We start from the raw sequence: 224670 nt of genomic DNA, 5'->3' as shown, positions 1-224670 counted from the left end.
CCAGCGGCCAAAACTCCACGAACATAACGGACTGATACAATGGCCAAAGCCGCAAACATCAAGATCAAGCTTCTGTCGACCGCCGACACCGGTTTCTTCTACGTGACCAGCAAGAACAGCCGCACCAAGACGGACAAGCTGTCGTTTCGCAAATACGATCCGGTCGCCAAGAAGCACGTCGAGTTCAAGGAAACCAAAATCAAGTAAATCTGGTTTCCTGCCTTAAAGCCAAAACGCCGCCCCTGTGGGCGGCGTTTTTGTTTTCAAGGCTTCGAAAAGTCCAAAATTTCCAATGCTTGGCGCAGAGTCTTGATGTCATTTTGAGAACGGGGGCCGGTCGGCGTTTGGCAGCGGTACGAGGAGGCCACTATGTGCCAGCGCCGGCCGGCCGACCCCACGGACCCAGGAGATGCGGCGGACCTGAATCATGGGGTATTCTTCGGATCGACCCGGCGATTTACCCTCGCGCCGGTTTCGTCATTGGTCTGCACATTTGCGCAACAGCCTGTGAAAATCAACAATTTCTTAACCAAACCAGCGGAATCGCTTGCGTTAAGGTAAATTCGTAACCCTGTCGCACTGACTGGATAATCAGGCGTCGGCGCCTGCCTCTGAACTGAGGTCTGTTGAGATTCAGGTGAGGCTGAGTCGAAAATGGCTCCCGAAAACCAGAACGGAGCGTGCGTTCGGGTAAGCCACTACCGGAAGTGCAGGACGCTGCCACTTGCAGGCCAGCTGAATATCAACGGACCTTAGGCCGCGTTGGCGACGACGCGGTTGCGGCCGGCGCTCTTGGCTTCGTAGAGCGCGAGGTCGGCGCGCTTCATCAGCCCGGCAACCGTATCCACGCCCTTCAGCACCGACGACACGCCGACGCTGACAGTAACCTCGATTGTCTTGCCGTCATGACCGACGGCAAACGGCATTTGGGCGATTTCGGCGCGAATGCGCTCTGCGACCTTTTCGGCGACGGCGCCGTCCGTATCCGGCATCACCACGACGAACTCCTCGCCGCCGAAGCGGCAGGCGAGATCGATGCCGCGCACATTCTTGCGCAGCCGCCGCGCGAATTCGCGCAGCACCTCGTCGCCGCCGTCATGGCCATGTGTGTCGTTGATGGTCTTGAAGCGGTCGAGATCGGTGATCATCATCGACAGCGGCCGTCGCCGGGCCACGGCACGGTCGAACAGCGTCTGCAGATGGCTGTCGAGGTAACGGCGGTTGTGCAATCCCGTCAGGGCGTCGGTCACCGCCATCTCGATGGTCTGGGTGACGCTGGCGCGAAGCTGGTCGTTGTAGCGCTTTCGGCGCACTTGCGTGCGCAGCCGAGCGGTCAGTTCCTGCTGGTCGATCGGCCGCATCAGATAGTCGTTGATGCCGAGTTCGAGGCCGCGGATGATGCGCCCCTCCTCACCCTCCTGCGCCAGAAGGATGATCGGCACGAAACGGGTGCGATCGAGCGAACGCAGTTGCGAACAGAGCCTGAGCGGATCGAAATCGACAAAGGCCGTCGAGATCATCACGCATTCATAGGGCGTCTCGGCGGCCTGGAAGAAGCCGGCATGCGGATCGGTGGCAATGTCGAGGTCGGCGCTGCCGCGCAGCATCTTCTGGACGCGCTCGAAGGAGGATTTGCGCTCGTCGATCAGCAGAACCTTCGGCGTCGTATCTGCGGATGCGAAGTTGCGGCTCAACAGCTCCTCGATGCCGATATTGCGCGTGGTCGAGGCGCGCAGGCGCAGCTCGTCCGTCAACGTCTTCAGCCTGACCAGGCTTTTGACGCGCGTCATCAATTGCAGATCATTGACCGGCTTGGTCAGAAAATCGTCGGCACCGGCCTCGAGGCCGCGCACCCGGTCCGAAACCTGGTCGAGCGCGGTGATCATGACGACCGGGATGTGCGATGTCGCCGGATCGCTCTTCAGCCGCCGGCAGACCTCGAACCCGTCCATATCAGGCATCATCACGTCGAGCAGCACGACGTCGACCTTGCCGTTTTCGCAGGTCTCGATCGCGTCCAGCCCGTTGGTGGCGGTCAGCACCTCGAAGTATTCGGCAAGCAGCCGGACCTCGAGCAGCCTTACATTGGCAGGGATGTCGTCGACGACGAGGATCCGTGCGGTCATCTTATAAAGCTCCGGCTCGGCTGGAAGGGCGCATCAGGCGTCGCCCAGGTAGGATTTGATGGTTTCGATGAAACGCGGCACCGAGATCGGCTTGGAAATATAGGCTTCGCAGCCACCCTGGCGGATACGCTCCTCATCGCCCTTCATCGCGAATGCGGTGACGGCAATGACCGGTATGACATGGAGGTCGTCGTCCTCCTTCAGCCATTTGGTCACTTCCAGCCCCGACACTTCGGGCAGCTGGATGTCCATCAAAATGAGGTCCGGCTTGTGCAGTCGCGCCAGATCCAGCGCTTCCAGGCCGTTGCGTGTGCGTACCGTCTCGTAACCGCTCGCTTCGATGAGGTCGCGAAAGAGCTTCATGTTGAGCTCATTGTCCTCGACGATCATGACCTTCTTAGGCATCAAATTCCCGTCCCGGCCTGCCTTCCGCTCGAAGGTTGCCGTCATGCGCCCTCGCCGGTACGCACCAAACCCTGCTCGACTCTACGGCAATATAATTGACGAAACGGAAACCGGCTGCCGGAAAAGCTTCGGATTTCACCTCGAACACCGCATTGCAGAGCTAGATGGCTTGCCGCAGGCGACGCTTGCGATTACTGCCAAAAAGAGACTCATTCCACCGCGCAAGAAGGTAGTGATGGCAAACGCAGCGTCAATGCGCGAGGAAGCGGAAACCATTGCCGTGAAGGCGTTGGGCTTCGTCGCCGCCGATCCGGAACTTCTGCCCCGTTTCCTGGCGGTCACCGGCATCGAGGCGCATTCCATCCGCCAGGCCGCCGGCGAGCCGGGGTTCCTGGCCGGCGTGCTGCAGTTCATCCTCGCCCACGAGCCGACGCTCATGCGGTTCGCGGAGGAAACCGGCACGCCGCCGGCTTCCGTCGGCAAGGCGCTGCGGGCGCTGCCGCTTGGCGACGACGACCATGAGCATTCGATATGAGCGACGATCGGATCGCGAAAACGCCTACGGCGTCGTTTCTTCGCTGTCGTCGCCTTCATCATTCGCGACCGGATCGGCCGGCTTCACCATGACACCATTGACCGTGACCGAACCGTCCGGCTTGCCGTTGACGACCCATTCGATGCGGCCGTCCGGCAGCGTCTTGCCGAATCCCTTGATCGCAAGCGCCACCGGCACATATTGCGCGGCTTCCGGCTCCGACTTCGCCGCCGCCTGCAGGCTTTCCACAATTCTGTCGTAGCCTGCGACATCGATCGTCACATTTGCCTCCGGCTTCATGCCGGGGAACGTCATCTCGCCCTCCATCGCGATTTCCATGTCGCCGTTCTTCACCGTGCTGTGGCCGATGACAAATTTCGGCGTCTTGGCCATGAAATCAGCTTTGATCTGATCGCCAAAGTCCGCCGGCAGCGGCGGATTCTTGTTTAGATCAAAGGCTTCGATCGCCTTTTTCGCCATGCTGTCGAGATCGATGTTGGCGCCGCCGAAATTCAGATTGATGTCGGTGGGCAGCAGCGCCGTACCCCAGGCGGGCACAAGATTCGGAGGGATCGTCAATCCTGCGGCCTTGATCGTATAGTTGATTGCTCCGTTCTGGGCGATGCCGTCGGACCCGAAGCTGGTGCCCAGCTCCGCCGCACTGAAATGCCCGACCGGGCTTTCGAGACTGATATCCTTGAGCCCGTAGCTTCCGTCGATCCGCTCCCACAGCGGCAGCGCGGCGAGCAAAAGCGATTTGAACTGCGCCTGGTTGGCCTTCAGCTTGGCTTCGTCTTCATTGGCGACGGCAAATGCCAGCAGATCGAGAAACGGCTTTGTCCTCAAGCCTTTGCCGGTCGCATTCACCGACAGCTCTGGCGATTTGATCATAAGCGGGAATTTCAGCCCGCTTTTGGGGTCGTCAAAATCAAGCGCTTCGGCGAAATCGGCGACCGTCTGCGTCGCGGTGAAATCCACGCCGCCATTAGCAGCTTTGGTTGCGTTCATGGTGGCAGTACCGGCGCCGGTGCTCACCTCCGCGCGCTGCATGGTGTCCCGGGATTTCATCGTCATTCCGGCCATCGAGTGTGTGGCGCTGGTGAAAGCTGCCAGTTCGGGATCGTAGACGCCGGAAAACTTGCCGTCTGTAATCGAGAACTGCATGCTCTGCGGGCCCTCTGGCCCCTTGAACTCGAAGGACCCGCTTTGCGACACATCCGCCGAGACGCTCCATGTCCCGTTGCTGCTCGGCTTGACGAGCAATGCGTAGGGGCTGAAGTCGAACTTGAAGGAATGCTGCGCCGCGAGCAGGTCCACGACAGGCTTGACGTCGACAGCGAGTTTGTAAGCGTCGCCTTCCACCGAAACCTTCAGGAGACTGCTCGCCTTACTGCCGATATAGCGGGACAGATTTTCGGAGAGCTGCTTCGCACCCTCGCTGTCAACGGTCTGGCCGAAGGCGGGCGCGCTAAGCGCGAGGACAAAGACGGCCGGCAAAACACGGTTCACGCAGAATCTCCGTTGCTATTCTTATGATAAAAACGCCAACCGCAACCGTAAGCGGAAACGGACGAGGTGCAATCCCTCCTTGGCGCTGGAAGCCGATTTGTAGTGATCCTTCGCCCCCGCTGTCCCTCCGGCATCAACAGTGGAGCTTCACGTCGCCTTCTTCGGCGTGACGACGCAGGCGGCGCGGGCATTGAGCAGGCCCCAGCCGAAGACGGCGTCCTTTCCAGGCGCGCCGAGATCTTCCGCCGACCTGCCTAGCGCGTCATGGATTTCGGCTGCGGTGGCGTTGCTGTTTGCCGATTTCATCAACGCCGCTGCAGCGGCGACAAACGGCGCCGCGAAGGAGGTGCCGGTCTTCGGCCGTGCGCCGCTGACCGACGCGGCCGTCCACACTTCGACGCCGGGGGCGGCCAGGTCGATATGCTCGCCGCGGCCGGCACGCCTGTAGGGGCGTTTCATGCGGTCCACCGCCGTCACCGCGATCACGTCCGCGTATGCCGCCGGATAGGCAGGTCCGGCCTTGGGACCTCCATTGCCGGCGGCGGCGACGATCACCATGCCGCGTTCGGAAAGTTTTCGGACAAACTGCTCGAGAAGAGCATTCGCAGGACCCGACAGGCTCATATTCGTCACCTGCACGCCGCGCTTGGAAAGAAGATCGAGTGCGCTAAGAAGATCATAGACGTCGGAGCGGTCATCCTGGCGATCGCCCCGGTGGAACGCATCGACCGCGATGAGCCTGGCGTGCGGCAGGAGGCCCGGTGTGCGGCTGTCGGCGCCGCCGACGAGCAGGGCCGCGACGGCGGTGCCGTGCTGGCGGCCCGACTCGGGAATGCCGTCGTCCGACAGGCGAAGGACTTCGATCCGGCCTTTCGCGAAGGTGGCATGCGCGGGATTGATCGCTGTGTCGATGAGGCCGATCGTGACATTGCCACCGCAGCCGGTAGGAAGGCCGGTATCGGCCGGCCAGCCGATCAGGCCCGCGGCGGCGCAGTGGGGTCCGGCACATTCGGCATCTTGTCCGGGCCGGTAGTAATGCACGAAATCTGCCGTCGACTGCGGAGCGGCATTGATGACCAGATCGCGCGCTGCCTCCAGCGGCATATTGGGTGGTATGCGCAGCCGGACCAGCTCCGACCCCAGAAGCTGAATGTCGGCGCGGTCCAGTACGGTGAAGCCCGTTGCCTGAAGCCGACCGATCTCAGCCGAACTCAGCCCGGCCGCCACGATTTGGTCCGGCGCCCGAGACGGCAAAGGGACGGCGGGCCGTTGCGCGCGCCTGCCGCCGCGTCTTGGCGGGCGCGGAAGAAACCGATCGGTCAGCGTGCGAAACAGATTCGGTCCAGTCGACCGGCCGGGCGCCGTTCCCGACCCACCAGACGACGAGCCGGATTGACCGCCGTCATCACCACCATCGTCATCGGCGAACGCCGATTTTGGTCCGAACCCGCCGAGCGCCAGCTGGCCGCTCGGCGCCTGAAGATCGACCACTAACGCGACGGCTACCCAGAAAGGCAGCAGGGCTCTTGGTCTCAGCCATGAGGTGGCGCCCATAATCTCCCTCAGATTTCCGGCCGTTGCCGATTTTCAACATCGCGAGGCTAGCGGACCTATCCGGCAATAAGCTAGCTTTGCGAGGAAACGGGCGCGGGGCCGCTTTATTCCAAAAAAACTTGGAGCAACATGCCGGAAAAAACCGACCGCGTCCAAGACCAGCTTATCGCTTTTCTCCCGAATCTGCGCCGGTTCGCGATTGCGCTCTGCCGGTCCCGCGATATGGCGGACGATCTCGTTCAGCGAGCCTGCGAACGGGCGCTCGCCAACGAGCAGCGTTTCGAGCAAGGGACGCGCTTCGACGCGTGGATGTTCAAGATTCTCCGAAATCTGTGGATCGATGACATCCGCAGGCGCAAGGTCGCCGGCCCGCAGGACGATATCGACGAGCGCCACGACATCGCCGGCATTTCCGGTGAGCGCGAGATGGAGGCGCGGCTGGCGCTGAACAGCGTGGCGCAAGCCATCGGCGAACTCGCCGACGATCAGCGCGACGTGCTGCTTCTGGTCTGTGTCGAAGAGCTTTCCTACAAGGAAGCCGCGGAAGTCCTCGCCGTGCCGATCGGTACGGTGATGAGCAGGCTGGCCCGGGCGAGGAAGAATCTGGCGGAGGCGACGGGAATATCCATGGCTCCCACCCGTTCTGCGGTCACAAAAGGGGCTAGCAAATGAATGAAGAGACTTTTTCGGACGAGATCCTGATGCGGTTCGCCGATGGTGAGCTTGATCCGGACACGGTCGCCAGGATCGAGCAGGCGATGGAAATCGACGACCGTCTGGTTACCAGGATTGCCATGTTCATCGAAACCAGGGCGCAGGCGCAGGCCGCGCTGAAGCCGCTGCTCGACGAGCCGGTTCCCGAAAAACTTGTCGCGGCCGTCGAGCAAATGATCGAGGCCAAGCGCGCCGGCGAGAAGACGGAAGCATCGGTATTGCCCTTCGGTGGCGGGCGCATAGTGGGACCGCCATCGAGGTCTCAATGGAGGCTGCCGATTGCCGCCTCTCTCGCGGCGGCCGTTGTCGGCGGGCTCGCCGGGTATTGGGCAGCAGGCACCAACGAACGCACGCAGGGCGGGCTGTGGGTCGCCGGCGTCATCAGGCCGGCCCTGGCCCAAGCCCTTGCAACGGTCGAATCCGGCAAGGAAATCAGGCTCGCCGGGATCAGCGATCGGTTCCGGGCAATCGCAACGTTCCGTAACGATGCGCAGGATTTGTGCCGCGAATTCGAGGTCGACTCGCAAGACCGCTCGACGGTGGTATCGGTTGCCTGCCGTTCCGGCGACGAATGGCGCGTCAGCTTCGCGGTCGTGGCACCCGGCGACGCCGGAGGCTATGCCCCGGCCTCGTCGACCGAAGCCATCGACGCCTATCTTTCGGCGATTGAAGCAGGCGCTCCGATGTCAGCCGAGGAGGAAGTCCAAGCGCTGGACGAGGTCCGTCGGAAGGACCGGAAGTGAAGCTGCGACGGCCCGGCTTTTTCTGAATGGAATAAAGCCGGCAATCGCCCGTTACTCCGCCGGACCGCAACTGCCGGTCCAGTCTGAAACAAGGAGTAACTACCATGACAAGACACTGGAAACTCAAGTCGACACTGGTCGCAGGAATGGCAGCGCTCGCGAGCACCGCGGCACAGGCGAAGGAGTATCCCGCGGCGCCATCGCAAACCGAGCGTCCGCCGGCCGCAATGACCAGCCGAAGCGACGGTTCCTTCATCGTCGCGGGCAACAGTTCGTCAAATTCGAGCTCCAATTCGTCGAGCAATTCGAGTTCGAACTCGTCGTCCAACAGTTCATCGAATTCCAGCTCCAATTCGTCGAGCAACTCGAATTCGAACTCATCGTCGAACAGCTCCTCCAATTCGAACTCGAACAGTTCGGATCGCGGGTGGTCGCGCTACTGGCGGCGTTAACGTCGGCCGGAGATCAAGCGGCGGCACGCTTCGACTTGTGTCCGCCGCTTTAACAATTCACGGAGAAACGGGGGCCAGTTGGCCCCGTTTCGCATTGTGGACAAGTCGGCCGCTTGGCAATCCACAAAGAAACGGGGCCTAGCGGCCCCGTTTCGCATTCTTCTCCGGAAAAAAGTCTAGCGGGCCGCGCGGGCCCATTTGCGATACCAGCCTTCGCTCGCAATCGTGTTGCGGTAGACGGTTTCGCGCTCCGTCGCCTCGGCTCCGGTCTCCGCCCGGATTTCCGCCTTGAGTGCCGCACCTTCGCGGCGAACCGGTATGACCTGGACGAGCGGCGTGCCCTTTTCGATGACGTAGAGGCCGTCGGGCGCGGTCGCGAAAAACGGAAAATGAATGTCGGCCGCATAGGTATCGGTATCGACGATGCCGGCGACGCATTCGAAAGGCTGAGCCGGCCTGTTGAGCGGCGGCAGGAACAAACAACTCCAGCCCGGCGGGGTCCGGATCGACCAGTAATTGTGAAACTTGCATGGGGGTGCCGGTTCCTTCGGGTTGCCGGCGACCTGATGGGCGCCATGATTGCTCACCATCACCCTGTCGAACTCCCAGCCGGCATCGACGGCTCGGCCGCCGTCCTTGATCTCAAGGCGGACGGTCGCCGCGAGCGGCAGGATCCAGCCGGTTGTCATCGCGTCGAGAAACGGCATGCAGCGCTTGACGGTCAGACCATTGTTGGTGGCCGACGCTTGCTGCGAATCGACTGCCGGCAATTTGCGAAACCAGTCCGGCAGAACCGTCTTGGCTGCCACTGGCGGCGCGATGACGCCATAATCTTCCGGCCGACAGACAAACCGGATCGAGCGAGTGGTCTGGGAAAAATGGAACATCGATAGCCTCCATGGAACAATCCGAGGAGGAACGGACCGCAGGCGGATTTATTCCTGCTGGACGTCAACTGTCTGACTATGCAGGCCGGCCGCGATAGTTTGGCCGCCGCCGCCCAGCGACCGCCGCGGCAGCGGCGAGCACAGCGCCACTGGCTCAAAGCACCAGTCGCATCAGCGGCCGGCCGGCCTTGCGCTCGACCAGCCTCTCGAAGCCGGCTTTCTCGAAGACCCGCGACGAGCCGACGAACAGCCCGATCGAACGCGAATCTTTCGACAGGTCGATCGGACACGCCTCGACCAGCCGCGCGCCATTCTGGCGAGCAAACTCGATCCCGCCTTCGACCAGCCGGTGCGTCACGCCCCTGCCGCGCGCCTTGACGCGGATGAAGAAGCATGAGATCGCCCAGACGCCCGGATCCGTGGCGTCGGCGGGATCGACCGGCGCCGACCCCCTGCCCTTATTGTTCCATTCGGGCACGTCGGCGCGCGGGCCGATCTGCATCCATCCGACCGCCTTGCCATCCTCGAACGCCAGCAGACCAGGTGGCGGCCCAGCCTCGATCCGCGCCTTGATGTGGTCCTTGTTGCGCTCCCGGTTGCTGGCGCGGCGCGCTGCCGGCGACAGCCGGAAATGTGTGCACCAACAGCCGTAGCAGGCGCCTTGCTTACCGAACAGATCTTCGAAATCCGCCCAAAGCTCGGGCACCAGCGGCGCTATGGTCGTATTCACGAGCTCTCTCCCGGCCCCACCGCCTTGTCGTGGCGTCCGTCCTGACGTACCATTGCTTTTGTTCTCTTTATGTTCGCAGCGATGGCGGCTCCTGTCAACAATCCCGATCACGGTTTTTGCCGCGACTGCCTGACCTTTCAGCGCAGCGAGGCACGGCGCTGCGAACGCTGCGGCAGTCCACGGCTTGCCCGTCATCCGGAGCTCTACCGGCTGCATCTCGCCCATATCGATTGCGACGCGTTTTATGCGGCGGTCGAAAAGCGCGACAACCCGGCGCTGAAGGACCGGCCGTTGATCATCGGCGGCGGCAAGCGCGGCGTCGTCTCAACCGCTTGCTACATCGCCCGCATCCATGGGGTGCGCTCGGCGATGCCGATGTTCAAGGCGCTCGAAGCCTGTCCGGAAGCGGTCGTCATCCCGCCGGACATGGAAAAATATGTACGCGTCGGCCGCGAGGTGCGCGCCATGATGCAGGCGCTGACGCCGCTGGTCGAGCCGATCTCCATCGACGAAGCGTTTCTGGACCTTGCCGGCACCGAGCGCCTGCATGGCTTGCCGCCGGCGGTGGTGCTGGCGCGCTTCGCGCTCGGCGTGGAGAAAGAGATCGGCATAACCGTTTCATCAGGCCTTTCCTACTGCAAGTTCCTGGCCAAGGTGGCGTCGGACTTTCGCAAGCCGCGCGGCTTTTCGGTAATCGGCGAGGCCGAGGCGACCGGATTCCTGGCCGAGCAGCCGGTGACGCTGATCTGGGGCGTGGGAAAAGCCTTCGCCGCCACGCTTGAACGGGACGGCATCCGGATGATCGGCCAATTGCAGCGCTTGGAGCGCAACGACTTGATGCGCCGCTACGGCGTGATGGGCGACCGGCTCTACCATCTTTCACGCGGCGAGGACGAGCGCCGCGTCCATCCCGACCAGGACGCGAAAAGCGTCTCGGCGGAGACCACCTTCGACACCGACATTGCGTCCCTGGATGAATTGGTTTCGGTGCTTCGAGCGCTGTCGGAAAAAGTCTCGGGGCGGCTGAAGAAATCCGGCATCGCCGGGCGCACCGTCGTGCTGAAGCTGAAGACCCAGGATTTCAAGACCCGCACGCGCAACCGCCAGCTCGGCGACCCGACACGGCTGGCCGACCGCATTTTTTCGACTGGGCTCGAGCTGCTGCGCAAGGAAGCGGATGGCACAAGATATCGGCTGCTCGGCATCGGCGTCAGCGACCTCTCGAATGACGAAAAGGCCGATCCACCCGATCTCGTCGATGTCCAGTCGCGCAAACGCGCAATGGCCGAAGGCGCCATCGACACGCTGCGCGACAAGTTCGGCCGCAAGGCGGTGGAGACCGGCTATACCTTCGGCAAGGGCCGCAACGCCCACCCGCCCGAGCCGATCGAAGACTGATGCATGATCCCGAACCGAAGGTCCGCGTAAGCGAGAACTGGAATCCGGTTCGGAAAAGATCATGCTCAAAAAGAGCTGGCCTTCAGATGCGCCGCAAATCGATCCGGCTGGTCATCACCCGCTCGCCGGTTTTCGGGTCGACGTCGACAACGGTCAGCCGCATGCCGTCCTCGCCGCTCTTCTCGACGGTCATTTGCGCCGTGCGATCGCCGTTGACCTCCTTGGCCCAACGGATGCCGAGATTGATGGCGTTGCCCGAACGCCTGCCGCTGAGCTGCGCCGGCCCGGTGCGGGATCCGACATAGGTGCCGGTGTACTTCGTCCCGCGGGACTTCAGATCGGCACTGATGGCGCGCGTCACCACGACGAGACCGCGGCAAGTGCCGTCCAGCGACAATGAGCTCGATGTCGCGTCGGAATTGAAGCGGCATGAGACGTTCATCGTCGGCGCATCGGTGGTTACCTTGACGGTCCCCTTCCCGGCAAAATTCCCCTCGAACGAGCGAAGAAAATCGGCCTCGTCGGCATGGGCCGCGCCGACGGCGGCCGCCAGGCAGGCGGCAAGTGCAAATCGTGCGAATGATTTCATGGGATCTCTCCTCGTTGATATCGTAACGACGATATTTCCAGCGAATTGGCTGTTGGACCAACGCCCGCCGTGACGGCAGGTTCCGCCCTCAGCATGACCGTTTTGCAACGTGCCGCTCTGGCCCAGCCGAATGCTTCGACTAGCGGTTGCGATGAAAGTCCCGGCTTGCAACATAGCGTGCATGGCACCTTCACCGTCGATCCCCAAGGCCGCGTTCTGGATGGCGCTGTCGATCGCGTCGTTTCTGACGATGTCGGTCGCCGGCCGCGCCACGACAGCCGAGCTCAACGTCTTCCAGGTGCTGGAGCTGCGCTCGGTGATTGGCCTTTTCATCCTCCTGCCGCTGGTGATGATATCAGGCGGTTTTGCGGCAATGCGCACCAAACGCCCCTCGGCCCATATCGCCCGCAATGTCGTCCATTTTGTCGGCCAGGCAGCATGGCTCTACGCCTTGACGCTGATCCCGCTGGCCGTGCTGATCTCCATCGAATTCACGACGCCGATCTGGACGGCTATTCTGGCGGTTGGCTTTCTTGGTGAAAGACTAAGCCGGCCCAGACTTGCGGCCATCGTGCTCGGGCTGATCGGCGTGGTGATCATCGTCCGTCCGGGCGTCGGCTCCGTCGATCCGGGACATGTTGTCGTGCTGGGTGCTGCGGTCTGCTTCGGTATATCTGTGGTCCTGGTCAAATCGCTGACGCGGACGGACAGCGTCGTGTCCATCATCTTCTGGATGCTGGTCATCCAGTCGATGCTCGGCCTCGTCCCGGCGCTCTACGAATGGCGCAACCCGCCGCTCGAACTGTGGCCGTGGCTCCTGCTGATCGCCTTCACCGGCATGTCGTCGCATTTCTGCATGGCCCGGGCGCTCGCCTATGCCGACGCGACCGTCATCTCGCCGATGGACTTTTTGCGCGTGCCGCTGTCGGCGCTGATCGGCTGGCTGCTGTATCAGGAGCAGATCGACGCTTTCACCGCCGGCGGCGCCTTGCTGATCCTGATGGGCAATCTGCTCAATCTGCAGAAAAAAGCGACCAAACCAGCGGAAGTGGCAGCGTCGTAGCATTTTGCAGCCAAACGTCTTCGTTTGGCGTCCGACAAAATGCGTTAAAGCAAAGAGCTAGAGCGCGGTTTTGGTTCCACCAAAACCGCGCTCTAGTCTCGCATTTCAGTTGCCTTCGTCGGGTAGTTTCAGACCCCGGAAAGCAATCAGACCGGTTCCGCCTCGATGACGCTGATGCGAGGTCCGGCTTCAACAATATTCGCGACCTGGAAATCCGACGCCGCAAGCAGCAACCTGAATTCTTCGGCCGTGCGCTCCTGCCCGCCCGGCATGATCAGCATGTTCAAATCGCCGAATTTTGCGCTGGCGCCTTCGTTGGGTGGCGCCAGAATGCTCTCAAGCACCAGCAGTTTGCCTTCTGGGCGCATCGCCCGGCGGCAGGTTTTCAGGATCCGGATGTTTGTGTCGTCGTCCCAGTCATGCAGGATCCATTTAAGCACAATGGCATCGGCGCCCTCCGGCACCGAGACGAAGAAATCGCCGGCGACGATGTCGCATCGATCGGCCACGCCCGCGGCGTCAAAGACCGGGCCGGCCTTCGCCACGACCTGCGGCTGATCGAAAAGAATGCCGCGCTGGCCGGGACTGCGGCGGAGGATTTCGGCAAGCAGCGCGCCCTGCCCGCCCGCGACATCCATGACGACAGAGAACGGCCGGAAGTCATAGGCCGCGATCACCGCGGCGGCGACGCCACGCGACATGGCCGTCATCGCCCGGTCGAAGATGACGGACTCTTCCGGATGCTCCGCCCGGTATTCCCAAACGCCCTTGCCATAAGCGTGGCGAAAGGCGTTTTCGCCGGTGCCGACACTGTGCAGCAGATCGCTCCATGCCCGACGGAAATACGGCCGTCCGGCTAGAATTGCCCACGGCGCGACCGAATGCTGAGCGTCGGATCGCAACGCGCCGCCAACCGGGGTCAGCGAGAAGGATCGGTCTTCCGCTTCATGGAACACGCCGACCGACGCAAGCGCGCGCAACAGCCGGTAGAGCGCCTGCGGATGGGTGTTGGTCAGCGCGGCCAGTTCGCCGCTGGTGCGTTTTCCGTCCTTGAGATGATCTGCGATGCCCAGCGTGGCGGCGACGCATATCGCCTGAGATACCTGGAACCCATTGACCATTTTCTGGAGTTCGGCAGCGGCATCCCGCTCGTCCATGACCCACTCCCCCCGGCCGCCGAAAGACCCAGGCCGCCGAGCTCACAATACCAGCGGCATCGTCACCGGGCAATGCGACCGGGCTGGCAGAATACGGTCGTTAGCTCACACCAGTTCCACTTCCACCACGCCCGGCACCGCGCGCATGGCCGACGCGATCTGCGGCGAGACGCGGTAACGGCTGGGCAGTTCGATCTCGACCTCGCCCTGCGCCTCTTCCTTGATGACGATAATGCTCACCTGACTGTCGCCGCGTTGGGTAAGCTGCGATTGAATCGCCGACGCCGGTCGGTCATCTCTGACAAAGATGCGCAAGGCTTTTTGGATGCGACTTGCCTCGTCCTCCAGAGACTGCACGGTCTGGATGCGCAGATTGACGCCTTCTGGCCTGTCCTCGGCCGAAACGGTGATCACCACCGAACGGCCGGGCTCAAGCAGGTCGCGATACTGCGCCAACCCTTCGGAAAACAGCACCGCCTCATACTGGCCCGACGTGTCGGAGAACTGCACGACGCCCATCTTGTTGCCGGTGCGCGTCTTGCGCTCCTGCTTGGCGGTGACGGTGCCGGCAAGCCGCCCGGCGGCGGCACCGCGCTTGACGGCGGCCGAGAATTCGGCCCAGTTCTGCACCCGCATCTTCTGCAGCGCCGCCTTGTATTCGTCCAGCGGATGGGCAGAGAGATAGAAGCCGACCACCTGGAATTCACGGTGCAGGCGGTCGGCGGCGAGCCACGGGTCGGTCGCCGGCAGGTTGAGCGCCTGCGACTGCGCGCCGAGCGAGGCGCCGAAAATGTCGTGCTGGCCCGACATTGCATTCTGCTGCGCCAGCGACGCCAGCCCCATCATCCGCTCGACGCCCGCCATCATCGCGGCGCGGTCGTGGCCGAAGCAGTCGAGCGCGCCGGCCATGATCAGGCTTTCGAAGACGCGCTTGCCGACGATCTTCGGATCGACCCTTTCGCAGAAATCGGCGAGGCTCTTGAACGGTTTTTCGCCGCGCATGGCGACGATGTGCTCGACCGCCGCGTCGCCGACGCCCTTGAGCGCGGCCAGCGAATAGAAGATTCGGTTCTCGCCGACCTCAAAGGCGCGGAAGCTGGTCATTACCGACGGCGCCACGACATCGATGCCGAGGCGCAGCGCATCCTGGCGGAAATCGGCGAGCTTGTCGGTGTTGCCCATGTCGAGCGTCATCGACGCGGCCAGGAACTCGACCGGGTAGTGCGCCTTCAGATAGGCCGTCTGGTAGGAGACGACCGCATAGGCTGCGGCATGCGACTTGTTGAAACCGTAGTCGGCGAACTTTGCCAGCAGGTCGAAAATGAAGTCGGCTTGCGGCTTGCCGACGCCGCGCTCGACCGCGCCCGAAACGAAGCGTTCGCGCTGCTTGTCCATCTCGGCGCGGATCTTCTTGCCCATGGCGCGGCGCAGCAAATCGGCTTCGCCCAGCGAATAGCCGGCAAGCTCCTGCGCGATCTGCATCACCTGTTCCTGGTAGACGATGACGCCTTGCGTCTCCTTCACCAGGTGGTCGATTTTCGGATGGATCGACGCCATCTCCTCCTCGCCATGCTTTCTGGCGTTGTAGGTCGGGATGTTCTCCATCGGTCCCGGTCGGTAAAGCGCGACCAGCGCGATGATGTCCTCGATGCAGTCGGGCCGCATACCGATCAGCGCCTTGCGCATGCCGGCACTTTCCACCTGGAACACGCCGACCACTTCGCCGCGCGACAACATGGCGTAGGTGTCGGGGTCGTCGAGCGGAATGTGGGCGAGATCGATCTCGATGCCGCGGCGGCGGATCAGCTTGACCGCGGTCTCCAGCACCGTCAGCGTCTTCAGGCCGAGGAAGTCGAACTTCACCAGCCCGGCCTGCTCGACATACTTCATGTTGAACTGGGTGACCGGCATGTCGGAGCGCGGGTCGCGGTACATCGGCACCAGCTCCCACAGCGGCCGGTCGCCGATGACGATGCCGGCGGCGTGCGTCGAGGCGTGACGGTAGAGCCCTTCCAGCTTCTGCGCCATCTCGAGCAGCGTCTGGACGATCGGCTCCCGCTCGGCCTCTTCGGCAAAGCGCGGCTCGTTGGCGATGGCGTCGGCGAGCTTGACCGGATTGGCCGGGTTCGACGGCACCATCTTAGAGAGCTTGTCGACCTGGCCATAGGGCATCTGCAGCACGCGGCCGACATCGCGCAGCACTGCACGGGCCTGCAGCGTGCCGAAGGTGATGATCTGGCCGACCTGGTCGCGCCCGTATTTCTGCTGGACGTAGCGGATGACCTCCTCGCGCCGGTCCTGGCAGAAATCGATGTCGAAGTCGGGCATCGACACGCGGTCTGGATTGAGGAAGCGCTCGAACAGCAGCGAGAAGCGCAGCGGATCGATGTCGGTGATGGTCGTCGAATACGCGACCAGCGAGCCGGCGCCCGAACCGCGGCCCGGCCCGACCGGAATGCCTTGCGCCTTCGCCCATTTGATGAAGTCGGCGACGATCAGGAAATAGCCGGGATATTTCATCTTCTCGATGACGCCGAGCTCGAAATCCAGCCTTTCGCGATATTGTTCGACCGTGTAGCCAGGGGCCAGGCCGTGCGCAGCGAGCCGCGCCTCCAGCCCTTCATGCGCTTGTCTGGCAAGCTCCTGCGCCTCCGCCTTCACCGCCGCATCGGCGTCGGCGACGTCACCGCCGGCAAAGCGCGGCAGGATCGGGTTGCGGGTCTTGGGATAATAGGAGCAGCGCAACGCGATCTCGACGGTGTTGTCGATCGCTTCCGGCAGATCGGCGAACAGCCTCGCCATGTCAGCCTGGCTTCTTAGAAAATTGTCGGGCGAAAGGCGGCGGCGATTGTCGACCGCGACGACCGAACCTTCGGCGATGGCGATCAGCGCGTCATGCGCCTCATAGTCGTCGCGCGAGGAGAAAAACGCCTCGTTGGTGGCGACCAGCGGCAAGTCATTGGTATATGCGAGGTCGACTGACGATTTCTCGATTGCCCGGTCATAACCGGAAACCCGTTCCAGCTCGACATAGAGCCGGTCGCCGAACATCGCCTTGAGCGCCAAAAGCCGCGTCTCGGCGAGATCGCGGCGATCCTCTTTCAAGGCATAGCCGATCGGGCCGCGCGGCCCGCCGCTGAGGCAGATCAGGCCGTCGCAATGGCCGTGCAGCATCTCGCTCGTCAGATGCACGGCCTCGCCGGGCGGCGTTTCCAAATAGACCCGACTGACCAGCCTGACCAGATTGCTGTAGCCGGGCTCGGTCGCCGCGATCAAAACCACCGGCCGCATCTCCGGGCCTTGCCGCCTGCGGTCGCGCTGGCTGTCGCTGGCTTCACCGGAAAAGGCGAGAGCGGTCTGGCAGCCGATGATCGGCTGGATGCCCTCCTTCACCGCCTTCTGCGCGAATTCGAGCGCGCCGAACAGATTGTTGGTGTCGGTGACGGCAATGGCCGGGGCGTCATCCCTCACCGCATGGCCGACGACCGTGCCGAGCTGCAATGCGCCTTCGAGCAGCGAATAGGCCGAATGCACGCGCAGGTGAATGAACGGCCGCGCCGGCACTTCCGGCCGCGATGCCTTCACAAAGGCCTCGCGTCGCAAGGGATCGCGTGGAAGTGTCTCATTCGCCATGGTTTTTAGCGCCGCTTGAAAGGACTCAGTCGATGAAGACGTATTGTCCGGCACCGGACGATGCGAGTCCAGCGAGAGCGGGCGCTCGACCGGGCAATTGTGGCGCCGTCCCTCATCCGCCGGCCGACACCTTCTCCCCGTATAGTGAAGGGGCGAAGGGGCTGGTCGCAACCTTGGCACCCATTCTGCAAACGCTGGTGATTGGCGAAATCCTTTGAAAGGCAGCTTTCTCCCCGTCCCTATACGGGGAGAAATGCCCGGCAGGGCAATGAGGGGCAGCGCAAACCTAAGGCGATTGCCTTGTAGCTGCCAGTGGCTCAACTTGACAAGTGACGGCAGTTATGTTGCGCCAATGATCCGCCGCCGAGGCCGTATTTTTGTTTTCAGCCTCACGCGAATTCCATGATCACCGCGTCGACGGCGAGACTGTCGCCCGGTTTTGCCCTGAGTTTCGAAACGGTGAGATCGCGCTCGGCGCGCAGCACGTTTTCCATCTTCATCGCCTCGACCACCGCCAGCGTCTCGCCGGTCTTGACCTCCTGCCCTTCGGCAACGGCGATCGACACGACGAGGCCGGGCATCGGGCAGAGCAGCATCTTCGACGTGTCCGGCGCCACTTTTTCCGGCATCAGCCTTTCGAGCTCAGCGATGCGCGGCAGCATGGCGCGTGCGGTCACCGACATGCCTTTCCAGGCGATGCGAAGCCCATTCGGTGCCGGCCTGATCTGCGCCGCGATCCTTCGGTCGCCGACCGTGCCGCGCCAGATGAGATCGCCCGGACGCCAGTCGGACGTGACCGTCAGCGCCTTGCCGCCATCGATCGACAGACCGAGCTCCATCGGAATGGAGATCATGCCTTCGGTAACCGCGGCCGAAAGGTAATCCTTGCCGATCTTGACCACCCAGTCGCCTTTCAGGACACCCGAATGCGGCGCCAGCCGCCCGCCCAGCCGGTCGAGCCGATCGCGGCGCAGCAGTTCGACCGCGGTGGCGATCGCTGCCAGCACCGCCTTCTCCTCGCTATCAGGCACGATCGGCGCAAAGCCATCAGGATATTCCTCTGATATGAAGGCGGTCGATATCCGCCCTTCCCGCCAGCGCGGATGCTGCATCAGCGCCGCCAGGAACGGCATGTTATGCTCGATGCCGTCGACGACGAAGCTGTCGAGCGCCACGGACATGGCGTCGATGGCAGCGATCCGAGTAGGCGCCCAGGTGCACAGCTTGGCGACCATCGGATCATAGAACATCGAGATTTCCGAACCTTCGGTGACGCCGGTATCGTTGCGGACGACGATTTCGCCGAACCGTCCCTCTTCCGGTGGCCGGTATCTCGTCAGCCGGCCGATCGACGGCAGGAAATTGCGATACGGGTCCTCGGCGTAGAGCCGGCTTTCCACCGCCCAGCCGTTCAGCTTGACGTCGCTTTGCTTGATAGCGAGCTTTTCGCCGGCCGCTACGCGGATCATCTGCTCGACCAGATCGATGCCGGTGACGAGCTCGGTCACCGGGTGCTCGACCTGCAATCGCGTATTCATTTCAAGGAAATAGAAGTTCTTTTGGCTGTCGACGATGAACTCCACCGTGCCGGCGCTCTCATAATCGACCGCCTTCGCCAGCGCCACCGACTGCTCGCCCATGGCTTTCCGGGTCTTGGCGTCGAGGAAGGGCGAAGGCGCCTCTTCGACGATCTTCTGGTTGCGGCGCTGGATCGAGCATTCGCGCTCGCCAAGATAAAGCGCGTTGCCATGCGCGTCGGCCAGCACCTGGATCTCGATATGGCGCGGATCGACCACGAATTTCTCGATGAAGACGCGGTCGTCGCCGAACGAGCTTTTGGCCTCCGACCGCGCCCGGTCGAACCCGTCGCGCACCTCGGCCTTGCTCCAGGCGATGCGCATGCCCTTGCCGCCGCCGCCGGCCGAGGCTTTGATCATCACGGGATAGCCGATCTCGCCGGCTATTTTCTCGGCATGACCAGCATTCTCGATGACTCCGAGCCAGCCCGGCACCGTGCTGACTTTGGCTGCATTGGCGAATTTCTTCGACTCGATCTTGTCGCCCATCGCCCTGATCGCTCTGGGTTTCGGGCCGATGAAGACGATGCCTTCTTTCTCCAGCGCCTCGCAGAAGGATGCGCGTTCGGACAAAAACCCGTAGCCGGGATGCACGGCTTCAGCACCTGTCGCCTTGCAGGCAGCGATGATCCTCTCCGGCACCAGATAGCTCTCAGCGGCCGGCGAAGGCCCGATATGCACAGCCTCGTCGGCCATCTCGACATGCACGGCGTCGCGATCGGCATCCGAATAGACCGCCACGGTGGCAATGCCCATCTTGCGCGCCGTCTTGATGACGCGGCAGGCGATCTCGCCACGATTGGCGACCAGGATTTTTGTGAACATGCGGGTTGCGTTCCCTCGGCTGCCTTTCTTTTATGGGCTTCGCCCGGCCGGTCAAGGCAAGTTGGCGCATATCCCCGGGCGCAAGTCGTCCGGCGCCAAAACCCGGCAACGAACTGTCAATTCGTCCCATAGTCCAGAACCTGCAGATACGCTAATGCTCGGCCCCGATTGCAGACTTGCCCCTGAGAGGAGAGCCCCGATGAAAACCCGTGCCGCTGTCGCTTCCGCCGCCGGAAAGCCGCTGGAAATCCTGGAGGTCGACCTCGACGGACCGCGCGACGGCGAGGTGCTGGTCGAAATCAAGGCGACCGGCATCTGCCACACCGACGAATTCACGCTGTCGGGCGCCGATCCCGAAGGCATCTTTCCGGCGATCCTCGGCCATGAGGGTGCAGGAATCGTCGTCGATATCGGCAAGGGCGTCACCTCGGTCAAGAAGGGCGACCACGTCATCCCGCTCTACACGCCGGAATGCCGGCAATGCCCGTCCTGCCTGTCCAGAAAGACCAATCTGTGCACCGCGATCCGCGCCACGCAGGGGCAAGGCCTGATGCCGGACGGCTCGTCGCGCTTCTCGATCGGCAAGGACAAGATCTTCCACTATATGGGCTGCTCGACCTTCTCCAACTTCACCGTGCTGCCCGAGATTGCGGTGGCCAAGGTCAATCCCGACGCCCCCTTCGACAAGATCTGCTACATCGGCTGCGGCGTCACCACCGGCATCGGCGCGGTGATCAACACGGCCAAGGTCGAGATCGGCGCCACGGCCGCCGTCTTCGGTCTCGGCGGCATCGGCCTCAACGTCATACAGGGGCTGCGCCTCGCCGGCGCCGACATGATCATCGGCGTCGACCTGAACAACGACAAGAAGGAATGGGGCGAGAAATTCGGCATGACGCATTTCGTCAATCCGAAGGAGATCGACGGCGACATCGTGCCCTATCTCGTCAACATGACCAAGCGCGGCGCCGACCAGATCGGCGGCGCCGACTATACGTTCGACTGCACGGGCAGCACCAAGGTGATGCGGCAGGCGCTTGAGGCATCGCATCGCGGCTGGGGCAAGTCGGTCGTCATCGGCGTTGCCGGCGCCGGCCAGGAGATCTCGACGCGGCCGTTCCAGCTCGTCACCGGACGCACCTGGATGGGCACCGCCTTTGGCGGCGCGCGCGGCCGCACCGACGTGCCGAAGATCGTCGACTGGTACATGGACGGCAAGATCGAGATCGACCCGATGATCACCCACACCCTGAAGCTGGAGGACATCAACAAGGGTTTTGACCTGATGCACGAGGGCAAGAGCATCCGGAGCGTGGTGGTTTATTGAGAAATCGCGACTTGGACCGCGAAGAAGCATGGCAATCGCTTTAGGTTTGCGCTGCCCCTCATTGCCCTGCCGGGCATTTCTCCCCGTATAGTGACGGGGAGAAAGACGCCTTCGCAAAGGGATTTCGCCAATCTCCAGCGTGGCAGAAAGCGTGCCGAGGTTGCGGCCAGCCCCTTCGCCCCGTCACTATACGGGGAGAAGGTGCCGGCAGGCGGATGAGGGGCAGCACCGACCTTTGACCGCTCAAATATCATCGACAGAGCTTGGCGAAATCGCCCGGCTTCATACGCCTTGGAACGAACCATGCCCGCACCCGCCATTTACGTCGACGCCGATGCCTGCCCGGTAAAGGCCGAGGTCGAGAAAGTCGCCGAACGCCATGGCGTCGTCGTCACCTTCGTCTCCAATGGCGGCCTGCGCCCGTCGCGCGATCCGATGATCCGCAACGTCGTCGTGTCCAAGGGCGCCGACGCGGCGGACGACTGGATCGTCGACAATGCCAAACCCAACGACATCGTCGTGACATCAGACATCCCGCTTGCCGCCCGCACGGTGGCGCTCGGCGCCCATGTGCTGGGGCCGACCGGGCGCCCGTTCACGCCGGAAACGATCGGCATGGCGGTGGCGATGCGCGACCTCAAGCAGCATCTGCGCGAGACCGGCGAAAGCAAGGGCTACAACGCCAGTTTCGCGCCACAGGACCGCTCGCGGTTTCTCGGCGAGCTCGACCGCATCTTGCGGCGGGCGCTGAAATCCGCCGCACCGGATTAGAACGCGATCTTGAGGCCCAGCTTGCCGCTGACGGTTGAACTGTCCTCGGACCATTTGCCGCGAATTTCAGTGCTGACGGTTGTCGATGAAGACATCTTCAGATTGAAGCCGGAGGACAGCGCCACCGAGAAGTCCGCATCCTCGAAATTGCTCTTCAGACCAGAAACGCTTGCCGTGTTCGAATAGCCGAAACGCTGCTGCAGATCCGCGCGCGCATAGGGGCTGATGACCATGCCGTTTCCGAGCTGATAATCCGCGTAAACCCCAGGGTCGAACTTGATCGCGCCAAACGATAAACGGCTCTTTCCAAATTCAGCGCCGGAGTCATCCGTGTATGCGTCGCCGGTAAAGGTAACACCCAACAGCCCGCCGCGAAGATCGAAACGCACGCGATCGGTCAAGTTGAAGATGCGGCCGATCGACCCTGTTATCGCATAGCCTTGCGTGTCGTAGCTGCCGTCATTTTCCTCGACGTCCGTGTTGCCCAGGAACGCCGAAGCGGCCACAAGAGCATAGCTGGTGCCGTGACGATAAAGCCCATAGCCGCCGAACATGCCGCTTCTGTTGGTCGCGTCTCCGACTCCGAAATCGTCGGCATTGACGTCAGCCGAGGCATAACCGCCGAACAGCCCCAGGTTCAAACCATGCTTGCTGTCGAACCCGAAATGCTTTGCCGCATTGAAGTCGACACTGACGGCAGCAGAAAATTCATCGACGTCGAAACTCGATCCGTCAAAGACGCGCAAATCGTTCGAAACGATGAAGCCGTCATGCTCCGTGTGGGCTAATTGGCCGGAAGCGAAGACGCCGAACGGTGAAGACTGGGCCGGCAAAGCTGCGTTTGCGGGGTCGACACCCGCCTGGATGATGTCGTCAGACAATTTGAGAAGAGCATCCAGAGACGTGTCGACGATCGCGCTATTGACGGTCACGCCGACATAGCAGCCCGGCAGCAGGGTGCCCTCACTACCGTCCTCGATACAGGCGTTTGCCTTCGAAGGCAGGAAAACCAATGCAGCACCAATCGAAATTGAACTCGTGCACAGGCGCAAACGCCAACTCTTGCCTTTCATTGTCCCCTTCCCCCGCAACTTGTGTCGTCTGGCTTAAATATCAGGACATGCAATGCACGGTTGAACTATGAAAAACATTCCTGACTGCAGTAGATGCAAGTGCAACACTACGGCAGCGCTGGTAGGAGCGTAACAAATTATTTCTAGCGTGGATATGATTTCGTGGGGACCACTGGCTTTCGGGCGGACCGTGGTTGCGGCGGCGATCGTCCGGCTGGACCCCACGGCATCTCTAGGGAAACTGAGCTCGGCCAGATCGAAGGCGGGTCGCGCCTTACGCTTTCTTTGATATGGGTTCTGGTGTAAAAATTGCGGCGGTCTTCGGAGAAACGATTTCCGGCGCATGAGCGCAACGGTGTCAGTCGGGCGGACACTTCGGCGACCTGAAGATTTCACGCGCCGAAACGAGCCCTTGCCATGAGCTACCGTCCCCTCCTGCGCATTGCTGCGGTCCTGCTGATTTCACTTTTCGGATCCCTCGGCGCTCAAGCCGCGGTCGGGGAAGGCCAGTCGCCACAGCCAAGCAAGCGGCTCGCGATCGTCATCGGCAACTCCGACTACCGGAGCGCCCATCTCCCGCATCTGGCCAACGCTGCAAACGACGCAGCCAGATTGTCTGAAAGCCTGAAGAGGCTGAAATTCGATGTGCTAACGGCAACCAACCTGTCGTCCGACGGGTTCACCAAGCTTTTTGAACAAGCCGAGGGCAAGTTGGCAGGCGCCAGTGCTGTCCTCATCTTCTACGCTGGCCACGGCGTGCAACTCGGGGGAGAGAACTATCTTCTGCCGGTCGATACGCCCAGCGCCGAGAACCTGCAGGAGTTGATCGCGGGCGCGGTCAAGCTCAACGATGTGATTTCGAGATTTGCCAGCCGTGAAAGGCAGACCTTCGTGTTTCTTGATGCCTGTCGTAACAACCCGATGGGCAAAGGCCCCAGCGCCATGGACGGCCTCGCGCAGATCGAAGTCGGTGAAAACACGTTCATTGCCTTTGCAACACAGCCTGGCAACGTTGCTGTCGACGGCTCGGGCGACAACAGCCCCTTCACCACGGCATTGTTGAAGAACGTCGAGATTCCCGGGCTCAGCATTTCGGATATGATGATCCGGGTGCGCAACGAGACCGAGGCAATCACCATCGGGCGTCAGGTTCCGTGGGATCAGTCGAACCTTCGCGAGCAGTTTTACTTCACCGAGCAGCAAGTGCTCGACCCGGCCCAGCTCAGCGCCAGCCTGTCGCGCATCCTGGCCGATCCTGCCGCCAAGGAGAGGTTGAAGGTCGAGCTCGCTTCCAACGACCTGCAGACGGCCGTGCTGATCGTTGGCCAGACATTGCGTTCGGTCGAGGTTTCGCCCTTACCCGACGCTGCGGCCAAGCCCGCCGGCACGCAGGTCGCCAGCCTCGAGGGGGCCAGGCAGAGCATCGTCTCCGGACTTGAAGCGCTGATCGTCGGTACTTCGGCGACTGAAACGGATTCCCAAAAAGCGACCGATCTCGCGCGCAGTATCCAGACCGAATTGCGACGTTTGGGCTGCTATCGGATGACAGTGGACGGAAGTTGGGGCAAGGGCTCCGTGCGCGCGCTCGCCAACTACTACAAAAACACCGCGAGAACCGCATCCGCGACCGAGCCTACGGTTGAACTCCTGAGTGACCTGTTCCTGCACTCCGGGCGGGTTTGCAAGGATCCGGTGGTCGTGCGGAAGATCAAGCCGGCGAAGGTGGCATCAGAGGCGGCTCCGGCGCGCAAGGGGGCGGGCAACCGAAAAGCCGCAAGGTCGCAGCAGCAATCCTCGCGCCCGGTTGCACCTCCGCCGGACATCAGCGGCGGCATTGGGATCGGCGGGGTTTTCTAACGCACGCCGCAAATCGGAATCGATTTTTTGCTTCGCCACCTTCGGTTCGGAAAGGATCATGCGCAGATTTCAAAAGTGTTACAGTGTCCTTTCGCGTCCGAAAGGACGCTCGGCACCGTAGAAGACGGACCGCCATCAGAGGCCGGGCCATGACGACCGAGTTGCCCCTGAAGAAACCACTGCACCGCCACATGCAGTTCGCGGTGTCGGCCTGCATCGGTGTAGTGGCACTGGCGATCGCGCTGGTCTTGCGCACTCCGCTGGCCCTTTCGATCGGCGCCAATGCGTTTTTCGCCGCCTACACCGTCATCGTCGTCGCCCAGATGCCGCTGCTCACCGGCCGCTATCTGAGCAAGAACGCGCGGGCCACCGACCAGCCGGTGCTGGTCATCTTTGCGGTGACGCTGATTGTCGTCACCGTCGCCATCATCTCGCTGTTCCAATTGATCAATCGGGAGGGCAGCGCGCACCCCGTCGAACTCACCTTCGCGCTGCTGTCGATCCCGCTCGGCTGGTTCACCATCCACGCCATGACAGCGCTGCACTACGCGCATGTTTACTGGGTCAACGATGAAGAGACCAACCCCGGCAGCAAAGCGAAACAGAAAAAGCCGGTCGGCGGTCTCGTATTTGCCGGTAAGGAACGGCCGGACGGCTGGGACTTCCTCTACTTCTCGACCACCGTCGGGATGACCTCGCAGACCTCCGATACCGCGGTCTCGACCACGCAAATGCGTCACATCGTGCTTTTGCATTCGATCCTGTCGTTCTTTTTCAATACAGTGATCGTCGCCGCCGCGGTCAACCTCGCCGTCAGTCTCGGGAGCCGGTAGTATCGGGCAGCTCGTAATAATTCCGTGATCGGATGAAACATCGCTTTGGCTGGCAACGTATTGGGAGGAGAACGATCGGAAAGGCCGGGAGGACGCGAAAGAATGGAATCGGTTGCCAGGAGCCACTCCACCGTCGGGCCAGATACTGCCCTCCCGAAGGATGCGACGCTGATCTACCGGCAGTCGCGCTGGACGCGGCTGACGCACTGGCTCTGGGCCATCTCGCTGTTCTTCATGCTGCTTTCCGGCCTGCAGATCTTCAACGCCCGCCCACAGCTCTATATCGGCAAGGAGTCGGGATTTGCGTACAACAACACCGTCTTCGCCATTGGCGCCGAGAACACCGCAAACGGCCCGCGCGGCTACACCGAAATCTTCGGCAAACGCTTCGACACAACCGGTGTGCTCGGCTGGTCGGGGCCGGCGGGTCGGGAGACGTCCCGCGCCTTCCCGTCCTGGGCGACGATCCCCTCTTATTATGACCTCGGCACCGCCCGCGTTGTCCATTTCTTCTTCGCCTGGATACTGACCACGACACTGGTCGTGTGGCTGGTCGCCAGCCTGGTCAACGGCCATCTGCGCCGCGATCTGGCCCCGCGCATCGACGATCTCAGGCGTTTGCCGCGAGACATCGTCGATCACGCCAGGCTCAAGTTCCGTCACACGCGCGAATACAACACGCTGCAGAAGATGGCCTATGGCGGCGTAATGTTCGTGCTGCTGCCGCTGATGATCATCACCGGCCTTGCCATGTCGCCTAGCATGAACGCGGCGCTGCCGTTCCTCAACGATCTGCTCGGCGGACGGCAGACAGCGCGGACCATTCATTTCATTGTAATGCTGCTGCTCGTCGCCTTCTTCATCATCCATATGCTGATGATCTTCGCCGCCGGCCCGATCAACGAGCTGCGTTCCATCATCACCGGCTGGTACCGAACCGACCCGCCGGCGCATCACGGCAAGGCGCCGGAAAGGAGTGCGTGAGATGGCGAAGTTTGTGATCAGCCGCAGAAAATTCCTGACCTCGGCCAGCCTCGGCGTCTCCGGTATCATGCTGTCGGGTTGCGATGCCTTCGACAGCCAGCTTCGCGTCGGCGACGGCCTGCGCAGTTTCCTCGAAGCCGCCAACGGCCTGACCTGGCGAGCGCAACGCCTGCTCGCCGGCGATTCGCTGGCGCCGGAATTCACCGAAGCCGACATTCGCCAGCCGCAGCGGCCGAACGGCGTCACCGCGCCGGACGACGATGTCTACAAGGGCCTGCTCGCCAACAATTTCGCCGACTGGCGGCTCGAGGTTTCCGGCCTCGTCGAAAAGCCGCTGTCGCTGACCCGCGAGCAATTGATGAACATGCCAAGCCGCACCCAGATCACCCGCCACGACTGCGTCGAAGGCTGGAGTTGCATCGCCAAATGGACCGGCACGCCGCTGTCGCTGGTGCTGGATCAGGCCGTGGTCAAGCCGCAGGCGCGCTACGTGATGTTCCATTGCCTCGACACGATCGACCGCAGCCTGTCCGGCGACATCAAATATTACGGTTCGATCGACCTGATCGATGCCCGTCACCCGCAGACGATCCTTGCCTATGGCTTGAACGGCAAGCCGCTGCCGGTCGAGAACGGCGCGCCGCTGCGTGTCCGCGTCGAGCGACAGATCGGCTACAAAATGCCGAAATATCTCCGCAAGATCGAGCTGGTCGACGGTTTCGCCGCTATCGGCGGCGGCAAGGGCGGCTACTGGGAGGACAATGGCTACGACTGGTACGGCGGCATCTGAGGCCATAGCTCCGCCATTTCCGATCAGTGTTTTAGCGCTTTTGCTCAAGCGACCTTGTCGATCAGGGGCTTGAGCACCGGATGGATTTCCGGCGAGGCATGCTTGATCAGTGTCAGCAGCGCGCGCTCGTTCTCATGCAGCGGCCGGTCGCTGCCGATGCGCTCGGCCAGCCACTTCGCCTCGCTGGCGTCGATGGTTTCGGCGCGGCGGGCCAGCGCCTCGGCTGCCTTGTTCTTCGATTCCCATTCGGATTCGATATCGCCCGGCGCGCTATAGGCTTCCATGATGCCGGCGAGACCGCCCGATACCATGCGGCCGAAGAAGCCGCCGATCTCCGGATCGGCCTGATCCAGGAAAGAATCCCGGCGCAGCGCCACGTCGCGTACCGGCGCTTCGTAGCCGGCCGAGCACATGACGAAATTGGCGATCGCCTTGACGAAGAGATCGTTCCAGGATGGGTCATTGTGGACCGCCGCGGTCCGCTCGTTGATCTTGAATAGCATCTCGGCCTCGGCGCGGGTGATCGCAATGTTGCCGTCGCCGCCATGGGCGTAGAGAATGCGGCGCAGAAGCTCGACTTCGGCTTTGGCGATCAGGCCGGGAACCAGCTTGCCGCCGTGCATCAGCGGCCCCTTGCCGTCGATGACGGCATGGGCGACCTGCTCCAGTGCATAGGCGCAAAGCCCGTTCGGCGAGGATTTCGCCTTTTCCAGCACATGCACCAGCAATTCGAGTTCGGTCCAGCTGTCGACCATGCCGTCGCGCGAAATCGCTCGGACCAGCCAGTCGGCATTGTCCTGCGAGATATAGCCCGCCGGCTTTTCCTGATGAACGATGAACTCGGTGACGGCTTCGATGAAAAAGTCCGGCCATTCCGCGCATTTGTGCTTGGCCGTTGCGTCGAGCGCAAACAGCGCCTCGGCCTCGCCGCGCGTCACCACACCATCGCCGAACACTTCGCGACGCAGCATGACGACATCCTCGGCCGTGATGCGGTCCTTCGAGGTCATGATCAATCCGCCCATTTTCGTTCCCCGTCCAAACGTCGTTTGGACCCGATATATCGGCAGTGTCTTGAGAAACCGGCAAACCGCGTGGTTAGCGAGAATTTTCGGTAAGGTGTCGCTGGCAGGTGACAAGGTGTCGCCCACAGGCTATGGATGAAGAGTCGAGGGCTCAAATTGAGTCCTACCTGTTTGCGGGAGAGAGCAGCGAGAGCTGCCGCCGAAGGGGAAATCGCCCGAAATCTCTCAGGCAAAAGAACCGTAGACGGGAAAGACACTCTGGAAAGTCGGGGCTTGCCCCCGCGCCGAAGGTGTAAGCGCTGCCGACAGAGTTACGGGGCGCGAGTCTCTCAGGCTTCAGACAGAGGGGCACGGACTGGTCGCCATTCGCGGCCGATTGCGTGCGACTCTGGAGATGACATGACGGGCGACGACACCAAACACCTTCCCCTCGAAGACCTGCACGTGGCCGCCGGCGCGCGCTTTGGCGCGTTCGCCGGCTGGTCGATGCCGCTGACCTATCCGGCCGGCGTGATGAAGGAGCACCTTCATACCCGCGAACATGCAGGGCTGTTCGACATCTCGCACATGAAGCTGTTCGAGATCAGTGGCTCGGGCACCGTCGCACTTCTGAACCGAGCCTGCCCGTTAGACGCCGGCGCGCTTGAGATTTCCCAGTCCAAATACACGTTCTTTCTCAATGAAGCCGCCGGCATCCTCGACGATCTGATCGTCACTCGGCTCGGCCAGGCACGCTTCATGGTCGTCGCCAATGCCGGCAATGCCGAAGCCGACGAAAAGCACTTGCGCGCCCTTGCCATGGATTTTGACGCAAAGGTGGACGCACTCGACCGCGTCTTCCTGGCGATCCAGGGGCCTGAAGCCTGGGCCGCCTTGTCCCGCGGCGGCATCGAAACCGGATCGCTGCTGTTCATGCACGGCTTTGAGCCCCGCGAGAACTGGTTCATGAGCCGGTCGGGCTATACCGGTGAAGACGGTTTCGAGATCGGCCTGCCGGAAGCGGACGCGCGAAATCTCGTCGCCAAACTGCTCGAGGACGAGCGCGTGATGTGGGTTGGGCTGGCCGCCCGCGACAGCCTGCGGCTCGAAGCAGGGCTGTGCCTGCACGGACTGGACATCACGCCTGAGATCGACCCGGCCAGCGCCGGGCTGATGTGGGCGATCCCAAAGGAGGTTCGCGCCTCTGGCGCTTTCATCGGCGCCGACGCATTGCGTGCAATCCTGGAGCGCGGCCCGGCGCAGAAACGCGTCGGCCTGAAGCCGGAAGGCCGCCAGCCGGTGCGCACCGGCGCTGCCCTTTTCGACGCCGACGGCGATCCCGCCGGCCACGTCACCTCCGGCGGCTTCGGACCCTCGGCCACCCATCCGGTCGCCATGGGCTACGTCCCGACAGCGCTGGCCAAACCTGGCACAAAACTCTTCGCCGACGTTCGCGGGACGAAAATCCCGGTCGATATCAACCCCCTGCCCTTCACGCCGCATCGCTACCGCAAAGGATAAATTTCATGGCAAAGACCTATTTCACCGAAGATCACGAATGGCTCCGCGTCGAAGGCGGTGTCGCCACCGTCGGCATCACCGACTACGCACAGGAGCAGCTCGGCGATCTCGTCTTCGTCGAATTGCCGGAGCTTGGGAAAAAGCTGGTCAAGGGCGATACGGCGGTGGTGGTCGAATCCGTCAAGGCGGCATCGGACGTCTATGCACCGGTCGACGGCGAGGTCACCGAGGCCAACACCTCGCTCTCGTCGGACCCGTCTTTGGTCAATTCGGCGGCAACCAGCGACGGCTGGCTGTGGAAGATGAAGCTGGCCGATGAAAGCCAACTCGAAGGTCTCCTGGATGAGGCCGCCTACAAAGCCCATATTGGTTGATAGAAGGACCAGGAAAGATGACTGCAGCACCCTACTCCTTCTCGGCCCGCCATATCGGCCCCGGCCTCAATGACGTCAGAGCCATGCTGGCGACGATTGGTGTTCCCTCGGTCGAGACGCTGATCAGCCAGGCTGTGCCGAAATCGATCCGGCTCGACCGGCCGCTGGCCTTGCCGGCCCCAGCGAGCGAAGCGGAGGCGCTTGCCGAGCTTTCAGCGACAATGGCGAAAAATACAGTTCTGAAGAGCTTCATCGGCGCCGGCTACCACGGCGTCCATGTGCCGCCGGTCATCCAGCGCAACCTGTTCGAGAATCCGGCCTGGTATACGGCTTACACGCCCTACCAGGCCGAGATCAGCCAGGGCCGGCTCGAAATGCTGTTCAATTTCCAGACGCTGGTCACTGAGCTGACCGGGCTGCCGGTGGCGTCTGCCTCGCTGCTCGATGAAGCGACGGCGGTGGCCGAGGCGGTCGGCATTGCGTTACGCCATCATCGCGACAAGCGGACCAAAGTGGCGCTGGCCGGCACGCCGCATCCGCAGACGCTCGACGTCGTGCGCACCCGCGCCGAACCGCTCGGCATCGAGGTCGACGGCGAAACCATCGACGACAATACCGCCGCTCTGCTGGTCTCCTGGCCCGACACGTTTGGGGTCTATGGCGACCACAAGGCGGCAATCGAGAAGGCCCGTGCCATCGGCGCGCTGGTCGTCTTCATTGCCGATCCGCTCGGGCTGACGCTGACCGACGCCCCGGCAAGGCTTGGCGCCGACATCGCCGTCGGCCCGATGCAGCGGTTCGGCGTGCCAATGGGCTTTGGCGGGCCGCACGCCGCCTATTGCGCCGTCTCCGACAGGCTGACGCGGCTGATGCCCGGCCGCCTTGTCGGTCAGTCGACCGACAGCAAGGGCCGCCCCGGCTATCGCCTTGCGCTCCAGACGCGCGAACAGCATATCCGCCGCGACAAGGCGACATCCAACATCTGCACCGCGCAGGCGCTGCTCGCCAACATGGCGACGGCCTACGCGATCTGGCACGGCCCCGCCGGGCTGCAGGCGATTGCCGGCCGAACCCATGAATTGGCTAACCGGCTGGCTGCCGGTCTCAAGGCAGCAGGCGTTTCGGTGCTTGGCGCAAGCCGCTTCGACACGGTGACGGTGGAAGTGAAAGGCAGAGCCGGCGCAATCGCCGCCGCTGCTGAAGAGACCGGCCGATTGCTGCGCGTCATCGACGCCGACCATATCGGCATCACCTTCGATGAGACCTCGACCGTTGCCGATCTGGACGAGATCGCGCCGCTGTTCGGCGCCAAAGCAGGCGCCGCTGCCGGCAGCACCATGCCCGGACAGCCGCGCGGCAAGGAGTTTCTCACGCAGCCTGTCTTCCACGACAACCGTTCGGAAACCGACATGATGCGGTTCCTGCGCCGGCTGGCCGACAAGGACCTGGCGCTCGACCGCGCCATGATCCCGCTCGGCTCCTGCACGATGAAGCTCAACGCCGCCGCCGAGATGATGCCGGTAAGCTGGCCTGATATCGCCAACCTGCACCCCTTCGCCCCGGCAAGCCATTCGGCCGGCTACCGCGCGATGATCGACGAGCTGGAAGGCTGGCTGGCGGAGATCACCGGTTTCGACGCGGTGACCCTGCAGCCCAATGCCGGCAGCCAGGGCGAGTATGCCGGGCTGCTCGCCATTCGCGCCTATCACCGCTCACGCGGCGAAGGGCATCGCACAGTCTGCCTGATTCCGTCATCCGCGCATGGCACCAATCCGGCGAGTGCGGCGATGGCCGGCATGAACGTCGTCGTCGTGCGCTGCACCGAAGACGGCAACATCGACGTCGATGACCTGAAAGCCAAGGCGGACGAGCATGCGCAAGACCTCGCAGCGCTGATGTTCACCTATCCCTCGACGCACGGCGTTTTCGAGGAAGGCGCGCGCGACATCTGCGCCCTCATCCACAGCCATGGCGGCCAGGTCTATTTCGACGGCGCCAACCTCAACGCGCTGGTCGGTCTCGCCCGCCCCGGCGACATCGGCGCCGATGTCTGCCACATGAACCTGCACAAGACGTTCTGCATCCCGCATGGCGGCGGCGGTCCCGGCGTCGGCCCGATCGGCGTCAAGGCGCATCTGAAGCCGTATCTGCCTGGCCACGTCACCGAAGGCTCGGGTCATGCCGTGTCGGCTGCACCATTCGGCAGCGCTTCGATCCTGCCGATCACCTGGATGTATATCCGCATGATGGGCGCTTCGGGCCTGAAGCAGGCGACCGAGACGGCGATCATTTCCGCTAACTACGTGGCGACGCGGCTCGAAGCGCATTTCCCGGTGCTCTACAAGGGCAGGCACGGGCGCGTCGCCCATGAATGCATCCTCGACACCCGCGTGCTCAAGGACAGTGCCGGCATCAGCGTCGACGACATCGCCAAGCGGCTGATCGATTATGGTTTCCATGCGCCGACCATGTCGTTTCCGGTGGCCGGCACCTTGATGGTCGAGCCGACCGAGTCCGAGCCCAAGAGCGAGGTGGATCGCTTCTGCGAAGCGATGATCGCGATATCGGCCGAGGCAGCCAAGGTGGCGAAAGGCGAATGGCCCTTGGCCGACAATCCGCTGGTCAATGCGCCGCATACAGCGGCCGAGGCGCTGGCCGGCCAGTGGACCCACCCCTATTCGCGCCTGGAGGCGGCCTACCCGGCCGGCGATGCCGACACATCAGCCAAATACTGGCCGCCGGTGTCGCGCATCGACAATGTCGCCGGCGATCGCAACCTCGTCTGCTCCTGCCCGCCGCTGTCGGAATATCTGGGGGCGGCGGAGTAGACCATGATCCCGAAAGGTGGAATCCGGTTTTCGGACAAGATCATGGTCTAACAAGAAGATAGAAGCCTCAGTCAGGCAGAACGCAAGGCCGGCGCGTCGGCCTTGCTCGTCTTCTGGGCGACGACGCGATTTCGCCCGGCGCGCTTTGCCGCATAGAGTGCGGCGTCGGCTTCGGCCAGCACATGGTCGAGACTGGTCCCATCCGTCCCGCCAAAGCCGATGCCGCCACTGACTGTGCTGCGCAACGGACCAAGCTGGGTGGCCACGACTTCCGTGCCGAAGGCGACGCTGATCTTGCTCGCAATGTCGTAAGCCTTCTCTTCAGTCATCCGCGACATGACGAGGACGAATTCTTCGCCGCCCAGCCGGAAGGCGTCGACTCCGGTCCTGGCATATTTCCTGATGACAGCGGCGAAGCGGCGCAGAACCTGATCACCGACCGGATGACCGAATACGTCGTTCGTTTTTTTGAAATGATCGAGGTCGAACATGGCGACGGACATGAACGGGCCGAAAACCCGCTCACCGTAGAATGCCGTCAACGCCCGCCGGTTCATCAGCCCGGTCAATGGGTCGGTCATGGTCTCGGCCTTCAATTCGATCTGCGCCTGCAAATGGTGCAGGGAGAGCGTCAGTGCCCCGAGCCCAGTCATGCAGGCGACCGCCACGACGGAATTCAACCGTTCGGCCCAGTTGTCGGGTGCAACGCCGAGCACCCACTGGCCCTCGACCAGCAGGACCGCGCCGCAAAGCACGAAGGACAGCGCACAGACGCCGCTCAGGAACGATACGACCAGCAATATCCGGCGATCGTGACCACCTTTGATCCAGAACATCACCCCGATTAGCGAGAGCAGCGCCGTTACCGTCGCGTAGGTGACGATGAAGCCGACGCCATCAAGGCCCAGCGACGTCACGCCTGCGCAAACCGCCATCGCAGCCACGGTCGGCAAGATGGCGCGCCTGTAGTCGCGCACGCCGAGATACTGCATGGCCGACAGGCAGAGGGTCAGGAAGCCCAGGCTGAGAAGCGCAAGCACAATCTGGCAAAGCCAGAGGCTGGGATGCCTGGCATAATGCCAGAACAAGACCACATGCGCGACGAGTACGAGAATGCCGCAGGCCACCGTCAGCACAAAGCGTGCCTGTGGCGCGGTGAACCAGATCGCAAACATGGTGATGCTGAGGCACGTGCCCGACAGCGCCGCCGCCAGCAGGAGCGAACTGTAATCCAACATGCGTAGGCGACTGCCTCTTGACGGTTCCGCTGCATTCTAGGCCAGCGGCAGCGGGCGGATACCGTTTTTCGGCCAACCTTCGGACGTAACCTTCGGACAAGGTTTACAAAGCGTCGATGCCCTCGACCCATTTCCGCCGCTTGGTTGTCGGATGGTTTTGCAGTAAGAGGCTCTATCCTCGAACGTAACAGGAACCTCCGTCGCCTGCCCGCAAAAAGCGTGGCAGTATCGGGTGGTGATTCGCAGCATCGGAATCCAGGACCAGCATGGACGACAGTAACGATCTTTTCGGCAGTTTGGACAAACAGCCGCAACCGGTTCGCGCAACCGCGCGCCCTGCCGACCCGCTGGTGCAGGCGGCGAAGCGCCCGGCATCCCGCGACGGCAGCGAGAGCTACAGTGCCGCCGACATCGAGGTTCTGGAAGGGCTGGAGCCGGTGCGGCGACGACCCGGCATGTATATCGGCGGCACCGACGACAAGGCGATGCACCATTTGTTCGCCGAGGTCATCGACAATGCGATGGACGAGGCGGTCGCCGGCCACGCAACCTTCATCGATGTTGAGCTTTTGGCCGACGGATATCTGGCGGTCACCGATAATGGCCGCGGCATTCCGGTCGATCCGCATCCGAAATTCAAGAAGCCGGCGCTCGAAGTCATCATGACGACGCTGCATTCCGGCGGCAAGTTCGACAGCAAGGTCTACGAGACCTCGGGCGGCCTGCACGGGGTCGGCGTCTCCGTCGTCAACGCGCTGTCGGACCATCTCGAGGTCGAGGTCGCGCGCGGCCGCCAGCTCTATCGCCAGCGTTTTTCGCGCGGCGTTCCGGTGACCGGCCTGGAGCAACTTGGCGAAGTGCACAACCGGCGCGGCACCAAGATCCGCTTCCATCCCGACGAGCAGATTTTCGGCAAGGGCGCGGCATTCGAGCCGGCGCGGCTCTATCGCATGACGCGCTCGAAGGCCTATCTGTTCGGCGGCGTCGAGATCCGCTGGACCTGCGATCCGTCGCTGATCAAGGAGAAGGACACGACGCCGGCCAAGGCCGAGTTCCATTTTCCCGGTGGCCTCAAGGACTATCTGAAAGCCTCGCTCGGCGACGAATTCCAGGTCACCCGCGAAATTTTTGCCGGCAAAAGCGACAGGCAAGGCGGCCACGGTTCACTCGAATGGGCGGTGACCTGGTTCGGCGGCGACGGGTTCCTCAATTCCTACTGCAACACCATCCCGACCGGCGAAGGCGGCACGCACGAGGCCGGCTTCCGCAACGTTTTGACCCGCGGCCTGCGCGCCTATGCCGAGCTGGTCGGCAACAAGCGCGCTTCGATCGTCACGTCGGAAGACGTCATGATCTCGGCGGCAGGCATGCTGTCGGTGTTCATCCGCGAGCCGGAATTCGTCGGCCAGACCAAGGACAGGCTGGCGACGATCGAGGCGATCAGGATCGTCGAGACTGCCATCCGCGACCCCTTCGATCACTGGCTGGCCGACAACCCGCAGGAAGCCTCGAAGCTGCTCGAATGGGTGATCGCGCGTGCCGACGAGCGGGTGCGCCGCCGCCAGGAGAAGGAAGTTTCGCGCAAGAGCGCGGTGCGCAAGCTGCGCCTGCCCGGCAAGCTCGCCGACTGCACGCAGAATGCCGCGGCCGGCGCAGAACTCTTTATCGTCGAGGGCGATTCGGCCGGCGGCTCGGCGAAACAGGCGCGCGACCGCGCCAGCCAGGCAGTGCTGCCGCTGCGCGGCAAAATCCTCAACGTCGCCAGCGCCGGCAACGATAAACTTGCCGGCAACCAGCAGATTTCCGACCTGATCCAGGCGCTTGGCTGCGGCACACGCTCGAAGTACCGCGATCAGGATCTGCGCTACGACCGGGTCATCATCATGACCGACGCCGACGTCGACGGCGCCCATATCGCTTCGTTGCTGATCACTTTCTTCTATCAGGAGATGCCGAGCCTGGTCCGCGGCGGCCATCTCTACCTGGCGGTGCCGCCGCTCTACTCGATCCGGCAAGGCGGCAAGGTCGCCTATGCCCGCGACGATGCGCACAAGGACGAACTTCTGCGCACCGAGTTCACCGGGCGCGGCAAGGTTGAAATCGGCCGCTTCAAGGGGTTGGGCGAAATGATGGCCGCCCAGCTCAAGGAAACCACCATGGACCCGAGAAAACGCACGCTGCTCAGGGTCGATGTGATCGACGCCGAGGCGGCGACCAAGGATGCGGTCGACGCGCTGATGGGCACCAAGCCGGAAGCCCGCTTCCGCTTCATCCAGGAACGTGCGGAGTTTGCCGAGACGGAAGTGCTGGACATCTGAGCGTCTTCTGCTCGGCGAACCGCAAACGGGCGGCCGTCACTGTTGCTAGGCAGTATGTGGCTGGCATCACCGAGCGAAGCGAGGCGGCCGACATGTCGCAGATCGCAGCCTCTCTGTGGATTATCGCCGCGATCGAGGATTTCCCGGATTTTTCGCGAAGGTCTAAGCCGCAGCGATCGCCAGCGCATGGCCGCGCGCGTTTTCGCGCAGCGCATCGAGATGGATCGATTTGACCAATCCGGCGAGATCGCCTTCGGCGGACTGCCCGCCCAACTCCTTCAGCATTAGCCAACTGACTTCCTGGACGCCGGCGAGGCGCTTGCCATTGGCGACCTCGCGCCAGATCTTTAGCGCACGCAGGATGATCGCGTGCGTGGCCGCGGCAAGGCCGGCGCTGCGGAACAGCGCCTGCAGCGCCACGTCGTGCCCGCCGGCCAGCAGCGCTCTCACCCGTTGTTCGGATTGCTGGCTGAGCGCGACCAGCGCCGAGCCGAAGAAGTCGACCTTGCCATGCGCGATGGTGCGAATGATGAAGCTTGCGGTCAGGTCGCCGCGCAGGCGCAGATGCTCGATGAGCGCCGCATGTTCTTCCTGGCGCGTGCCTTCGATCAGCGTCATGGAAGCTTTGACGCAGGCGTCGCGCATGACGCGCTCGGTTCTGGCACGGCCCATCAGCGCCACCACCAGCGGCGAGCCTTTAAGCGTTTCACCAAGTTTTATCAGCAGCATATGCCGGCAGTCGGCAGGCAGGCGCGCATCGGAAATCAGCGCTTCGCGCACCGAAGGCAGATGGCCATGGCGTTCGGCGATACGGCGGAAGCTGAGCGAAGCGATGTCGGCGCCGCTGTTGGCGAGAAGCGTGGCGCAGGCTTCCGGCTCGCCGATTTCGGCGATCGCCGCTGCGACCGCCATGGAGACACGCGCACGATCGGCGATCAGTTTCTGCGTCGCCTTTTGGCCACCGGCAACGCGGTCGATCAGATCGGCATCGGTGAGCATCGGCGAACGTGCCAGCACCAGGCTTGCAACTTCCGGTTGATCTGACGCCAGCGCGCTGATGATCTGCAGCGGCGCGTGATGGCTCATCGACAGCGCTTCTGCAATCGCCAGCCGCACTTTCGACGAGGCATCGTCGAGCAGCAGCGTCAGCGCGGCCTCCGCCGCGCAGCGATCCTCGAAAGGCAGATCGGCATTGATGTAGGCGCGAGCTAGAGCGCCTGCCGCAGCGGCGCGCTCCGAAACCCTCGCCGTGTAGATCCATTTCAGGAAATGCGAAACAACCATGCCGTCCGCTGCGCCCCTAACCCGAGTCCGTTCCCGCCCCAGTGAAGACCGTAAGCAGAAATGGTTTACGAACGGTTCACCATGTTTGTTAACTGGCTTGCGAGCGCGGTATGCAGCGCCTATCAACCTTTCCTTAGAGCGACATGGTCCCTTTCGGAAAGTACGCTCTAACACTTTGAATCTTCGCATCGTGTTTTCCGAAAAATCGATTCCGATTTTCGGGCCGATGCGGCAGCGGAGGACATCGATCATGGCCGGGCTTTATCTGGAAGAGTTCGTCGTCGGCCATGTCTTCCGGCACACGCTGCGGAAAACCGTCACCGAAAGCGACAACATGCTGTTTTCGGTAATGACGCTGAACCCGCAGCCGCTGCACATCGATTTCGACTTCGCCGCCAAAAGTGAATGGGGCAAGCCGCTGGTCAATTCGCTGTTCACGCTGGGCCTGATGATCGGCATTTCGGTGAACGACATCACCGTCGGCACCACCATCGCCAATCTCGGCATGAAGGAGACGGTGTTTCCGCATCCGGTCTTCCACGGCGACACGATCCGCGTCGAGACGACGGTGGTGTCGGTGCGCGACTCCAGGTCGAAGCCGGACCGCGGCATCGTTGAATTCGAGCACCGCGCCTACAATCAGAACGACGTGCTCGTTGCCAAATGCACGAGGCAGGCGATGATGATGAAGAAGGCGGCCTGACCGATGCGCTCGCTGCTGTTCGTTCCCGGCGATTCCGAAAAGAAGCTGGAAAAGGCGTTTGGCGCGGGCGCCGACGTGGTCATCGTCGATCTCGAGGATTCGGTCGCGCCACAAAACAAGGCTTTGGCTCGCGACATCGCCGCACGCTCCATCACCGAACACAGGCATCAAACCAGATCCGCAATCTATGTCCGCATCAACGATCTCTCGACCGGCCTGACCGATGACGATCTGGCGGCACTCGTGCCAGTGAAACCCCACGGCATCATGCTGCCGAAGTCGAACAGCGGACAGGATGTCCAGCATCTCTCGGCCAAGCTCAGGGTGCACGAGGCCGAAAGCGGGCTGCCGGATGGTGCGATAAAAATCCTGCCGATCATCACCGAAACAGCTGCCGGCGTGCTGGCGGCTGCGACCTACGCCAACGCAAGTGCGCGGCTTGTCGGCGTGACCTGGGGTGCGGAAGATCTATCGGCAGCAATCGGTGCGCGCACGGCCCGCGACGAGAATGGCCGCTACACCGATGTGTTCCGCTTCGCCCGCACCATGACCATCCTCGCCGCGGCTGCTGCGGAAGTCGCGGCGATCGACACGGTTTTTCCGCACTTTCGCGACATGGCCGGCTTCGAGGCGGAATGCGCCGAGGCAGAGCGCGACGGCTTCACCGGCAAGATGGCGATCCATCCGGCGCAAGTGCCGGTCATCAACGCCGCCTTCACGCCGTCGGCTGAGGCGGTGAAACACTCCCTGGTGATCGTTGAGGCATTCGAGGCGGCTGGAAATCCCGGCGTCGTCGGCATCGATGGCAAGATGTACGACCGGCCGCATCTCAAGCTGGCAGAGCGGCTTCTGACGCGAGCCAGAGCGGCAGGGATTCCGGCCTAATATTTTGCCAGCCTAATCTTTTCTCCAGCGAGGCCGGCTCATTGAAAATATCTCGCTGACGCTGGCATAGTCCATATAGCCGAGACGGCCGACATTGCCCACCTTGACGATATCGAACATGCCGTCTTTCAGAAATGCATCGTCGATATGCACGCCGACGACTTCGCCGGCAACGACGACAGCACCGGTCAGCGTCCCGTCCAGCGCCTTTGGCCGCAAGATCTCCGTCACCCGGCATTCAAGCGCCGCGGGCGCCGCCGCCACGCGGGGTGCCGCAACCAGCCGCGACGGCGCCATGGTGAGATCGGCATAGTCGAATTCGGTGACGCCGCGCGGCGCATCGACCGCCGTGCGGACCATTTTTTCAGCAAGATCGCGGCTGACGAGATTGGCGACGAACTCGCCTGTTTCTTCGGCGAAGGTGGCGCTGTCCTTCTCGCCTTCGGACGAAAACCAGACGATGAAGGGCCGCGTCGAAAACGCATTGAAGAAGGAATAGGGGGCGAGGTTGACCTCGCCGGCCTTGTTCACCGTCGAGATCCAGCCGATCGGCCTTGGCGCCACGATCGCCTTGGACGGGTCATGCGGCAGCCCGTGACCTTTAGACGGCTCGTAGAACATTCAGCCCACCCACGGCCCCGCATAGTCGGCATAGAGCTTTGCCGGATCAGGCCGCGGCCGCTCGGGCGCCGGCCCCTGATAGGAACCGATATGGACGAATCCGACGACCCGCTCATGCGGCGCCAGCCCCAGGATCGCCCTGCCCTCCGGCACATCGGAATACCAGTTGCTGATCATGTTGGTGCCATAGCCCAGCGCATTGGCTGATATCATCAGGTTCATCGCCGCCATTCCGCCGGACAGGAACATCTCCCATTGTGGGATTTTTGGGTTTTCCTTCGGGCTCGACACCACGCCGATCACCAGCGGCGCGCGCGAAAAGCGCGCCAGTTCCTGGTTGTGGCGGCCTTCTGGCAGCGGCCCTTCGCGCTGTGCGGCTAGGGCTGCCAGCTTCTTGCCGATCTCGACGCGTGCCTCGCCGCGATAGAGGATGAAGCGCCAGGGCTCGAGCCGGCCGTGGTCCGGCACCCGCGAGGCGGCGGCAATCATCGTCGCGATGTCAGCGTCGCTAGGTGCTGGTTCCTTCAACTCCGGGATCGGCGCGGAATTTCGGGTCAGCAGAAAATCGATGATCGGCGACGCCATGAGCGCAAGTCTCCTTGGAATTTAAGCTGAAGCGCACCATCGGGGCATCGGGCGGCTCGGGCATTGGCGCGGCGCGCCGACAAAGAGCCTCTAGCAGAAGCTGATCGGACTCTTAAGCCTTGAAATTGCCACCGCCTTGGGCTTCAACGCAAGGCATGTTTGAGGGGACATTGCGACTTTTCCTGATCTGGCTCGCTGCCGCGCTGTTGATGGTGCCGGTGTCGCTTGCCGTCGCTCAGGATGCGGACGGCCTCGGAGATCTGAAACTTCCCGGAATTTCGAGCTATGCGCCTCCGAAAAGCGATGCACCGCTGGCATCGGGGAGCAGCGGGGCGATCACGCTGTCGGCGCAATTGACCGACAAAGGCGCCGACATCACACGCGGCATCGTCTGGCGCGTCTTCAAGCCTGACCCCACCGGCGACGGCAAGCTGCCGATGGTCGCTTCCGCCCATGGCGGCAGCGCGGTGTTCCAGCTCGAGCCCGGCAGCTATCTGGTCCATGCCTCCTACGGCCGGGCCGGCGCCACCAAGCGCATCACCGTCGGCAAGGATGCCAAGCGCGAAAGCCTCGTGCTCGATGCCGGCGGACTCAAGCTCGACGCCGTGCTATCGGGCGGGGTGCGAATACCGCCGAAGAAACTGCGCTTTTCGATCTATGAAGGCCAAGCCGCGGCCAATCACGATCGCGCCCTGATCATACCCGATGTCGAGCCGAACAGCGTCGTGCGGCTGAACGCAGGCGTCTACCACGTCGTCTCGACCTATGGCTCGGTGAATGCGGTCATCCGCTCCGACATCCGCGTCGAGGCCGGCAAGCTGACCGAAGCGGCCGTCGAGCATCGTGCGGCGGAGATGACTATGAAGCTCGTACGCGAGTCGGGTGGAGAGGCGATCGCCGACACCTCCTGGTCGTTGCTCAACGAATCCGGCGATCCCATCAAGGAAACCGTCGGCGCCTTTGCTTCGATGGTGCTTGCCGAGGGCGACTACACGATCATCGCCAAGAACCGCGACCGGATCTACCAGAAGGATTTTACCGTCGTGGCCGGGCAGAACAAAGAAGTCGAGGTTTTGGCCACGGAGGCATCAGCGATGGATCCCGAGGAAGGTGCGGACTAACCGTCCGGATACTGCCGTGTAGATTCGGGTCCAGCAGCCCATGATTTGTCGATCAGGCTGCCTTGCGTATGCGTCGCGGCAGGAATTGGCCGCGGCCGCGCGCCTCGGCCGGCGCCAGATCGAAAACGCCACGATGGAGGCGGTCGAGCAAAGCCTTGCGGTCGCGCAGCGGCTCCAGTTCGTCCCATCCCAGCACGTCGCCGATACGCACATCGATCGATTTGCCCGACAGCCGCGCGAATTCGTGGATGAGCAGGGAAATGCGCAGCGTCAGCGAAGCCCTACCGACTAACTTCGCCACGCGCCCGTCACGCTCGGCCATGTTCATCGGTCCGCTGACCAGGTGGAACAGCCGGCCGTTCTGGCCGGTAAGGTGCATTGGGACAACCGATGCCTTGGCATCCTGGACGAGACGGGCCGGAAACATCTTCCACGGCAGATCACGCGCCCGGCCAAAACCTTTTGGCGCGGTGGCGACGCCGCCCGCGGGGAAGATGACGATGATGACGCCCTCTTTCAGCAGCCGCACCGCCTCATGGCGCACCGCCATGTTGTTCTTCAGCGCGTCCTTGGTCTCGGAAAAGTCGATCGGCAGCGAATAGGGCTCCATCTCGCGGATCTTGAGCAGATCCTTGTGGATCATGACACGGAACGGGCGCTGAAGCTGCTCGGCCAGCGAGAGCACCGCAATGCCGTCGCCGATGCCAAACGGATGGTTGGCGACGATCACCAGCGGCGTGTCAGGCGATTTTTCCGGCGGCCATTGGCCGGTGGTCCGCACCTCGACATTGATCAGCTCCAGCATGCGGCTGAACACGCGCTCGCCGGTCGGCACCACATGGCGCCGCCAAAAGTCATAGAGGGCCGCGAAGCGGTCGCGACCGGACAGGCCTTCGATGGAGTGGATGAACCAGCGCGTCAATGCCGGCTGATGCGGGCTGGCATAGGAAAGCTCGGGAAACGGTCTTTCGCGCATCTTCAGCTTGAGCATGAGGGCTCGTTACAAGGCTGGCGTGACAAGCATGTGAAATGGGTGGATCGCTCCACCGCCATTTCGTCGACAATCCGGCTGAACTCAGGCCGCTCGTCTGCGCTTGCGGTCGGGCGTCACCGCTTCTTCGGCAAGCATTGCCACCGCCTGGCCAAGGCCGAGCGATTCCTGGTCGCGCGAGCCGAGCCGGCGGATGTTGACCGTCTCTTCCTCCGCCTCACGCTTGCCGCAGACGAGGATGACCGGAACCTTGGCCAGCGAGTGCTCGCGGACCTTGTAGTTGATCTTCTCGTTGCGAAGATCGGCTTCCGCCAACAGTCCGGCTGCCTTCAGTTGCGCGACGACCTTTTGCGCATAATCGTCGGCATCGGAGGTGATCGTTGCAACCACCACTTGCAGCGGTGCGAACCACAGCGGGAAATGGCCGGAATAATTCTCGATCAGGATGCCGAGGAAGCGCTCCATCGAGCCGCAGATGGCGCGATGCACCATCACCGGCTGCTTTTTTTCCGAATCCGAGCCGATGTAGAAGGCGCCGAACCGTTCCGGCAGGTTGAAATCAACCTGCGTGGTCCCGCATTGCCAGTCGCGGCCGATGGCGTCCTTCAGCACATATTCGAACTTCGGTCCGTAGAACGTGCCCTCGCCCGGATTGACGCCCGTCTTGATCCGGTTGCCCGACCGCGCCGCGATCTTGTCGAGCACGTCCTGCAGCACGTCCTCGGCATGATCCCACATCGCGTCGGTGCCGACCCGTTTTTCGGGGCGGGTCGCCAGCTTGACGGTGATTTCGTCGAAGCCGAAGTCGGCATAGGTCGACAGGATCAGGTCGTTGATCTTGATGCACTCGTCGGCGAGCTGTTCCTCGGTGCAGAAGATGTGGGCATCGTCCTGGGTAAAGCCGCGCACGCGCATCAAGCCATGCAGCGCGCCGGACGGCTCATAGCGATGCACATTGCCGAATTCCGCAAGTTTTACCGGCAGATCGCGGTAGGACTTCAGCCCGTGCTTGAATATCTGGACGTGGCCGGGGCAGTTCATCGGTTTCAGCGCAAACACCCGGTCGTCGTCGGTGTCGTCGCCGGCAACCGTCACCTTGAACATATTGTCCCGGTACCAGCCCCAGTGGCCTGACGTCTCCCACAGGCTCTTGTCGAGCACTTGCGGCGCGTTGACTTCCTGATAACCCTGCTCGTCGAGGCGGCGGCGCATGTAGTTGACCAGGTTCTGGAACAGTCTCCAGCCCTTGGCATGCCAAAAGACGACGCCCGGCCCCTCCTCCTGGAAATGGAACAGGTCCATCTCGCGGCCGAGCTTCCTGTGGTCGCGCTTTTCGGCTTCCTCCAGCATGGTCTGATAGGCATCGAGCTGCGCCTGGTCTGCCCAGGCCGTGCCGTAGATGCGGGTCAGCATCGGGTTGTTCGAATCGCCGCGCCAATAGGCGCCGGCCACCTTCATCAGCTTGAAGGCGCTGCCGATCTGTCCGGTCGAGACCATGTGCGGGCCGCGGCAGAGGTCGAACCAATCGCCCTGCGCGTAGATCTTGAGGTCCTGATCTTCGGGAATGGCGTCGATCAGTTCCAGCTTGTAGCGCTCGCCCTTCTCGGCAAAGATTTTTTTCGCCTTCTCGCGCGACCACACCTCTTTGGTGAACGGCTTGTTGCGCGCGATGATCTCGCGCATCTTCTTCTCGATCACCGGGAAATCGTCGGGCGTGAACGGCTCGTTGCGGGCAAAATCATAGTAGAACCCGTTCTCGATCACCGGGCCGATGGTCACCTGCGTACCCGGCCACAATTCCTGCACGGCTTCGGCCAGCACGTGTGCTGCGTCGTGGCGGATGAGCTCCAGCGCGCGCGGGTCTTCGCGGGTGATGATCTCGATCTTGCCGGACTTGCCGAGCGGATCGGAGAGATCGCGCACCACGCCATCGATCGAGTAGGCGACCGCCTTCTTGGCCAGCGACTTCGAGATCGATTCTGTCAGGCCGGCGCCGGTCATCGCCGCATCGTAGTCGCGGACGGAGCCATCGGGAAATGTCAGGGAAACGGAATTCAGCATAAAATTCTCCTATCCAGTCCCGCAAACGAGCGCGGGTGGTGAAATGCACGTCGCCCAAGAGTGTGCAGCGGTTTTGGGGCTACGACATGCACAAGGTAAACGCCGGATGTGCGTCCGGCGGCAGTCTTTTATGGGCAGATTCCCGTGCCGTAAAGGCGAATGGCCGATCACTTGCTCTTGTTGATGAGATTCGGCAGCTCTTTCAGGAATATCGCCCGCGTCTGAGGACCCTTGGGCGTGTCGGAACGTTTCGTATCGATTACCAGGCGGGCAAAGACGATGTTGCGAGTATCCTTGTTCGCCCAGCCGACAAACCAGCCAAGCGAGCGCCAGCCAAGCGAGCGCTTGTCGGCGCTGTCGCCAAGCCGTGTGGTCCCGGTCTTGCCCTGCACCGTCCAGCCACCTGCTTGGAAGGTCGGCAAGATCGCCTCGGTCATCGAATAGGCCTTGTCCGAAACCGGCAGCTTGCGGGCGAGCAAGCGGCGCAGGAAATCGACCTGTTCAACCGGCGAGATCTTGAGGGAAGAATTCACCCAGGACCGGGTGAGGCCATCATTCTTGCCAGCATTGCCGGAAACATCGGTGTTGCCGTAGTCGAATTTCGAGACATAGCCGGCGAACCGCTCGTTGCCGAGGCGGCGGGTGATTTCCCGCGAAAACCACAGCACTGAGTCCTTTTCCCAGATCGTTGGGTCGACGGTCTTCTGGTCCCGCTTTACCGCCTTGAACTCGGGCACCCACGCCGGTGTGTGCTCGTCGCTCAGGATTCCCGCGTCATAGCCGATCAGGGCCAAGGGGACCTTGAAGGTCGAGGCGGGACTGAAGCGCTGATCGCAGACCCCGTCCCGATACAGTGTTTCACCGCTTGTAGCATCCAGGATCAGCGTGCATTCGACCTCCTTCAGCGGCGCCGATTGAGCGCGCATCGGAAAACCCAACAGCCACGCCAGAAGGTAGAGAACCAAGGCGAAAACGAATGGACGGTGGTCTATCTGACGCATTTGGCAATCGCTCCTGAGGCAGGTCAGGAGCGGCTTAGCGAGGTGTCTTGTCTCGATTTTGTCCTAAATGCGCAAGATGCGGTTAACCCTAGCAAATCGTAAAGACCTGCCCGATTGCAGAGCTCCTACCGGCATCAGCTTTCCGGCTCGCCGCGCTTTTTCCCGATTCGCCAGTACCGCCATGGCGTGAACCAGACACAGCGATCGGCCAGCACCTCCGGCACGCGGTCGATGCCATGCGTTCCGCCCGGCCCGCAGCGCAGCACGCGGAAAAGCCCCATCCAGCCGCCGGCCCACAGTCCATGTCGGGCGATCGCTTCGTGCGCGTATTCGGAGCAGGTCGGCAGGTGCCGGCAGGAATTGCCGACAAAGCCTGACAGCGTCAGCTGATAAAAACGCACGAGCGACGTGCCGAGGATTCGGCCGGGCGTCTTGCGCCATGGGCCGGGCCAGTTGCGCGTGTATCGCGGCCGCTGATGATGGTGCGTGTGATCCGTCGCCATTTGACGGCTACGCCGCTTGTTCGGCGCGCTTCTTCTCGATCTGACTGATCGCGTCGACCACCGCATCGAAGGTCAGCATGGTCGAGGCATGGCGCGCCTTATAGTCGCGCACCGGTTCGAGATATCTGAGGTCGGCGAAGCGGCCTTCGGGTGGCGCGCCGTTTTCCTTCAGCATCTTCAGCATCGTCTCGCGAACGCTGCGCAATTCATCCGCGCTGGCGCCGACGACATGCTGCGCCATGATCGAGGAAGACGCCTGGCCAAGCGCGCAGGCTTTGACGTCATGGGCGAAATCGGTGACGACGCCGTCATCCATCTTCAGATCGACGGTCACGGTCGAGCCACACAGCTTGGAATGCGCGCGCGCGGTTGCATCGGGATGGTCGAGCCGGCCGATCCGCGCGATATTCCCGGCAAATCCCAGAATTTTCGCATTGTAGACGTCGTCGATCATATTTTTCCAATCCGTCGCCGCCAAGCGAACAGCGATTGCCGCTGACGGTCTTCCTTTCGCTCGGCACGATCATATATAATGCTGGTACTCGGGTATGGACAAGGCAACCAATAACCTCGTCCTTACTCAAATCACTTCACGCCGCTTACGGGCTGGAAACAGGGCACGTTTCTAACACCCGAAAGGTCGTGGTCCGTTCAACTCGTTCCTCCTGAGAGGGGAACTACGGGAGACGCCTTTATGGATGCCGTCATCAAGAAATTCATGCCCCCTTCCGCCTATATGGAAAAGCCGGTCACCGATCGGCCGACCGAGGCCGAAGCCGAGGCCGCGGTACGCACGTTGTTGCGCTGGACCGGCGACAATCCGGACCGGGAGGGCCTGGTCGATACGCCAAAGCGTGTGGTGAAGGCCTATCGCGAAATGTTCGGCGGCTACGACAAGTGCCCGGCCGAGGAACTCGGCCGCACCTTCGAGGAAGTCGCCGGCTATGACGACCTTGTCCTCGTCAAGGATATAACATTCCATTCGCACTGCGAGCACCACATGGTGCCAATCATCGGCAAGGCGCATGTCGGCTATCTGCCGGACGGCAAGGTTGTCGGCCTGTCCAAGATCGCGCGCGTCGTCGATATCTTCGCCCAGCGCCTGCAGACCCAGGAAGCCATGACCGCACAGATCGCCGGCGTCATCCAGGATGTACTCAATCCGCGCGGCGTCGCCGTCATGCTCGAAGCCGAGCATATGTGCATGGCCATGCGCGGCATTCGCAAGGAAGGCTCGACGACGCTGACCTCGACCTTCACCGGCGTCTTCAAGGACACGCCCGAGGAACAGGTCCGTTTCGTCACCATGGTGCGCGGCGGCAGGGGCTGAAGACCATCGCCGGTCGCTAGCCATGCCCCCGAGAAGCGGGAACCGGTTCTCGGATAAGATCATGGCCAAACAACAAGACAGGGCCTCGCCCATTCCGATCCTATCGGAATGGGCGAGGCTCTGAACAAGGACCGGCGATGTCGGCAGTGGAATTTCCGAAAGCTCCATCAGACAAGAAGGCACTGGAAGAAAGCACGGTCTTTTCGCCGCGCTTCGATGCCGGCGGCCTCGTCACCGTCGTCGTCACCGATGCCGAAGACGGCATGCTGCTGATGGTCGCGCATATGAACGCCGAAGCGCTGGCGCTGACGCTGGAAACCGGCATCGCCCACTACTGGTCGCGCTCGCGCAATGCACTGTGGAAGAAGGGCGAAACGTCCGGGAATGTCCAGAACGTTGTCGAGATGCTCACGGATTGTGACCAGGACGCCATATGGTTGCGCGTCAAAGTGATGGGCCACGACGCAACCTGCCACACCGGCCGGCGTTCCTGCTTTTATCGGACGGTGGGGCTGATCGACGGCAAGGGGACGCTTGCCAGCGACGGCAGTAAGCCGCTGTTCGATGCGGAAGAAACGTATCGAAAGCCCCACGAACCATCCAAATGAACCATTCGCCGAACTGCAGCCTCGTATATTCATGATTTCGATACGGCCAGCCTGTATGTTGGCCGTGGGACAAGGGAGATTGTGATGCTCGAATGGGCGTCATCACGCAACAGACCGGACGTTCGAGAGGCCAATGGCCTGTCATCGTCCGCCGGTGCATCCGAAACGAACCCCGCCAAGAAGACAGGCATTTCGCTGGCATTGGGCGGCGGCTGCGCCCGCGGCTGGGCCCATATCGGGGTGCTGCGCGCGCTCGACGAAGCCGGCATCGAAGTGTCGATGATCGCCGGCACCTCGATCGGCGCGCTGGTCGGCGGCTGCTATCTGGCCGGCAAGCTGGATGAGCTGGAAGAATTCGCCAGAAGCCTGACCAAGCGGCGCATTTTTGGTCTTCTCGATCTCAATCTGCGCGGCAGCGGACTGTTCGGCGGCATGAAGCTCGATGCACGGCTGCGCGAGCACATGGCCGGCATCCGTTTCGAGGATCTGCCCAAGCCTTTCGTCTGCGTCACCTCGGAGATCCGCACCGGCCATGAAATCTGGCTGTCGGGCGGGTCGCTGATTACCGCCATGCGCGCCTCCTATGCGCTGCCCGGCGTTTTCGAACCGGTCAGTTGCAACGGGCGCGTGCTGGTCGACGGTGCGCTGGTCAATCCGGTTCCGGTCTCGGTCTGCCGCGCCTACGAGCAGCCGCTCGTGGTCGCGGTGAACCTTCACTACGATCTGTTCGGCCGCGCCGCCGTCATCAAGCACAGCGCCGGCGAACTGGTCGTCGAAAAGGATGCGCCAAGGCCCGGCCAGATCGACGCAGGGCACCAGTACCAGACACGGCTCGGCATCACCGGCGTCATGGTCGAAGCCTTCAACATCATCCAGGACCGCATTTCGCGTGCGCGACTTGCCGGCGACCCGCCTGACATGTCGCTGCAGCCTAAGCTCAGCCATATCGGCCTGACCGAGTTCCACCGCGCCGACGAGGCGATCCGCATCGGCTATCAGGTGACGATGGCCCAGATCGACGAGCTGGCCCGCCTGCAGACGGTTCTGGCTTAAACGCGATCCGCCGCGGCGGGAAGCGATTCTCAGGCGCGTGCGGCATCGACGATGCGGAACTGCACCGTGCGGTTGCCGTTCCAGTGATTGCCCGACAGCGAACCGGCGACGTGCACCGGCTTGCCCCTGTTCTTGAACAGGAATTCGCCGAGCGCCGTATCGACGGCGCGAAAGGCGATCGCCTGGATGCGGCCGCCGCTTTCCGACTGCAACTCGGCGCGGATGTGATTGGTGCCGACCGGCCTTGCATCGGCGAGGCGATGGCGCGGCAGCGCGAAGATCGGTGCGACATGCCCGGCGCCGAACGGGCCGGCTTTCTCCAATGCATCGAGCAAGCCGAGCGTCGCGCCCTCGGCGGCCAGCGCACCGTCGATCGCCAGGCTTTCCTCGCCCTGCAGCCGGAACACGTCGGCCGCCGCTCGTTCCTCGAAGAAGGCCCTGAGCGCACCAAGTTTCGCCCGCTCCACTGTGATGCCGGCCGCCATGCCATGGCCGCCGCCCTTGACGATCAGCCCGGCAATGGCCGCCTCGCGCACCAGCCGGCCAAGGTCGAAGCCCGACACCGAACGGCCCGACCCCGTGCCGACACCGTTGGCGTTGAAGGCGATGGCGAAAGCGGGCCGGCGCGCATGGTCCTTGAGCCGCGAGGCCAGCAGGCCGACGATGCCCGGATGCCAGTTGGAGCTGGCGGTGACGACGATGGCCGGCCCATTGCCGCCAGCAAGCTCCGCATCGGCCTCCACGCGTGCCGCGGCCAGCATTTCCAGTTCCATCTGCTGCCGCTCCTGATTGAGCCGGTCCAGCGTCTCGGCGATGGTGCGGGCCTCGACGGGATCGTCGGTGGCGAGCAGGCGGCTGCCGAGCGCTGCGTCGCCGATGCGCCCGCCGGCATTGATGCGCGGGCCGATCAGATAGGCCAGGTGGAAGGTGCTGACCGGCTCGCCGATGCGCGAGACCCGCGCCAACGCCGCCAGCCCTTCGTTCCTCTGCTGGCGCGCCATCTGCAGCCCCTTGACCACGAAGGCGCGGTTGACGCCGGTCAGCGGCACCACGTCGCAAACGGTCGCCAGGGCAACGAGGTCGAGCATGCCAAGCAGGTCCGGCGGTGCGGCATCCGGCAACCGGCCGCGCAGGATCTTCGCCGTCTGCACCAGAGCCAGGAAGACGACGCCGGCGGCACAAAGATGGCCCTGCCCCGAAAGGTCGTCCTCACGATTGGGATTGACCACCGCTTCCGCTGCCGGCAACGGACCGCCGAGCTGGTGATGGTCGAGCACCACGACATCGGCACCGGCAGCCTTCGCCGCGTCGATGGAGACGGCGCTGTTGGTGCCGCAATCGACGGTGACGATCAGCGTCGCGCCGCGCGAGACGAGTTCGCGCATCGCTTCCGGATTGGGGCCGTACCCTTCGAAGATACGGTCCGGTATGTAGATCTCCGCAGGCACGGAGAAATGAGTGAGGAACCGCTTGAGCAGCGCCGACGAGGCCGCGCCATCGACATCGTAGTCGCCGAAGATCGCCACCTTTTCCCTGGCAACGACTGCCCCGGCGATGCGGACGGCGGCCTTGTCCATGTCGGTCAGCGACGCCGGGTCCGGCAAAAGATCGCGGATGGTCGGATCAAGGAACCGCTCGGTCTGCTCGGCGGTCACGCCGCGCCCGGCAAGGACGCGCGCAACGATGTCCGGCACGCCATAGCCTTGCGCGATGGCGAGTGCGGTCATGTCCTGCCGCTCGGTCAGCCGGTGTTCCCAGGAAACACCTGATGCCGACTGCCTGACGTCGAGGAAGATACGGTTTTCGCCCGTCATGCGACGCGCCGTCTGCGGATTGTCATTTCTCACAATATGCGACGGCTAGCCGAGTCGGGAATCAAAACTTTTCCAGATCCTGGTGCCTTGCCTTGATCTCGCGCACGGTGCGCGACGACGAGCGCAGCACGATCGTATGCGTGGTGATGGAATTGCGACCGAACTTGACGCCGGCCAGCATGTTGCCGTCGGTCACGCCGGTTGCCGCGAACAGCACGTCGCCGCGCGCCATGTCTTGCGCGCGGTAGACCCGCTTCGGATCCAAGATGCCCATCTTCGCCGCGCGCGCCAGCTTTTGCGGCGTGTCGAGGATCAGCCTTCCCTGCATCTGGCCACCGGTGCAGCGCAACGCTGCCGCAGCCAGCACTCCCTCCGGCGCGCCGCCGGTGCCGAGATAGATGTCGATGCCGGTTTCGTCCGGATCGGTGGTGTGGATGACGCCAGCGACGTCACCATCGCCGATCAGCCGAATCGCAGCGCCCGTGGCGCGCACCGCCTCGATCAGCGCGCCATGGCGCGGCCGGTCGAGGATGCAGGCGGTGATCTCCGACACCGGCACGCCCTTGGCCCTGGCCAGGTTGGCGATGTTTTCGGCCGGCGAGGCATCGATGTCGATGACGGCGTCCACGTAGCCCGGGCCAATGGCGATCTTGTCCATATAGACGTCGGGCGCAAACAGGAGACTGCCCTTTTCCGCAATGGCGATGACGGCCAGCGCATTGGGCAGGTTCTTGGCGCAGATCGTCGTGCCTTCGAGCGGGTCGAGCGCGATATCGACCGCCGGGCCTTTGCCGGTACCGACCGCTTCGCCGATATAGAGCATCGGCGCCTCGTCGCGCTCGCCCTCGCCGATCACCACCGTGCCGTTGATGGCGAGGCGGTTGAGCTCCTCGCGCATCGCGTCGACCGCAACCTGGTCGGCGGCCTTTTCGTCGCCGCGTCCGCGCAACCTTGCCGCCGCAACCGCGGCGCGTTCGGTGACACGCACCAGTTCCATGGTGAGTATCCGGTCAAGGCCGGCGACGATGTTCTGGGCAACGTTCATCGTGGACAATCCTCGTTGGCACATTGCCTCCCGCCAGAGGCGCGCCGGTTGTGTCAAAGCTCCATGACAACAGCAAGACCTGGACGGGCCTTTTTTGAAAACGCAACGATATCAATCGATTGAAGGAGAAGGAGAAATCCCTATTCCGCGCGCTCGATGCGGATAACCTGCGGCTTGTCGGTCAGATGATCGTCCTTGGTGATGCCGTCGACAGCCTTGCGGACCGCCGCTTCCGTCGTCTCGTGGGTGACGAGGATCACCGTCTTTTGCAAGGCGGTATCCGGCCCGGCGGCGTGCTGCACGATCGATTCCAGCGAAATGTCGTTGTCGGCCATGCGCTTGGCGATGGCGGCAAAGACGCCGATGCGGTCGTGCACGGTCAGCCGGATGAAATAGCCGCCGGCATGGCTGCGCATCTGCGCCTTCTTGTACGGCCGCAATTCCTTCGCCGGCAGGCCGAAGACCGGACCGTGCTGGAAACCGGGCCGGCTCTTGGCGATGTCGGCAATGTCGCCGACCACCGCCGATGCGGTGGCGTTGCCGCCGGCACCCGGACCGGAGAGCAAAAGCTCGCCAAGGATATCGGTTTCGATGGCCACCGCATTGGTGACGCCGTGCACCTGCGCGATGACCGAAGCCGTCGGCACCATGGTCGGGTGCACGCGCTGTTCGATACCGCTTTCCGTGCGTTGGGCGACGCCGAGCAGTTTTATCCGGTAGCCTAGATCGCTGGCCGCGCGGATGTCGGCCTGGCTGATGTTGGAAATCCCTTCCATGTAGATGTCGTTGGCGGCGATCCTCGTGCCGAACGCAAGGCTGGTCAGGATCGACAGCTTGTGCGCGGTGTCATGGCCCTCGATGTCGAAGGTCGGGTCGGCCTCGGCATAGCCCAGCCGCTGCGCGTCCTTCAGGCAGGCGTCGAACGACAGGCCCTCTGCCTCCATGCGGGTCAGGATATAGTTGCAGGTGCCGTTGAGGATGCCGAAGACACGGGTCACCGAATTGCCGGCCATCGCCTCGCGCATCGTCTTGATGACCGGAATGCCGCCCGCTACCGCCGCCTCGTAATTGAGCAGTACGCCCTTCCTCTCGGCGATCTCGGCCAGCGCTACGCCATGCTTGGCGAGCAGCGCCTTGTTGGCGGTGACGACGTGGCGGCCGGCTTCAAGCGCCGCTTTGACGGATGATCGCGACGGCCCCTCGTCGCCGCCGATCAGCTCGACGAAGACGTCGATCTCGGCGATCTGCGCCATTCCTACCGGATCGTCGAACCACTTGGCCGCACCGAGGTCGATGCCGCGGTCGCGTTTGCGGTCGCGGGCCGAAACGGCTGACACGACGACCTCGCGGCCGCATTGCCGCGTCAGTTCCGCCGCCTTGTCGCGCAGCACGCGCGCCACCGACGCGCCGACGGTGCCGAGACCGGCGATTCCAACACGCAACGCTTCAGCCATGTCCGGCGACGCCCCTCAAGGATTTGGTCGATGTGATCTGTGGCCACTCGATGTGATCTGTGGCCACTCAACGATGCGCGGCGAGCGGCACCACATTGTTGGGCTGTTTGGCGCTGGACGTTAGGAAGCGCTTGATGTTGCGCGCCGCCTGCCGGATCCGGTGCTCGTTCTCGACCAGCGCGATGCGCACATGATCGTCGCCATGCTCGCCGAAGCCGACGCCCGGCGCCACCGCCACATCGGCGTGCTCGATCAGAAGCTTGGAGAATTCGAGCGACCCGAGGTGCTTGAACGGCTCCGGAATTGGCGCCCAGGCGAACATCGATGCCGCCGGCGCCGGAACGATCCAGCCGGCGCGGCTGAATGCGTCGACCATGACGTCGCGGCGCTTGTGGTAGATGTCGCGCACTTCGGCGATATCGGCGCCGTCGCCGTTGAGCGCGTGCGCGGCCGCCACCTGGATCGGCGTGAAGGCGCCGTAGTCTAGATAGGATTTCACCCTGGTCAGCGCCGAGATCAGCCGCTCGTTACCGACGGCAAATCCCATGCGCCAGCCGGGCATGGAAAAGGTCTTCGACATCGAGGTGAACTCGACCGCCACCTCGATCGCGCCCGGCACCTGCAGCACCGAAGGCGGCGGATTGCCGTCAAAATAAATTTCCGAATAGGCAAGATCCGACAGGATGATGACGTCGTTCTTCTTGGCGAAGGCAACCACGTCCTTGTAGAAATCGAGCGAGGCGACCTGCGCCGTCGGGTTCGACGGATAATTGAGGATCAACGCCAGCGGCTTCGGGATCGAATGGCGAATGCCGCGCTCCAGCGCCGGAATGAAGCCGTCGTCCGGCTCCACCTGCAACGAGCGGATGACGCCGCCCGACATGATGAAGCCGAAAGCGTGGATCGGATAGGTCGGGTTGGGGCACAGGATCACATCGCCGGGCGCGGTGATCGCCTGCGCCATATTGGCAAAGCCTTCCTTCGAGCCCAGCGTCGCCACCACTTGCGTGTCCGGGTCGAGTTTCACGCCGAAACGGCGGGCATAGTAATTGGCCTGGGCGCGGCGCAGGCCCGGAATGCCGCGCGACGACGAATAGCGGTGCGTGCGCGGGTCGCGCACGACCTCGCACAATTTGTCGACGATGGCCTTGGGCGTCGGCAGATCCGGATTGCCCATGCCAAGGTCGATGATGTCGGCGCCGCGCGAGCGGGCACTGGCCTTCAGCCGGTTGACCTGCTCGAAGACATAGGGCGGAAGCCGGCGGACCTTGTGAAATTCTTCCATATCAGTTCCAGTGGTGGGTCAATTCCAGACGGTCAAAGTGGTTTTTGGCAAAGGTGCTTGTCGGTCGCGCGATATAACCCTATTTGCAGGTAGGGTCGAGGGCGGGATCGCATTTGGTTTCGATCTGCTTCAGCGCGTCGGTGCCGTGCTTCCTTGCCAGTGTGTTCAGCGCCGCCTGGTTCGTGGCTTTGACTGCGCCGCCTTTTGAGCCCTGCGCCTGCTCGTCGGCTTTCAACTGGGCGAGCTTGGCGTTCTTTTCCGCCTCGGTGAACTGCTCTGCCGCTGCCTGCGGCGGGATATTCAGGTTCGGATAGGTGCCGGTGTTCTTTGGCCCGTCGCTAGCCGCGACAGGCGTGGTACCCTCGACGTTGGTGCTCGAACAGCCTGATATCGCCAGCAGGACGATCGCCGCCCCCATGCGGCAAAAACGACCAGTGCCAGAAAAACCAGTGGTAGAAAAAACAGCGTCGCCAATATTAATCGTCATATTGTTTCCTTGGCAGCCGAGGTAGAGCACGTTGGACCCTGTCGGACATCCCATGGTAATATGTCAAGAAAACGCTTCGGGAGGAACCCGCCAACCATGTCCAAAACACCCGATTCGGGAAAAACGGAAGATGAGCGGCCTTCCACCGTCGAGCAATATCTGGTGAAGGACCCGGAACGCTTCGCCTTGAACATGGCGCGCATGATCGAGCAGGCCGGCAAGGCGGCCTCCGCATGGGCCGAGCCGCGGGAAAAAGGCGAGGTGCGCGATCATGTCGCCGAGCCGGTCGTCGACATGGTGAAAACCTTCTCCAAGCTGAGCGAGTACTGGCTTTCCGATCCGCAGCGCGCGCTGGAGGCGCAGACGCGGCTGTTCTCCGGCTACATGACCGTCTGGGCCAACTCGATCCAGCGCCTCAGTGCCGGCGGCGAAGATGCCGACGACGCGGTCAAGCCCGAGCTCGGCGACAAGCGTTTCCAGGACCCGGAATGGGGCCGCAACGCTTTCTTCGATTTCCTCAAGCAGGCCTATCTCGTCACCTCGCGCTGGGCGGGCGAACTGGTCGAGCACGCCGATGGCCTGGACGAGCACACCCGCCACAAGGCCAGCTTCTACGTCAAGCAGGTATCCAACGCCATCTCGCCATCGAATTTCATTCTGACCAATCCGGAACTGTTTCGCGAGACCATCGCCTCGAATGGTGAAAACCTGGTGCGCGGCATGAAGATGCTGGCCGAGGACATCGCCGCCGGCAAGGGTGACCTGAAACTGAGGCAGGCAGATTACTCGTCCTTCGAGATCGGCAAGAACCTGGCCACGACACCCGGCAAGGTGGTGGGCCGCAGCGATGTCGCCGAGATCCTGCAATACGATCCTGCGACCGAGACCGTACTCAAGCGGCCGCTGCTGATCTGCCCGCCATGGATCAACAAATTTTACATTCTCGATCTCAACCCGCAAAAATCCTTCATCCGCTGGGCGGTCGAGCAGGGTCACACCGTCTTCGTCATCTCCTGGATCAACCCGGACGAGCGCCACGGCACCAAGAGCTGGGAGGCTTATATCAGAGAGGGCCTGCAATACGGCCTGGACACGATCGAAAAGGCCACCGGTGAAAAGGACGTCAACGCCGTCGGCTATTGCGTCGGCGGCACGCTTCTGGCGGCGGCCCTGGCACTGATGGCGCAGGAAGGCGACCACCGCATCAAATCGGCCACCTTCTTCACCACGCAGGTCGATTTCACCTATGCCGGCGACCTGAAAGTGTTCGTCGACGAGGAGCAGGTCGCGGCCGTCGAAAAGGCAATGAACGAGAAAGGCTATCTCGACGGCACCAAGATGGCGACCGCCTTCAACATGCTTCGCTCGGGCGACCTGATCTGGCCCTATGTCGTCAACAACTACATGCGCGGCAAGGATCCCCTGCCCTTCGACCTGCTCTACTGGAACGCCGATTCGACCCGCATGGCCGCGGCCAATCATTCCTTCTACCTGCGCAATTGCTATCTCGAGAACAGACTTTCGCAAGGCATGATGGAACTGGCGGGCCGCGTGGTATCGCTGAAGGATATCACCATCCCGGTCTACAACCTCGCCTCGAAGGAAGACCATATCGCGCCGGCGCTTTCGGTTTTCCTCGGCTCCAAATATTTCGGCGGCGAGGTTGACTACGTCATGGCCGGCTCCGGCCACATCGCCGGCGTCGTCAATCCGCCGGCGGCGCAAAAATATCACTACTGGACCGGCGGCAAGCCGGCGGGCGACTTCGACCAGTGGATCGCCGAGGCCACAAACCATCCCGGCTCCTGGTGGCCGCACTGGCAACGCTGGATCGAGGCCAAGGACGACACCCGCGTGCCGGCGCGCAAACCCGGCAAGCACATGAAAACCCTGGGCGAGGCGCCAGGCAGCTATGTCAAGGTGCGTGTGTAACCTTCTGTAATGTGTGGTGAGTTGACGCGCCGCCAAAAGAGGACGAAATGGTGTCGTCAACCCTTAAGCAGCCTCGATTCCTCTCTAGCCGTCGAATTACTCTGGGGCTTGCGGATTTGACACAGGTCTCGTTTCCGTTCGGGGACAAGGATTTATTTCGGCGAGTCGTTCCGACGCCGCGCCAATGATTTACCGGCCGGACATCGAGGGGGAATTTGGTTTTGAAATCAGCAGGATCGCGCCTCGCGAAGGGAGAAAGCCGCGCCATTGCGGCCGCGCTTTTCTCCGTGCTCCTGGCGTCCTGCACCTCGGCCGGTGACCCGTCCCTGTCAGTCGGCATGCCCGGTTATAACGCCTCTGCTACGGATATCAGCACGGCCTCTGGTACCCAACAGGTCGCCGTCGATTCGTCGTCGCAGATCACGACTTCACAGATGACGATGACCGCCGAGGGCGACGCAAGCCTTCCCGAGCAGGTCGCTTATGTGCCAATGGCCAAGCCGGGAACCCAGGGGGGAGCCCCCCAGGGAGGCGCCAAGTCCGATGCCGGCTTCCCCGTCACGGCTCCTGCGCGCGCAGACGCGACTGCGGGCCAGACGCCGCAGCCACAGGAACAACAGTCGGCGCAGACGGTTAAACAGGCCGACGCTGCTCCGCAGAAGACCGAAACCGCCGATGCAGGCACGGCCGCGCCGAAGTCCAAGGCCGAGGCCGCCGCGCCGGCGATGAACAACCCGGTCTATGTGACCGCCGGAGAGCCGCAGCCGCAAGCCTATGCGCCGAAGAAGAAGGGGTTCCTCGCCTCTTTGTTCAGCGCCACGCCCGCCTCGGCGGCCCCTGCCCCGCAAGCCAACAACAGGTCGGGCGAGAAACCGGCGTCCGCCCAGCCCAAGGCGGCGGCGGCAAAGCCGACCATCACCTTGGCCTCGGCCAAATCGGCTGAAAAGCCGGTGCAACTGGCTTCGATCGGCGACACCAGCCATTTCACCGACGACGCGCTGCCTGGCGTACGCAAGACCGCACTCTTCGAGATCAAGCGCAAATCCGGCCTCGACGACGACAGCGACGTCGATCTGAACGAGGATGAAGGCGGCGCCTATCAGGTGGCATCCGCTGCCGGGCTTGCCCGGCTGGCGCCCAACGGTCTTTTGAAGCAGACCGAGAATGTCGACGTTGCCTGCCTGAAGCCGTCGCTGGTCCGCGTGCTGAAGACGATCGAGGGCCACTACGGCAAGAAGATGATCGTCACCTCCGGCTATCGTGATCCGGCCCGCAACCGCCGCGCCAACGGCGCCAAGAATTCGCTGCACATGTATTGCGCCGCTGCCGACATCCAGGTTCCAGGCGTCTCGAAAGCGCAACTGGCAAGCTATATCCGCAGCATGCCCGGGCGCGGCGGCGTCGGCACCTACTGCCATACCGAATCCGTTCACATCGACGTCGGTCCCGAGCGCGACTGGAACTGGCGCTGCCGCCGGCGGCGGTAGCGGCTGGTTCTTCCCTCGATTATGCAACGTCCGCAATGCGCCGTCTCACGACGGCATGCGGTCCCGCGTCGAACCGGACTAGAGCGCCGAAAATGCGCGGTTTTGCGGCCACTGAAAAAAGTTGTCGCAGGCAGCGGCAGATGGGTTGCCGGTTTGGTGCAACGCAACTATAAGCGCTCACATCTGAGCGCGCCCATCGTCTAGCGGTCAGGACACCGCCCTTTCACGGCGGTAACAGGGGTTCGATTCCCCTTGGGCGTACCAGAAAAATCAATCACTTAGCGGAAAACTCCCCCTCCCTGTCCAACGTTTGGCCAATTTCCTACTTGAGCTGGTCGAATCGTCTGGAGAAAGTAGCGCATGGCCGGTAGCTCTCTTCCACCAGCAAACCCGGCAGCGCTCGGACTTCATATGACGTCCAAACAGTTGGCCGGCCTCCTGGTGTGGCTCGATGAACAACAGGAAATAGTGGAGAGGGCATGGATATTCGGGTCGCAGTTTTCAGGGCAGCGGCGTGAAAAAGACACGTCCAACGGGCCCGATGTTGACCTTGCAGTTGAACTGCAGATCTCCCCAGACGGCAAACGTAATCTTTGGCTGCACGAATTGCGTCACCGCTTGCGCGAGTTCCTGGACAAGAACGGTGCTGCCCTAGATCTCAGTTCAAACGAGGGGGAAGCCAATTTTGTCCATCTAGAGTTCTGCATTGAGGATGGAAGGTCACTGACTATGTGGCCGAGGGCGCGACATTGATTTACCCCTCGACGGGATGAAAAAGCCCGCCACCGTGGGGCAGCGGACCCGTCGCGAGATAGATCGATAGCAGCGTTCGTGTCGGCGGCGCGGGTCAATGCGGTCAGCAGTGGGATTTTCATCGGTGCGTCTCTACGAAGGCCTTGCACTTGGGTGACAACTGCCCGCTCATGCCTACAAGATCGCATTTGCCGATCGGTGTGTTTGGGCAAAGCAGTTTGTAGTCACGGTTGCATGCCTTGCCTTGGAAGGATTTGAAAGTTTTAACCTGCACCGGGCTGGTTCCGCTCTCCGGGCTGGTTACTAGGCCGGTTCCCGTGTCCATCGCTCCGTCACGGCCGCCCTTGCGGCCGCCGCCACCGCCACCGCCACCGCCTTTCGCAGACGCGATACCGATAATGGCGGCGCATACGACAGTTGCACTCAGCAAGGAAAGCAATGCCCGACGTGATGTAGACATTTGTTCAACCCCTCTCTTTTGAACGATGATTTTCCAGCTAAGCATAAAGCATCAGCAATTGCTAATTTGCGCCGTTCGAGTTGTCAGTTGTGAAAAGCCCGCCACCGTGAGGCAGCGGGCATTCCGATCAGACTTCGCGGAATAATGATGGACCTGAGACGTTGTCGATAGAGAACACCCTACCAAAGGAGATTATCGATATGCGCCTCTTCATCCTGTTTTCGGTATTACTTTTGACTGCCTGCATGACAGCACCACGCGGCGAGGCTCCACCCGCACCGGCAACCGCGTCTACATCGAGCGGGGGCAGTAGTGGCAGTGCCGGCGGTACTGGCGGTACTGGCGGTGGCGGCTACTAAAGACGCGATCGACACTCAGTTTTGGAAATCGCAGAGAACGTTAATCGCGCCGAACTGACCGCCCCAGCAAAAAAGCCCGCCACCGTGAGGCAGCGGGCCAAGTCGGCGGCCGGGCATTTCTCAGTTTGCCTTCTCGCGGATCGCCTGGAAAATGTAGGAACGGAACTTGGCGCCCAACTCTGGCGAGAGGCGGAATGAGCGCCCGCCGCTGGCGTCTTCGGTCTTGAACACCAGGATCATGTCCCCGTTCGCCGGGTCGAAGTTCGGGATGATGTATTCCAAGCGCTCGGCTTTCTCCAGGTAGTGGGCAACGCAGTCCTTCTTCAGCATGACGCATCCCATCCGAGCGCTTCATAGTAGGCTTGCCTAGCCTTTTGGGACATCGACTCCGCGGTGCAGGCAACGAAGACAAGCCGATCGGCCTCGCCTTGGGTCAGCACATGATTGGGGCCGGACGGTTTTCGGTTAGTCCCATACTGTCCATCATGCCTACGAGGACATCGAGCATGTTGATAGTGTCGCAGAGCAGCGGCTCCAGACCGAAGAAGGCTGCCTTTTCCTTGTCGGCGCTCATGACGCACCGCCTAGGATGTGGCGGCGGTTGATTCTCGGGCATGCCTTCGGCGGCTGCCCGAACAGTGATGTTCGGCATTTGGTTTCTCCCGTGGTTTAGTTTGCTTACCCTCTCACAATCTCATACAATGTCGTCAATCGTCAACTACATTGTATGAGGATCGCACACCATGGTCAGGACGGCTCCGATTTCGTTCCGCATCGAACAGGGGTTGAAAAATGCTCTGGAGGAAGCGGCGAAGGATGACATGCGGTCTGTGTCATCGATGGTCGAGAAGATCCTGACCACGTATCTGCGGGAAAAGGGCTACCTGCCGAAAGGCGCAGCAGAATAGCTATGCTCGTCACCGTCAGCCGGGAGGAGTGTAGAGCGGCTCTCTGCATCGATGAACCAAGCACTGGCCATCGCGCGTCGGCACAAACCCTACCGCTGGGATTAACGACCAGTCGCACGCATTGCTGTACTGGCGGACGTAGAGGGCATAGGTGTTCGGGCCGGTGGTCAGCACCGCCGAGCCATGGCTCTGGATTAGCGCCTGCGTCTGTTGGCAGGTCATGGCGCGGGTGTCCGGCCTGGCCTGGGCGAGGGTTGTGAAGGCAAGCGTGACCGCTGCCGAGGTCAACGCAATCCGGCGAATGGACATGACGAGACTCCCATGATGAGCCATTTGGTTGACAAACTCGCATGTCGCAGGGCAGCTGTGCAATGGCGGCCTCCAAATCGGAATTCCCGACTGGGAGCAAACCGCCCGCCCCGTGCGAACTGACGGCGTGTCGCTTGAGCCCGCAACGGCGGATGCTCTCAACTCCATCGCGGCTGAAATGAAAATTGGCCGGTCTGACCTCATTCAGATCGTGCTGCGCGAATGGCTGGAAGCCAACGCCTATCTGCCTGTGCGCACGATCGATGAGGAAAGCGAGACGGGCGGCAGCGCGTAGGCTGTAGAAGACCCGCCGCTACATTTGCGAAGCGACGGGCCCAATGAGTGCCGTGCATTGGGGTACCCGGCATTGCTGACCGTGCAATTGCGGTGCCAAACGTCCTGACCCATTGCGAGGCACTTATGGCTTGTACACTGCGGAATTGCCGCCGACGTACTACATTTGCATGTTTCAGTTACATTAGAACTAACTCATATATATCCAGCCATGCGAGCTCCCCTTAGGCTCGCTGGTCAGGCCCGGCGGTCTCCCCCCAACCGCAAGCCGCTGGGCCGCTCGAGCGCGCGCAACGGATGGCGGGACTTCACTTCCACCCATCGCTTACCTCATGCGGGCATCAAATCGATGACCCGCATGATCGCGACCGCACTGCTCGTGTTCTGGGTGCCTTCTGTCGTGGCGCCTTTAGCGCAGGCCCAAACATCGCCCTTCTTGACTGTGAACTGTTCTTTGTTGTGAACGACCGAAAGTTCTCCCTCAGTCATGTGGCAGAGCATGTCGTTCTTCATCATGTTGTCCGGCGTCTTCGCCCCGGGTTGGATAACAACATCGCGTAGCATGACCGTTTTATAAGCTGGTATGACCGAAGCCCGCTCGCCAAGCGCTACAACTCTGACACCGGGGCCGATTTCCTTGCCCTCATCGGGGCCGTAAGTCTGTGCGGCGGCTGGTGTCGCCCAAGCGATCAGTGGCGTTGTGGCCATTGTAAGACCGAGTGCAAGTGTGGATCTACGATTGACGGCTTCCATTGCTTCCTCCCTGTTCAAAGTTGGTCGGAAAGGTAGGCCAACAAGTCAGGATGAGCCGCTGCGGCCCAAAGTCAACTGATCTTCCGTTGGGTTTGACCCTAGGGCCGGATGGATAACTGCCTGACGACACGAGGAAGTTGCACCCTAGCAAATGGACGGGGGTCAATAGAAATTGACGCGACCTCCAGAAGGCAAAGTATATGCCTTCACAAAGCTGGCGCCGAAAATCTTGCCTGTTCATACTCTTAGCGTGCGATGGCAGAAGACGACTGATGTTCTATAGCGTTGAGGCCGCCCTTCGAATCGGCGTCCCAAAAATCCTGCAGTGAGGCGTGCCGAAGGTCCTCCTCACCCCTGAGATGCTTCACGCGGGCTTTGATCCCCGGTTTAACCCACTGAGTGGCTGGCCGCTTTGGCATGTCCTTTGGCGGTGGCCCGGCATGTTCCTGGACGCGCTTCCACAGCCGCTCACGCATCTCGCGATTGACGCTCACGAACGCACTGCCGACATATTTCCGGGTGCCTGGGTCAGCCATCAGAGCAAACGCCGGCTTGCCCCTCTCGCGTTCAACTCCGAGAAGCTCGAACTCGCTTTCGGTGAAGGATTTTGTCTTCAGCCAATTGGTGGTCGGGCCGCTGCGATATTTGCTGTCTCGACGCTTCGATACCATCCCCTCTAGGCCGGCCGCGTCGATCAGATGATAGATCGCGTTGGCTTCACCTGGCATTGTCTCACTGAACTGGATGCGGCTGTCGGACCCTATAAGGCCGGCCAGGATTTCCCGCCGATCCTCAAGCGCCATGTCGCGCAAGTCGTGGCCATTGAGATGCAGCAGATCGAACGCGACGAAATAGAGGTCGTGCTGGCGCCTAGTGATAGCCTTGCGCAGCGCGGCAAAATCCGAAAGGCCAGCCTCATTTAAGACGACGCCTTCGCCGTCGATGATGGCATTCTCGACGTCCAGCGTTCGCGCCGCCGCCGCTAGGTCGCGGTATTTGGAGGACCAGTCGAGTCCGCGGCGGGTGAAAATCCGAGCGCCGTCGAATTTGGCTTCATGCATCCAGTCATCGCCTTGGGGCGGCTTGGCGACCAAGGTAGGCATCATCGGAGGAATGAACTCAAGCCGGCCGGGTCCGGCACGCACTGGTTTACGCACGGAATCGAGATTAGGCCCGTCCCTTCTGGCGGCTAGGGGAACGGAACGTGACCATTTTACTAAATTAGTAATGATGCATGAAACGGCTTATTATTCGTCCCAGCCGGCGGACACGCCCACACCCCGCCGGTTAGGCCCGGCGGTCGGTTGCCTACTCGCAGCGGCTGTCGGGCCGACCATCTCAGCGAGGATGCAGTGGAAGCGTCAGTGACGATCCAAAACGCCTGGGCCGGCCTTAAGCTGGTTCGCATGGCTATTGAACAGACCTGCCCCGCTGTGCGTACTGCCGAGCGAAGAAGCTGTCCTGCTGCTCTATGGTCCCGAGCCGATCCATGAGGGCGAAGCGCTTGCGAAGGCCATAATTGAGACGGTTGAAAGGCTGAGCCGGTAACCGCAAGCAGAGAGGCCCCGTGCTAAGCGTCTTTCAAACGATAGGCGCGAGAATCGCGTCAGGGTCGAGGCCAAGAGCCGTGACTAGCAGGATGGCGTCCGGGTCGTCGCAGTAGACCTCGGGTCGATCGGGAGCAAACCAGCGGGCGAAATAGACCGGGTTTTGCGTCAAGGCGGCGTAGGCGGAAGCCATCTTGCCAGCTTCGATGATGCGAGCCTGCACAAGCGATTTCAGAACTGTCTGACGAGGTGGCGGCGTTGGCTCTGGGCCGGTGAACTTCTCACCATCGAATGAAAAGCCGGCGAAAACATCGGCGGGAACCTTTGTCCATCCCGGCTCTGGGCCGCCTTCGAAATAGGGCAGATCGTACGAAATCGAATCCACAACGCCATCAATGATGCGGGCGTATTTCATGTCGTCCTCCAGAATTTCACCCGGGCGTAGACTTCTGTTCCCTGCGAAAGAGCCAGGCCAAGGCCGTTCGCGGGTGCGGTCGAGGCGTAGTACTGGATCGCAAAGGCCTTGCTGGCGACGACCGCCGCGCCGCCTGTCGATGTCGCGCCTGAGCTTGGCCCGTTGTTTCCGTTACCCAGCATACCCATCCCGGCGGTCGTGCCATCGGTGATGTTTTGCAGGCGTGAGCCGAAACTAGAGATGTTATAGGATCTAATCTCCCATTCGACCCAGCCATCGACAGTCGCTGTGAACTGGTCGGAGGAGATTGATACCAGGCCTGACGGGTCGCGAACTTCGGTGTTGAGTGCATGCGTTGTCCATGTGGTAGCGACCGGCGTTCCGCCCCCTGACCCGGACGACTTCTGATCCTCCATAACTGCATCAGGAACGCCGCCGACACGAGCCGAGCCGACATAAAAGCCGCCTGAAGCGGTTGCCTTGTCGCTGTCATCGATCGTGACGCCCGACGTCTGGGTTGCGCCCTTTGTGCCGTCAAAGCGCGGGACAGTGTTGTCAACGGTCGTCGCCGGCCCCTTGGCAAAAACAGCTTGGGCTGCGCCATCGCCAACGATTATTCGATTATCGTCAGTATCCCACTGGATATCGCCTTCGGCAGTCGGGGTAGGAGCCGTGCCCTGCTTCAGGGTCAGCGTGGCGGCTGCGATCGTACCGCCATTGATCGTCGGGCTGGTCAGCGTCTTGTTGATGAGCGTCTTGTTGATGAGCGTCTGCGGGTCGGTCAGCGTGACGAAGCTGGAATGGTCCGTCGCATCGAAGGTTACAGCAGAATCGTCAGTGCCGATCACCGGCTCATCGGTCGTAAATATAAACATCCGGTCGGCATTGACCGTCCCGAACTGGGTGCGAACCGTCGTGCCCTTCTGCAAGGTGCGGGCGGTGCGGGCGTCGGCGGCGCGGAACCATTCGCCTTCGGACGCGGAATAAATGCCGTTCTGGGTGCCGTCGTCCTGGTCCTTGACCAGGATGCGGTCGCCAACCTCAGTCACGACGCCATCGATCGTCAGCAAGCCGCCGGCTTCGACCCCGATCGGGCCGGTCGTGGCAAGGCGGACAGGCTCTCTCTCACCTGTCAGGAGTCGAACGGCGGCAGTTGCGGGTCGGGCCATGAAATGGGCTCCTATCTGGATTTGGCTTGTGCGGCGTCAGGCAGGCCCAAGGCGTCGCCTGTGGCGGCTTCCACCTTGTCGAAGAGCGTGCGTAGCCAGAAAAGATTCTGGATGGGCAGCAGCTTTCGGACGGTGTGCAGATCACTCTGCTTGAAGTCGCCGGCCGCGACAGCGCCCGTTGCCTGGAAGATGTCGGACGCGGCGTCGAGTGTCGGGCCGAGCAGAGCGCCAGGAGCGTTCCGGGTCGCGTACCTGGATATCGGCTTGCCGGTGATCATCGACAGGCCCAGGGTGCCCCGCGTGGCCTTCTCAAGGCCCCCATTGGCGTCCATCAGCCAGCCGGTGAGGCCTGACCAGTCCAGGGCCTCGACAGCCCAAACCTTTGGATCTTCGGAAGTCTCGCGACCGGCGATCTTTCCCTTGCCCAATAGGTCACGGCGCCCAAGATCAGCGGATCGGCCGACATCCATGTGGTGTCGACGGAGAGCAGTTTGGTGAATCCGGTTTTGCTGGGCTTGCGTTTCATGGTGCCTCCATCGGCTGGAGAAGCTTCCGGGGGCAGTGTTCGTTCGAATGATGCTTTTCGGTTGCCTTTGAGCGCAAGTTTTTGGTCAGCCAGCACAGCGCCTCCTCTTAAGCTCGCTGGTGGTCAAGGCCCGGCGGCCGGCTGATGGTCACCCCAATAGGGCTGCCGGGCCGCTAGAACTTGCTCAACGGATGGCGCGGACTTCATGACCCGGATTAGAACCAACAACCACACCAGCGGCATCCTCTTTGGCGAGGTGCTATATCATGCCGATCCCGAGCACCCGCCGCCATCCTATGTGTCGCAATATGGGGTGCAGGAAGATGAAACGGCTAATCAAATACGACCCTAAGCGCCACATGCGCTACGATCCGAACCTGCTGCCCCGCACGGGGCACAGGTACAAGCCAGCCAAACCGGCCCACGATGCCGTATGGTGGCCCAATGTCATTTCGGTAATTGCTATTGCCGGTTTCTTCTTCCTCACGTTCATCTGGAGCTGACGATGCTACCTTTTGTGCAGGCAGATGGTCTCTCAGGCAGGCCGCTGCTCAGCCATTTGTGCAAGAAGTTCGTACCGCGGGTGCTCATTCCGTCACAAGCCGGCGGAGCGCATTAAGTTCCTTCGTCCCAGAAATCCTGCAGCGAGGCATGGCGAAGGTCTTCCTCGCCGCGCAGGTGCTTCACGCGGGCTTTGATTCCCGGCTTGACCCACTGAGTTGCCGGCCGCTTCTTCATGTCCTTGGGCGCCGGACTATTCGGTCGGCATTGGTTGGACGCAAGCGCCATGCTCCTGATCAAGAGCCGTCGTCTACACGCTCGGCTATAGCGAACGCCTGTAGGTTTTTCGCCTTTCCGTCGTCCTGGTCGGCGTTGGCGATAATCGAAAAGAACGCCGCGCGGGCGATGTCTTTCTTTGACGCGTTCGGATGTTCTTTCCTTGCCGCCTTCAGCAGTTGTTTCGGCGTCATATCCGGCGTCACGATCCGCATCAGAGTATCGCTGATCGCCTGCAATTCGGCTGCATCCATTGCGACAACGCTCCTTCTTTGGCTCCCCACTGCCAAGTCTAGCAGAGCGCCTTTATGAGCTGAAACTAAATTCACGCTACATGGAAGCCTCGCCGGCGCGTTCCGGCTGGCCGGCTGTCTCATACGGGCGAAAGCAGCCCTTCGCCAGAAGGGCGTTAACCAGCCAGGCCGGGCAGTGCCGCTCCGCAATGGGGCGGAGAGACAGAGAGAAGAAGCCGCGCCGAGAGTTTCAGTCTTCCTTCAAATCTTCGGCTTCGTCTTTGAGCTTGGTCCAGTCGGCACCATGTTTACGCAACAAAGCGCGCGCCTGTTTCGGCGAGACGTCGGTAATTTCAGTCAGGTGCTCTACCTCCAGCTCTTGCCCCTGCACCACGCGGCTCGCCTCCTTCTTTTCCTTCTTTTCTTTCTTTTCTTTGGTAGCCATCTCTGTGTCCTTCTCCTGCATCATCGGATGAACGAGGACTGAGAAGTGTGGTTCCGGCTCGCGCATTGTCGTTCGCCGGCTTGAGGTCCGGCCGCAGTTGGTCGAGGCGGGCGGTTGTTTGTGACAGTTTTATGACCCATCATGCGGTGGGGTCCCTCCGATTACCGTGAAGCGACGCTGCGCGAGGCCATCATGCAGGAAACGGAACTGAAGCTCGAGCTTTCGCGGTCGGGTGCAGGGTCGCTCCTGAAGAAAAATCCGTTCGGATCCTCGCCCACCATTCTTCAGCAGAGATCCATCTATTTCGACACCCCCGGATGGGATCTGTCCAAGCGCGGCCTGTCGCTTCGCATTCGGCAATCGGGAAATGAACGGATACAAACCGTCAAAGCCGGCGATGGCGCCGCGGCCGGATCGTTCACACGCGAGGAATGGGAGCGACCGGTCGCCGGCGATGCACCGATACTTGACGATCCGCAGATCCGAGACCTGCTTGCAGGGGCTGGCTCAAAGCTCGCGCCCTTGTTCGAGGTTCATGTCAAACGGCATTCCTGGAATGTGATTGATGACGACGCAACGGTCGAGGTCGCTTTGGATATCGGCAAGGTCGTTGCAGCCGATCGCGAGTCGCCGCTCTGTGAGATCGAGTTGGAAAAGAAGGCGGGCCCACCGAGAGCGCTGTTCGCGCTCGCCCGGAAAGTCGACCTGATCACGCCGGCGCATCTCGGGGTGATGAGCAAAGCGGAACGGGGCTATCGTCTGCTTGGCCCGGCGCCCGGTGCTGCGAAAGCGGCTCCGACCCCGCTCACGTCCGACATGAGCGCAGCAACGGCTTTCGCGTGCATCGCCGCGGCTTGTCTCAGACAGTTTCGTCTCAATGAGGCGGCGCTGGGCTGGTCCGGCGATGCCGAGGCCCTGCACCAAGCTCGGGTGTCGCTGCGACGGTTGCGCTCCCTATTCTCGATCTGCAAGTCGCTGTTCGATGACAGCCGTTTCGACCACCTGCGAGAAGAATTCAAATGGCTTACCTCGGAACTTGGCGATGCGCGCAATATCGACGTGATGATCGACCGTGCTTCGAGCGAGGCTCTTTCAAGCTGCCTTCGTGAAGCACGCGACGAGGCTTATGCGGCGGTCGAAGCATCGCTCTCCTCAACGCGCGCCCGCTCCTTGATGATCGATGCCACCGAGTGGATCTCCATCGAGGGCTGGCGAACCCAATCGGACGAAACGTTGCACGTGCAGTCGTCAACGGATTTCGCCTCGATGGTATTTGATAAATTTCGGAAAAAGGTGGCGAAGGACGGCGACAACCTCATCGATGCCGATGACGAGAGCCGTCATAAAGTGCGCATCGCCGCAAAGAAACTGCGCTATGCGGCGGAGTTCTTCGAGCCGCTTTACAACAACAAGACGGAAGCCAAACGCCATCGACGGTTCATCAAGGCCCTGAAGGACCTGCAGGATCAGCTCGGAAGCCTCAACGATATCGCCACCGCCCCCGATATGCTGGCAGCACTGGAGCTTTCGGAGGTGGCTGGGGCGAAGGATCTCTACAGCGCCGAAGACAAATCCAAGCTTCTTGAGGACGCCGCGAAAGCGCACGACGCCTTTGTCAACACGAGGCGCTTCTGGCGTTGAGGCAGCATGCAGAACCATAGGGACCGACGAAGCTCTAGCACCGCTTGCCAGCAGGCGACGAGGAGGCGGATCGTGCGGAGTGGAGAGAAGTTGTGACGGTTGTTTTTGGGCTTGACCCAGTGCTCGAGCCCGAGCGCGCGCGGCACACTCACGACACGCATCTCGCCCGAGCGCGTTGGATGACCGAGCATGGCTACCGACAACTTGTTCGAGCCGGTCACCATTGATTCCCAGCTAATGACAAAGGCGAGTCATTTGAAACTGGAACCTTTGTTATCATCGCGTGTTCGACGGTCATGATCAGGTTCAGGGATGCCCGGTGCCAAGGTTTTACGCCGAGCAGATGGTCGGTGGTGCAGTCATGTCGCGAACCCTGATTGTCGTTGGTCTCATCATAGTTGCGGTGGGCTTATTGTGGCCCTGGTTGTCACGGATGGGCCTTGGCAGACTGCCTGGTGACATCGTGATCGAGCGTGAGAACTTCACGTTCTATGCTCCGATCGCCACCGGGATCCTGATCAGCATCGTGCTCTCGATTATTCTGTGGCTGGTCAACCGGTAGCGGGACACTCGGGACCACAGCCGGCCCCTTTCTGGACTCTTCCTCGCGATGGTCGCATTCTCCCTTTGGGGGAAGGGCGTGGACAAATCTCGCTACGACAATCGGTCTGGCCAGTGGCGAAAGCGCGCCGGCAGAAGAACGCCGTCACGGCGGATGCTGCGACCGCTCTTGGGGCTGATCTTCCTCGGCGTCGGCACGCTTGCCTCCATAGCCACCCAATTCGTGATCCAGAGCACAGCAGGCCTCCAGAGCACGGTAACGAACTGGATTGAGCCGCCGCCTAGTGCAATGGAAGGCCGGGCCTCTGTAATCGACGGCGACACCGCACCGTGGGATGATCCCAGCCCCAGCTTCTCCTGTGGCTGCCTTGTGTGTCCTCGCCCTGCTCTGTCAGATTTGTCCATGTGATGTTGTTCGTGTTGCGCTTGCACGCTCCACCGATCAGGAGGCCATCGGCAACGGTATCGATATTGAGGGTCTTGCCGGTTCCGTTTTGCTCAATGTCCGGTAGCTGTGCCGAATCCGATCGCGTTGTCAGATCAAACCCGACCACGCGCAACATCACCAGGGACAGAGCGGGCCGGGCAGAAGTCGCCGCAACGTCGCCGCTGGACGCTGCCGGTTGCGCTCGAGCGATGCAGATGCCGGTGGCGGAGCCAGCGCCGTTCCCGGTATGATCGACCTGTTATGCCCGGGGCCGCAGCCTTCTCGCCCTTCAGCGGACGGATGAGGCGGCCCAGGCTTTCACGCTGGTGCTTGAGAATGGATCGCTCGCGCCCGCGGAAACTGCCCTGCGCGCCAAGGCCCGGCGACAATTGCAGCAGTTGAGGACAGCCAAGCCGCTCTACATTCTAAAGAAACCTGAGCGCGAGACGACGCCCGTCATCCAGCCGTCGGTGCCGCTGGGGCTGACAAATCTGCTCAAGGTTGCGCGGCCGGCAACCGCGAGCCGCTCCATCTCTTCTGTCGCTTGACGAGGGGCTTGCCTTAGGATCAGCACGCGTTTGGCCCGCCCAGAGCGGGCCAAACGCAACGGCAATCAAGTCGGGAGAGGTCCCTGCCGCTGCAAGCCGCTCAAACAACTCGGCGCCGCCTCGTCATGGGGCCGGTTGGGGCCAGCGCTGCAACGCAGCACGGCCAACGTCCGTAAGCGCATAGACGCCGCGCTCGGCCCTGGCGAACCAGCCATAGACGTTGTGAAGCAGGATCTTGGCAGCGCGTGGTGAAATGGTTTTCAAGTCGCGCGGGCGCTTCGGGCCGTCGATCATCGCAACGGCGCAGGCCAGCGCATCCTGGCGGTAAGCGGTCATTATCGGCGTACGCGAGCCACCGCCGACTACAGGGTCGCCGCGCCGGCGCCGATGCTCGTCCACCAGACGCGATCTTCGCCTCGGATCTCGCCTTGGCGGCAGGGCGGCAGGGCTGAGCAGCAATTCAACGTTGCCGGCGGAGCCAACCCCCAGAAGCCCGAAACCAAGCCGCCTGCAGAGTGCGCGGAACCGGCGATCATGCTCACGGCCTTTGCCGTGGGCCGACATCCGCGCCGCGAGCCAGACCTCATCGCATGACGCGGCACGATCGACACCTTGAAGTATGAGCTCGAGGTTGAACTGCAATTTCAATTCGCAGATGACGACCACGGGCGGCTCGCCGTCGCGCAACCCCACGACGTCGCAACCACCAACTTCGCCTTTTACGGTGAATTCCAGGCCCTCAAGAAACCGCTTCACCGGCATGTAAAGAGACGTTTCCTGCATGCGCGAGGCATAGCCGATTCGTGACTGGCTGGCACAGCATCACCGAAGGACATGCCGCTCTGGGGCAGATTTGCCGCTCGTCGAACGCATGGAAGTGTGGGATGCCAGCTCGGCCGCTAAGCCCTCAGCCCCCTCGCCTCGCCCGAACGCTTGCCCGGAACCATCATATCCCTGGCCAGCAGGCGGCTCACCCGGCAGAACGCCATGAACGCCCGGCAAGCCTCCTCGGTCTCGACCAGGTCGACCGTGGCGCCGAAGCAGGCATTGAATGCGGCCTGATAGACCGGGCCTTGCCGGCGAACCGGCCAGCCTTGCAGGAAATCCAGCGCCTGTTCGACGCTGTAGATTTCCTCGACCGGCAGGCCAGGCGCGGTCGTGATGCGCACCGGCACCTCGAATTGCAATCTGTCCATTCCTGTCTCTCCCGAACGCGTTCCCGCAGCAACACTGTTCGTCGCAAAGTTGCTTTGACCGGCTTTTCGCTCAGGCCCCACTTCTTGCTCAGAAATATGTCGTCAGTGCGGACAAACACCCCGGCACGCGCCGGACAGGCACAAGATGAAGCCGCGAGGTATGAATATCGCCGGCTTAAGCCCATCGCCGGCAGTTCGTCCTTGAACCTGGCGCCGTCCGGTGCCAAATCTGGGGGACTTTTCGCGCGGGCTCGTCAGAAGCCCTTTCTTCCGGCAAGACGGACACAATGGTCACCTATCTCGACGCCGCCATGGCACCACTCAGAAACACCGGCCAGATCCGCCTCTATGGCGAAGAAGGCTTTGCCGGCATGCGCAAGGCCTGCGACCTCACCGCGCGCTGCCTCGACGAACTGGTGTCGATCGTCGCGCCGGGCGTCACCACCGAAACCATCGACCGCTTCGTCTTTGAGTTCGGCATGGATCACGGCGCATTGCCGGCGACGCTCAACTATCGCGGCTACACGAAGTCGTCCTGCACCTCGATCAACCACGTCGTCTGCCATGGCATTCCCGACAACAAGCCGTTGAAGGACGGCGACATCGTCAACATCGACGTCACCTACATCCTCGATGGCTGGCACGGCGATTCCTCGCGCATGTATCCGGTTGGCACGATCAAGCGCGCCGCAGAGCGCCTGCTCGAGGTCACGCATGAATGCCTGATGCGCGGCATCGCGGCGATCAAGCCCGGCGCCCGCACCGGCGCCATCGGCGCCGCCATCCAGACCTATGCCGAAAGCGAGCGCTGCTCGGTGGTGCGCGATTTCTGCGGCCACGGCGTCGGCCAGCTCTTTCACGATGCGCCGAACATCCTGCACTATGGCAGCGCCAGCGAGGGCGTCGAGATGCGGCCGGGCATGATCTTCACCGTCGAGCCGATGATCAATCTCGGCCGGCCGCACGTAAAAGTGCTGTCGGACGGCTGGACGGCGGTGACACGCGACCGCTCGCTGTCGGCGCAGTACGAGCACACGATCGGCGTCACCGAAACCGGATGCGAGATTTTCACGCTGTCGCCAAAAAGCCTCGACCGTCCCGGCCTGCCGGCCTAGTGTTTGTGCGAGGGCCGGATCTTTCCGGTCAAGAAAATGCGGGCGGCTTATGGGGACAACCAGCGACGACGACGAGCGGGATTTCTTCCCCGAGAGACCGATAAAATCGCTCGCGAGAGCCACGTCGGTCGAAAAGCCGCACTATCTCGGCCATCGCGACCGCCTGCGCCAACGGTTCGCGGCCGCGGGCTCCGACGCCCTCCCCGATTACGAATTGCTGGAGCTCTTGCTCTTTCGCCTGATCCCCCGCGCCGACACCAAGCCCGTCGCCAAGGCATTGCTGGCGCGCTTCGGCACGCTGGCCGAGGTGCTTGGCGCGCCGGTCGCGCGGCTCGAGGAGGTCAGGGGTATCGGCCCGGCGGTGGCGCTCGATCTGAAGATCGTTGCCGCGGCCGCCCAACGCGCGGCACGTAGCGAGATCAAAGGCCGCGAGGTCTTGTCGTCCTGGACGCAGGTTCTCGGATACTGCCGGTCGGTCATGGCCTTCGAGGAGCGCGAGCAGTTCCGTATCCTGTTTCTCGACAAGAAGAACGCACTGATCGCCGACGAGGTGCAGCAGGTCGGCACCGTCGACCACACGCCGGTCTATCCGCGCGAAGTGGTCAAGCGCGCGCTCGAACTCTCCGCCACAGCGATCATTCTGGCGCATAATCATCCGTCAGGCGATCCGACGCCGTCACGCGCCGACATCGAGATGACCAAGCTGGTCATCGAGACGGCCAAACCGCTCGGCATCGCCGTCCACGATCACATCATCATCGGCAAGAAGGGTCATGCCAGCATGAAGGGCCTGCTGCTGATCTGACGCCCTGCTTGAACATGCGTCGGCTTCTCGCCGAAAGCGTCCCGTCTTGTGTCATGACACGCCAGGCAGCGAAGGACGTGTCGCGGGAGCACGGCTGCCAACCGCGATGGCGAGCGCGACGACGATCAGTATAGTCGCGACCGCGAACGTGATCCGCATACCGGCGGCAACGGCCCCGGGGCGCGCCGTTGCGATGTCGATCGCCTCTGAGGCGAATGCGAACACGGCACCCATGACGGATGCGCCGGTGATGAGTCCCAGATTGCGCGACAAATTGAGCAAGCCGGAAATGACGCCCCGCTGGTCCGGGCGGATATCCGACATGACGGCGGTGTTGTTGGCGGTTTGGAACAGCGCATAGCCCGATGTGATGACTGCGATCGGGGCGATGTAGCCAGGGATGCCCGATATTGCCGGCATCACGGATAAAATGAAGCAACCGGCGGCTATCGCGATGAGCCCAATGATGGTCATGCGCCCAGCGCCAAAACGGTCGGCTATGCGACCAGCCGGCACAGCGGTCAGCGCGGCGACAAGCGGACCGACCGACATGACGATGCCAACAAGAGCCGCGTCGAGCCCGAGCGCACGAGACAGATAGAACGGCCCGACCACCAGCGTCGCCATCATCACCGTCGCAACGAGCGCGCTCATGGCGAGGCTCGCACTCAGCATCGCATTGCGGAACGCGCCCAATCGGATCAAAGGCGACGCCACTCTCGCCTCCACAAGCACAAAGAAGCCGGCTCCGAAGACGGCAGCCACCAACAGAGCCATGTTGAGCGGACCAAAACTGCCACGCCCGATCGTCATCGCGAGCGCATACGCGCCAAGCGTCAAGGCAAGCAGCAGCGTGCCGACAACGTCGAAGCCGGCCCGATCCGTCTTCGGCCCCCGGCGATCAGCCGGCAGATAGCGATAGGCGAGAACAAATGCCAGCAACCCCAGTGGCACGTTGACGAGGAAGATCGCCCGCCAACCGGCTCCGGCAATCAGAAGGCCGCCGAGCGAGGGACCGAGTGCGGTGCCGATCGCCGACATCGTTCCGAGCAGCCCCATGGCGCTGCCGGTCCTTGCCTTCGGAACCGTCTCAGCGACAAAGGCCATGGTCAGCGCCATCATGATAGCCGCCCCCAAGCCCTGCGCCGTCCGGGCTGCGATCAGCAGCCAGAGCGTCGGCGCGAAACCACATAGGACTGAGGCCGTCGTGAACAGGAAGAGCCCGGCCAGCAGCAGCAGCCGGCGGCCGGTGATGTCACCGAGCCGTCCGACGCTGACGATCAGCGTGGTGATGGCGAGGAGATAAGCCAGCACGATCCACTGGACGTCCTGGAACGAGGCGTTGAACGCCTGCGCCAACGTCGGCAAGGCAACATTGGCGATGCTGATCCCGAGTGAGGACAGCAACATCGACAACGAAAGGCTGGCGAGTGCCCACCGAACCGAAGGTGCCCGTTCTGGGTTTCCAGCGACTGCCCGTCCTGCATCGATTGGCTTCAACATGAACTCCGTTTTCTGGCGACTCCTGAAACGGAGCTGTCAGAGACGTAGTCCTTTGCCTAATATGGCGGAAGATGCATCATTTGCACTTAATCATTGCGTTTGACGCTATGTCAGATCGTGCTGACCGTGCTACGCTCAGCACATGTCGCATCCCGATCTCAATCTGCTTGTCACCCTTGATGTGCTGCTGACGGAAGGCAGCGTTGCGCGCGCCGCCAAGAGGCTGCGGCTGAGCCCGTCGGCAATGAGTCGGGCGCTGGCGCGATTGCGTGAGACGACCGGCGATCCGCTGCTGGTCAGGGCTGGACGCGGCCTCGTGCCCACCCCCCGAGCCATCGAGCTCCGCGAGCGCGTCGGTCAGCTTGTAGAGGACGCCGAATCCGTTCTGCGTCCTGTTGAGACGCTCGACCTGAAACGGCTCGTGCGAACCTTCACGCTCAGAAACCAGGATGGCTTTGTCGAGAATTTCGGACCGGATCTCATTGCGCGGGTCGGCCAACAAGCACCGGGCGTGCGGCTGCGTTTTGTGTTGAAGCCAGACAAGGACAGCACGCCCCTGCGCGACGGCAGCGTAGACCTGGAAACCGGCGTCGTCGGCAACGCCACGGGACCGGAGGTGCGCGCGCAAGCGCTGTTTCGTGATCGTTTCGTCGGCGTCGTGCGGATGGGGCATCCATTATGCGAGCTGACGATCACCCCTGCCCGTTACGCAGCCTGCCGGCACATCCTCATCTCCCGTCGCGGGCTCGACAGGGGGCCGATCGACGACGCCTTTGAGCCGTTAGGGTTGAAACGAGAAATCGTCACGGTCGTCGGCGGCTTTTCGGAAGCTCTGGCCCTGGCGCGTGCCTCGGACCTGATCGCCAGCGTTCCCGAACGCTATACGGGGAACCTGCGCGACGGGATGTTCTGTTTCCCTCTGCCGGTTCCCTTGCCGGAAATCACGGTTTCACTTTTGTGGCACCCGCGGCTCGATGCCGATCCGGCGCATCGCTGGCTGCGCGGTTGCGTTCGAGACGTTTGCGCCGGAATCACTCACTGGATTTCTTAGTGGTTGAGGCGAGCGTTGCTGGTCCGATCACGGCAACTCGGTGTTGCAGGTGCTGGCGATCTGGCCGACCGCCTCGCTGAGCCCGGCGAGGTCGAAATCGGCTTCGCCTCGCCCCGACAGCAGCCCGAACCGCCAGGACAGCTGGAGCCGGTCTGCAGAAACCAATCGCCTGATCCCGTCGACACCATCCCGAACGAGCCTCCTCCCGCGCTTGCTGACCGACTAGCTTTCGTTGACCTTGCTGGCCTTGTCGACGGTCACCGACACGGTGATGGTCCGGCTGGCGGAGACGGCATCGTTCAACTGCAGCCATTCGCTCCAGCGCGAGGAGGAACGCCGTGGCGACCGCGCCTCCAATGCCGACGAATAGCTTCAACGATCCCTCCAACGACCTGCACTTTGCAACTCGGCGCAGATAATGATCAAAACCTGGTATCGCCAGCCGCCAACCGCTGCTTGGGCACGAATCTATCGCCTACCGCATCGGCTCGAAAATCGGAATCGATTCGCGGACAGCACGATGCGCAGATAGTGAGCGTGCAGAGTGTATTTTGTCCGTCTAAGTGGCCGCACGTCGCTCTAAGGTCAAAACCGCACATGGGGCGGCCTTTCACAATTCGGCGGAAACCCGTGTTGTTCGGCGCTTTTGGCGGGCTTTTTCTTCGCCGCAGCCTTCTTCTTCTTAGGTTTTTCCACATCACCGCCACTGCGGTTTCGGCTGGCCGGAAGACCGCACTAGAATTTCGATCAGAAATCGAGCTATGATGCATTTGGCATTTCCTGGGACGGCTTCGCGCCCTTGGAATGCCGGGAGGAAACGGGATATGGCCATAGCGCTTGTACTCGTTTTGGTAGTTGTGGGCTCAGTGTTGTTCCACTTCCTGAGCCCATGGTGGTGGACGCCGATTGCCTCTAACTGGGATTATATCGACAACACCATCATCATCACCTTCTGGATTACCGGCGTCGTCTTCGCCGCCGTCGTCCTATTCATGGCCTATTGCGTCTTTCGCTTCCGTCATCGGGAAGGCAATCAGGCGGCATACGAACCCGAGAACAAGCGGCTCGAATGGTGGCTGACGATCGTCACCGCAATCGGGGTCACGGCCATGCTGGTTCCCGGCCTGTTCGTCTGGAACCAGTTCGTCAGCGTCCCAAGCGACGCAACAGTGGTCGAAGTCGTCGGCCAGCAATGGCAGTGGAGTTTCCGGCTGCCCGGCAAGGACGGCAAGCTCGGCACATCCGACACCCGCAACGTCAGCCCTGAAAATCCCCTGGGCGTGAACGCCAGTGATGCCAACGGCCAGGACGATGTCGTCGTCGAAGCCGCCGATCTGCATCTCCCGGTCGGCAAGCCGGTCAAGATGCTGCTCCGCTCGATCGACGTGCTGCATGATTTCTACGTCCCTGAATTCCGCGCCAAGATGGACATGATCCCGGGCTCGGTCACCTATTTCTGGTTCACCCCGACCAAGACCGGAACTTTTCAGGTCCTGTGTGCCGAACTTTGTGGCCAGGGGCACCCGTTGATGAATGGCGTGGTCATGGTCGATACGGCGGAAGACTATCTGGCGTGGCTCGGCGAACAGCAGACTTTCGCGCAATTGTCGGCCCCCCAGCAGGTGGGCTCGGCAGAGTAGACGCCGGGAAGACGGCGACGTGGGTTGAAATTGCGGCAGGGCTCGAAACTGTCGAGCCTGGTCGAAAAGGGCACGGAGGTGTTCCTATATGGTCGATGTCACACCTGCAGATGCGGTACCGCCGGCCGAGGTCGCGGAGATGGAACTCTATCATCCGCACAGCTGGTGGACGAAGTACGTCTTTTCGCAGGACGCCAAGGTCATCGCCATCCAGTATTCGGCGACGGCCACGGCAATCGGCATGGTGGCGCTGGTGCTGTCCTGGATGATGCGGCTGCAACTCGGCTTCCCCGGGACGTTCGACTTCATCACCCCGGAAGCCTACTACCAGTTCATCACCATGCACGGCATGATCATGGTGATCTACCTGCTTACGGCACTGTTCCTGGGCGGCTTCGGCAACTACCTGATCCCGCTGATGGTCGGCGCGCGCGACATGGTCTTTCCCTATGTCAACATGCTGAGCTACTGGATCTACCTGCTCGCCGTGCTGGTTTTGGTCTCGAGCTTCTTTGCGCCCGGCGGACCGACCGGCGCCGGCTGGACGCTCTACCCGCCGCAGGCGATCATGACCGGCACCCCGGGCGGCCAGGACTGGGGCATCATCCTGATGCTCGTCTCGCTGATCCTGTTCATTATCGGCTTCACCATGGGCGGCTTGAATTATGTCGTGACGGTGCTGCAGGCCCGCACACGCGGCATGACGCTGATGCGCCTGCCGCTGACTGTCTGGGGTATCTTCACCGCGACAGTCATGGCGCTGCTCGCCTTCCCGGCGCTGTTTGTCGCCTGCGTGATGATGCTGTTCGACCGTGCGCTCGGCACCAGCTTCTTCATGCCGGCCATCGTCGAGATGGGCGAACAACTGCAGCACGGCGGCGGCAGCCCGATCCTGTTCCAGCATCTGTTCTGGTTCTTCGGCCACCCCGAGGTCTACATCGTGGCGCTCCCGGCCTTCGGCATCGTGTCCGATCTGATCAGCACCCATGCGCGCAAGAACATCTTCGGCTACCGGATGATGGTCTGGGCCATCGTCGGCATCGGCGCGCTGAGCTTTGTGGTCTGGGCGCACCACATGTATGTCAGCGGCATGCATCCCTATTTCGGCTTCTTCTTCGCCACCACGACATTGATCATTGCCGTCCCGACCGCGATCAAGGTCTACAACTGGGTGCTGACACTGTGGCGCGGCGACATCCACCTCACCATACCGATGCTTTTTGCCCTGGCCTTCATCGTCACCTTCGTCAATGGCGGGCTGACCGGACTGTTTCTCGGCAACGTCGTCGTCGACGTTCCGCTATCGGACACGATGTTCGTCGTTGCCCATTTCCACATGGTCATGGGCGTTGCCCCGATCCTGGTGATCTTCGGGGCGATCTATCACTGGTACCCGAAGGTCACTGGCCGGATGCTGAACGAGGCGATGGGCCAGTTCCATTTCTGGGTCACCTTCCTCGGCGCCTACCTGATTTTCTTTCCCATGCACTACATCGGCCTGATGGGCGTACCGCGCCGCTACAACGAACTGACCGCCACGACGGTGATGACCGAGTCGGCCCACGATCTGAACGCGTTCATCAGCATCATGGCGTTCCTCGTCGGCTTCGCCCAGGTCGTGTTCCTGTTCAATCTGATCTGGAGCATCCGCCATGGCCGCGAGGCCGGCGGCAATCCGTGGCGCGCCACGACACTCGAATGGCAGACGTCCGAAACACCGCCCGCCCATGGCAATTTCGGCAAGGAACTGCCGATCGTCTATCGCTGGGCCTATGACTACAGCGTGCCGGGCGCCAAGGAGGACTTTATCCCGCAAAACATGCCGGGCTCCTTCGGATCCTCCAGGGAGCCGGCATGAGCGTCATTCTGGTCTTCCTCCTCGTCATCGTCGGCTTTGCCGGATGGTGGCTTTCCCATCAGCGGCTGATGGCCAAGCCATGGCTCGAGCAAGGTGTGATCGGGGATATTATCGGCCCGGAAGGATCAGCGCTGCCGACCGCCAAGATCGGCCTCGGCGTCTTCCTCGCCGTCGTCGGCTGCCTGTTTGCGCTTTTCACCAGCGCCTATTTCATGCGCATGGCGCTGTCGGACTGGCAGGCGCTGCCGCTGCCGCGCGTGCTCTGGTTCAACACCAGCGTGCTGGTCCTGAGCAGCATCGCGCTGCAATGCGCCTCGGTCGCTGCACGCCGGGGTCAGGTCGACACGGTCAGGCTCGGCCTGGTCACGGCGGGGCTCACCGCGCTTGCCTTCCTGATCGGACAGCTTGTGGCATGGCGGGAACTGACCACCGACGGCTACTTGCTGACCGCCAATCCGGCCAACAGTTTTTTCTACCTGATAACCGGGATGCATGGGCTGCACATACTGGGAGGGCTGGTCGCCTTGAGCAGAACGACTGCCGGCGCCTGGACCGGAGCACCGCCGGAGCGGCTTCGCCTCAGCGTCGAATTGTGCGCCATGTACTGGCATTTCCTGCTTTTCGTCTGGCTCGCCATCTTCGCGCTTCTGGCCGGCTGGGCCGCTACTTTTATCGAGATTTGCCTACAGTTGCTGACCTAGGAGGGCCGGGCGAATGGCAGACACGACACTGACTCATACTGGCCAAGCACAGCCGCGGCCGGCGGGCTTGCAAGGCGTCGCCGCCGACTGGTCCTCGGATCAGCGCGCGTTCAAGAACGTGTCCTGGGGCAAGGCCATGATGTGGATCTTCCTGCTCAGCGACACCTTCGTCTTCGGCTGCTTCCTGCTCTCCTACATGACCGCGCGCATGTCTACCCGAGTGCCGTGGCCCAATCCGAGCGAGGTCTTTGCCCTTCACATTGGCGGCTCGAATATTCCACTGATCCTGATCGCGATCATGACCTTCGTGCTGATCTCGAGCAGCGGAACGATGGCCATGGCGGTGAATTTCGGCTATCGCCACGACCGCCGCAAGACGGCGATCCTGATGCTTCTGACCGCAGCGCTCGGCGCGACCTTCGTCGGCATGCAGGCCTTCGAATGGACCAAGCTGATCACCGAAGGGGTACGGCCCTGGGGCAATCCGTGGGGTGCGGCGCAGTTCGGGTCATCCTTCTTCATGATCACCGGCTTTCACGGCACCCATGTGACGTTCGGGGTGATCTTCCTGATCATCGTGGCGCGAAAGGTCTGGCGCGGAGATTACGAAACCGGCCGGCCCGGGTTCTTCACCAGTCGCAGGGGCCGCTACGAGCACGTCGAGATCATGGGGCTCTACTGGCATTTCGTCGACCTGGTCTGGGTGTTCATTTTCGCATTCTTCTATCTTTGGTGAGAGGCAGATATGGCTTTGGTGAGAGGCAGATATGGCTGAAGCAACCGCAAATGGCCTGGGGCAACATACGCTGCACGGAGCTCAAGCGCATGATGCGACAGCAATCGGCATCGCCCCCGCGGAGGTTCATCAGGAGCACCCGATCAAGCTCTATCTGGTCGTCTGGGCATGGCTGTTCATCCTCAGCGCCTGCTCCTATATGGTCGATTATCTCGGCCTCCACGGCTATCTCAGATGGTCGCTGATCCTGATCTTCATGATGCTCAAGGCCGGGCTCATCGTCGCGGTCTTCATGCACATGGCCTGGGAACGGTTGGCGCTGACGTATGCGATCATCTTGCCGCCGATACTGGTGCTGGTGTTCGTGGCAATGATGGTCTTCGAATCGGATTACACGCTTCTCACCCGGACGGTGTTTTTTGGGGCCGGCCCCTGACACGCAATCCGGGCACAGGGTCGACGGCGTCTCCCGTCAAGAGCTGGAAGCGCTAGTTGCGGTCCGCTCCTGTCTGCCTTGAAACAATCGACAGCTGGCCCATTTTTGTTAGCACGGGAAACGACGGAAGGAGAATGATTGCCTGCGTTTCCACATGCGTCGCGAACTCCAGCAAGGGAGGCTCAGGATGACGATCGCAAACAGACTGAAGGACTTTATCGACGGGAAAGGAATTTCCTATGACACCGTCGAGCACCACCGCACGTCGACAAGCAGGCAGGCCGCCATAGCGGCGCATGTGCCCGGCAGCATAATGGCCAAATCGGTGGTCGTTCACCACGAACTCGGCTATGCGCTGGCCGTGGTTCCCAGCACGCACAGGATCGAGCTCGGCACGTTGCAGGATGTCATGGACAAACGTATCGGACTCGCCTCCGAAGACGAGGTGGTTTCGCTCTTCGAGGATTGCGACACCGGCGCTATCCCGCCGATCGGCGCGGCCTACGATGTGCCGGTGATTCTCGATGAGAGCCTCGGCAATGCCGCCGACATCTATTTCGAGGGCGGCGACCACAGGACGCTCGTACATGTCAGCGGCAAGGATTTCCGCAACCTGACCAGCGACGCACGCCAGGCCCGCTTTAGCTACCCGGCTTACTGAACACCCTGGCCAACTTGCCGCACCGATGCTCTCGCCGGTGCGGCAGGCAGGATTTTGTCAGTTAGCCGGTCTGGTGGAGGCCGGCGATTCCACAACTTTCCGATAGACGTGCCAGGTGGCGTGACCGAGGATCGGCAGCACCACCGCCAACCCGGCGAACACCGGCAGCGAGCCTATGATCAGGGCGACGGCGACAATCAGGCCCCACACAGCCATCACGATCGGGTTCGCCAGGACCACGCGCACCGAGGTGTGGATGGCTTCGTAGGCGCCGACGTCACGGTCGAGCAACAACGGGAACGCGACGACCGTGGTGCACAACACGACCGCGGCGAAGACGAAGCCGATGGCGTGGCCAAGGATAATCAGCGTCCAGCCGCGTCCGGTGGCGAATATTTCACTGATGAAGCTGGAGAGCGAATCCGGCGGGGCCGGGCCGAACACTTGCTGGTAAAATATCTGCGCGGTCAAAAGCCAGGCGATGAAGATCGCAAGCAGCATGATCCCGACCGCCGCGATGGCCGGCAGCGCCGGAGAATTCCTGACCCCGAAAGCGTGGCTCCAAGAGGCGTCGAGCCCGGCCTCCCGTCGCCGACTGATCTCATAGAGGCCGATCGCCGCGAACGGACCGATCAACGCAAAACCCGACACCAGCGGAAACAACAGCGGCAGCGCATTGTTGCCCGACGTCCAGACGGCGAGCACGACGCCGACAAGCGGATAGATCAGGCAGAGGAAAACGATATGCGACGGTTTGACCATGAAATCGTCGACGCCGCGCTTGAGCGCGTCGAAAAGGTCGGAAACGCCGATCTTTCGAATTCTGGTGTGCTCCAGCGTCTCGCTGGCGCCTGCAATCACGTGAAAACTTGCCATGACCATTCCTCCAGACCAGGTCCGGTAAGGTCGCGATTTTACGGTGCTGTCGTTCAGCGTGACTGGCCACGCAAAACCGCGACCTGCACCATGATCAACATACGCTCTTGCAGGGGATTTGTCGCCGCCCTTTGTCTTGAGAGGACGGCTCCGGTGATCCGGCTAGCTCTAACCGCCTTTCTTCGATATTCTCCAAGCTGGGTTGAAGGGTGAAGGTCATGGATGGAAAGACCGTTCTCATGCTCGGCCTTGGCGTAGTTATTCTGCTGTTGCTGGGATTCTGCGCAGTGCCAATGTGAGGTTTGAGCAGGTTCGGGGCGCACCTCGTTCAGCAATCGCCGATTCTCAACGCGGCAAGCAATCCGAGAACATCAGGATTCAATGCAGCCACGAGGCAGGTCATGCCGTCAATTTCCGGCTGACATGACGGCACGCATTGCAATGGTATCGGCAAGCAGCACGGCAAAGATCGCGAAAAGATAGAGAATCGAATAGGCAAACAGCGCCTTTGCGAATTTCATCTCCTTGTCGATCAGAAGCTTCCAGGCATGCCAGATGAAACCCGCGCCCAATGCGGCCGAAACAATCCCGTACAATCCGCTCGCGAATCCAAAAGCCCAAGGCAGCACGCCGATTGGTGCCAGGATCAGTGAATAGACGAAGATCTGTTTTCTGGTCGAAGCCTGGCCGGCCACGTTCGGCATCATGGGAATGCCGGCAGCAGCATAGTCGCCGATCTTGAACAGCGCGAGCGCCCAGAAATGCGGCGGCGTCCAGAGGAAGATGATCAGAAACAGGATGAGACTTTCAGCCCCGACAGCGCCGGTGGCCGCCGCCCACCCGATGACAGGAGGAAGGGCACCCGCGGCGCCGCCTATGACGATATTCTGCGGCGTCGAGCGTTTCAGCCACATCGTGTAGATGACGACATAGAAGAAGATGGTGAAAGCCAGCAGCGATGCGGCAAGCCACCCAACCAGCACGCCGAGCGTCATGACCGAAAGTACGGAAAGCACCAGGCCGAAGCCGAGAGCTTCGCCTGGCATGACCCGGCCTGACGGGACCGGCCGCTTTGACGTGCGCGACATCAAAGCGTCAATATCGGCATCATACCACATGTTGAGTGCCCCGGCCGCTCCCGCTCCAACCGCAATTGCACCGATTGCAATCACGGCGATGACCGGATTCATTGCCCCAGGCGCCACCATCAGGCCGACGAAAGCGGTAAAAACAGCAAGCGCCATGACGCGTGGTTTCAGAAGCGCGAAGAAATCACTGACCGTCGCTTCCGAGATCTGGATACCGGTATCCTTGAGGCCGCTTTCCCGAGCCGACATTTCAGGCGACCATCGATGGGGGCAGGCAATCTGGCCGGCCCATCAGCCGGCGGAAGAGCCAGGTTACTTCCTGGCGGAAGAACCGGGTTACTTCCTGGCGGAAGAACCGGGTTACTTCCTGGCGGAAGAACCGGGTCATTTGGAGAATTGCTTCAGATAGGCGATGACGTTGGCGAGATCCTCGTCTTTCTTGAGGCCGGGAAAAGCCATCTTCCCACCTTTGATCATGGCCTTGGGATCGCGAAGATAGGTCGTCAGCGTGGCGTCGTCCCATTTGACGCCGGATTTTCCCGCCTCGGTCATGGCTTTGGAATACTTGAACCCCGGATGCGTGCCGGCCGTCCGGCCGATAACGCCGCTCAACGACGGACCGACCTTGTTCTGGTCCTTGTCCACGACGTGACAGACCTTGCATTTGGTGAAGACCTTCTCACCCGCGGCGGCATCCTGTGCCTGCGATTGGTTTGTGATGAACGTCGCAACGGACACGACGGCGAAAAATGCGATTGCACGCATGGCATTCCCTCCCCGATCGCCAAATCTGCCTTGGACGATCTGCGCCTGCCGACACCTTCGCCGGCATGCGCCCCTTGCACGACAGAGCGGAATATCCGCGTCATGGAATTGCGGCATCTACATACCACAGAAACTGGCCGGCAGATAGAAGAGTCGACCAGCAGGATTGCCCCCGAAACGATGAGGCAGCTCGATCGGCGTCGAGCGCAGTCGGAACGCATACCGGCTAAAAGGCGTTAGACCAGCTACGGTTCAACGTCTGCAAGATCAAAGATCAGAGAAGGTCCATGAACGACAGGAGCGTCCTGGAGGTGCGCCACGGCACCCGCACGATCGACGGCGAGACGGTCTTTTACAGAGAGGCAGGTCCTGAAACCGCGCCGGTGCTGTTGCTTCCGCATGGCTATCCCTGCTCATCCTTCCAATATCGCCGGCTGATGCCAGCGCTCGCCGATCACTGGCGGACGGTCGCGCCGGATTTCCCCGGCCTTGGCTACAGTGGAACCCCCGATCCGGCACAGTTCGGTTATGATTTTGACGCCTATGCGACTTTTCTGGAGCGGTTCACCGACGCGCTGGGGCTCGGCAGCTACGCGCTGTGGCTGCACGACTACGGCTCGCAGATCGGCCTGCGCCACGCCATAGCGCACCCATCGCGGATCAAGGCCCTCATCATCCAGAATGGCGACATCTACGCGGATGCTCTTGGCCCAAAATACGAAACGATCCGGCGTTTCTGGCGGGATCCTTCACCAGCGAACCGTGCGCCGCTGGAAGAAGCGGTGAGCGAGGACGGCTTTCGCGCCGAGTTCGTCGGCGAAGTCGATGACGACGTCGCCCAACGTGTCCCGCCCGATATGTGGAAATTGCATTGGCCGCTGATGGATACGCCCGTGCGCCGTGCGCTTTCAGTCGGACTGATGGAGAAGCTCAAGGCTAATCTCGACTGGTTCCCTCGTTACCAGAAATACCTGCGCGAACAGCGGCCGCCGGCAATGATCCTTTGGGGGCCGAAGGACGAATACATGCCCGAGCCGGCAGCGCGCGCCTATCTGCGCGATCTCCCCGAGGCCGAGCTGCATTTGCTGAACGACGCAGGGCACTGGCTGCTGGAAACCCACTTCGAAGTCGCCCTGCCGTTGGTGCGACGGTTTCTGGGCAAGGTCCTGCATTGATCGCCCGCACAACACCGCAGCGGATCCCGCCACGCTGCCCGATCCTCATCACAACCCATCGAGAGGAGCACGTCATGACCGACAACGCCACAATTGCCCGGATCTGGCGGGGAAGGACACGCCGTGATCTGGCGGACGCCTACGAGCCATATCTACGCCGCGAAGGCATTCCGCCGCTTCAGGAGAAGGCACTTGGCGTGCAGTTGTTTCGCGAAGATCGCGAAGAAGAAACAGAGTTCGTGACGATCTCATACTGGGCTGACGTCGAAGCTATGGCGAGCTTCACCGGCGGCGACCCGCACAAGATCCACCACCTGCCGCGTGACGAAGAGTTTCTCGTCGAGCTGCCCAAACGAGTGACGGTGATGCGGATCCTCGTCAATCAAATGCCTCGCGACTAGGCGGCGGCGGCAGTGGCCTTGCGACGTCGACAGCATCGAAAAAGGCCGCCTCGAGGGCGGCCTTTCGCAATTCGCAGAATGCCGTGTTATTCGACGTCCTTGGCGGCTTTCTTCTTCGGCGCGGCCTTCTTCTTGGTTTCTTCCGCATCGTCGGCCTTCTTGGCGTCGGCCTTCTTCGCGGCAGCTTTCTTCGCTGGCTTCGCCTTGGCCGTCTCGCTGTCCTCGTCGTCGGCCATCAGCTCTTCCTTGCTTACCTTGACGTCGGTGACCGAAATCTGGCTGAGCAGATGGTCGACCACCTTCTCCTCGAACAGCGGCGCGCGCAGCGTGTTCAGCGCTTCGGGATTGCTGCGGTAGAATTCGAAGGCTTCCTGCTGCTGGGCGGCCGGATAGCGGCGCACCTGCTCGAACAGGCCACGCTGCAATTCCTCGTCCGACACGGCGACGCCGGCCTTCTCGCCGATTTCGGCGAGAACCAGGCCGAGACGCACGCGGCGCTCGGCAAGCCGCATATATTCGGCGCGCGCCTCTTCTTCCGTCGTCTCCTCGTCGGCGAAGGTGCGGCCGGCGGCTTCCAGATCGCGGTTGACCTGGTTCCAGATGTTGTTGAACTCTGCCTCGACGAGCTTCGACGGCGCCTCGAACGAGTAGGCGGCGTCGAGCTGGTCGAGCAGCTGACGCTTGATCTTCTGGCGCGTCATCGAGCCGAACTGGTTCTCGATCTGGCCGCGCACCACGTCACGCAGGCGCTCCAGCGATTCCAGGCCGAGATTCTTGGCCGTTTCGTCGTTGATTTCCAACGCACCGGGCTTGGACACTTCCTTGACGGTGACGTCGAAGGTGGCTTCCTTGCCGGCCAGATGCGCCGCCTGGTAGTTTTCCGGGAACGTGACCGTGACCTGCGTCTCGTCGCCGGCCTTGCTGCCGATGAGCTGATCCTCGAAGCCGGGAATGAATTCCTTGGAGCCGAGCACCAGCGGCTGGTCCGTGCCGGCGCCGCCGCTGAAGGCTTCGCCGTCGATTTTGCCGACATAGTCAATCGTCACGCGGTCGCCTTCGGCGGCCTTGCCGGTCTTCGGCTCGTAGGTGCGCGCCGATTCGGCGACACGCCGGACCTGCTCGTCGATTTCGGAATCCGGCACGTCGAACACCTGACGTGTCACCTTGATGTCGGAGAAATCCTTGATCTCGATCGGCGGAATGATCTCGTAGTTCAGCCGGAACTCGAAGTCGGCGCCGCCGGCCAGGATCTTCTCGGCCTCCTTCTCGTCCTCGGTCATGATCACTTCGGGCTGCATGGCGGCCTTTTCGCCGCGCCCGGTGATGATCGAACGGGTCGAATCGTTGAGGATCTCATTGACCACTTCGGCCATGAACGACTTGCCATAGACCTTGCGCAGGTGCTGCACCGGCACCTTGCCGGGACGGAAGCCGTTGATGCGAACCTTGTTCCTGGCATCGGAAAGCCGCGCCATCAGCTTGGCTTCCATGTCACCGGCCGGCACGGTGATCTTGATCTCGCGCTTGAGACCGGAGTTGAGCGTTTCGGTGACCTGCATCATAGAACCTTTGTTTCCACCAATGAGGCAGCCAAACGGCTCCTGCCGTTTACAGCCTGCCGGTATGATCTTGCCGGGAATGGCTTTTGGTGCGGGACTTGGCGATTTGTCCGCCCAACGCGGCGCAAATCCTCCAGAAAATACGCTCCAAAATGTGAATAAGTCTTTGTTTTTCCTACTTCTTATCACATTCTGCAGAAGCGGATCGTCGCATCCCGTCACATTCGACACGCCTTTTGTCACAGGCGCGGCTAATTTTCAACCATCTTCGCGTCTACAGCGCCGCGCGTCCTTCTTGGACGCGCAAGGACGCTGTAGCACCTTGATTTTGGCGCATGATCCCAAAAAACGATTTTTCGATTTTCGGGATCATGCGCCGGCGAACGGCCCCTATTTTGACCGCGACATTGACAGAATAATGGCTCAGCCCAGCGATCCTGATGCAGAGAAGCCCGCCACGTTGCGGGTGGCGGGCCGGCCGCGAAGCCAGGAGAGTATTGTCAAAGCCTCCACGGCCGATGCGACGCTCTCGTTTGCGAGTGCTCAGCGACGCGCGATCAGCATGCAAAGCTGCCGCAGGTCAAGGTCATAGGTGCCTTCGCTGCTGAGCACGTCGACACAGCGTTTCTTCATGCGCATCAGTTGGCTGCTGGACATCTGCGCGACCACGCTCGGCATGCCGGGAGTCCCCGGTGTTCCAAGAGTGCCAAGTGTCCCGGCAAGCGTTCCGCCGCCGACGCCGACACCGACACCGCTCGTGCGAGCGACATTGGCACCCAGGCCCGCTGTAATGCCGCCGGTGCCGCCCACGTTTGCGCCTGCACCGGCAGTGGTACCACCAGTCCCACCGACATTGGCACCCAGGCCAGCCGTGACGCCACCATTGCCCACATTGGCGCCGGCACCAGCGCTAACGCCCCTACTGCCGCCAATCGATGCACCGGCGCCTGCATTTACCCCGCTCCTGCCGCCGATCGAGGCGCCGGCACCAGCGGTAAAGCGCTTGCTGCCGCCAACCGATGCACCGACGCCGGCATTCACCCCCCTGCTGTCGCCGATCGAGGCGCCGGCTCCCGCATTGATGCCGCCACTGCCTCCGACCGAGGCGCCGAGACCGGCGTTTACGCCGCCTCGGCCGCCGACCGATGCGCCGGCGCCGACGCTAATGCCGCCTGCACTGGAGGGAAAAGATAGAGATAAAACAAGTGCACCACTGGCCAAAGCTGTGGCGAAACTCTTAACGACCTTTGCCATGACACTCTCCCTTTCCTTTGGTAGTTACCTCACAGCAGCAGTTTCAGCGCCTGCTACTTTAGCGATAACGAACTCAGGGAGTTGTTGAATTGCTAACGCGAAACAATGTTTGCGATCGTAACTTACGGGTAGCAAAATATTCCGATTCAATTTGAAAGAATTTGGGAATACATTCCCGGGCAGGAAGACCTGACCGCGAACGAGTTCGTTCGCGCCACCTCGCCTATTTTGGACGGAAGGTCCGCGCCGTGGCCGCCGACGGCACTATCTGGTGCTCGTCTTGGCAGATAGCTTTGCAAGGAAACCGAATGTCCCGTCACGACTTTGTGCTCCAGCGCTAGACCTATATGACCGCCAGTTTGAGCGCGATGCCGATGCATGGCGCGCGCGGGCCTACGGTCCAGGGGCTGGGACTTGCCCAAGCGACCGGCGTAGACGCCAACGCGAGGCCCAAAGACCTCGAAAATCTAAGTCTTGAACTTGTGACATGGCTTGTGACATAGACATGTCACGGTGACACGAAGCCAGCGGGTATGGCGGAATTGGTAGACGCACCAGATTTAGGTTCTGGCGTGAGAACGTGGGGGTTCGAGTCCCTCTACCCGCACCACTGCTCCCCCTCGAACAGTGGATTAAGGTTCCAGTGTCGGAAGGCGAGTCCCTTCATCCGCACCATTTTGGTGCCTACTCCTCAAAGACCTGGCGCGTAAACCATCCGGTCAAAGTCGCAAGTTCAGGCCCCAGCACGCGATCGTCACCGACCGGCGGCACGATGCTTCTGACATCTGCGACGAACGACTGAAGCGCCGGAGGAGCCACGCGCTCGGTCACATGCAGCGCCTGCGAGGCGATCACAGCCAGCATCGCCATCGCCGCATCGAGGCAGCGGCCGGCGCGTGCCTCCTTCGTCCATGCGAGGAAGACCGTCGTGGCGACATCGTCCTGCCCGGCGCCGGCCGATTCCGTTCCCGGGATGAAGGTTCGCTGGGCCGCGAGTTTCGCCTGCTCCAGATAACCCGTGATCGCCATCGGCACATAGCCGACATTGCCGTGGCCGTCGCTGTCGCTCCAGTCCCGCCCCGTCAAAAGCAGATCGGGCAGAAGCGAGACCTTGCCGTTCAAAAGCTTCGAGGCGTGGCGGTCGCACAAGAGGCAGATATCGGCCCATATCGCCGCCAGATCATCCAGGGCGGGTGTTGCCATGGCATTGTGATAGCCGCCCGTGCTGATGCAGCGCCCGAGCGGATGCCCGTCGTCTGGCGGGATGTAGACCGGGTTGTCCGATACCGAGGCGAGCGACACGGTCGCAGCGCGTTCCGCCGATGCCAGCGCGCGATGCGCGTGCCCCAGGATGCGAGGAACGATGCGATAGCTGACCGGCGCCTGATAATTGCGGCGCCCGGTGCCGGCGCCGGCAAGAAACTCCCCCAATCCGCGCAGCGCCGCTGCTTCGTGTTCATCGCCCCAAAGCGCGTCGAGCGCCGGGTCGTAATGTTCGAGCGGCGCGCGAAACGCTTCGATCGAAAGCGCAAAGATTTTTTCGGCAAGGCGAATGCGGCGGCGAGCCGCCAAGGCAGCGTCGGCCACAAGTGCGGCAGCGCAGGGCGAGCCATTGATCAAAGATCCCCGTTCCTTGACTTCCAGGTCGAAGCGCGTCGAAAGTTCTGCAAAGAGCGGATAGAGGGCGAGGATTTCACCGGCACCGCCCTGGCCGGAGGATGGCACCAGGGGCATGGGTCCGCCATCCAGCATCGCAGCGACGGCGAGCGCCACGCGTGGTGTGGTCGCAGCATTTCCTTCGAGGAAATTCGCCAGGCGGGCGAGCACGATCGCCCTCACCACGCGATCTGGCAAAGGCTCGCCGAACGATGTGGCGGCTGCGAAAGCCTTGATGCGCGCATGGCGATCCCGCTCGCCAAGTTCGAGCCGCCTGCTCGCCAGTTCTCCCATGGCGGTGGTCACGCCATAGATGACCGGTACAGGGTCGGTCTCGACGAGACGCAGGAACGACGCGCGACACTCTGCGATGCGCTGCAGGGCCTTGCCGCTGATTTGCACCGTGTCTTTTTTCCAGGCGACGCGGAAAACCGAGCTGAGATTTATGTCTTCTCGTGTCGTCAGGATAATGGTCATGTTTGATGCTGTCCGAGCCGGCCACGCTTTCCCAATTCTAATCCGGGCCAATTCTAATAAAGCGGTTCCTCGAACAGCGTCTTGTCGCCGTCCATCAGCGCCTTGATCTGCGCGGCGCCATCGGCTGCGATTGCGACGCGGACGCCGAACGGCCGCACCCGCATGTCGTTCTGGATCGCCATCCCCTCGCCTTCCGGCAGATAGAAGCGTTCAATGCCGTAGTTCGGCGCGATCGTCGTGGCTGCGCTGAGATCCCATCCCTCAGCTACATGCCCGACGATATCGGCTTCGTCGGATGCTGCCGGCGCAGACGCTTGCCCGAACCAGGCCGCGGTCGCCTCCCAATAGCCGTCGGCGCCCTGCTTCAGCCTGACGACGATTGGCGTGTCGTCGCTCGTGAGCTTACCGGTCGGAATGTTGGCGATCAGCTTCACCGGTATGCGCGAAATCTCATAGCCAAGGCGAATAAAGTCGCCGCGCAGGAGATCGCGCGGATCGATCGGTTCGACCCTCAGCAGCACTTGCCTGCCGTCGCGCAAGATCGCCGCCCGGCCGGCGATGATCCAGCTCAGGAAGCCGATCTGGACGAGCGCCAGCGCCACCGCCGAAATGATCAGTCTTTTACCGGTCATCATGCCGCCGCTCCTTCCACGCTCGGGACCCTCATGCGCTTTTCCACGCGGAGGATGACAAGGGCAAGCAGGCCGAGAAGCACAGCGGCTGCAAGGAAGAAGCCTGCCGTGTCGAGCATCGACTGCAACATCACCACATAGATGATGGCGAGTTCGAAGGCGAAGCCAGCATAGGCAACCCAGCGCAAGCCCCTGCTCTCGCGGCCTCCCAGCACAATCGCCGCGACAATGCCGGCAAGCGCAACGGCCGAGGCAATGCCGAAGCCGCTGTTGTTGCTCTCACCGGCTAGTTCGAACTGGATCATCGCCAGACCGGTGAGAAATCCGATCAGCGCATGTAAGGGCAGACGGCCGCCAAGCTGCAATATCCGGTCGACGGGCCCAGCAGCGAAGATCGCAGCCGCGAAAAGCAGCGTCGACACGACAATGAGCGGGACAGCGACCTGCAGCGTTTCGTATTCCGTAAACAACAGCACAAGATAGAAGATGACCGACAGGATGATCAGGTGCCGAGCCGCATGGCTGCGGGTCCAGAACGAAATGGCGAACAACACGCTCGCCATGACGACGAAGAGATGCGGAAATTCCGCGCGCCCGAAATAGTCGAACCCCCTCAGGAACAGCCATGCGTCGGCAATGCCGACAGAAGCGACAGTCAGCGGGTTCGAGCGCAGCGCAACCGCCGCCAAGGCCGTGCCAGCGCCCCAGGTGATCAAGGCCGATGTTTCGTCGCCGGATAAATGATACATCTGGCCGATCAGCGCGATCGATCCGCCGAATGCCGCCGCGGCGATGATCCAGAGTGCCTCGCCGATAGCAGCATGGTCGCGTGTCTTCAGCACCGCGCCGCCGACATAGCCGGCGAGGATGATGGCGAAGAGCGCTGCCACCCGCGCAAGCCGCGGGATGGCTTCCCAATTGGCGGCGACGAAGATAAGGACGGCCGCACCAAAAAGCAGCGCCGACATCATCGCCAGGATCGAGCCGAAGCTTAGTGATTTGCGCTCTTTGGCCTCGACGTCGCGCGTCAGCGCGTCGGCCGTCGAGGCGTCGATCAGGCCAGCCTGCAGCCATCGTGCGATATCGGTCCTGACGCGTGACGAATAGCTCGCCATGCCTTTCTCCCCCAGCTTGCTCTTTTTTCAGCCGATCCGGCCAAACCGTTGACGCTACGGCATTTTCCGATTCGGGCCTATCTAGGTCGAAGACGTGATTTGGCGGCGATGGTGCATTGCACAATTTGCATTGCTGCCATGCACCAATAGCGCTTTTAAATCGATATGACCCCACCTATCTTGAGGGCGTACACAAAGACGGAATGATCCGGAAGAAAGACGAAACGAGAAATACCATGAACCTGATCCGCAACTACCGCAACTGGCGCCGCTACCGGGACACCGTTTCCGAGCTGAGCCGCCTGAGCACCCGCGAACTGACCGACCTCGGCATCAGCCGCAGCGACATCCACTACGTCGCCCGCAAGGCGGTCTAATCCTCCTCGGACCGCAAATGGTCCGAACCAGTTTGACTTGAAAAGAGAACGACAATGAACCTGATCCGCAACTATCGTAACTGGCGCGTTTATCGCTCGACAGTTACCGAGCTGGGTCGCCTTTCGAACCGCCAGCTGCATGATCTCGGCATCGTCCGCGACGAGATCAAGAGCATCGCTCGCAAGGCGATCTAGTCAAGGAATTTCGCCAGGGTCGACCTCCTCCCCGACCCTGACGGATACGGTCGGCCTTCACCTCCTCCCGAGGGTTGACCACAAAAACGGCGCCCGCCGCACCTCCTCCCGCGGCGGGCGCTGTTTCCCAAGGGGCGAAACGAATTTCGCCCAGGGTTTCGCCCCCTTTGATCAGGCGAAAGGAATTTCGTCAAAGCCGACCTCCTCCCCGGCGATGACGAATACGGTCGATTTTCACCTCCTCCCGAGGATCGACCAGCAAAACGACACCCGCCGGACCTCCTCCCCCGGCGGGTGTTGTTGTTTTTCAGGGTCGAGGCACTCTGAGGGCGATTTTGGGAGAGCCGTTTTGCGGGACGTCCCTGTCGTCAGTCCAGCGCACCGCTTTCCAGAACGCCCCGTTTCTTCCACTGGCTCAACGGAAAAATGTCCGGTGCGCCGCCCATCGGCGCATACCAGGAATCCACCACCCATTCGGTGCCCCCGCGGTCGCTGATCACCGCCGTCCAATGGGGATAGCGTCCGTCGACAAACAGGCCTCGCGAAGCCTTGTCCTCGACCTTGTGAAACCTGAGCAGTTTTCGCTCGGCAAGATAAACCAGCAGCGCATGCGTATTGGTTGATTCGTCGACACAATCCATCTGGCCCCTGATGCGCGATGCACCGAATTCCGATTGCGGCAGATCGCGAATGCCGGTGGCCCGGAAAATGCGCTGCTCGAAATAGCGGACAGCCTTCGAAATAGCGGAGCGCTCGGCTTGGGGCGAACCCGCACCCGCACGCAGGATAGAGCGGAAACGCGCGCCGTCACCGGGGCCAAGCGCCAGCATCGTGCGATAGTTGCAACTGTAGCCGTGGCATATGGGGATCCGCTTGGAAGCCGTCGCGGCCAGTTCGCCGGCGGCCGCTGATCCGCCCATGGCGATCACGACTGTCAGAAAGGTCGCTCTGGCAAAGATCCCGAGACTCCCGTCCATTCTCCGACAGTAGACGATTGCAGCACTTGGCGGCAACTGCGCCGCTAACCGGGGCAATTGCAATCGCAGCTACAAGCGACTATTTCGGCGCTCATGAGCAAGAATCCCATTCACGTCATTGGCGGCGGTCTCGCCGGCTCCGAAGCCGCTTGGCAGGCGGCCGAGGCCGGCGTTCCCGTTGTCCTGCATGAAATGCGTCCCGTCCGCGGCACCGATGCGCACAAGACGAATGGACTGGCCGAGCTCGTCTGTTCCAATTCCTTCCGCTCCGACGATGCGCAAACCAACGCCGTCGGCCTGCTGCACGCCGAAATGCGGCTGGCCGGTTCGCTGATCATGAGCGCTGGCGACGCCCACCAGGTGCCGGCCGGCGGTGCGCTGGCCGTCGACCGCGACGGGTTTTCCGAAGCGGTGACCAAAAAGCTCGAAGCGCACCCGCTCATCACCATCCAGCGCGAGGAAGTGCCCGGCCTGCCGCCGGCGGACTGGGACCAGGCGATCATCGCCACCGGCCCGCTGACCGCACCTGGGCTCGCCCAATCGATCGCGGAAGCGACCGGCGCCGATGCGCTCGCCTTCTTCGACGCCATCGCGCCGATCGTCCATTTCGACACGATCAACATGGACATCTGCTGGTTCCAGTCACGCTACGACAAGGTCGGGCCTGGCGGCACCGGCAAGGATTACATCAACTGCCCGATGGACAAGGAGCAATATCTCGCCTTCGTAGGGGCGCTTCTGGAGGGCCAAAAGACCGAATTCAAGCAATGGGAAGGCACGCCCTATTTCGACGGCTGCCTGCCGATCGAGATCATGGCCGAGCGCGGCGTCGAGACGCTGCGCCATGGGCCGATGAAGCCGATGGGGCTTACCAATGCGCACAATCCATCGGTGAAGGCCTATGCCGTCGTGCAGCTTCGACAGGACAATGCGCTGGGCACGCTCTACAACATGGTCGGCTTTCAGACCAAGCTGAAGCACGCCGAGCAGGTGCGCGTGTTCCGCACCGTCCCGGGCCTTGAAAACGCCGAGTTTGCCCGCCTCGGCGGCCTGCATCGCAACACCTATATCAATTCGCCGACGCTGCTTGACCAATCGCTGCAGCTGAAGTCGCGGCCCGGCCTGCGCTTCGCCGGTCAGATCACCGGCTGCGAGGGCTATGTCGAAAGTGCCGCCATCGGCCTGCTTGCCGGGCGCTTTGCCGCCGCCGAGCGGTTGGGCCACGCGCCGGCGCTGCCGCCGATGACCACAGCCTTTGGCGCGCTGCTCAACCATATCACCGGCGGTCACATCGTTTCCGCCGACGAGCCGGGAAAGCGCTCCTTCCAGCCGATGAACATCAATTTCGGCCTGTTTCCCCCGGTGGAAGCGCCGAAAGCCGAGGGAAAGCGCCTGCGCGGCAAGGACAAGACCGTCGCCAAGCGGCGTGCGGTGACGTCACGCGCGCTGGCCGACTGCCGCGAATGGCTGGGATTGCCTTCGCGGGCGGAAGCAGCGGAGTAGCAGTTACGGAGTTCGTGTCAGGCTTCAGATGCCCGGCCAGCCTCGCGTTGCGCGGCGCAACAGCAGCCAATGCCGGCGCCAGGGCGAGAGCCGCGCCGCGCCGTTCAGAGGTGACTGACGAGAACTTTCCATCTTGCCGAGATAGGCGCGCGACAAGGCCAGCGGCAAAAATGCCGGTCGCAGCGAAACCGGCAACGCCGATGCACCGCTTTCGAAAGCTGCAAGATGTTCTTGCGCCAGCGCGATCATCGCCGCGACAGCGCGTTGCCCTCCAGGCCCACCATCGCCCGCAACGAACTCTTCCGGCGACGACCCTGCGGCCGCCAGAGTATCGGCCGGGACAAAGCATTGCCCGCGCTTGCGGTGCAGCGGCAGCAGCAGCAACAGGCCGGTCATCGCCTGTGCACAACCTGCCCTGCCCGCAAGTTCGGCGAAACGCGGTGCTGCGACGGGATCGAGCACCATCGCTGCAAGCTGGATGAGCGCCGCTGCGGTCTCGCCGCAATAGCCTTCCAGATCGGTGCGCGACGGCATAGGGTCGTCATAGAGATCGAAAACACGGGCTTCGAGCATATTCTCGAAGGCGGGTATCGGCAGGTGGTGGGCGGAAATCGTAGCCTTTAACGCGTCCGCGACAGGATGGCCAACCCCGTCCCCACTGTCCTCGGTTGCGATGACATCGCGCCACCATTGCAGCCGCACCTCGCCGGGTAGCGCCTCGCGGATACGGTCGCGAATGCCTGATATCTCGGCATTGAAGGCATAGAGCGAAAAAAGTGCGTCACGCTTGTCCTCGGGCGCATAGAGCGCGCAAACATAGCGGTCATGGTCGGCGGCTCGCACCGTTTCCATGACGATTTTGGCGTTTTCGGTCACGTCACTCGACGGCAATCAGTGCGGCGGCCACCGCTCGGTTTTCCGCCAGAAGAACATTGTAGGTCCGCACGGCCGCGCCGGTCGACATCGGATCGGCCGCAATGCCCGCCGCCTTCAGCGCAGCACGCAGCACCGCCGGCAACGGCCGGAGATCCTTGCCAGCGCCGACCAGCAGGATCTCGACCTTGTCAGCCTCGTTGAGCAGCTTGGCGAAATCCGCCGCCGTCAGTGCCAGGGGATCGGCTGGCTCCCAGCCGTAGATGCCCGACGGCAGGCACAGGAGCGAGCCGCGATGAGACATGTCGGCGAAACGAAACCCACCATTGCCGTAGGCCTCGATCGGCGCACGGCCGGGGAAATGCGCTTCACGGATGACAATGCCTTTGGTCATCCCGTTGGCCGCCGGTCAGGTTGCCATGGCTTTGCCGCCGCTCACCGGCTTCTCCTCATCGGCCGTCGCGGTCTCCGGCCGCAGCTTGAACAGGATGAGTAGTGGCGCGGCGATAAAGATCGACGAATAGGTTCCGAAGACGACGCCGAACAGCATCGCCAGCGTGAACGAGCGGATCACCTCGCCGCCGAACAGCACCAACGCCAGCAGCGCGAGCATCGTCGTCACCGAGGTCAGCGTCGTTCTGGACAACGTCTCGTTGATGGCGTTGTTCAACAATTGTGGCAGCGGCATCCTCTTGTATTTTCGTAAGTCTTCGCGAACACGGTCATAGACGACGATCGTGTCATTAAGCGAATAGCCGATGATGGTGAGTATCGCCGCGAGCGACGACTGGTTGAATTCGAGACCGGTGATGACGAAGAAGCCGATCGTCATGACCACATCGTGGACCGTGGCGATGATGGCGCCGACCGCGAACTGCCATTCGAAGCGGAACCAGACATAGACCAGGATTCCGAGCAGCGCTATCAGCATGGCGATGGTGCCTTGCTTGGCGAGCTCGCCGGAAACCGTCGGTCCCACCACCTCGACGCGGCGGAAATCGTAATGGTCCTGCAACTCGCCGCGCACCTTGTCGATGACGGTCTGTTCGGCGTTCTCGCCGCCCTCCTGCGTGCCGACGCGAATCAAGACGTCGTTCGGGTCGCCGAACTGCTGCACCTGCACTTCGCCGATGTTGAGTTCCGAAAGCCTGCCGCGGATATCGGCAATATCGGCGGTGCCATCCTTGGCTTGAACCTCGATCAGCGAACCGCCCTTGAAGTCGATGCCGTAATTGATGTCGACGGTCATGAACAGCACGACCGCCAGGATCGACAGCACGCTGGACAGCGCGAATGTCCAGCGGCGGATGCCCATGAACGGAATTCTCGTACCCGGCGGGACGAAGGTCACCGGCGCGCGCGGCAACTCCTTCGGACGAGCGCGGCGAAGCCAGATCGACACCAGCAGCCGGGTGAAGGTGAAGGCGGTGAAGACGGTGGTCAGAATGCCGATGGCGAAGGTTACGGCAAAGCCCTTCACCGGCCCGGTCCCGAGCCAGAACAGCACCACGGTCGCGATCAACGAGGTGACGTTCGAATCGACGATGGTCGCCAGCGCTTTCGAAAAGCCCGTGTCGATCGCCTGGATGACCGAGCGACCGTTTCGCCGCTCCTCGCGGATGCGCTCGTAGATGAGGACGTTTGAATCGACTGCCATGCCGATGGTCAGCACGATACCGGCGATGCCCGGCAATGTCAGTGTCGCGCCAAGCAACGACAACAACGCGATGATCATCGCCACATGAACCGCCAGCGCGATGTTGGCAATGAAGCCGAGAAAGCCATAGGCCACGAACATGAACACGACGACGAGGATAGAACCGATCACGCCGGCGACCTTGCCGGCGTGAATGGAATCTTCGCCGAGCCCTGGGCCTACTGTGCGCTCTTCGATCACCGTCAGCGTCGCCGGCAGCGCGCCGGCACGCAACAGCACGGCGAGGTCGTTGGCGCTCTCGGCGGTGAAATTGCCCGAGATCTGGCCGCTGCCGCCAAGGATCGGTTCGCGGATCTGCGGCGCCGAAATCACCTGATTGTCGAGGATAATGGCAAACAGCTTGCCGACATTCTGCGAGGTGGCCTGGCCGAAACGCGCCGCTCCCTTGGAATCGAAGGTGAACGAAACCACCGGCTCATTGGTCTGGGAATTGTACGTCGCCTGCGCATCGACGAGATTTTCGCCCGAAACGATGACGCGGTTCTCGATCAGATATGGAACCGGCGGATCGTCCTGCGAATACAGAACCGAGGATCCCGCCGGCGGACGACCGTTGAGCGCGTCCTGCACGGGCATCGACTGGTCGACCATCTGGAAGGTCAGCTTGGCGGTCTGGCCAAGAATTTCCTTCAGCCTTTGCGGATCCTGCAGGCCCGGCACCTGGACCAGAATGCGGTCGTCGCCTTGGCGTTGCACGATCGGCTCGGTGGTGCCGAGTTCGTTGACGCGGCGCTCGACGACCTCGAGCGACTGCGCCAGCGCCGTCGACGTGCGGTATTTGATGCCGGCGTCGGAAACGGTGAATTTGAGCAGGCCGGGCTCGGAATCATCCAGCGACATCTCCTGGACGGAGCCGCCGCTGAACAGGCCGGCGGCCACCGGGTCGGTCAGTGTCTTCAGCGCCGTCTTGGCGGCATCGACCTGACCGGGATCGGTGATGCGGACCTGCACGGTCCGGCCTGATCCGGCAAGGCCGGTGTAACCGATCTTGGCGTCGCGCAGCAGTGTCCTGATTTGGTCGCGCGTCGTCTCCAGCCGATCCTTGGTCAGATCGTTCGGATCCATCCTGAGCAGGATATGCGAGCCGCCCTGCAGATCGAGGCCGAGCGTCATCTGGCGCTTCGGCACCCAGTCGGGAAGCTTGGCCAGCGTGCTGGCTGAGAAAAGATTGGGCGCAGCGAAGATCACTGTGGCGGCCACGGCCAGCCAGATCAGGATCATCTTGAAGCGCGAGAAATAGAGCATATGGCGTCGTCCGTCAGGGCATTCTAGCGGATCGTTCCGCCTGGAATTGGGTTATTTCTTGGCGTTCTGGTTCGCCACCGGCTCGCCTCGGTCAGCATATGGGTGATTGTCGAGCACGAGGCAGTTCACTTTGGTGCTGCCATCGGGCTTTCTTCCACTATTGTCAATCTTGCCGGCAAGAGACCAGCGCGCAATGGCATCACGAGATGTTGGCGCCCTGGACCGGGTGGCCAGCCAGATCAGTGTCGTCTTAAAGTGCGAAAATACAGCAAATGGCGTCGTCCGTCAGGGGCGTATCCGCGGACCGCTCCCCCAGAAATTTCGGCTATTTCTTGGCGTTCTGGTTCGCCACTGGCTCGCCCTTGACGCGCACATCGGCAATCGTCGAGCGCAGCGCCGTTACCTTGGTGCCACCGCCGAGATCGATCTCGAGCTCGTTGTCGTCGATCACCTTGGTCACCTTGCCGACGAAACCGCCGCCGGTGATGACCGTGTCGCCGCGGCGAACCGCCGCCAGCATCTCGCCGCGCTTCTTCAACTGCGTACGCTGCGGCCGGAGGATCAGAAAATACATGATCACGAAAATCAGGACAAACGGCAAAATGCTGATGAACATATCCGGGGAGGTGCCGACGCCTTGGGCATATGCCGGTGTCACGAACATCGAGGTACTCCTGAATTTTGAAAAACAGCCGCCAAACCGTCCTAGGGAAATTTGGCGGCCCCGTGAAATTTGGCCGGAATATAGTCGGTAAAGTTGCCAATGCAACTGCGGCCAGGCATTTCGGCTGCTTTTCGGGCTGGTTGAGCCGTGTTAGAGCATGATCCCGAAAATGGAGCGCGGTTTTCGAAAAAGATCATGCTCTAACAAAAGGTTGGAGCCGGTTCCGAAACCGCCGGAATCAAATAGGTTCCGTTGTCACGCCTTCCTGAATGCAAAAACAAAAAGACAAGAAATGACCGACAGCACCATCGAAGCCCTGAACAAGAAGCTCGACCGCCTGATCGAGGCGGTCGCCCGCCTCGCCCCGCCGCCGGTGCCGGAAACCGATCTCGGCGAGGCCGATTGCTTCGTCTGGCAGGCTGATCCCGGCTATCTGGAGCCGGTGCACAAGGTCAACCGCGTCGACATCAGCCTGATCCGCGGCGTCGACCGCGTCCGCGACATACTGGTCGACAACACCGAGCGCTTCGCCGCCGGTTACGCAGCCAACAACGTGCTGTTGTGGGGAGCGCGCGGCATGGGAAAGTCCTCGCTGGTCAAGGCCGTGCATGCCGCTATCAACGTGTCGGCAAAGCTGGACCTGCCTCTCAAGCTCATCGAGATCCACCGCGAAGACATCGACACGCTGCCGAAGCTTATGAGTTTGCTGAAAGCGGCACCTTACCGTTTCATCCTGTTTTGTGACGACCTCTCCTTCGACCACGACGATACGTCCTACAAGTCGCTGAAGGCGGCGCTCGAAGGCGGCGTCGAGGGCCGCCCGGAAAATGTCATCTTCTATGCCACGTCGAACCGGCGGCATCTGTTGCCGCGCGACATGATCGACAATGAGCGCTCGACCGCCATCAACCCGTCAGAGGCAGTCGAGGAAAAAGTCTCGCTGTCCGACCGCTTCGGCCTCTGGCTCGGCTTCCACAAATGCTCGCAGGACGAGTATCTCGACATGATCGACGGTTATATCAGCCATCACGGCCTTGCCATCGATCCCGTGACGCTGCGCGCCGAGGCGCTGGAATGGGCGACGACGCGCGGCAGCCGTTCGGGCCGCGTCGCCTGGCAGTTCACCCAGGATCTGGCAGGCCGGCTCGGCAAATCTCTCAAAGATTAGGGACAAAGACTGAAAAAGCCCGCCCCCTGCGGGGCGGGCTGAGCCGGCGGGCCGGACTGGAGGTCAGGCGGCGCGCAATCGTTTTCTTGTTCTATTCGAGATAGGTCGAAGGATCGATTTTGTTCTATTCAAGATAGGTCGAAGGATCGACCGGTGCCGAATTCTTGCGGACTTCGAAATGCAGTTTCGGCGAGTCGGTGGTGCCGCTCATGCCGGACTGCGCGATTTCCTGGCCGCGCTTGACCTTCTGGCCGCGCTGGACCTCGATCGAGCGGGCGTGGCCATAGACTGTAACCAACCCGTTCTCGTGGCGCACCAGAACCGTATTGCCGAATTCCTTGAGACCATCGCCGGCATAAATGACGACGCCGTTCTCGGCCGCCTTGACCGGCGTTCCTTCCGGCACGGCGATGTCGACACCATCCTTGCCGCCGCCAAAGCTTGAGATCACGCGGCCGCGCACCGGCCAGCGCATCTTGCCAATACCGGTGGCGTTTGGCGCCACCGCGTCGTCATCCTCGGCCTGCTCGATGACCTTCGCGGCCTTTTGGGGCGGCGTGTAGGCGGCGAGCGTCTCCGACGGCGTAGTCTTTGCCGCAGGCGGGGTGGTGGCAGTCGTTACCGGATCGACCTTTGCCGGCTTGGCGCTGGCAACTGTCGCGGTTCCGTCAGCCGGCACCTTCAGGGTCTGGCCGATCTTGAGCAGACCGTCCTGCAAACCATTCGCCTGCTTCAACGCAACCACGCCGACGCCTATCTTCCTGGCGATGGCCGACAGAGTATCGCCTTGCTGGACCGTGTAGGTGCCACCGGCACCAGCCGCCTTGGGTGCGGCGCCCTTCGGCTGGCTTGCTGCGGCCGATGCATCCACCTGCGCGGCGGACTTGCCCTCCTTGAGCTTCGGCTGCTGCGGCAGCACGGCTACCATCTCCGGCGCCTTGGCCGGCAGATCGTGCTTGGAGTCGTTCGCAGGCTTGGCGTCTGCAAGCTTCGGCGCCGGTTTCTTGCCTGAATAGGCATAGGCGGGGATGACGAGCTTCTGACCGGTCTTCAGCCCGTTGGTCGCGCTTAGCCCATTGACCTTCATAAGGGCGTCGGCGGGCACGCCGTAGCGCCGCGACAGGCCGGAGATGGTCTCGCCATCCCTAACGATGATCTCGGTGGCACGCGGTTCGCCGCCTGCCGTCGCCATGCTCGGAGCATCAGGTTGTGCGTTCTTGAACGGCTTTGCCGCTGTCCCGGTCGCAGTACGGTCAACCTGTGAGGCGGCGGGCACAGAAGCGGTGCGAGCCGGACTGGCGGCGGGGGCCGGCTGCGACTGGCTGACCGGCGGCAGTTGCTGCGTCGCAACCGGTTCAAGGCTTGAGCGGCTGACCGACTGGGTATGGCTGCCGTCGAGCGGCGCGGCCGACACCGGCGCATCGCCCGGATAAGGCTGGGCGGCGTCCTGCTTGTCGATGATGCTGCGCTGGTTGTTGGTCGAGGAGGTAAAGACGTCATCGACGCTGTTGAACCGCGAGACCTGGGAACTGCATCCCGCCGCGGTGCCCGCAACCATAAGGACAGCGAAACCACGCGCCAGGTTGCGTCCGTTTGCCTTCAAAATACTGAATTGCATCGCTTTTACCCGCAGATACCCGGTACAGACTGACCGTGATTAAAGCGCGTTAATGTTACCGGTCGGTTAAACCTTTAGAATCAGACGCAAATTTTCTTAAAATATTTAAGGCTGCACCTGGTCGGGTTGAGGTTCAGGTAGGGCCGAGTCACAGACGGGCGCGAAGCGACCAGACAGGTCGGTTGCGCCATCACCTGAATATCGACAGAACCTAGATGACCGCGGCTACGCTGCGCAGGATCGGCTGCAGGCGGACGAGACCGATGTCCTCGCGTTCGAAGCGGCTGCCGACCTTGGTCAGTTTGGCCAGCACCTGCTCGCCCTCCTCGGGTCCGATCGGAGCGATGACGATGCCGCCGCTCGACAATTGGTCGAGCAGGAAGCGCGGCAGGCTGTCGAAGGCCGCCCATGCGACGATGCGATCGAACGGCGCTTCATTGGCAAGTCCGTTGGAGCCGTCCGCCTGGCGCACGATGACATTGCCGATGCCGAGCGCGTCGAAGCGCTGCTTGGCCTGCTCGGCCAGCGTCTTGTAGCGGTCGACGGTGACGACCCGCGCGGCAAGCCGCGACATCACCGCCGCCGTGTAGCCCGACCCGGTGCCGATCTCGAGCACGCGGTTGCCCGGCTCGATGGCAAGTGCTGCGATCACCGCGGCTTGCAGATCGGCGCCCTCGATCGCTTCGCCGCATTCGATCGGCAGCATGCGGTCAGACCAGGCGATCGGATGGAACTGCGCGGAAAGGAAGCCGCGCCGCGGCGTCGCCTCGAAGGCGGCGATCAGCGCCTTCGGCACCACGCCCTTGCCACGCAGGCGGAGCAGGAAAGCGGCGAAGCCTTCGCGGTCGTCGACCGTCGGACCATGGTTCAGGTTCATGCGAGCGCCTTGGTCAGTTGATCGCGGATTTCATGAGCGGTGAGATCGAGCTGCAGCGGCGTCACCGATACCTGCCGGTTGCGCATGGCGTGGAGGTCGGTGCCTTGCTTGCCCTCGACCGGCTCGCGGCCGAAGCGCAGCCAATAGTAGGGAAGCCCGCGTCCATCGCGGCGCTCGTCGACCCACAGGCTGTGGACGAGCTTGCCTTGCGAGGTGACCACCGTGCTGGCGACCTCTTCTGGCGCGCAATTCGGAAAATTGACGTTGAGCAGCACGCCGTCCGGCAGCGGCATGGCGACAAGCTTCTTGAGCAGCGCCGGCGCCAGCGCCTCGGTGGTCTCATAGGGAACGACGCGATCCTCGCCGAGATAGGAATAGGCCTGGCTGAGCGCGATCGAACGCACGCCGAGCAGCGCGCCTTCCATGGCGCCGGCAACGGTGCCCGAATAGGTGACGTCGTCGGCGATGTTGGCGCCGGAATTGACACCGGACAGGATCAGGTCGGGTGCTGCGGGCAGGATCTTCTTCACGCCCATGATGACGCAGTCGGTCGGCGTGCCGCGCACGGCGAAGTGTTTTTCACCAATCTTGCGCAGGCGCAGCGGCTCCGAGATCGACAGCGAATGCGCGTAGCCGGACTGGTCCTGCTCCGGCGCCACCACCCAGACGTCGTCCGACAGCGTGCGGGCGATGCGTTCGAGCGATGCAAGGCCCTCGGCATGGATGCCGTCATCATTGGTCAGGAGGATGCGCATTATTTTGATTCGATCTTTTCCAGACCGCCCATGTAAGGCCGAAGCGCTTCAGGAATGGTTACGCTGCCATCCTCATTCTGATAGTTTTCGATGACAGCAATGAGAGCGCGGCCAACGGCGGTGCCGGAGCCGTTCAGCGTGTGGACGAAGCGGTTGCCCTTGCCGTCCTTGTCCTTGTAGCGGGCGTCCATGCGCCGCGCCTGGAAATCGCCGCAAACCGAGCATGACGAAATCTCGCGATAGGCGTTCTGGCCCGGCAGCCAGACCTCGATGTCGTAGGTCTTGCGCGCGCCAAAGCCCATGTCGCCGGTGCACAGCGTCATGGTGCGGAACGGCAGGCCGAGCCGCTTCAGCACTTCCTCGGCGCATTCGGTCATCCGTTCGTGCTCGGCGAGCGAGGAGTCCTGGTCGGTGATCGACACCAGTTCGACCTTGTAGAACTGGTGCTGACGAAGCATCCCGCGCGTATCGCGTCCGGCCGAGCCCGCTTCCGAACGGAAGCACGGCGTCAGCGCTGTATAGCGCAACGGCAGCTTTTCATGCGGTATGAGTTCTTCGCGCATGAGATTGGTCAGCGGCACTTCAGCGGTGGGGATGAGGCCAAGCCTACCGTCTCCACGCGGGGCGAAGAAGAGATCCTCCTCGAATTTCGGCAGTTGCCCCGTACCGAAAAGAACCTCGTCTTTGACCATCAGCGGCGGCTGGATCTCCTCATAGCCGTGCTCGGTCGTGTGCAGGTCGAGCATGAACTGGCCGAGCGCCCGCTCCATCCGCGCCAGTCCGCTTTTCAACACCGTGAACCGCGAGCCGGACAGTTTCGCCGCCCGCTCGAAATCCATCATGCCGAGCGCTTCGCCGATCTCGAAATGCTCCTTCATCCAGTTCGGGCGGGTCGGCACCTTGCCGACGATGCGCTTGACGACATTGTCGTGCTCGTCCTTGCCGACCGGCACGTCGTCGAGCGGCACATTGGGCAGCACCGCCAGCGCGTCGTTCAGCGCCTTGTCGAGTTCGCGTTCGCGCGCCTCGCCGTTCTGGATGAAGGCCTTGATCTCGCCCACCTCGGCCTTCAGCCTTTCGGCAAGGGCGGCGTCGCCCGAACGCATGGCGTTGCCGATTTCCTTCGAGGCGGCGTTGCGGCGCTCCTGCCTGGTCTGCAGCTCGGTCAGATGTTCGCGCCGCGCCTCGTCCCTGACGATGAGATCATCGACCGTGGACTGCGCGTCCTCGCTGGACCACGAGCGCTTCGTGAGCGCGTCGACAAGGGCCTTCGGGTTGTCGCGAATCCATTTGATGTCAAGCATGGTCCTGAACGCTCCTGAGCTAGGTCAGAGGGCGTAAACCGCATCCTTGACCGATGCAAGATGTCAAGATCGAGTTCCTTCGCGCCCCCTCTGTCCTGCCGGACATCTCCCCCACGGGTGGGGAGATTGGCTGCCATCACGACTTTCGCCAATCTCCAGAATCCAAGGAGCGAGCCGTCGGCGAAACTGCCGATCTCCCTCCTTGTGGGGGAGATGTCCGGCAGGACAGAGGGGGGCGCGAAGGAGCGAGGCCTTCTAGATGCACTTATGTCGACGACGCGTCCGCTGCCTTTTCGGCCGCCGCTTCCGCAGCTTCCCGCTTCTCGCGCGCCAGACGTTCCCGTTCTTTGCTACGCTCGATCAGCCGGGCCGACCAGATCGAGACCTCGTAGAGTAGGATCGTGGGAACGGCCAGGCCGATCTGGCTTATCGGGTCGGGCGGTGTCAGAACAGCCGCGACGACGAAGGCGATGACGATCGCCCATTTGCGCTTTTCAACCAGCGCCTCGGATGACAGCATGCCCACCCGCGTCATCAGGCTGGTCACCACCGGCAACTGGAACACCAGGCCGAAGGAGAAGATCAGCGTCATGATCAGGCTGAGATATTCCGACACTTTCGGCAGCAACGAAATCTGCACCTGGTCGTCAGTGCCGGCCTGCTGCATGGCGAGGAAGAACCACATCACCATCGGCGTGAAGAAGAAATAGACCAGCGACGCGCCCATCAGGAACAGGATCGGCGAAGCGATCAGGAACGGCAGGAAAGCGTTGCGTTCGTTCTTGTAGAGGCCGGGCGCGATGAATTTATAGATCTGCGTGGCGATCAGCGGGAAGGCGATCACCATGCCGCCGAACATCGCCAGCTTGACCTGGGTGAAGAAGAATTCCTGCGGCGCCGTGTAGATAAGCTCGACCTTGTGCGGGTCGAGCCCTGCCCATTGAGTCGCCCATTTGAACGGGATCACCAACAGGTTGAACAGTTGCTTGGCGAAGAAGAAGCAGAACAGGAAGGCGACGAAGAACCCGCCGATCGACCACATCAGCCGCCGGCGCAACTCGATCAGATGCTCCATCAGCGGAGCCGCCGATTTATCGATCTCGTCCTTTTCCGAAATGCTCACTTGGCGGCTCCCGCCGTCTTTTTGGCGGCTGCAGTCGGCTTCTTCACCGCTGCCGGTGCAGGCTTCGGCTCGGCCTTCTTAGCCGCGGTCTTTGTCGCAGCAGGTTTTGCCGCTGCTGCCGCTGGCTCCGCTGCGGCCTTGGAGGCCGGGATCGCTTTCGCTGGCGCACCCTTCGTCTTCGCCGCCGAGGCCTTTTGCGGTGCAGCCGGCGTCGCCGCCGCGACAGGCGGTGTCACCACCGACTCATCGGTCATCGCCGGAAAGGTCGGCGCCGCCGGCGCCGCTTCCGGGCCATTGACGCCCGGCAACACCGTCGCGCCATTCTTCAGCTCGGTATCCTGCGGGCTCGAAGCAGCCGGCGCGACAGGGTCTGCAGCCGGCTTCGGCTTCATCACCGCGTCGACGCCTGAACGGACGTCGGCTGCCGCCTGCTCGAACGGGTTGAGCTGTTTCCTGATCTCGGCGGCCGGATTAAGGCTTCTGAGTGAATCGACCGACTTCTTGACGTCGTCAAGCTCGGCCTCCTTCAGCGCGTCGTTGAACTGTTTCTGGAAGTCGGCTGCCATGCCGCGCATCTTCGCCGTCGTGCGGCCGAAAGTGCGCAGCATCTTGGGCAAATCCTTAGGCCCGACGACCACGATCATGACGATCGCGATCACCAGCATCTCGGTCCAGCCGATGTCGAACATGGCGATACGTTCCGACTAAAGTTTTGGGCTCAGCTCTTGCTGGCCTTTTCCTTCACTGCCGAAACGGTTTCGTCGGCACGGTGTTCAACAGTGCGCTTGTCCTCGGCAACCTCGTCGTCGGCGATGCCCTTCTTGAAGCTCTTGATACCCTTGGCCATGTCACCCATCAGCTCGGGAATCTTGCCGCGGCCGAACACCAGCAACACAATCACCAGAACGATCAGCCAGTGCCAAATCGAAAATGAACCCATAACAATCTCTCTCGAAAGTTTTCTCTGACGATGATCTATGCGCTTTCGCGTCGGGTTTCAAACACAACCGCGACAGAGTTTATAAATGAGTAGCCGAAGTCACGCACTTTCGGCGCCATAGCCCGCTACCAATCGGCGCAGCCGCGAAATACCAACGGCTTTTGGCACGTCGTTTGGGTCAATCTTCCTCGACGCGCGGCGTCAACAGGCCGAGTTCCTCGAGGTCGATGTCGGTCAGCGGATCCTCGTCGTCGGTCAGCGCATCCGGATCCGCCGGCGGCAGCGGAATGGAAAAATTCGACGGCATGCGGCCCGAAAGCAGCCCGGCGCCCTTCAATTCGTCCATGCCGGGAAGATCGCGGATCTCCTCCAGCGCGAAATGGTCGAGGAAGATGTCGGTGGTGCTGTAGGTGACGGGACGGCCGGGCGTGCGGCGCCGGCCGCGCATCTTCACCCATTCGGTCTCCATCAGCATGTCCAGCGTGCCTTTCGAGGTCTCGACGCCTCTGATATCCTCGATCTCGGCGCGCGTCACCGGCTGGTGGTAGGCGATGATCGCCAGCACTTCGAGCGCCGCACGGGAAAGCTTCCTCTGCTGTACCGTATCGCGGCTCATCAGGAAGGCGAGGTCGCCGGCGGTGCGGAACGCCCAAGCATCGGAGACGCGCACCAGATTGACGCCACGCCGCGCATAAATCTGCTGCAGTTCGGCCATCGCCGCGGCAATGCTGATGCCGTCGGGCAGGCGCGCGGCAAGCTGCTTTTCGCTGACCGGCTCGGCGCTGGCGAAAACGATCGCCTCGGCCATGCGCACGGCTTCCGCCATATGCAGCCGCTCGCCAGGATTCTGGGACAAGTTCTGGGCCTGGCTTTCTGCCGGTGCCCCGGCGAGCACGCCCTCTTCGGTCTCGTCGTCGACCTTGAACGGAATGACCGACGCGTTGGCGCGTTCACTCATGATGCCACCTCGACTGCCCTGATGCCTTGCGCACGGCCGCGCAGATAGAGCGGCGCGAACACCTCGTCCTGTCGCATTTCCATTTTGCCTTCGCGCACCAGTTCCAGCGTCGCCGCGAACGAACTGGCAATCGCGGTACGCCGCTCGTCCGGGTCGGTCAGATATTCGATCAGGAAGCTGTCCAGCGCCTTCCAGTCGGCAAGCGAGCCGATCAGCCTGTTGAGGATATCGCGCGCATCCTTGAGCGACCACACACCGCGCCTGGCGATCGTCACATTAGTGATGGCCTGCTTCTGGCGTTGCGCCGCATACGCGGTCAGCAGATCGTAGAGCGAGGCCGAATAGGCGTTGCGTTTCTCGACGATGACCATTTCCGGCATGCCGCGGGCGAACACGTCGCGTCCAAGCCGGTTGCGGTTGACCAGGCGTGCCGCCGCGTCGCGAATCGCTTCCAGCCGCTTTAACCGGAATTGCAGCACCGCCGCCAGCTCCTCGCCGCTTTCGCCGTCGTCGCCGGGTTGCTTGGGGATCAAAAGCTTCGACTTGAGAAACGCCAGCCACGCCGCCATCACCAGATAGTCGGCGGCAAGCTCCAGCCTGAGCGCCCTCACCTTCTCGACGAAGGCCAGATATTGCTCGGCCAGCGCCAGGATCGAGATGCGCGACAGATCGACCTTCTGGTTGCGGGCAAGATGCAGCAGAAGATCGAGCGGGCCTTCGAAACCGTCGACGTCGACGACCAGCGCGGGATCGCCGGTCAGCCGCGAATCGTCGTTCTCGCCCCACAGACGGTCCATCGGTGCTGCCTTGCCGGCCTTGTTGTCCAATGTTTCCGCCACTTCCTGTCGCTTTCCTTTGCTTCTATCTTCTTGTTTGACCATGATCTGTTCCGAAAAACCGGCTCCCATTTTTTCGGGATCATGGTCTAGGCCACCGCATCGAAATAGGTGGCGAATTCGGCGCGTATCTCGGCTTCATCAGCCCGATCGCGCTTCTTGATATAGGTCAGCGCCCGTTGCGCGCGTTGCAGCGACGTGCCTTCAAGCCCTGTTGTGCGCGACGCAATGCCGGCCATTTCCTCGAAAACGCCGTTGCAGTGAAGGACCAGATCGCAGCCCGCCGCAAGGATCGCGGCCGCCTTTGTCGGGAAATCCCCAGAAAGTGCCTTCATCGAGGTGTCGTCGCTCATCAACAGCCCGTCGAAGCCGATTTCGCCGCGGATGATCTCGTCGATGACCTTGCCGGACGTCGTGGCCGGGTTCTTCGGGTCGATCGCGCTGTAGACGACATGCGCCGTCATCGCCATCGGCAAATGATTGAGCTCCCTGAACGGGGCGAAATCATGCCGCTGCAAGTCGCTCATCGAGGCATCGACGGTCGGCAGTTCGAAATGCGTGTCGGCAAAGGCCCGTCCATGCCCGGGAATATGCTTCATCACCGGCAGCACGCCGCCCGACATCAGGCCTTCCGCCGCGGCGCGACCCAGTTCGATGACGGCACGAGGCTCCTTGCCATAGGCGCGCGCGCCGATGACGTCGCTGGCGCCCTCGATCGGAACGTCGAGCACCGGCAGGCAATCCGCCGTGATGCCGTAGCGCAGCAGGTCGAAGGCATGCAGCCGTGCCATCAGCCAGGCGGCGCGGTTGCCGGCGTAGTGGTCGTTGCGCCACAAGGCCCCGAGCGCACCACCGGCCGGATAATTCGGCGCCAACGGCGGCCGCAGGCGCTGCACCCGGCCGCCTTCCTGGTCGATGAACACCGGGGCGTCCGGGCGCTCAATACAGTCGCGCATCGCCGCGACCAGATCGCGGATCTGCTCGGTCTCGCCGATGTTGCGCGCAAACAGGATGAAGCCCCACGGGCATTCATTGCGATAGAAATTGATTTCGTCGCGTGTGAGCGATTTCCCGGCGCAGCCGAGGATCATGGATTTTGATTCGGTCATGAGCAGGAGTTTAGAGCTTCACGCGGACAAAGGGAATCGCATCGAACCACATGCGGTTGAGCCACAACCCCTTCCACACAAAGAACTCCCTTCCACCAAAAAAACCGGCGCGGTTCGTGACCGCGCCGGTTCTTTCCGCCCAAGGGCGGGATATTCGAAATGGCTAGCGCGACACGAAGCAGTTGCCGCCGGCAGCCTTGTAGTTGGTGCACAGGTTGATCGCATCGTTGCGCGACTTCGCCGGGACGCGGACGCGATAGAACGTTCCCTTGCCGGCGATCTCGGCCTTGACGATGTTGGCGGTGTGGCCGGAAAGCACGCTGCCGTAGCGGCGCTGCAGATCCTGATAGGTCGACTGGGCGCTTTCGACAGTCGGTTGCGAAGCGATCTGCATCGACCACGAGCCACCGCTGGTCGAGGCGGCCGCCGGACTGATGGACGCAACCTGGTCGGGCTTGACCTCGCCGACGACGTCGACCGGCTGGTCGGACGGACGCTGCGGCGCCACCGGAACCGTGGCCGGCGTATTGGCAGGCTGGGCGGTTTGGGCCTCAGCCTCAGGCGCGGCTGCCGGCGCGGTTGTCGGATCGACTGTTTCCGGCTTGGCTGTTTCCGGCTTGGCGATTTCGGTCTGATCGCCGCCCACCGGGTCGCCACCCAACAGATCGCCACTTGCCTGGTCGGCAACAGGCGGTACCGTACCGGTCTGTTCTGCTGCGTCGTCGGCCTGTCCCGCTGGGGCCACATGCTGCGGCGCCGGATCGACAGGTTCGACGGCAGCCATCTGCGGTGCAGGCGCCGGATCGACAGGTTCAACGGCAGCCGTCTGCGGTGCCGCAGGCGCCGGATCCTCGCGCGCAACCAGCGAACCATCTGATTTGACCACCATGGTTCTCACCTTGCGCGGTGCAACGGCGACGACGTCGGGCTCGATGCCCTGGTCGGCCTCTTGCAGAACCTGGGCGATACGATCCTCGGACTTGGGTGCCGGCGCGGCGGCGACGTCGGCATTTCCGGCCGCTTGCGTGCCGCGGATCGCATTGGCGCCTTCAGCGGCGGCGGATTCGGCATTGCGGATTGCATCGGCGGCTTCAGCCGTGTCGATATCGTCGGGCGAAAGATCGACCACACGGCTCTGCGGCGGCTCCTTGGCCGCCACGTTCACCGGCTCTTCGGTGTTGGTGACCAGTTTTTCCTGGACCGGTTCGGCAGGCTTTGGGCCACCCTTGGCCACTGCGTCATAGACCTTATTGTCCTGGTTCGGCACGACGGTGCCGCCCGGATTTTCAGGCCTGACCTTGATCGGTGCGTTGTCCGCCTTGACGATGACCGGCGCATCGGCGCCGCCGGCGCCGCCGAAAGACAGCGCGAAGGCGCCGAGACCGCCGGCGAGCGCCACGGCGCCGACGACTGCGGCGACCAGCAGGCCGCGGCTCCGCGGCCTCGCGGCATCGTGCCCAGCCAAGCCGGGAACCGACATGGCCTCATCCAGTTCGGGGTCGTAGTCGAGTTCGTCCAATCCAAAGTCGTCGGCCTGCGAGGCCGGCCGGCCGTTGGGCAAGTCGCCCCAATCGAAGCCGCTGGCGGCATCGGCATAAGACGCACTGACAGACGCTTGTGCGGGTCTCGCCGCATAGGTCCGCGTTTCAACGCGTTCGGGCTCATAGGCTGACTGGAACCCGGCCGCTGACTGGATTCCGGCCCCTGACTGGAAACCTGCATTGTAGGTTTCGTCGTCATACGACGCACTGCGCGCCGGGGCGGCAGCGACGTCTACGGTGTTCATTTCGGTGAGAAGGCTGGCGAACTCGGTGTCGAGATCGTCATAGGCAGGCGCCGCCGGTTCGTCGTCATTGAAGTCGAGTTCCGGAATATCGAGGTCGTCCGCCAGCGCCACGACGCGCTCGGGCACATCGACCGTCTCGACATCAGGCATCTCGTCATACGACGAAGACTGTTCGCTTTGCGCCGGCGCAGATGCAGCATTGGCGGCATCGTTTTGCGCCGGCTCATCCTGATAGGATGGTACCGCAGCCATCGGCGGCGGCGCTTCCGTGGCCTTCCCCGAGGCCACTTCCGTGGTCCTCGCCGAAGCCGTCGGCTGGGCTGCAAAGGAAGGTTGCGACTGCGCGACCGGCGTTACGCGGCTCCACGAATGGGCCGGCGCCGGCGGGGCGGAGCGTGCGGCCATCCAGTTGAGCGCGTCGTCCTGGGAAGCGGCGGCCGCAACGTTCTCGCCGTCGCCATGGTCCAGACCGATGTCCTTGGCGAAAGCGGTATGCAATGCATCATCGTCGAAATCGACATCGGCCGGCCGGGCGGCATCTTCAGCGCCGAAATCCTGACTCTCGAGCTCATCGAGGAGAACGGAGTCGAGATCGGCCTCGGCCGCCTCAACCGCGCCATCCGATGGCTCCGAAAGGTCTTGCTCGTCGAGGCTCCAGTCCAGTTCGTCGATGGTATCCACTGGTTTGTCGGCGGCTTTTCCAGCCGCAGCCACAGGCTGCTGAACCATGGCGGGTTCATTGGCCGCGGACGCAGCCACGGGGGCAGCCCGTGTGCGCATGGTGCCCAACAGCGCGTTCAACTCGTCTTCGAGGCTTCGCTCGTCAGCGACGGGGGCTGGCGCCGCCGGCTGGACTACGGCGGCCGGCGCCGTCGGTTGGGCTGCAACGCCGGAGGCCTGCGCAACCGGCTCCTCGGCTTCCTCGGCAAGCGCTTCGTCGAGGCTCAAGTCAAAATCGGCGTCGAACGCATCTTCCGGGGTCGCGGCGGAAGGCCCATCCTTGGCCGCGATAGCCTCCGGTTCGTCAATTTCTGGCTCGTCAATTTCGACCGGTTCAGCCGTGCGAACCTCGAAATCCATGTCGACATCGGCCATGGCGTCGTAGTGGCCGACAAAGTCCTCACCGGACGCTTCCGAAACGGCCCGATCAGGCGCAGCAGGAGCTTCAACAGCGGCCTGCTCCATCGGCACGTGTTCGTCGAGTATCAACTCGTCTTCGAGCGAGCTTGCGACGGCATTGTCGAATTCGTCGTCGAAGACGGGTTGGGCGGCCGGCGCGGAGATTTCAGCGGGTTCGGCAGCGACGGCGTGCGCCATCGGCACGTGCTCGTCGAGCATCAGCTCGTCTTCGAGCGAGCTTGCGACTGCGTCGTCGAATTCATCGTCGAAGGCGGGTTCGGCGGCCAGGGCGGACACGGTGGCGGTATTCTGTTCGGCCTCGTCCATCGCATCGTCGTCGAGCAGTAAATCCTGTTCGAGCGACGCGGCAAGCTCGTCGTCCACCGGTAAATCGTCTTCGAATGGCGACACATCTTCGAGCGAACTGGCGAGCCCATCGTTGAAATCGTCATCGAAGGCAGCTTCAGCAGCCGGCGCGGATGCTTCGGCAACGTCAGAGCGAACGTCATCGGCAGCAACGGCATAGGCGGTTTCGTCCGTCGCATCGTCGTCCAGCAGGAAATCCTGTTCGAGCGACGCGGCAAGCTCGTCGTTCCCAAGCTTCTCGTTCACCGGCAAATCGTCTTCGAAAGGCGACACGTCTTCGAGCGAACTGGCAAGCGCATCGTCGAAATCGTCATCGAACGCAGCTTCAACAGCCGGCGCGGTTGCTTCGGCAACACCTGCACGCGCGTCGTCGGCAGCAACCGCATGGACGGCTTCGTCCGCCGCATCGGCGTCGAGCAGGAAATCCTGTTCGAGCGACGCGGCAAGCTCGTCGTCCCCAAGCCCGTCGTCCATTGCGTCAGTGGCAGCCGCTTCGAAAGCCGGCTCGCGAATCTCGGTTGCGCCGTCATTGTCGTCGGCGCCGAATTCGCCCATCAACTCCTTTTCGAGGTCGATGTCGAAATCGCCGTCATCCGCCGGCTGGCTGGCTGGAGCCGCCTTCGGCTGGGCCTGCGGCTTGACCGGCTGGCGCGGGTCGAACCCCATGATCCTGGTCAGTTCCGCGAACGGATCATCGTCGGCGATATCGTTTTGGGCGGCTGCTCTCAGCTGGGTTCTGTCTGCCATTATTGTTCCCGAACTCGCACTCATTCGGACGCCATGGACGTCGCGTAGGGTTGGCCCTTACCAGCGCAATGTGGGCAAAAGGTGACAGGTTTTTTAGTCAAACCTAACGCATTTCGGTGGGCGCATCGGCTCCGATCAGCGTCAGGCCGGACGTCAAAACGTCCGAAACAGCCTGCACCAGCCCTAGTCTGGCATGCGTCAATTGTCGGTCGTTAACCTTAACAAAACGTAAGTCCGGATTCTCGGTACCGCGGTTCCAATGTCCGTGGAAGCTGGAGGCGAGATCGTAGAGGTAGAATGCCAGCCGGTGCGGCTCGAGCGCAAGGGCCGCGGATTCAATCAGCCGCGGATATTCGGCAAGCTTCCTGATCAGGCCGATCTCGCCTTCGTCGGTCAGCGAAGCGGTGGCGGCGGCCAGCCGACTGCGATCAAAATTGGCCTCGCCCAACTGTTCGCTCGCCTGCCGGAACACCGAATGGCAGCGCGCCGAGGCGTACTGCACATAAAACACCGGATTGTCCTTCGACTGCTCTGTCACCTTGGTGAAGTCGAAATCGAGCGGCGCATCGTTTTTGCGGTACAGCATCATGAAGCGGATCGGATCGCGGCCGACCTCCTCCACCACTTCGCGCAGCGTCACGAAATCGCCCGACCGCTTCGACATGCGCACCGGTTCGCCCTCGCGAAAAAGCCTCACCAACTGGCAAAGCAGCACGGTAAGCCTCACCTCGTCGCCGGAGATCGCCCGGGCGAGCGCTTCCAGGCGCTTCACATAGCCGCCATGATCGGCGCCAAGCACATAGATCAGCTCGACGAAACCGCGATCGACCTTGTCCTTCAAATAGGCGACGTCCGCGGCGAAATAGGTGAAGGTACCGTCCGACTTGACCAGCGCCCGGTCCATGTCGTCGCCGACCGCCGTCGAGCGGAACAGCGTCTGCTCGCGATCCTCCCAGTCGTCCGGCTTCTCGCCCTTGGGTGGCGGCAGCTTGCCCTTGTAGATATGGCCTTTGAGCGTCAAGTCGCTGATCGCAGAGCGGATTTTCCGGGCGTTGTCGGCGTGCAGCGTGCGCTCCGAGAAAAAGACGTCGTGATGCACATTGAGCAGCGCCAGATCCTCACGGATCATCGCCATCATCGCATCGATCGTCCTGTCCTTGACGATGGCAAGCGCTTCCTCGTCGGCCATCTGCAGCAAGGAGCGGCCGAATTCGCTGGCCAACCCCCGGCCGACCGGGATGAGATAATCGCCCGGATAAAGCCCGGCAGGAATCTCGCCGATATCATCGCCGAGCGCCTCGCGGTAACGCAGCATGGCAGAGCGGCCGAGCACGTCGATCTGCGAACCAGCGTCGTTGATGACATATTCCTTGGTCACGTCATAACCGGCGAAGGCCATCAGATTGGCGAGCGCATCACCCACCACGGCGCCACGGCAATGGCCGACATGCATCGGCCCGGTCGGGTTGGCCGAGACATATTCGACGTTTGCCTTCTTGCCGCCGCCGACGGCCGAGCGGCCGTAATTGCGGCCTTCGCCGAGCAGCGCAGTCAGGTGCACCTGCCAGAATGCGTCCCTGAGCCTGAGATTGACGAAGCCCGGACCGGCGACGTCTGCGGCGGCGATGTCGATGTCGGCACGGAGCGCCTGCGCCAGCTTTTCAGCCAGTGCGCGTGGGGACTGGCCGGTCGGCTTGGCCAGCACCATCGCGGCATTGGTCGCCAGGTCGCCATGGCTGGGGTCGCGCGGCGGCTCGACGGCGATGCGCGACAGGTCCAGCGAACCGCCATCCTTGTCTTTCAAATCAAGCGCTTCGACAGCTCTGGTGATTCGCGCGTTGAAATCGGCGAAGATGTTCATTGGTGTGGCTCTGGGGTGTGGCTCTGGCGGCTTTGCAGGGATCCGGCTCATTGGCCGGCAAAATCGAGCTCGGCCTAGCTTAATTCCGGCGTATGGTCAAACAAACGGCGGTGTTCTTTCAATGCGTAGGTATCCGTCATGCCCGCCAGGAAATCGGCGACGCTGCGCGCCTTGATGCGATCGTCGGCCCGGTCGAGCCCTTCGCGCCAGCCATCGGGCATGGCGCGCGGATCGGCGAAATAGACCTCGAATAGGTCGTTGACGATCTGCTCGGCCTCGTTGCGCACGCGCATGACCTCGCTGTGCCGGTAGAGATGCTTGTAGAGAAAGGCCTTCAATTCCTTTTCGAACGCGGCCATTTCGGCTGAAAAGGTCACCATCGTCTCGCCTGCCGCCCTTACCGCGTCGGCGCTGTCCGGCTTGATGCGGGCCAGATTGGCGGCGGTGGAAACGATGACATCCTCGACCATCATCGTGATCTGCCGGCGCATCAGTTCGTGCCCTGTCCTCACATCGTCGAGCGCCGGATAGCGCCGGCGCACGCCTTCAAGGATCGAGCCGGGCAGCGAGATCTTTTCCAGCATGTCCAGCTTCAGGATGCCTGACCTCAGGCCGTCGTCGATGTCATGGGTGTTGTAGGCGATGTCATCGGCGATTGCCGCGCACTGCGCCTCGATGCCGGCGAAGCGGTCGAGCTCGAGATCGTGCAGCTCCGAATAGTCTCGGATCGCTTGCGGCACCGGCCCCTTCAGGCCTTTTCCCCTGGCGTCGGTCAGCGGGCCGTTGTGCTTGACCAGCCCCTCCAGCGTTTCCCAGGTGAGGTTCAGCCCGTCGAATTCGGCATAGCGGCTCTCCAGCCGCGTCACCACGCGCAGCGATTGCGCATTATGGTCGAAACCGCCCCAGGCAGCCATCTTGTCGTTCAGCGCATCCTCGCCGGTATGGCCGAAGGGCGTGTGGCCGAAATCGTGCACCAGCGCCACCGCCTCGGCCAGGTCCTCGTCGCCGCGCAGCGCCCGTGCCAGGGCACGCGCAATCTGCGCCACCTCGATCGAATGCGTTAGCCGGGTGCGGTAATGGTCGCCCTCATGCGCGACGAACACCTGCGTCTTGTGCTTCAGCCGGCGGAATGCCGTCGAATGGATGATGCGGTCGCGGTCGCGCTGGAACGGCGTGCGGGTCGGGCTCTCCACCTCGTCGAACAGGCGCCCACGCGACTTTGCCGGATCGCAGGCATAGGCTGCGCGCGGCCGATAGCCGAATCCGATGTCGCCCAACTCATTTGTCATCGCCGCTGCCGCAGTTGACTTGCCCTCTCGCGCTTCATACCTATCATGTGAAACCGAAAGCAAGGTGACGCCCATGGGCGCTGATGCCAAGACTGCCGTGAAAGTCGAGATGACCGACGCCGCCGCCAGGCGGATCGCCAAGATTATATCTGGCGAAGCCGGGAAGAAGGCGCTGCGCGTTTCGGTCGAGGGCGGCGGCTGCTCCGGTTTTTCCTACAAGTTCGACCTTGTCGACACGCGCAACGATGATGACGTCGCCATCGAGAAGGACGGCGCCACCGTGCTGATCGACGACCTCTCGCTGGTCTACATGGGTGGGTCGGTGATCGATTTCGTCGACGACTTGATGGGCCAGTCGTTCCAGATCAGGAACCCGAATGCGGTCGCCTCGTGCGGCTGCGGCACCAGCTTCAGTATTTAGAAAATGCCTGCCATTAGCGCGGTCCGTCAGGTCGCGCTTTCAGCCGGGCGCGATCTCGATGCAACGCTGACGTTCTGGCATGACGTGCTCGGCATGACGGTGCACGCACGCTTTGATCCGCCCGGCATCGCCTTCATCATGGCCGGCGACGTGCGGCTGCTGTTCACCGATGGCCTGCCGGCCGGCACCGTCTATCTCGACATTTCGGGCCTCGACGATTTCCACGCCTCGGCAAAAGCCGCCGGTGTCCCCTTCACCGCGCCGCCGATGCTCGTCCATCGCGATACCGAAGGCCTGTTCGGGCCGGCGGGGGAAAGCGAATGGATGGCCTTCCTAAAGGACCCGGCAGGCAATACGATCGGCCTCGTCGAACGTCATCCGCCGGAACATCACTGAGGCCGTCATGAAAATCGTCACCTGGAACATTAACGGCGTTCGGGCCCGCATCGGCAATTTGACCCATTGGCTGACGGAAAGCGCGCCTGATATCGCCTGCCTGCAGGAGATCAAGACGGTCGACGAGCAGTTTCCGCGCGCCGAGATCGAGGCGCTTGGCTACAACGTCGAAATCTATGGCCAAAAGGGTTTTAATGGCGTCGCCATCCTGTCGAAACTGCGCTTCGACGAGGTTATCAGAGGCCTGCCGGGCGACGATGCCGACGATCAGGCGCGTTTCATCGAGGGCGTGTTCTCGACCGACAAGGGCGCGTTGCGCGTTGCCTCGCTCTACTTGCCGAACGGCAACCCGATCGATGACGAGAAGAAGTTCTCCTACAAGCTGTCCTGGATGGCGCGGCTGGAGCGCTGGGCCGAGGAAAGGCTCTCGCTCGAAGAGGCCCTGGTGTTGGCCGGCGACTACAATGTCATCCCCGAATACATCGATGCGAAATTCCCGGAGAACTGGCTCAGCGATGCGCTGTTCCAGCCGCAGACCAGGCAGGCGTTTCGCCGGCTGAAGAACCTCGGCTTCACCGAAGCCGTGCGCGCGGTCACCGACTCGCCGGACATTTTTACTTTCTGGGACTACCAGGCCGGCGCCTGGCAGAAGAACAACGGCATCCGCATCGATCACTTGCTGCTCTCGCCCGAGGCCGCCAACCGCTTTTCCTCGGTCTCGATCGAAAAGCACGTGCGCGCCTGGGAAAAACCCTCCGACCATGTGCCGGTGGCCGTCGAACTGGCTTTTGCGCCGATCTGATCATTTCGAGGTCCGGACCGCCGGATTCCCGGTTGATGGACCGTCATATCGCCACAATCGGGGGTTCCGCTGCAGTCCGGGTTCGGCCGGGGTTCAGAATGACGATCAGGTTTGCGATTTGCCTATGTGCCGCCGCGCTCGCCCTCGCGGCGACGCCGGCTTTTGCCGATCCTGAATGCTTGGCCAACGGAAAGTCATTCCAGATCGGCCAGGTCGCCTGCCTGACGCTTTCCGGCCGGAGCCACCTCGCCCGCTGCGACATGGTGCTCAACAACACGTCATGGACAAAGATTCGGGACGATTGTCCGGGAACCACGCTGGTGCCGCCGGCCACGCCGATTTCAACGCCGGAGTCCGGCCTCGTTCCGACTAAACCGACCGAGAATTGATCTCGGCTGTCCGACTTCGAGATACCCATTCTTCCTGACTATTGGCTTTGTGACTGGCTTCGCGACTACCGGTCGCCGCCGCCCTTTGTGAGGATGTCGTCGGCCAGCGAAATCGCGGTGCGGCGGTCGGCCTCGCCCGCGGCGGCAAACGCCTCTTCCTGCATGCCGCGTATCCATGGCTGGTCGGAAGGCGAGGCCCGCTCGAGTGCCGCGGTCATCATCGCCAGCCCCCGAACGATCTTGCCGCTCTGGAAAAGCAGGTGGCCGAGCGTCGCCTGCGCGCCGGCATGCCCTTTTTCCGCAGCGAGCTGGAACCACCGCCCGGCCTGCTTCAGGCTAGCCTTGACGCCGCCCTTGCCATTCAGAAAGATCTGGCCCATCTCGAACTGGGCATTCGGGTTGCGGTAATTGGCGGCGGCGCGCATGTAATATTCCTGGGCCGCCACCTCGTTCTCTGTGATGGGGCTGCCGGGGATGCCCTTCCTCAGATAATCGCCGAGCGCCACGAGCGCGTCCGACACATAGCTCTCTTCCGGCGAACCGGGCTCGACGTCCTGGTCGACGATCTCGCTGAAGAACTTGAACGCCGCATAATCGTCGCGCTCCACGCCGTCACCCTCGGCATACATACGCGCAAGCTTCCAGGTGGCGCCGATCTGGCCGTTTTCGGCCGCGTACTTATAAGCCTCCGCGGCCTGCTCCTTGCGGCCGTTCTTATAAGCGGAGAAGCCGAACTGAAACACCGCCCACGGGCTGGACTGCGGCTTCACGCCGGTCTTGTCGTCGAACACCTTGTCGTCGAAGGCCATGGCCTGGCCCGCGGCGCCCAAGGTCGCGCCAAAAGTGGCGATCGCGACCAGTGCCGAAAAGACAGACAACCTCAGCAACTCAGATATCCGCATAACAATGTGTTTCTTTCGCACCACCGGGATGGGTGACCGCGCCGTCGCGGGCAGGCCCTACCGTTTGCGCATACTTCCAGATCGCGCCCGACTGATAGTCGGTCGCGCGCGCCTTCCATGCCTTCGCCCTGGCCGCCAGTTCGGCGTCGGACAGCGCCACCTCGATCGTGCCGCTCACCGCGTCGATCGAGATCAAATCGCCATCCCTGAGCAGCCCGATCGGACCACCCACGGCGGCTTCCGGCCCGACATGGCCGATGCAGAAGCCGCGTGTCGCGCCCGAAAAACGTCCGTCGGTGATGAGAGCCACCTTGCCGCCCATGCCCTGGCCGTAGAGAGCAGCTGTCGTCGATAGCATTTCGCGCATGCCCGGACCGCCGCGCGGTCCCTCGTAGCGGATGACGAGGACCTCGCCTTCGCTGTAGCTGCGATCCGTAACCGCCTGGAAACATTCCTCTTCCGAATCGAAGCAGCGTGCCGGACCAGAGAATTTCAGCTCCGACATGCCCGCGACCTTCACGATCGCGCCTTCGGGGGCAAGGTTTCCCTTCAAGCCCACGACGCCACCCGTTTGGGTGATTGGTCGGTTGGCGGGACGGACCACATCCTGGCTATCATTCCATGCAACGTGCTCCATATTTTCGGCTAAAGTGCGGCCGGTCACCGTCAGGCAGTCGCCATGTAGATAGCCGTGGTCGAGCAACGTCTTCATCAAAAGCGGAATGCCGCCGGCCTCGAACATGTCCTTGGCGACATATTTGCCGCCCGGCTTCAGGTCGGCGATGTAGGGCGTCTTCTCGAAGATCCTGGCGACGTCGAACAGGTCGAACTTTATCCCGGCCTCATGCGCGATCGCCGGCAAATGCAGCGCTGCGTTGGTCGAGCCGCCGGTGGCCGAAACCACGGTCGCCGCATTCTCCAGCGCCTTCAGCGTGACGATGTCGCGCGGGCGGATATTGTTTGCGATCAGCTCCATGATCTTTTCGCCGGCGGCGAAATTGAAGCGGTCGCGCATCTCGTAGGGCGCCGGCGCTCCGCAGGAATAGGGCAGCGCCAGGCCGATGGCCTCGGCGACGGTGGCCATGGTGTTGGCGGTGAACTGGGCGCCGCAGGAGCCGGCCGACGGACAAGCGGCTTGTTCGATTTCGAGGAGTTCGGCGTCACCGATCGTGCCGACCGAGTGCTGGCCGACGGCCTCGAACACATCCTGCACGGTGATCTGGCGGCCCTTGTAGGAACCGGGCAGGATCGAACCGCCATAGATGAAGATCGACGGCACGTTGAGCCGCACCATGGCCATCATCATGCCGGGCAGCGACTTGTCGCAACCGGCAAGGCCAACCAGTGCATCGTAGCAATGGCCGCGCATGGTGAGTTCGACCGAATCGGCGATGACCTCGCGCGACACCAGCGACGATTTCATGCCCTGGTGGCCCATGGCGATGCCGTCCGTGACGGTGATGGTGCAGAATTCGCGTGGCGTGCCGTTAGCCGCGGCGACGCCCTTTTTGACCACCTGCGCCTGGCGCATCAGCGAGATGTTGCACGGTGCCGCCTCGTTCCAGCAGCTCGCGACACCGACCAGCGGCTGCGCGATCTCGGCCGCCGACAATCCCATCGCATAGAGATAGGAGCGGTGCGGCGCGCGCGCCGGACCGACGGTCACATAGCGGCTGGGCAGCTTGGTCTTGGAGATGACTCTGGCGTTCATACTCTTCCCTTGCCGCGAGCGGTGCGACCTGCCCCATTGCCGAGCCTTTTGGCACATGCCCTGAGACGAATTCGAGGTGCGCCGGGTTTATGGCGGGAAGTAGGCAATGTCGGCGAGCGCCCTTGTGGCGCGAGGGTTGTTCAGAAACTGTTGCCAAAACATCACGATCGCGTGAGGCAGAGGGAAGCGGCGTCGTTGCAACGCCGCTTGGTTGCCGGGAAGCCCCCCTCAAGTAAAAAAGTCGGGCATGACCCGGCTTTTTACTATTGAAAACATGCATTTAGAACTTGACTTTAACCGAAGCTGAGCCGGCAAGGAGCAGATCGTCGTCGTACGTGTAGGTGATGGCATTTGCCGTGTCGCCAACACCGGTGAAGGTCGACGACCCACTGGTCAGAACACCGATCGAGCCACCAAGTCTGACCTCGATCTTGTCGTTCGGCGAATAAGAAATGCCGCTGGCCACGGACCAGGTGTCCGACTGATAGCCGGAGGTCGTCGAGGTTCCACGGTCCCAGGTCAGCGAAACCGCGCCAGACAATTGGTCGGTGAACTTGTGAGCTATGCCGCCCGAAACCGTCCAGCCATCGCGATAAAGCAGATCGAAAGAAACGGACGAGGGTGTACCGAAAACCGGGTTAATCACGCCGTTAATTGGAATAATGCCAAGCTTGCTCCACTCCTGCCAGCGAACCGAGCCAAAGGCCAACCAGCCAGGCGCTATCCCGCTCTGCAGCTTGAATTCCACGGCCTGGGGTATCTCGGCCGAGGCGGAGACAGGGAACACTCCGGTAACATTTCCTAGCGGCCCACCTGCAAATCCGGTCGTGTCGACGGTTCCCGACAGTCCGTCATATTTGTAGCTCGAAGAGTACATCAAGCTTGCGCGCAAGGCGATTTCGGGAATTTCATAAGCGGCGCCCACGCGCCAACCCCATGCCTCGTCGGAAAGCTTGAATTTTCCGAGGCCGGTATTGCCGAAGGCCAGCAAGGTCTGGCGCGACAGAAACGCATCGACCTCCTGGTAGGAGACGCCGCCGATGAACCGCAGGGAGCCCTTGCCGACGTTTATCTTGTAGGAGCAGGTAAGGCCGAAATCATTTGTTTTGACGTAGTATTCGACCGCGGTTGGCGAATAGGCGTTGTTCATTCCGAAGTCTGCCTCCGCACCATACGGTTCCGTATAGCTCGCAAGGCAATCCACTGGTTCAAAAATGTTGGCCTTGATACCGATGCGCGGCACCGCATAGTCGCCGTCGACATCCACTGACGAAGACGACATTCCCGAGCCATCCAGGCGCTGCACATTCTTCAGTGTGCGCTGTGGCGAAACATAGGTGACGCCGGCGTCGAACGAATATGGCGCGGCATCAAACAACTGGTCAATGTTGACACCGCCCCGGTCGAAGCCGCCCGCGTTCGCAACGCCCGAAATCAACAGCGAAAAGCACCCCGCCCCCAGCAGCGCTCTCAGACGCAAATTGTTCATGACTCTCCTCCCCGAATACGAATGGAGGAAGCTAGAACCAATTCAGGTTAACGTCGCAACAACGAATTCTCGACGCGTACATGTACGCCTTCGCCGACCGCATTTTAGACAAAGTGGCAGCTTCACCGCAGAGCGGGAAAACGGCTCATTTGGCTGCAAATCGAGAAAAAAACTCGGAAAACTCGCATGGAACGGCGCAAAAACGGCCCGTTTTGCGAGAACCAATCCCATTGTTACATTATGGCAACAATAGGGCTAAAACATTCCGTTTACGTCAAGATTTACGCGGCGGAATGCTTATTTTCGTGGCAGGGCCCCGTCCGAAAAGCAAGTTCGGAGACTCGCGAACCTAGAGCATCGGACCCAAAGCGGCGCCCGGTTTTGGGACAATGCGATGAGATAGGTCAACCGGCTTCACGCACCCGTGTCAGCGCCACCGAAAGCTTTTCTTGCGCCTCGCGATATTCGGCGAGTTTTTCGCGCTCGGCTTCCACGACATCTTCCGGCGCGTTGGCGACGAATTTCTCGTTGGACAGCTTCTTGTGCAGGCGGGCGATCTCTTCGGTCACCTTGACCAGCTCCTTCTGCAGCCGCGCCGCCTCGGCGGTAAGGTCGATCAGGCTGCCGAGCGGCAAGCAGATGGTCGCCTCGTTGAGCACGATCTGGGCGGAGCCTTTGGGCGCCGCATCGACCAGCGAGATGTCGCCGACCCGCGCCAGCCGCTTGATGGCCGACGCCTGGCGCTCAAGCCTTTCGTGGGTTGCGGTATTGGCGCCGATCACCATCAGCGGCGCGATCGCAGCCGGCGGCACGTTCATTTCCGAGCGTACGGAGCGGATGCCGGAGACGAGATCGACCAGCCAGTTGATGTCGGCGGCCGCTGCCTCATCCTCGAAGTCTGGCGACGGCCACGCGGCATGGCAAAGCAGCGACGGCCGTTCCTTGCCCTCGCCTGATGTCTCAGCCCACAGCTCTTCGGTCATGAATGGCATCATCGGATGCAGCAGCTTATAGATCTCGTCGAGCACGAAGGCGACACAAGCCCGGCTTTCGGCCTTGGCAGCCTCGTCCGTGCCTGTGAAAACCGGCTTCAGCAGTTCCAGGTACCAGTCGCAGAACAGGTTCCAGACGAAGCGGTAGGCCGCGCCCGCCGCCTCGTTGAACCGGTATGAGGTGATGCCATCGGTGATTTCGCGCGCGGCGCGCGTCAGTTCGGTCAGGATCCAGCGGTTGACCGCCAGCTTGGCGTCGTTCAGCCAGAACTCGTCGTTCCTCGCGACGTCGTTCATCTCGGCAAAGCGCGTCGCGTTCCACAGCTTGGTGCCGAAGTTGCGGTAGCCGGCGATGCGGGCCGGATCGAGCTTCACGTCGCGCCCTTGCGCGGCCATCACCGTCAGCGTGAAGCGCAGCGCGTCGGCGCCGTATTCGTCGATGAGTTCGAGCGGGTCGATGACGTTGCCTTTCGACTTCGACATCTTCTGCCCGTTCTTGTCGCGCACCAGCGCATGGACATAGACGGTGTGGAACGGCTCCTCGTCCATGAAATGCAGGCCCATCATCATCATGCGGGCGACCCAGAAGAAGATGATGTCGAAACCGGTCACCAGCACGTCGGTCTGGTAGTAGGTTTTCAGCTCCGGCGTCTGGTCCGGCCAGCCAAGCGTCGAGAACGGCCACAGCGCCGACGAGAACCATGTGTCGAGCACATCCTCGTCGCGGGTCAGGATCTCGCCCGGCTTGAAGTTCTCGAGCTTGTCCTCGACCCAGGCCTTCCATGGCCCTTCCAGCGCCAGATAATATTCGACGGCGGCTGCGAGCGCCTCCTCCTCGGTCTTCTCGACGAAGACGCGTCCATCCGGTCCATACCAGGCCGGGATCTGGTGACCCCACCAGAGCTGGCGCGAAATGCACCAGGGCTGGATGTTCTCCATCCAGTCGAAATAGGTCTTTTCCCAGTTTTTCGGCACGAAATTGGTACGGCCCTCGCGCACCGCACGAATAGCCGGCTTGGCGAGCTCCGCCGCGTTCGCATACCATTGTTCGGTCAGGAACGGTTCGATCGGCACGCCGCCGCGATCGCCATGCGGCACAGCATGGCGATGCGGCTCGACCTTTTCGAGGAAACCGCCCGCCTCCATCAGCTCGACGATCTTCTTGCGCGCGACGAAACGATCGAGGCCATTGAGTTCGTCCCAGACGGCCTGGCGCTCGGGCGTCACCTCCAGCCCGGCGAGAAAGTCGTCATTGTCCGTGAGGGTGACCGCCGCCTCTACGGTGAGGATATTGATCGCTGGCAGCTTATGGCGCCTGCCGACCTCGAAGTCGTTGAAGTCGTGCGCCGGCGTGATCTTGACCGCGCCGCTGCCTTTCTCCGGATCGGAATATTGGTCCGCCACCACCGGGATCTTGCGGCCGACGATCGGCAGGACGAGGTTCTTGCCGACCAGATGCCGAAAACGCTCGTCGTCGGGATGCACCGCCACCGCCGTATCGCCCAGCATAGTTTCGGGACGCGTCGTCGCTACGGTGATGAAGGTTTTTGGATTTTCCGGATCGAAGACCTCGCCCTCGACGGGATAGCGGAAATGCCAGAGATTGCCGTTGACCTCCTGCTGTTCGACCTCGAGGTCGGAAATCGCAGTCAAGAGCTTCGGGTCCCAGTTCACAAGGCGCTTGTCCTTGTAGATCAGGCCTTCCTTGTAGAGCGTGACGAACACTTCGAGCACCGCCTTGGAAAGGCCCTCGTCCATGGTGAAACGCTCCCGGCTCCAGTCGGCGGAGGCCCCCAGCCGCTTCAACTGGTTTAGGATCGCGCCGCCGGATTCGGCTTTCCACTCCCAGACTTTCTCGATGAACTCATCGCGCGTCAGGTCGCGGCGGTGGATCTGCTTCTCCATGAGCTGGCGCTCGACCACCATCTGCGTGGCTATGCCGGCATGGTCCATGCCGGGCTGCCACAGCACGTTCTTGCCGCGCATGCGCTCGAAGCGCACCAGAATGTCCTGCAGCGTGTTGTTGAGCGCATGGCCCATATGCAGCGAACCGGTGACGTTCGGCGGCGGGATGACGATGGTGAAGGCTTCCGCGCCCTCCTCGGCGCCTGCGCCGGCACGAAACGCGTCGGCCTCCTCCCAGATTTTGGCGATCTTCGGCTCGACGATTTTGGCGTCGTAGGTTTTTTCGAGCATAGGGAAATGGTCCGAGCTGTCGGGTTTTTGCTGGTCCGGTGTAAATCGGAAGGTTTTGGCCAAGTCAACCGCGAGGCGGCAGGCGAGCGGGCTCGCCTGCCATACAGATAGATCGGACAAGATCACAGGCAATGCCACTGCCGAGGCCGTAGGCATTGCATCGCGCATCAACGAAGACGCCGCCCGCAGCGGCGGGGTTCATCCGTCGACCGTCGGAATTATTACTGCGCGCCGCGCGCCACGCGTTCGATTTCCTCGCGCACCAGCCGCTCGACCAGCGTCGGCAGATTGTTGTCCAGCCAGTCCTGCAGCATCGGCCTCAGCATCTCCTCGGCCATCTCGTCGAAGGTTTTCTTGCTACGGCTGGCGAAGGCATCGGAAAGCTCGCCGAAGGCGGCGGCGACCTGCCGACCCGTATGTTCGGAAAGGATCGCCGGACGAGCCGATGGCGCCTCGCTTGCCGGGCGCGCCAACCCGCTTCGCGACGGGGCCGGCTCGAAAGCAGGTTCGCCCGCGTCCTCGAAAACCTCGGCCTTCGGTTCGGCGTCCGGCGTCCGTCGCCCCTCGGCCCTGTCCGGGGTGTTGTCCGGCTTGGCCGCGGTCATCGCTTCGCCGACTGCGGCGATTTCCCGCCGCCAGTCGGCAACGATGCTGTCGGTCGTCTCCGCAACCCTTGCCATCGCAGGCGCATCTAGCTCTGGCTTGGCGGCCGGGACCGGTTCGGCCGCGACCCTGGCACCAGCAAGCGTCACGGGCGCTTTGACCGGAGCCGGATCGGAATGCACCCGCGGCTCCATGCGTGCGATGACGGGCTCGACGGCCGACGGTTGCGCCTGCACCTCGGTCAGCGTGACCGGCCCCCTGGCGTCCAATCCTGAACGCAATTCGGAGCGAAACGCGCTCACCTCCGGCGGCGCTCCGCCTGCCGCCGGCGGCGCTCCGCCTGCCTCTGGCGGCGCCCCGCCTGCCGCCGCTGGCGCCCCGCCTACCGCCGGTGCCGGCACGGCAACCGACGCCAGATCCTGCAGCAGGTCGTCCGCCTCATCCGGCTGCTTGCGGCCGGTATCGTTGTCCTCGATGATCCTCCGGATGGAAGCCAGTATCTCCTCCATGGAAGGTTCGCGCTGTACGCTGCTTGCCGTCGCCATCGTCACATCCGCCGCCCTTGTGACTCGTTGCAGATTTCCTGTCCGGCCAAAGCCGGATTCGAATCATGGCGACAGGGTAACCGACGGATCGCGTTACGAGAATCCCCAATCTGAGGGCATGTTGGATTTCAACAGATTAGAGCCCGCGCATTCCTTCGAACGCGCGGGCTCTAGTGCCTTGAAACTGGACGGGATTTGAAACTGTTGGCGCGATCAGCGGCCGTCCGGGGTGCGCAGGCCGAACCACTTGTCCTTGACCGCATTGTAATGCTCTTCGGGTCTGTATTTCGTCACCTGAAGGGCGAGACGATCGACCGAAAGACGACCGATAGCCGAGAGGATGGCATAGCTCGCCACCACCAAATCGCGTTCGGAACTGGCCTGGTTGATCTTGGCCGTGATGAGGGTGGCCTGGGCGTTGAGAACGTCGAGCGTGGTGCGCTGGCCGACATTGCGCTCCTCGATGACCCCGCTCAAGGCAAGCTGCGCGGCGGCGATCACCTGCCTGTTGGCCACCACCGTTTGCTGGGCTGCGATATATTGCGTCCACGCCGAGGTTACGGCTTGCCGCACGGTGTCGCGGCTTACATCCACCTCGATCCGGGCCTGGCTGAGCGATTCCTTGTTCTGGCGCACTATCGCCGACGTCCGCCCGCCCGAATAGATCGGTATAGTCAAGGTGGCACCAATGTTGGCCGAATTGGTTGTGCCATCGTCCCCCGTCCCGAGATCGCCGCCCGGACTCGTTCTGCGATAGTCGCTGGAAACGCCGGCGGAAGCCGAAAGCTGCGGCAGCAGCGCGCCTTCGGCCGATTTCACCGAAAACGCCGCCGCGTCGACCAGATGCTGGGTGGAGAGGATGGCCGGGTGCTCGCTGGCTGCAATCGCGATCGCCGCATCGAGGTTCGACGGCAACAGCTTCGACAGCGGCGAAGCGGCCCTGAGCCTGCCTGGCTCGTCGCCGACGATCTGGCGATAGGTCGCAGCGCTTGCCAGCGCCTGCGCGCGGGCGGCGGCCAGTTCCGCCACAGCGGAGGAGCGCTCGGCATCGGCCTGGGCCACGTCGGTGCGGGTGCCTTCGCCGACTTCGAAGCGCGAACGCGCGGCGCGCGCCTGCTCGGTCAGGAACTGCAGGTTCTGCTCCGTCAGCACCGCCACTTGGCGGTCGCGAATCACGTCCATGTAGGCGCTTGCCGCGTTGAACAGAGTGTTCTCTTCGGTGTTGCGCAGGCTCTCGAACGAGGCGCGGACCTGAGATTCGGCTGCAGCGACGTTGTTCCTGGTCTGAAAGCCGTCGAACAGGGTCTGGTCGATCTGGACGCCGAAGTTGCCGGTGGTCAAACGCGTGCTTCGGTTCGCGCCGGGTACATTGCCGCGGGCATTGAAATGGTCGCTGGAGTAGTCGATGTCGGCAGAACCGGTGATGGTCGGGCGCCAGCCGGACTTGGCGATGGCAACGCTCTCATCGGTGACGCGGACGCCGGCACGAGCCGAATTGAGCTCGGAATTGTTCTGGTAGGCTTTTGAAAGTGCACCGAGAATGGTTTCCGCCGAGGCGGCCAGCGGAGAAAGCGCGGTCGCCGAGAAAAGGACGGCGGCAAAAAGGCTCTTGCGTAAAGACGGCACGTTATTCCCTCATTCGTTTTGCATGGGAACCACACCGCGCCGGCTTCTCCCATTTGAGCAGCCGGCGCGGTGTGTTTCAGGTCCCCTGCTGTCAGCCCCCAAAAGAACACCCCGGTTATGCGGATCAGCAACGATTGTTCAAGCGCAAGCGAACATGACAACGCCTTTGCCGCAAGCCAAAATTACTCAGAATTCAAACGCACGAGCACGTTCAAATCCCGGTAGTGGCTTAATTGCCGCATTAAATGCGCCTCTCCCGGTTACACTCCCCCCTGTTTTCAGAAACAATCGGGCCACACCCGAATTCCCCTGCCCATCGACGGCGACGAGCCGGCCGCCTTCCGCAAGCTGGTCGAGCAGCGACTCCGGCACTTTCTCCACACTGCCGCCGATGAAAATGACGTCGTATGGTGCTCCCGCGGCATGGCCTTCCGGCAGCGGTGCCTTGACCACGCTGACATTGTCGCAGCCCAGCGCCGAAAGCGTCGACATGGCGGTCTCGGCCAATGCCGGATCGCTTTCCAGCGCGACGACCGACTTTGCCAGCCGCGACAGGATCGCCGCCGCATAGCCGGTGCCGCAGCCGACATCGAGGGCCGAATCGCCAGGGCCGATCTCGGCCAGTTGCATCAGCTTGGCCAGCGGCGAAGGCTCCATGAGATAGCGTGGACCGTCCGCTGCATTGGCAATGCGGATGTCCTCGTCGATATAGGCCAGATCGCGCTGGCCGGGGGCGACAAAGGCCTCGCGCGGCACGACAAGCATCGCCTCGAGCAGCGGCGCGCTGGTCACGTCGGTGGTGCGGATCTGGCCATCGACCATTTTCACCCGACGTTCGGCAAAATCAGCGCTCATGTTCCAACCAATCCGCCCAAAACCAATCTGCTTGCCGCGCCAAGACCGCGGCTCATTCGACCGGAATTCAAGCCCCCTGGCGCTGGTGCGCGGGAGCTTGGGCATTTGGAGGCCTCGCCCGGAATCGAACCGGGGTGCAAGGATTTGCAGTCCTCTGCGTAACCACTCCGCCACGAGGCCTCATTGCTCCCGGCGTTCCACCCGGTTCCAATAGGTTGCGGCGAAAATGCCGTCAAGCGGCCATGGTGCATTCCGGACGGTTTCCCCTTGGCCATGATGCCACGCATCGAATCGTCGATACGCATCCTGCAATTAAGATATTAGTTAATTGTTAAGTACGGAGCATGGCAAAGGGAAGCCCGGGACCTGGACCTTACGCGGGGTAAGCAGAAGGTCCGCCATTCTGAAGGAGATCTGCGAGGGCCGGAAAAAGCGCTCCGGGCATTGGCCAGATTTAGTCGAGCCGGAAAGGCGCCCCTTCACAGAAGCTTGCCCCGTCAGTTCGGCCGCCGCCGCCGCTCCCACCACACGACAAGCCGGCGCCGGTGGCGGCGCACCAAGGCAAACTCGTACGAGAGCACCAGCAATCCGATCGGAATCATCCAGAATCCCAGGATCGGCAGGAAGCCGAGAATGCCGCCGAAGATCAGCACGACGCCGATCGCAATCCTGAGGCCGCGCGAACGCGGCATAGTGAACTGACGGCCGAAGACCGATATTTTCCGTGCCGGTGGATGGTTGTGGCTCGCTGCGCTCATGTCTGGTTAAAGGTCCATTCGGGCAAAGTAAAAGCACCAGCTGACGAAAGCCGCAACCGCGTTTTCGGTTCCGCGCACCCCGTCAGACGGCTCATATGAGGACGCGCGCACATGATTGCCAGAAATCGTGGCACGAAAAAGCGTCGAAAAATACGAAATGCTTCTTTGCAAAGCCGAAACGGGTTTGCTATAGGCTGCGCCACTCACATGAGAGCCTCTGTTCCCCGGTAGCTCAGTGGTAGAGCAACCGGCTGTTAACCGGTTGGTCGCTGGTTCGAATCCGGCCCGGGGAGCCACTTCAAGCCTCAAAGCCTTATATCCCAACAGTTGCAAGGGTTTGCGCTTCCCCCGAGGTACACCTTCAGGTACACCGAAGGGTACACGGGAATGATGATTTTAGTGCAATATCTCCAGAAGCGCGGCAAGGCCGGATGGCGTTATCGGCGCAAAGTACCCCCTGCCCTCAAGGCGTTTCTCGGTCGCGGTGAGATCGTAATACCGCTCGGGAAGACCGAAGCCGAAGCGATGGCACGATACAAGAAGGTCCATGCCGAGGCAGAGCTGCAACTGAAAACCGCAGCACTGGGGGTCAAAGCGCCTCAGGCTGTCTCGCTCGGGGCTGCAGACACGCCCCTGAACCAATTCCAACGCGCCGACAAGCAAATCAGGCAATGGAAGCTTGACCCTGATTGGCAAAGCGGCGGCGGCGATTCCGACCACGAAGTGGTGGCGAGGGACGTGATAGCCGAGAGTATCGCCCAGAAATATCCAGTTGGAGACGACGGCTACCCCGTTGATGTCTCATCCAATGACGCCGCGCTGCTTCGGGCATTGATGTTAGGCAGCCGGGAAGTGCAGCCCGACCCCACCCTCGAAGACGCCCGGAAGCTCTATCTCGAAGAGAGGGTCGGGGACGACAAGACGAAGCAGATGGAACTCGATCGGATTTTCAAGCTGGTCAGAGAGGCGCTCGGAAGGGATCGGAAACTTAGCAGCTTGAAGCGGCAGGATGCTAAGGAGGTCCGCGCCCACATGATTGACGGCCGGAAGGCCTCATCCGTGGACCGTTACCTCAACGTGGTGCGCGCTGCTATCAATCACGCCATTCGCGAATATGACCTCAAGGTCACAAACTCCTTCATGTACCTGGAGGCGGCTCCCAAGGACAAGGCCGAGCCCGACAAGGACAAACGTCGCCCGTTCACTCTGGACGAAGCCGCAGCGATACGCGCCCGAATCATGTCAACGGCCAAGGAAGACCTTCAGCACATCTGGAGGCTCCTGGATGGCACGGGCAGCCGCCTTGCAGAAGCGTCCGGGCTCAGAGTGTCTGACATACACCTCGATCATGCATCCCCGCATATGACGGTCGAATGGCACGCTGACCGCCGCATTAAGAACAGGGTGTCTCGCAGGAACGTCCCTCTGATCGGTGATGCACTGGAGGCAGCACGCGCGGCGGTTAAGGCGGCTGGCAACGCGACGATGCTCTTTCCTGCCTATGGGAGGCCGCGAGGGCCGGCGTCAGCATCCGCTGCCCTTGGCAAGCATGTTCGGGCTTGTGTCTCTGACCCTAAGGCCACCACACACTCCCTTCGTCACCTGATGAAGGACCGGCTGCGATTGGCTGGCGTCACCAAGTCGGACCAAGACATCGTCCTTGGGCACTCTTCGGGTAGCGTTGGGGAGGACTATGGTGGCGACGAGGTGCGGCTTGAGGTGGCCAGACGGGCGCTTGAGAAAGCACTGTTAGGTGGTGGAAGATAACCGCTCATCCATCTTGGGCGTCACCTTGATCTTGACCGCATGTGTGGCACTTTTCAGGGTACAAACCCTCGTCACCGGAAATAACATCGCCCTTGCATCCACCGGCCTCGCAGCTTTTTCGCACAACAGGGAATGTACCATTACACATAAGGCAATGGATGCTTTTGCCGTCTTTATCTAAGTGTGCGGTCTTGCAAGCATCAAGGTCGAGATCAGCATATCGAGTGTTAGCGGCGTCGATACAGTGGTGACATAGATACCTTCGCTTGCTCTTGGCTTCTCCAAAGAGAGTTTTAAATTCTGCCTTCCCGAGCACGGCTACGGTCGTTGGCAATTCATGCATGACTTCCATATGCGGGGAAGAGTACTTGTAATCATGAAAGTATGACGTCCGAGTTTGCGACGCAAATTCAACCCGATCCTTCAACCATAGGCGATCTTTCCAGAGTTCAGGGTATTGAAATGCCAATATCCCGACTAATTCCTTCGGCTCGAATTTCTTACTCGACCCGCCCAGGTGCGCAATCGTATTTCTCAGAGAGCGTATGAGGTTATACGTCTGTATAAACTTATCCGACAGAGGGGTTTGGCATAACGAATTTACAGCCGAAGGCAGATCAACCGCGTCCAATGTTCTGAACTCTGAAAAATCTATATCTCCGCGATTTTTGCTGAATTTTGGATCGCTTTTTAGAAGCAAGAGGAACGGGCTCACCTTGCATACCTTTGCCTTTAGGGCCAGTTCATTCGATTGTTGAATGATAGCACATATTGATTGCAATTCTGGCTGGCAAGCCTCCAGATACCCCAGCCTCTCTTCGGCCCAACCATCATCTTCTGCCGGATCAAACTCGACCTCGTAGGCAAGTTCAAAGTCGTCCATCATATTGATTAAGCTGCTCCATGCAGAAAAGTAGAGCCGGAGCGCAACGTCGTCTAACGATCCTGAAGTCGGGATATTTACGATCATCGGATATGCCTACGTGGGCCTGCAGTTTTGGACTTGAGGAGGCCGTTTCCCCGAAAACGGCAACTCGGCGCAATGGAGATCGTGTTATCCCAATGCTGCGACCACGATCTGACTGGCCACCTGTGCTTCCACTTCGGCGGAAATCTCCGAATAGAGGTCAACCTCTTTCCCTTCAGCAGTGATGGATATCGCAAGTGCGTACCGAGCCTTGTCGGTTACCCGCTTCTGCCCGAGGTGCGATTTCCACCAGCCGCCTACTGGAAAGATCGCGATATGATCATGGCCAGCAAGATCGACCGCATACCCGCGCCAGAGGTCGCAGTGGAGAGAACCGGCTTGTACGGCCTTAGGCCCCAGGAGCCAACGGCTCGGCTCACTGGGCTGCTTGTCGGTGCCGACAGCCTGCCCCTCAGGTTCATCGTCAACCGCGTCGACCTCCGGCCTGCTAAGGCGGCTCCGGAACTCATCGTCAGTCTCAAGCCGCTTCTTCAACTCGAAGCGCAGCCCGAAAGAGCGGTAAGTCTCCGGCCGTGTTGCGGCGCGCCCCGAGAGGTTTGGCTCTATGAAATAAGAGAGCGTGACTTTCATAACAACGATGACGTTCTCAAGCGCCTGCAGCGCAATACGTGGCCACGGCAACTCATAAAAATGCATCTCGTTGAACACAGCGCTACCGCCCTGCCCAAGTGCGAACGGTTGAATCTCGGCTTGGGCGAGCAAAGTGACGTCGTTCCGCGCCGAGGCAACTGCTCGCTCAAGGCTTGGAACGCCGAACCCGACATCGCGAAGGAGAAGCTGTTTGGCCCCCTTGCTTGTGCCTTTCCAATGCGCGCCCGTACCGATCAGCTTCTTGCGAATTGGGCCGGGCCAATCAGCGGATTGCACCACCAAAGCGCGGTAAGTCTCGGGCCATAATCCGGGCACGACCGCCTTTAACCGCCCTACAAAATTCCCGGCCATGGCAGTCGCTGCACTTGTCGCCCAGAAGGGCACCAAGGGCTCGCCGACTACGTCAGAACCGGTTGCAAGAAGTGACACCGCTGGATGCCAGTCGCAGAAATTTGCGGGATCGATCATCATGTTCCCGGCCTCGAAGAGCACCTCAGGTTTGATCGGAGTGAGTTCTCCCACAAGGTACTGAGAGCCGGTGCTAAAGGGACTCTTGTCGTTCACTGCTGCCAGCGGCGTTAGATTCGCAACCAATTCGCTCTTCGTGGTGAAGCCACCCACTGTCAGCGCGTTCCAACTCTGCGCCGGGTCTTCGATTGTGTGGTGTTGCTCGACTTCATCCCGAGGCCCTCCGATCACATTGCCGCCCGCCACCAACGTGAGCCGCTTCGGATGATCCTTGGCAGCGACATTGTTCTGGCGTTCGCCGGGCATCGAGCCTGCACTGATTTGATCCAACGCACCGCTCCACGATGAGGGCGAGTCAGGAGCGAAGAGGTCAGTTGAGGAGGCGATGCAGAAACTCCGCTGAACATTCGGGCGTTCGATTTCAGCGATGGAAACTGCGGATTGGGTGACAATGCCATAGGCTGATGGGCGGTTCGGCGGGAAGCCGTTCGGCGGCAAGAACTTCACCGATTCGACATAGTGGCTAAGGCTTACAGGCTGATTGTCGTTCATGCGCCAAAGAAGGTCTCCGTGGAGCACCATTCCGGCCATTGGCGTTCCATGGCCTCCATGTGGGTGATGGTCATCCGTGCCCCATTGGGCGTCGATGGTCCACGCTCCAGCAACGCCGGGGGCAATGAGCGGGTGTGCCGCCGCGACGCCCGTGTCGATGACGCAAACCGTGGGTGCATCGTTCGGCGGGAGCTGCATGCGCCCAACAAGCTCTTCGACCCAATCGTGTTGCCCGAAGCCGCCACCATCGAGTTCCAGGAAGGGTTCAATAGACCCCTCGGCTCGACGCACTTCCCAAACGGCGCCGGGGATGCGCGCAAGGAACGTTGTCAACGCCCCAGGCGAGCCGTGAACGAAGACGACCTCGGAGTCAGGGAATTTCAACCTGTTATCGTGCACTTCGAGGTGGGCATGTTGAGCCGCATTAATTACGGCATTAGTGCGAGGCCCCAGCTTCTCTGTCGAAGGCTCCCTTACCCACAGCTCCCACCAGTGCGGCTCCGGCGCGTCGAAATCGACCTCACCGCCAAAGAGTGTCCGGGCCTCGGCAGCCCGTATGACTTCGATGGGTTCAAACTTCGGGACATCGGGACGCTTCTTGTTCCCCAAGTTCTGAGCGCCATAAGCACCTATGCGACCGAGAAGGTAGTCGCGCGCATCATCTGGGACGAAGAGGACAGCTCTTTCAGTCCGGTCATCCTGTCGTGTGGAGTGAAGCACCACAATGTCCTGAGCCGGGTAGTCCAGAGCGGGTGTTTTGGTTGGCCCCTTCCGTTCACTGTCGGGCACCATCGTTTCAAGCTCGACAATCGCGCCTCGCTTCTGTCCTACGATATCTATTCGTGCATCCTGATCGGGAGCAGGTATAGCGCCGAGTGCGGCGGTAAGGTGTTGAATTAGGAATTGGGCGTGGGCGTGGTAGTCATCACGCTGCGGCTTGCGATCTTGAGGCCGATTGGGGAACTCGTACTGCGCAGGCGCTCGAAAAGCCTCAATTCGTATGTGCGCTAACTCGTGCGCTGAAAAGCCATCACCTTCTTCAGCCATTCAATCCGCCCCTCCCCAGGAACTATCAGCGATAGACGTTCAGTCGCCCCTTGAATGCAACGCGGTCACTGAGGGCCGCACGAAGTGCCAACACCGAAAGTGTTTCAGTTCCTCCCAAAATCGCATCCTTAACGACGGTGTCAGCCGCACGGACCAACTCGCCTTGGCTCAGGCCCTCAGTCGCGCTCGCCACCTCGGCCCAGGCCTTTGCCGTCATCTTTAGCCGCCCAAGCCGACGGACAAGAATAGCGCGGGCCGCTTGGTGATCTGGGACGTCATACTCGACGATCTCATCGAACCGTCTCGCCAGTGCCTTGTCGAGGATCTCCGGGTGATTGGTTGCCGCCACAACGAGGCTATCTGTCGCATTCGGCTCTTCCATGAAGGTCAAGACCGAATTGAGCACTCGTCGGATTTCGCCCACGTCATTGGTATCACCCCGACTCGACCCCATCGCGTCAAATTCATCAAGCAGGTACACCGCTCGTGTCTTCGCAACTTGATCGAATAGGAGACGAAGCTTGCCGGCTGTCTCACCGAAGAAGCGACTGAAGAGGGCATCAAGCCTTACCGTAAAGAGCGGAAGGTGGAGCTCGCCAGCAAGAGCAGAAGCTGTCATCGTTTTTCCGGTGCCCGGCGGACCGACCAGTAGGAGATGGGTTGCAGGCACCTGCCCATGATTGCGCAGCAGCGCGCGTTCCGACTGCTGCCGCACTACGCGATTGAGCCGGGTCCGAACGCCGTCAGCGAGCACCATGCTATCAAGGCTTGTCTTCGGATATGAGCTTTGAACAAGTTCTTGAAGTTCTCCTCGTGGCCTTGCGAGGGGGATTACCGATTGCCCCTTAGGCGGGTTAGTTCCCCGCTCGCGCATGCGTTGAACGAGCCGCTTCAGCTTCTCGGCGTCGACGGAGTTGCCATTGCGGGCCTCTTGCGCAGCCACCTGCAGCGCAATCGACATGAATTGGTCTTCATCCCCGGCCACGTGGGAGCTGAGAAGTGCTATGAACTGCTTCGTCGACATCAGCGCACCTCCGCAATCGTTGTTTCAAGAAGAATGTCCGTACTCAGTGCATGTTTCTGAGTCTCGGTGCTATAGCAGAGTCCAAGTTTCCAAGCCATTTCACTTGGGCATGAGGTGTATGTGCGCAGCGTAGAGCGGTCCGTCTTGAACACTCCTCACTTCTCATCCCGCCAGATGATCCGTCGCACCATCCTGATTTCGGCAAGCTGCCTAACCTGGATGCTCTCCCGTTCCCGCGCCGTAGGGTTCTGTGTCTCGGCGTGCATGAAGTCGTTCTTGCCGCACCGTTCGCAGCTCATTTTGCTCCCCACCAGTTCGGCCTCAATGTCCCCTAAGATTTCCCTCAGATCGCTCGGTTGATACCAGCGCTTAACATTGCAGAGCCCGCACTGGACACGCACAAGCTGCCCTGCCTCGTGGGCATTGCTGAGCTTCCATTCGCTTCCGCGCTTACGTCTTCCACCAGTGTCAGGCATGACCCCAAGATAGGAACTCATTCCTCCTCTGGTCAATTCGCTCTTGACAGTTTTGTTCCTATTTTGTTCACTGCGCCAATGCAACGTTTGGAGGCACCGCCATGGACAAGAGGCCGCCCTACAGGCCTACGGCCCGACAGGTTCGTTGCCGTCTACAAGGGCGACGTGATGAAGGCGCTCAAGGAAATGATGATCCTTAACGGGCACCTTCAGGAACCGCTTGATGCACTCTCGGCACCGCGCCGGGCAACGCGATAGGAGGTACCACAATGGGCATTATGCACTTGGACCCCGAGGCCAAGGCGGAACTGCACTCTGAGGCGGAGAAGCTAATCGCTCGCTATGACAGCCCGCTTGAGACGGTGAAGGCGCTCATGGCTTACAACTGTGAGCTTGAGACCCAGATCGTCGCCCTTGCACATCGTCATCCGGGCTTGGTGCATGTCAGCTACGACGACACGCCTGCTATCTTGGGCTGACAGCCGTGGGCGCTCACGCGAGGACGACGTTGCCCGATGCATGACCTTATTGCTTTCCTGGAAGCCAACTCGGCGCTGGTGCTGGCGAACCCGGCCGTCTTTGCGACGTTTGCAGTTCTCTTCGGAGGCGGGGGCTTCCTGGTCGGCCGCTATTTGCTGACCGAGCGTATCGCCAATCTGGAAAGCCGAATAGCAAGACGTGACGAGGAAATCGCAGACCTAAAGGGCGAACAGAAAGCGCCAAAGCGGGAACTGCCGATGGTGCCTATAGTTGGTGCCGTTGCGACTGGTCCAGGTGGATCGAGCGACGCCGTACGCCAAGTCCTGCCATTGAATAAGCTCGCGTCCTTGGCGTCTGAGCGGCGGTTCAACGAAAGACAATGAGCATGTCAGAGAACATCCTCCCACAGCACAAGACCCCTAAGCTAATCGTGGTTACCGCCTTCGACCGCGACGAGAGCGGCGACCTTCAGCCTGTGTTTGGGCCAGCCGAGCAGCAGACCGAGGACCGGGCAATAAGGACCGCCAAGGGTCTGGCGGCGAAACATGCTGGTGTTATTGCTTGGTCGCGCGATGCCAACCCGTCGCTGGGCGAATACGGCGAGCCGACGACGCTCTTTGTTGGTGGCGACGTGCCGGACATGGAGTGACGGTTGGCCAAGTACCCCTTAGGCTCCCCTGAAGTCTCCTCAGGGTGTAGCCGAGGGGGTCACAGGGACACAGGAGACCCACTACCTACCCATCATCAGGAAGGATCAGAAGCGCAGAGGCGGAAGGCGGCTTAAGCATCAAAAAACGCGGCGAAAGATCACGTAAATTGTGAAAGTGACTAACACCAAGAAGACGACCATCTGCACGATGAACCACGGCCGTCGTTTCGACCAACGCCCATCCAGCATACCCGTTATCAAACTGCCAAGAATATCAAGCATCCAACATTGTTACTCGGAAGAGGCCACCATTTCCATCCGCCAAAGTGGGCAGTTGAATGGAGACCTAATTGGAGGAACGTAGCACCCCCTCCTCCTTGGCAGCAGCCTCGAAGGCCTTACGGACATCGTTCGGGGTCACCTCTCCTTCCATCCCAGCCACGCAAGCTTCGACCGCCCGCTTCCATTTGGGTCCTTTCTTGGTCCACTTGAGGAGCTGCTCGGCGGCACCCTCGACGTGGCTGACTCCGAAGCGGACCCCAGGTCGGTCAGTCCTGACGTACACCGGAGGGTTGAACCAGTGGAGGGACATGAGGGAAGCCTAATGAAAGTCAGGAATGTTTGGTACAGATTTCTCCGACCCCGATCAGATATACGGCAGCGCGCGATTACCCCCCGTACCCCCTTCGGTTCCACCACACGCCACCCTCAAGGAAACCAAGAAAGCCTCGCTTCACCCTACGGTTGGCGCGCCAGGGCCGTTTGTCGGTGCGGCTGAGCATTACACCCTCGCGAACCCAAACGTGGGCTGGCGCTCTGTTCCTGCCGGTGTTCCTCGGTCGGTTTATAATGGTGTGCCCTTTCCGAACCTGTTCCGCAGTGGTTCGACAAATACCTCTTGACCAGTCAAATCGAACCACCTATTAGCGAACCAGTCAAACCGAACTGGAGCGCGCCGTGACATTCATTCGAGCCTACCTCAGAGCCTCGACCAAGGAACAGGACGCAGGGCGTGCGCGGGAGGACCTTGAAGCGTTCTGCCGGGAACGAGGGCTGACCATCGCCGCCACCTATGAGGAGAACGAGAGCGGGGCTTCGCTGCACAGGCCAGAGCTGTTCCGGTTGCTCAAGGACAGCAAGCCCGGCGACATCCTGCTCACCGAACAGGTCGACCGCCTGAGCCGACTGTCGGACAAGGATTGGGATCAGCTCAAGCGCGAGATCAAGGACCGAGAGGTCAAGGTCGTGGCGCTGGACTTGCCGACCTCGCACATGATGATGAAGACCGAGGATGCCTTCACCGGGCGCATGTTCGACGCAATCAACGGGATGCTACTCGACATGCTCGCTGCCATCGCCCGCAAGGACTACGACGACCGACGCCGCAGGCAGGCTCAGGGGATCGCTAAGGCGAAGGCTGAAGGGCGCATGAAGGGCCGGCCCGAGGACGCCGGGCGTAATGAGGCGATCATGGACATGCTGCGCAAGGGGCAGAGCTGGAACACCATTGTGAGAGCCACCAACTGCTCACGCTCGACCCTCGCGAAGCTGGCAAAGCGCCTCGAAGGAACCGAAGCAGCCGCAGGGTAACCGGACGCCCTACCCACACCAGGGACGAGGCGTCGGTGGACAGCTCGTCGAGCCGCAGACAAACGTCACAGCCAATCCCTCTGACACCAGCACCTCGCCAACATCGCGACCATCGACAAGCAGAGAGCCGCAACTGCGGCCGTAGTTGCATCTGTCTGTGCCTTCGGTCCCTGGCGTGCAAGCACACGCAACCATCCTCAATTCCAGCCCCGCAGCAGCTACCAACTCTTTGAGGCGCGCCTTCGCTCGACGCCCCAACTGGGCCTCAGCTTCGCACCTTGGCTCGATGCTTTCGGGCGTATTGAAGCCGACCAGCCGGGTCCCCTTCGCGGCACCGTTGAGCCGAATGGTGTCGCCGTCCGTGATCGTGAACTGGCTCCTCGCCAATGGCTTCAGGCTTCCAGCGTTTGGCAATGCAAGGGCCGGACTGCTTGGGGAGGTCGTGTTGGGGTTGTTGACGTATGAGTAGATCAAAGACGCGACTACCAAAGCCAACATCATTCCAAAGGCCGTGACAAATCGGCCGGCCAGATACCGGACCTCGCGCACGATCGGGCTCCGGCGCCGCCGCTGCCTCCACCGCGGCGACTGCGAGCTGTTCGGGCGTGACTGCGGTGGTGCTTGGCTGCTTGGCGGGGCGTAGCCGATCACCTCGAAGAGCTTGGCGCGCTGCTTGTCGGTCAGCCGCGCTTTGGGGCCGTACTTCACCAGACGGGCGTGAATGTCGATGAGGAATTGTCTTTGCCATTGGCTCAGGTGACCGCGACCCAGCGCAATCTCGATGCGGGACTTCAGGTCCACGGGTTCCATACGTGAATGCCCCCCCGGCCTCACAAGGCAGACCTCGAACACTGCTCCAGGCAACGAGGCCGAAGCTCCAGCGTATCACTACACCGGGGAAAGGCACAGACCGCGCTCTTTTGCCTCTGTCGCCCGGATGGCCAAGCCGCCCGACTTGCGGTATTTCGCTGGCCTCGGCAACCAGTGACAGGCAGCCGTAGGCGCGCTCTGAGAACCGCGAGGCGCTGCCGAGCCCCCTTTCCTCCTGCCCGACCTCATGTCCGCCCGTGGCCCTCTGTGTGGCCGTGGGAGCGGGGTGGCCATTTTGTAGAATTGGAACATCGCAGTTGGACCAGATCGCCCCGCTGATCGCGACCCCGGATGACGAAGATGACGAACGCGATCGGCCTTTCAACGCTTATCGGTTCGCTTCATCGGACAATGCCAAGGGCATCGTCGCGGAAGCCATCAGGTTGCTCCTGAACTACGAGGATCGTTTCGGGCTGACGAGGAATAAGCGTCGGGCCGCAGACCAAGAGACCTTCGACCTGACCGTAGACGCGATCCTTTCCGACCTGATGCATCATCACCTCGTGGACTATCCCGAGGGAATTTACGTCACCCGCTCCAACAGGCGCTTGGGGACGAAGAGCCGATATAGGCCGCGAGCTTACAGCAAGGTCTTTCCACGCATCTTGGATCTGCTCGCCAAGCCCGAGCTGGGCTATGTGCGTCAGGACAAGGCCGCTCCGATACCTGGCGCTTCCAAATCGACGGTTATCCGACCGGGTCCGACCCTGCTGCCGCGAATGGAGGACGGCGGCATCGCCACCGACGACCTCGATGAGCATCCCCACGGCGAGACGATCATCCTGAAGCGTCTGAAGGACCCTGGCAATTATTGGGACGAAGGCGGCTTGGAGTCGTACGCCGACACCCCTGACACCGAGCGTTACCGCCACGAGCTTGAGACCATCAACCAGTGGCTGGCGGCAGCCGATCTTCGGTTTGAGCCCCTTGGTGTTCCGTGGCCGCACACGGCCTTCGACATCCGAGACAGACGGTTGCGTCGTATCTTCACCCAGGCGCGGTTCACCAGTGGCGGCAGGATGTTCGGAGGCTTCTGGCAGCAGCTACGGAAGCACGAGCGACGGCAAGGGCTCAAGATCGCGGGAGAGAAGGCCGTAGAGTTGGACTTCGGTCAGGTGGGCGCCCGCATCCTCTACGGAATGGCAGGCCACCTCCCCGCCACCGGCGACCTCTATCAGATGCACGGATACAACCAGCTGCGAGATGGCATCAAGAAAGTGATGAGCGCCATGATATTTGCCGAGCAACGGCTCGACAGGTTCCCCAAGGACACCCGCAAGCTGTTTCGCAAGACCGACAGGATCGGCGAGGTGGTCGATGCCATCGAAGCCAAACACCCGTTGATCAAGGATCATTTCCACAAAGGTCTTGGCCACGACGCTCAGTTCATCGAGAGCAGCATTCTTGTTGACGTTCTCCTTAGCCTTCGCGCCAAGGGGATTGTCGCTCTGCCGATCCATGACGCTGTGATGGTTCCGTCCTCCAAGGTGTTGGTGACCAAGGAAGTCATGCTCACTGTGTTCAATGCTCATGCCCATGTTCAGGGCACTGTCTCGGTTGAGGTCTGAGGGGGGACTTCCTCCCTGTATCAGGTCCTATCAACCCTCACCCACATGTTAGGTTACCTCCATCCTACTCAGGTAGCTCCTTCACTCACTGCATGGCCCCTTAAGGGGAAACCCAGGGCACACCTAAGAGGGACTCGAGATTGACGAATTGGGCTAAGAAGCGAGAGCGCAAGAACGAGGTCAAAGCCCGAGCTGCGGAACCAAGCCATATGTTTACACGGTGCCGCGTTGTGGACTGCGGAAGGCCTGCCCGTGCGGGCACAGAGGACGGTCTGGACACGCGGTTCTGCCGAACGCACTCTGATCACCTTGCCCGTCACGGCAGCGCCTACAAACGCTCCTACACCGCCAAGGAACTTACGCCATATCGGAAGGCAGCACTCGCTTGGCTGGAGGCTAACGCGGACGACAAATGGACCACCAACGCTATCGAGCGCGTGGAGACATTGTATCGGGCCGCAGGGCCTCACATGGAGGCATTCAGGCTTCGGGGGTTGTCTCCGGACGATCGTGCGCGCGCGGCCTGGGCGAGGCTGCGCAAGGCGAAGGTCGACCCTCGTCGAGTAGTCGGCGCGTGGCTTACAGTAGAACTTGCGATCCGTTCCGATCCCCAGCCAGAGACAAAGTCGGAGTTCAGGCAGGTACAGGCCGCAAAGCTCGTCCACCGCATGGCCTCGGGCACGCACAAGCGGTGGGGCGAAGGGACCAGCACCAAGGAGCTGCATGTGTACCCCCGGTCGCGTGGGCGTGTCCTTCGATACGTCGGAAGAGACCTGGAGAAAGCAGTCGAGTTGCTCGTCCCCCGCGTTGCGCTTCTCACCACGGGGAACCAACGGTCTCTCGATTGATCCGCCAGAGCGGAGACTCGCGTCACCGAAGTGCGGCGCCTGGCTGGCGTGCGGCTTGATGGTAGACAAACTGCCAGACAGCCTCGACCTTCTCATCCCATAGGTCCTGCGGATACGGCTCCTCCGGCAGCTCGTTCAGCTTGAACCTGATCTCGGAGTGGACCGCTGCACGGGTCTGCTGGTTCTGAGGCCAGTTGGACAGCCGCAGTCCTTCCAGCTTTTGGAGCAACTCCTTGGCAACCAGCTTGACCGCTGTCTCCTGGGGCTTTGTTAGCTCTGGTTTCGGCTTAGTAAGTAGATCGAAGATCGCCAATTCGTCGTCTGTCAGTCCTTCACGCGCAGCGCGGCGCTCCTCGTCATCCATCTCAGCCACAAGCTTCTTCAATGCCTCGAAGAATGCCTCCACGTCGAGCGTAGCCAGATTGTAGGCTTCAACGAGTTTCTCCAGCTTGTCCACGAGGTGAACGCGCGTGGGGTTGCGCGCGGCCATGCTATGCGCCCTTGCCTCGATTTGCGAGCGCAGCTTCTCGGCGGCAGTCTTGGGTTGGCCAGAGAAGAGCTTGGCGAGCATATCAAAGTCGATGGCGGACAGGTCGACCCGACCGTGCGCTTCATCGCCCTGGATAATTGGCGCGGTGATCGCCACGCCTTCGATCTTCTCGTCAAGCAGTGCTTCGATCTTCGCGGCAACGACCGAGATGTCCACCGGCCCGAGCTTGCCACGTATCGCCTCTGCGAGAACATGCACGGTCGCCACCGGCTTGAGGGAAGGAGCGGCCCGTTCATCCGGCAGGAGCGCCTTGTAAGCCCGGACGGTCGCGTTGGCGTGACGTAAGAAACCGCGTCGGCGGTCATCGGGGGCAATGAGAGCCTCAACCGCCTGTCCGATCAGTTTGGTCCGATCCAGCCCCTTCACCGCGAAGATCGCGTGGACGTCTACGTCAAAGCCTGCACAGAACACACGGGCTTCGGCGAGGGCTTGCTCAAGTTCGGTGACAAGCTCATCTTTGTCTCGAATGGGCGAGGCTTCACTACCCTTTGCCGCATAGATGGCAAGCGCCTTCTGCAGGTTCTGGAATACACCGACATAGTCCACGATGACGCCAGCGGTCTTGCCCTCCGCGCGGCGATTCGCCCGAGCGATCGTCTGCATAAGGGTGTGGTTCTTCATCGGTTTGTCGAGGTAAATCGTGCTGCACGTTGGCACGTCGAAGCCGGTGATCCACATGGCGCAGACGAAGACCAAGCGAAGCGGGTCGTCAGGGTCCTTGAACTTTGCCTCCAGGTCCTCCTTCTGTATTCGTTCGCGGTGGGGCAGGATGTCGAGACCCTTCTGCTTTAGGTCGTCGATCTCGTTCTGCGATTGGCTGACGACCAGCGCCATATCGACATTCCGCATCCATGCGAGGCGCTCGGCAAGTGCAGCGCGAGCCTCCTCAGGCGCAGTTGCGATCTGCTCCTGCCGATCAGCCAACTCCGCGGCCCATGCGTTGCTCACCTTGTCGTACATGCGGACAGCAGTGGCCTTGTCGATAGCGACGAACATCGCCTTGCCCAGATAGCCGCGTGCCGAGAAATGCCGCACGAGGTCGGCAGCGACTTCTTCGAGGCGGTCGTTTCGGGTGATCAGGTGGTACTGCTTGGCGAATGTCTGCTGGATCTTCCTTTCCTGCTCTTCGTTCAGCGCCGCCTCGTCCAACAAATCGTCCAGCTCTTCCTTCAGATCGTCGGCAGCGAGTTGCAGTTCGGGCTTCCGCGCTTCGTAATAGAGCGGCACAGTCGCGCCGTCGGCGATGGATTGGGCGAAGTTGTAAATCGATACGTAGTCACCGAAGACCTCGCGCGTCCGCTCTTCCTGCCCCGCGATCAGCGGCGTTCCAGTAAAGCCTATGAAGGCAGCATTGGGCAGCGCACGGCGCATGTTGGCGGCGAGCTGGTCATACTGACTTCGGTGCGCTTCATCAGTAATGACGATGATGTCACTCCGCTCTGACAGCACCGGCATCAGTTCACCGCGCTCGGTAGAGAATTTGTGGATAAGAGTGAACACATAGCGCTCTTGGCCCGCGAGCAATTCACGCAGATGGACGCGGCTCTGCGCCTGGCAGTCCTTCACGAGCTTCGTCAACGCTCCGACTGATGCGAACGTGCCGGCGATCTGATCGTCCAGCTCCTGCCGGTCGGTGACGATCACAAAGGTCCAGTTGCCCCCGAGGCGGCGCAAGACCTTCTCGGCGAACATTGCCATTGAGAAGCTCTTGCCGCTGCCCTGCGTGTGCCAGAATACGCCGAGGCGGCCACGGTTCTCCTCCAGTTGCCCAACTGCTTCCATGGCCCGGTTCACGCCGAGAACCTGATGATATTTGCCAACGAGCTTGCGCAGCCCGCCCCGTGCATCCTCGAAGAGTAAGAAGTTCTCGACGAGATCGAGGAAACGGGACGGCTCACAGGTCGCGCGGAGTACCGTCTCCAGCGCTACGCTTTCCGGTCCCCCCTCCTCCAGACGCCTCCAGGGGGCGTAACTGTCGAAGGGCGCGTGGCTTGCGCCCATCAACCCCTCAAGCCCGTTGGAGAGGATGACGAAGCCGTTGAAGTCGAAGAGACGCGGAATGGTATCGCGGTAGTCACGCAGGTTGGCCTCATAGGCTTCCTGCACCGGCTGCGTGATATCCTTCCATTCGATGAGCAGAAGAGGGATGCCATTGACGAAGCCGATGGCGTCGGGGCGGCGCTTGTAGAGGTCGCTTGCGATCCAGAACTGAGAAGCGAGAAAGAAGTCATTACCCGTCGCGTTCGTCCAGTCGATGATGGCCACCCGCTCCGGCTTCGTCGAGCCATCGGGCCGTTTCATCTGGACCGTCACACCTTCGCGAAGCAGCTTATAGACATCGCGGTTCGCCGCCACAGGTAGCATGGTTGACCGATCAGCGCTGATCGCAGCCTCGGCCTGTCGAAGCCCGTCGTCGGGCACAGATGGATTGAGCTTGCGCAACGCGGCGCGGAGCCGCGCGGGAAGAACCAGCTCGCGAAACGATAGGCGGCCGGTTGGGTCCTGCGGCCCCGGCTCTTCCTTCATCAGGTCTTGATGCGCCCACCCCAGTTCTACCAGAAGATCGATGCCTGGCTTCTCGACCAGCCCCAGTTCGCTGGTGATTGCCCCGGCGAGCGATTTCGGGGGGGCAGCCGGAGGCATTAGGCGGCGTCCTCCAGTTCGCGTTCGGCAGCGGTGAGAGCCAGCTCGCCGGACATGAGGCGTGGGAGCAGTAGGTCGCGCTGGGCGCTAAGGTTAGTATTTGATGCTACCAATGACGCTGACAGCTCAGCCCAATGTCCCGCGATGTCGTCGTATGTCCCTTGCAAAGCGGGCGGTGGCACCAGCACGGGCACGCCGGACATCGCACCCGCGCTCAGATTTGGCATGGTTGCGCCCTGAGCCCGCGCCCGGATCGCCCCCAGCGTTGTTGGATGGCCAAGTGCGTCGAAGAAATAGCGTGAACCGATGCGCGTAGGATCAGGACGCAGCCTGAGGCATCCCGTGCCACAAAACCAGCCATTCTCTCGCGACGAGATGTAAGCGCGGCGACCGATGTCACCTCGCCTTCCGTAGGCTACATCACCAATCACCATGCGATGCCGGACTAATTCATTGGCTTTCTGCTCTGAAATGTAAGCGATTTTGTCTTTTGCAATGCGGAAGCCGATCATGTTCATCGGCATAACAACCGGCACGCCCTCATCGACGTAATCTGCCTGGTGGAGTTGACTGCCAAACGGCCCAGTCTGAATGCCATTGGGCTGGACGCATACCTCCGGGAGAGATCGCCATTCCCACCCCTCGGGCAGCGGGCCGTTGGCCGCCCCGACCGTTGCATCGGCCTCGCGGCCCGGAAATCGCATGCGAACGAACCACTCATCGAACAACCGCCGAGCCATTTCCTCCAGTAGTGCAATCCGTCGGCGGTTCACCTCTATCAGGTCGTCGTATGCTGCAAGAATTGAGGCGACGCGCTGCTGCTGATCACGGTCCGGTAACCGAAGGACAAAGGTGTCAGCGAATGTCGTGAACTGAAATCGCGCGACACCCGTGTGTTGTAGGTGAAACTGCAGGAGGTTGCGTGCCGCGTAATGGTGTTGAAGCAGCCAAAACACGAACGCGGGCTCAGCCTTGTCGGGATCAATCCTGATAAAGCGAGCAAAGCTGGCGCAAGTGACGTCTTCCCCCAACCCATCAAGAACACGGCGGGTCACAAGTGCGGTTCGACCGGTGGGACGATCAGCCGTCCCACCTGCTGTTTCAAGAAGGATATCATTAAATTGGAGGCGCTTTCGTATCGCATGTCTCTGCTCAAGGTAGCGAAGAGGCACTCCCTGAAAATCCCCTTGGCGTACATCAGGGAAATCGGTGCCTCGGATAACTCGCATCCTCACCCGCCCAGCACCTGCCTGGCTCTCTCCCCATTCGCCGTCGCGGCTATCGATGAGAAGGTCGCGAAGTGTCGTTGTTGTCATGCGCTCAACAACTCCGCCACGTTCTGCGCAATCCGGGCCTGCAACTGCGCCGCCTCAGCGTTGAGGCCCTCTAAGCCCTCCTGCAGGGCCTCCAGTATAACCTTGAACGCCTCCTCATCAGGCGAATGGCCGGGCGCTACGCCAACGTATCGGCCCGGGCTCAGACTCCAGTCTTGTGCCTTGATCTCGTCGCGCGTGATGATCTTGCAGAGGCCAAGAACATCGCGATAGCTGCCATCTGGAAACAACTCGGTCATTCGCGACCCGCTGCCGGCTTGCGTCTCTATCTTCTCATCACGCCACAGCCTGACAATGTTGCCGATGAACTCGATGTGGTTCGGATCGAACACGCGATGCGACCTCGTCTCCTGGCTGAAGAGATGACGCGCGTCGACGAACAATACTTTGTCACCTCGCAGGCCCTTCGCCTTGCCCTTGTCGAGGAACCAGAGGGTCACGGGCAGGGTGACTGTGAAGAACATATTGGGGCCGACGGCGACAATGCAGTCCACTGCGCCAGTCTCAATGAGTTTCTTTCGCAACTCCCTTTCGCTGCCGCCCGCGTCGGCTGCACTATTCGCCATTACAAAACCGGCGCGTCCAGTCGGGTTCAACGCGGCATAGAATAGGTTGATCCAGATGTAGTTCGCGTTGTTCACCGTCGGAAGGCCGAGCGGGAACCGTGCGTCAACCTTGCCAGTTGCGGTGACGAGCTTGGTACGATCGACCTCAGACTGGTTGAAGGGAGGATTGGCCATCACAAAGTCGAAGCGTCCGATGAGATGGTGCGGGTCGTCGTAGTAGCTGTTGGCCTCGCGGATGTCGCCAGATAGGCCATGCACGGCGAGGTTCATGCGGCAGAGGCGCAGCGTGTCGCTCATCTTCTCGACCCCGAAGATGTTAATCTCGCTCGCTGGGCTTTTGTGATGTCGGCGCACGAAGTCGGCCGAGTGGGCGAACATGCCACCCGACCCGCAGGCAGGATCGAAGATCGCGCCGTGATAGGGTTCAATGATCTCCACGATGAGCTTCACGATGGACGCTGGCGTGAAGAACTCGCCTCCCTTCTGCATGTAGTTGGATGCAAACTGGCCCATGAAGTACTCAAAGATCAGCCCGTAGGCGTCGCCGTCGATCTTGAGCGGGGCGAGAACGCGCATCAACTCCTGCAGCACGCTGTTGGGCAGGCCCTGATAGCCTTGGGGCAGAACGCCGGCTAAGTCTGGGTTGGTCTCCGCGATCCCTTTCATGGCCGCGTTGAGTTCAGCACCTAAGTCTGCGGTTCCAGGCAATGACAGCAGCCTCGAGAAGCGGGCTTTCTCAGGCAGGAAGACCGCGCCGCGCGCCTGATAGTCAGCGGGAGAAGGCCTCAGCCGCCCAGTATAGTGCGGGGCCAGGTCTGCGTGAACGACCTCGAACTTTGCTTCCATCTGCCGCAGTGCAATCAGCGCCAGCACGGGTTGTGCGTATTGATCGGGCCGCAGATTGCTGTTGGTCCAAAGCTGATCGGCAGCGGAGAACAGTGTCCGCGAAAGTTCTTGCAGGTTAGTGGTCAAAGCATCCCCCATCAAAGGTGGCGCACAGTGCCACAAGGATGGTGAACGAAGCTACCCTCTCCTGCTTGTGAAAGTGCCTCAAGAGCCAAATATTGGGCCGGCATCGACATGACCGAATACGACCGTGAGGGCCAACGGAGAGGCCACAGGAGGGCTGCTGAGGGTCTGACTGGCCGTTGTGCCGGCCGGCGTTAGCGGCGGTCGGTGGTCTCTGCCTCGCAAACGGAGCAACTCCCATATCGTAGCTACTGTGTTGCCGGAGATAACCAAATTATATCAGTATGTTAAGTCGATTTTCCATTGCACCAAAACCGAGAATCAGAGCGTATGTCGCTCGCAAAGCAGATGGGCGCTTAATCGGTGGAAGGAGATCAGCGTGGCCTTGAAAGCAAAGCTTGAGAAATGCGACGAAACCAAACGTCCAGCGCGCGCCGGCAGTTTGCAAGCGTGGTGCGAGCAGTACGTGGCCTGGATTGCGGAGGTGGACGTTGAGGAAGCCGCCTTTTGGCAAAACCAATTCACGAACACGAAAGTGGCAAGGTACTGGCGAGCATGGAGCGCGGAGCAGGAAAAGGCTTTGGGACCCAAGATCACTGCCAATGGATCGAGGCTTGACGCTTGAGGTACACCGCTGCTACCCATAGAGGTACACCAACGCGGTGACACCTCGGAAGAGGCAACATACTTAAGCAATTGAAATATAATGCCTTTCTGGCCTTGGTTTTTCCCGGTTCGATTTGACGAGTTGTCCGGCCCGGGGAGCCAACAATTCCAAAGACTTAGCTGCCATTCGATAGCTCGCCAAAAAGGCGAATCGTCGCCAGGGGCAACATCTGGGGCAACAATGAGAGAGCAGCGCCCATTCTATCGCGTCTTCACGGTCACGAAGCAGGAGGCTGCCGTTCAACAGATCGAGGCTGCCATCACGGCCTTCCATGCTGGGCAATTCGCTGTGGCTATCACGCTGACGGGCGCCGCCGAGGACATGGCGCCTGGCAAGGCGGTTGGCCTCTGGGAAAACATACTGGGCAGGCGACCGGCGGAGCGAAAGCAGTGGATCGCTTGCCTCAATGAGACCTTCTATTGGCTGAAGCACGAGAAACCGGACGCGGGCCCGACGCGGAACCTCACTTCCGTCGAGGCAGGATTTTTCATCCTTCGCGCCATGGATAAGTGGGATGCCCACTGGACGCCGCCGATGTTGGCTTTCAAAGAACTATGGTTGTCCTCTCCGAAGCTGATGCGGCCGGAGGACTATGCGCCAGAAGGAGAGCAAGCAGACCCGCCACCGTGAGGCAGCGGGGGCTTGCTAGTGTGCGGGTTAGTGCTTGTCACTTCCGTCGCGATCGTTCCAAAGCTTCTCGGCTTCGGCCCAAGTGTCGGCAGTCGGCCCCTGTGCGCCGCAGCGCTTGCACTTGACGTGATAGTCGTCGCCGTTGAAATGCTCGACCTGGAGATCGCGGTTGTTGTCGAACGGGCATTCGCGAAGGCGGGGCATCAGGTTGGTTTCCGTTCAATCTCGATCGGTGCAGTGCTCATATTCCCCGTGCCCTCTTCCAGTCCATGTGATTTTGCTCACACCGGGTTCTGACAAAATTCCTGATCGTTTGGAAATCTTCGCCTCGGGCGCACATCTCCGGGTCACCCCGATCACCGCAAGCCCTACGTCCAGAACTACATCGCCAGTCAAGGTCGGCGAAAGGTTGAGGCCAATGCGCTGGTTCGCGATCTGCGTGGTTCGCGTGCGTTGGTCGAGGCGGCGATCAACCGCTACATCCCCGCAAGCTGGCCCGCTGAGCACGAAGCGCGGCTGGCTCCGCATCGACAGGCTGCCCGCGATGCGTTCGCGGCGCTGATCGCGGTCAGGTCATGACTCAGGCAATCTCGATCTCGTCGGCAGGACCTTCGCCACCGTTGCCGAATCCGGCGTTAACATTGCCGCTATTGCCCGCCGTTGTCAGCGCGCGACGCTGCCGCTGCCTCCGACGCTGCTGCTGACGCTGCCGCTGCCGTCAATGCTGCCGGTGCCGCCGATGCTGCCGGTGCCGCTGCCGTCAATGCTGCCGCTGCCGCTGATGCTGCCGGTGCCGCCGACGCTGCCGGTGCCGTGGTCGCCGACGCTGCCGCTGCCGGCGATGGTGTCCCTACTAGCTGTGCCTGTCGGATGGCCCTCGCCATTGGTGAGCGGCGGGCACAAGCGACATTGCTTCCCCGCCGAGATCTGGCGCTCAATCGCCTGCGCAAATGCTGGAACGGTCGCCGTTGAGCCGAAAAATGCACTTGAAATCAGTACCATACCGGTGCCGGCGAGGAGATGATGGATGGTTTTCATTGTGTTGCTCCCTAAGACTTTCACCTTGGGTTAACAATTGAAACTCAGAGCTTGTTAAATCGGTTCCCTGCCATGTCGTTCTTAGGCGGGCCGTGGCCGGAAGCTGGCCGTTTGGCAAGCGCCTGGGGTTGAATTTTGAAACGCAGGCGAGCCGCTGGACGCGATCTCGCCCTTGGCTGGTCTTATGGACCGGGATGCGGCTCCCGCGCGTCCTGACGCGCCGTAGGACTCGCCAATCGCCCATCCTGCGCCAGTCTGGTCAGCCGCGCATCGTCTTCGATCCACTCGGCATGCGTCGGGTAGCACAACACCGCCCATGTTGGCGCGCCGTACCTCCGCCATGCGGCGCTCTCAATGACCCGCCTATCTGTTGCGGAAGAGCTTGAAAGCGCCGCCGACCGCATCGCCGATATATCGCGCGCGGATCTGCAGGTCATCCTGCGTCGCGCTGCATTGATGCTTAGAAATGTCTCAGGCGTGCCGCTGGAGCCCGCAACGGAGGACGCTCTCAACTCCATCGCGGCTGAAATGAACATTGGCCGGTCGGACCTCATTCAGATCGTGCTGCGCGAATGGCTGGAAACCAACGCCTATCTGCCAGTCAGAACGGTTGACGAGGAAAGCGAGACGGACGGCAGCGCGTAGGCCCTTCCGTGATCACGGAATTACTTGCATCGCCAAACTCGGTAGTATCAACGGCGGCGGACCCCAATCCGCCCGGCCGGCGCCCTGCAGGCAAATCTACCCCAACGCCCCCCACAGTGGCGCCGGCCACTTTCAGCCCCCTCGTTCGAAAGTTGGCTTCCAGTCGCGATTGCGCGCCCGCTGCTGGCCTTCGTAGTCAGGAATGCATGTGAAGAACACCTGCCGGCGGTCACGACCGGCAGCCTTGCAACTTGAGCAGACAAAGAGCCCGATCAGGTCGTCATGCATCGAGCCGTGGTCACGGCCGAGCCTGTCAATCAGCGCCTGGAGATCGAGCTTCGTCGATTTGCAGCACATCGGGTGTCCGCAATTGACATAGATGGTTTCGCGGGCGGCCAAGGTATCGGCGAGGGTCTTTTGGGGCATGGCGATCTCCATTGAAGGGCTCGCCGCAATGGGGAGGAATATAATCCTCATTTCGAAGGGCGCTAGCAAGCCCACCAGGCCAGGACGCTCGATAAGATCGCAATCTTGCATGTATGGACTCGCTCGCTGACTAGCCGCATTCTCTCGCCCGCAAGCGGCCAGTTGGCGAAAGGCGGGGCTCGATGAAGCGCGTTTGCCTGGCAGCACTATTCGTAACGGCGGCTCTATCTGCTCACGCCGATGGCGAGCGCTGGAGCATGATACCGGCGTGCGAGCGGGCAGTCAGGATCGTTTCGGCAGTCAGGAGCGTTTTCGGCTATCGACTCCTGCATGCCGAAGAAGATTTCGGCGCGCGTATCGCAACGATTGAGTACGCGACGCGGGACGACCACGGCACACTCGTCCATCATTCGGCCCGGTGCTCTTTTTGGCATCGCCGCTTGAGTACGATGAGCATCGACGGAGATGTCGAGGGACACATCATCGTAGACTGACCCGCGCGATGGCTACTAACTCTCATCCCAAAAATCCTGCAGCGAGGCATGCCGCAAGTCGTCCTCGCCTCGCAGGTGCTTCACACGGCCGATCAGCCCCGGCTTGACCCACTGCGTCGCCGGCCGCTTCATGCCCTTGGGCGCTGTCCCTGCGTGCTCCTGCACGCGCTGCCAGAGCCGTTCCCGCATCTCGCGATTGACGCTGACGAAGGCACTGCCGACATATTTGCGGGTCCCCGGCTCGGCCATCAGAGCGAAGGCTGGCTTGCCCCTCTCGCGCTCGACGCCAAGCAATTCGTATTCGTCGATCGAATAGGCCTTGGTCTTCAGCCAAGCCGTGGCGTTGCCGCTGCGATATTTGCTGTCCTTGCGCTTCGAAACCATGCCTTCGAGCCCGGCTTGGTCAACGAGGTGGAAGATCGCCTTTGCGTCGCCCGGCAACGCCTGACTGAATTGGATGCGACCACCTTCCGGGATCATCTCGGCCAATATCTCCTACGCCGCGCCTGGATACGTTAGCAGCCACTACCAGTTGTGTGGGACCAGTGGGTCGACCCCCCGCTTTGCACGCTGCAGATCGGGCCGCCGCCCGATCGGCCCACGCTCAGAGGAGGAGCGCGGGCTTACTACGTGATCGCGCATCAGCTGAGAACTAGGTTTTCTTTGAAGTAATCACCTCACGGCCATCGATGCAAAAACTCAGACCGTCTTTGTTCCACCCGATTACCACTTTGTGAGTAACGCCTGTTACCGCGGAGACAGAGTTCTACGACAAGGTCTGGTATAATCGGCATCAAAATTTGCTCTATCACATCAAGCGGGGGCATACGAAATTCACCATGGTCGACCTGCCACCAGGCATCGAGCCCGCCGACTACGCCCGCCTCCTCACGGACAAGCAGGACCCCAGGATCGACGACAAGTGGGGTCCAGCTGGCTGCCTCGACCTCGGTGGCGGCGAGTACTACTTCTTTGGATGGGCGTCGACATGAAGACGCTAGTCGTCGCGGCCATTCTCCTCGTCTGCATCCTCGTGCTGGATGACATGCGAGGATCGCGGACCAAGTGCTACACCCAGGGGGACCTCCAGATCGGAGGCGTCGTCCAGCCCTGGGTATGCGTGGGGCCGGATGGAGTGGCGTATGGGCCATGAATAGAGGGAGACAGACATCGTCGTCTTCAATCCTCATCCCAGAAATCCTGAAGCGAGGCGTGCCGAAGGTCTTCCAGCGAGTTTATCGCGCGGGGCTTCAAGTGTTTCATTTGGTGTCAAACTTGCGTGACGCTTCGATCAATGCTTTGGCCGCCTGATAGCGATCATACATGGCATGAGCCTCGGTGCGAAGCTGTGCCTCACGAACCTTGCTCGCATCGGTGTCTTTGCCCGTAGCATGCTGCTCGGCCAACGTTGCCCGCTCGCGTAAGTTTTCCATGTAGGCGTAATACGCAGCGTAAGCCTCATATGTGACGCTATCGCACGCTGATGCCGGCATTGCCCATGCGAGGGGCTAAAGCTGTCACGGCAAGAATACGTTTCATTGGTTTGTTTCCTTGTTATGTTGGGTGCGCTGCAGGATCAGTTCACCAACTCCTTGGCGAACTTCTCGATGACAGGGCAATGCTTCTTGAGATCGGTTGTGCCGAACGTATAACCGTTGTCGCGTGCCGTGTTCGTTTCTTCCGAGTACGAAAGCTGGGCGACAATGCCCTCGGCCTTATCGCCTGCAAGTCCGCCGATATCGTCACGTGCAAGTGTCGGATACGGCGCTGGGTCCTTGTCGGCCCCCGCCGCATCGTCCCAGTTGCAGTTGTTGTTCTCGACGCCGCCGACAACATGATAACGCGCAATTGATCCTTCGACGCGGCAACTTCCTTTAGCATCGACCAATTGCCGGCGTCGATATAAAGCTGCTCGCAGAACGAGAGGTCACCGGCATCCATTGCAGCGAGGGCATCGTTCACGCCAAGATTCCACGCGCGCTTTTCTTCGGACGTGTCGGCCAGCGGCTTCAACCGTGCCGCTTCTTCGATGGCGAAGCGACCATAGTCGCATGTATCGCCGCCTTCTTCATAGGCGACCTTAACCGCTTCGATACGGCCGGCGACGTTGAACTTTGCCATCTTGCCGGTCATCGGCTCGGCTGCATGTGCCCATCCTCCGCCCGTGGCAAGCGTTGCCACGATGAGGCCGATGGCGAGGACGCGTTTCATGTTTGTGCTCCTTCCGTGAAATGCTGCCGTCAAAAATCGATAACGTCGCTTTCAGTTGCAACGCGGCCCCCGTTCGCACGGCCTGCAATGTCATGCGCGAAGTTGCGGCGAGATTCGTGACGATTGCCACGGGCATGATAATAGCCCTTGGTTTCGATCAACGCATTTGTGCGTTTGATTTTGAACACGTTAACGAGCAGGTCAACGCGCTCCCCGATGGTCAGCGCACGATTGCGGATCATCGGATGCGCATTGAATAGCCAGCACACGTCACCGTCGGTGCGGGCTTTTGCGCGAACATCATTGCGAATGGTGTTGAGGTTGAAAGTCATTTGTTTGCCTTTCGTGTTTCAATGTTTTGAAAGTGTCAGGCACGACCCCCTGCCGCAACATCGCCGTTTCGTTCGCCGTGATTTCGCATGGCTCATGTGGCGAGGCCTCAAGTTATCGGGCGCAACGTTCAGCACAGGCACGCCCCCCGCCGACCGCGGTGAGCATGTGCCTGCCGTCATGCGTGGTGATCAGCGCATAATTCATGCCTTGCAGGCGATGAGCGCGAACTGCTGGAGGCAGTCTGGTCTCATCGTCGATCAAAGGGCGCAGAGAAGGCGCACTAGCTTTCGTCCCGGAAATCCTGCATCGAGGCGTGCCTTAGATTTTCCTCTCCCCTGAGGTGCTTCACGCGGACTTTGATCCCCGGCTTGACCCACTGCGTTGCCGGCCGCTTTGGCATTTCCTTGGGCGGTGGCCCGGCATGTTCCTGGACCCGCTTCCAAAGCCGCTCCCGCATTTCGCGATTGACACTCACGAAGGCGCTGCCAACATATTTGCGCGTGCCCGGTTCTGCCATGAGCCCCCAATTCGGAGGGAAAGATGCGACTATTTTTGGTGTTGATTTTGATGGCGCTGAGCGGCTGCGTATCCAATGTTTCCCCGGATAGTGATGGTATACCACGCCGCGCGTCCTTTGCTGGAAACCATTAGCCCGCTTAATTTGGCTGATTGCCAACGCCTATTTGCCGGTGCCTCAGCACTTGACGAGGAAAGCGAGACAAGCGGCAGCGCATAGAACGCGGAAAGCTAGCTTTCATCCCAGAAGTCCTGAAGCGAAGCGTGGCGAAGGTCGTCCTCTCCCCTGAGGTGCTTCACGCGGACTTTGATCCCCGGCTTGACCCACTGCATTGCCGGCCGCTTTGGCATGTCCTTTGGCGGTGGCCCGGCATGTTCCTGGACCCGCTTCCATAGCCGCTCCCGCATCTCGCGGTTGACGCTGACGAAGGCACTGCCGACATATTTCCGAGTTCCCAGCTGGGCCATCAGAGCAAACGCGGGCTTGCCCCTCTCGCGTTCGACGCCGAGAAGTTCAAACTCGCTTTCCGTGAAGGATTTTGTTTTCAGCCAATTGGTGGTCGGGCCGCTGCGATATTTGCTGTCTCGACGTTTCGATACCATCCCCTCCAGGCCGGCCGCGTCGATCAAATGATAGATCGCATTTGCCTCGCCTGGCATTGTCTCACTGAACTGGATGCGGCTGTCAGACCCTATAAGGCCGGCCAGGATTTCCCGCCGATCCTCAAGCGCCATGTCGCGCAAGTCGTGGCCGTTGAGATGCAGCAGATCGAACGCGACGAAATAGAGGTCGTGCTGGCGCTTGGTGATTGCCTTGCGCAGCGCGGCAAAATCCGAAAGGCCAGCCTCATTTAAGACGACGACCTCGCCGTCGATGATGGCATTCTCGACGTCCAGCGTTCGCGCCGCCGCAGCTAGGTCGCCGCATTTGGAGGTCCAGTCTAGTCCGCGGCGGGTGAAAATCCGAGCGGCGCCGGCGTCGATGATGATCTGGGAGCGGTAGCCGTCGAATTTGGCTTCATGCATCCAGTCATCGCCTTGGGGCGGCTTGGCGACCAAGGTGGGCATCATCGGAGGAATAAATTCTGGCCGGCCGCCGGCACTCACTCGTTTAGGCACCAAATTGACTCTAGGCTCATCCGATTTGACAGCCAGGGGAACGGAACGTGACCATTTTACTAAATTAGCAATGATGAATGCAGAGCTTATGGTAGAACTAGCCGGCGACCGTCCCCCCAGACGCCCCGCCGGTTAGGCCCGGCGGTCGGTTGCCTACCCCGCAGCGGCTGTCGGGCCGTCCCTATCACAGTTCGGGACAATCAACGTGAGCCGAGATAGAACCAACAACCCCGCAACCGGGATCAAGGGCAAGCGCCACGGGCCGCCTGCGAAGGACGAAGCAGAGCATTTCGAGTTCTGCCCCGTCTGTGGTCAGACGTTCGACAAGCGAAACCTTGGCGAGGTGCTGCATCATTATCCTCCCGACCATGAGCCGTTGAAGCTCGATGGATAGGTGAGTTGGCTTTCGCATACGGCTGGGGTCATCCAGAATTGTTGGCGGTCCCGACCAGGCGGTACCGGAATCGATTGCGGATGCGCTCGTTGAAGAAGCGGCCCTTGGCGAATGCGGCTCGGAACTCGGCGAAGGTCTCCGGCGGCACATCCTCAAACTGGTAGCATTTGCCGCTGGCCACGAACCACACCGAGAGGGTCCTACGGTCCGGATCGTATTCCGTTTTGCGTATCGATGTGGAAGGCATGACGGTTCACGCCTTAGTTCGGCGCGGGAGTGCGCCAGCTTAAGAGTCGACGTCTGCGGCAGACGATGGTCATTCGTCTCGGGCGATAGTCGACTGTGCCCTCGCCTTCAAGTAGACCCATGCAGACCTCGACCGCCTCCTTCCACTTGGGTCCACGCTTGGTCCACTTCATGAGTTCCGCAGCGGCACCCTCGACATTGGTGCAGACGTAGGTGAGCCCAGGTTGGTCGGTTTCGATAAAGACCGGAGGGTGAAACCAATGGATGGCCATGATACCTCCTACTCGGGCGAGAGGTACATCTCCGCCTCCTTAGCGGCAGCCACGAAAGCCTTTCGGATCACGTGAGGGTCAATCGGATCGCCCTCCAGTGCTGACAGGCAGAGGGTCCACGCCTTGTGCCAGCGAGGTCCTCTCCGGGTCCACGTCTTGAGCTGCTCAAGGGCTGCCCTCGTGTTGTTGCAGCCATGCCTGGCACCTTCCGTTTCAGTCTTCACGAACACCGGAGGGACGAACCAAAGGGTTGCCATGATACCTCCTACTCAGGCGAGAGATATACGCTCGCCTCCTTGGCCGCCGCCTCAAAGGCTTCACGGACCTCTTGGGGGAACACTCTGCCCTCGAACGCGTCAACGCATGATTGGACCGCTTTCGTCCACCTCGGCCCCTTTGTGTCCCACGCCATGAGTTCCTCAGCGGCACCCTCGACGTGGCTGACCCCATGGCGAATGCCCGGACGGTTCGCCTTCACGTAGACGGGGGGAGAGAACCAGAGAAGACCCATGAGGGGTAAATTAGGGGGTGCTCAGATGTTTGGTAGAGGGCGAGGATAACTGGCGCTAGGTTGGACGGCGACTACTCGTCCGCATCGGAAGCCACGGTCAGGCCCAGGGCAGTAGCGGCCTCTATAATTGCCTCTATTAGCTCGTCGTTGGATGCGACCAAATCAGGCGCAGAGTGCCGAATATGGTTCAATGCCGCTTTGATCGAGACGATGTCCCCATGGTCCGCCCTGTTGAGGATTGCGGCGATTGCCTGATCCAGAACTGGACCGACCCTTCGGACGATGCTCATCCGCCTTCCCCACCTTGCAGCATTTCTGCACAGGAGATGCTGCAGGAACCGAACTGTCCCTCCAACCAAGTGTTCCATACGGAGGTAAAGAAAACCCGCCGCACCTTTCGGCACAGCGGGCTTCAGTCGTTCACCAGGCACGGGGGTAGGCGGGGGGGCTTGTGCCCGGATCGTAGGAAATCCTACGCGCGCCGGCTGTGTCGCGTCTACCAACCGGCGGTTGGAAGGATCGACTCAGCTTGCTTTACCCGGGCTTACCGCCCCAGCGCTTGTTTCGACGCCGACAGAAGTTCTTCCTCGTCCACCACTCCGGCCATGTAATTGACAAATATTTCGGGACGCGAGCGTTTCGAGCTGTTCTTCGGATTAACCGTCAATCTTCAAACGATTGAACACGCGGCCAAGTAGCGCCAGGTCGGATGGGTTGAACACCTGCATCCTCGGCTCTTCCATGAATCGGCATGACAAACCCCTTCGCCCAGAGATTTTGTTCGTGCGGCATTATCGTACACCAAAAAACCGCACCCCGTTGCAGATTCGCAGGCGCGAGAAATGACAGAAACTCTCCGTAGGCTTTCGACAGGTTCAGGCCATTGAAGCTCGTTATTGAGTACCAACCAGACGGTAGCGGAAGTGATTGCGGATGTGTTCGTTGAAGAAGCGGCCCTTGGCAAAGGCGGCTTTGAACGCGGCGAAGGTCTCCGGCGGCACGTCCTCAAACTCGCTCCTCGCGATCGTCGGCAGTTGGGGTGATACGATGGACGATGCAGCGACGCTCGATCATCTGCAGACGTTTAATCGCAACGGTACCATGTTCAGTGAAGTGATCTGCAGGGCGGATTGATCCTTCAACCTACCCCTTCCGCGCTCTGGTCACGCGATAGGAAAGGACGCCGGCGCACCGCCCTTTTGTTTGGCCGCGCCGGTGCAATATTGCGCTCCCCGGGGAGCCAAATCGGGGTTCGTCCGTTAGACGCTGATGGACGCGCTGCTCTTTCACAATCCCCACGCCGGCTCGGGCGACCATTCAAAGAGGGACATGCTCGCGGTCTTGAGCCACGCGGGGCTCCGCGTCACATATTGCTCGACCAAAGGGCCGGATTTCGAGGCAATGCTGAAGGAAACGGCCGACTTGGTGGTCGTTGCTGGCGGCGACGGCACCGTCCGGAAGGTGATCACCGGGATAGCCGACCGCGGAATTCCGATAGCCATCCTTCCCCTAGGTACCGCCAACAACCTCGCAACGTCCCTCGGCATTGGCGGCGATGTGCGGAAGCATTCAGCGGGATGGGAAACGGGGCGGAGACAGCGGTTCGACATCGGTCTGGCCACCGCTCCCTGGGGAAAACGGCCGTTCGTCGAGGCCGTGGGATGCGGCATCTTCGCGATGGCGATCGGCACGAAGGTCGACAAGGAGGCGACACGCGAGCAGAAAATCCAGCTCGGCCGCGATGCGTTGCTGGATATTCTGAAGAAGGCGGACCCGCTCGACGTGGACATCGACATCGACGGTGTCCGGGTCGAGGGCGATCTGCTGGCGGTGGAGGCGCTGAACATCGGCTATATCGGTTCCAGACTGCCGTTCTATCCAGAGGCGAACTCAGGCGATCGGGTCTTCGACGTCGTCAGCATTCGTCGGGACCAGCGCTCCGACATGCTCAATTGGCTGGTCGCGCCGGACCAGACCGTATCTCCAGCAACGGCCGTCCATGGCCGGCGCCTGCGGATCGAGTATGACGGAGATACGAGCCTTCGCATCGACGACAAGCTGCCCGACCGGCCGGAAAAGCGTTCGGAGATCGAAGCCGAAGTGCATGGGAAGCCAGTCGAAATCCTCCTTCCGGTGGAGGCTCCGCGCGCACCGGAAGCGATCAAGGCGAACCAGGAGGAAGCATGAACACGCACATCGAATCCCGGCATGATACAGCGATCGAAGCAGGATACCTCGCAAAGATCGAACAGACGGCGGTCGAACTCGCAAATCTCGCGGGGGCCGAAATCAAGACGGCGCTCGGCGGAATGCTCTCTGTCCGCTACAAGGCCGGTTCCGAGGCAGAAGGAATCTGGCAGGATCCGGTGTCGGAGACGGACCACCGGATCGAGGAACTGATCCGCGCCCGCCTCGCCAAATCTTTTCCGGAGCACGACGTAATCGGGGAGGAGTTGGACGAGCGCCCGGCGCGCGACAATGACTTTGTCTGGGCGGTCGACCCGATCGACGGGACGGCCAATTTCATCAACGGCTTCCCGCTTTTTGCTGCGACCATCGGCGTCCTGCATCGCGGTCGGCCAGTGGCGGGCGCGATCTGGTGCGCGACGAGCCATGCGCTCAGATCAGGGGTCTATCATGCTTCGCTGGGCGGAGCGCCCTGCTTCAATGGTGAGGCAGTTGCGCCACAGCAAAATCCGCTTGTGCGCCGGCATCTGGCCGGGGTGCCCGGTGGGCAATCGAACAAAGGCGGCTGGGAAATGAGAACGACCGGTTCGGCCGCCATAGAATGCGCCTTCGTCGGGGCCGGCCTCCTCGAGGCGGCGCACTTCGAGCGCCCGAACATCTGGGATGTCGCGGGCGGCGTTGCTTTGGTTCTTGCCGCCGGCGGTCGCGTCATGGTGGCGGGAGGCGAAGGCTGGACCCCACTGGAAAGGTTCGAAGCGCCTGACCGCGGCGAGGGCGCGCCGGATCTGCGGCATTGGAGGCGCTCGCTCATTCTGGGCCGCGTCGACGGAGATACCATGGTGTCGGGCCTGGGCCAGCCCTTGCTCTGAGTCGAATGCACTGCCCATCCAACCCGGAGGAAGTTCAGGGTCTCAGGTCAGGCGGCTTCACCCACGGCTTCGATTCCCGAGGGAAATCCTGGTCCGCTCGTATTACTCCTGACCGGGAACGTGATAGATGTGCTCACCGCGCTCGTTGATGTTGCGCTTGATGTCACAGCCTGCTTTGTGGACGGCAGTGTTGCTGGTCGCCGAACCGCCGCCACGGTGAACGCGCGGCAGATCGTTCCGAGCGTCGACAGCAAAGTAGGCTGCGGAGGTGATCCCAAGCATCCGGGGGGATGATAATCAAGGACGCAAAAGTCTGGGGCAGCGATTTGCCTATTTTTCAAGCGCCTCTCGATCTTCGAGGTTCATCGCAGCATCAGGTCCGGTTGGCGTGGTTGAAGACTTTGCGGACCATTTCCAGATGCTGCATTAGGGGAGGAACGCATCCCGGCAAATGGCCGAACCGCTTCAGGTCGACGCCGGCATACTTGGCCCTTGCATTGAACCGCATCCCGTCTGCGAACAGCGCGTCGAGATGGTCGAGCGCTTCAGCGATGGCGTCGCGATACTGGCGAAGCGGTTCGGCCAACGCTGGCACCAGGCCTGCCTCGTATTCTTGAACGGCCTGGTCGCGGCGCGCCTTGGCTTCGGCCTCGGCAGCGAACAGCGGTTGCAGCTCGGCACCGATGTCGTCGACGTCGTGCTGGCTGATCACAGGCGGCTCGCCAAGACGCTGAGAGGCAAGACGCTGGCCTGCTTCGATGTGGCGGCGCTGGCCTGCCTGGCGGGCCGCCGGCCTCCTGCAAGGCTCCCTCGGCCTCGCCGATCGCGGCCGGCCGCTCGGGGATCTGAAGAAGCTTTTCGAAGTCGGGCGCCGAAGTCTTGGCGGTATTTATGCGGGCAAGCATGCGAGAGGAATTTCCAATGCGCCGAATCTAGCCCATGTCCGCTAGCCGTAACCGGCGATCGTGTTACGCATATTTCTTCGCAAACTGGCGGCACATGGAGGTGAAAGCCTCTCGCAACTTTTCCGCATCGTGTTCGTCTTGCGGGTTTAGATCGCCAGTCTCGATCAAGGCGTTGCGCATCGGCCCATCTATGAGGGCTTGAGCAGTGATCGCTTCGACGCGGCCGACATCCTGGCGATGGGAATTCACCCGGCAGTTTACCGAGCAAAATTTCGCATAGCGCCGTTTGCCCTGCAGGCTGGTGTTGCAGTACTGGCAGGCCAACGGGGCGAGGTTGTTGCGCTCTGGATCGGCGAGCGGGTCCGTCATGCGGCACCCGTTTCGCCCGACATCAGGGAACGATATTGCCCGCCATGTGTTAGAAACTCATGGACATCATGGAACCCCACGGACGCGGGACGGCGGCCGATACTGCCGAGCAGCGCATCAAACGGGCCGAGCTCGCGCTTGCACGCACGGAAGAAATGATCGCCGAGAATATCGCGCTGTGCAGCAGGATACGAACGCAACGGCGTCTGGTCGAGGCCAAGGAACGCATGACGAAGATCGACCCCAACAGCCCCAGGCAATAATATGTGAGTGCTTTGCCTCACCTGAAATTGCCTCGGCTACTTTGGCGTAAGGTCGGACATCGGAACGAAATTCGGATTGGCGAATTCTACTGCTTGATAATTGGAATCGTGGCCCATGAGGCTCGCGACCCTCCACCTCAAAACTGCGAGATACGGCGACGAATATCGCGCCGCAAGGTTCGTGCTGCTGAGGCAACAAATTTTGCGGCACATCAAGCGCACGGACGCGTCGGCTCAAAAAGTCGAACAGGCGCTGGCTAGGTTGGCCGAAGCAAACACGCTCGGAGACCAACGCGCGCATCAGTAGGGCCGCGGTCATGCGGCGTTACCGACATCGAGGACACTGCCGATTTCCTCGAACAGCCGCCTAGCCCGCCCGTAGTTAACGTCGTTGTTGTTGAGACTGGCATTGTCACCGACAAGCCCATCCAACCACTCGAACCAATGGTGAAGCCTGGCTTTCTCGGCACCGTTCTTCATCGAGCGCCCGACGGCTATCAGATCGAGGTGCTGCAGCGCCACGGACGCTACACGTAGGCTTTGCGCGCCTCAATGGCGGTCGACGACGCAAACGTTCGATGGTGCGCCCTCACGGATCTTGCCCGAACCTCGATTCCGAACCAGCTGAGTTGTTGTCCGGCGCCGCAATGGTGTACGTATTTGTCCAACACTGACAACTACGCAACGAGCAATCCTCGCTGTTGGACGAGATCGCCCATCGACAGGGGATGACGGCGCCTAAGTTCCTATCGACGCGACGAAGCGCTGGAGATCAACGGCCATATCCCGAACTTTGCCTCCATGCCGCGCACTACATGCGCGCTCTACCTGCGCGACAGGCGACCACTCGATTGCGAAGCCGCGGAATTGAAGAGCAAGGCAGCCTGACCCGCGGGCATTACTCAAACGCGCCCAGTACCGGAAAATCCCGTGTAGCAGCCGCCTGCTACCAGCGACCAGAATTTTAGCGCTATGTGATATCAATGGCGAACTTTGCCGAGGCGGTGTAGGGTGCACCTCAAGAGAAGAATGAGCCGTATCGACGGCGACGCTGAGCGAATCTGGGAGGATTCATGGTCGAGATTATCTCCAAGCGGGATGGCCCGCGGCGCGAGGACGCACAAGTCAAAAGACTGATCGAGCAAAACCGCTCGACCATCGTCCGCCTTGCCGACCAGATCAGCGGTGGCGGCTATTCAGCTTCGCGAAAGCCACGCCAGCAACCCAAGGCGGAAGGCCTGATCATCCATGTCGGTGGCGGCGCGGCATCGGTGGCCGAGGCCAAGCCATCCATCCAGGTCACCATGAACGGCCGCGTAATTTCGAAGGATCGGAACACCGGCCGTCAACTTCATCACATCGGCGATATCCGCGACCGCGGCGGCGACCAGGTCTTCGTGCTGGCAACAAAGCAGAATGGCTTCTTCTCGCCGGTTGACGAAACCATTGCCGAGGCGCTTGCCGACATGGACGGATCCCGCCTCGCTGCCACCTATACCGAAGAACAGCTTGCCTTCGACATCGGCGCGAAACTCGGCATCAACTGATCAGGCACACGCCCGGACATCCTTCTTCGCGCCCAACTCGCGGCAGTATACGAACGGGACAGCATACAGAAATGGCATACCTCAAAGGTTCTGTGATGACTGAATGAAACGTGAGATAGCCCCCAATCAGGTGAAGATCGATGCCCTTCCGGCGCGTACCTCGCTGGCCACCGGCCAATTGGCTCTGAGCAACATCGACTATGACGAGCGTGCCACCATGCGCGCCTGGGAAAGTTTTCTGGCTGACGAGCCCAAATGCGCTCGCGATCCTGTCCACCCAAGCCACGTTCGCTCCCTCATTCACGATTCCTGGTATCGCAGTGCCACCGGCGGCATCAACGCTCAAGGCATTGAAGCGCCGCTGAGCAGTGATCGCGACGAAATCGAATATCTGACCCGGGCCAATGCAGAACTGCTTTCGGCGGCACGGCGGTCGTTCGCCTCCCTTGGCCAGTTATTGGACGGGACCGGCGCGATGCTGGTTTTGGCCGACAGCGATGGCGTGCTGATCGACGCCATCGGCGACAAGAAGACGCTGCATGACGGCATGGATATTCACCTCGCCATCGGCGGCAAATGGAACGAGGATGCCGTCGGGACGAACGGCATCGGTACGGCGCTGTGGACCGGTGAGCCGACTTTCGTGCATGCGGCCGAGCATTTCTGCGCCGGGATCAAATCCTGGACCTGCGCCGGCGCGCCGATCCGCGACCCGCTGGACGGCAAGATCATCGGTGTCGTCGACCTGTCAGGCTATTCGCCGATCTTCAGGCCGCACAACACCGCGCTCGTCGCCGCCACAGCCCGGCAGATCGAAAAGGCATTGGCCGAACAGCAGCAGGAACAGCGCACGCGCCTGCTCGAAGCTTTCATTTCATCGGCTCCCAGCTACCGCCGAAAAGACGGGCTGGTAATCGTCGACCATCGCGGCCGCGCCATCTTCTGCAACAATGTGCCTGACGGCGAGACCACCGAGATGATGGACGGCCCGATGGAGCCCGGCCGTGGCCGCTGGCTGATGAACCTTCCGTCCTCCGGCTCCGAAGCCGATCTTGCCAGAGCGCTGCCGGCCCATCTGCGATCCTGCCACATCACGCCGCTCAAGCTCGACGGCGACCTCCGCGGCGCGGCGCTGGTGTTCCCCTCCGTGCCGGCAGTCTCCAGCGTGACGGTCGTCCACCGGGAAGTGAACAAGCATCTTCAGGATGCTGTCGCCATGATCGTCGGCGAAAGCGAAGCGCTGCAGGCTGCCATCGACGTCGCCTGCCGCGTCGCTCGGTCGGGCAGCGTAACATCGCTGTTGGTCGAAGGTGAAACAGGGGTCGGGAAGGAGCTGTTTGCGCGGCTTGTCCATGCCGGCAGCCGGCGCACGGCAAACGATCCGTTCATTGCGATGAATTGCGGGGCGATTACCAGAGACCTGTTCGGCAGCGAATTGTTCGGCCATGTCGCCGGTGCCTTTACCGGCGCCTCGCGGGAAGGCAAACCGGGCGTTTTCGAGCTCGCCAATGGTGGCGTCCTCAGTCTCGACGAGATCGGCGAATTGCCCCTTGAGATCCAGCCGTTCCTGCTGCGTGTGCTGGAAGAGCGTGTGGTGCACCGCATTGGCGACAGCCGGGGTCGCCCGGTGGATGTACGCCTGGTCGCCTCAACCAATCGCGATCTCAAGCAGGAAATTGCCGCAGGCCGCTTCCGCAGCGATCTCTACTATCGAATTGGCGCGGTCTCGATCACCGTTCCACCGCTGCGCGAGCGCGGCGAAGATGTGCTGCTGCTGATCGAGCATTTCAACCGGCAGATCGCCACCGCAGCGGGTGAGGAGCCGCTGGAATTCTCGCACGAAGCACTCGAGGCCCTGCTCGCCTATGGTTGGCCGGGCAATGTGCGCGAACTGAAGAACCTCATCGGGCGGTTGCACGTCCTGGCGCGTGGCCGCGACATCGGACTTTACGACCTTCCCGAGGAGATCACGGCGCCCGGCTCTGAATCGGAAGCCGGATCGAACAGCAGTGCAGCGACCCCGCAGGACGTAGGCACGCTCGTCGAGGCGGAACGCCAGGCGATGAAAAACGCATTGGCAGCCGAAGGCGGCAACCTCAGTCGGGTCGCACGGCGGCTCGGTATCTCCCGGCCAACGCTCTATCGCAAGCTCGACCAATACGGCATCCGCCGCGGTTTCATCTAGAGCCTGTCACCGGCACGAAAGAAGCCCGCGGCATTCGCGCCACGGGGTTGGGATAAGTCAATCACTGAAGCGGTAGCGGGGGTTAGATCAGCTCTTCACGACAGCAGCTGTCACTTTCTCGGAGACGTAGCCGAGACTGTTGCCAATGATCAGCGAAATCACCACAGCTGCCGCGACCTTGCTGATGCCGCTTGGACCCTCGCCATAGGCGGCAGCGCGTCGGGCCCGCTCCGTGCAGGCCCGACCAGACGCTTCAGGGCACGATGACGCCGCGGCCGGTGAACCGCCGGTTCTTGAAATCGTCGAGTGCGGTGTTGATGCTGGCGAGGTTGTATTCGGTGTAGTGCATCTTCACCTTGCCGTCGGCGTTGAGCTCCATCAGTTCGACAAGCTCGGTAAAATTGCCGACCAGGCTGCCGCCGATGTTGATCTCCTCGATGACGAGATGGGCAGTCGGCACATTGATATTGCCGCCATAGCCGACGACGAATAGCTGGCCGCCCTTGCGCACCATCTTCCAGCAGATGTTCTCGACGCCGAGTTCGCCGACGAAATCGATCACCACATGAGCGCCGCCGCCGGTGATCTGGCTGACCTCCTCGACGATGTTCGGCCCGCCATCAAGGACGTAGTCGGCGCCAAGATCCTTGGCCAGCACCTGTGCCGCCGGTTCGCGATCGACGGCGATGATGCGGCAACCCGAAATCGCATGCAGCGACTGCAGCGCGATGTGGCCGAGCCCGCCTATGCCGAGCAGGACGCAGTAACTCCCTGGCCTTAGCAGCTTGGCCGCCCGCTTGGCGGCGCGGTAGGCGGTGATGCCGGCGTCAGCCAAGGGCGCCACTTCGATCGGCGTGATATTGGCGTTCAGCTTGATCAGCGAGCGCTCGCTGGTGATGAAATATTCGGCGAAGCCGCCATTCATGCCAAGGCCGGGAAACTGGCCGTTGTCGCAGTACATGTCCTCGCCATGCCGGCAGTTGAGGCAGATCCCGCACGAGCGGAAGGGATGGCAGATCACGGCGTCGCCGCGCTTGACCGACTTGACGCCGCTGCCAACTTCCTCGACCCAGCCAGCATTCTCGTGACCCATGATGTAGGGCAAGAGCGTGCCTTCGGGATCCATGGTCGGCTTCCACACACCCTCGATGATATGCAGGTCGGTGCGGCAAAGGCCGGCAGCACCGACCCGCACGATCACTTCGTCGGGGGCGGTGATTGTCGGCGCCTTGACCTCTTCGATCCTGAGCTGGACATTCATTTGCGGATCGTATTCGTACAGTCTGGCAGCTTTCATCGTCGTATCCTTTCAACGTCGAGATTTGTTCGGATCGCTTTCGGATTGCTTAGGCGCGGCCGAGCTTTTCGGAGCCGCCGCCGCGAGCCGGTCCGGCCGTCGGATCCTCGTCCTCGGCGAGATGGCCAATCAGCGTTTCGGTGGTCAGGATCAGCGTCGCCACCGAAGCTGCGTTGGCGAGCGCTGTGTAGGTGACACGAACCGGATCGATGATCCCTGCCTCGAACATGTTTTGATAGCTGCCGGCAGACGCGTTGTAGCCGTAGCCGCCATTGATGCGCGTAACTTCCGCCACAACTGCTTCGGGATCGGCGCCGGCATTGGCGGCGATGCGCCAGAGTGGCCGCGACAGCACCGACCGCACCAGGCGCACGCCTTCGGCGACATCGCCGTCGACGCCAGCCGACACCTTGTCGAGCAGCGGCGCGATCTGGGCAAGCGCCGAACCACCGCCGGCGACCACGCCCTCTTCGGATGCGGCGCGTACCGCATTCAGCGAATCCTCGATGAGCTGAATGGTTCGCTTCTGCTCGACGGGTGTGACACCGCCGGCATAAAGGATCGCGGTGCCGCCAGAAAGCTTGGCCAGACGTTCGCGCAGCTTGTCCTGGTCGATGTTCGGCGGCGAAGCTTCATACTGCCGCTGCACCTGGGCGCGACGCGACGCGATTGCCGCATGATCGCCACCACCGCGGATGATCGAGGTGTAGGACGAACTGGTCTTGACCCGGTCGGCTGTTCCGAGATCGTCGGCGGTGATGTCCTCCAGCCGGCCGCCGAGGTCGCGCGCGATCACCTTGCCGCCGGTGATGATCGCCAGATCCTCCATCATCGCCTTGCGCCAATGGCCATATTCCGGCGGATGGACGACGAGGTATTTTCCAGGTCCCTGCTTGCCGAGCAGCGTCACCACAACTTCCGGCGACATTTCCTCGGACACAATAAGCAGCGGCCGACCATCCTCGTCGGCAATGCGGCGAACCGCATTCAGCGCCTCAGGCTCCTTGATCTTGAGATCGGTCATCAAGATGTAGGGTCGTTCGAGAACCGCCTCCATCTTCTCCTGGTCAGTCACCATGTGATGAGAAAGATAGCCGCGTTCGAAGGACATGCCCTCGACCACATCGAGCGTGGTCTCGGTGGTGACGCTGAAGTCCGTGGTGATAACACCTTCGGCTCCCACGCGCTGATGGGCTTCCGCAACCAGCGCGCCAAGCTTCGCGTCGGTCGCAGCGACGTTGGCGACCGAAGCCAGGATGCCGTTGCCCTTTGCCGGCTTGGCCGAGGCCTTGAGCGCGGCCACCACCGCCGCCACGGCAAGGTCTATGCCCTTGCACAGATCGACGGATTTCACGCCGCGTTCATTCGCCTCCACACCGCCCTGGATGAGAGCGTTGGCGAGCACGATGGCAGTCGTGGTACCGTCGCCAGCGACCTCATTGGTCTGCATCGAGACCTCGCGGACCACTTGCGCGCCCATGTTTTCGAAACGGTCGTGCAATTCGATCTCGGAGGCGATGCTGACACCGTCACGGGTCACCATCGGCGTGCCGATCGGCCGGTCGATCATGGCGTTCATACCCTTGGGGCCGAGCGTCGGCTCGACGGCAGCGGCCAGCCGAAAAACGCCACGGGCGAGAGCACGGCGGGCGTCGGAATTGTGAAGCATTATTTTGGGCATGATTCCTCCTTCCGCCTTACGGGCGGGTTGTTGGTTAGGGGCCTCGTGCGAGGGAGGCCGTTGTCTTCAGCTCTGCTTCAGGCGGTCGGCGCGGCTCGTGCCGGCACGCGATCCATGATGAAATCGACCAGCGTCGGTTCGCCCTCGACCACATCCAGTTCCTTGTATCTGGTCTGCTTGAGTCCACGACAAAGCGCGCCGTTGAACTCCATGTTGACGCGCACACCGCGCAGTTCGGCGAGATGGGCCCCGAGTGCGGCGGGCGGAATCCGTTGCCCTTCCCACGTCACGAAGACAGGATCATCCGCGCGGCGGTCGGGGTAGCGCTCGAGCAAAGCCGCCCGGTACCTCGGCTTCTGGTTGGCCGCCTCGCCCGGTTCGAACCGGGCGACGTCGTATGCCGGCAGGTCCATGGCGAGGATTTCCCGATCCGTCAGACCGTGCTGCCTGAGGCCGCGCAGGACTGCCTCCTGGCGCCGCTTGAATGCCTTCATCCTGAAGGTTTCGCGCAAAGCGCCGAGATCCTGATCCTCGGCAAGCTCGGCGAATATATCGCTGAATGTCTTGCCGGCTTCCATGCCGCGATTGACCTCCTCCGCGAACATGTGGTCGTGCAGCTTGACGCGATAGGCCGGCGACCATGAGAGCTGGTCCAGCGCCTTGCGGACGCCGTCCAGCATCAGGAACGCGAAGTTGGGCGAGCACCAGTAGGTCGGCAGGCGGAAGTCTATCTCCACGCTGCCATCGCTCGTCATCGCGGCCCGCTCGACGAAGCCCATCTCGGTAATCGGTTCGTCGAGCTCCGGGTCGTTGACCTCACCAAGGCGCCGCCAGAGTTCGTTCTCGCGGTTGCCGGAAACGCTGGCGGTTGCCATGGCCCCTACTCCGCCGCAATGCTGAAGGGCGAACCGGCGAGCGCCTTCTTCTTGGCTTCGATGTCGATGCTGTATAGGCGCGCGGCATTGAGGCCGAGGATCTTCTCCTTTATCTCGTCGGTCAGCTGCACACCGCGTTCCGCGGCGATGTCCTCGGGGATCTGGTAGGCCCAGAATTTCTCGACCAGCCAACGCGGCGTCCAGATCGCGTAGTCGGAACCGAACAGGATCTTCTCCGGCCCAATCCAGAACAGCAGTTCGGCGATGACCTCGCCAAAATAGCGCGGGCGGGAATGGATGAAGGGCAGCGCTACCGCCAGTCCGCCATAGACGTTGGTTTCCTGCGTCGCGATCCAGCAGAAATCGTCGAGACGCGGCAGGCCGCAATGCTCGATGATCCAGTTGAGGCCCTGGAAATCCGTCGCCGCGTAGTCGACGTCATGCACGTCGAACGCATCCTTGCTGAGCGGGATGATCGTCGGACCCTTGTGGACGTGGATGTTCCTGATACCGAGCTTGTCGCAGAGCTCGAAGCACTTGTAGGCATCGGGATCGGTGAGCTTCCAGCCCTTGGAAGCGCCGTTCCATTCGGCCGTGTACATCTTCACGCCCTTGACGTTGTAAGTCTCCTTGAGGAAGTGGATGTATTCGAGAGCCTTCTCACCGTCGCGGGGGTCAAAGGCACCGTTGACGATGAAACGCTCCGGATAGCGCTTGGCCACCTCGGCGTTGCGCTCGATCGTGTTGAAGCCGTCCTTGTAGAAGTCCTTGAGATAGGTCGACTGGACGATCGCCACATCATCGGGACCGTCGATGAACAGGTCGCGATAGAGATCGTCGGCGCTGTATTTCTCGAACTTGCTCTTCTCCCAAAGCTGGTCCTTGGGGCTCAGCCCGGTGTGATAGGCGTAGAAGCAATCGATGAACTGCTTGCCGTGGACATTTTTCTGGTTGTCCGGGCTGCCGTCCCAGAAATGGGTGTGGCCGTCGACCACGAAGATATCCTTGCCTTCCGGTGTCCTAAACATTCTTTCCTCCGCAGGATGGGCGTTGATCGGTTCGGCACGCCGCAACCAGGGCGGCGCGCCCGGTTTTTTTTTGGCGGCTATTCGATGTATTCGAACATCTCATCCATGTTGCCGAACAGGATCACGGTGTTGTCGTCGACGCGAACCATGCGGCCGTAGTGGGTGGAGGTGTTGACCTCGAAGGTCTCCGCTGAAATCTCACGGCCGAGATATTCACCGATCGCGTCCATCTTGAAGATCAGCTTGCCGTCACCGTCGATGCGGATCAGTGCCGGCTGGTAGGTGATGGTCACCCCCGGCTTCTGGCCCATGAATTCGGCGATGGCCCTGGCCTCGACCGAGTCATTCATGGTGACGCCGCATTGATGCGAAATCGTCTGTTCGAAGGTGATGTCCTTCATCTCCTTGAAGATGTTGGAATGCGTTGCGTCGCGTGCTGCTAGTGACATGGCATTTCTCCCTGTGTCAGCGCTTGAGGCCGAGTTCGCCGAGGATCTGGCCAATCCGTTCCTCGGATTTGGCGCGGACATCCGCGAACGCGACTGGCTTGGAATGCGGCATCGACCAGATCGGCTGCAGGCCGATGGCTGCCTTGTCGGCGAGCGCGCCGTGTTTCTTGACCCAGCCCTGGAAGAGCTTCTTGTTCGTCGCGCCGTGTTTCTCATCGTTGGCGAGCAAGTGCATGAGGTCGATCGTGTTGGCGAGGTTGCGCTCGTAGTCGGCCTCGGCCGCCGAGATCACTGCAGGCGTGATGAAGTCATGGTTGGCGGCGGCGATCTGCATCAGGAACCCTGAGCGGAATGCTTCCCCGACCAGCGGTTCGAAGATGATGTTGATGGCGAAATATTGTTCGAGATAGTCGGTCGCGCCCATGATGGTCTCGACCGCTTCGCGGGTGCCTTGCCAGTTCTTGTCTTCGAGCCAGGTCTTCTTGCCGAGTTCGTCGTCCCAGCCGGAAAGGTCCATACCGATCTCGGCAAGGTAGAGCGTAATGTCCTGCGCAAGCCGGAGCTTGTAGGACGAGTTGGTCAACGTCGCGTTGTTGATCATCTGGGTGTAGCCGTAGCGCTGTGCCTGCATCAGCGAGGTGCCGAGCCCGAATTCGGCATGTTTCCACCCGCCGAGCTGCGTCTGCAGTATCTTGACCCAGGCTTTGTCGAAAGTCTTGGGCGCGCCCGATTTGCGGGCATTGTTGATGACGCTCTGCACCATCGTCTCGATCTTCGACTGACGCTGGTAGTGCGTACGCTCCCATTCCTGGTCCGGAGCGCGGAAGGCATGCCAGTTGGAGCTCTGCGCGGCGGTGTTCTGCTTGACATAGGCGCCCTTGCCGTCGGCAAAGGAGATGATCCAGTCCTGGATCAGGTAACGCTCGGGATCGGGCTGCACGTCGACCGTCATGTCCTCGTAGTGGGTCGCACGCTGGCCCTTCGGGTCGAAATACCGGTACTTCCGGCTGTCGGAGTCGGCAAAGAGCGCCGCGCCGGCGGCTCCGGATCCGACTGAACTCGAGGTAGCTGGCATAGTCTTCACTCCCTTGTTGCAGTTGTGGTACAGTTGCGTGGCCACCCTCTTAGTGGGCCGGCGTTGCACCTGCCGATGTGGTGAACTTGTCGAAGAAGATCCGCTCCGTCTCGAACCCATTCATGAACAGAACCGGCTGAAGCGCATCGATCATTGGCGGCGGACCACAGGCATGAACATCGCCCTGCCCGTCGACCGCCAGTTGCTTGAGCTTGGCGTCGACACTCTGGTGTACGAAACCGCGCTCACCTTGCCATTCAGCGTCGTCATTCGCGTGCGACAGCACGGGAATGAAGGTGACGTCGGAATGATTGCCGACGAGTTCAGCGATCCTGTCGAGATAGAACAGGTCGTTGCGGGTGCGGGCGCCGTAGAAGAAGTAGACCGGACGTTTCTCGCCGCTCTTCAGATGGTCGTTGAGGATAGACCAGATCGGTGACATGCCCGATCCGGCCCCGACCAGGATCAGGGGTCCTTGCCGTTCGTCCCGGCGGAAACAGGTTCCGTAGGGTCCGACGACAGTGACCTGTGCTCCGACCTTGATTCCTCCGGAATCGAGTTCTCCGGAGAACTTTCCCTCAGGGTATTTTTTGATGATGAAGCAGAGTTTTTCGGTTTGGTCCGGCGTATTTGCCATGGAGAACGAGCGCGTAATCGTCTCCCCTTTTTGCGTGGTAACCGTGATCTCGACATATTGTCCCGCCCAGAACTTTATCGGCGAGCCGAGTTCGATCTCGATGCCGCGAATGTCGTGGGTCAGGTGCTCGATCCGAGCAATCCGGCCCTTGAACGTCTTCACAGCGATCGCTTTCGCCAAAATCTCCTCGTCGTAGTTGAGAAGCTCGACTTCCAGATCGGAGTAGGCGATGCAGCGGCACAAAAGGACGTGGCCGCTCTCCTTCTCCATGTCGTTTAGCGCGAAGGTCGAGTATTTGAGCATGTCGACTTCGCCGTCGAGCAACACGCTCTTGCAGGCTGAGCATTGCCCTTCCTTGCAGCCGTGCGGCAGCGCGATGCCCTGGCGGAACGCGGCGTTGAGCACCGTTTCGCCATTTTCGACATCGAATTCGACGCCGACCGGGCTAAGCCTGACCATGTGGGTTTCCGACATACGGACCTCCAGTAAGAGAAGGGGCGGGACGAACCCGCCCCTTGGCCTGATCAGTTGCAGGGATTGATCGTGAAGCCGGCCCGGTATTCCGCCAGGTGCTTCTCACGGTCCGCGGGCGACATGGCACGCAGCGCGTTGAGCGGCGATCCGAGCTTGTTGCCTCGCACGTCGTCCAGCGTCCACATCTCCGTGTCGTCGAAGCGCATATGCGGCTGCGGGACGAGCGTCTTGCCGTCAGAGCGGACGAAGTTCAGGTCCTTGATCGCATCGGCCAGATCCCAGCCGTCATAGAGCGTCTCCCACTCGCGCTTGCCGCTGAAGCGGCCCATCGCGGGCGTCGGCCGGCCCTGATACTCGTCGGCGAACGCCACGGTGGCAGTCCACTTGTCGAGTTCGTGGGCGAAGGTGTGCAGCTGGCCGTCGATCTCGCCGACAACCATATCCTCACGGATCAGGCAGGGAACGAGGCAGGACCAGCAGCGGTGCGGATAGACGTAACCGACGTCGCTGTTGAACAGCAGCACCTTCTCGCCCTTGTGGCTGAGCTTGGCGTACCATTTCCAGAAGTCGCCGAATTCGGCGTACCAGCCCGGATACTTGTGCTCGAACCACTCGAAGTCTTTGTCGGTCTGGGCTTCGATGCGCCAGAAGTTGACCGGCCAGCCGACCGCGAAGAACTGTCCGACCTTGTGGACGTAATTCTTCTTGGTAATGCGTTCCCAGGCCGCCTGGACGTCGTCGTGATGGACCTTGATGCCGTATTTCTCGAGCGGCAGCATGTAGGTGCGGTAGTAGTCCTCGTAGATCCAGCGGTGCCACATTTCCGCGTAGGACTCCTTGTTCTTGTCGCGGTTGGTGGTGCCGTATTCGATGAAGGTGCCGATGGCCGCGTCGACGATCGCGTGGTTCTGCCAGAAGGCGTAGCGAAGGTCGCGCTCGAGCAAGAGGTGATTTTCCGGCTCCTTGAGCGCCGCCATCAGCAGCGAATGGCCATTGCCGATATGCCGGCTCTCGTCGGACTGCACCGACAGGAAGACGGTCGGCAGCGCATAGTCACCGTTGCGGGCGGCTTCCGAAGGCATGGCGACGAACAGCGTGTTGGTGAAGGCGGTCTCGGCGACCACGGTCAGGTACATGCAGGCGGCGGTCATGGTGTCGCCGGTGATGAAGCCTTCCGCGAACTGCCGGCCGATAGTCGTAGCATAGCATTTTCCGAAGGCTTCCTCGGTGATGTCGAAGCCGGCCGGATCGATGTAGTTCTCCATGTACCATTTCTTCAAATTCATCTGGATCGTCGAGTGACGGAACTCGTCGATCATCTGCATGGTGAAGCCGGTCCTGAGCTCCTCGCCGGGCGCGATGCGGGCGACCATCGCCATCGATCGAGCGGCGGAGATTTCCGGGAAGGGAATGATGGCCAGGAAGAGTTTCATCCACTCGACCCAGCGCGGCTCGACGTTGCGGAACATGTCACCGCGCAACGCCGCATCGAGCGCGCCATATACGCGATTGTCCTTCTCTTCCTGCATGGGGAAATAGGACCGCAGGACCTGCTTCATCGGGTCTCGCGGCGTCTTGTTGATCTTATAGTCTGTCGGAAACGTCATCGCTTCCTGGACGTAGGAAGGATTCCAGCCGAGATCGGCAATCTTCTTGGTTGCCTCGCCCACGGAGATTCCGCGTTGCGAGGTAATCTTGTTGAGCGTCAGAGACGTCATGGTCATAAGCCTCCACCAGGTTTGAGCCGCAGGTCCCTTGACCCCGGCATGAAGCGGCGCACAGCACCGCTAGTGAGAGTGCGAACGGCACGACAAAGGGCTGCGCATTCAGGCGCGACTCATGGTTCGGCCGTTCAAGTGGATCGCGGCAAAGGTTCTAGAGGCGTCTGGCAGGGATCCTCGGCGCCAATCGCATTTGCGATGGCGCGTATCGAAGCGGACGCGACTGGTCCCTGCTTCCTCCGTTCCTTCGTTCTTTTGGCACCGCGTCAAAAAGCGCGATGGGCTTCTTATGGAAGTGTACAAGGCAAGCGCCGTGCCAATTTGAAAACAGCACCCATGGCTGGCGCTCAAAACAAAATCGCCGCTCTTTCGGCATATGAGCTGATAGCCAACTGTAACGTTCTTTTACAGTTGTAACGTACGCCTGTAATATTTAGCATCTATTCGCAATTGCAACATAGTTAGTTAGCACGTGCAGCAAATCCGACAACAAATATTATCTATTCAATTGTTACCCTTTCTCTACTATTTGACGGCGATGGCCCATGGGCGGGGCGACGCGCCGGAGAGAGAACATGCCGAACAACAAAGACAGCCGAGGGCCGCACGAGCCGATGTCCAGCCAGGCCGATGGCGTCACCGGCGATCTTGTCAGGCTGATGCCCCGCGATCTGGTCTTTGTCATGCGCTTCATGGGCGAGAGCCAACATCGCCTCCAGAGCCACTTCCAGGATTTCATCCGGGCCGAGCTTGCCGCCGGCGGCGTCACCACGGAAACCCATCCGATGATCCATCTGTTCATCGAGAACCATGCGATCTTGTTGCGCGACTTCGTGTTTTCCGGCGTTTCGCTGTCGCGTCAGTTCCGCGTCGACGAGATCGAGCACCTCACCGGCGATACGACATCGATGATCCGCGTCGACATCTGGGATCAGCTCAAGAGCCACATCGAAACGGCTGAAAAACAGTTCCATTCGCAGGCGGGCACGTTGCCCAGGTTGCTGTCAGCTTTTGAAAAACCGCACGGACCGATGGCTGGAAGCGAAAAATGACAGGAGGATCCGATGGGGCAACCTGACTGGCGTGACGCGCTGCTCGCTCGCCGGCTCGATCTGATCGCCAACGTCTCCGCGCTTACTGCCGAGGCGCTGCGGCTGAATCAGAAGCGCGCCGGCATCGAGATGGATGTGTTGCGCCTGGAACTCGAAATCGGCAGGAGCGGCGCGAACGCGCAACTGGTGCAGGACTTGCATGAAGCGGAGGAGAGAGCCGCGGCAATCATGCTCGCATGTGCGGCGTGCGAGGAGCGCATCGTCGCCGCGGAAGCCGACGTCGAGGACGTCGACCGCAGCCTCGCGGCACCGGATGAGAATTACGATGGGAGCCAGCCATGAACCAGCACGCGATACAGAACCTGACCTTGTTCGACCTGCTGGCGCGGAGCTGGCGTCGCCCGTCGGCGATCGCCGATCTGCGCTTCAGCACCGATGACTCGATAGTCGCCTTCACGTGCATGGACGGAACGGTCGCAATAGCCACGGTCGCGGACCAGGAGCCGCCGGAGTCGCGGATCAGAGTGAGCGGCGATCTCGGCCAGACGACGATCCGCCCAAGGGAAAAGTTACCAGCGCCATTGATTGCCACTGCTGCATTGGGAGATGGCGATATCCCGCTCGCCAGCTACCTTCGGTCCAGCTTCCTCGTCGGAACAGCGGCCGGCGAGGCGGTGCATCTGACCGCGGACGGCAGCGTGATGGAGACGCTGGTGAAGATCGACGGACCGATCGTCGCTATCGACCACAGCCGCCAGCCGGCAATGACAGCCGTCAGCAACGGGCAGGATGTCTTCCTGTCACGCGGCCACGGCGACGCGGTGAGACTGCGACATGGTGCGGCACCGTCCACGGACGCGCTTGCCTTTTCGCCGGGTGGACGGCGCCTCGCTTATGGTCTGGAGGACGGATTATCGATTTGGATTGTCGAAGGCGACGCGACCTTGATAAGCGATATCAGTTTTTCAGCGCGCCCCGTGTCGATCCGCTGGAGTGGCGACGGCACTTGGTTGGCCTGCGGGCTCGAAACCGGAGGCTTTGCTTTGGTCAGCGTGACCGATGGCCGAGCTGACATCGTCGAAGGATTTCCATCGCCGGTCCGGACAGTATGCTGGAGCCTGCCGGAGAATGCGCTGTTCACATCGGGCGCATTCCGGATCGCCGGCTGGTCAATGACCGCCCCGCCGCTTCACGGCGATGCCTCCGGCGCGTTGGAGACTGGCCGCGCCGGGCTGGTGCCGGTCGAGACAGTGGCTGCGCACCCGGAGAAGAAACTGATTGCAGCCGGCTATACCAATGGCCGGATCACCATAGCCCAGATCGGCGCGCGGGACGAACTGCTGGTCAGACCCTTGGGCGGTGAGATCGCGGCGCTTGCCTGGTCGGGTGACGGACGGCACCTGGCGGTAGGTTCGGTAGACGGCACCGCCGCGATCGTCACTTTTCCCGCGCAGATGTTCAAATAGTGGTTGCATGCAAAAGGAGGAAAAGATGCAAACGGAACCCACACCCGAGGACCATAGCAAGGACGAATTTTTCGAACGGCTCGCCAACCTGTCGGAAGAAATGGTGGCCAAGCACGGCAAGGATTTCAGTATGGGCGCATTGGTGCTCGCCGCCCGCTGGATCGCCGAAAACCGCGTCGGCCAGTTGAAAACGAACTAGGTTCGGATCGCAGGCAGTTGCTTCATAACGGCAAGGCGTTCGGAAGGAACTTACACTGCGACATGCTCTTGAATCGCCAGGCGCTTCCGCCGCTTGGGTCCGGATGTCGATTGCTAAGGCGTCACCCGCTTTGCTGCGCATGAAAGATCAGTAGCGCGGCATACAGCGGATCGTGGATACACCGACGAAGATCGGTTGGGGTGGCCAGCCGACAAATGTCGACGACAAGATCGCCCTGTCCCCACCGCCCCTGGGAAAACTCTTGCGATTCACGCGCAAAGAAGCGGCTTTAAACCAAATCAATCTCGCGTCAGACTTTTTCATGAGGGGGAAATCGCTGGCGGGCGACGATCCTATTCATGGCCAGCTCAATCGTGCCGCTGTCGGTCTCCAGTTCGAGCAGTTCGATCAACGGCACGGCCGATAGCAGTGTGGTGTCGGCGTAAGGCTGCGGAATTAGCGTCGAGCGCCGTTGTTGCTCCGGCTACCAGCCCAAAGTGATTATCTGGGAAAGCTCGGCGATGTCGCCATAGATCATCGAACCCTTGACGAGAAAACACTTGTCACCGAGGACTTCGAAGAGTGAGCTTGACGCGCTGCAAACCGGCAGGTTCTTCGAATTGGCGTACGTCCCGAGGGGCGCGGTTTCGACCTTACGGTCCGCGGCTTCGGCATAGCCGACGCTGATTGCGAGGATAGCGATAGCAATGAGAGTCGTCTTGCTCATATTCAGCCCCTAGAGCCAGCGGGCTTCTTGGGCAGCAAAACCGGGCTGCCGTCCCTGGCCTTGCCATGGTCGCGCTATGCATCAAAGTAGCACCGGCCCATATGGGCTTCATCCATCGATTGGATGAAGCGGGCTCATCTATATTAGCCAACGCTTGACGATGCCGCTTGCCGCTCCAAAATCTTCTGCATGGCGCGGGGAATTGGCATTGGTGACGGGGTGGTGATAACGGCCACGGCGCGAAAGCAAGTCACCGAGGACGCGTCAGCGTCGCAATTCCGGGCGAAGCCACTGGATGCCCGGGCAGAGGTCACGATCGGCAGATCAAGCCCGATGCAGAGCACTTTTTAGGGTGCCCCATATGCGACCAGGACCCTCGACATGCGCGATCTTGGTCACTACTCCCCGGACCGCCAGCCGCTATCCTATGGAGATACATAGGAGGCCTTGCACATGGCAAACCACCAGGTCCGAAGCACTATCACCCACATTGGCACGCTGACGTCGCGCCCGCAGGCATTTCTGATCTTTTTTGCCTATGCCGGCCTCTGGCTAATCTTCGATCGGGATAGCCTCGATTGGCACGCCATTGCGACACTGGCGACGTGGGCGATGACGTTGTTCATCCAGCGCGCCGAGCATCGCGATACGCAGGCGCTGCACGCCAAACTGGACGAACTGCTTCGCGCGGCCAGTGAGGCCGACAGCGAGACCGCGACGGTAGACAAGAAAGAACCAGAGGAAATCGAGGTCCAACGCGAGTGGAAACAGCAAGGCGATTCACCAAAGCGAACACGATGAATACCGATCGGCAGGTCACGCAGCATCGTTATCGGTCGCAACCAAATAATACCGGAAGTGATTGCGGATGTGCTCGTTGAAATATTGGCCCTTGGCAAACGCGGCTTTGAACTCGGCGATTCGCCGGCACATCCTCAACTCGTGCCGTTTGTTGCTGGCGACGAACCATACCGAGATCTCGATAGCTGGAGGCAACCGAGGGTGCACTCAACTCCATTGCTGGTGAAATAAAGATCGGCCGATCGGACCTCATTCAGATCGTGCTGCGGTTGGACACCAATGCCTATCTGCCGGTCCGGGCGACCAATGAGGAAAGCGAGACCGACGGCAGTGCACAGGGACTTCCGCGATCACCGAATTACTTGAATCGCCAGGTTCGGCAGTATCCAACGGCGGCGGACCCCAACGCCGCCGGCCTGCGCCCTACAGGCAATCTACCCCAACGCCCCCCAAGTGGCGCCGGCCACCCCCGCAAACGACTGACAATCGCTCAAATAAAAGCGGGGCTGTAGGTTGCGGACCTTTCCCCTGAAGGCGTCCTTCAGCCGCCGTCAGCAGGTGCTGCCGGAGCGGGCGCGGCTGGGGCAGGTGCGGCCGGCTCTGCCGGCTCTGCCGGAGCGGGCGCGGCTGGCGCTTCGACCTTGGGCGCTTCGACCGTGGGTGCTTCAACCTTGGGCGCTTCAACCTTTACATCGAGGTCCTTTCCGTCGCCCTATTGCGCACAGCCGCCTGCACGAACTGCTGCCGTGGGAATGGAGAAAGCCCAGCCTCGCATGCGCGGCGCTGCCGATGACAGGTTAGGCCACGCCCAGTGCCGTCACAAGCTTCTCGCGCAGTGCTACGGCCGCGGCGGTCAGGTTGTCGCTTCCGATTATGTGCGCGCACGCAGACCAAAGGGCAGCAACGTGCATCGCCTGCATGCGCAGCTCGCCGCTCCGAAGGCGCAGCATTACCTCCGGCAACTCAGCGAGCACGACCTCTATGTCTTCGGAGGCGTCGAGCAATCGGTCTCCGCCTAGCACGAGGTCCAGCGCGAGATATGAGATCACGAGGTTGTTCTGGTTCGCCGGGTTTGGATATGAGACGAGGAGTTTCTTGAGCTCACCGGCATTGTACCCTGTCTCCTCGCACAACTCGCGGCGGGCGGCTGATTCAGCTGGGTCGGCCGCTCCCGCGGCATCGCTAGGCTCGACGGTGCCGCTCACCAGTCCGGTGACAACCTCCCGTCTCCCGTGCCGATACTCTCTCACGAGGACCAGCTGAAGAGTTTCGCGAGCCAACGCGACCACGTTAACCCAGTTGGGATATTCGATCACATGGTACGGGTTCACTTGAACGCCGCGGGGAGTGAGGCAGTGATCACTGCGGATGCGTAGCCACCGATCCTCATAAGTGACCGAGCTGGTGACAACCTGCCACGGCAGTATGGTGTCTAGCATCTTGCGAGTCATGTTTCAGGCCCCCGTAGCGGACAAATCATCCGGATACTACGCGAAAGGTAGCTGTCTTGGTGGGGACAGCGGCCTAACGCGGTCTTACGCCCTTTTGAGTAGCACGATCGAGACGATTTCGATGATTTCGCGGACGGCTTCGATGCCTTACATGGTGGAGGCGAGACTCGGCGCCGCCTCGAGTAAGGCGGCCTCCACCGGATGCGTACTTTCAGGTTGCTCCATCGGAACATAGTGTCCGCCATCGGGCACAATGATCAGCTGTCCGTTTTGCGCCGATTTCGCTTGCGCTGCTGTGGTCGCCAGACCGGGGCAACGCCTCTCGCAAAGAATCCTGGCCGGCTCCGCGGGGTGAAAGCGCGTCAGAGAAGCAGCCGCTGGTCCGTTGTCGGCAAAATGCGGATCATATCCGCAGTAGGATGGAGCTGCCGCGCCGGCGTGTCTATCTTCTGAGGCTGGCCTGTGCTGGCGGCGCGCTCGATGGCAAGCAGGGCGCGCACGTCGGCAAGCCCCTCTCCTCCATCCGGTTCAGGCGGTTGTGCATTCAGGATGCAGTCGGAGAAATAAGCCGTCTGTCCGGCGAAATGATCTGTCTGCGGAAACGTCTTTTCGGCACTGGTGTCGCCATGCCGAAGCTTCATTCGCACGGCAGTCTCAAAACGGAAGCCCGGGTCGGCCGTTACGCTCCCCTTCGTTCCGACCACGTGGTAAAAATCCGAATTATCCGCGCCGAAGCTGGCTATGAACTGCGCAAGCCGGCCCTCGGGGAAGCGCAGCGTCACGGCAATGCTCTCCTCGACCTCCCCGACGACGGCGCTGCCGTTGCCGAAGCTCTTTACAGCGACTGCCTCGATCGGCTCGGCCGCAAAGATATGACGCGCGGCATTCAGGCAGTAGACGCCGATGTCCTGCAAGGGACCGCCCCAATAGGCGGCTTTGAGGCGGTGATTGTCAGGCGAAGCTACGAAGGAGAAGACCGCGGCAAAGATGCGGGGATCGCCGATCTCGTCGCTGCGGATGCGCTCCAGCACCTCGACAGTGCCGGGCTCGTTGTGCAGCCGATACGCGGTCATCAGGTAGGCGCCGCTCTCATTGGTGGCGGCGATCATCGCCTCGCATTCTGCCTCGGTCGTGGCCAGCGGCTTCTCAACGAGCGCGTGCTTGCCGGCTCTCAGGGCTCGGATCGCATAGTCGGCATGCAAGGAGTTCGGCAATGCCACGTAGACCGCATCGGCGACGTCCGATGCGAGCATCTGGTCGTACTGCTCGTAGCTGAAGACATGTTCCACGCCGTAGAATTCGGCGAGCTTCGCGGCGTTTTTGGCCGAGCCGCTGACGATCGCAGTGATCGTCGAGTTTCCGGTCTGAGACACACCGGGCATGAAGGCTTCCTGTGCAATCCAGCCCGCGCCCACTACGGCATATCGTATCTTTCTCAATTGGTCCTCCCTAATGGGGATCACTCTCGGAACTCGTCTTCGATCGCCGCGCCGCCAGCGGAACCACTCTAAGACCTAACGGCAGCGGTCGACTTGAGTCCGTCGCACGACGGGTTTGTTGTTGCCTCTCAGGGGCAAAGTGGGCGAGTGTCCCCTCGCCCGCCCGCAGAGTTGCGCGGCCCGCCTATTTTGCGATGCAGGTGTCGGCGGGTTCCCAGGCTCTCTACAAGCCGCTTCGCACGCGATTCATTTGCGTTGCAAATGACCCGGAGGTCAGAGCCCGGCGGGCTTTGCGCGAATATCCGGGCATGGTCCGTCCCAATGATCCCGGCTCCGACAATTGCAACCCATACCGACATGATCTGATCACGATTTTAGCGGCTCAACGCCCATTGCCTGAGAAGCCGGTCTCCCCACGCTGCCAAGACAACGATGATACCCAGCAACAAAATGAACCACTGAGGGCGTACTCCCATCACGACCAGGTAGGATTGGATCGAAGACAGGACGAAGGTACCAACGAGCGCGCCGGCGAGTGAAATGCGGCCGCCTGCAAGCAAGCAGCCGCCGAGGACACAGGCAGCGATAGCTTGCAGTTCCATAAGGCGTCCCATGGAACCGTCGGCAGAACCAAGCTTACCAGCTTCGAGAACGCCGCCAAATGCAGCGAGCGCGCCACACAGAACAAAAGCCGACAGCTTGATACGATCCGTTCGCACGCCGCGCGAGCGAGCGCTCTCTCTCGATCCGCCGGTAGCGAGAAGCCGGTTCCCCCAGCGCATGTATTTCAGCATGATTGTCAGGACGATGAGCGCCAGGACGAGCCAAATGATTGCCGTGTTGAGGCCGAAAATCTCGCCACCTCCCAGAATGAAATAACTCAACCCGTTTCGCGCCTTGTAGGGAATCGAAAAAGCAAACCCGCTGGTCAGGGCAATCGCAAGGCCGCGAAAAATCATAAGCGAGCCAAGTGTGACAATCAGAGACGGCGTGCCAGTCTTGGTCACAAGTATTCCATTGAACCAACCGATCAGAATGCCAATCGCCACCGCCGCAAGCATTGCAAACGCTGGATCAATCCGCAGTGACAGCCAGAGGTAAACAAGGGAAGCAATACCGAATGTCGATCCAACAGAGATGTCGATCTCTCCCGTTGCGATCACCAACGCTACACCCAAGGTCATCAAGCCGAGCGTGGCTGTCACCTGCACAATGGTCGAAATGTTATAGAAGTTCGCCCAAATGCCGCCCGAAGAAACCGAAAAGGCAAAAATCAGAAGCACGGCAATGAGGATGATGCCCAGCTCCGCGTGACGTCCAACCAGGTTCTTCAGGTTCGCGGCAGGCATCACTTTTTCTCCCGCTTCTCGACGACGCGGCCACCTTGCCGGATCACCTCTTCCAGTTCCTCCGCCGTCATCGAGTCGGTAGATGCATCTGCGATCTTCTCGCCATTCTCCATTATGACAATACGATCCGCCAGTTTGTGGACCTGGAAGATGTCGTGCGTAATGTAGATGACGAGCAACCCCTGACTGCGAAGCTGCAGGGCAAGCTCATTCACGTGCTCGCGCTCGCGGACAGAAAGATGGTTTGTGGGTTCGTCCATGATGACGACGCGATTCTTGAATTCGACTGCCCGCCCGATCTTGACGGACTGGCGCTCGCCACCTGAGAGACGTTCGACTTCGTCATCTGGCGAGACATTCTCGCGAAGGCCAAATTCCCTGATCACGCGCGTTGAAATATCCCTCATCTTGCGGAAATCGAGGAAAGGAATGCCGAGAATCCGATTCACGGGCTCGCGGCCAAGATAGAAGTTGCGCGCGATGGAGAGGTTGTCGCACAAGCCAACGGATTGCTGGATCGTTTCAATTCCCTGATCGATTGCAAGCTTGGGGTGGAATTCCGTGACGCGCTTGCCATCAAAGTAGACTTCACCTTTGGTGGGCGCATGAATGCCGCATAGCACACGGATGAGCGTCGTCTTGCCTGCACCATTGTCACCGACAAGGCCGACGAGTTCACCGGACTTGAAGTCGACAGAAACGTCCTTCAGCGCACGGAACAGACCGAAGAAGAGGTCGAGGTTTTTGACCTGGATAAGCGGCTGCTGAGCGGTCATGTCATTTGCCCTGTATGAGCCACAGCCCGCCGCCACGGGCGAGCCATTGGTTGAAGATGACGGAAGCAATGAGAAGTGCGCCGACGAAGGTGATGTACCATGACGACGGGGCACCCAAGGCGATGAGTTCGTACCTGAAACTGACAAGGATCAACGCGCCCAAGACCGCACCAACAAGCGATCCCCGGCCACCAGTCAGAAGGCAGCCCCCGATGACAGCTGCGGCAATGGCGTCAAGTTCCAGGAGCTCGCCGATAGTCACGTGGGTCTGCGGTTCGTCCGCCAATGTCAGAATGCCTGAAAAGCCAGCGAGAGAGGCGCAGAGTGTGAAGGCTGCCATCTTCACACGATCAGTCCGTATTCCTCTCGACAACGCGCTGTCGGCGTCTCCGCCGGTCGCAAGCAGCCTGTTGCCAAAGCGCGTCGTCCAAAGCAGAGCGCTGAGAATGAGGAGGACCAGCAACATCCAGATGATGGCAACCTTGATGCCCATGAATTCACCGCCGAGCAGCTGTGTGAGCCAATGGTTCTGGGCCTCAACGGGGAACGAATGCACCGATCCGCCGGTCAAGACGTAGATAATGCCCCGGAATGCGAAGAGCCCGCCAAGGGTGACAATCATGGAAGGCAATCTACCCTTGACCACGGCGAAGCCTTGCACCCAACCACAAAGCATTGCGATAGCAAGCGATCCAATAACAGATCCAGGTACGCCAAGAATTGGCTGAAGATAAATGAACGAAATACCCGTCAGCCCGTAAACAGCCCCCACGGAAAGGTCGATTTCCTTGGACAGGATGACGAGCGCCTGTCCCATGGCCAAGATGGCCAAGAGTGACGTGAAGTGGACCACGTTCGAAATCGTCGGCTTCGTCCACCAGCCAGAAAAATCGACGAGCGTGAATGCGATCAACATCACAATGACGCCAATTACGGCACCGAAGCTTGGTGCCTTTGCCAGGAGGCGAAAAACGTTTGACAGCGCCAGACTCCGAAGCATCGCGGGACCATTCGATGAGTGGTTAAAAGATGTGGCCGGACTAAACATAGTCCGGCCGCCAGGAAGAGAGTTACTTCCAAGTATTCTGTTCGTCGTATGCCTTGTCGCCGAACACACCGCGGACGAGTGCCGCCCACTGGTCAGCATTGTCCTTGTTGATGACGATCGGGCCCGTCAGGATATCAGAGTTCGGACGATATCCGAGCGTGTGATACCAATAGAGCCATTCCATCGGAGCATAGCCCTGCAGCCAGAAGCCCTGTGAGTTGGAGGCAAGAACGTGGCCAGCCTTCACGCCTTCGATCGATACTGGAGCTTCATCGACGGTCAAAACCGTCACGCCTTCGTTGTCGACGTCAGGCTTGAGGCCCATGTCGTTCGCCACGCCCCAAACCCAGGGAGAGGACCAACCTGCCACGGAGAAGATGTAGTTGGTGTCCTTGTTTGCCGAAAGGAACGACTGCAGCGTCGTGCGCGCCTGGGCAGGTTCAGCACCGATGAAAAGTTCTTCGAACTTGGCACCAGTTCCTTCCATGGCGTCCTTCATGCCGGCGCAACGCTTTTTGAGGCCCTGGTGGGCGGCATCGTGAACGGCGCAAACCACACCGGTCGGCTTCGGAACGGCGCCGCCTTCGACCTGCTGAAGTGCGTACTCACCAAGTCGCTTGCCGGTCAGGTATTCGTCACCACCAACGTAGGTCAGATAGGGAATGCGCTCTTCCTCCGGGCGGCCGTCTGGGATGTTGAACGCAACGACGGGGATTCCCATTTCTATTGCCTTGCGTAGCGGACCTTCGAATGCGTCAGAATCGACGATTGGGACCGCGATGCCGTCAGGCTTCGTCGAAATTGCTTGCTCGAGCAGGCGGACGTGCTCCTGGACCGAGTAGTTGTTGGTCGAGATGTATTCCGTTTTTACGTCCGGATACTTCTCTTCAAACGTTTTCAGAGATTCCGTGAGCCAGCCCATATTGGCGTCGTTCGAGCCAATGTGGGAGACCATGACGAAGCGATATTTCTTGTCTTGGGCGTGAGCTGTGGTCACGGCAAATCCGATCACAGCAGCGGCAGCGCCCATGAGGGCTGCCTTGAGTACCTTCATGTTATGTTCCTCCTTGTTACCGTCCTGGTGACGGATTCATGATTTGCGGTCGTCATGAATTCTGCTTGGTGCGAAGTGGCTGCTCTCTCCCGAACCCAGTGTCGGCGGATCCGTCTTCGATCCTTCTGCGGATCCCGGTCCCGGCAGGGAGCAGACCGGCAACGCCAGCGTCGCTGAAACCGAAAAAAGCGGGAATTCTGCGCTGCAAGAACTGGCAACCAATCAGGCCGACCACCGCGCCAGCAGCAACCGCGAAGCTAATATCCAACACGGCGCTGATAGCACCGAGGCATTTCGAGACGCTTCGCACGTCTAGCACAGCCACAAGCTCTCTCCCTGTGCGACGTCGGCTTGAGCAGACAGCCGATCTACCTCTCTCCCGCTGCAATCTCTATTGCAAAATCTACCAACTTGCAACGTTTATTTCAGTCGCATCGAAGGGCGGCGGCCAATTTCTCCATTGCATCAGCCTGTCCGCAGCCACTTGCGCTCCCGCGCCGAGCCCTGAATTGCCTCCACGACTTCCTGAATGCGTTGGCCGGCCCGGAAGCCGAAAAACTCGTCTCGCTTCCCGGCGATCGCATCGACGAACCGCGCCACCTCGATCGCCTTCAGATCGTTGAAGCCGAGCTGGTGGCCCGGTGCGACACAGAAGAGTCCATAGGGATCGTGATCCGGACCAGCCTCGATGCGACGAAAGCCACGCCGGCCGCCGGGGTCGGACGTGTTGTAGAAATGCAGCTCGTTGAAGCGCTCCTGGCTAAAGACGAGCGCCCCCTTTGTGCCGTAAACCTCGAAATCGTGCTGCATCTTGCGGCCAGTGGCGACCCAGCTCGCTTCGATGCTGCCTGACGCACCGTTGGCAAAACGCAGAAACGCGCGACCGATGTCGTCGACCTCGACGGTCCGGCGCCCGCCTCCGCTGTCCGGACGGCTCGCTATGACGGTGACGGAATCGCCGAGGACCTGTTCCACCGAGCCAAGCAGAAACTCCGCCGTGGCCAGAGCATGGCTGCCCAGATCCGCCAATGCGCCACCGCCGACAGGATCGTGCCGGAAGGTAAACGGGCTTTCCGCATCCGCCATGTAGTCCTCGGCGTGAATGCCGCGATAGCTGCGGATCTCGCCCAACTCGCCCTCGCGGATCATCTCCCGCGCTAGCGCGAGCAGCGGGTTGCAGAGATAGTTGAAACCGACCTGCGTCCTGACGCCGGCCGCTTCCGCCGCCTCGGCCATCTGCCGGGCATCCGCCGCAAGCGGGGCCAGCGGCTTCTCGCAATAGACGTGCTTGCCGGCGGCAATGGCGGCGAGCGCCATCTCCTTGTGGAAGGCGTTCGGCGCCGTGATGTCGATCACGTCGATCTCAGGGTCCTCGACCAGACGCCTCCAGTCCCCGCTCGCCCGCGCGAAACCCAAGGCCTGCGCCGCCTGCGCGGCGAGGTCCTCGGTTCTGTCAGCAACCGTGTGGCGCACCAGCTCGTAGGGCAGATCAAACACACGCTGCGCTGCGGCGAAGCCGAACACATGGGTCTTGCCCATGAAGCCGGTGCCGATCAGGCCGATTCTGAGTTGAGGTCTTTCACCGGCCATTCAACTCGGCTCCGTTTACCACCAGCGCCGAGTCGATCCGCCCGGCGAAAAAATCGAGCACGTTCTGCACGGACGAGATTGCCATGCGCTCGCCGCACTCGGCGGTGAGCCCGGCAATGTGCGGCGTCAGAATCACCTGGTCGAAGCCGAAGAGCGGATGGTCCGCGGCGGGTGGTTCATCGTCGAAGACGTCGATACCGGCCGCTGCGATGCGCCCCGCTCGCAGCGCCGCAATCAGCGCCGCCTCGTCGACGACACCGCCCCGCGCTGTGTTGATGAGAACGGCAGTCGGCTTCATCGCCGAGAGTTCCACGGGGCCGATCACCGGGCGCTCGGCCTTGGGTACGTTGACGGAGATCGCATCGGCCCAGGCGAGTCCCGTTTGCAAATCGCTCACCGGCGCGACCGGCCCCTCCGGCCAGCCTTGCCTCTCAAGGAATGGATCATAGGCACGCACGTCCATGCCGAATGCCGCCGCCATGCGCGCCAGGTGGCGGCCGATCCGGCCGAACCCGAGGATCAGCAGTCGCTTGCCCGCGAGTTCGCTTGGCTCCAGCCGGTTGCGCCAACCCCATTCGTTGTCGCGGACCGAACGATCGGCGCGGATCAGCCGCTTGGTTGCCGCCAGCAACAGCATCATGGCGTGCTCGGCCACCGACACCGAGTTCACATCGCCGACGATCGCGAGAGCGATCCCGCGCCGATTGAGGGAGGGCAGATCCACAGCGTCGTAGCCGACGCCATGGCGCGAGACGATCTTCAACCTCTCGGCGCGTGCGACGGTCGGAGCCGACAAGGGCTGGGTGCGAATGACGAGGCCATCGGCCTTGCCGATCAGAGGTGCGTAGCTTGGTTCGGAGACATCTTCGACATAGTCGTAGGTGACGCCGGGCGACGCATCGAGAAGATCGATACCGCTCGGATGAAGCTTTCCCGCGACCAGGACGTGAGGCATCAATAGCCTCCCTTGCCGGCTTCGCCCAGGACGGCTTTCGCACCCGTCAATTCGCGGAAGCGGGCGACACTTGCCTGCGCGGCGGAGGCAAGCAATCGGGAGTCGCCCGAGACGGTGGTCATGTCGAAGCCCCATTTGATGGCGCGTGCGGCGTAGTCGGCCGTGCCGCAATGGAGCGCGGCGCGTTTGCCATGCTTCTTGCAGGCCGCGACGATCGTTTGCAGCGCCTCGATCATCTCCGGCTCCTCGCGGTCGAAGCCCGGTGCGAGGCGCCCCTGGTGCAGGCTGAAGGTGAGGTCGGCGGGGCCGACATAGATGCCGTCGAGCCCTGGCGTCGCGGCGATCGCATCGAGATTGCGCATCGCCTCGGCTGTCTCGACCATGGCGAAGGCCAGGATCTCGTCATTGGCCTCGGCCGCGTAGTTGGCACCCGCCGAGAAGTTGGCGCGGGTCGGCCCGAAACTGCGCTGGCCGGCCGGCGGGTAACGCATGTAGCTGACGAACTGAGCAGCCTGTTCCGCCGTATTCACCATCGGGCAGATGACGCCATAGGCGCCGGCATCCAGCACCTTCATGATGATACCCGGCTCCAGCCACGGCACACGCGCCATCGGCACCACGCCGGAAGCACGCATCGCCTGAAACATCGGCAGCAGCATCGAATAGTCGAGCGCGCCGTGCTGGACGTCGATGCTCACGCTGTCATAGCCCTGCGCGGCCATGATCTCGGCGGTGAATGGATTGCCGATCGAAAGCCAGCCGTTGATCGTGGGCCGGCCTTCGGCCCAGATCTGCTTGAGTTTGTTCTTGATCAAGGCGGCCTCCTCAGAACACGATCTGCGCAAGCTTGGTGTCGAGGTAGTCACCGATACCTTCGCTGCCGCCTTCGCGACCCATTCCGGAATAATTCGTGCCACCGAACGGCGCTTCCGACGCGGCGAGAGCGAAGCTGTTGATGCCGACCATGCCTGCCTTCATTTCGGCAACGGCGCGGCGCGCGCGCTTCGGGCTCGACGTGAAAGCGTAGGCGGACAGTCCCATCGGCGAGGCATTCGCGCGTTCCAGCGCCTCATCGTCCGAGGAAAACCGGGTGATCGCCGCGATCGGGCCGAAATTCTCCTCGGCAAATACCCGCATGTCGTCGGCGACGTCGGTCAGGACCGTGGGCTCATGAAAATGGCCGGCATTGAAGGCCGCGGCGCGACGCCCGCCGGCGACGAGTTTCGCGCCGGCCTTCACGGCATCCGACACGATGTCTTCAATCTCCGACAGCCGGCCGGCATTGATGAGTGGCCCCATCTGCACGGATGGGTCGAGCCCGTCGCCGAGCTTCAGTGCGTTAGCGCGCTGCATGAAGCCCTCGACGAAGGCGTCGTGCAGGCTTTCGTGGACGAAGAAACGGTCCGGAGTCACGCAAACCTGCCCGGCATTGGCGTATTTGGTCGGGACGGAAACGCTGAGCGCGGCGTCCAGGTCGGCGTCGTCGAAGACGATCAGCGGCGCGTTGCCGCCAAGCTCCATCGACACCTTCTTCACCGTATCGGCGGCATCGCGGATCATCTGCTGGCCGACGCGGGTCGAGCCGGTGAGGGAGACCTTGCGCACCGCCGGCGAAGCCATGATCGGCGCATAGGTCGTGCTCGTGGGCCCAACGACCAGGCTGACGGTGCCGGCAGGAAGATTGCCGGCGCGGATGCAGTCGACCATCAGCATCGCCGTGCCCGGCGTCTGACTTGACGGCCGCACGATGGTCGAGCAGCCAGCGCCAAGCGCCGGCGCCACCTTGCGGGCGACCAGTGCTGCCGGAAAGTTCCAGGCGGTGAAGGCGGCCGCGATCCCAACCGGTTCGTGCAGAACCTCGAAACGACCGCCGGGCACGCGCGATTCGATGACGCGCCCATATATCCGGCGGGCCTCCTCGGCGTACCAGCGGAACTGATCGACCGCGAGCCCCCATTCGCGCTCGGACTGGGCAACAGGTTTGCCCGTCTCGCTGGAGATCATCCGCGCGGCTTCATCCTTGCGGCGGATCATCTCGTCCGCGATGGCATGCAGGGCGGACGCGCGCTCAAAACCACCCTTGGATTTCCAGGATGAAAACCCACGGGAGGCGCTATCTATGGCCTCTTCCGTGTCCGCGCGGGTGGCGACCGGAGCCTCGCCGAGCGGCTTTTCCGTTACCGGACTCATCACCGGCACCGTCCCGCCGTCGGATGCCTTGCGCCACTTGCCGTCGATGAACAGTCCGTAATTCGCGTACATGACTTATCCGATCTCGCTGACCTTCACGAAGCGGCCTTCGACCGCCGATTTTATCGCCGCCTCTGCTAGGATCAGGGCGCGGCGCCCGTCTTCGAAGCCGACTTCCGGCGGCTCGCCCTTCTCGACGGAGGTGACGAAAGCATCGATCTCGGCATCAAACGCTTCGCGGTAGCGCTCGATGAAAAAATCCAGATAGGGCGCGGCGGCCTCCGTGCGCGCGGCCGAGTAGTGGCGCAATTCGTGGGGCTTGCGATTGCCGCTGATCACCATGCCTATGCTGCCCAGCAGCTCGACGCGCTGGTCATAGCCATAGGTTGAGGTGCGGGAATTGTTGATGTGGCATTGCTTGCCGCTTTTGGTCCGCATCACGACCATGACACTGTCGTAGTCATTCAGTTCCTCCATCATCGCCGGGTCAATCAGCCGGCCGCCGATGGCGAACACCTCCTCTGGCTCCTCCCCCAGCATGAAGCGGGCGAGATCGAAATCGTGGATCGTCATGTCGCGGAAGAGCCCGCCCGCAGCCTCGTAGTAGGCGCGTGGCGGCATGCCGGGATCACGCGAGGTAATGATGACCTGGTGCAGTTCGCCGATCTCGCCGGATCGTGCGGCGTTCCAGGCTGCACGATGACCGGGATCGAAACGCCGATTGAAGCCGATCTGGATCGGCACGCCCTTGGACAGAACGGCATCGGCGCAGCGGTTGACCCGTTCGAGGCTGAGGTCGATTGGCTTCTCGCAGAGCACGGGTTTGCCAGTGGCTACCGCCTTTTCGATGTAATCGGCATGCGTGTCAGTCACCGTCGCGACAAGCACCGCATCTACATCCGCCGAGGCAAATACCTCGTCGGCCGACCCAGAAGCGCGAACGCCGTGCCGCCCCGCGACAGTCTCCGCGGACGATTCGTCGATGTCATATACGGTGGCCAGTTCCGCACGAGGATGCGCAGCGATGTTTGCCGCATGCATCCTGCCGATCCGACCACAGCCGAGCACAGCAATCCTAAGCAAGAAATCCTCCCGGTTTGAATTTTTGCAATGATCGTTGCAAACATATTGATTTGTCAATAGGCATTCCGTATAGAGTTGGAAAGACCGTCGTTAGGGAGGAGACAAAGATGATCAGGTCCACCGTCCGTCTGACCATGGCGCAGGCGCTCGTGCGCTATGTGTGCAACCAGTTCACGGTCGTCGACGGCAAGAAAGTTCCGCTTTTTCCGGGCGTCTTCGCCATCTTCGGGCACGGCAACGTGACTTGCCTTTCCGAAGCGCTCGAAGCCGTGAAGGATGTGCTGCCGACCTGGCGTGGTCAGAACGAGCAATCAATGGCGCTCGCGGCGATCGGTTTTGCGAAGGCGAAGCGCCGGCGCCAAATCATGGTGGCCGCCACGTCGATCGGTCCGGGAGCATTGAACATGGTGACGGCAGCGGGTGTCGCCCATTCGAACCGGCTGCCGGTGCTGCTGCTCTCCGGCGACACCTTCATCAATCGCCGGCCCGATCCAGTCATGCAGCAGGTCGAGCACTTCGGCGACCCGACCATCAACGTCAATGACGCCTTTAAGGCGGTCACGCGCTACTGGGACCGCATAGTCCATCCCGAGCAGATCATCTCGTCGCTACCGCAGGCGGTTGCGGTGCTGCTTGATCCGGCCGATTGCGGGCCGGCCTTCATCGCTTTGCCGCAGGATGTGCAGGAGATCGCCTGGGATTATCCCGAAGCGTTCTTCGAGCCCACGGTCCACGCAATTCCCCGCCCCCGGCCGGATCGTGCCCGCCTCGAAGAGGCGGCGCGGCTTCTCAAGACGGCCAAGCGCCCCTTGATCATTTCCGGCGGCGGCGTGCGTTACTCCGGTGCCGAGGCCGCCCTTGCGAAATTCGCCGAGGCGCGCGGCCTACCGCTCGCTGAAACCATCGCCGGCAAGGGCACCGTCACGCACGACCATCCCGCCCACGTGGGCCCTATCGGCATCGTCGGATCGACATCGGCGAACGCGCTGGCGGCGGAAGCCGACTTGATCATCGCCGTCGGCACACGGCTCATGGACTTCACCACCGGATCCTGGAGCGCCTTCTCCGCCGATGCGAAGTTCGTCTCCATCAACGCCGCACGCTGGGACGCCACCAAGCACCGGGCACTCGCCGTCGTCGGCGATGCGCTGGAGACAGTGGGCGAACTCGAAGCCGCCCTCGGCGGGTGGAAGGCGGAAAAAACCTGGACCGACAAGGGCAAGGGCGAATTCGCCAAGTGGAACACCTTGCTCGACGGTTTCCAGAAGCCGACCAACGACCCGGTTCCGACCTACGCACAGGTGGTCGGCGTGGTTAACGCGAAAGCCGGCGAACGCGACCTGCTGATCACCGCGGCCGGCGGACTTCCCGGTGAGGTGATGAAGAACTGGCGGGTGAAGGAGCCGAATACCTTCGACTGCGAGTTCGGCTTCTCGTGCATGGGTTATGAAATCTCTGCCGGCTGGGGGGCGGCCATGGCCGACCCCACCCGCACGCCGATCGTCATGATCGGCGACGGCACCTACATGATGATGAACTCCGACATCTATTCCTCGGTGCTCGCCGGCCACAAGATGATCCTCGTCGTCTGCGATAATGGCGGCTATGCGGTGATCAACCGGCTGCAGAACGCCAAGGGCGGCGCCTCCTTCAACAACCTGATCAAGGACTGCCGGGTCAAGGAGCCCTTCTCGGTCGACTTCGCCAAGCACGCGGAAGCCATGGGGGCGCTGACGCGGCGTGTCGAAAGCCTTGCCGATCTCGGCCAGGCGGTGGAGTGGGCCAAAGGGACGGATCGCACCACTGTAATCACCATCGTTTCCGACGCCTTCACCTGGACGCCCGGCGACGCATGGTGGGACGTCGGCGTACCGCAGGTCAGCGAGCGGGCCGAGGTTCGGGAGGCCCATTCCGTGCAAGCCGAAGGCCGCAAACGGCAGCGCATAGGTGTCTAAGTTTACCGGGCGCCCCTTGGGGCGTCCTCTGCCGGAACGATGCGACACTCCCTGAGCATTGTTCCGGCAGTATTTTTTTCGTGGCGCCAACAGTCGGCGGAAGCGGCTGGAATGATGATAGGAGAAGAAGATGAGAGCCAAGCTTGGCATCGCGCCGATCGCCTGGTGGAACGATGATCTCCCCGAATTGAGCGACGACGTTTCGCTGGAGGAGTGTCTGCGGCAGGCCCGTGAGGCCGGCTTTACCGGCATGGAGACTGGCCGCCGCTTCCCGATGGACGCGGCGGTGCTTGAGCCCATCCTCCGGCAGCACGGCATGAGCGTCTGCGGCGGCTGGTTCTCCGGTCGCTTGCTGGTTGGCGACATCGATGAAGAGAAGGACCGCATCGCCGCGCAGATGGAGCTGTTCAAGGCGACCAGCGCGCCCTGCATCGTCTATGGCGAGACGGGCCGCACCATCCAGGGCGACCGCGGAACGCCGCTCGCCATGCGCCCGCGTCTCGACGAGCAACAGATCAAAGCCTATGGCCGCAAGCTCACCGCTTTCGGCGAATGGTGCGCCGACCAGGGCATGCCGATTTCCTACCACCACCACATGGCCGCGCCGATCGAAAGCGAAGAGGACGTCGATCTGCTGATGAAGCATTCCGGCGAAGGTCTTCCCCTGCTCTACGATGCCGGCCACATGGCCTTTGCCGGTGGCGACGTGCTGCGAGTAATCGACAAGCACCACGCCCGCATTTCGCATGTCCACACCAAGGACATCCGCCAGGCGGTCGTGGACGGGCTCGACCGCAGCCGGAAAAGTTTCCTCGATGCGGTGGTCAAGGGAGCCTTCACCGTGCCCGGTGACGGCTCGCTCGACTTCGAGGCGATCGTCAAGCGCTTGGCGAGCTACGGCTACGAAGGCTGGTTCGTCGTTGAAGCCGAGCAGGATCCCGTCAAAAGTCCGCCGCTCGAAATGGCGAAGATCGGACACAAGGAATTGCTGCGTGTGATGGCCGCGGCTGGCTACACGGTGGAGGGCTGAACGCATGAACCGGATGGATGGAAAGGTCTGTGTCGTCACCGGCTCGACGCAAGGGTTGGGAGCGGCCATCGCGCGCCGGCTAGCGGAGGCCGGCGCTACGGGTCTCGTGACGCTCGGCCGCAACGAAGCGAAGGGCCGTGCCGTGGCCGAGGCGATCACGCGCGACACCGGCGTGCCGGTCCATTTTGTCGAGGCCGATCTCGGCAAAGTCGAGGATTGCCGACACGTGATCGCGGAGGCCGAGCGCGTTTACGGCAATATCCATGTGCTGGTGAACGCCGGTGCCCGCACGGACCGTGGCACTATCCTCGATACCTCGCCCGAACTCTTCGACGCGCTGTTCGCCGTCAATGTGCGCGGACCTTATTTCCTCATGCAGGAGGCCATCAGGCACATGATCCGCAATGGCATTGAGGGTGCGATCTGCAACATCGGCTCGATCTCGGAACATGCCGGCCAGCCCTTCATCAACGTCTACTGTGCTACCAAGGCGGCGCTGGCAACGCTGACCCGCAATACAGCGTTTTCCGTCATGAAGAACCGCATCCGCGTCAACCAGCTGGATGTCGGCTGGATGGCCTCCGACCATGAGCGGGAGTTACAGGCGAGTGAGACGGGCGATCCCGATTGGGAAGCGAAAGCGATTGCAAACCTGCCCTTCGGGCGCCTGATCGACCCCCGCGAGGTCGCGCGGGCGGTAAACTTCCTTGTTTCGGACGATGCCGGGCTCATGACAGGTTCGGTGGTGGATTACGACCAGACGGTCCTAGGCGCTGCATCCGGCGCTATGGCGGTGCCTGAAAAGCCGCTCACTCTCTGAAGTCAGCGCAACCGTGTCGCGCCGAACCGGTTCATTGGGCGCGCCTTTAAGGTGCGCCGTCGGCGCGCTCAAGCCAAGACGCCTGAGACCGTTCCGGTAATGCCCACGGCGCCAGATACATAGTCGATGCTGGCTTTCAGGCGAGCAGCAATCTCGGGGTCCTGCTGAACGGCGGGATCGAAGGGCTCTATGGACACGTATCCCTCGTATCCACCTGCGATAAGCTTGCGAAGCTGCTCGACATTGCCCGCACGATCCCCGGCGGAGACAAACCCTCGATCGGGTTCCGTCAATTCGTGGGGCGGCAGATCGCGCCGCATGATGCCAGAGATATGGACCAGCCCGATATGTTCGGGAAACATCCGCGTGTCGCCACAGCGAAAGAACTGAAAAGTATCGTGGCAGATCTGGAAGGCATTCCAGCCGTCGATGTCGCTCACCGCCGCCACGGCCGTTTCTTGCAGCTTCATCGTGCTGGCCTTCATGCCGAGGGGCTCGACAAAGCCGATGATGCCATGATCGAGAAACATTGGCCGCAACATACGAAGCGAGTGACGCAGTTTCAGCTCGAGTTCAGCCTCGGACCAACCATGGTCGGCTTCTATGACGGGACACATGACGATCCCCGGCGCGCCCAGCATGGCAGCATATCGGATCAATTGCAGCGCCTCTTCGGCACGGCTGCCGGTCCAATCGTTGAAGCGCTGAAGCGCGTTGATCGACGCGAGTTTCAAGCCGGCGTCCAGGAGAACCGCCCGCAAGCTGGTCGCGTCCATCCCATTCGCGAATTCGCGCCCGGCGATATCATTGCGGACTTCGACAGCCTCAACGCCGACAGTCTGCGCGAACGTAACGAACTGAGCGAGCGTCATCTGGGGCGAGCAGGTTCGGTTGATGGAAAAGCGGATAGCACTCATCTATTAATCCAGTGTCCGGAAATCAGAAACTCTGCTGTCCCATCGCTTTTTCGATCCGCTTGTCGATCGAGACGGCTAGGACGAGCAGCAGGCCCGTCACGATAAGGCAGATGTCGTTCTCTACACCCATCAGGTTCAGCCCGTTTTGTACCAAGCCGATCACAAGCGCGCCGAGCAGACCGCGTAGATCGATCCGCGCCTCCTCCCATGGAACAGCGCGTCACCAGACAGCAGCTCGGGTGCTGCGGTGGTACACCACGGAGTGAGGGATTGCCGACTTCTGCAACATTCATTGCCGATACGCTATTTCGCAATATTCCGTGAGTCAACGAACTTGGCAACAATTTTTTTGATATCGTCCAGAATGCAAATTTCATTGCCAATTGTGCAGCCACAAACCGAACTGCGCTTACACGCAGGACCGGAGATCGCGAGTTTGCCAATCGGACGGCCGGTTTCGGGCGCTGGATCAGAGGTCATGAGTGTCTGCGGCGAAAGAGATCAGCTATTGCCCTGTGACTGTCGGAATCCGAGGATCCACGGCGTTGTTCTGTATGCGCGCCGCCAAGGCTACGGTCAGTGCCTGCGCAAGACACATCGGTGCAGCAAGCGACCGGGAGAAAGTGTATTCGTGCTCCGGCACGGCGAAGAGAACGCGCGCGCTCTTGGCCAAGGGAGACAGCGTGCTGTCCGAGATCGCCACGATCGGTATACCTCTCCCCGCGGCTTCTTCCACGACATTGACGACTTCGTTCGCGTAGAAGCGAAACGAGACCGCAAACAGCAGGTCCGTCTTCTGCATCACGCGGGCAATATGCGTGGCCAGCCCGCCGCCCGGATCCAGGAGCACGCAGCGCTTGCCCAGCATGGTCAGTATATAGCGAAGGAGTTCGACCACCGGTGCCGAGCGAAGTTGCCCCATCAGATAGACGACATCGGCCTTCTCGAGCAGGCTAACGGCTTCCGCCAGATCCTGGGGTTGAATAGCGGTGAGCATCTCTTTCAGGGACGCGATGTCACGGACGACCAAATCGTGCATGAATCCCATCTCGCTGCGATCCGTCCGCTCGCCCAGTTCCTTCTCCAAAGCCTTGACACGGGCTTCGAAGCCGGGAGCCGCGGTGGACAATCGTTTCTGGAAGAGGCTCTGCAGGTCCTTGAACCCCTCGTACCCCAGTGCTTGAGCAAAGCGGACGAAGCTTGACGCGTGAACGCCGCTGCCTTCCCCGATCGAGTTCACCGATCGCACCGCGACGTCATTCGGATTTTGGGTGAGGTACAACGCAATCTTCTGGTACGACTTGCTCATCCCGTCATACCGGTCGTGAATCACGCGGATGAGATCCTCATAGTCCTTGGGAGCCTCGACCTTCTGTTCCACGATGCACATCCTCGCAATTTTTATTGCATGATGGCGTCTTTGAAGGCTTTTGACCAGCAGAGAGTTGTGAACTCTGTTATCGGGCCACAAGTTGGGACTTCCGGTCGGACTGCGCAGTTCAGCTTCGCGCTGGAAAACGGATCAGAGCGCCGAAGAGTGCGCAACGCGCGTCCGCGCACCAAGACGGCTGCGACGGCTGCGCGCGAAGGAGCGGCCGTCAGAGAAGCAGCCGCCGATCCGTCGTAAGGAAAGGTGCGGACCACCTCCACAGAAGGATGGGCCGGATGCCAGCCGATCCATCCCACGTGACTTTGGGCTAACCACCCTACCCCCATCTGCAGTCGTGGATGCGCCAGAAAGCGGACATCGCGTCGACCCGCCCTTTTGGTCACTATGGACCGGCTTTGGCACTGACCATGTGCGAATCAACCTGAGGCCGGGCTGTTCTGCGTTTCCTCTCCTGGATCCATTTCATGGCGTAGTGGGCCAAGCACGCGCACATCCCGACAATCGCCACGTGATGAACAAAGAAGGCCGGCGCGGACGCCTCGAAGTTCCAGAGATCCATTGTCATCTGGAGGAAAAGCTTCAATCCGATGTTCACCGCGAAACAGCTGTGTACACCATAAACGGCGATGGCGATGGCGAGCCCGCGCAGGAGTGCCCTTCATGTTCGAAAGGGGCCCGAGATTAGGACTTCAGTCTGCCCGCTAGCCGACCATTGGCTGGCGCAAGCAGTGCTTTGGTCCGGGACTGCTATGGCAAAAGCCCAGATGGGAGAGTTTTCAGGAACCGAGCTCCTGCAGGCGTCGTTGCGGTGCCAACCCGTGACAGGAGGCTGCTATGGATCCCAGCATTCACCAGGCACGTTGGCTGCTTTTTCCGGTATTTGGCTTGGTATTCGGGGTCGCAGCCGTCGGGCTTATTGTCGGCTGATGGGGTCGACCAATGAAGGCAACACACTTGCGCAGTAATGAGTCCCTTCCTGCGCTAGCGAGACCCACCGGTTTCTCCCCCTGAGACTGGTGGGTCTTGACACCGCCTGATGATGGCGAAAGCGTGATAAACTGGTGCAAAGTACAGAGGATTGGCTCGAATTCGAAACAGGTAGAAACGCGACGCAGACCAAGACGGTCAGAGGATATTCTAGCGTGCTATTGGCAAATTCATTGATCACAGACGCGATACGGCCGCAACGCCTGAGGCTCCGTGAGACAAGAGTTCTCGCCAGGATGAATGCGCGGCCTGCGTGCCCTCAATCGCAGCCCAGGCTCAAATCTCTTCGAAGGCTTCGCGTCGCCATTTGCCTCAGCGCATCGGCCTTGGCTCTCGTCGTGAGCCCCTACCGTGTGGCACAGGACGGCCTGTCCCTGACGCTTAGCCCGCAGGCGGCCCAGGCACAAGGGAACTCTGGGAACGCTGGGAACTCCGGAAACTCTGGAAACTCCGGGAACGCTGGAAGCCCCGGGAACTCTGGAAACGCTGGAACTCCAGGGAGTTCGAACTCCAATGCCAACGCGGGCAAGGGCAAATCAAAATCATCGAAAGGCAATCCCCCGGCAAATCCAGTTGCCGCGGTAACCCCCGGCAACAAGCCAAAAGTTTATGTCAACGCGACCACTGGAGACCGGATCGAAGTGCGCGGGGCAAGTGTGGGTGTGGTGCATTCCAACGGGCTCAGCGAGCGCATCGACGGCGGCCATTATGAAATGCGGGATGCCATGGGCCGTACCATCATTCGCCGGCAGGCAACGAACTCCGATCGGGCAAGACTGCTCGCCATGATCGAGTGATGACGAGTTCACAGGCCGCAGGCTACCTTGCTTCACGCAGGATGGCGGGCAGGCGGATGCTGATGCTCGGTCGCGTCGCGCAATGTCATCGCGGCTTCGGTCCGGTTGCTCACATTGAGCTTGGCGAGGATTCGCGTCATGTGATGCTTTATGGTTTTCTCGTGCAGATTCAGCTGAAGACCGATCCGCTTGTTGCTCAATCCCGCGGCAACGAGCGTCAGTATCTCTCTTTCACGATTGGTGAGCTCGGCCAGCACGTCAACTTTCGCGGTCGCGGTTGACTGGATAGACAGGTCGACCAACACGCGCGCCGACAATTGCGGGCAAACATACCGTTCGCCCAACGCCACCGTGCGCAGTATCGCGGCCAAGGTTCTCGACCCGACACCCTTCAGGACATAGCCTCTTGCCCCGCTCTGCAAGGCGGTCATGACGTGCTGGTTTTCCTCCGAAACGGTCAGCATCACGATTTTCAGATCCGGGTGCCGCTCCAGAGCCGGTTCGATCGCGCTGAGGCCCCCTCCAGGCACCGAGATGTCCATCAGGAGAATATCGAGCTGCTGGTCTTCCGATATCCGCAAGGCGTCATCTCTACTGCTGCCTTGGGCAACGATCTCGAACCCGCCGATCTGCTCGAGAGTGCGCACGACGCCCTCCCTGAACAGCGGATGGTCGTCGATGACGGCGAGCTTTATGGCCGCTGCCATCACGCCTGTCCTATTTCAACTATGTTGAGAACCATTTTCACCACCGTGCCATTCTGTGAAGATGTTACACTAAATTGGCCGCCGAGGCTTTCTACCCGCTCACGCAGCCCGATGAGCCCCAGCCTTTCAGGGTGGATGATCTTCGGGTCGAAACCTGGGCCGGTGTCGGAAACCTCGATAGAAACGCGCTCCCCGTCGAAATGTTTCGCGACCGATTGACCGGCACCCCCGGCGTGGCGGAAGCCATTGTTCAGCGCCTCCTGAATGAAGCGAAAGATGCAGATCTTGGCCGCTGGTGACAAGGGTGTGTGTCCCCCGGTCATGGACAGCATCACTTTGACGCCGGTTCGCCCTTCGTGTGCTCGCACGGCAAGCTCGAGGATTTCCGTCAACTCGGCATTCTCGACATGCGGCAGCATAAGGCCCTTGCTGACATTCCTGATTTCTCGCATCGCATCGTCCAAATTGGCTTTGACTGCCTGCAATTCCCGTGCGCGCGCCGCAGCCGGCGTGGCAGAATCGGCAAGCACGGGGCTGTCGATCCCCAGCGCCGCGAGGGCAACCAGTTGCGCCGGCCCGTCGTGCAGGTCCGCGCCGATCCGCCTGAGGTAACGTTCGTTAAGCGCCGTAGCGCGCTGCGAGGCACGCTGCACCCGCAGTCTCAACATTCTGTTTTGAACAACCAGTTCGGAAAGTTCGGCAATGCGCTGCTTCAATGAGCGGCTCTGGGAACGAATCGTGCGGCTGCCACGAAAAACGATCGCCGAGAGCCCGAGGAAGAAAATAGCGGTGACGGCTGCGACATCGAACCAGGTCCGAACGAGTGCCTGCCGGAGGTCCTTTTCAAAATCGGTGGCGATCTCGTCGAATTCCAAAACAGCCACGACTTCGCCCGACCACGGCTGAAGCATCGGATTAAAGATTTCAAGAAGATGCAAGCCGCTGTCCCTCTCAGCCTGGTTATCATAGTGCCTGTCCAATTCAGCAACTATGTCGCCTGCGAATGCGGCCCGGAGATTGTCGCTGAGTGGAAAGCGCTTCCCGACCAAATTTTTATTGGTTGAATAGAGGATGGTGCCGTCGCGGCGCCAGAGCTTGAAGGATTCGAGCCTTGTGCCGAGTGCGCCTTGTCCCAGCGTTTCATCCAGCGCGTGGGCAACGCTCTCGTCGAGCACTTCGCTCTTGCGCATGTCGGGGAGCAGCGGCGCGACAACGCTGTCGACGTAAAGAGCGGTCGCAGAAGCCGAGTTCCGGGTGACCGCGGCTTCTATCTGGCTTGTCACGGAAATTCCCACCACGATCATCGCCGACAGCGAGAATAGCCCGCCGGCGAGCAGAAACTGAGCGGCCAGCGACAGTGCATTCCATCGATCGATCAGTCTTGTCGCTCTGTATGGCGCCATATCCCCAACGGCCCGGTCGGCGGCGCGTCGCGCCAGCGGCATGATTCGAGAGAACCGGCCAATCTGTCGTCGAACGACGCTAAGCGACGCCATCTTTGATCTGCAACTGATCAATCGCTAGGGAACTTAGGGCTTTACGGGCTGGACGGAAACCGCACCCGACGGGTTTTTTCGCATAAACTCCACTGCCCTCGTTGAGCGAGGCAGCAAGCCATGACGCGCCAACTCCGATGCTTTCGATCCTTCGGCACAGATGGTGCAACGCATGATCGCCCGCGCGGCGGAAGATGCGGCGGGTTTTTCACTTCCGGTCGCGCAAGGCTCTCACTGCTTGAGTAAGGGTCATCCGATCGTTGCCGTTCTTTTTGATCAGCTTGCTGACCTGGCTGGGCGAAACGCCATTTTCTCGTGCGAAATGTTCCACTTCGTAATACTCGTCCACCGACAGGCGGTCGTGGTCGAGGAAGTCTCGATTGCACTTGTTGTCGGCCATTTCCTTTCTCCTGGCGAAGCCTAACACGGGGTCTGAATGTCGGTTGGAAACAGGCTGGATGAGGGTGTTGGACACTCCTCTCCTTGAACTCCTCCCATGAACTTGCGGCGAACGAGTGCGAGCGGTCGCGGTTCCGGGCGGATCGATAGCCGGACCCATGCGCGCGGCAGGTCAGACTTAAGTCCAATGGCAAGGCTTCTCGGATCGGACCGAAGCCCAGCCAAGGAACATTTGCAGCGGCCTGATGTTTCGATGAGTCTGGCGCGAAGATGATGCCAAAAGAGCTCAGCTAAAGTCACATCATAAAGGAGGCAACTATGAAAATGCGACTTTCCACTGTAGCCGCGGGGTTTCTACTACTGGCAGGTATAGGCGCCGCTGCCGCTCAGGACGTGATCATCGCGCCTGAGCAGGAGACCGTCATCAGGGAATATGTGGAAAAGCAGCCGCTCGCCTCGGTGAAGATCCCTGGGGTGGAGCTCAATATCGGCTCAACGCTACCCGATACGGTCGAGCTTCATGAAGTTCCCGACGTCGAATACCGCTATGTAGTCGTCGACAATCAGACCGTTATCGTTGATCCAGGCACACGCAAGATCGTCAAAATCATTCGGTGATCTGAACGACTTGGGGAGGAGACGCCCGCCGCTTCGAAATGAGCGGCGGGCGACTGTGCTATGGGCAGTGTCAAAATGCGAACAATCAGCAAACTTTTCGATTCCCACGACCAGGCAGCGCGTGCCGTTGCCGCGCTTCAGGCGGCAGGAGTTTCTCACGAACAGATCAGCGTCATCGGACCCTACGACGACGAAATCGGCGCTGTCCTGAGCGGTCCGGGCGGTGCCGCGCTTGGCGCGGCTGCTGGTCTGTTAATCGGCCTGGGTGCTTTTGGAGCCACCGGCATTGATCCTGTCGGAGCGGCGGCTGGCATGATCCTCGTCGGTGCGGCCTGTGGCGGCTTTGCTGGCAGGCTTCTCGGGGCATCTGCCGATCTTGCCAAAAAGCCGGGTGAGCCAAACGTTGTACAAGGCGTCATTTTTGTGATGGCGAGCGTCGATGAAAACCAGGCCGATACCGCGCAGGCAGTGCTTGAAAATCCCGTTCACGTAACGCAAGTCGTGGCCACAGCCGGGTGAGATGCGTCGGGTTGGTGTCGCGCAAGACTGTTTCCCGGCTTATGGCCCACGAATCGCATTCAGATCGGCACTTCTCGCTGAGCCATCAGTTTTCCCTCTGACGGTTCACGAGGCGGGAAGCGTCTGCTCGACCAGATTGACGTAGTAGCGCAACACCGTCGGCACGATCTCGTCATTGAATACATAGCGATCGCCATGCAGCCCCTCGCCGGGACCGACATCGCCGACGCCGATCCACGCGTAGCAGCCGCCTGCCTCGCGGATCATGAAGGCGAAATCCTCGCAGCCGAGGCTCGGGCTGAACTCGGTCGTGACATTCTCCCTCCCGACGGTGGCGGCGGCCGCCTCGACGGCGCGGGCCGTGGCAATCGCCGTATTGATGAGCGGCGGATAGCCCTTCTTGTAGTCGAGCGTGGCCTTGAGCGAATGGGCTGCGGCAATGCCCCCGGCGATCTCGCCGATCAGCTTCTCGCAATGATCGGAATAACCGGGCTCGAAAAAGCGGCAGGTGCCTTGCAGCCAGACCTTGCCAGGCACGATGTTGCCGACATTGCCGCCATGGATCTGCGTGAGGCTGACAACCAGCGCGCTTTGCGGATCGACCGAGCGGCTGACGATGCGCTGGACGGCCTGGACAAAGGCGCCCGCGGCCAGGATCGGGTCGTCGCCGAGCTGCGGCATGGCGGCATGCGCGCCAAGACCCTCGAAGGTCAGTTCGAAATTGTCGACGGCGGCCATCTGCGCTCCGACGCGAGCGGCGATCGTCCCCAGTCTGACGCCCGGCCAGTTGTGGACGGCATACATCGCCTCGACTGGGAAACGCCTGAACAGGCCGTCTTCGATCATGCGCAAGCTGCCGCCTTCGTTTTCTTCGGCTGGCTGGAAGATGAAGTAGACGATGCCCTCGAAGGCGCGGGATTGGCTGAGCAGTCTGGCGGCGCCGAGCAGCATGGCGGTGTGGCCGTCATGGCCGCAGGCGTGCATTATGCCCTCATTCCTGGAGGCATAGGGCAAGCCGGTCCTCTCGACGACCGGAAGCGCGTCCAACTCGGCGCGGAGACCGATGGCGCGCGTGCCCGTGCCGCTGCGCAGGACGCCGACAACCCCGGTGCCGCCGATCCCCTCATGCACCTCATTGAAGCCGAAGGCGCGCAGTTTCTCGGCAACGAAACGTGCCGTTTCGTTCTCATCGAATCCGAGTTCGGGATTGGAATGGATGTGGTGGCGCCAGGCTATAACCTCTGGCGTCAAGGCAGCGATGGGGTCATTATGCAGCACGACGCTCTCCTTCCATGCCGGCAAAGGGCGGTTTGATCCGGGATCACGATTAGAAGGTCGCACAAGAGGCGTCTTGAACCAGATTGACCGCAGCAGAGAGAAAGACGTGGACGCGACCGAGACCAGGAAATACTGGCGCCATCCCTGTTTCCCTGACCTTGGCCTGTTCAAGGCGCGCTTTACACAGCATCGCTACCAGTTGCACACCCATCCAACCTATGTGATCGCCTTGATCACAGCTGGCTGCGAACGCATCCGCATCGGACGCCGCAGCGTTCTTGCTCCGGCAGGCAGCATTGCCATTGTGAACCCCGAGGAGTGGCATGACGGAGAACAAGGTGCGGATGGAGGCTGGGCCTACCGGACGTTTTATCCGTCGGTGCCGCTGATGGCGGGACTCGCCCGCGAGCTGGGCGGAGATGGCGATCCGGTCTTCTCGGACGCGATCATCGAGGACAGCGATCTCGCCGCAGCGTTGGCGGCGGCGCATGAAGGTTCTACGTCCCGGGACGCAACGAAAGCCGAGGCGTCGCTGCTCGTCGCCTTGAGGCATCTCATCGTACGGCACGGCGATTGGAGAGGGCGAACCGAAGCGATCGAAAGCTCGGGATCGCGACAGAGGTTCTCGCTCTACGAGGATCTTGTCGAAAGCGAACTTGGCTCGCAACTTGACCTGCAGCGGCTTGCCGACGCCGCGCGCGTCACCCGGTTCCAGGTCATCCGGGATTTCAAGAAGGCGATTGGCCTGACGCCCGCAGCCTATATCCGCGACCGGAGATTGCGTCGCGCCAGCACCTTGATAGAACAGGGGCTCGGCCTCGCCGATGCCGCCATCGCGGCAGGTTTCGCCGACCAGAGCCACCTTTCCCGCACGTTCCGGGCGACGCGCGGCATGACGCCTGGCATGTTCAGGAGAGGCGGCTGGAGTGCTCCCAAAAGGAGACGCTTGCGCGCGGAAATTTGCTGAGCGATGGTGAAGTGGTGGGGGGAAATCATGCGAGAAATTCTGATATCGACGAAGCTGCTGCTCGCGGCAGCCCTGTCCGCAACCGTCGCGCACGCGCTGGACGCCAGCGGCACCCCGGTTGTCGTGACCCCGCTTGCCTCGCGCACCGAGACGGCGTCCGGCCAGCCGATCACGCTTCCGCAGAAAAACGTGCAGGTCCTGGTTTCGTCCTTTGAGATCGCGCCGGGCGCGACCTTGCCGGTCCACAAGCACCCGTTTCCCCGCTATGCCTATGTCCAGGGTGGGACGCTTCAGGTCACCAATGTCGAGACCGGCAAGAGCACCACATATAAGTCAGGCGATTTCATCATCGAAATGATCGGGCAGTGGCATCAGGCCACCAATGTCGGCGCCGATCCGGTCAAGCTGCTGGTCATCGACCAGGTCGAAGAAGGCGCCAAGAACACGGTGTTGCGCCAGTAGCTGCCAACAGTGGTGGCTGCCAGCCGGCTGCTCACTTCGCCGCCGCGTTCACCCGGTCAGCGGCGGCGGCCAGCACGGCGCGGTCGCCGTCCTCGTACAGGCGGCGGATGGCGATGGCGCTGACGCGCCAGCCTTCGGGCGTCCGCACCAGCCGGTGTAGATAGCTGGCGCCGACCGTCCAGAACCGGGTGTCGAACCAGTGGGTCGCGCGGACGTGGCTGCGCGCAACCGCATCCTTGCCCGCGCCTTCGATAACGATGTTGGTGATGAGGTGCTGGGTGGCGTCGAAGCCCGGCAGCAGGCCTTGCCACTGAGCAATCAGCGCGTCGCGGTCGCTGGTCGCAACCTCGCCACCGAAAAGGCTCGTATAGTCGGTCGTGACGCGGGCCGCGAGATAGGATTTGATCCGGTTCCATTCGCGCAAATCGGCATAAAGGCCGATCCCCGCCACTGCCTCGGCGATGGCGGTCCTGTCTTCGACCGTCAGCGCAGCCGTGGACTGCGTGGTGCTCAAGGCCAGCGCACAGCTGGCGGTAGACGTCGCGGCGAAAACTGCCGAGGCCAAGACGTGCCGGCGGGTGACGGGGCTCATTGTCCTGCCTCCCCTGCACTGCCCAGCGTGGTGCGGAAATGCGCGGCGACGGCGTCGGTCGCCGCCTCCACCGGCGCGGCGCCGTCGTAGAAATCGAACTGGGTCACATTGTCGAGCCACAGTTCCTGCTTCGGCCCGGTCAGTCGCGCGTAAAATTTGTGCGCACCCTGCGGGATGGCAGCCGCCTCGCTATGCACCATCAGGAAGGGCCGATGCAGGCGCGGAGCAGCCTGGATCGCATCGAATGTCAGCCAGCCGCGCCAGAAGGCCGGATCGGCCTCGTTGCGCCAGGCTGGGGTCATGCCGCGATCGGGCTCGGTGTAGTAGGGCACCTTGAACATGTTCGCCCGCTGGTCGGTAAGGCTGGCGGCGGGCAGGAGTGCCTGCTTGCCGGTGCGGCGATAGGCGGCCTCGGCGCATTGCCCGCGGCTTCAAGCCTGGCGACCCCGTCCTTGCCGCCATAGGTCTGCTCGACCACCTCGGCATCGTGCAGCCAGGGCGCGACCAAGGCGACCGACTTGATCCCGGCATCTTTAGCGGCGGCAGTGACCATATAGCCGGAGCTGGCGCAAATGCCGAGCCCTCCGATGCTGTCCTTGCTGACCTCGGGCCGGGTTGCGAGATAGGCGACCGCCGCTTCGATATCGGCGATCTTGGCGCTGGGGTCCTCGTATTGACGCCGAGCGCCGCCGCTCTCGCCCCAACCGCGAAAATCGAAGGTCAAGGCGACGAACCCACGGTCGGCCATCTCGCGTGCGTAGCGGGCGGCCATCTGTTCCTTCACCGTCATCCATGCGCCGGTCACGACCAGCGCGGGCCGAGCTTTCGCCGGGTCCATATCCTCGGGCAGATAGAGATCGCCGACGATCTGCTCACTGTGCGAGGCGAAAGTGACGCGCTCGACGCGCGGTGCGGCGAAGGCGCTGGAGCCGAGCGCGACGGCGGTTGCCGCGGCTAGCGTCAGGATTTTCAACATCGCGAGTCTCCTTTGGCTTGGAGCGAGAAACGGATTTAGGAAGGCCGCCGCCTCAACGGTCGTCCGCCAGTCGGCCGGGCAGTGGCTTCAGCGGGTAGTGCGTCCAGTAGAAGGCGTCCGACTGGTACATGTCGGTCAAAAAATTCTGTGCCTCGGCGATCTTGCCGTCCCTGATGCGAAACATCAGGGCGTAGAGCTGGTCGATCTCGGGACCTGAGCCGACGTTCGACCAGCCGCGATGGATGTCGACGACGAGGTCGCCCTGCGCCTGGAAGAAGATCGGCTCAGCCCTAAATTTGCCGTCGGCCAAGCCGCGGAAGAAGGCGACCACTTCCTCCGGCCCGCGCTTGTCGCCGGCGAGCGGATGGTGGCCGGGAATGCGCCACACGATGTCGGGCGCGAGGAAGGGCCGCACGGCCTCCGGGTTCCCGGTCGCGTAAGCTGCGTAATAGTCCTTGATCAGCTGGATGTTGCGGTCTTCCTGAGGACCGCCGCTCGCGGGGGCGGCGGACACGGCCAGGAGAGCGCCGGCGGCGAGCGAAGCGAGCCTGGTCATCAGTCCTGTCTCCTTGCCTGTTCGAGCCGTCGCAACAGCGATGCCCATTCGTCGGACCCACCATGAGGCTTTTTGTTCACCGGAAAAACCCGTATAGTTCGACAAGGCCATTTGGAATATCCTCACAATGCGCCTCGACCAGTTCAGTGGCATCGTCGCCTTCGTGAAGGTCGCTGAGGCCAAGAGCTTTACCCGCGCCGCGGCCGAACTCGGCGTCGCCCCGACCTCTTTGAGCGAGGCGGTCAAAGGGCTTGAGGAGCGTCTGGGGGTGCGGCTCTTCAACCGCACGACCCGCAGCGTTGGTTTGACCGAAGCCGGCGCCCACTATTTCGACCACGTGCGCCCAGCGGCCGAAGAGATCCGGGCGGCTGGCGCGGCGCTGCGCGAGACCCGCGATCGCCCCGCCGGCACGCTGCGCCTGAGCCTGCCGTGGATCGCCGCGCCGCTGCTGATCGAGCCGCTGATGGGGCCGTTCATGGACGCTTACCCGGAAGTGCGGCTTAGCCTGATCTTCGACGACAGCTTCATCGATATCGCCGCTCAGGGCTTCGATGCCGGCCTGCGGATCGGCGAGCTTCTCGAGAAGGATATGGTCGGCGCGCGTCTGGGCGGGCCGCTGCAGACGGTCGTGTTGGGGAGCCCGGACTATCTGGCGCGTAACGGCATGCCGAGGCGACCCGCCGACCTCGCCGCCCACCGCTGCATCGCCTTCGCCTTCACCCGCACCCGCGCCATCTCGCCCTGGGAGTTCGTCGTGGACGGACGCCAAGTCGAGTTGACGCCCGACGCACGCCTGGTCGTGAACACACTTCCGCTCTGCATCACCGCCGCCGCGCAAGGGCTTGGCCTGGCCTTTGCCGTCGAAGGCCTCGCTGCGCCGCTTCTCGCCTCAGGCGCGTTGGTCAAGGTGCTGGAGCCTTTCTGTCCCACCTACGAACCGCTCCACCTCTATTATCCCAGCCGCCGTCTCGTCCCGCCCAAGCTGCGAGCCTTCATCGACTTCGTGCGCGCGAACGCCCACAATTTGCGGATCTGATGCGCCGCCGCGAAAACCGACATGTGCCACGGCACATATCGGCGAGCCGGCTCATCCCCAGGCGCCGACCATCTGCCTGGTGGCGGCGTTGAGGCGGTTGAAGGCGTTGATCAAGGCAATCTGGACCACCAGTGCGGCAAGCGCCTTCTCGTCATAATGCCGGGCGGCCTCGTCCCAGATCGCGTCCGGCACCGGGTCCGGCCGGTCGCAGAGCCGGGTTGTTGCCTCGGCAAGCGCAAGAGTCGCGCGTTCGGCGTCGGTGAAGTAAGGCGTCTCCCGCCAGGCGGACACGTTGAAGATGCGCTCGTCCTTTTCGCCGGCCTTCTTCAATTCGCGCGCATGCATGTCGATACAGACGCTGCATCCGTTGATCTGGCTGGCGCGCAAATGGACGAGCTTGCGCGTCACATAGGGCAGGTCAGCCGTTTCCGTCGACTTGTCCAGCGCGAGCAGCGCCTGCAGCGCGCCGGGAATGAGAAGCACAGGGTTTTTCAGTCTTGCTTGCATGGTGGTCTCCTTGTTTGCCGATCCCGGATGCCAATCATCCGGGTTTTTGGTATTACTGTTTCGTTCGTCCTGCGGGTCGGATCGGAGAGGGTTCTGAGAAATCGTCGGTCGCGCTGTCCATGCCAAAACCCATAACTCGCCAGCTATTGATTTACCAATAACTCGGCAGTTATGAATGTGTCAAGCGGGAGCTTGGCGGCAATGCAAACGGCAGCGACCCGACGCGTTGAGCCGATAATTCCAGCTTTCGCGGCAAGGAGCCCGATGCTAGGGCTGCACGTCATGAATCCGCAACGGATCGCCCTGTGACCGATACCGAACGCCCTCGCCTGCCGCTGATCGAAATCTGTGTCGAAGGCATAGATGGCCTGCTGGCCGCGCAAGCCGCCGGCGCCGACCGGGTCGAGCTTTGCGCCAGCCTGGTCGAGGGCGGCATCACCCCGAGTTTGGGCACGGTGCGCGCAGCCCTCGAACTGTCGACGATCCCGGTCCACGTCATCGTGCGGCCGCACGGCGGCGACTTTCTCTACAGTGAAGCCGAGTACCGTTCGATGCTCACCGATGTGCGCGCGCTGAGCGAGCTTGGCGTGGCCGGTGTCGTCGTCGGCTGCCTGAATGCCGACGGTACCATCGACGAAAAGCGCATGAGCGAATTGGTGCAGGCGGCAGGGCCTTTGAACGTCACCTGCCACCGTGCCTTCGACATGACGCGCGATCCGACCGAGGCGCTGGAAGCGCTGATCCGCAGCAAGGTCGGCCGCGTGCTGACCAGCGGCCAGCGCGACACCGCATTGGACGGCGTGGCCCTGCTGGCGGAACTCGTCCGGCAGGCGGGGAAACGCATCATCATTCTCGGTTGCGGCGGGCTCGACCCCACTAACATCGCCGAGGTGCGGGAAAGAACCGGACTGACTGAAATACACGTCGCCGCACTCAAGGACGTGCCGAGCGCCATGTGCTACCGCAATCCGCAGGTTGGGATGGGCGGCACCGACCTTGACCGCGAATACCGCAATACGGTGACCGACGCGGCGCTTGTGGCTGCGACGATTGCGGCGGTGCGAGCATGATCCCGAAGGAAGCAAACATTTGACGCAAGCACGGTTGCCGATCGAAAAAGTCTCGCCGCAGGACGAGCCCGCCGTCCTCGCCCTCAATAACGAGCACGCGACCGAGCTGTCGTGGCTTGGGCCGGAACGCCTGTCCTTCCTGCTCGGCGAAGCGTTTTATGCGCGCCGCCTCGGCGCACTCGAAGCCTTCATCATGACCTTCGACCAGGACGCCCGCTACGACAGCCCGAACTTCCTGTGGTTCCGCGAGCGTTTTCCGCGCTTCGTCTATGTCGACCGCGTCGTCGTTGCGGAAGAAGCGCGTGGCCGCGGCCATGCCCGACGGCTCTATGAGGATCTGTTCGACCATGCGTTGCGTGCCGGCCTGACCATCGTCACTTGCGAGGTGAATGCCGACCCGCCCAACCCGGCGTCGGATGCCTTTCACGCAGCGCTCGGCTTTGTCGAGGTCGGCGACGCGGTGATCCACGGCGGCAAGAAGGCGGTGCGCTACTATACCAGGCAAATCACCGGCTGAGGCGACCGCCCTACCAGTTGCGGTTCAGCCAGCCACGGGCCGGCCTTTCGACGATGTAATAGCTGCACAAAGCGCAAGCGAACGCTCCGGCCAGCATCACCAGCGCACTGCCCTGCGAGTAGACGAATTTGTAGAACGGCTGCTGCCACAGATAGAGCGAGTACGACCACAGCCCCAGCGTCGACATCGGCCAGGAGGACAGGAAACCGGTCAGGTACCGCGTACTGAAATCGAGCGAATTGACGGCGAGCGCCAACAGCGGCACCGCGACCAGATAATGGATCGGCGTCGGCACCGCATCCATGAACAGAAGAACCGCACCGGCAGACGTCGCAACCGCGACATGCGGCCCCTTGAACAAGGCCGGCAGCCTGCCGTCGGCCTTGAGCAGGCATATCACCGCCGACAGCAGGATCGAGGCGATGTGCACGTCGGTCCGCCAATAGGTGCTTTCGTAGTCCATTCCGAAGGCCCAGTATGAGATCGCGCCATTCGCCATGGCCAGCACCGACAGCGCGCCGAGCAGCATGACGACGCGGGTACGCCCCGAAACCACAAAGCTGATCAGCGCCAGGATTACATAGGCATGTTCTTCCACGCATAGCGACCAGATATGGTCGAGCGCGCCGGCGCGGCTGACGAGAATCCCGGCATAGTTGTAGGTAAATGTCAGCGCCGTCAGCGCCGCTTTCCATGCAAAGCCGACAAACGTGCCGGACAAGGCAGCCATCGAAGCGACGACGAAAACCAGCAGCGCCGGATAGATGCGGGAGAACCGGCGCTTGAAGAACGCCTTGAGCGGATAGCGTTCGACAAAGAGGATCTCGGCCATCAGCCGGCCGCTGAGCACGAAGAAGAACTCGACGCCCATGACACCGAGGTTGATACCGGGGACGGGAAAGAAGTGGCCGATCAGCACCAGCGCGATCGACAGGCCGCGCCATCCGTCGAGATAGGCGAGCCTTGTTCTCGACGATGTGTCGGCGGCAGACCGAGGCACGACAAGCTGCGTCGCGGAGATATCCGTCATACCGGTCCCTTCGCATTTGAACGATGCGAAGGGCTGCAGACTATGACTGTCCGCTCCGAGCCCCAGCCCGCATTCCTGCGCTCATATTGCCGTGCAATAGAGCGCTGTGCAAGTGCGAGATAACCACACCCTGGCACGGGCGGCGATCATACCCGAGAGCGACGAAAAAGGGCCGCGAAGGTCCCTTCTCCAAATGCCGACAACCCCAAGACCCGGCAATCGGTACCTTCAGGCGTTGGCGGCAGCCACTGCGCGCTTGGCCATCACCGCGATCAGATTGGCCCGGTAGTCGGCCGAGGCGTGGATGTCGCTCATCAAATTCTTCGCCGAAATCTTCATGACGTCGAGTGCGGCTGCCGTGAAACTCTTGGTCAGCGCCGCCTCGATTTCCTTCGAACGGAAGACGCCGTCATCCCCGGCCCCGGTGACGGCGACCCTGACGCCGTCCTTGCCCTTGGCCACGAACACCCCGACGATCGCATAGCGCGAAGCGGGATTGCGGAATTTTTCATAGGCCGCCTTGACCGGCGCGGTGAAGGTCACGGCAGTGATGATCTCGCCGTCCTTCAGCGCCGTCTCGAACAGGCCTGTGAAGAACTTGCCGGCCGCGATCTCGCGCTTGTTGGTGACGATGGTGGCGTCGAGCGCAAGAAGTGCTGCCGGATAGTCGGCCGCCGGATCGTTGTTGGCGATCGAGCCACCGATCGTGCCCTTGTAGCGTACCGCCGGATCGCCGATCCGGGACGCCATATGGGCGAGCGCCGGACACGCCTTCTTCAGCTTCTCGTTGCTGGCGACATCGTGATGCGTGGTGGTGGCGCCGATGGTGACGGTCTTGCCCGACACCTTGACGCCCTGCAGTTCCTTGATCCGCGAAAGGTCGACCAGGTCGGAAGGCGCGGCAAGCCGCGTCTTCATCGCGGGGATCAGCGTCATGCCGCCCGACAAGAGCTTTGCATCGCCGCTCTTGAGCAGCTTGGCGGCGTCGGCGACGGAGGCGGCGCGGTGATAGTTGACTGAGTACATTTGTCTTTCTCCCTTCGGGGAAAGAGCGAATAGGAAGTAGCGAGTAGGGATTTTTACCCCGATGCACCGCTCTATCTCCCCTATTCGCTACTCCCTATTCGCTATTCGTTTGTCAGTGTTTCGTCGCCCGGATCGCTGCCCAGACCGTGGACGGCGATGCCGGCATGGCGATATCGGTGATGCCGATGGCGTCGGTGATGGCATTGATCACTGCCGGCGGTGAGCCGATGGCGCCGGCCTCGCCGCAGCCCTTGATGCCGAGCGGATTGCCCGGGCACGGCGTGTTCGAGGTCGAGACCTTGAACGACGGCAGATCGTCGGCGCGCGGCATGGTGTAGTCCATATAGCTCGCCGTCAAAAGCTGGCCGCTGGCGTCGTAGCGAGTGCCCTCCAGCAAGGCCTGGCCGATGCCCTGGGCGACGCCGCCATGCACCTGGCCTTCGACGATCATCGGATTGATGATGTTGCCGAAATCGTCGGCGGCGACGAACTGGACGATCTCGGTCACGCCGGTTTCCGGATCGATCTCGACCTCGCAGACATAGCAGCCGGCCGGGAAGGTGAAGTTTGACGGATCATAAAATGAGGTCTCCTTCAAACCCGGCTCCATGCCGCCAGGCAGGTTATGGGCGGTGTAGGCGGCGAGCGCCATCTGGAACCATGGGACGCTCTTGTCGGTGCCGGTGACCTTCAACGCACCGTTTTCGATGACGATGTCGCCCTCGTCGGCCTCGAGCAGATGTGCGGCGATCTTCTTGGCCTTGGCCTCGACCTTGTCGAGCGCCTTGGCGACGGCCGACATGCCGACGGCGCCCGAGCGCGAACCGTAGGTGCCCATGCCCATCTGCACCTTGTCGGTATCGCCATGGACGATCGAGACGCTGTCGATCGGCACGCCGAAGCGTTGATTGACCAGTTGCGCGAAAGTCGTCTCATGGCCCTGGCCATGGCTGTGCGAGCCGGTGAGCACCTCGATGGTTCCGGCGGCATTGACGCGCACCTCGGCCGACTCCCACAGGCCGACGCCGGCGCCGAGCGAGCCCACCGCCGCCGACGGCGCGAGACCGCAGGCCTCGATGTAACTGCTCATGCCGATGCCGCGCAGCTTGCCTCTGTCGGCGGCAGCGGCCTTGCGCTTGGCAAACCCGGCATAGTCGGATGCTGCCATCGCCGCGTCGAGCGAAGCGGCATAATCGCCGGCGTCATAATTCATGATGACCGGTGTCTGGTGCGGGAAAGAGGTGATGAAGTTCTTTCGGCGAAGTTCCGCCGGCGACACGCCCAGCTCGCGAGCGGCGGTCTCCATGGTGCGTTCGAGCAGATAGGTGGCCTCCGGCCGCCCTGCCCCGCGATAGGCGTCGACCGGCGCGGTGTTGGTGTAGACCGCGCGCACATTGGCGTGGATCGCCGGAATATCGTACTGGCCCGACAACAGCGTCGCATAGAGATAGGTCGGCACGCAGGACGAGAACAGCGACATGTAGGCGCCGAGATTGGCGATGGTGTCGACCTTCAGCCCGGTGATCCTGTTGTCCTTGTCGAAGGCCATTTCGACCGTCGAGACATGGTCACGGCCATGGGCGTCGGTGAGAAAGCTCTCGGTGCGGTCGGCGACCCATTTGACCGGCACGCCGGTTTTCTTCGAGGCCCAAAGGCAGATGATTTCTTCCGGATAGATGTAGATCTTCGAGCCGAAGCCGCCGCCGACATCCGGCGCGATGACGCGCAGCTTGTTTTCGGGAGCGACATTGTAGAAGGCGCTCATCACCAGGCGCGCAAGATGCGGGTTCTGCGAGGTCGTCCAGCACGTGTAGTGGTCCTCGGCCCTGTCGTAATAGCCTAGTGCCGCACGCGGCTCCATGGCGTTGGGCACCAGCCGGTTGTTGACGATCTTCATGCGGGTGACGTGGGCAGCGGCCTTGATTGCGGCGTTGGTCGCCGTGCTGTCGCCGAGCTCCCAGTCGAAAATCAGATTGTTATCGGCTTCCGGATGGATTTGGGGTGCACTCCTTTCGAGCGCCTTCGGAGCATCGACGACTGCCTTCAATTCCTTGTAGGTGATGTCGACTGCTTCGGCCGCGTCGCGCGCCTGGCCCTTGGTTTCGGCAACCACGACGACTACCGCGTCGCCGACATAGCGGACCCTGTCGAAGGCCAGCGGCGACCACGCCCCCATCTTCATCGGCGAGCCGTCCTTGGAATGGATCATCCAGCCGCAGATGATATTGCCGATGCCGTCGGCCTTGAGCTCCTTGCCGGTCAGCACGCCGATGACGCCCGGCATGGCCTGGGCCTTTTTGACATCGATCTTCTTGATCTCAGCATGCGCATGCGGGCTGCGCACGAAGGCCGCATGCTTCATGCCGGGAACCACTATGTCGTCGACATAGCGCCCCGCGCCGGTGATGAACCGCTTGTCTTCCTTGCGCGCTACACGAGCGCCAACACCTTCAATGCCCATCGCAGAAATTCCTCCCGAATTGCTGAAGTAGGTGAGTAGGGCAGTAAGGAAGTAGGATTTGAGCCAATTTTCCCTACTGCCTTACTGCCCTACTCCCTTACTGCCCTTATGCTGCTTGCTTCGCTTTCCCCCTCGCCCCCTTGGCCATCGTCTCCGATGCGGCGAGGATCGCCTTTACGATGTTGTGGTAGCCGGTGCAGCGGCAGATGTTGCCTTCGAGCTCGGCGCGCACCGTGGCCTCGTCGAGGCCTTCGGGGTGACGGTTAATCATGTCGGTCGCCGCCATGATCATGCCCGGCGTGCAGAAACCGCACTGCAGCCCGTGATGCTCCTTGAACGCCGCCTGCACCGGATGCAGATCGGCGCCGTCCGCCAACCCTTCGATCGTCACGACGCTCGACCCGGAGGCTTGCACCGCAAGCATCGTGCAGGATTTTACCGCCTTGCCGTCGACATGGATCACACAGGCGCCGCATTGCGAGGTGTCGCAGCCGACATGCGTCCCGGTCAGGCCGAGATTTTCCCTCAAGAAATGAACCAGAAGCGTACGGTCTTCGGCAGTGCCGCTGACCCGCTTTCCGTTCACCGTCAACGATATGTCCGACATGAAACCTCCCTGGGTGCTACCTTGGTCGTTCTGGCGTCGGTGGTGCCCGAGCCCTCCATCTGTCTGCTATTCTTATACCGCATAAGCACGGGGAAAAAGTGCCGCGGAATGCCGAGATTCGAGAATGCAGTTCGGCCGAAAATCCGCCTATTGTACTTTCGGTCACGCAAAGGCAGGGGAACGGCGCACGAAGCGAAAGACGATCGCCGTGCGCTGACACCTTCCGGCCATCAGCGTCCGGCTGGCCAAGCCGATTTCAGCCGACGCCGTGTTTTCTGAGAACCTCCTGCTCGTCGCCTGATACCCACCCAAATAGTTTAGGCTCTCCGCCCAGCTTCTGCACGAGGTAGTGGACGTCGAAATCGATCGTGACGTCCGGTTGGTCTTTGCGGGCATAGGTCGACGTCCAGGCGACGCGGGCAACGCAATGATGCCCGTCAATCGGCGAGATGCGAACATCGCGTATTCGCATCGCCTTCGTGCCGATCGCTCGATAGCGAGCATGGCCTTGTTCCATAACCTGCTTGAGTTGGTCGTCGTTCTTCCCGACCATGACGCCGGCAGGCGACGCTGCAATGAAGGCGGAGGCATAGACGGATGTGACTTCGTCCATGTTGGCATCGCCGGCGAGGGATTTCTCGAAAAGCTGCTCATACCTTTCGAATAGCTTCCTGACCTGCGCTTCCATGGATCACGCTACCTTCCGGTGCGGTTGTGGATTCGAAGTTTCTCAGCCCTGATGCCGTCAAAATAGCAGAAACTTCAAATCCATCATGTTGGCTCATTGCCAAAGCAGCACTTGAAGACAACAATGACTTCGACGCCGGCGCGCCAGGAGCACAAAAAAAGAGCCGCGCACAAAAAGAGCGTCGGAGGAAACGAGGAGGAAGCCGCTGGCCAGTTCAAGCACGCGCTATGCATGCGGCCTATCGGTGCTCACCACGGATGAGCCCGACGCCAATGTGTTCACCCAGGCGGTCGCGGCCGAAGCCGCAGCCATCGATGCCGGCTTCGCCCTGCTGTTTTTCTCCCAGAGCCTTGTCGATGCGGCGGCCCTGTCGGACGCGCTGAAGATCAACGCGCCGGCACTTGCCTATGCCGGCTGCTCCACCGCCGGCGAAATCACGCCGCGCGGTCTGGAGGAAGGCCAGATCCTCGCCTTGCTGCTTCCGTCAGCATCGTTTTCGGTCGCAAGCACCATGGTCGACAGTCTCTCTTCGTCGGGCATGGACAGGATCACCAGTGAAGTCGGGGCGCTGCGGCGCTCGCTGCAGGGCCGCGTCGGGTACGAACGGTCCAACACCACCTTCGCGCTCTGCTTCATCGACGGGCTGTCCTATGCCGAGGAAGCGGTGACCTCCGCCATCCATTGGGGGCTCGACGATATTCCACTGATCGGCGGGTCGGCCGGCGATGATCTGAAATTCGAGACGACGCGGCTGATCTCGAACGGCAAGGTTACCTCCGACAGCGCCATCATCGTGCTGATCACCACGGAAATTCCTTTCCACGTGTTCAAGACCGACAATTTCGTTCCCACCGACGAGAAACTCGTGGTGACCGCGTCCGATCCCGATCACCGCACCGTGCGCGAATTCAACGCCACCAATGCCGCCGAGGAATACGCCGCCTCGGTCGGTGTCATCCCGCAGATGCTGACGCCGCTGAGTTTTGCCTCGCACCCGGTGGTGGTGAAAGTGGGCGGCGAATTTTACTGCCGCTCGATCCAGAAGATGCACGCGGACGGCTCGCTGTCGTTCTTCTGCGCCATCGACGATGGCGTCGTCCTCTCCATCGCCCAGCCCAAGAACATGGTTGAATCGACACGTGCCGCCCTTAGGGATGTCGAGGAAAGGCTTGGCGGCATCGACATGATCCTCGGTTTCGACTGCGTGCTGCGCAGGCTCGATGCGCGCAACCGGCAGGTCTTTCGGGAGATTTCGGAACTTTACAAGGTCAACAACGTCATCGGCTTCGGCACCTATGGCGAACAGTACCGGTCGATGCATCTGAACCAGACGTTCACCGGCATCGCCTTCGGAGAGCGGCAGGCGGCGGAGTAGGAGGTTCTTATGCCGCTCAGAAACATCAACGACCTGGAAAAGCTGAAGAAGATCAACGCAGCCCTTGTCAGCCGCGTCGAGCGCTCGATGGACCAGCAGGCCAACGCGTTCTCGCTGTTCCAGACCGCGATTTCGCTCGAGAATCGAGTGCGTACGCGCACCGAGGAACTGCACTCGACACTGCGTAGATTGGAACAATCCAACATCGATCTCAGCGCGGCCAAGGAAAACGCCGAACTGGCGAACCTGTCCAAGACCAGGTTCCTGGCCGCCGCCAGCCACGACGTGCTGCAACCGCTGAACGCCGCGCATCTCTCCGTCTCGGCGCTGGCCGAGGTGCAGACCAGCGACGAGGGCAAAAAGCTGGTCCGGCAGGTCGAGCGGTCGCTGGAGACGATGGAGGATCTGCTCCGCACCCTGCTCGACATTTCCAAGCTCGACGCCGGCGTCGTGCAGCCCGATATCGGCGACGTCAGCCTGGAGATGCTGTTTTCGTCGCTGCGCTCGGATTTCCTGCCGGTCGCCGAGATGAAAGGCCTGACGCTAAAATTCCGGCCGGTCAGCGCCGTCGTGCGGTCGGACCGCACCTTGTTGCGCCGCATCCTGCAGAACATCCTTTCCAACGCGCTGCGCTACACCCGCTCCGGCGGCGTGCTGGTCGGCACCAGGCATCGCGGCGACACGATCCGCATCGATGTCGCCGATACCGGCTGCGGTATCCCCCACGACCAGCGCGAGGCCGTGTTCGAGGAATTCCACCGCGGCACGATCCCGACCGATGCCGGGCTTGCCGGCGGCGGCCTGGGATTGGGCCTGGCCATCGTGCGCCGCATCGCAGCCGCACTCGGCCATCCCGTGACGTTCTCGTCGAAGGTCGGGCACGGCACGATTTTCCATATCGACGTTCCGGTCGGGATCGGCGCCAGCGTCGATGCCATTGCCAGCACCGCCGACATGGAGCGGCCGCGCGGCTACGGTCTGTTCGGCACAAAGGTGCTGCTGGTCGAGAACGACGTCGAGGTGCTGCAGGCGATGACGTCCCTGCTCGAGCGCTGGCAATGCCTGGTGCGCCCCGCCACCTCGACCGATGCCGCGCTCGAGATGCTTGGCGATACGGACTGGGTGCCGGACATCGTCATAGCCGACCAACATCTCGACGGCGGCGATCTCGGCACCACGACTATCGCCGAGGTCCGCGATTATCTCAGCCGCGCCGTGCCGGCGCTGATCGTCACCGCCGACGGTTCGGAGACCGTTGCCAAAGTCGCCCGTGCGGCCGGCATCGAGCTGATGCGCAAGCCGCTGAAACCGGCGCAACTGCGCGCGCTGCTGGCGCATTTGCTGGCTTGATCTCTTCTCCCTAAACGACATTCGCAGAAGACCGCGAGCGAAAAGAAAAATGGTGCGCTGTCACCATGATACGAAGGTTTACATCTATGAGGTTTTCAGAGTTTCAGCCGCGCCATGTGCTCTGCCTCTTGGGGCGGCAAGGAAGATTTTTTGAGCTTTGTCGCTTAATTCAGTCGGCAATCGACAACTTCGCCCCCGGATTTGAGATTGATACAAAGTTTTCGCAGGAGGCGCCGGATGATCGCATGGCAGTGTCCTTTGATGTGTCTTGGGATCGTGTGCATGAGGGTGCACGGACTGAGAAGGATGAAGAGGCGGTACTTGAACATGG

At 61.5% G+C, this 224670-nt stretch carries 232 protein-coding genes, 4 tRNA genes, 1 pseudogene and 1 riboswitch (1 of these 238 only partly in view); of the genes and pseudogenes, 94 read left to right on the top strand and 143 right to left on the bottom strand.

Features of this window, described 5'->3' with window-relative positions; all coding sequences use genetic code 11:
* The first annotated feature begins 39 nt into the window (after nt 1–39).
* Nucleotides 40–207 carry a 50S ribosomal protein L33 gene (rpmG, locus tag BQ8482_RS29225; RefSeq protein WP_006201775.1) on the top strand — a complete coding sequence of 56 codons (168 nt, stop codon included), beginning with the start codon at nt 40–42 and terminating at the stop codon, nt 205–207.
* Nucleotides 208–752: 545 nt separating this feature from the next.
* Here the strand turns inward: rpmG and BQ8482_RS29215 are convergent.
* Together BQ8482_RS29215 and BQ8482_RS29210 are read right to left on the bottom strand one after the other, a co-directional pair.
* Nucleotides 753–2126, bottom strand: a complete 1374-nt coding sequence (locus BQ8482_RS29215; protein ID WP_123150731.1) for a PleD family two-component system response regulator — start codon at nt 2124–2126, stop codon at nt 753–755.
* Between the two features lie 33 nt (nt 2127–2159).
* The gene (locus BQ8482_RS29210) at nt 2160–2516 is read right to left on the bottom strand and encodes a response regulator (RefSeq protein WP_287247952.1); all 357 of its coding nucleotides are present in this window, start codon (nt 2514–2516) and stop codon (nt 2160–2162) included.
* A gap of 250 nt (nt 2517–2766) precedes the next feature.
* On the opposite strand from BQ8482_RS29210, the gene BQ8482_RS29205 reads away from it, so the two are divergent.
* Complete coding sequence (locus BQ8482_RS29205; protein ID WP_123150789.1) at nt 2767–3066, top strand: DUF3572 domain-containing protein; 300 nt, start codon at nt 2767–2769, stop codon at nt 3064–3066.
* A 24-nt stretch (nt 3067–3090) separates the two neighbouring features.
* Here the strand turns inward: BQ8482_RS29205 and BQ8482_RS29200 are convergent, their stop codons facing one another.
* Nucleotides 3091–4575 (bottom strand): hypothetical protein, encoded by a 1485-nt coding sequence (locus tag BQ8482_RS29200; RefSeq protein ID WP_123150730.1) that lies wholly within the window; start codon nt 4573–4575, stop codon nt 3091–3093.
* 147 nt (nt 4576–4722) lie between these two features.
* Complete coding sequence (locus BQ8482_RS29195; protein WP_244603020.1) at nt 4723–5802, bottom strand: S8 family serine peptidase; 1080 nt, start codon at nt 5800–5802, stop codon at nt 4723–4725.
* A gap of 456 nt (nt 5803–6258) precedes the next feature.
* Between BQ8482_RS29195 and BQ8482_RS29190 the strand changes: the two genes are divergently transcribed.
* Genes BQ8482_RS29190 through BQ8482_RS38395 form a run of 3 tightly spaced genes read left to right on the top strand, consistent with a single transcriptional unit; the run spans nt 6259 to nt 8091 of the window.
* Entirely contained in the window at nt 6259–6801 is a 543-nt protein-coding gene (locus BQ8482_RS29190; protein ID WP_123150728.1) for an RNA polymerase sigma factor, read from the top strand.
* The gene (locus BQ8482_RS29185; RefSeq protein ID WP_123150727.1) at nt 6798–7586 is read left to right on the top strand and encodes an anti-sigma factor family protein; all 789 of its coding nucleotides are present in this window, start codon (nt 6798–6800) and stop codon (nt 7584–7586) included. Before BQ8482_RS29190 ends, BQ8482_RS29185 begins: the two co-directional genes overlap by 4 nt.
* Nucleotides 7510–8091 carry a hypothetical protein gene (locus BQ8482_RS38395; protein WP_165848741.1) on the top strand — a complete coding sequence of 194 codons (582 nt, stop codon included), beginning with the start codon at nt 7510–7512 and terminating at the stop codon, nt 8089–8091. Before BQ8482_RS29185 ends, BQ8482_RS38395 begins: the two co-directional genes overlap by 77 nt.
* A gap of 123 nt (nt 8092–8214) precedes the next feature.
* Here BQ8482_RS38395 and BQ8482_RS29175 read toward each other — a convergent pair whose 3' ends face one another.
* Both BQ8482_RS29175 and BQ8482_RS29170 read right to left on the bottom strand, forming a co-directional pair.
* Entirely contained in the window at nt 8215–8925 is a 711-nt protein-coding gene (locus BQ8482_RS29175; RefSeq protein WP_123150725.1) for a DUF6065 family protein, read from the bottom strand.
* 154 nt (nt 8926–9079) lie between these two features.
* On the bottom strand, nt 9080–9655 hold the full coding sequence (locus BQ8482_RS29170; RefSeq protein WP_095520506.1) for a GNAT family N-acetyltransferase: 576 nt from the start codon (nt 9653–9655) through the stop codon (nt 9080–9082).
* Nucleotides 9656–9724: 69 nt separating this feature from the next.
* On the opposite strand from BQ8482_RS29170, the gene BQ8482_RS29165 reads away from it, so the two are divergent.
* Nucleotides 9725–11053, top strand: coding sequence for a DNA polymerase IV (locus tag BQ8482_RS29165; RefSeq protein WP_123150724.1), 1329 nt, complete (start codon nt 9725–9727; stop codon nt 11051–11053).
* An 82-nt stretch (nt 11054–11135) separates the two neighbouring features.
* On the opposite strand, the gene BQ8482_RS29160 is transcribed toward BQ8482_RS29165, so the two are convergent.
* Entirely contained in the window at nt 11136–11642 is a 507-nt protein-coding gene (locus tag BQ8482_RS29160; RefSeq protein ID WP_123150723.1) for a hypothetical protein, read from the bottom strand.
* A 181-nt stretch (nt 11643–11823) separates the two neighbouring features.
* On the opposite strand from BQ8482_RS29160, the gene BQ8482_RS29155 reads away from it, so the two are divergent.
* Nucleotides 11824–12705 (top strand): DMT family transporter, encoded by an 882-nt coding sequence (locus BQ8482_RS29155; protein WP_123150722.1) that lies wholly within the window; start codon nt 11824–11826, stop codon nt 12703–12705.
* Between the two features lie 146 nt (nt 12706–12851).
* On the opposite strand, the gene BQ8482_RS29150 is transcribed toward BQ8482_RS29155, so the two are convergent.
* From BQ8482_RS29150 to BQ8482_RS29135, 3 genes are all read right to left on the bottom strand, one after another.
* On the bottom strand, nt 12852–13862 hold the full coding sequence (locus tag BQ8482_RS29150) for a methyltransferase (RefSeq protein WP_123150721.1): 1011 nt from the start codon (nt 13860–13862) through the stop codon (nt 12852–12854).
* A 105-nt stretch (nt 13863–13967) separates the two neighbouring features.
* Nucleotides 13968–17495, bottom strand: a complete 3528-nt coding sequence (dnaE, locus tag BQ8482_RS29145; RefSeq protein ID WP_123150720.1) for a DNA polymerase III subunit alpha — start codon at nt 17493–17495, stop codon at nt 13968–13970.
* A gap of 389 nt (nt 17496–17884) precedes the next feature.
* The gene (locus tag BQ8482_RS29135) at nt 17885–19897 is read right to left on the bottom strand and encodes an acetyl-CoA carboxylase biotin carboxylase subunit (protein ID WP_123150718.1); all 2013 of its coding nucleotides are present in this window, start codon (nt 19895–19897) and stop codon (nt 17885–17887) included.
* Nucleotides 19898–20096: 199 nt separating this feature from the next.
* Here BQ8482_RS29135 and BQ8482_RS29130 point away from each other — a divergent pair, with 199 nt between their 5' ends.
* Both BQ8482_RS29130 and BQ8482_RS29120 read left to right on the top strand, forming a co-directional pair.
* On the top strand, nt 20097–21224 hold the full coding sequence (locus BQ8482_RS29130) for an S-(hydroxymethyl)glutathione dehydrogenase/class III alcohol dehydrogenase (RefSeq protein ID WP_123150717.1): 1128 nt from the start codon (nt 20097–20099) through the stop codon (nt 21222–21224).
* A gap of 303 nt (nt 21225–21527) precedes the next feature.
* A complete protein-coding gene (locus tag BQ8482_RS29120) occupies nt 21528–21995 on the top strand; it encodes a YaiI/YqxD family protein (RefSeq protein WP_123150715.1) in 468 nt (155 codons plus the stop codon).
* On the opposite strand, the gene BQ8482_RS29115 is transcribed toward BQ8482_RS29120, so the two are convergent.
* Entirely contained in the window at nt 21992–23068 is a 1077-nt protein-coding gene (locus BQ8482_RS29115) for an autotransporter outer membrane beta-barrel domain-containing protein (protein WP_123150714.1), read from the bottom strand. The genes BQ8482_RS29120 and BQ8482_RS29115 overlap by 4 nt on opposite strands.
* A gap of 417 nt (nt 23069–23485) precedes the next feature.
* Here BQ8482_RS29115 and BQ8482_RS29110 point away from each other — a divergent pair, with 417 nt between their 5' ends.
* The 4 genes from BQ8482_RS29110 to BQ8482_RS29095 all read left to right on the top strand — a co-directional run bounded on the left by BQ8482_RS29110 (nt 23486) and on the right by BQ8482_RS29095 (nt 27532).
* On the top strand, nt 23486–24925 hold the full coding sequence (locus BQ8482_RS29110) for a caspase family protein (RefSeq protein WP_123150713.1): 1440 nt from the start codon (nt 23486–23488) through the stop codon (nt 24923–24925).
* Between the two features lie 149 nt (nt 24926–25074).
* Entirely contained in the window at nt 25075–25758 is a 684-nt protein-coding gene (locus BQ8482_RS29105) for a DUF1345 domain-containing protein (protein WP_123150712.1), read from the top strand.
* Nucleotides 25759–25860: 102 nt separating this feature from the next.
* Nucleotides 25861–26742, top strand: a complete 882-nt coding sequence (locus BQ8482_RS29100; RefSeq protein ID WP_123150711.1) for a cytochrome b/b6 domain-containing protein — start codon at nt 25861–25863, stop codon at nt 26740–26742.
* Between the two features lies 1 nt (nt 26743).
* On the top strand, nt 26744–27532 hold the full coding sequence (locus BQ8482_RS29095) for a molybdopterin-binding protein (RefSeq protein WP_123150710.1): 789 nt from the start codon (nt 26744–26746) through the stop codon (nt 27530–27532).
* A gap of 44 nt (nt 27533–27576) precedes the next feature.
* Here the strand turns inward: BQ8482_RS29095 and BQ8482_RS29090 are convergent, their stop codons facing one another.
* The gene (locus tag BQ8482_RS29090) at nt 27577–28557 is read right to left on the bottom strand and encodes a hypothetical protein (protein WP_123150709.1); all 981 of its coding nucleotides are present in this window, start codon (nt 28555–28557) and stop codon (nt 27577–27579) included.
* Nucleotides 28558–28721: 164 nt separating this feature from the next.
* Nucleotides 28722–28808, top strand: a riboswitch (glycine riboswitch).
* 148 nt (nt 28809–28956) lie between these two features.
* Between BQ8482_RS29090 and gcvT the strand changes: the two genes are divergently transcribed.
* The 3 genes from gcvT to gcvP are packed head-to-tail and all read left to right on the top strand — an operon-like array spanning nt 28957 to nt 33259.
* Nucleotides 28957–30057, top strand: a complete 1101-nt coding sequence (gcvT, locus tag BQ8482_RS29085) for a glycine cleavage system aminomethyltransferase GcvT (RefSeq protein WP_123150708.1) — start codon at nt 28957–28959, stop codon at nt 30055–30057.
* Nucleotides 30058–30062: 5 nt separating this feature from the next.
* Nucleotides 30063–30431 (top strand): glycine cleavage system protein GcvH, encoded by a 369-nt coding sequence (gene gcvH / locus BQ8482_RS29080; protein ID WP_123150707.1) that lies wholly within the window; start codon nt 30063–30065, stop codon nt 30429–30431.
* A gap of 17 nt (nt 30432–30448) precedes the next feature.
* Entirely contained in the window at nt 30449–33259 is a 2811-nt protein-coding gene (gene gcvP / locus BQ8482_RS29075) for an aminomethyl-transferring glycine dehydrogenase (protein ID WP_123150706.1), read from the top strand.
* A 71-nt stretch (nt 33260–33330) separates the two neighbouring features.
* Here gcvP and BQ8482_RS29070 read toward each other — a convergent pair whose 3' ends face one another.
* The gene (locus BQ8482_RS29070; protein ID WP_123150705.1) at nt 33331–34497 is read right to left on the bottom strand and encodes a GGDEF domain-containing protein; all 1167 of its coding nucleotides are present in this window, start codon (nt 34495–34497) and stop codon (nt 33331–33333) included.
* Between the two features lie 266 nt (nt 34498–34763).
* Here BQ8482_RS29070 and parE point away from each other — a divergent pair, with 266 nt between their 5' ends.
* On the top strand, nt 34764–36815 hold the full coding sequence (parE, locus tag BQ8482_RS29065) for a DNA topoisomerase IV subunit B (protein ID WP_123150704.1): 2052 nt from the start codon (nt 34764–34766) through the stop codon (nt 36813–36815).
* 162 nt (nt 36816–36977) lie between these two features.
* On the opposite strand, the gene BQ8482_RS29060 is transcribed toward parE, so the two are convergent.
* On the bottom strand, nt 36978–38099 hold the full coding sequence (locus BQ8482_RS29060) for a DUF2336 domain-containing protein (RefSeq protein WP_123150703.1): 1122 nt from the start codon (nt 38097–38099) through the stop codon (nt 36978–36980).
* A 226-nt stretch (nt 38100–38325) separates the two neighbouring features.
* On the opposite strand from BQ8482_RS29060, the gene BQ8482_RS29055 reads away from it, so the two are divergent.
* Nucleotides 38326–38802, top strand: a complete 477-nt coding sequence (locus BQ8482_RS29055; RefSeq protein ID WP_473487241.1) for a MaoC family dehydratase — start codon at nt 38326–38328, stop codon at nt 38800–38802.
* 3 nt (nt 38803–38805) lie between these two features.
* Entirely contained in the window at nt 38806–39687 is an 882-nt protein-coding gene (locus BQ8482_RS29050) for an HpcH/HpaI aldolase/citrate lyase family protein (protein ID WP_123150702.1), read from the top strand.
* A gap of 12 nt (nt 39688–39699) precedes the next feature.
* On the opposite strand, the gene BQ8482_RS29045 is transcribed toward BQ8482_RS29050, so the two are convergent.
* Nucleotides 39700–40308, bottom strand: coding sequence for a flavin reductase family protein (locus BQ8482_RS29045; RefSeq protein WP_123150701.1), 609 nt, complete (start codon nt 40306–40308; stop codon nt 39700–39702).
* On the bottom strand, nt 40309–40893 hold the full coding sequence (locus BQ8482_RS29040) for a nitroreductase family protein (RefSeq protein WP_065009459.1): 585 nt from the start codon (nt 40891–40893) through the stop codon (nt 40309–40311). It abuts the gene before it with no gap.
* 155 nt (nt 40894–41048) lie between these two features.
* Here BQ8482_RS29040 and BQ8482_RS29035 point away from each other — a divergent pair, with 155 nt between their 5' ends.
* Complete coding sequence (locus BQ8482_RS29035; protein WP_123150700.1) at nt 41049–42014, top strand: hypothetical protein; 966 nt, start codon at nt 41049–41051, stop codon at nt 42012–42014.
* Between the two features lie 52 nt (nt 42015–42066).
* Here the strand turns inward: BQ8482_RS29035 and BQ8482_RS29030 are convergent, their stop codons facing one another.
* The 5 genes from BQ8482_RS29030 to BQ8482_RS29010 all read right to left on the bottom strand — a co-directional run bounded on the left by BQ8482_RS29030 (nt 42067) and on the right by BQ8482_RS29010 (nt 47024).
* Nucleotides 42067–43005, bottom strand: coding sequence for a lysophospholipid acyltransferase family protein (locus BQ8482_RS29030; protein WP_123150699.1), 939 nt, complete (start codon nt 43003–43005; stop codon nt 42067–42069).
* A gap of 84 nt (nt 43006–43089) precedes the next feature.
* Nucleotides 43090–45066 (bottom strand): threonine--tRNA ligase, encoded by a 1977-nt coding sequence (gene thrS / locus BQ8482_RS29025; RefSeq protein ID WP_123150698.1) that lies wholly within the window; start codon nt 45064–45066, stop codon nt 43090–43092.
* Nucleotides 45067–45233: 167 nt separating this feature from the next.
* On the bottom strand, nt 45234–46067 hold the full coding sequence (gene blaOXA / locus BQ8482_RS29020; protein WP_123150697.1) for a class D beta-lactamase: 834 nt from the start codon (nt 46065–46067) through the stop codon (nt 45234–45236).
* Between the two features lie 134 nt (nt 46068–46201).
* On the bottom strand, nt 46202–46570 hold the full coding sequence (yidD, locus tag BQ8482_RS29015; protein WP_123150696.1) for a membrane protein insertion efficiency factor YidD: 369 nt from the start codon (nt 46568–46570) through the stop codon (nt 46202–46204).
* Nucleotides 46571–46577: 7 nt separating this feature from the next.
* Nucleotides 46578–47024 (bottom strand): iron-sulfur cluster assembly scaffold protein, encoded by a 447-nt coding sequence (locus BQ8482_RS29010; protein ID WP_123150695.1) that lies wholly within the window; start codon nt 47022–47024, stop codon nt 46578–46580.
* 240 nt (nt 47025–47264) lie between these two features.
* Between BQ8482_RS29010 and folE the strand changes: the two genes are divergently transcribed.
* From folE to BQ8482_RS28995, 3 genes are all read left to right on the top strand, one after another.
* A complete protein-coding gene (gene folE, locus BQ8482_RS29005) occupies nt 47265–47900 on the top strand; it encodes a GTP cyclohydrolase I FolE (protein WP_023801043.1) in 636 nt (211 codons plus the stop codon).
* A 137-nt stretch (nt 47901–48037) separates the two neighbouring features.
* Nucleotides 48038–48508 (top strand): phosphoribosyl-AMP cyclohydrolase, encoded by a 471-nt coding sequence (gene hisI / locus BQ8482_RS29000; RefSeq protein WP_123150694.1) that lies wholly within the window; start codon nt 48038–48040, stop codon nt 48506–48508.
* A gap of 84 nt (nt 48509–48592) precedes the next feature.
* Nucleotides 48593–49561, top strand: a complete 969-nt coding sequence (locus BQ8482_RS28995) for a patatin family protein (protein WP_095492569.1) — start codon at nt 48593–48595, stop codon at nt 49559–49561.
* Nucleotides 49562–49590: 29 nt separating this feature from the next.
* Here BQ8482_RS28995 and recJ read toward each other — a convergent pair whose 3' ends face one another.
* From recJ to BQ8482_RS28970, 5 genes are all read right to left on the bottom strand, one after another.
* Entirely contained in the window at nt 49591–51375 is a 1785-nt protein-coding gene (recJ, locus tag BQ8482_RS28990) for a single-stranded-DNA-specific exonuclease RecJ (RefSeq protein ID WP_123150787.1), read from the bottom strand.
* Between the two features lie 61 nt (nt 51376–51436).
* Nucleotides 51437–52420 (bottom strand): class II fructose-bisphosphatase, encoded by a 984-nt coding sequence (gene glpX / locus BQ8482_RS28985; RefSeq protein ID WP_123150693.1) that lies wholly within the window; start codon nt 52418–52420, stop codon nt 51437–51439.
* A 140-nt stretch (nt 52421–52560) separates the two neighbouring features.
* A complete protein-coding gene (locus BQ8482_RS28980) occupies nt 52561–53874 on the bottom strand; it encodes a homoserine dehydrogenase (protein ID WP_123150692.1) in 1314 nt (437 codons plus the stop codon).
* 67 nt (nt 53875–53941) lie between these two features.
* Nucleotides 53942–55159 (bottom strand): LL-diaminopimelate aminotransferase, encoded by a 1218-nt coding sequence (locus BQ8482_RS28975; RefSeq protein ID WP_123150691.1) that lies wholly within the window; start codon nt 55157–55159, stop codon nt 53942–53944.
* Nucleotides 55160–55238: 79 nt separating this feature from the next.
* Nucleotides 55239–55676, bottom strand: coding sequence for a hypothetical protein (locus tag BQ8482_RS28970; protein ID WP_244603019.1), 438 nt, complete (start codon nt 55674–55676; stop codon nt 55239–55241).
* Between the two features lie 66 nt (nt 55677–55742).
* Between BQ8482_RS28970 and phaC the strand changes: the two genes are divergently transcribed.
* The 4 genes from phaC to BQ8482_RS28950 all read left to right on the top strand — a co-directional run bounded on the left by phaC (nt 55743) and on the right by BQ8482_RS28950 (nt 59818).
* Nucleotides 55743–57578, top strand: a complete 1836-nt coding sequence (phaC, locus tag BQ8482_RS28965; protein ID WP_123150690.1) for a class I poly(R)-hydroxyalkanoic acid synthase — start codon at nt 55743–55745, stop codon at nt 57576–57578.
* 215 nt (nt 57579–57793) lie between these two features.
* Nucleotides 57794–59065 (top strand): YcbK family protein, encoded by a 1272-nt coding sequence (locus tag BQ8482_RS28960; RefSeq protein ID WP_123150689.1) that lies wholly within the window; start codon nt 57794–57796, stop codon nt 59063–59065.
* A 189-nt stretch (nt 59066–59254) separates the two neighbouring features.
* A tRNA-Glu gene (locus BQ8482_RS28955) sits at nt 59255–59329 on the top strand.
* Nucleotides 59330–59425: 96 nt separating this feature from the next.
* Entirely contained in the window at nt 59426–59818 is a 393-nt protein-coding gene (locus BQ8482_RS28950) for a nucleotidyltransferase family protein (RefSeq protein WP_133254859.1), read from the top strand.
* A gap of 118 nt (nt 59819–59936) precedes the next feature.
* Here the strand turns inward: BQ8482_RS28950 and BQ8482_RS37875 are convergent, their stop codons facing one another.
* The 3 genes from BQ8482_RS37875 to BQ8482_RS28940 form a co-directional block, all read right to left on the bottom strand.
* On the bottom strand, nt 59937–60323 hold the full coding sequence (locus tag BQ8482_RS37875; protein WP_133254858.1) for a hypothetical protein: 387 nt from the start codon (nt 60321–60323) through the stop codon (nt 59937–59939).
* 434 nt (nt 60324–60757) lie between these two features.
* A complete protein-coding gene (locus BQ8482_RS28945; RefSeq protein ID WP_123150687.1) occupies nt 60758–60967 on the bottom strand; it encodes a hypothetical protein in 210 nt (69 codons plus the stop codon).
* A 103-nt stretch (nt 60968–61070) separates the two neighbouring features.
* Nucleotides 61071–61289 carry a hypothetical protein gene (locus BQ8482_RS28940; RefSeq protein WP_133254857.1) on the bottom strand — a complete coding sequence of 73 codons (219 nt, stop codon included), beginning with the start codon at nt 61287–61289 and terminating at the stop codon, nt 61071–61073.
* Between the two features lie 91 nt (nt 61290–61380).
* Between BQ8482_RS28940 and BQ8482_RS28935 the strand changes: the two genes are divergently transcribed.
* Nucleotides 61381–61545, top strand: a complete 165-nt coding sequence (locus tag BQ8482_RS28935) for a type II toxin-antitoxin system antitoxin (protein ID WP_082982500.1) — start codon at nt 61381–61383, stop codon at nt 61543–61545.
* A gap of 15 nt (nt 61546–61560) precedes the next feature.
* Here the strand turns inward: BQ8482_RS28935 and BQ8482_RS28930 are convergent, their stop codons facing one another.
* Nucleotides 61561–61854 (bottom strand): hypothetical protein, encoded by a 294-nt coding sequence (locus BQ8482_RS28930; RefSeq protein WP_123150685.1) that lies wholly within the window; start codon nt 61852–61854, stop codon nt 61561–61563.
* Between the two features lie 28 nt (nt 61855–61882).
* Here BQ8482_RS28930 and BQ8482_RS28925 point away from each other — a divergent pair, with 28 nt between their 5' ends.
* Nucleotides 61883–62149: a ribbon-helix-helix domain-containing protein gene (locus BQ8482_RS28925; RefSeq protein ID WP_244603018.1), complete on the top strand. Its 267-nt coding sequence runs from the start codon at nt 61883–61885 to the stop codon at nt 62147–62149.
* A 329-nt stretch (nt 62150–62478) separates the two neighbouring features.
* Here the strand turns inward: BQ8482_RS28925 and BQ8482_RS28920 are convergent, their stop codons facing one another.
* The 5 genes from BQ8482_RS28920 to BQ8482_RS28895 form a co-directional block, all read right to left on the bottom strand.
* The gene (locus BQ8482_RS28920) at nt 62479–62901 is read right to left on the bottom strand and encodes a cupin domain-containing protein (RefSeq protein WP_123150683.1); all 423 of its coding nucleotides are present in this window, start codon (nt 62899–62901) and stop codon (nt 62479–62481) included.
* A 245-nt stretch (nt 62902–63146) separates the two neighbouring features.
* The gene (locus BQ8482_RS28915) at nt 63147–64007 is read right to left on the bottom strand and encodes an ATP-dependent DNA ligase (RefSeq protein ID WP_123150785.1); all 861 of its coding nucleotides are present in this window, start codon (nt 64005–64007) and stop codon (nt 63147–63149) included.
* A gap of 475 nt (nt 64008–64482) precedes the next feature.
* Nucleotides 64483–64863 carry a hypothetical protein gene (locus BQ8482_RS28905; RefSeq protein ID WP_123150682.1) on the bottom strand — a complete coding sequence of 127 codons (381 nt, stop codon included), beginning with the start codon at nt 64861–64863 and terminating at the stop codon, nt 64483–64485.
* The gene (locus BQ8482_RS28900) at nt 64860–66032 is read right to left on the bottom strand and encodes a hypothetical protein (protein ID WP_123150681.1); all 1173 of its coding nucleotides are present in this window, start codon (nt 66030–66032) and stop codon (nt 64860–64862) included. Before BQ8482_RS28900 ends, BQ8482_RS28905 begins: the two co-directional genes overlap by 4 nt.
* A gap of 11 nt (nt 66033–66043) precedes the next feature.
* Nucleotides 66044–66460, bottom strand: coding sequence for a hypothetical protein (locus BQ8482_RS28895; protein ID WP_133254856.1), 417 nt, complete (start codon nt 66458–66460; stop codon nt 66044–66046).
* 421 nt (nt 66461–66881) lie between these two features.
* Here BQ8482_RS28895 and BQ8482_RS28890 point away from each other — a divergent pair, with 421 nt between their 5' ends.
* Nucleotides 66882–67061 carry a hypothetical protein gene (locus BQ8482_RS28890; protein ID WP_133254855.1) on the top strand — a complete coding sequence of 60 codons (180 nt, stop codon included), beginning with the start codon at nt 66882–66884 and terminating at the stop codon, nt 67059–67061.
* A gap of 112 nt (nt 67062–67173) precedes the next feature.
* On the opposite strand, the gene BQ8482_RS40170 is transcribed toward BQ8482_RS28890, so the two are convergent.
* The 3 genes from BQ8482_RS40170 to BQ8482_RS28870 form a co-directional block, all read right to left on the bottom strand.
* On the bottom strand, nt 67174–67296 hold the full coding sequence (locus tag BQ8482_RS40170; protein WP_280178880.1) for a hypothetical protein: 123 nt from the start codon (nt 67294–67296) through the stop codon (nt 67174–67176).
* Between the two features lie 59 nt (nt 67297–67355).
* A complete protein-coding gene (locus BQ8482_RS28875; RefSeq protein ID WP_123150678.1) occupies nt 67356–67589 on the bottom strand; it encodes a hypothetical protein in 234 nt (77 codons plus the stop codon).
* Nucleotides 67590–67818: 229 nt separating this feature from the next.
* Entirely contained in the window at nt 67819–68079 is a 261-nt protein-coding gene (locus tag BQ8482_RS28870) for a hypothetical protein (RefSeq protein ID WP_244603017.1), read from the bottom strand.
* A gap of 75 nt (nt 68080–68154) precedes the next feature.
* Between BQ8482_RS28870 and BQ8482_RS28865 the strand changes: the two genes are divergently transcribed.
* The 3 genes from BQ8482_RS28865 to BQ8482_RS28850 all read left to right on the top strand — a co-directional run bounded on the left by BQ8482_RS28865 (nt 68155) and on the right by BQ8482_RS28850 (nt 71190).
* Complete coding sequence (locus tag BQ8482_RS28865; protein ID WP_342210991.1) at nt 68155–69654, top strand: CYTH and CHAD domain-containing protein; 1500 nt, start codon at nt 68155–68157, stop codon at nt 69652–69654.
* Nucleotides 69655–69973: 319 nt separating this feature from the next.
* Nucleotides 69974–70216, top strand: coding sequence for a DUF2905 domain-containing protein (locus BQ8482_RS28855; protein WP_342210990.1), 243 nt, complete (start codon nt 69974–69976; stop codon nt 70214–70216).
* A 752-nt stretch (nt 70217–70968) separates the two neighbouring features.
* Nucleotides 70969–71190 (top strand): hypothetical protein, encoded by a 222-nt coding sequence (locus tag BQ8482_RS28850; protein WP_123150676.1) that lies wholly within the window; start codon nt 70969–70971, stop codon nt 71188–71190.
* 123 nt (nt 71191–71313) lie between these two features.
* On the opposite strand, the gene BQ8482_RS28845 is transcribed toward BQ8482_RS28850, so the two are convergent.
* The gene (locus BQ8482_RS28845) at nt 71314–71973 is read right to left on the bottom strand and encodes a DUF2161 domain-containing phosphodiesterase (protein WP_123150675.1); all 660 of its coding nucleotides are present in this window, start codon (nt 71971–71973) and stop codon (nt 71314–71316) included.
* Nucleotides 71974–72089: 116 nt separating this feature from the next.
* On the bottom strand, nt 72090–72386 hold the full coding sequence (locus BQ8482_RS28840) for a DUF982 domain-containing protein (protein WP_123150674.1): 297 nt from the start codon (nt 72384–72386) through the stop codon (nt 72090–72092).
* A 287-nt stretch (nt 72387–72673) separates the two neighbouring features.
* Here BQ8482_RS28840 and map point away from each other — a divergent pair, with 287 nt between their 5' ends.
* Nucleotides 72674–73501 carry a type I methionyl aminopeptidase gene (gene map / locus BQ8482_RS28835; protein WP_123150673.1) on the top strand — a complete coding sequence of 276 codons (828 nt, stop codon included), beginning with the start codon at nt 72674–72676 and terminating at the stop codon, nt 73499–73501.
* Nucleotides 73502–73550: 49 nt separating this feature from the next.
* Nucleotides 73551–74306 carry a RadC family protein gene (radC, locus tag BQ8482_RS28830; RefSeq protein WP_123150672.1) on the top strand — a complete coding sequence of 252 codons (756 nt, stop codon included), beginning with the start codon at nt 73551–73553 and terminating at the stop codon, nt 74304–74306.
* 51 nt (nt 74307–74357) lie between these two features.
* Here radC and BQ8482_RS28825 read toward each other — a convergent pair whose 3' ends face one another.
* A complete protein-coding gene (locus tag BQ8482_RS28825; protein ID WP_123150671.1) occupies nt 74358–75809 on the bottom strand; it encodes an MFS transporter in 1452 nt (483 codons plus the stop codon).
* 142 nt (nt 75810–75951) lie between these two features.
* Between BQ8482_RS28825 and BQ8482_RS28820 the strand changes: the two genes are divergently transcribed.
* Nucleotides 75952–76860: a LysR family transcriptional regulator gene (locus tag BQ8482_RS28820; RefSeq protein ID WP_123150670.1), complete on the top strand. Its 909-nt coding sequence runs from the start codon at nt 75952–75954 to the stop codon at nt 76858–76860.
* 27 nt (nt 76861–76887) lie between these two features.
* On the opposite strand, the gene BQ8482_RS39640 is transcribed toward BQ8482_RS28820, so the two are convergent.
* On the bottom strand, nt 76888–77025 hold the full coding sequence (locus BQ8482_RS39640) for a hypothetical protein (RefSeq protein WP_244603016.1): 138 nt from the start codon (nt 77023–77025) through the stop codon (nt 76888–76890).
* 67 nt (nt 77026–77092) lie between these two features.
* Here BQ8482_RS39640 and BQ8482_RS39635 point away from each other — a divergent pair, with 67 nt between their 5' ends.
* From BQ8482_RS39635 to BQ8482_RS28785, 7 genes are all read left to right on the top strand, one after another.
* Entirely contained in the window at nt 77093–77230 is a 138-nt protein-coding gene (locus BQ8482_RS39635; RefSeq protein WP_244603015.1) for a hypothetical protein, read from the top strand.
* 454 nt (nt 77231–77684) lie between these two features.
* Nucleotides 77685–78500, top strand: coding sequence for a cytochrome c oxidase subunit II (coxB, locus tag BQ8482_RS28810; protein WP_095493745.1), 816 nt, complete (start codon nt 77685–77687; stop codon nt 78498–78500).
* An 88-nt stretch (nt 78501–78588) separates the two neighbouring features.
* Nucleotides 78589–80358, top strand: a complete 1770-nt coding sequence (ctaD, locus tag BQ8482_RS28805; protein WP_123150669.1) for a cytochrome c oxidase subunit I — start codon at nt 78589–78591, stop codon at nt 80356–80358.
* Nucleotides 80355–81059, top strand: coding sequence for a cytochrome c oxidase subunit 3 (locus BQ8482_RS28800; RefSeq protein ID WP_123150668.1), 705 nt, complete (start codon nt 80355–80357; stop codon nt 81057–81059). The genes ctaD and BQ8482_RS28800 overlap by 4 nt, the downstream gene beginning before the upstream one ends.
* Nucleotides 81060–81072: 13 nt before the next feature.
* Nucleotides 81073–81795, top strand: a complete 723-nt coding sequence (locus BQ8482_RS28795; protein ID WP_123150667.1) for a heme-copper oxidase subunit III family protein — start codon at nt 81073–81075, stop codon at nt 81793–81795.
* Between the two features lie 31 nt (nt 81796–81826).
* Nucleotides 81827–82231 (top strand): cytochrome C oxidase subunit IV family protein, encoded by a 405-nt coding sequence (locus tag BQ8482_RS28790; RefSeq protein WP_123150666.1) that lies wholly within the window; start codon nt 81827–81829, stop codon nt 82229–82231.
* Nucleotides 82232–82418: 187 nt separating this feature from the next.
* Nucleotides 82419–82892 (top strand): aminoacyl-tRNA deacylase, encoded by a 474-nt coding sequence (locus tag BQ8482_RS28785; protein ID WP_123150665.1) that lies wholly within the window; start codon nt 82419–82421, stop codon nt 82890–82892.
* Between the two features lie 57 nt (nt 82893–82949).
* Here the strand turns inward: BQ8482_RS28785 and BQ8482_RS28780 are convergent, their stop codons facing one another.
* The 4 genes from BQ8482_RS28780 to BQ8482_RS28770 all read right to left on the bottom strand — a co-directional run bounded on the left by BQ8482_RS28780 (nt 82950) and on the right by BQ8482_RS28770 (nt 85621).
* Nucleotides 82950–83768 (bottom strand): DUF2189 domain-containing protein, encoded by an 819-nt coding sequence (locus tag BQ8482_RS28780; protein WP_123150781.1) that lies wholly within the window; start codon nt 83766–83768, stop codon nt 82950–82952.
* A 407-nt stretch (nt 83769–84175) separates the two neighbouring features.
* On the bottom strand, nt 84176–85105 hold the full coding sequence (locus BQ8482_RS28775) for a heme o synthase (RefSeq protein ID WP_123150664.1): 930 nt from the start codon (nt 85103–85105) through the stop codon (nt 84176–84178).
* A 1-nt stretch (nt 85106) separates the two neighbouring features.
* Nucleotides 85107–85244 carry a hypothetical protein gene (locus tag BQ8482_RS38750; RefSeq protein WP_208867861.1) on the bottom strand — a complete coding sequence of 46 codons (138 nt, stop codon included), beginning with the start codon at nt 85242–85244 and terminating at the stop codon, nt 85107–85109.
* Nucleotides 85241–85621, bottom strand: coding sequence for a c-type cytochrome (locus BQ8482_RS28770; RefSeq protein WP_123150663.1), 381 nt, complete (start codon nt 85619–85621; stop codon nt 85241–85243). Before BQ8482_RS28770 ends, BQ8482_RS38750 begins: the two co-directional genes overlap by 4 nt.
* A 287-nt stretch (nt 85622–85908) precedes the next feature.
* On the opposite strand from BQ8482_RS28770, the gene BQ8482_RS28765 reads away from it, so the two are divergent.
* The gene (locus BQ8482_RS28765) at nt 85909–86796 is read left to right on the top strand and encodes an alpha/beta fold hydrolase (protein ID WP_123150662.1); all 888 of its coding nucleotides are present in this window, start codon (nt 85909–85911) and stop codon (nt 86794–86796) included.
* 74 nt (nt 86797–86870) lie between these two features.
* On the top strand, nt 86871–87197 hold the full coding sequence (locus tag BQ8482_RS28760) for an antibiotic biosynthesis monooxygenase family protein (protein WP_123150780.1): 327 nt from the start codon (nt 86871–86873) through the stop codon (nt 87195–87197).
* An 86-nt stretch (nt 87198–87283) separates the two neighbouring features.
* Here the strand turns inward: BQ8482_RS28760 and tig are convergent, their stop codons facing one another.
* Both tig and BQ8482_RS28750 read right to left on the bottom strand, forming a co-directional pair.
* Nucleotides 87284–88756: a trigger factor gene (tig, locus tag BQ8482_RS28755; protein WP_123150779.1), complete on the bottom strand. Its 1473-nt coding sequence runs from the start codon at nt 88754–88756 to the stop codon at nt 87284–87286.
* Between the two features lie 543 nt (nt 88757–89299).
* Nucleotides 89300–90010, bottom strand: coding sequence for a hypothetical protein (locus BQ8482_RS28750; RefSeq protein ID WP_123150661.1), 711 nt, complete (start codon nt 90008–90010; stop codon nt 89300–89302).
* Between the two features lie 527 nt (nt 90011–90537).
* Here BQ8482_RS28750 and BQ8482_RS28745 point away from each other — a divergent pair.
* Nucleotides 90538–90620 (top strand) — tRNA-Leu (locus BQ8482_RS28745).
* Between the two features lie 74 nt (nt 90621–90694).
* Here the strand turns inward: BQ8482_RS28745 and BQ8482_RS28740 are convergent.
* Genes BQ8482_RS28740 through BQ8482_RS28730 form a run of 3 tightly spaced genes read right to left on the bottom strand, consistent with a single transcriptional unit; the run spans nt 90695 to nt 93890 of the window.
* The gene (locus tag BQ8482_RS28740; RefSeq protein WP_123150660.1) at nt 90695–92143 is read right to left on the bottom strand and encodes an aromatic amino acid lyase; all 1449 of its coding nucleotides are present in this window, start codon (nt 92141–92143) and stop codon (nt 90695–90697) included.
* Nucleotides 92144–92196: 53 nt separating this feature from the next.
* Nucleotides 92197–92778: a GDYXXLXY domain-containing protein gene (locus BQ8482_RS28735; protein WP_123150659.1), complete on the bottom strand. Its 582-nt coding sequence runs from the start codon at nt 92776–92778 to the stop codon at nt 92197–92199.
* Nucleotides 92775–93890: a DUF2157 domain-containing protein gene (locus BQ8482_RS28730; RefSeq protein ID WP_123150658.1), complete on the bottom strand. Its 1116-nt coding sequence runs from the start codon at nt 93888–93890 to the stop codon at nt 92775–92777. The genes BQ8482_RS28735 and BQ8482_RS28730 overlap by 4 nt, the downstream gene beginning before the upstream one ends.
* A 236-nt stretch (nt 93891–94126) precedes the next feature.
* Between BQ8482_RS28730 and BQ8482_RS28725 the strand changes: the two genes are divergently transcribed.
* Together BQ8482_RS28725 and BQ8482_RS28720 are read left to right on the top strand one after the other, a co-directional pair.
* The gene (locus BQ8482_RS28725; RefSeq protein WP_091596947.1) at nt 94127–94267 is read left to right on the top strand and encodes a DUF1127 domain-containing protein; all 141 of its coding nucleotides are present in this window, start codon (nt 94127–94129) and stop codon (nt 94265–94267) included.
* Between the two features lie 54 nt (nt 94268–94321).
* A complete protein-coding gene (locus BQ8482_RS28720; protein ID WP_123150657.1) occupies nt 94322–94462 on the top strand; it encodes a DUF1127 domain-containing protein in 141 nt (46 codons plus the stop codon).
* Nucleotides 94463–94830: 368 nt separating this feature from the next.
* On the opposite strand, the gene BQ8482_RS28715 is transcribed toward BQ8482_RS28720, so the two are convergent.
* Nucleotides 94831–95382, bottom strand: coding sequence for a hypothetical protein (locus BQ8482_RS28715; protein ID WP_123150778.1), 552 nt, complete (start codon nt 95380–95382; stop codon nt 94831–94833).
* Between the two features lie 150 nt (nt 95383–95532).
* On the opposite strand from BQ8482_RS28715, the gene trmFO reads away from it, so the two are divergent.
* Nucleotides 95533–96942 carry a methylenetetrahydrofolate--tRNA-(uracil(54)-C(5))-methyltransferase (FADH(2)-oxidizing) TrmFO gene (gene trmFO / locus BQ8482_RS28710; RefSeq protein ID WP_123150656.1) on the top strand — a complete coding sequence of 470 codons (1410 nt, stop codon included), beginning with the start codon at nt 95533–95535 and terminating at the stop codon, nt 96940–96942.
* A 24-nt stretch (nt 96943–96966) separates the two neighbouring features.
* On the opposite strand, the gene BQ8482_RS28705 is transcribed toward trmFO, so the two are convergent.
* From BQ8482_RS28705 to yajC, 4 genes are all read right to left on the bottom strand, one after another.
* Nucleotides 96967–97794, bottom strand: a complete 828-nt coding sequence (locus tag BQ8482_RS28705; protein WP_123150777.1) for a phytoene/squalene synthase family protein — start codon at nt 97792–97794, stop codon at nt 96967–96969.
* Nucleotides 97795–97819: 25 nt separating this feature from the next.
* Nucleotides 97820–98209 carry an Mth938-like domain-containing protein gene (locus tag BQ8482_RS28700; RefSeq protein WP_123150655.1) on the bottom strand — a complete coding sequence of 130 codons (390 nt, stop codon included), beginning with the start codon at nt 98207–98209 and terminating at the stop codon, nt 97820–97822.
* Between the two features lie 15 nt (nt 98210–98224).
* Complete coding sequence (secDF, locus tag BQ8482_RS28695; RefSeq protein ID WP_123150654.1) at nt 98225–100777, bottom strand: protein translocase subunit SecDF; 2553 nt, start codon at nt 100775–100777, stop codon at nt 98225–98227.
* A gap of 325 nt (nt 100778–101102) precedes the next feature.
* On the bottom strand, nt 101103–101441 hold the full coding sequence (gene yajC / locus BQ8482_RS28690; protein WP_123150653.1) for a preprotein translocase subunit YajC: 339 nt from the start codon (nt 101439–101441) through the stop codon (nt 101103–101105).
* 292 nt (nt 101442–101733) lie between these two features.
* Between yajC and BQ8482_RS28685 the strand changes: the two genes are divergently transcribed.
* Entirely contained in the window at nt 101734–102609 is an 876-nt protein-coding gene (locus tag BQ8482_RS28685) for an ATP-binding protein (protein WP_123150652.1), read from the top strand.
* Nucleotides 102610–102733: 124 nt separating this feature from the next.
* On the opposite strand, the gene BQ8482_RS28680 is transcribed toward BQ8482_RS28685, so the two are convergent.
* The 13 genes from BQ8482_RS28680 to BQ8482_RS28615 form a co-directional block, all read right to left on the bottom strand.
* Entirely contained in the window at nt 102734–104227 is a 1494-nt protein-coding gene (locus BQ8482_RS28680; protein WP_123150651.1) for a LysM peptidoglycan-binding domain-containing M23 family metallopeptidase, read from the bottom strand.
* Nucleotides 104228–104438: 211 nt separating this feature from the next.
* Nucleotides 104439–105104 carry a protein-L-isoaspartate(D-aspartate) O-methyltransferase gene (locus BQ8482_RS28675; protein ID WP_208867856.1) on the bottom strand — a complete coding sequence of 222 codons (666 nt, stop codon included), beginning with the start codon at nt 105102–105104 and terminating at the stop codon, nt 104439–104441.
* On the bottom strand, nt 105101–105859 hold the full coding sequence (gene surE, locus BQ8482_RS28670; protein ID WP_123150650.1) for a 5'/3'-nucleotidase SurE: 759 nt from the start codon (nt 105857–105859) through the stop codon (nt 105101–105103). The genes BQ8482_RS28675 and surE overlap by 4 nt, the downstream gene beginning before the upstream one ends.
* A complete protein-coding gene (serS, locus tag BQ8482_RS28665; protein ID WP_123150649.1) occupies nt 105859–107163 on the bottom strand; it encodes a serine--tRNA ligase in 1305 nt (434 codons plus the stop codon). Before serS ends, surE begins: the two co-directional genes overlap by 1 nt.
* Before the next feature lie 265 nt (nt 107164–107428).
* Nucleotides 107429–108238: a twin-arginine translocase subunit TatC gene (gene tatC / locus BQ8482_RS28655; RefSeq protein WP_123150775.1), complete on the bottom strand. Its 810-nt coding sequence runs from the start codon at nt 108236–108238 to the stop codon at nt 107429–107431.
* Nucleotides 108239–108282: 44 nt separating this feature from the next.
* Nucleotides 108283–108975, bottom strand: coding sequence for a Sec-independent protein translocase protein TatB (gene tatB / locus BQ8482_RS28650; protein WP_123150648.1), 693 nt, complete (start codon nt 108973–108975; stop codon nt 108283–108285).
* A 29-nt stretch (nt 108976–109004) separates the two neighbouring features.
* Nucleotides 109005–109226, bottom strand: a complete 222-nt coding sequence (locus BQ8482_RS28645; RefSeq protein ID WP_095493766.1) for a twin-arginine translocase TatA/TatE family subunit — start codon at nt 109224–109226, stop codon at nt 109005–109007.
* Nucleotides 109227–109404: 178 nt separating this feature from the next.
* Entirely contained in the window at nt 109405–110184 is a 780-nt protein-coding gene (gene scpB / locus BQ8482_RS28640) for an SMC-Scp complex subunit ScpB (RefSeq protein WP_123150647.1), read from the bottom strand.
* Nucleotides 110181–110981: a segregation and condensation protein A gene (locus BQ8482_RS28635; protein ID WP_123150774.1), complete on the bottom strand. Its 801-nt coding sequence runs from the start codon at nt 110979–110981 to the stop codon at nt 110181–110183. The genes scpB and BQ8482_RS28635 overlap by 4 nt, the downstream gene beginning before the upstream one ends.
* A gap of 128 nt (nt 110982–111109) precedes the next feature.
* Complete coding sequence (gene nagZ, locus BQ8482_RS28630) at nt 111110–112129, bottom strand: beta-N-acetylhexosaminidase (protein ID WP_123150646.1); 1020 nt, start codon at nt 112127–112129, stop codon at nt 111110–111112.
* A 163-nt stretch (nt 112130–112292) separates the two neighbouring features.
* Nucleotides 112293–116147 carry an SPOR domain-containing protein gene (locus BQ8482_RS28625; RefSeq protein ID WP_244603014.1) on the bottom strand — a complete coding sequence of 1285 codons (3855 nt, stop codon included), beginning with the start codon at nt 116145–116147 and terminating at the stop codon, nt 112293–112295.
* A 103-nt stretch (nt 116148–116250) separates the two neighbouring features.
* Nucleotides 116251–118008 carry an arginine--tRNA ligase gene (gene argS, locus BQ8482_RS28620; RefSeq protein WP_123150645.1) on the bottom strand — a complete coding sequence of 586 codons (1758 nt, stop codon included), beginning with the start codon at nt 118006–118008 and terminating at the stop codon, nt 116251–116253.
* 74 nt (nt 118009–118082) lie between these two features.
* A complete protein-coding gene (locus BQ8482_RS28615; RefSeq protein ID WP_123150772.1) occupies nt 118083–119297 on the bottom strand; it encodes a deoxyguanosinetriphosphate triphosphohydrolase in 1215 nt (404 codons plus the stop codon).
* A gap of 73 nt (nt 119298–119370) precedes the next feature.
* Between BQ8482_RS28615 and erpA the strand changes: the two genes are divergently transcribed.
* The 4 genes from erpA (at nt 119371) to BQ8482_RS28595 (ending at nt 121305) form a co-directional block, all read left to right on the top strand.
* On the top strand, nt 119371–119718 hold the full coding sequence (gene erpA / locus BQ8482_RS28610) for an iron-sulfur cluster insertion protein ErpA (protein WP_123150644.1): 348 nt from the start codon (nt 119371–119373) through the stop codon (nt 119716–119718).
* A 3-nt stretch (nt 119719–119721) separates the two neighbouring features.
* Entirely contained in the window at nt 119722–120114 is a 393-nt protein-coding gene (locus tag BQ8482_RS28605; RefSeq protein WP_123150643.1) for a VOC family protein, read from the top strand.
* Between the two features lie 7 nt (nt 120115–120121).
* Nucleotides 120122–120916, top strand: a complete 795-nt coding sequence (gene xth / locus BQ8482_RS28600) for an exodeoxyribonuclease III (protein ID WP_123150642.1) — start codon at nt 120122–120124, stop codon at nt 120914–120916.
* 98 nt (nt 120917–121014) lie between these two features.
* Nucleotides 121015–121305 (top strand): hypothetical protein, encoded by a 291-nt coding sequence (locus tag BQ8482_RS28595; protein WP_123150771.1) that lies wholly within the window; start codon nt 121015–121017, stop codon nt 121303–121305.
* A 65-nt stretch (nt 121306–121370) separates the two neighbouring features.
* Here the strand turns inward: BQ8482_RS28595 and BQ8482_RS28590 are convergent, their stop codons facing one another.
* From BQ8482_RS28590 to BQ8482_RS28550, 9 genes are all read right to left on the bottom strand, one after another.
* On the bottom strand, nt 121371–122207 hold the full coding sequence (locus tag BQ8482_RS28590) for a tetratricopeptide repeat protein (RefSeq protein ID WP_123150641.1): 837 nt from the start codon (nt 122205–122207) through the stop codon (nt 121371–121373).
* The gene (gene ilvD / locus BQ8482_RS28585; protein WP_123150640.1) at nt 122194–123918 is read right to left on the bottom strand and encodes a dihydroxy-acid dehydratase; all 1725 of its coding nucleotides are present in this window, start codon (nt 123916–123918) and stop codon (nt 122194–122196) included. Before ilvD ends, BQ8482_RS28590 begins: the two co-directional genes overlap by 14 nt.
* Before the next feature lie 280 nt (nt 123919–124198).
* Nucleotides 124199–125407, bottom strand: a complete 1209-nt coding sequence (locus tag BQ8482_RS28580) for an OmpP1/FadL family transporter (RefSeq protein WP_123150639.1) — start codon at nt 125405–125407, stop codon at nt 124199–124201.
* A gap of 404 nt (nt 125408–125811) precedes the next feature.
* On the bottom strand, nt 125812–128595 hold the full coding sequence (locus BQ8482_RS28575) for a valine--tRNA ligase (protein WP_123150638.1): 2784 nt from the start codon (nt 128593–128595) through the stop codon (nt 125812–125814).
* Nucleotides 128596–128816: 221 nt separating this feature from the next.
* Nucleotides 128817–129743: a PopZ family protein gene (locus BQ8482_RS28570; protein ID WP_123150637.1), complete on the bottom strand. Its 927-nt coding sequence runs from the start codon at nt 129741–129743 to the stop codon at nt 128817–128819.
* A 213-nt stretch (nt 129744–129956) separates the two neighbouring features.
* Nucleotides 129957–131369, bottom strand: a complete 1413-nt coding sequence (locus tag BQ8482_RS28565; protein ID WP_123150636.1) for a TolC family outer membrane protein — start codon at nt 131367–131369, stop codon at nt 129957–129959.
* A 186-nt stretch (nt 131370–131555) separates the two neighbouring features.
* Nucleotides 131556–132224, bottom strand: coding sequence for a protein-L-isoaspartate O-methyltransferase family protein (locus BQ8482_RS28560; protein WP_123150770.1), 669 nt, complete (start codon nt 132222–132224; stop codon nt 131556–131558).
* Nucleotides 132225–132330: 106 nt separating this feature from the next.
* Nucleotides 132331–132404, bottom strand: a tRNA-Cys gene (locus BQ8482_RS28555).
* A gap of 317 nt (nt 132405–132721) precedes the next feature.
* Nucleotides 132722–132982, bottom strand: a complete 261-nt coding sequence (locus BQ8482_RS28550; RefSeq protein ID WP_029353198.1) for a hypothetical protein — start codon at nt 132980–132982, stop codon at nt 132722–132724.
* A 221-nt stretch (nt 132983–133203) separates the two neighbouring features.
* Between BQ8482_RS28550 and BQ8482_RS28545 the strand changes: the two genes are divergently transcribed.
* A tRNA-Asn gene (locus BQ8482_RS28545) sits at nt 133204–133278 on the top strand.
* 91 nt (nt 133279–133369) lie between these two features.
* Nucleotides 133370–134749 carry a tyrosine-type recombinase/integrase gene (locus tag BQ8482_RS28540; protein ID WP_133254854.1) on the top strand — a complete coding sequence of 460 codons (1380 nt, stop codon included), beginning with the start codon at nt 133370–133372 and terminating at the stop codon, nt 134747–134749.
* A gap of 4 nt (nt 134750–134753) precedes the next feature.
* On the opposite strand, the gene BQ8482_RS28535 is transcribed toward BQ8482_RS28540, so the two are convergent.
* From BQ8482_RS28535 to BQ8482_RS28520, 4 genes are all read right to left on the bottom strand, one after another.
* The gene (locus BQ8482_RS28535; protein ID WP_133254853.1) at nt 134754–135719 is read right to left on the bottom strand and encodes a hypothetical protein; all 966 of its coding nucleotides are present in this window, start codon (nt 135717–135719) and stop codon (nt 134754–134756) included.
* An 84-nt stretch (nt 135720–135803) separates the two neighbouring features.
* On the bottom strand, nt 135804–138395 hold the full coding sequence (locus BQ8482_RS28530) for a S8 family peptidase (protein ID WP_123150633.1): 2592 nt from the start codon (nt 138393–138395) through the stop codon (nt 135804–135806).
* A gap of 25 nt (nt 138396–138420) precedes the next feature.
* Complete coding sequence (locus BQ8482_RS28525) at nt 138421–139419, bottom strand: AAA family ATPase (RefSeq protein ID WP_123150632.1); 999 nt, start codon at nt 139417–139419, stop codon at nt 138421–138423.
* Between the two features lie 155 nt (nt 139420–139574).
* Nucleotides 139575–139916 (bottom strand): hypothetical protein, encoded by a 342-nt coding sequence (locus BQ8482_RS28520; protein WP_244603013.1) that lies wholly within the window; start codon nt 139914–139916, stop codon nt 139575–139577.
* Nucleotides 139917–140164: 248 nt separating this feature from the next.
* On the opposite strand from BQ8482_RS28520, the gene BQ8482_RS28510 reads away from it, so the two are divergent.
* Genes BQ8482_RS28510 through BQ8482_RS28500 form a run of 3 tightly spaced genes read left to right on the top strand, consistent with a single transcriptional unit; the run spans nt 140165 to nt 141024 of the window.
* The gene (locus BQ8482_RS28510; protein ID WP_123150630.1) at nt 140165–140374 is read left to right on the top strand and encodes a hypothetical protein; all 210 of its coding nucleotides are present in this window, start codon (nt 140165–140167) and stop codon (nt 140372–140374) included.
* Between the two features lie 36 nt (nt 140375–140410).
* Nucleotides 140411–140758: a hypothetical protein gene (locus BQ8482_RS39630; RefSeq protein WP_244603012.1), complete on the top strand. Its 348-nt coding sequence runs from the start codon at nt 140411–140413 to the stop codon at nt 140756–140758.
* A gap of 2 nt (nt 140759–140760) precedes the next feature.
* Entirely contained in the window at nt 140761–141024 is a 264-nt protein-coding gene (locus BQ8482_RS28500) for a hypothetical protein (RefSeq protein ID WP_123150768.1), read from the top strand.
* A gap of 346 nt (nt 141025–141370) precedes the next feature.
* On the opposite strand, the gene BQ8482_RS28495 is transcribed toward BQ8482_RS28500, so the two are convergent.
* Complete coding sequence (locus BQ8482_RS28495; RefSeq protein ID WP_123150629.1) at nt 141371–141616, bottom strand: DUF982 domain-containing protein; 246 nt, start codon at nt 141614–141616, stop codon at nt 141371–141373.
* Nucleotides 141617–141981: 365 nt separating this feature from the next.
* Between BQ8482_RS28495 and BQ8482_RS28490 the strand changes: the two genes are divergently transcribed.
* Entirely contained in the window at nt 141982–142614 is a 633-nt protein-coding gene (locus tag BQ8482_RS28490; protein ID WP_123150628.1) for a recombinase family protein, read from the top strand.
* 9 nt (nt 142615–142623) lie between these two features.
* On the opposite strand, the gene BQ8482_RS28485 is transcribed toward BQ8482_RS28490, so the two are convergent.
* On the bottom strand, nt 142624–143424 hold the full coding sequence (locus BQ8482_RS28485) for a thermonuclease family protein (protein WP_123150627.1): 801 nt from the start codon (nt 143422–143424) through the stop codon (nt 142624–142626).
* A 317-nt stretch (nt 143425–143741) separates the two neighbouring features.
* On the opposite strand from BQ8482_RS28485, the gene BQ8482_RS28480 reads away from it, so the two are divergent.
* Nucleotides 143742–145052 (top strand): hypothetical protein, encoded by a 1311-nt coding sequence (locus tag BQ8482_RS28480; RefSeq protein WP_123150626.1) that lies wholly within the window; start codon nt 143742–143744, stop codon nt 145050–145052.
* An 870-nt stretch (nt 145053–145922) separates the two neighbouring features.
* Here the strand turns inward: BQ8482_RS28480 and BQ8482_RS28470 are convergent.
* Genes BQ8482_RS28470 through BQ8482_RS28460 form a run of 3 tightly spaced genes read right to left on the bottom strand, consistent with a single transcriptional unit; the run spans nt 145923 to nt 151965 of the window.
* The gene (locus BQ8482_RS28470; protein WP_123150624.1) at nt 145923–149093 is read right to left on the bottom strand and encodes a type I restriction endonuclease subunit R; all 3171 of its coding nucleotides are present in this window, start codon (nt 149091–149093) and stop codon (nt 145923–145925) included.
* Complete coding sequence (locus tag BQ8482_RS28465; RefSeq protein ID WP_133254852.1) at nt 149093–150409, bottom strand: restriction endonuclease subunit S domain-containing protein; 1317 nt, start codon at nt 150407–150409, stop codon at nt 149093–149095. Before BQ8482_RS28465 ends, BQ8482_RS28470 begins: the two co-directional genes overlap by 1 nt.
* Complete coding sequence (locus tag BQ8482_RS28460) at nt 150406–151965, bottom strand: type I restriction-modification system subunit M (RefSeq protein WP_123150767.1); 1560 nt, start codon at nt 151963–151965, stop codon at nt 150406–150408. The genes BQ8482_RS28465 and BQ8482_RS28460 overlap by 4 nt, the downstream gene beginning before the upstream one ends.
* A 376-nt stretch (nt 151966–152341) precedes the next feature.
* Between BQ8482_RS28460 and BQ8482_RS28455 the strand changes: the two genes are divergently transcribed.
* Both BQ8482_RS28455 and BQ8482_RS28450 read left to right on the top strand, forming a co-directional pair.
* Nucleotides 152342–152587 carry a hypothetical protein gene (locus BQ8482_RS28455; RefSeq protein ID WP_133254851.1) on the top strand — a complete coding sequence of 82 codons (246 nt, stop codon included), beginning with the start codon at nt 152342–152344 and terminating at the stop codon, nt 152585–152587.
* Nucleotides 152588–152668: 81 nt separating this feature from the next.
* Entirely contained in the window at nt 152669–153259 is a 591-nt protein-coding gene (locus BQ8482_RS28450) for a hypothetical protein (RefSeq protein WP_133254850.1), read from the top strand.
* A gap of 27 nt (nt 153260–153286) precedes the next feature.
* Here the strand turns inward: BQ8482_RS28450 and BQ8482_RS38390 are convergent, their stop codons facing one another.
* A complete protein-coding gene (locus BQ8482_RS38390; RefSeq protein ID WP_165848750.1) occupies nt 153287–153463 on the bottom strand; it encodes a Lar family restriction alleviation protein in 177 nt (58 codons plus the stop codon).
* Between the two features lie 459 nt (nt 153464–153922).
* On the bottom strand, nt 153923–154297 hold the full coding sequence (locus BQ8482_RS38385) for a hypothetical protein (RefSeq protein WP_165848749.1): 375 nt from the start codon (nt 154295–154297) through the stop codon (nt 153923–153925).
* A gap of 354 nt (nt 154298–154651) precedes the next feature.
* On the opposite strand from BQ8482_RS38385, the gene BQ8482_RS28440 reads away from it, so the two are divergent.
* On the top strand, nt 154652–154942 hold the full coding sequence (locus tag BQ8482_RS28440; RefSeq protein WP_123150619.1) for a hypothetical protein: 291 nt from the start codon (nt 154652–154654) through the stop codon (nt 154940–154942).
* 132 nt (nt 154943–155074) lie between these two features.
* Here BQ8482_RS28440 and BQ8482_RS28435 read toward each other — a convergent pair whose 3' ends face one another.
* Nucleotides 155075–155380 carry a hypothetical protein gene (locus BQ8482_RS28435; RefSeq protein ID WP_123150618.1) on the bottom strand — a complete coding sequence of 102 codons (306 nt, stop codon included), beginning with the start codon at nt 155378–155380 and terminating at the stop codon, nt 155075–155077.
* A 170-nt stretch (nt 155381–155550) separates the two neighbouring features.
* Here BQ8482_RS28435 and BQ8482_RS28430 point away from each other — a divergent pair, with 170 nt between their 5' ends.
* Nucleotides 155551–155862, top strand: coding sequence for a hypothetical protein (locus tag BQ8482_RS28430; protein WP_123150617.1), 312 nt, complete (start codon nt 155551–155553; stop codon nt 155860–155862).
* A gap of 15 nt (nt 155863–155877) precedes the next feature.
* Here BQ8482_RS28430 and BQ8482_RS28425 read toward each other — a convergent pair whose 3' ends face one another.
* Complete coding sequence (locus tag BQ8482_RS28425; protein WP_244603011.1) at nt 155878–156351, bottom strand: hypothetical protein; 474 nt, start codon at nt 156349–156351, stop codon at nt 155878–155880.
* Nucleotides 156352–156701: 350 nt separating this feature from the next.
* Here BQ8482_RS28425 and BQ8482_RS38380 point away from each other — a divergent pair, with 350 nt between their 5' ends.
* Nucleotides 156702–156854, top strand: coding sequence for a hypothetical protein (locus tag BQ8482_RS38380; RefSeq protein ID WP_165848748.1), 153 nt, complete (start codon nt 156702–156704; stop codon nt 156852–156854).
* Nucleotides 156855–157121: 267 nt separating this feature from the next.
* Here BQ8482_RS38380 and BQ8482_RS38375 read toward each other — a convergent pair whose 3' ends face one another.
* The 4 genes from BQ8482_RS38375 to BQ8482_RS28400 all read right to left on the bottom strand — a co-directional run bounded on the left by BQ8482_RS38375 (nt 157122) and on the right by BQ8482_RS28400 (nt 159993).
* Nucleotides 157122–157268 (bottom strand): hypothetical protein, encoded by a 147-nt coding sequence (locus BQ8482_RS38375; RefSeq protein WP_165848747.1) that lies wholly within the window; start codon nt 157266–157268, stop codon nt 157122–157124.
* A 175-nt stretch (nt 157269–157443) separates the two neighbouring features.
* Nucleotides 157444–157995 carry a hypothetical protein gene (locus BQ8482_RS37870; protein WP_133254849.1) on the bottom strand — a complete coding sequence of 184 codons (552 nt, stop codon included), beginning with the start codon at nt 157993–157995 and terminating at the stop codon, nt 157444–157446.
* 107 nt (nt 157996–158102) lie between these two features.
* Complete coding sequence (locus BQ8482_RS28410) at nt 158103–158405, bottom strand: hypothetical protein (RefSeq protein WP_123150614.1); 303 nt, start codon at nt 158403–158405, stop codon at nt 158103–158105.
* Nucleotides 158406–159153: 748 nt separating this feature from the next.
* On the bottom strand, nt 159154–159993 hold the full coding sequence (locus BQ8482_RS28400; protein ID WP_483237937.1) for an ATP-dependent DNA ligase: 840 nt from the start codon (nt 159991–159993) through the stop codon (nt 159154–159156).
* Between the two features lie 253 nt (nt 159994–160246).
* On the opposite strand from BQ8482_RS28400, the gene BQ8482_RS28395 reads away from it, so the two are divergent.
* A complete protein-coding gene (locus BQ8482_RS28395) occupies nt 160247–160435 on the top strand; it encodes a hypothetical protein (protein ID WP_123150613.1) in 189 nt (62 codons plus the stop codon).
* Between the two features lie 28 nt (nt 160436–160463).
* On the opposite strand, the gene BQ8482_RS28390 is transcribed toward BQ8482_RS28395, so the two are convergent.
* The 6 genes from BQ8482_RS28390 to BQ8482_RS28360 form a co-directional block, all read right to left on the bottom strand.
* Nucleotides 160464–160682 carry a KTSC domain-containing protein gene (locus BQ8482_RS28390; protein ID WP_123150612.1) on the bottom strand — a complete coding sequence of 73 codons (219 nt, stop codon included), beginning with the start codon at nt 160680–160682 and terminating at the stop codon, nt 160464–160466.
* Nucleotides 160683–160695: 13 nt separating this feature from the next.
* On the bottom strand, nt 160696–160953 hold the full coding sequence (locus BQ8482_RS28385) for a DUF982 domain-containing protein (RefSeq protein ID WP_244603010.1): 258 nt from the start codon (nt 160951–160953) through the stop codon (nt 160696–160698).
* A gap of 8 nt (nt 160954–160961) precedes the next feature.
* On the bottom strand, nt 160962–161210 hold the full coding sequence (locus BQ8482_RS28380; protein ID WP_123150611.1) for a DUF982 domain-containing protein: 249 nt from the start codon (nt 161208–161210) through the stop codon (nt 160962–160964).
* A gap of 8 nt (nt 161211–161218) precedes the next feature.
* The gene (locus BQ8482_RS28375; RefSeq protein WP_123150610.1) at nt 161219–161464 is read right to left on the bottom strand and encodes a DUF982 domain-containing protein; all 246 of its coding nucleotides are present in this window, start codon (nt 161462–161464) and stop codon (nt 161219–161221) included.
* A 71-nt stretch (nt 161465–161535) separates the two neighbouring features.
* Nucleotides 161536–161754, bottom strand: a complete 219-nt coding sequence (locus BQ8482_RS28370; RefSeq protein WP_123150609.1) for a hypothetical protein — start codon at nt 161752–161754, stop codon at nt 161536–161538.
* A gap of 603 nt (nt 161755–162357) precedes the next feature.
* Entirely contained in the window at nt 162358–162465 is a 108-nt protein-coding gene (locus BQ8482_RS28360) for a KTSC domain-containing protein (protein WP_244603009.1), read from the bottom strand.
* A gap of 268 nt (nt 162466–162733) precedes the next feature.
* On the opposite strand from BQ8482_RS28360, the gene BQ8482_RS28355 reads away from it, so the two are divergent.
* Both BQ8482_RS28355 and BQ8482_RS28350 read left to right on the top strand, forming a co-directional pair.
* Nucleotides 162734–163651, top strand: coding sequence for a diacylglycerol/lipid kinase family protein (locus BQ8482_RS28355; RefSeq protein ID WP_123150607.1), 918 nt, complete (start codon nt 162734–162736; stop codon nt 163649–163651).
* On the top strand, nt 163648–164520 hold the full coding sequence (locus BQ8482_RS28350) for an inositol monophosphatase family protein (RefSeq protein WP_123150606.1): 873 nt from the start codon (nt 163648–163650) through the stop codon (nt 164518–164520). Before BQ8482_RS28355 ends, BQ8482_RS28350 begins: the two co-directional genes overlap by 4 nt.
* A 102-nt stretch (nt 164521–164622) precedes the next feature.
* Here the strand turns inward: BQ8482_RS28350 and BQ8482_RS38745 are convergent, their stop codons facing one another.
* The 3 genes from BQ8482_RS38745 to BQ8482_RS28330 form a co-directional block, all read right to left on the bottom strand.
* On the bottom strand, nt 164623–164802 hold the full coding sequence (locus BQ8482_RS38745) for a hypothetical protein (protein WP_208867854.1): 180 nt from the start codon (nt 164800–164802) through the stop codon (nt 164623–164625).
* 91 nt (nt 164803–164893) lie between these two features.
* A complete protein-coding gene (locus tag BQ8482_RS28340; protein ID WP_123150605.1) occupies nt 164894–165232 on the bottom strand; it encodes a hypothetical protein in 339 nt (112 codons plus the stop codon).
* Between the two features lie 256 nt (nt 165233–165488).
* A complete protein-coding gene (locus tag BQ8482_RS28330; RefSeq protein WP_123150603.1) occupies nt 165489–165794 on the bottom strand; it encodes a hypothetical protein in 306 nt (101 codons plus the stop codon).
* A 59-nt stretch (nt 165795–165853) separates the two neighbouring features.
* Here BQ8482_RS28330 and BQ8482_RS28325 point away from each other — a divergent pair, with 59 nt between their 5' ends.
* Together BQ8482_RS28325 and BQ8482_RS28320 are read left to right on the top strand one after the other, a co-directional pair.
* Nucleotides 165854–166057, top strand: a complete 204-nt coding sequence (locus BQ8482_RS28325) for a hypothetical protein (RefSeq protein ID WP_244603008.1) — start codon at nt 165854–165856, stop codon at nt 166055–166057.
* A gap of 115 nt (nt 166058–166172) precedes the next feature.
* Nucleotides 166173–166364 (top strand): hypothetical protein, encoded by a 192-nt coding sequence (locus tag BQ8482_RS28320; protein WP_123150602.1) that lies wholly within the window; start codon nt 166173–166175, stop codon nt 166362–166364.
* A gap of 8 nt (nt 166365–166372) precedes the next feature.
* On the opposite strand, the gene BQ8482_RS28315 is transcribed toward BQ8482_RS28320, so the two are convergent.
* Nucleotides 166373–166579: a hypothetical protein gene (locus tag BQ8482_RS28315; RefSeq protein ID WP_123150601.1), complete on the bottom strand. Its 207-nt coding sequence runs from the start codon at nt 166577–166579 to the stop codon at nt 166373–166375.
* 173 nt (nt 166580–166752) lie between these two features.
* On the opposite strand from BQ8482_RS28315, the pseudogene BQ8482_RS39625 reads away from it, so the two are divergent.
* The 3 genes and pseudogenes from BQ8482_RS39625 to BQ8482_RS28300 all read left to right on the top strand — a co-directional run.
* Nucleotides 166753–166945 (top strand): annotated as a pseudogene (locus BQ8482_RS39625) (ribbon-helix-helix domain-containing protein); the annotation flags it as partial.
* 185 nt (nt 166946–167130) lie between these two features.
* Nucleotides 167131–167604, top strand: a complete 474-nt coding sequence (locus BQ8482_RS28305) for a hypothetical protein (protein ID WP_123150600.1) — start codon at nt 167131–167133, stop codon at nt 167602–167604.
* Between the two features lie 103 nt (nt 167605–167707).
* Nucleotides 167708–169789, top strand: coding sequence for a sigma-54-dependent Fis family transcriptional regulator (locus BQ8482_RS28300; protein ID WP_123150599.1), 2082 nt, complete (start codon nt 167708–167710; stop codon nt 169787–169789).
* A gap of 253 nt (nt 169790–170042) precedes the next feature.
* Here the strand turns inward: BQ8482_RS28300 and BQ8482_RS28295 are convergent, their stop codons facing one another.
* The 8 genes from BQ8482_RS28295 to BQ8482_RS28260 form a co-directional block, all read right to left on the bottom strand.
* On the bottom strand, nt 170043–171086 hold the full coding sequence (locus BQ8482_RS28295; protein WP_123150598.1) for an NAD(P)-dependent alcohol dehydrogenase: 1044 nt from the start codon (nt 171084–171086) through the stop codon (nt 170043–170045).
* 49 nt (nt 171087–171135) lie between these two features.
* The gene (gene groEL, locus BQ8482_RS28290; RefSeq protein WP_123150597.1) at nt 171136–172767 is read right to left on the bottom strand and encodes a molecular chaperone GroEL; all 1632 of its coding nucleotides are present in this window, start codon (nt 172765–172767) and stop codon (nt 171136–171138) included.
* A gap of 77 nt (nt 172768–172844) precedes the next feature.
* Nucleotides 172845–173642 carry an iron-sulfur cluster assembly protein gene (locus BQ8482_RS28285; RefSeq protein ID WP_123150596.1) on the bottom strand — a complete coding sequence of 266 codons (798 nt, stop codon included), beginning with the start codon at nt 173640–173642 and terminating at the stop codon, nt 172845–172847.
* 5 nt (nt 173643–173647) lie between these two features.
* Complete coding sequence (locus BQ8482_RS28280) at nt 173648–174670, bottom strand: amidohydrolase family protein (RefSeq protein ID WP_123150763.1); 1023 nt, start codon at nt 174668–174670, stop codon at nt 173648–173650.
* Between the two features lie 77 nt (nt 174671–174747).
* The gene (locus BQ8482_RS28275) at nt 174748–175119 is read right to left on the bottom strand and encodes an MmoB/DmpM family protein (RefSeq protein ID WP_006206781.1); all 372 of its coding nucleotides are present in this window, start codon (nt 175117–175119) and stop codon (nt 174748–174750) included.
* 16 nt (nt 175120–175135) lie between these two features.
* A complete protein-coding gene (locus BQ8482_RS28270; protein ID WP_123150595.1) occupies nt 175136–176194 on the bottom strand; it encodes an aromatic/alkene monooxygenase hydroxylase subunit beta in 1059 nt (352 codons plus the stop codon).
* A 49-nt stretch (nt 176195–176243) separates the two neighbouring features.
* A complete protein-coding gene (locus BQ8482_RS28265; RefSeq protein WP_123150594.1) occupies nt 176244–177305 on the bottom strand; it encodes an NADH:ubiquinone reductase (Na(+)-transporting) subunit F in 1062 nt (353 codons plus the stop codon).
* Between the two features lie 50 nt (nt 177306–177355).
* Nucleotides 177356–179029, bottom strand: a complete 1674-nt coding sequence (locus BQ8482_RS28260; protein ID WP_206072795.1) for an aromatic/alkene/methane monooxygenase hydroxylase/oxygenase subunit alpha — start codon at nt 179027–179029, stop codon at nt 177356–177358.
* A gap of 572 nt (nt 179030–179601) precedes the next feature.
* On the opposite strand from BQ8482_RS28260, the gene BQ8482_RS28255 reads away from it, so the two are divergent.
* The 5 genes from BQ8482_RS28255 to BQ8482_RS37865 all read left to right on the top strand — a co-directional run bounded on the left by BQ8482_RS28255 (nt 179602) and on the right by BQ8482_RS37865 (nt 182170).
* Nucleotides 179602–180078, top strand: a complete 477-nt coding sequence (locus tag BQ8482_RS28255) for a hypothetical protein (RefSeq protein ID WP_123150762.1) — start codon at nt 179602–179604, stop codon at nt 180076–180078.
* Nucleotides 180079–180090: 12 nt separating this feature from the next.
* Nucleotides 180091–180420: a hypothetical protein gene (locus tag BQ8482_RS28250; protein WP_123150593.1), complete on the top strand. Its 330-nt coding sequence runs from the start codon at nt 180091–180093 to the stop codon at nt 180418–180420.
* Nucleotides 180417–181544: a WD40 repeat domain-containing protein gene (locus BQ8482_RS28245; RefSeq protein ID WP_123150592.1), complete on the top strand. Its 1128-nt coding sequence runs from the start codon at nt 180417–180419 to the stop codon at nt 181542–181544. The genes BQ8482_RS28250 and BQ8482_RS28245 overlap by 4 nt, the downstream gene beginning before the upstream one ends.
* 25 nt (nt 181545–181569) lie before the next feature.
* A complete protein-coding gene (locus tag BQ8482_RS38370; protein WP_165848746.1) occupies nt 181570–181743 on the top strand; it encodes a hypothetical protein in 174 nt (57 codons plus the stop codon).
* A gap of 172 nt (nt 181744–181915) precedes the next feature.
* Nucleotides 181916–182170: a hypothetical protein gene (locus tag BQ8482_RS37865; RefSeq protein WP_133254848.1), complete on the top strand. Its 255-nt coding sequence runs from the start codon at nt 181916–181918 to the stop codon at nt 182168–182170.
* A gap of 57 nt (nt 182171–182227) precedes the next feature.
* Here the strand turns inward: BQ8482_RS37865 and BQ8482_RS28235 are convergent, their stop codons facing one another.
* Nucleotides 182228–182470 carry a hypothetical protein gene (locus tag BQ8482_RS28235; RefSeq protein WP_123150590.1) on the bottom strand — a complete coding sequence of 81 codons (243 nt, stop codon included), beginning with the start codon at nt 182468–182470 and terminating at the stop codon, nt 182228–182230.
* A gap of 453 nt (nt 182471–182923) precedes the next feature.
* On the opposite strand from BQ8482_RS28235, the gene BQ8482_RS28230 reads away from it, so the two are divergent.
* On the top strand, nt 182924–183271 hold the full coding sequence (locus BQ8482_RS28230) for a low affinity iron permease family protein (protein ID WP_123150589.1): 348 nt from the start codon (nt 182924–182926) through the stop codon (nt 183269–183271).
* 797 nt (nt 183272–184068) lie between these two features.
* Here BQ8482_RS28230 and BQ8482_RS28215 read toward each other — a convergent pair.
* From BQ8482_RS28215 to iolG, 12 genes are all read right to left on the bottom strand, one after another.
* On the bottom strand, nt 184069–184722 hold the full coding sequence (locus BQ8482_RS28215) for an NUDIX hydrolase (RefSeq protein WP_244603007.1): 654 nt from the start codon (nt 184720–184722) through the stop codon (nt 184069–184071).
* A gap of 362 nt (nt 184723–185084) precedes the next feature.
* On the bottom strand, nt 185085–186161 hold the full coding sequence (locus BQ8482_RS28210) for a Gfo/Idh/MocA family protein (protein WP_123150586.1): 1077 nt from the start codon (nt 186159–186161) through the stop codon (nt 185085–185087).
* 128 nt (nt 186162–186289) lie between these two features.
* Nucleotides 186290–186520, bottom strand: coding sequence for a Gfo/Idh/MocA family oxidoreductase (locus BQ8482_RS40735; protein WP_123150585.1), 231 nt, complete (start codon nt 186518–186520; stop codon nt 186290–186292).
* Nucleotides 186521–186535: 15 nt separating this feature from the next.
* Nucleotides 186536–187510, bottom strand: coding sequence for an ABC transporter permease (locus BQ8482_RS28200; protein ID WP_123150584.1), 975 nt, complete (start codon nt 187508–187510; stop codon nt 186536–186538).
* Entirely contained in the window at nt 187510–188286 is a 777-nt protein-coding gene (locus BQ8482_RS28195) for an ATP-binding cassette domain-containing protein (RefSeq protein ID WP_123150583.1), read from the bottom strand. Before BQ8482_RS28195 ends, BQ8482_RS28200 begins: the two co-directional genes overlap by 1 nt.
* Before the next feature lies 1 nt (nt 188287).
* Nucleotides 188288–189202: an ABC transporter permease gene (locus BQ8482_RS28190; RefSeq protein ID WP_244603006.1), complete on the bottom strand. Its 915-nt coding sequence runs from the start codon at nt 189200–189202 to the stop codon at nt 188288–188290.
* 154 nt (nt 189203–189356) lie between these two features.
* A complete protein-coding gene (locus BQ8482_RS28185; RefSeq protein ID WP_123150581.1) occupies nt 189357–190388 on the bottom strand; it encodes a substrate-binding domain-containing protein in 1032 nt (343 codons plus the stop codon).
* A gap of 465 nt (nt 190389–190853) precedes the next feature.
* Nucleotides 190854–191978 carry a Gfo/Idh/MocA family protein gene (locus BQ8482_RS28175; protein ID WP_123150579.1) on the bottom strand — a complete coding sequence of 375 codons (1125 nt, stop codon included), beginning with the start codon at nt 191976–191978 and terminating at the stop codon, nt 190854–190856.
* Nucleotides 191968–192933, bottom strand: coding sequence for a hydroxyacid dehydrogenase (locus BQ8482_RS28170; protein WP_123150578.1), 966 nt, complete (start codon nt 192931–192933; stop codon nt 191968–191970). The genes BQ8482_RS28175 and BQ8482_RS28170 overlap by 11 nt, the downstream gene beginning before the upstream one ends.
* Entirely contained in the window at nt 192933–193748 is an 816-nt protein-coding gene (locus BQ8482_RS28165) for an HpcH/HpaI aldolase family protein (protein WP_123150577.1), read from the bottom strand. The genes BQ8482_RS28170 and BQ8482_RS28165 overlap by 1 nt, the downstream gene beginning before the upstream one ends.
* Nucleotides 193749–193758: 10 nt before the next feature.
* Entirely contained in the window at nt 193759–195195 is a 1437-nt protein-coding gene (locus BQ8482_RS28160; RefSeq protein ID WP_123150576.1) for an NAD-dependent succinate-semialdehyde dehydrogenase, read from the bottom strand.
* Nucleotides 195196–195198: 3 nt separating this feature from the next.
* Nucleotides 195199–196206 carry an inositol 2-dehydrogenase gene (iolG, locus tag BQ8482_RS28155; protein WP_123150575.1) on the bottom strand — a complete coding sequence of 336 codons (1008 nt, stop codon included), beginning with the start codon at nt 196204–196206 and terminating at the stop codon, nt 195199–195201.
* Nucleotides 196207–196313: 107 nt separating this feature from the next.
* Here iolG and iolD point away from each other — a divergent pair, with 107 nt between their 5' ends.
* From iolD to BQ8482_RS28140, 3 genes are all read left to right on the top strand, one after another.
* On the top strand, nt 196314–198161 hold the full coding sequence (iolD, locus tag BQ8482_RS28150; RefSeq protein ID WP_123150574.1) for a 3D-(3,5/4)-trihydroxycyclohexane-1,2-dione acylhydrolase (decyclizing): 1848 nt from the start codon (nt 196314–196316) through the stop codon (nt 198159–198161).
* A gap of 130 nt (nt 198162–198291) precedes the next feature.
* Nucleotides 198292–199191 (top strand): myo-inosose-2 dehydratase, encoded by a 900-nt coding sequence (gene iolE / locus BQ8482_RS28145; protein ID WP_123150573.1) that lies wholly within the window; start codon nt 198292–198294, stop codon nt 199189–199191.
* A 4-nt stretch (nt 199192–199195) separates the two neighbouring features.
* Entirely contained in the window at nt 199196–200011 is an 816-nt protein-coding gene (locus BQ8482_RS28140) for an SDR family oxidoreductase (protein ID WP_123150572.1), read from the top strand.
* A 68-nt stretch (nt 200012–200079) separates the two neighbouring features.
* On the opposite strand, the gene BQ8482_RS28135 is transcribed toward BQ8482_RS28140, so the two are convergent.
* The 3 genes from BQ8482_RS28135 to BQ8482_RS28125 all read right to left on the bottom strand — a co-directional run bounded on the left by BQ8482_RS28135 (nt 200080) and on the right by BQ8482_RS28125 (nt 202309).
* On the bottom strand, nt 200080–200928 hold the full coding sequence (locus BQ8482_RS28135; RefSeq protein ID WP_123150571.1) for a TIM barrel protein: 849 nt from the start codon (nt 200926–200928) through the stop codon (nt 200080–200082).
* Between the two features lie 22 nt (nt 200929–200950).
* On the bottom strand, nt 200951–201091 hold the full coding sequence (locus BQ8482_RS28130) for a hypothetical protein (protein WP_208867853.1): 141 nt from the start codon (nt 201089–201091) through the stop codon (nt 200951–200953).
* A 342-nt stretch (nt 201092–201433) separates the two neighbouring features.
* Nucleotides 201434–202309, bottom strand: coding sequence for a MurR/RpiR family transcriptional regulator (locus BQ8482_RS28125; protein WP_244603005.1), 876 nt, complete (start codon nt 202307–202309; stop codon nt 201434–201436).
* A gap of 1637 nt (nt 202310–203946) precedes the next feature.
* Between BQ8482_RS28125 and BQ8482_RS38365 the strand changes: the two genes are divergently transcribed.
* Complete coding sequence (locus BQ8482_RS38365; RefSeq protein ID WP_165848745.1) at nt 203947–204102, top strand: hypothetical protein; 156 nt, start codon at nt 203947–203949, stop codon at nt 204100–204102.
* A 32-nt stretch (nt 204103–204134) separates the two neighbouring features.
* Here BQ8482_RS38365 and BQ8482_RS28115 read toward each other — a convergent pair whose 3' ends face one another.
* From BQ8482_RS28115 to BQ8482_RS28105, 3 genes are all read right to left on the bottom strand, one after another.
* The gene (locus BQ8482_RS28115) at nt 204135–204809 is read right to left on the bottom strand and encodes a LuxR C-terminal-related transcriptional regulator (RefSeq protein WP_123150568.1); all 675 of its coding nucleotides are present in this window, start codon (nt 204807–204809) and stop codon (nt 204135–204137) included.
* Nucleotides 204809–206212, bottom strand: coding sequence for a sensor histidine kinase (locus BQ8482_RS28110; protein WP_244603023.1), 1404 nt, complete (start codon nt 206210–206212; stop codon nt 204809–204811). Before BQ8482_RS28110 ends, BQ8482_RS28115 begins: the two co-directional genes overlap by 1 nt.
* A 301-nt stretch (nt 206213–206513) precedes the next feature.
* A complete protein-coding gene (locus tag BQ8482_RS28105; RefSeq protein ID WP_123150566.1) occupies nt 206514–206705 on the bottom strand; it encodes a DUF3606 domain-containing protein in 192 nt (63 codons plus the stop codon).
* 317 nt (nt 206706–207022) lie between these two features.
* Here BQ8482_RS28105 and BQ8482_RS28100 point away from each other — a divergent pair, with 317 nt between their 5' ends.
* Both BQ8482_RS28100 and BQ8482_RS28095 read left to right on the top strand, forming a co-directional pair.
* Complete coding sequence (locus BQ8482_RS28100; protein ID WP_123150565.1) at nt 207023–207322, top strand: DUF1236 domain-containing protein; 300 nt, start codon at nt 207023–207025, stop codon at nt 207320–207322.
* A 60-nt stretch (nt 207323–207382) separates the two neighbouring features.
* Nucleotides 207383–207841 (top strand): hypothetical protein, encoded by a 459-nt coding sequence (locus BQ8482_RS28095; RefSeq protein WP_244603004.1) that lies wholly within the window; start codon nt 207383–207385, stop codon nt 207839–207841.
* A gap of 105 nt (nt 207842–207946) precedes the next feature.
* Here BQ8482_RS28095 and BQ8482_RS28090 read toward each other — a convergent pair whose 3' ends face one another.
* Nucleotides 207947–209119, bottom strand: coding sequence for an amidohydrolase (locus tag BQ8482_RS28090; RefSeq protein ID WP_123150759.1), 1173 nt, complete (start codon nt 209117–209119; stop codon nt 207947–207949).
* A 106-nt stretch (nt 209120–209225) separates the two neighbouring features.
* Between BQ8482_RS28090 and BQ8482_RS28085 the strand changes: the two genes are divergently transcribed.
* Together BQ8482_RS28085 and BQ8482_RS28080 are read left to right on the top strand one after the other, a co-directional pair.
* Nucleotides 209226–210086 (top strand): AraC family transcriptional regulator, encoded by an 861-nt coding sequence (locus BQ8482_RS28085; RefSeq protein ID WP_123150758.1) that lies wholly within the window; start codon nt 209226–209228, stop codon nt 210084–210086.
* Nucleotides 210087–210113: 27 nt separating this feature from the next.
* Nucleotides 210114–210548 carry a cupin domain-containing protein gene (locus tag BQ8482_RS28080; RefSeq protein ID WP_123150564.1) on the top strand — a complete coding sequence of 145 codons (435 nt, stop codon included), beginning with the start codon at nt 210114–210116 and terminating at the stop codon, nt 210546–210548.
* A 31-nt stretch (nt 210549–210579) separates the two neighbouring features.
* Here BQ8482_RS28080 and BQ8482_RS28075 read toward each other — a convergent pair whose 3' ends face one another.
* The 4 genes from BQ8482_RS28075 to BQ8482_RS28065 are packed head-to-tail and all read right to left on the bottom strand — an operon-like array spanning nt 210580 to nt 212672.
* A complete protein-coding gene (locus BQ8482_RS28075; protein WP_123150563.1) occupies nt 210580–211140 on the bottom strand; it encodes a nuclear transport factor 2 family protein in 561 nt (186 codons plus the stop codon).
* On the bottom strand, nt 211137–211481 hold the full coding sequence (locus tag BQ8482_RS39620) for an alpha/beta hydrolase family protein (RefSeq protein ID WP_244603003.1): 345 nt from the start codon (nt 211479–211481) through the stop codon (nt 211137–211139). The genes BQ8482_RS28075 and BQ8482_RS39620 overlap by 4 nt, the downstream gene beginning before the upstream one ends.
* Nucleotides 211439–212116, bottom strand: coding sequence for an alpha/beta hydrolase (locus tag BQ8482_RS28070; protein WP_244603002.1), 678 nt, complete (start codon nt 212114–212116; stop codon nt 211439–211441). Before BQ8482_RS28070 ends, BQ8482_RS39620 begins: the two co-directional genes overlap by 43 nt.
* A gap of 52 nt (nt 212117–212168) precedes the next feature.
* Nucleotides 212169–212672, bottom strand: coding sequence for a nuclear transport factor 2 family protein (locus BQ8482_RS28065; protein WP_123150757.1), 504 nt, complete (start codon nt 212670–212672; stop codon nt 212169–212171).
* Nucleotides 212673–212799: 127 nt separating this feature from the next.
* Here BQ8482_RS28065 and BQ8482_RS28060 point away from each other — a divergent pair, with 127 nt between their 5' ends.
* Entirely contained in the window at nt 212800–213708 is a 909-nt protein-coding gene (locus BQ8482_RS28060; RefSeq protein WP_123150562.1) for a LysR family transcriptional regulator, read from the top strand.
* Between the two features lie 51 nt (nt 213709–213759).
* On the opposite strand, the gene BQ8482_RS28055 is transcribed toward BQ8482_RS28060, so the two are convergent.
* The gene (locus tag BQ8482_RS28055; protein WP_123150561.1) at nt 213760–214215 is read right to left on the bottom strand and encodes a carboxymuconolactone decarboxylase family protein; all 456 of its coding nucleotides are present in this window, start codon (nt 214213–214215) and stop codon (nt 213760–213762) included.
* 305 nt (nt 214216–214520) lie between these two features.
* On the opposite strand from BQ8482_RS28055, the gene BQ8482_RS28050 reads away from it, so the two are divergent.
* The gene (locus BQ8482_RS28050) at nt 214521–215285 is read left to right on the top strand and encodes a copper homeostasis protein CutC (protein WP_123150560.1); all 765 of its coding nucleotides are present in this window, start codon (nt 214521–214523) and stop codon (nt 215283–215285) included.
* 19 nt (nt 215286–215304) lie between these two features.
* Nucleotides 215305–215802: a GNAT family N-acetyltransferase gene (locus tag BQ8482_RS28045; protein ID WP_123150756.1), complete on the top strand. Its 498-nt coding sequence runs from the start codon at nt 215305–215307 to the stop codon at nt 215800–215802.
* Nucleotides 215803–215812: 10 nt separating this feature from the next.
* Here the strand turns inward: BQ8482_RS28045 and BQ8482_RS28040 are convergent, their stop codons facing one another.
* The 5 genes from BQ8482_RS28040 to BQ8482_RS28020 form a co-directional block, all read right to left on the bottom strand.
* On the bottom strand, nt 215813–216832 hold the full coding sequence (locus BQ8482_RS28040) for an acyltransferase family protein (protein WP_123150559.1): 1020 nt from the start codon (nt 216830–216832) through the stop codon (nt 215813–215815).
* A gap of 228 nt (nt 216833–217060) precedes the next feature.
* Nucleotides 217061–217858, bottom strand: coding sequence for an FAD binding domain-containing protein (locus BQ8482_RS28035; protein WP_123150558.1), 798 nt, complete (start codon nt 217856–217858; stop codon nt 217061–217063).
* 112 nt (nt 217859–217970) lie between these two features.
* The gene (locus tag BQ8482_RS28030; protein WP_123150557.1) at nt 217971–220319 is read right to left on the bottom strand and encodes a xanthine dehydrogenase family protein molybdopterin-binding subunit; all 2349 of its coding nucleotides are present in this window, start codon (nt 220317–220319) and stop codon (nt 217971–217973) included.
* 106 nt (nt 220320–220425) lie between these two features.
* Nucleotides 220426–220926 (bottom strand): (2Fe-2S)-binding protein, encoded by a 501-nt coding sequence (locus BQ8482_RS28025; protein ID WP_123150556.1) that lies wholly within the window; start codon nt 220924–220926, stop codon nt 220426–220428.
* 256 nt (nt 220927–221182) lie between these two features.
* The gene (locus tag BQ8482_RS28020) at nt 221183–221614 is read right to left on the bottom strand and encodes a DUF6841 family protein (protein ID WP_123150555.1); all 432 of its coding nucleotides are present in this window, start codon (nt 221612–221614) and stop codon (nt 221183–221185) included.
* Nucleotides 221615–221858: 244 nt separating this feature from the next.
* Here BQ8482_RS28020 and BQ8482_RS28015 point away from each other — a divergent pair, with 244 nt between their 5' ends.
* The 3 genes from BQ8482_RS28015 to BQ8482_RS28005 form a co-directional block, all read left to right on the top strand.
* The gene (locus BQ8482_RS28015) at nt 221859–222989 is read left to right on the top strand and encodes an FIST signal transduction protein (protein ID WP_244603001.1); all 1131 of its coding nucleotides are present in this window, start codon (nt 221859–221861) and stop codon (nt 222987–222989) included.
* A 9-nt stretch (nt 222990–222998) separates the two neighbouring features.
* Nucleotides 222999–224339 (top strand): ATP-binding response regulator, encoded by a 1341-nt coding sequence (locus tag BQ8482_RS28010; protein ID WP_123150553.1) that lies wholly within the window; start codon nt 222999–223001, stop codon nt 224337–224339.
* Nucleotides 224340–224425: 86 nt separating this feature from the next.
* Nucleotides 224426–224670 carry the 5' portion of a hypothetical protein gene (locus BQ8482_RS28005; protein WP_123150552.1) on the top strand. The gene runs 517 nt beyond the window's last position, so only the first 245 of its 762 coding nucleotides appear in the window; it begins with the start codon at nt 224426–224428; the stop codon falls past the right edge of the window.

This window comes from Mesorhizobium delmotii (assembly GCF_900149755.1).
Lineage (GTDB): Bacteria > Pseudomonadota > Alphaproteobacteria > Rhizobiales > Rhizobiaceae > Mesorhizobium > Mesorhizobium delmotii.
The sequence above is the reverse complement of the archived record's forward strand: the minus strand, read 5'-3'. Positions and strand labels throughout refer to the sequence as shown.

Coding starts and splice junctions, on each gene's coding strand:
- recJ (WP_123150787.1), bottom strand. CDS start 51,375: ATGACGGGCGAAAACCGTATCTTCCTCGACGTCAGGCAGTCGGCATCA.
- BQ8482_RS29205 (WP_123150789.1), top strand. CDS start 2,767: ATGGCAAACGCAGCGTCAATGCGCGAGGAAGCGGAAACCATTGCCGTG.
- BQ8482_RS29035 (WP_123150700.1), top strand. CDS start 41,049: ATGTTTGAGGGGACATTGCGACTTTTCCTGATCTGGCTCGCTGCCGCG.
- BQ8482_RS28915 (WP_123150785.1), bottom strand. CDS start 64,007: ATGATGCCTACCTTGGTCGCCAAGCCGCCCCAAGGCGATGACTGGATG.
- BQ8482_RS28780 (WP_123150781.1), bottom strand. CDS start 83,768: ATGGCAAGTTTTCACGTGATTGCAGGCGCCAGCGAGACGCTGGAGCAC.
- BQ8482_RS29190 (WP_123150728.1), top strand. CDS start 6,259: ATGCCGGAAAAAACCGACCGCGTCCAAGACCAGCTTATCGCTTTTCTC.
- BQ8482_RS28525 (WP_123150632.1), bottom strand. CDS start 139,419: ATGTCGACGAAGCAGTTCATAGCACTTCTCAGCTCCCACGTGGCCGGG.
- BQ8482_RS28185 (WP_123150581.1), bottom strand. CDS start 190,388: ATGAAGGTACTCAAGGCAGCCCTCATGGGCGCTGCCGCTGCTGTGATC.
- BQ8482_RS28820 (WP_123150670.1), top strand. CDS start 75,952: ATGTCGCATCCCGATCTCAATCTGCTTGTCACCCTTGATGTGCTGCTG.
- BQ8482_RS28115 (WP_123150568.1), bottom strand. CDS start 204,809: ATGGCAGCGGCCATAAAGCTCGCCGTCATCGACGACCATCCGCTGTTC.
- BQ8482_RS38750 (WP_208867861.1), bottom strand. CDS start 85,244: ATGACCCGGTTCTTCCGCCAGGAAGTAACCCGGTTCTTCCGCCAGGAA.
- BQ8482_RS28675 (WP_208867856.1), bottom strand. CDS start 105,104: ATGAACCTGAACCATGGTCCGACGGTCGACGACCGCGAAGGCTTCGCC.
- BQ8482_RS28035 (WP_123150558.1), bottom strand. CDS start 217,858: ATGTACTCAGTCAACTATCACCGCGCCGCCTCCGTCGCCGACGCCGCC.
- BQ8482_RS28075 (WP_123150563.1), bottom strand. CDS start 211,140: ATGAGCCCCGTCACCCGCCGGCACGTCTTGGCCTCGGCAGTTTTCGCC.
- map (WP_123150673.1), top strand. CDS start 72,674: ATGGTCACCTATCTCGACGCCGCCATGGCACCACTCAGAAACACCGGC.
- BQ8482_RS28605 (WP_123150643.1), top strand. CDS start 119,722: ATGCCTGCCATTAGCGCGGTCCGTCAGGTCGCGCTTTCAGCCGGGCGC.
- BQ8482_RS29045 (WP_123150701.1), bottom strand. CDS start 40,308: ATGTTCTACGAGCCGTCTAAAGGTCACGGGCTGCCGCATGACCCGTCC.
- erpA (WP_123150644.1), top strand. CDS start 119,371: ATGGGCGCTGATGCCAAGACTGCCGTGAAAGTCGAGATGACCGACGCC.
- BQ8482_RS29090 (WP_123150709.1), bottom strand. CDS start 28,557: ATGGGCGGATTGATCATGACCTCGAAGGACCGCATCACGGCCGAGGAT.
- BQ8482_RS28195 (WP_123150583.1), bottom strand. CDS start 188,286: ATGACCGCTCAGCAGCCGCTTATCCAGGTCAAAAACCTCGACCTCTTC.
- BQ8482_RS28775 (WP_123150664.1), bottom strand. CDS start 85,105: ATGTCGGCTCGGGAAAGCGGCCTCAAGGATACCGGTATCCAGATCTCG.
- BQ8482_RS28520 (WP_244603013.1), bottom strand. CDS start 139,916: ATGAGTTCCTATCTTGGGGTCATGCCTGACACTGGTGGAAGACGTAAG.
- BQ8482_RS28980 (WP_123150692.1), bottom strand. CDS start 53,874: ATGGCTGAAGCGTTGCGTGTTGGAATCGCCGGTCTCGGCACCGTCGGC.
- hisI (WP_123150694.1), top strand. CDS start 48,038: ATGTCGGCAGTGGAATTTCCGAAAGCTCCATCAGACAAGAAGGCACTG.
- nagZ (WP_123150646.1), bottom strand. CDS start 112,129: ATGACCGAATCAAAATCCATGATCCTCGGCTGCGCCGGGAAATCGCTC.
- BQ8482_RS28430 (WP_123150617.1), top strand. CDS start 155,551: ATGAAGCGCGTTTGCCTGGCAGCACTATTCGTAACGGCGGCTCTATCT.
- BQ8482_RS28595 (WP_123150771.1), top strand. CDS start 121,015: ATGACGATCAGGTTTGCGATTTGCCTATGTGCCGCCGCGCTCGCCCTC.
- BQ8482_RS28260 (WP_206072795.1), bottom strand. CDS start 179,029: ATGACCATGACGTCTCTGACGCTCAACAAGATTACCTCGCAACGCGGA.
- BQ8482_RS28700 (WP_123150655.1), bottom strand. CDS start 98,209: ATGACCAAAGGCATTGTCATCCGTGAAGCGCATTTCCCCGGCCGTGCG.
- trmFO (WP_123150656.1), top strand. CDS start 95,533: ATGAGCAAGAATCCCATTCACGTCATTGGCGGCGGTCTCGCCGGCTCC.
- BQ8482_RS28135 (WP_123150571.1), bottom strand. CDS start 200,928: ATGAGTGCTATCCGCTTTTCCATCAACCGAACCTGCTCGCCCCAGATG.
- BQ8482_RS28110 (WP_244603023.1), bottom strand. CDS start 206,212: ATGGCGCCATACAGAGCGACAAGACTGATCGATCGATGGAATGCACTG.
- iolE (WP_123150573.1), top strand. CDS start 198,292: ATGAGAGCCAAGCTTGGCATCGCGCCGATCGCCTGGTGGAACGATGAT.
- BQ8482_RS28940 (WP_133254857.1), bottom strand. CDS start 61,289: ATGCCGAACATCACTGTTCGGGCAGCCGCCGAAGGCATGCCCGAGAAT.
- BQ8482_RS28900 (WP_123150681.1), bottom strand. CDS start 66,032: ATGGCCCGACCCGCAACTGCCGCCGTTCGACTCCTGACAGGTGAGAGA.
- BQ8482_RS28350 (WP_123150606.1), top strand. CDS start 163,648: ATGAACACGCACATCGAATCCCGGCATGATACAGCGATCGAAGCAGGA.
- tatC (WP_123150775.1), bottom strand. CDS start 108,238: ATGGAGCATCTGATCGAGTTGCGCCGGCGGCTGATGTGGTCGATCGGC.
- BQ8482_RS28200 (WP_123150584.1), bottom strand. CDS start 187,510: ATGCCTGCCGCGAACCTGAAGAACCTGGTTGGACGTCACGCGGAGCTG.
- BQ8482_RS28245 (WP_123150592.1), top strand. CDS start 180,417: ATGAACCAGCACGCGATACAGAACCTGACCTTGTTCGACCTGCTGGCG.
- phaC (WP_123150690.1), top strand. CDS start 55,743: ATGTCCAAAACACCCGATTCGGGAAAAACGGAAGATGAGCGGCCTTCC.
- BQ8482_RS28010 (WP_123150553.1), top strand. CDS start 222,999: ATGCCGCTCAGAAACATCAACGACCTGGAAAAGCTGAAGAAGATCAAC.
- BQ8482_RS28095 (WP_244603004.1), top strand. CDS start 207,383: ATGGGCAGTGTCAAAATGCGAACAATCAGCAAACTTTTCGATTCCCAC.
- BQ8482_RS28355 (WP_123150607.1), top strand. CDS start 162,734: ATGGACGCGCTGCTCTTTCACAATCCCCACGCCGGCTCGGGCGACCAT.
- BQ8482_RS28730 (WP_123150658.1), bottom strand. CDS start 93,890: ATGGCGAGCTATTCGTCACGCGTCAGGACCGATATCGCACGATGGCTG.
- xth (WP_123150642.1), top strand. CDS start 120,122: ATGAAAATCGTCACCTGGAACATTAACGGCGTTCGGGCCCGCATCGGC.
- BQ8482_RS28920 (WP_123150683.1), bottom strand. CDS start 62,901: ATGGAAGCCGTCAATCGTAGATCCACACTTGCACTCGGTCTTACAATG.
- BQ8482_RS28740 (WP_123150660.1), bottom strand. CDS start 92,143: ATGACCATTATCCTGACGACACGAGAAGACATAAATCTCAGCTCGGTT.
- tig (WP_123150779.1), bottom strand. CDS start 88,756: ATGCAGGTCACCGAAACGCTCAACTCCGGTCTCAAGCGCGAGATCAAG.
- BQ8482_RS29115 (WP_123150714.1), bottom strand. CDS start 23,068: ATGAAAGGCAAGAGTTGGCGTTTGCGCCTGTGCACGAGTTCAATTTCG.
- BQ8482_RS28845 (WP_123150675.1), bottom strand. CDS start 71,973: ATGCAGGAAACGTCTCTTTACATGCCGGTGAAGCGGTTTCTTGAGGGC.
- yajC (WP_123150653.1), bottom strand. CDS start 101,441: ATGTTCGTGACACCGGCATATGCCCAAGGCGTCGGCACCTCCCCGGAT.
- BQ8482_RS28030 (WP_123150557.1), bottom strand. CDS start 220,319: ATGGGCATTGAAGGTGTTGGCGCTCGTGTAGCGCGCAAGGAAGACAAG.
- BQ8482_RS28170 (WP_123150578.1), bottom strand. CDS start 192,933: ATGCCTCACGTCCTGGTCGCGGGAAAGCTTCATCCGAGCGGTATCGAT.
- BQ8482_RS39620 (WP_244603003.1), bottom strand. CDS start 211,481: ATGTTCAAGGTGCCCTACTACACCGAGCCCGATCGCGGCATGACCCCA.
- BQ8482_RS28705 (WP_123150777.1), bottom strand. CDS start 97,794: ATGGAAACGGTGCGAGCCGCCGACCATGACCGCTATGTTTGCGCGCTC.
- BQ8482_RS28250 (WP_123150593.1), top strand. CDS start 180,091: ATGGGGCAACCTGACTGGCGTGACGCGCTGCTCGCTCGCCGGCTCGAT.
- BQ8482_RS28735 (WP_123150659.1), bottom strand. CDS start 92,778: ATGATGACCGGTAAAAGACTGATCATTTCGGCGGTGGCGCTGGCGCTC.
- BQ8482_RS28975 (WP_123150691.1), bottom strand. CDS start 55,159: ATGGAAGAATTTCACAAGGTCCGCCGGCTTCCGCCCTATGTCTTCGAG.
- BQ8482_RS28825 (WP_123150671.1), bottom strand. CDS start 75,809: ATGTTGAAGCCAATCGATGCAGGACGGGCAGTCGCTGGAAACCCAGAA.
- BQ8482_RS28570 (WP_123150637.1), bottom strand. CDS start 129,743: ATGGCGACGGCAAGCAGCGTACAGCGCGAACCTTCCATGGAGGAGATA.
- BQ8482_RS28300 (WP_123150599.1), top strand. CDS start 167,708: ATGAAACGTGAGATAGCCCCCAATCAGGTGAAGATCGATGCCCTTCCG.
- BQ8482_RS29060 (WP_123150703.1), bottom strand. CDS start 38,099: ATGGTTGTTTCGCATTTCCTGAAATGGATCTACACGGCGAGGGTTTCG.
- BQ8482_RS28140 (WP_123150572.1), top strand. CDS start 199,196: ATGAACCGGATGGATGGAAAGGTCTGTGTCGTCACCGGCTCGACGCAA.
- BQ8482_RS38380 (WP_165848748.1), top strand. CDS start 156,702: ATGGTCGACCTGCCACCAGGCATCGAGCCCGCCGACTACGCCCGCCTC.
- iolD (WP_123150574.1), top strand. CDS start 196,314: ATGATCAGGTCCACCGTCCGTCTGACCATGGCGCAGGCGCTCGTGCGC.
- BQ8482_RS29040 (WP_065009459.1), bottom strand. CDS start 40,893: ATGGCGTCGCCGATCATCGATTTTCTGCTGACCCGAAATTCCGCGCCG.
- BQ8482_RS28330 (WP_123150603.1), bottom strand. CDS start 165,794: ATGACGGACCCGCTCGCCGATCCAGAGCGCAACAACCTCGCCCCGTTG.
- BQ8482_RS28760 (WP_123150780.1), top strand. CDS start 86,871: ATGACCGACAACGCCACAATTGCCCGGATCTGGCGGGGAAGGACACGC.
- BQ8482_RS28255 (WP_123150762.1), top strand. CDS start 179,602: ATGCCGAACAACAAAGACAGCCGAGGGCCGCACGAGCCGATGTCCAGC.
- BQ8482_RS28795 (WP_123150667.1), top strand. CDS start 81,073: ATGGCAGACACGACACTGACTCATACTGGCCAAGCACAGCCGCGGCCG.
- BQ8482_RS28175 (WP_123150579.1), bottom strand. CDS start 191,978: ATGGCCGGTGAAAGACCTCAACTCAGAATCGGCCTGATCGGCACCGGC.
- BQ8482_RS28840 (WP_123150674.1), bottom strand. CDS start 72,386: ATGGACAGATTGCAATTCGAGGTGCCGGTGCGCATCACGACCGCGCCT.
- BQ8482_RS28435 (WP_123150618.1), bottom strand. CDS start 155,380: ATGGAGATCGCCATGCCCCAAAAGACCCTCGCCGATACCTTGGCCGCC.
- glpX (WP_123150693.1), bottom strand. CDS start 52,420: ATGAACGTTGCCCAGAACATCGTCGCCGGCCTTGACCGGATACTCACC.
- BQ8482_RS28635 (WP_123150774.1), bottom strand. CDS start 110,981: ATGGACCGTCTGTGGGGCGAGAACGACGATTCGCGGCTGACCGGCGAT.
- surE (WP_123150650.1), bottom strand. CDS start 105,859: ATGCGCATCCTCCTGACCAATGATGACGGCATCCATGCCGAGGGCCTT.
- BQ8482_RS28785 (WP_123150665.1), top strand. CDS start 82,419: ATGACGATCGCAAACAGACTGAAGGACTTTATCGACGGGAAAGGAATT.
- radC (WP_123150672.1), top strand. CDS start 73,551: ATGGGGACAACCAGCGACGACGACGAGCGGGATTTCTTCCCCGAGAGA.
- BQ8482_RS28485 (WP_123150627.1), bottom strand. CDS start 143,424: ATGGAACCCGTGGACCTGAAGTCCCGCATCGAGATTGCGCTGGGTCGC.
- BQ8482_RS28535 (WP_133254853.1), bottom strand. CDS start 135,719: ATGATCGTAAATATCCCGACTTCAGGATCGTTAGACGACGTTGCGCTC.
- BQ8482_RS28410 (WP_123150614.1), bottom strand. CDS start 158,405: ATGACTTTCAACCTCAACACCATTCGCAATGATGTTCGCGCAAAAGCC.
- BQ8482_RS28500 (WP_123150768.1), top strand. CDS start 140,761: ATGTCAGAGAACATCCTCCCACAGCACAAGACCCCTAAGCTAATCGTG.
- BQ8482_RS28235 (WP_123150590.1), bottom strand. CDS start 182,470: ATGAGCAAGACGACTCTCATTGCTATCGCTATCCTCGCAATCAGCGTC.
- yidD (WP_123150696.1), bottom strand. CDS start 46,570: ATGGCGACGGATCACACGCACCATCATCAGCGGCCGCGATACACGCGC.
- BQ8482_RS28040 (WP_123150559.1), bottom strand. CDS start 216,832: ATGACGGATATCTCCGCGACGCAGCTTGTCGTGCCTCGGTCTGCCGCC.
- dnaE (WP_123150720.1), bottom strand. CDS start 17,495: ATGGCGAATGAGACACTTCCACGCGATCCCTTGCGACGCGAGGCCTTT.
- BQ8482_RS29010 (WP_123150695.1), bottom strand. CDS start 47,024: ATGATCGACGACGTCTACAATGCGAAAATTCTGGGATTTGCCGGGAAT.
- BQ8482_RS28720 (WP_123150657.1), top strand. CDS start 94,322: ATGAACCTGATCCGCAACTATCGTAACTGGCGCGTTTATCGCTCGACA.
- BQ8482_RS28280 (WP_123150763.1), bottom strand. CDS start 174,670: ATGTTTAGGACACCGGAAGGCAAGGATATCTTCGTGGTCGACGGCCAC.
- BQ8482_RS28800 (WP_123150668.1), top strand. CDS start 80,355: ATGAGCGTCATTCTGGTCTTCCTCCTCGTCATCGTCGGCTTTGCCGGA.
- BQ8482_RS28470 (WP_123150624.1), bottom strand. CDS start 149,093: ATGCCTCCGGCTGCCCCCCCGAAATCGCTCGCCGGGGCAATCACCAGC.
- BQ8482_RS28790 (WP_123150666.1), top strand. CDS start 81,827: ATGGCTGAAGCAACCGCAAATGGCCTGGGGCAACATACGCTGCACGGA.
- BQ8482_RS29155 (WP_123150722.1), top strand. CDS start 11,824: ATGGCACCTTCACCGTCGATCCCCAAGGCCGCGTTCTGGATGGCGCTG.
- groEL (WP_123150597.1), bottom strand. CDS start 172,767: ATGCCCAAAATAATGCTTCACAATTCCGACGCCCGCCGTGCTCTCGCC.
- folE (WP_023801043.1), top strand. CDS start 47,265: ATGGATGCCGTCATCAAGAAATTCATGCCCCCTTCCGCCTATATGGAA.
- BQ8482_RS28065 (WP_123150757.1), bottom strand. CDS start 212,672: ATGACCAGGCTCGCTTCGCTCGCCGCCGGCGCTCTCCTGGCCGTGTCC.
- argS (WP_123150645.1), bottom strand. CDS start 118,008: ATGAACATCTTCGCCGATTTCAACGCGCGAATCACCAGAGCTGTCGAA.
- BQ8482_RS29135 (WP_123150718.1), bottom strand. CDS start 19,897: ATGTTCACAAAAATCCTGGTCGCCAATCGTGGCGAGATCGCCTGCCGC.
- BQ8482_RS29150 (WP_123150721.1), bottom strand. CDS start 13,862: ATGGACGAGCGGGATGCCGCTGCCGAACTCCAGAAAATGGTCAATGGG.
- BQ8482_RS28190 (WP_244603006.1), bottom strand. CDS start 189,202: ATGTTGATCGCATTCACGCTCGTCGATTTTTCTGGCTGGTGGACGAAG.
- BQ8482_RS28390 (WP_123150612.1), bottom strand. CDS start 160,682: ATGCCTTCCACATCGATACGCAAAACGGAATACGATCCGGACCGTAGG.
- BQ8482_RS28580 (WP_123150639.1), bottom strand. CDS start 125,407: ATGAACAATTTGCGTCTGAGAGCGCTGCTGGGGGCGGGGTGCTTTTCG.
- BQ8482_RS28750 (WP_123150661.1), bottom strand. CDS start 90,010: ATGGCAAAGGTCGTTAAGAGTTTCGCCACAGCTTTGGCCAGTGGTGCA.
- BQ8482_RS28055 (WP_123150561.1), bottom strand. CDS start 214,215: ATGCAAGCAAGACTGAAAAACCCTGTGCTTCTCATTCCCGGCGCGCTG.
- secDF (WP_123150654.1), bottom strand. CDS start 100,777: ATGCTCTATTTCTCGCGCTTCAAGATGATCCTGATCTGGCTGGCCGTG.
- BQ8482_RS28560 (WP_123150770.1), bottom strand. CDS start 132,224: ATGAGCGCTGATTTTGCCGAACGTCGGGTGAAAATGGTCGATGGCCAG.
- BQ8482_RS28715 (WP_123150778.1), bottom strand. CDS start 95,382: ATGGGCGGATCAGCGGCCGCCGGCGAACTGGCCGCGACGGCTTCCAAG.
- BQ8482_RS29055 (WP_473487241.1), top strand. CDS start 38,326: ATGCGGCAGCGGAGGACATCGATCATGGCCGGGCTTTATCTGGAAGAG.
- BQ8482_RS29210 (WP_287247952.1), bottom strand. CDS start 2,516: ATGATCGTCGAGGACAATGAGCTCAACATGAAGCTCTTTCGCGACCTC.
- tatB (WP_123150648.1), bottom strand. CDS start 108,975: ATGTTCGACATCGGCTGGACCGAGATGCTGGTGATCGCGATCGTCATG.
- BQ8482_RS28465 (WP_133254852.1), bottom strand. CDS start 150,409: ATGACAACAACGACACTTCGCGACCTTCTCATCGATAGCCGCGACGGC.
- BQ8482_RS38385 (WP_165848749.1), bottom strand. CDS start 154,297: ATGAAAACCATCCATCATCTCCTCGCCGGCACCGGTATGGTACTGATT.
- parE (WP_123150704.1), top strand. CDS start 34,764: ATGGACGACAGTAACGATCTTTTCGGCAGTTTGGACAAACAGCCGCAA.
- BQ8482_RS28530 (WP_123150633.1), bottom strand. CDS start 138,395: ATGGCTGAAGAAGGTGATGGCTTTTCAGCGCACGAGTTAGCGCACATA.
- BQ8482_RS28770 (WP_123150663.1), bottom strand. CDS start 85,621: ATGCGTGCAATCGCATTTTTCGCCGTCGTGTCCGTTGCGACGTTCATC.
- BQ8482_RS28230 (WP_123150589.1), top strand. CDS start 182,924: ATGGCAAACCACCAGGTCCGAAGCACTATCACCCACATTGGCACGCTG.
- BQ8482_RS29105 (WP_123150712.1), top strand. CDS start 25,075: ATGACGACCGAGTTGCCCCTGAAGAAACCACTGCACCGCCACATGCAG.
- BQ8482_RS28935 (WP_082982500.1), top strand. CDS start 61,381: ATGGTCAGGACGGCTCCGATTTCGTTCCGCATCGAACAGGGGTTGAAA.
- BQ8482_RS29095 (WP_123150710.1), top strand. CDS start 26,744: ATGGCGAAGTTTGTGATCAGCCGCAGAAAATTCCTGACCTCGGCCAGC.
- BQ8482_RS29120 (WP_123150715.1), top strand. CDS start 21,528: ATGCCCGCACCCGCCATTTACGTCGACGCCGATGCCTGCCCGGTAAAG.
- BQ8482_RS28270 (WP_123150595.1), bottom strand. CDS start 176,194: ATGCCAGCTACCTCGAGTTCAGTCGGATCCGGAGCCGCCGGCGCGGCG.
- rpmG (WP_006201775.1), top strand. CDS start 40: ATGGCCAAAGCCGCAAACATCAAGATCAAGCTTCTGTCGACCGCCGAC.
- BQ8482_RS29130 (WP_123150717.1), top strand. CDS start 20,097: ATGAAAACCCGTGCCGCTGTCGCTTCCGCCGCCGGAAAGCCGCTGGAA.
- BQ8482_RS37870 (WP_133254849.1), bottom strand. CDS start 157,995: ATGACCGGCAAGATGGCAAAGTTCAACGTCGCCGGCCGTATCGAAGCG.
- ilvD (WP_123150640.1), bottom strand. CDS start 123,918: ATGAACGCCAGAGTCATCTCCAAGACCAAGCTGCCCAGCCGCTATGTG.
- BQ8482_RS28870 (WP_244603017.1), bottom strand. CDS start 68,079: ATGCGCGAGCCGGAACCACACTTCTCAGTCCTCGTTCATCCGATGATG.
- BQ8482_RS28320 (WP_123150602.1), top strand. CDS start 166,173: ATGAGGCTCGCGACCCTCCACCTCAAAACTGCGAGATACGGCGACGAA.
- BQ8482_RS28495 (WP_123150629.1), bottom strand. CDS start 141,616: ATGTCCCTCCACTGGTTCAACCCTCCGGTGTACGTCAGGACTGACCGA.
- BQ8482_RS28930 (WP_123150685.1), bottom strand. CDS start 61,854: ATGTCCATTCGCCGGATTGCGTTGACCTCGGCAGCGGTCACGCTTGCC.
- BQ8482_RS29175 (WP_123150725.1), bottom strand. CDS start 8,925: ATGTTCCATTTTTCCCAGACCACTCGCTCGATCCGGTTTGTCTGTCGG.
- gcvP (WP_123150706.1), top strand. CDS start 30,449: ATGACTGCAGCACCCTACTCCTTCTCGGCCCGCCATATCGGCCCCGGC.
- blaOXA (WP_123150697.1), bottom strand. CDS start 46,067: ATGCGTCAGATAGACCACCGTCCATTCGTTTTCGCCTTGGTTCTCTAC.
- BQ8482_RS28285 (WP_123150596.1), bottom strand. CDS start 173,642: ATGGCAACCGCCAGCGTTTCCGGCAACCGCGAGAACGAACTCTGGCGG.
- BQ8482_RS37875 (WP_133254858.1), bottom strand. CDS start 60,323: ATGCTTAGCTGGAAAATCATCGTTCAAAAGAGAGGGGTTGAACAAATG.
- BQ8482_RS28100 (WP_123150565.1), top strand. CDS start 207,023: ATGAAAATGCGACTTTCCACTGTAGCCGCGGGGTTTCTACTACTGGCA.
- BQ8482_RS28725 (WP_091596947.1), top strand. CDS start 94,127: ATGAACCTGATCCGCAACTACCGCAACTGGCGCCGCTACCGGGACACC.
- BQ8482_RS28070 (WP_244603002.1), bottom strand. CDS start 212,116: ATGTTGAAAATCCTGACGCTAGCCGCGGCAACCGCCGTCGCGCTCGGC.
- BQ8482_RS29165 (WP_123150724.1), top strand. CDS start 9,725: ATGTTCGCAGCGATGGCGGCTCCTGTCAACAATCCCGATCACGGTTTT.
- BQ8482_RS28890 (WP_133254855.1), top strand. CDS start 66,882: ATGAAACGGCTAATCAAATACGACCCTAAGCGCCACATGCGCTACGAT.
- BQ8482_RS28020 (WP_123150555.1), bottom strand. CDS start 221,614: ATGGAAGCGCAGGTCAGGAAGCTATTCGAAAGGTATGAGCAGCTTTTC.
- BQ8482_RS28645 (WP_095493766.1), bottom strand. CDS start 109,226: ATGGGTTCATTTTCGATTTGGCACTGGCTGATCGTTCTGGTGATTGTG.
- BQ8482_RS28615 (WP_123150772.1), bottom strand. CDS start 119,297: ATGACAAATGAGTTGGGCGACATCGGATTCGGCTATCGGCCGCGCGCA.
- BQ8482_RS38370 (WP_165848746.1), top strand. CDS start 181,570: ATGCAAACGGAACCCACACCCGAGGACCATAGCAAGGACGAATTTTTC.
- BQ8482_RS28105 (WP_123150566.1), bottom strand. CDS start 206,705: ATGGCCGACAACAAGTGCAATCGAGACTTCCTCGACCACGACCGCCTG.
- BQ8482_RS28510 (WP_123150630.1), top strand. CDS start 140,165: ATGGGCATTATGCACTTGGACCCCGAGGCCAAGGCGGAACTGCACTCT.
- BQ8482_RS28765 (WP_123150662.1), top strand. CDS start 85,909: ATGAACGACAGGAGCGTCCTGGAGGTGCGCCACGGCACCCGCACGATC.
- BQ8482_RS28450 (WP_133254850.1), top strand. CDS start 152,669: ATGCCTTTCTGGCCTTGGTTTTTCCCGGTTCGATTTGACGAGTTGTCC.
- BQ8482_RS28950 (WP_133254859.1), top strand. CDS start 59,426: ATGGCCGGTAGCTCTCTTCCACCAGCAAACCCGGCAGCGCTCGGACTT.
- BQ8482_RS28265 (WP_123150594.1), bottom strand. CDS start 177,305: ATGTCGGAAACCCACATGGTCAGGCTTAGCCCGGTCGGCGTCGAATTC.
- BQ8482_RS28080 (WP_123150564.1), top strand. CDS start 210,114: ATGCGAGAAATTCTGATATCGACGAAGCTGCTGCTCGCGGCAGCCCTG.
- ctaD (WP_123150669.1), top strand. CDS start 78,589: ATGGTCGATGTCACACCTGCAGATGCGGTACCGCCGGCCGAGGTCGCG.
- BQ8482_RS28680 (WP_123150651.1), bottom strand. CDS start 104,227: ATGCAATTCAGTATTTTGAAGGCAAACGGACGCAACCTGGCGCGTGGT.
- BQ8482_RS39630 (WP_244603012.1), top strand. CDS start 140,411: ATGCATGACCTTATTGCTTTCCTGGAAGCCAACTCGGCGCTGGTGCTG.
- BQ8482_RS28540 (WP_133254854.1), top strand. CDS start 133,370: ATGATGATTTTAGTGCAATATCTCCAGAAGCGCGGCAAGGCCGGATGG.
- BQ8482_RS28905 (WP_123150682.1), bottom strand. CDS start 64,863: ATGAAATACGCCCGCATCATTGATGGCGTTGTGGATTCGATTTCGTAC.
- BQ8482_RS28160 (WP_123150576.1), bottom strand. CDS start 195,195: ATGTACGCGAATTACGGACTGTTCATCGACGGCAAGTGGCGCAAGGCA.
- BQ8482_RS28385 (WP_244603010.1), bottom strand. CDS start 160,953: ATGGCCATCCATTGGTTTCACCCTCCGGTCTTTATCGAAACCGACCAA.
- BQ8482_RS28295 (WP_123150598.1), bottom strand. CDS start 171,086: ATGAAAGCTGCCAGACTGTACGAATACGATCCGCAAATGAATGTCCAG.
- BQ8482_RS28945 (WP_123150687.1), bottom strand. CDS start 60,967: ATGCTGAAGAAGGACTGCGTTGCCCACTACCTGGAGAAAGCCGAGCGC.
- BQ8482_RS28025 (WP_123150556.1), bottom strand. CDS start 220,926: ATGTCGGACATATCGTTGACGGTGAACGGAAAGCGGGTCAGCGGCACT.
- BQ8482_RS28060 (WP_123150562.1), top strand. CDS start 212,800: ATGCGCCTCGACCAGTTCAGTGGCATCGTCGCCTTCGTGAAGGTCGCT.
- BQ8482_RS28215 (WP_244603007.1), bottom strand. CDS start 184,722: ATGACTCGCAAGATGCTAGACACCATACTGCCGTGGCAGGTTGTCACC.
- BQ8482_RS38745 (WP_208867854.1), bottom strand. CDS start 164,802: ATGCTTGGGATCACCTCCGCAGCCTACTTTGCTGTCGACGCTCGGAAC.
- thrS (WP_123150698.1), bottom strand. CDS start 45,066: ATGCTGAATTCCGTTTCCCTGACATTTCCCGATGGCTCCGTCCGCGAC.
- scpB (WP_123150647.1), bottom strand. CDS start 110,184: ATGAGTGAACGCGCCAACGCGTCGGTCATTCCGTTCAAGGTCGACGAC.
- BQ8482_RS28400 (WP_483237937.1), bottom strand. CDS start 159,993: ATGATGCCCACCTTGGTCGCCAAGCCGCCCCAAGGCGATGACTGGATG.
- BQ8482_RS28550 (WP_029353198.1), bottom strand. CDS start 132,982: ATGAGCGCAGCGAGCCACAACCATCCACCGGCACGGAAAATATCGGTC.
- BQ8482_RS29070 (WP_123150705.1), bottom strand. CDS start 34,497: ATGTTGGATTACAGTTCGCTCCTGCTGGCGGCGGCGCTGTCGGGCACG.
- BQ8482_RS28575 (WP_123150638.1), bottom strand. CDS start 128,595: ATGCTCGAAAAAACCTACGACGCCAAAATCGTCGAGCCGAAGATCGCC.
- BQ8482_RS29050 (WP_123150702.1), top strand. CDS start 38,806: ATGCGCTCGCTGCTGTTCGTTCCCGGCGATTCCGAAAAGAAGCTGGAA.
- BQ8482_RS28995 (WP_095492569.1), top strand. CDS start 48,593: ATGCTCGAATGGGCGTCATCACGCAACAGACCGGACGTTCGAGAGGCC.
- BQ8482_RS28865 (WP_342210991.1), top strand. CDS start 68,155: ATGCGGTGGGGTCCCTCCGATTACCGTGAAGCGACGCTGCGCGAGGCC.
- BQ8482_RS28440 (WP_123150619.1), top strand. CDS start 154,652: ATGACCCGCCTATCTGTTGCGGAAGAGCTTGAAAGCGCCGCCGACCGC.
- BQ8482_RS29215 (WP_123150731.1), bottom strand. CDS start 2,126: ATGACCGCACGGATCCTCGTCGTCGACGACATCCCTGCCAATGTAAGG.
- BQ8482_RS28685 (WP_123150652.1), top strand. CDS start 101,734: ATGACCGACAGCACCATCGAAGCCCTGAACAAGAAGCTCGACCGCCTG.
- BQ8482_RS29030 (WP_123150699.1), bottom strand. CDS start 43,005: ATGCTCAAGCTGAAGATGCGCGAAAGACCGTTTCCCGAGCTTTCCTAT.
- BQ8482_RS28590 (WP_123150641.1), bottom strand. CDS start 122,207: ATGCGGATATCTGAGTTGCTGAGGTTGTCTGTCTTTTCGGCACTGGTC.
- BQ8482_RS40170 (WP_280178880.1), bottom strand. CDS start 67,296: ATGAAGAAGCGGCCGGCAACTCAGTGGGTCAAGCCGGGAATCAAAGCC.
- BQ8482_RS28875 (WP_123150678.1), bottom strand. CDS start 67,589: ATGGATGCAGCCGAATTGCAGGCGATCAGCGATACTCTGATGCGGATC.
- BQ8482_RS29110 (WP_123150713.1), top strand. CDS start 23,486: ATGAGCTACCGTCCCCTCCTGCGCATTGCTGCGGTCCTGCTGATTTCA.
- gcvH (WP_123150707.1), top strand. CDS start 30,063: ATGGCAAAGACCTATTTCACCGAAGATCACGAATGGCTCCGCGTCGAA.
- gcvT (WP_123150708.1), top strand. CDS start 28,957: ATGACGGGCGACGACACCAAACACCTTCCCCTCGAAGACCTGCACGTG.
- BQ8482_RS28375 (WP_123150610.1), bottom strand. CDS start 161,464: ATGGGTCTTCTCTGGTTCTCTCCCCCCGTCTACGTGAAGGCGAACCGT.
- coxB (WP_095493745.1), top strand. CDS start 77,685: ATGGCCATAGCGCTTGTACTCGTTTTGGTAGTTGTGGGCTCAGTGTTG.
- BQ8482_RS40735 (WP_123150585.1), bottom strand. CDS start 186,520: ATGTCGGTATGGGTTGCAATTGTCGGAGCCGGGATCATTGGGACGGAC.
- BQ8482_RS29100 (WP_123150711.1), top strand. CDS start 25,861: ATGGAATCGGTTGCCAGGAGCCACTCCACCGTCGGGCCAGATACTGCC.
- serS (WP_123150649.1), bottom strand. CDS start 107,163: ATGCTTGACATCAAATGGATTCGCGACAACCCGAAGGCCCTTGTCGAC.
- BQ8482_RS28625 (WP_244603014.1), bottom strand. CDS start 116,147: ATGGCAGACAGAACCCAGCTGAGAGCAGCCGCCCAAAACGATATCGCC.
- BQ8482_RS28380 (WP_123150611.1), bottom strand. CDS start 161,210: ATGGCAACCCTTTGGTTCGTCCCTCCGGTGTTCGTGAAGACTGAAACG.
- BQ8482_RS29185 (WP_123150727.1), top strand. CDS start 6,798: ATGAATGAAGAGACTTTTTCGGACGAGATCCTGATGCGGTTCGCCGAT.
- BQ8482_RS28275 (WP_006206781.1), bottom strand. CDS start 175,119: ATGTCACTAGCAGCACGCGACGCAACGCATTCCAACATCTTCAAGGAG.
- BQ8482_RS29160 (WP_123150723.1), bottom strand. CDS start 11,642: ATGAAATCATTCGCACGATTTGCACTTGCCGCCTGCCTGGCGGCCGCC.
- BQ8482_RS38390 (WP_165848750.1), bottom strand. CDS start 153,463: ATGCCCCGCCTTCGCGAATGCCCGTTCGACAACAACCGCGATCTCCAG.
- BQ8482_RS28370 (WP_123150609.1), bottom strand. CDS start 161,754: ATGAGCATCGTCCGAAGGGTCGGTCCAGTTCTGGATCAGGCAATCGCC.
- BQ8482_RS28325 (WP_244603008.1), top strand. CDS start 165,854: ATGGACATCATGGAACCCCACGGACGCGGGACGGCGGCCGATACTGCC.
- BQ8482_RS28305 (WP_123150600.1), top strand. CDS start 167,131: ATGGTCGAGATTATCTCCAAGCGGGATGGCCCGCGGCGCGAGGACGCA.